Origin of the sequence: Rhizobium etli 8C-3, from assembly GCF_001908375.1 — a bacterium.
Lineage (GTDB): Bacteria > Pseudomonadota > Alphaproteobacteria > Rhizobiales > Rhizobiaceae > Rhizobium > Rhizobium etli_B.
In genome coordinates, this window is sequence record NZ_CP017241.1 from 2,492,729 (window position 1) to 2,723,414 (window position 230,686).

Genomic DNA, 230,686 nt, shown 5'->3' on the forward strand with positions numbered 1-230,686 from the left:
CGTCCTGATCCTCGATCCACACAACGAGTTCGCCGCCGCGTTCCCCAGGCATTCGGTCGTTATCGATACCGACACGCTCGACCTGCCCTTCTGGCTGATGCGGCTTGAAGAATTCGCAGAAGTCGTCTTCCGCGGCCGCGCGCCAGTGCCAGAAGAAATCGACATGCTTCGCGACATCATGCCGGAAGCCAAGCGCGCCTTTCGCGGCAGCGACAACTCGCTCGTGCGCCGCACCACCGAGAAGAGCTCGATCACCGCCGATACGCCGGTCCCTTACCGCATGGCCGATTTGCTGGCGCTTATCGACGAGCGCATCGGCCGCCTCGAAGGCCGCGCCGAGAAGCCCTTCCTCCGCTCGCTGAAGATGCGTCTCATCGCGGCGATCAACGATCCGCGCTACCACTTCATGTTCTCCAACAACACGATCAGCGATACGATCATGGACACAGTGGCGCAGATTTTCCGCATACCCGGTGAGGATCGGCCGATCTGCACGTTCCAGCTTTCCGGTATCCCGTCGGAAGTGGTGAATTCGGTTGCCTCCGTCCTGTGCCGCATGGCCTTCGAAATCGGGCTCTGGAGCGATGGCGCCGTCCATATGCTGGTCGTCTGCGAAGAAGCGCACCGCTATGTCCCGGCCGATTCGAACCTCGGATTCATCCCGACGCGCCAGGCCATCGCCCGCATCGCCAAGGAAGGCCGCAAATACGGCGTCTCGCTCGGTATCATCACGCAGCGCCCTGGCGAACTCGACCAGACGATCCTCTCGCAGTGCTCGACCGTGTTTGCCATGCGCCTTGCCAACGATCGCGACCAGGACATCATCCGCTCGGCAATCCCGAATTCGTCGATCTCCACGACGAGCTTCATTTCCTCGATCGGCAACGGCGAAGCGATCGCCTTCGGCGAGGCTATCAGCGTGCCGATGCGCATGCGCTTTTCGCGCGTCGAGCAGCATCTGCTACCGAAGGCGAACGGGGCGACTGCCAAGCATTCCGACGAGGATCCCGATACGGTCGATCTGCGCAAGATCGTAACCCGCATGCGCGCCGTCAGCGGCGGGCCGGATATTGCGTCGTTCCAGCAAAGCTACAGTGCCGCGCAAAGCGATATGCTGTTCGACGACGAAGAACCGTCGGAGGACGCTCCCTATCCGGCATCCGTCTCTGCGCCGCCGCTGGCCCCGATCGATTCCTACAGACCGGACATGCTGCCGCGCAACCATGCTCCGCGCGAGCCGCAAACCGCACCGCCGCAGACATCTTTGGACGGCCGCCTGGAAGCTCTGCGGCGAGAGATGCGCCGCGAGGAGACAACATCCCAGCGGCCGGTGTTCTCCCAAGACCCGGCTGCCAGCCCGCACCGCGAACCCGGCATGTCGCTCCGCGAAAGCATTCTCAAGAAGCCGCTGAGAGGGCTCCATAACAAGGATTGAGGCTCAGCGCTGAGATTATTGTCGGGCTGCAGCGGCAATCGTACTCAGGTGGCGCTCTATCAGCGTCAGAAAGGCGATCGTCCCGCAGACCAGGGCGGCGACCACGATGCCGGCGATCGCGCCGAAAATCGCTCCGATCACGACCATTCCTGGCTCTCCTTGAGCCGAGGCCGCGGTCGCGCCAGACAGGGTGGAGAACGCCACAATGACGATTGCAATCAGCGCATTGATGGAAGCAAGCGTCTTTGCGAGAAAATTATTCATGACATCCCTTTCCGTTTCCAATGATGATATCGAGCTGACTGACTTGAAGATTACGCGCTGATCACGGCTGCGGCGATGTCAGGCGCTTCCAGCTTTGGTCCATCTGATTGCGAAACCAGGTCATCTGCCGCTTGGCATATTGCCGTGTCGCGGCAGCACCCTTCTCGATCACTTCCAAGCGCGTCATCTCGCCCTTCAGCATGGCTGCAATTTGGGAAACGCCGATCGCCTTCATCGCCGGCATTTCCGGTGAAAGGCCGAGTGCCAGCAGCGCCTTGACCTCATCTTCCGCACCCTGCTCCAGCATTTTCTCGAAGCGCCCGTTGATGCGCTGGTGGAGCAATGCGCGTTCCGGCAAGACGATGATCTTTTCCGCATTCGCCGGATCGACGATCACCGGTCCCGCTTGCCCTTGGAAGACAAGGATCGATTTTCCCGTTGCCTTCACCACCTCCAAGGCACGCACGATGCGTTGCCCGTCCTGGATGCTGAGACTACCGGCAGCGGCCGGATCGACTTTGGCGAGTTCAGCATGGAGCGCTTCAGCACCTTCATCCAGCAGGCGCGCCCGTAGCCGGTTGCGGATGTCTTCCGGTATCGCCGGCATGTTCGACAGACCGCCTGTCAGCGCCTTGAAATAGAGCCCCGTCCCGCCGACGAACACCGGCAACTGTCCCTTGGCACGCAGATTGGGCAGCAATGACATGACATCGCGCAACCAGGTCCCCGTCGAATAGGCAGCGCCTGGCGGCACATGGCCGTAGAGATGATGCGGCACGCCTTGCATCTCCGCTTCGGACGGCCGCGCCGTCAGGATGCGCAGCGTGCCGTAGACCTGCATGCTGTCGGCGTTGATGACGGCACCGCCGTGGCGTTTGGCAAGTTCCACGGCAAGCGCGGACTTGCCGCTGGCGGTCGGCCCGGTTATCAGGATTGCACTTGTTGCGCTCAGAAGGTTTTCCATATGGCTCTCGTTGCCACGCTTGTTGCCAATCCGTCAAATCCCGTTCTCACGCCGAGGCTCGCCGAACAGGCGGCCGAAATCGTGAAGGCATCCGGGCTCTACTGGCTGTCGGACGGCATCGCCTGCGATATCGCCCTTCGCGACGGAACCGATAGGCAAGCGGCGGAGGCGAATATCCTTGCGGCCATCGCCAGCGCGCCGATCGACCTGGTTGTCCAGGAGGCCGAAGAGCGTCGCAAGAAATTGCTGATCGCCGACATGGATTCGACGATGATCGAGCAGGAATGCATCGACGAGCTCGCCGCCGAAGTCGGCCTCAAGGAGAAGGTCGCCGCCATCACCGCGCGCGCCATGAACGGTGAGATCGCGTTTGAACCCGCACTGCGCGAGCGTGTTGCCCTCCTGAAGGGGCTGCCGGTCTCGGTCATCGACGAGGTTATCGCCAAGCGCATCACGCTGACGCCCGGCGGTCCGGAATTGATCGCCACGATGAAATCGAGGGGTTATTACACTGCCCTCGTCTCCGGTGGCTTCACCGTCTTCACCAGCCGCATCGCCGCTGCTCTCGGCTTCGACGAAAACCGCGCCAACATTCTTCTTGAAGAAAAAGCCCTGCTCTCCGGCTTGGTCGCAGAGCCGATCCTCGGCAAGCAGGCGAAGGTGGATGCGCTCAGCGAAATTTCTGCAAGGCTCGGTATCTCCACCGAAGAAGCAATCGCCGTGGGCGACGGCGCCAACGACCTCGGCATGATCCACCTTGCCGGCTCCGGCGTCGCCCTGCACGCCAAACCCACCGTCGCCGCCGAAGCGAAAATGCGCATCAACCACGGCGATCTGACTGCACTGCTTTATATCCAGGGCTATCGAAAGACCGATTTTGTGACGCCATGACAGTGATCGCGACGACGCCCCGCCTGCTTTTGCGCAATTGGACAGAAGCGGACCGGCCGCTTTTCCACGAGATCAATTCCGATCCTGAAGTGATGGAATTCTTCGCATTTCGTCGCCACCGCGCCGAAGCAGATTCGATGCTGGATGCAATCCGCGATTCCATCGCCACGACCAGACTTGGTTTCTATGCTATGGCACTGAAGGAAACCGATGAGCCGATCGGCTTTTGCGGCCTCTGGAAGCCCGAACTCGAACCGTTCCTCCCGGCAGGCACTATCGAAATCGGCTGGCGTCTTGCGAAACGGCATTGGGGCAAGGGATATGCGACGGAAGCTGGAGAAGCATCGCTTCGCCACGGTTTCACCCAGTTCGATCCTCCTGAAATTGTCTCTTTCGCGGTCACGGACAATCACCGTTCCACTGCCGTCATGCGCCGACTTGGCCTGCATCACGATCCGGATCGCGATTTCGATCATCCTCGCATTCCTGACACGCATCCGCATCTGAAACGCCACGTGCTCTATGCGATCAGCCGTCAACAATGGGAACGAAAGATCGGCTGACATCAATTACGCTTTCCCGCAAGACAGGAAGATGTCGCCTTGTTGTCGGGTCGTCAGTGGTACCGACATCGGTGCAAAGCAGAATTCATGAATGGATCCATTGCGCGCTTTGCTATTCCATCGGCACTGCGATGAACCGCAAATCGCCGTTTGCCGAGGCGATCATCAGCTGCGCGTTGCGGCGGCCTTCCTGCTTCAACGACTGCACCTTCGCAGCCACGGCATCCGGCGACTTCATGAATTCCTGGGCGACCTCGACGATGACGTCACCGGCCTTGAGCCCCTTTTCGGCGGCCGCAGACCCGGGCGCCACCTCCGTCACCACGACTCCGTCCACGCTTTCGGCAATGCCGAAGGTCTTGCGAATCTCCGGGCTCAGCTGCGTCAGCGACAGGCCGAGCACATCCTTCGGCGTCTTGGCATCGGGTACCGGCGCCTGATGATCGGTCTGGCCTTTGCCGTCGGGTGCCGGCTGGACCTGATCCTGGTCAAGATTCGGTTCGTCCATGTCGTCGTTCTCTTCCGGATCAGGATTGATCACACCATCCGGAGAGGTAACAGCGTCGTTGGAAGCGGCCTGATCGCTGTCCTCAAGACGACCGAGCGTCACCTTGACAGTCTGCTCCTTGCCGTCACGCAGTACCACGACGTCGACTTCCTTGCCGACCGGGCTTTCGGCCACGACGCGCGGTAGGTCGCGCATCTCGTTGACCGGCTTGCCGTCGAATTTCAAGATGACGTCGCCCGCCTTGATCGAACCGTTGTCGACCGGCCCTCCCTTGATGACGCCGGCCACGAGCGCGCCCTTGGCGCTATCGAGACCCAGGCTGTCGGCCACGTCGTCTGTGACCGGCTGAATGCGCACGCCGAGCCAGCCGCGGCGTGTCTCTCCGAACTCGCGAAGCTGGTTGACCACGCCCGCTGCAAGCTCCGAAGGCACCGAAAAGCCGATGCCGATCGAGCCGCCGCTCGGCGAAATGATCGCCGTGTTGATACCGATCACTTCGCCTTTCATGTTGAAGAGCGGACCGCCGGAATTGCCCTTGTTGATCGCCGCATCGGTCTGGATGAAGTTGTCGTACGGGCCTGCGTTGATATTGCGGCCGCGGCCAGAAATGATGCCGACGGTTACCGACCCGCCGAAACCGAACGGATTGCCGATCGCCATGACCCAGTCGCCGATGCGCATGTCGCTGGAATCACCAAACTTCACGGCCGTCAGCGGCGTCCTCGGTTCGACCTTCAGCACGGAAAGATCGGTCTTCGTGTCCGTGCCGATGAGCTTGGCTTTCAGTTTGGTGCCATTGGCGAAATTGACCTCGATGTCATCTGCACCCTCGATCACGTGGTTGTTGGTGACGATATAGCCCGACGGATCGATGACGAAACCGGAGCCGAGCGAGCTGACATTGTGGTTGCCGCCTTGGCCGCCCTGCCGCTTATTGAAGAAGTCGTTGAAGAATTCCTGGAACGGCGAGCCATCCGGTGCGCGAGGCGCCGGACCGGCACCTTCGTCGCCCTTGATCTTCTGCGAGGTGGAGATGTTCACAACCGCATCGAGAAGCCCTTGAGCAAGATCGGCAACAGAGGCCGGACCATTCATCGCAGGCGCGCTCTGCGCTTCAGCAGTGCCGGTAAGGCCAATATTTGCCAGAAGTGCAACCCCGGCCAGGAGAGCGAGCGATCGTCTGAAGGTCGGGCGTATCGTGGGGGCCATCAAGCTTCCTCTTATGGGATCAAAGCGGCAGTCTGACCATCAACATAGGGCGGAATGATGGAGCGTGAAATCACCTTTTCGCGAAATCCCGTGCAATCTGCGTCAGCGTCTTGCCAGCCAGACAAGCACGACACCGAGCACGACGGCGCCAAGTCCGAAGATTCGTAGCTGGCGCTCCGGAACCGTTGGAAGCAGACGGGCCACCTCGACAAGAAAACGAGGGGCCAGTGCATAGACCAGCCCCTCGATGATGAGGAAGAATGCGATTCCTGTCAGGAAATCCTGCATCCGTATGCGTCAGTTTGATGGGGCCACAGGTGCCGGGGTTTGAGGCGGAACCGGAGGCATCAAGCCGTTGGAATTGTCGAAATACCGGAAGAATTCCGTATTCGGCGACAGGACCAGCGTCGTATCCTGGGACGATAGCGCAGAGGAATAGGCCGCCATCGAGCGATAGAACTCGAAGAACGACGGATCCTTGCCGAAGGAGTCTGCGAAGATGCGGTTGCGCTCCGCATCGCCCTGGCCCCGGATGATTTCCGCATCGCGCTGGGCTTCCGCAGTGATCTCGACCACCTGGCGATCGGCAATAGCCCTGCGGCGCTGGCCCTCTTCGGTGCCTTGCGCGCGCAGCAGCTCGGCCTCGGCGAGTCGCTCTGCCCGCATGCGGCCATAAGTCTGCGGCGCCACCTGCTGGGTCAGGTCGGTCCGTCGGATACGCACGTCCTGGATATTGATGCCGAGATTTTCGGCGTCGCCATGCAGGTCGTCGCGCACTTCGAGCATCATCGCCACGCGCTCGTCCGAAAGAGCAGCATCAAAATCGCGCAGACCGTAGACACGGCGAAGCGACGAATCGAGCTGGGTGCGAAGTCGCGCTTCGGCGGCCTCGCGGTCGCCCGACACCGTCTCGCGGAATTTGCGCACGTCCTTGATGTCATAGATGACGAAGGCATCGACGTCGAACGTCGAACCGCCGCGAACCTGGACGCGAATATTGTCGAGATCGAAGCGCAGCGCCTGCTTCTCGACGATCTGGACGCGATCGGCATCCATGAAAGCGAGAGGCAGCTTGAAGTAGATACCCGGCTCCGTCTTCACCGACTGAATCTGGCCGAAGCGCACGACGATTGCCTGTTCGCGCGCATTGACCACGAAGACCGAGGAGTAGGCGATGACAAGCACAATGGCGAGCAGGATGATGATGGCGGGAAGTCTGTTCGATGTCATGGCTCAACCTCCCTGCTGTGCCGGTTTGCCGATCTCGTTGAGCGGCAGGTAGGGAACGATGCCCTGCTTCTCGTCGATCACGACCTTCTTGGAATTCTTCAGCACCTGTTCCATCGTCTCGAGAAACAGGCGCTTGCGGGTCACTTCGGGAGCCTTTGAATATTCTTCGTTGATGGCAGTGAAGCGTTGCGCCTCACCGTCCGCTTCCTTGACGACACGGTCCTTGTAGGCAGCCGCGGCTTCGCGAATCTGGGCCGCGTCGCCTCGTGCCTGGCCGAGCTTCTGATTGGCATATTGGTTTGCTTCTTCGACGAGGCGCTGCTTGTCCTGTTCGGCGCGCTGCACCTCTTCGAAGGCATCGGCGACATCGCGCGGCGGCGCCACGTCCTGAATAGTGACTGCTGTTACCGCAATGCCCGCATTGTAACGGTCCATCGTGCCCTGCACGATGGCGGCAACCTCTGTTTCGATCGGCTGACGGTTGTTGCGGAAGGCATCCTGTGCCGGGCGCCGGCCAATGATTTCGCGCATCGCGCTTTCAGCCACCTGCTGCAGCGTTTCGGCCGGGTTTTCGACGTTGAAGAGATAGGCCTTGGGATCGATCACTGTGAAGAATACCGAGAACTCGACGTTCAGGATGTTCTGGTCGCCCGACAGCATGAGGCCTGTCGAAGACGAGGCCGAGGTCGAGCCGATATTCTGCTGCTGCACCGTCACCTTGACGATCTCGACCGTTTCCATCGGCCAGAGGTGGAAATGCAGCCCCGGCGTCGAAATCTCTTCCTTCGGCTGGCCAAAGCGAAGCTCGACACCACGCTCGTCCGGCTGGACGATGTAGATGCATTGGAAAAGCCAAAAGACGACGAGAACCGCGGCAATAATCACTGCCACGCCGCCGTTGAAACCGCCGGGTACGATGTTGCGGAGCTGATCCTGGCCACGCCGGATGATGTCTTCCAGATCAGGCGGCCCGCCCCGGCCGCCGCGCGGGCGGTTCGGCCCCTGCCCCCATGGTCCCTGATTGTTACCGCCGCCGCCGCCCCATGGGCCGCCGCCGCCATTCTGATTGCTCCAGGGCATCAAAACCTCGTTGTTCGTTAAACTCCCAATCGCATCGTGCCCGCGGGGGCGGCAGGCTTTAAGCGATTGTGACCGTTATAGGTATCGCCGCTGCTGCTTTCAACGCGGCATGAAGAACTTGGCGATATTTATTGATAAATATTTCGTTTTCAGGCGCTGCGGCGCTCATAGACGACGAAGCGCGTCGGATAATTGTCCCTTTCCCCTGCCGGCACATCGATTTCTTCGATTGCCATCCACACGGAAGGGTCGATTGCAGGGAAGGACGTGTCGCCCGCAACATGGGTTTGCACATGCGTGACGCACATCCGATCCGCAAGCGCCATTGCCTGGGCATAGATTTCTCCGCCGCCGGCAATGATGATCTCGGCCTGTCCAGTCTCGCGCGCCAGTCTTTCGGCAATCCCGATCGCCTCGGGAAGAGAACGCGCCGTTGTGACATCCGGTTGCGCAATCGCCGCGTGCCGGGAAATCACCACGTGCGGTCGTCCAGGCAACGGCTTGCCAAAACTCTCATATGTCTTGCGCCCGACCACGAGCGGCTTGCCGAGCGTCATCGCCTTGAAACGCTTGAGATCGGTCGAAAGCCGCCAGGGCATATCGCCGTCGCGTCCGATGACGCCATTCTCGGCCACGGCAACAACAATGGTCTTTCTGATGTCGGACATGAGCTTCCTTAGGTTGAAGCGACGGCTTGGCCCGCCGGATCTATCGCCAGGCGGGCCAACAAGCAAGAGAGGCTCCATGAAATGGCGCCCATTCTGAGGGCACTTCAATGCGAGATTTCGCAACGCGGCATAAGCATCCGTAAACCACGCCGCGCGTTCCAATTTTACTCGGAAAAATACTACGCTAAGTTGAGGTCATGGGAGACAGATCCGCGCACAACAATCGGCCAAGCCGCATCGACCTCGCCATCGTCGCCCTGGCGGCGGGGCTCTTTGCGTGGGTTGTCACAGGCGGCAAGGCCGGTTCTCCGGTAACGACAGGCCTGGGCACGGCATTCGCCTGGCACTTCATGGGCTTTCCGATCATCCCCGTGAAACGCAAGGATCCCATGTTAGGGCGGCTTGGAAAGCGTCTGTTAACGGCTGACGGCCAAATCCGGAAAGATGACGGAAAGCTGATGTAAATGATGAATGCGATGCCTCGATTCGACGTGATTTGCGACCCGATGAATCAATGGATCGTCTGGGACCACGTCACGGAGGCACCTGCCTCGTTCGGCGGACGGATCCTCGACGGGCTGGACGAAAAGGAAGCGAGCCGGCTCGCACAAGTCATGAACGATCTTCACGCAGGTCACCGGCCACTTGCCGATCGCACCGGCAAGCGGTCGCTCCGCTAGGACAATCGTTCGTCAGACGGCGACCGGGGCGTCGATCCGATCGTGCGACTGGTACCCTACGACCTCGAAGTCGTCGATCCGATAACCATCGATATCCTCGGGCTCGCGCGTCAGCACCAGCTTGGGAAAGGGCATGGGCTTGCGCGCAAGTTGCTCTTTGGCCTGATCGAGGTGGTTCAGGTAGAGATGCGTGTCGCCCCCGATCCAGATGAGTTCACCCCGATCCATCTGCACCTGCTCAGCGACCATCGCAAGCAATGCTGCTTGCTGGCATATATTGAATGGCGCACCAAGGAAAATATCGCAGGAGCGCTGGTTCACGAGCATGGAAAGTTGCGGCCGGCCGCTGCCACGCTGCAGTCCGGAAACGTGAAACTGATAGGTCATATGACACGGAGGAAGCGCCATCTGATCAATCTCTCCCACATTCCAGGCATGGAACAGCATGCGCCGGCTCGTCGGATTGGTCTTGAGGCTATGGATGAGCGTGCCAATCTGATCGTGTTCCACCCCGTTTCGGTCAAGCCACCGCCTCCATTGCTTGCCGTAGACCGGTCCAAGATCGCCCCATTTCGCCGCAAAGGCGTCGTCTTCGCGAACGCGTCTTTCGAACGCGTCCTGGGATATCTTCTCGCCGGTTGCCTTGCGGTATGCAGCAAGCGGCCAGTCCGTCCATATCTTGACGTTTTCCTTGAGCAGCGACTGGATGTTCGTTTGGCCGCTCAGAAACCAGAGCATCTCCTTCACCGCCGTCTTCCAGAACACCTTCTTGGTCGTAAACGCCGGAAAGCTGCCATCCGAAAGATCAAAGCGCATCATCGCGCCGAATGTCGAAAGCGTGCCCTCGCCCGTGCGATCCATCCGCCGATCGCCTCTCTCCAAAAGATGTGCCATGATGTCTAGATACTGATATTCAGGATGGCGCAGCATCCGTGTCTCCCCGTGTGCGATCTCGTGTGCGATCTCATGGCCGCGGCCGATTCCGTTTCTCAATTTATGCGCTTCTGCCGCTGAAACCAACTGCGCGGAGGCTTATCCCGGCAATTCTCCTGCCGCCTGCAACGCTTTTATGACGTATCCCCTTTCCATGCGCTTGCGAAAACACTATATCAGCACTGCCGGTCTTCGGACCGGCTATGGCAATAAATGAGCGGTGTAATAAACCTATTGGACCCGGGGGCGGTACCCGGCGCCTCCACCAAAAACAGCCGGTTAGCGACTGCTTTTGATGGGGGCGAAACAGGATCGACAAGGGTGTAAAGATCGTCTTTTTGCTCGGCATGATACCGCCGTTATCGGGTCACAAGTGTAGTTGCAAACGACAACAACGCTAAGGAATATGCTCTCGCTGCCTAACGGCGGTGCGGGAATTCCGCTCTAAGTCCTTTTGGTTAGCACCTTAAGGCGGGGTCCGAAGGCACCTGGCAACAGAAGCCTTCACCTTCTCCCTGCCGTCCAAATCATGTATTGTTTGTAAAGCTGACTCGGACACTTAGCCTTTCCCAAGGCCGCCGGACATGGCATATAGCCTTGTGAAAAGACTTCCGAACCAAAGAAAGACAGGAAAAGCATGGGGCAGGACCACATCCGCTACGACATTCTGGCACAGGACGCGCTGCGTGGCGTGATCCGCAAGGTCTTGTCTGAAGTCGCAACGACGGGCCGCTTGCCTGGCGACCATCATTTTTTCATAACGTTTCTGACCGGCGCACCGGGCGTCCGCATCTCGCAGCATCTGAAATCCAAGTATCCGGAGCAGATGACCATCGTGATCCAGCACCAGTTCTGGGATCTGAAGATCACCGAATCGCTGTTCGAGATCGGCCTCTCTTTCTCCGACGTGCCCGAAAAGCTGGTCATCCCCTTCAATGCCATCCGTGGCTTCTATGACCCTTCGGTCAATTTCGAACTTGAATTCGACGTGCCGCTGGCGGACGGCGAGGAAGTTCCCGCAGCCGAAATCACCGCCTATCCGGTCGCATCCGAAAAGGCCGAGGAACCGCCCGCGGCAAAACCTGCCGAGGGAGAGGATAAGAAGCCGGGATCCGTCGTCTCGCTCGACGCCTTCCGCAAGAAGCAGTAAGCACCAAGGGAAGCAGATGCTTCCCTTTTTCATGTGCCCTTTCCAGCTGGATGCAGGCAAGCCATGAGCGCAGAAATCGTCAATCTCCGCCAGTTCAAGAAGAAGCAGGCCCGTTGCGACAAGGAAAAACAGGCCGAGCAGAACCGTATTCGTTTCGGGCGCACCAAGGCGGAAAAGCAGCTGACAAAAGCGCTGAACGAGAAGGCCGAAAGAGCGCACCGACAGGGCCGGATCGAAAAGGACGAAGGCGGCGAATGACGGCGCAGATGGGCCGAATAGACTCCGCAGTCAATTGCTTGGCGCTATTTCCTCACTCAACCTGTCAACACCGCGAAATACGCGTGCGCAAAACCCGATGATCCGCAAGCATTCCACCAGCCTGCATGGACACCGCACCAGCTTCTCGCTGGAAGACGAGTTCTGGACCGAACTCAAAGCGATCGCCACAGCCCGTGCCATTCCGCTTGCGGGCCTGATATCCGAAATCGACGACCGGCGAGAGCCGGAAAGCAACCTCTCCTCCGCGCTGCGCATCTATGTCTTGAGCTGCTTGAAAAACCGCAGCTTCTAGAGTGATGCTTTCTACTGCGGCAACGGCACGCCCGGCAAGGCATCGAAATTCAGCCGGTTGCCCGTTATCGGTGGCGGCTGGTTGAGCTGCTGCGCGCGGCGCGCCGCCTCCTCGGCGGCTGCTTTCGCCTCGGCCTCCGCCTTCGCCTTTGCTTCAGCCTCCGCTTTGGCCTTCGCCTCCGCCTCGGCCTTTTGCCGGGCAGCTTCGGCGGCAAGCGCGCGCAGGCGCTCCTCTTCGGCCTTGCGCTGCGCCTCGATCGCCGCGGCTTTTGCGCGTTGCGCTTCGTTGAACTTGTAGAGCGCCACTTCGCGCCGCAATCGCTGCTTTTCCAGGACGTTCGATTGCAGCCGCTCGACACGCCGGCGTTCACGTTCGAATGCACGAAGTGACAGGTATCCGGCGATATCGGATACATCCATCGTCCGACCGGGCGACGCGAGCAACCCCGAATAGTTGAGCCGCAGCGCTGGCTCGGCACCTGCAAGCGCTTCCTCGCCCGGATTGAGAGTGATGTTCAGCGATGCGTTGATGCGCTCCTGAGGCAGGCTGAGCTGCGCATTGCCGGTGATCTTGGCGAGTTCGTGGGCAACGGTGACATTTTGCACGCGAAGTACGCCGTCGGTGATGTTGAACGGAATACCCGTCGGCGGAAGTTTCGCCTCTCCGTTGTTGAGCAGCGTTTCGACGATCGGATGTATCTTTCCGGCGTTGAGCTGGTCCTGCATCGGATCCGTTGCGGCAAGTAACGGCGGCAGGATCGCGAGGTTCAGCCCGCGCACGGTGGTCTCGCCAAGCCGAAGCTCGCCGGAGCCCGTGAGCGAGCTGACGAGGTCCGTCATCGTCTTGCCGGACGCTTCCAGGCCGAGAGAAAGCCCGAGCTTGCCGTTCGCAACCGGCGCGCCGTCGCGCGGCCAGACAACACCCGCGAGATCGGAATCGGCAAGCGAAAGCTTGGTCTGGAAGAAGCCGATGCCCTCGGCATTGGTGAAAAGCAGGTTGCCGGAAAGCTGGCCGCCGTCCCAGCCGCCCTTCATGTCGTTGAGCTGCAGTTCGTCGCCCTTGTAGACAGCATTGGTGGTGAAGTCCGTTACGGCCGCCGACCATCCCGGCCAGAACGCCTTGGCCGAAAGCCTCAAGCTGACATCCATGTCCTTGAACACCGGCTGCCCAAGGGCTGCGGTCGAGAAGTTGCCTGTCGCAGGATCTGTCATCGGGCCATAGACGGCCTCGCCAAGCCAGGTCGCATCGGCGCGGTCAAGCGCGAGCTCGCCGCTCGCGGTCGTCCTGTCTGTCTTGCGATTGACCGTCATTGTACCTGCAAACTGATTTTCCGCCGCATGGCCCTTAAGGTCGGACAGGACGACCTTGTCTCCATCGATGGTTGCTGTTGTTTGCAGCCCGAAAGGCAGTCCGGTTCCGATCTGCGGCAGCGCGATGCCGTTCATCACGAGATATGGATCGAGATCGGCGCTCTCGAGCGAGACGCCGATCTGGCCGTTCATGAAACTCGCGGGACGGACATCGACCTTGCCATTCGCCGTAAAGGACGTCCGGTCGGTCGCAAAGGTCAACGATGCATCGGCCGGATCTGTACCGTTTGCCTGGACTTTCAGGGAGAGCCGGCCGTTGGCATCAGCTTCGACCGGAAGTGGATCGAGCCCTGCCTGCCCGAACAGGATCGAGGTCGTTCTGTTTTCGAGCGTCGCCTCAAGATTGGTCGTGCCCTTGCCCGTCAGCGCCAGCAGATCCGACATGCGGTAGTCGAGGTTCACACGGCTTCCGTTGGAAACGCCGGCAAGCGTCAGCGCAAGCCCGTCGCCCTCCTCGCCGCCAAGCGTCAGCGCACCGCGCAGCGCCGTGTTGGTGTACCAGGCGGCATTGCGCACCAGCCGGTCTATCACCGGATGCTGCGGCAGATGCTCCTTGAGCATCGTGAAGAAAGGTCCCGGATCGGCGGACTTCAAGGTGATTTCCCCCGAGCCCTTGTAATCGAGCAAGGATCCTTCGGCCCGACCGGTGGCCGTGAGTTCGGCACCTGCCAGATTTTTGGCGACCAGCTTGTCGACCGCAAGCGCCCCATCGGCAATCGTAAAGCTGGTCTCGACATTTTCAGCCTCGACGCCGAAGGCGCTGAACTTATCCGCCTTCAGCTGGGCCGTGATCTTGTGGTCGAGCACGTTTTCGCCTGCGTCCTGCCCTGTGAACAGACCAGTCAGCGCCCTCAGCGCATCGAGGTCGAGCGCATCGCCGGCAAGATCGACATTCAGCAGGGGCGGCTGGTTCTCCAGCGCCTGCCGTTCCAGCTTGCCCTTCAGCGTAGCGGGGCCGATGGCAATCTCCAGATTATCGAAGCGCTGCTGCTGATGCGTCAGGCTGACGTCGGCAGAAAAACCCGCCTGCTTCAATTGACGGATCGCGGGATCGACCGAACCGGCAAGCCAGGAGGCGAGCCCCGACGGCTGGTTGGAGGCAACGGTAATGTTGCCGTTGAAGGAAGGCTCACCTCTGAGCGTCAGCTGGCCCTGACCCTCCACCTGGGTACGGCCGGGCAGCGTTCCGACGGCATGGTCGATCGTCCAGCCGTTGCCGGCCGGCTGCAGGTCGAGCTGCACGTCGCGGATGGTGGTGTCCCCCGCAACGATCGCCGGCAGCTTGACGCTCGCCTTGCCCTGCACCTGCGGCACGGGAATCTGGGCGATGATGCTGATCAGCGAATTGAGCCGCTGGCGGGCCGACAGGCCGGGATCGCGCGCTGTCTTGCCGCCTGCGCCCTGATTGCCGATCCTGTTCACATCAATCTGCTGGCCGTCGGCGATCAGCAGGAACTCGGGCGCGTTGCCCGTATCGAGCGTCGCCTCGCCGGTGATCACATAAGGATCTTCCACCGAGCCGATTTCCATCCGGTACTCGGAAAGCCGGATGCGATCGTTGGTCAGTTCGAAGCGGCCCTTGACGCGCGGCGGCAGTGCATTCTTGTCGTCGGATTTGGCCGCGCCGCGGTTCTCGAAGGCAGCCGACATGAGACCCTGATAATTCGGTTTTCTATCGGCGAACCTCAGCTGGCCATCGAGATCGATTTTGACCGGACGCTCATCCGGTATCAGCTGAGTCCTGACCTGCAGCGTGCCGGTTTCGTCGGGCTGCCCGCTGGAGATCAAAAAGCTGCCATGCTCGCCGTCGAGCGCTGCATCGCCTTCGATACGCCAGGGGCCTGCCAGCGACCGGGCGGACATTTCGGCGTTCAGCCCGGTAATGGTGCGGGCGCGGCCCGACTGATCGTCGATGAACTTAACGTCGCCGCCGGTGACATGCACACTTTCCAGAACGACCGTCTTTGCAGGAATCTCGGGCCGGCTGCCGCGCATCCAATCGAGCGTGCCGTCCTTCAGCAGACGAAGGCGCAGCTTAGGATTGACGACGCGCATATCGAAAATCAGCGCCTCGCCGGAAAGGAACGGCGCAAGTTCGGCATCCATGGCGAATTGCTCGACCTGTACGGTCGGCTGACCGTCGGATTCCTGCCCCACACGCACGTCATGCAGCGTTACCGACGGAAAAGGCAATAGCCGGGCATCGACCGTGCCGTGCACGGTCACCTTCTTGCCGATGATGCGGCTTGCCTGCTCTTCGAAATTCCTGCGGAAGTCAGTCCAGTCGATGAAAAGCGGCGCGAGCAGTGCCACGAAGAGCACTACGACGATCACTCCCCCCAGAAAGACGAGGAACCGGCCTATCAAATCAAGCATTCTCCATTCGGGATTGTGTTGGAGACACTACTGTCATTCATGCCGGGAGCAAAGCCGAAGTTCATGAGATTGTTCCGTTTTCAGACAAGATGAAAAATCTTGCCCGGATTGAAGATATTGTCAGGATCGAGCGCCTGCTTGACCTGCCGCATGAGATCGACGGCACCGCCGAGTTCCTGTTCGAGAAACCTCATCTTTCCCTGTCCTATCCCATGCTCCCCGGTGCATGTCCCATCCATCGCAAGAGCCCGCTGGTTAAGCCGTACGACGAAATTCTCCGCAACCGCAATACCTTCCGCCGTCTTGTCGTCGAACAGGAGAAGCACGTGGAAATTGCCATCTCCCGCATGGCCGACAATCGGCGCCAGCAGACCATGTTCCTGGATATCGGCCTGCGTCTCGGCAACACAATCCGCAAGCCGTGATATCGGAACACAAACATCGGTCGAAAGTGCGGCAAGCCCGGGCGCCAGCGCCCGGCAGGCCCAATAAGCATCATGTCGTGCCTTCCACAGCTTGTTGCGTTCCTCGGCGTTTGCCGTCCACAGGAAATCGCCCCCGCCGCATTCGGCCGCTATCTCGGCAAACTGCGCCGATTGAAGCTCGACGGTCTCGTCGCTTCCGTGGAATTCCAGGAAGAGCGTCGGGCGCTCGGCGTAGCTCAGACCCGAATAGGCGTTGCATGCCCGCATCTGCACGTCATCGAGCAATTCTATGCGTGCGACAGGAATGCCCATCTGGATTGTCATGATGACCGCGTCGCAGGCGGCCTTGATCGTTGGAAAGGAGCAGGCCCCGCCCGCGATCTTCTGGGGAATTCCCTGCAGCCGCAGCGTCACCGAAGTCAACATCCCCAGCGTGCCTTCGGCGCCGACGAAAAGGCGCGTCAGGTCGTAGCCTGCCGAGGATTTGCGCGCTCGGCGAGCGGTGCGGATTTCCTTGCCATTGGCCGTCACGGCCGTGACCGAGAGCACATTGTCCTTCATCGTGCCATAGCGCACGGCGTTGGTTCCGGACGCTCGCGTCGAAGCCATGCCGCCGATCGAGGCATTCGCGCCGGGGTCGATGGGGAAAAACAGGCCGGTATCGCGCAGATAAACGTTCAGTTCCTCGCGTGTGATGCCCGGCTCGACGGTACAATCGAGGTCTTCGGCATTCACTTCGAGAACTCGGTTCATGCGGCTGAAATCGATCGAAATCCCGCCGTTGGGGGCATTCACCTGCCCCTCCAGCGAGGAACCGGTGCCAAAGCCGATCACCGGCACCTTGTATTCGCCACAGACCTTGACGGCGGTCTTTACGTCATCGGCCATCTCGGCAAACAGTACGCCATCGGGCAGCTGCGCCGGTATGTAGGTGGTCGTATGCGCATGTTGGGCGCGGAAGGATTGGCCGGTCTGGAAGCGCTCGCCGAAGCGCTGTTTCAAGATGCCGACGACGGCAAAAATGCCCTCCTCGTTGCGTTTTCCAGCCTTTGCGTCGCTGAGCGCCATCCTGTTGATCTCCCATACTATCTGCCGTCCACGGGCAGGTTGATATGGGCCAACGGATGGCACCTGTCCAGTCAAGAGTCGCGCGAGATGGTTCAAACGAGCGGTGGATTGAGCCGAGCGAAGCCTTCCTGCCTCCTGTACGGGAAATACGGATATGGTGCCGGCACCGCGCTGACCTTTTCGAGCCTTTCGACCTGCTCCTTCGTCAGCGACCAGCCAACGGCGCCGAGATTCTGGCGCAGTTGCTCCTCGTTGCGCGCCCCGATGATGACACTTGCCACGGTTGGCCGCGAGGTCAGCCAATTGATGGCGATTTGCGGTACCGTCTTGCCCGTCTCCGCGGCAATCTCATCGAGAACGTCGACGATGTCGAACAGCATTTCGTCATCGACCGGCGGGCCGTATTGCGCCGTCTGGTGCAGCCGGCTACCTTCCGGTAGCGGCTGGCCGCGGCGGACACGGCCGGTCAGCCTACCCCAGGCAAGAGGGCTCCACACCAGCGCACCCACGCCCTGATCGGCAGCGAGCGGCATCAGCTCCCATTCGTAGTCGCGCCCAGCCAGGGAATAATAGACCTGATGGGCTACGTAGCGCGCATAGCCATGCTGTTGCGAGACGGCGAGTGATTTCATCAGCTCCCAGCCGGCGAAGTTCGACGCCCCGATATAGCGGAGCTTGCCGGCAGCAACGAGACGATCGAGCGTCGAAAGCATCTCCTCGACCGGCGTGGAGGCGTCAAAGGCATGCAGTTGCAGCAAATCGATATAGTCTGTGCCGAGGCGGCGAAGCGCGTCATCGACGGATTTGATCAGCCGCAAGCGCGAGGTTCCCCAATCTGCCGGCCCCTCGCCCATCGGCAAGGCGGTCTTCGTGGAAATGAGCACGCCGTCGCGCTTGCCGCCGATCGCCTGCCCCAGAACCTCCTCCGATGCGCCAGCCGAATAGACGTCGGCGGTATCGAAGAGATTGACGCCTGCCTCGAGGCAGATATCGACAAGACGCCGCGCCTGCGCCGAGTCGGTATTGCCCCATGCGCCAAACAACGGGCCGCTGCCGCCGAAGGTGCCTGCGCCGAAACTCAAGATCGGCACCCTTACGCCGGATGCACCGAGATTTCTGTATTCCATGGACTGTCTCCTGTTGTCCTCAGGAGAGATAGACACTCGCTGAGGCGCGTTATAGATTGCCAGCGAGAAAGTCATTTGTGATTTGAATTCATCATGAGCCGTCAGGACATCAATCGCTCCGGCGAAATGGACGTCTTCGTACGCGCCGTCGAACTCGGCGGCTTCACCGCTGCGGCAACCGCCTGCCGGATGACCCCGTCGGCCGTCAGCAAGCTTATCGCCCGCCTGGAAGCCCGGCTTGGGACACGTCTCATCAACCGCTCGACGCGGCGCCTGCAACTCACGCCGGAAGGTTGCGCATTCTACGAAAGAAGCGTCTCCATCCTTGCCGATATCGCCGAGGCCGAGCGCTATGCCTCAGCAGGCGAACAGGCAGCCGGGCGGATCCGTATCAATACCAGCGCGTCCTTCGGCAATCACGTGCTCGCCCCGCTCCTGCCCGCCTTCATGGCGCTTCATCCGGCCGTGACACTCGACATTTCCTATACGGACAAGATCGTCGATCTCATGGAGGAACGCGCCGACGTCGCAATCCGCGCCGGACCGCTGAAGAATTCCAGTCTGATCGCCCGCAAGCTTGGTGCGGCCCGTAAATTCATCGTCGCCTCGCCGGACTACATTTTGCGCAACGGTCAACCAGTGTCGATCGAAGATCTCCGACAGCACTGCCGCATTGGCTTTTCCTATTCCCGCGCCATCGGCGGCTGGCCGCTCCTTGATCAAGATGACACGGTGCTTGTTCCCGTGACGCCGGGCATTCAGGTCGGCGACGGCGAAGGGATGCGCCACCTGGCACTTTGCGGCGCCGGCCTTGCGCGCCTTGCCGCCTTCACCGTCCGCGCCGATATCGTCGCAGGTCGACTGGTATCTGTCCTTGAAGACCTGAACCCCGGCGACCTCGAGGAATTCTACGCCGTCTACATCGGCCACGGCGGTCCGCTGCCAGCCCGCGTCCGCACACTGCTTGATTTTCTTGCAGCCAACGTTCGTCTTTAGAAGAAGTCTTGCGCTTGTCGCAACGCTGCTATTCGGCTCGCGCACCCCAGGCGGAATTTTCCCATGGAGACCATATTTCGCAATTGCGGCCGGCTTAACCTGCCCATATACCGGGAATTATTTTTTCGGCTGCTCCGGCCGATCCTCATGTTGCTGCCGATGAATTTCCATGCCGTTCACCGCGGCCCATCGGTCGGAAAAAAGACAGGCGTTCCATGCCTTTTAAGGCCGCAAGCAGAGCCATACGAGAAGCCAGCCTGCCGAGATGGGTTCTGCTGCTTAGCTTCTCTACCGTTCTCGTTATCGTTCTTGAATGTCTTGCCCTTCCGGCATCGCTGCTCGTCGGGCCGATGATCGCGGCAATCTTTCTCGCCTTGGTGATCGGCAAGGGAAAGATGCGCGTCCCTTGCTTGCCCTTGCAATTCGGGCAGGCACTGGTGGGCCTGATGATGGCACGCGCCATCACCCCTGACATTCTCGCCACGATGGCCAATGATGCGCCGCTCTTCATGCTGGTCATCGTCTCGGTGATCGCCATCGCAGGCGTGCTCGGCTATTTCCTGACCCGGCTGCAGGTGCTGCCCGGCACCACCGCCGTCTGGGGCTCCTCTCCGGGCGGTGCCTCGGCGATGGTCATCATGTCGGAGGCTTATGGCGCCGACGCCCGCCTAGTCGCCTTCATGCAGTACCTGCGCGTTGTCTTCGTCTGCGTTGCAGCTTCCTGCGTCTCGCGCCTCTGGGTCGCCCCCGACGGCGAGCTGCCGCCGATCATTCTCTTCCCGCCGATCGACTGGCCGGCATTTGCCGCGACCGTGCTGCTTGCCTGCTGTTGCGTCTATGTCGCCTTCCGTTTCCGCGTCCAGGGCGGCACTATCATCCTGCCGCTTCTCGCCGGCTCCCTGTTGCAGGGTTTCGACGTCCTGACGATCGAGCTGCCGATGTGGCTGCTCGCGATGAGCTATGCCCTGATCGGCTGGAGCATCGGACTGCGCTTCACCCGTTCAATCCTGAAGCATGCCGCCCGTGCTCTGCCGCGCGTTTGCGCCTCAATCCTGCTTTTGATGTCGACCTGCGGGCTGATGGCAGTGGCACTTCACAAGTTCGCGGGCATCGATCCGCTGACGGCATATCTGGCGACCAGCCCTGGCGGTGCGGATTCGGTTGCCATCATCGCCGCCTCCAGCGACGTCGACCTGCCGTTCGTCATGGCGATGCAGGTGGGCCGGTTTGTGGTGATCCTGTTTACCGGGCCTATGCTTGCGCGTTTCATCGCGCGAAGGAGCGGCCTGGTTGAGAACCCCGCCTGAGCGCAGCCCACTGGCCGGGCGTCATGCCATAGGCTTTCTTGAAATGGCGGTTCAGGTGGCTCTGATCCGCAAACCCGGTGGCAAAGGCGACGTCCGACAGCTCGCTGCCCTCGCCGATCATCGCGCGCGCCTGCTGCAGCCGCCGCATCAGAAGATAGCGATGCGGACTGGTCGCGAACGCCGCCCGAAAATGCCGCGACAATGTAAAGCGGTCGAGACCTGTTACGGATTCAAGCTCGCCAGAGCGCACCGTTCGCGTCGCATGTGCGTCAAGGTAGTCGCGGGCGCAGCGGGCCTGGTGCCAGGCAATATTGGCGGGCAGCCTGCGCAATGCCTTCGTATGCCTTACGAGCCCCTGCGCCATGCGCATCAGGAAATCGTCGACGAAAAGCTCGTCGAGCTCTCCTTCGAGATCCGTCAGCGCGCCAAGCAGGACATCGGCAAGAACCGCATCGCTGATAACAGGCTGGTCGACAAAAGGCAGTCCGAGTTTCTCGGCTTCCAGGCATTCGAAAAGCAGCGAGGGCTCCAGGTAGAGAATGCGGTACTGCAGCCCGTCATCCGTGCCCGCCCCCCCGTCATGCACCTCGTCTGGATGCAGCACGATCACCTGACCGGGCATGCTGAAGCGCCTTTCGCCGCGATACGAGAAGGTCTGCACGCCCTTCAGCGTCACACCGAGCCCATAGGTGTCGTGCCGGTGCGGCTCGAAGGCGTTTCCGCTGAATTTTGCCTCGATACGCTCGATCCCGGGAAAGGCAGGCGCTGCCACAATGCCCTCGCCGCCCTGCGGCATGCACAAACGTTCAAGACCTTCGAAAACCTGGGGCGTTAAATCCTGGCTCAACGCGACCTCGAAACCGCATGAAAGAGACTGGAATGTTTGATACCAAAATTGCGATCGTTCTGCGAAACAATCTTGCGTCATGGCAGAAGCTGAATGTAACCGCCTTTTTGATGAGCGGCATCGCCGGGCAAAATCCGACGATCATCGGCGAGGCCTACAGGGACCGCGCCGGCAACACCTACAATGCCATGTCAATCCAGCCGATCATCGTGCTATCGGCCGATGAGGCGACGATTTCAGCGATACATCGCCGCGTGCTGGAGCGCGAGATTTTATCCTCGCTGTTCATCGAGGAGATGTTTGCGACCGGCCATGACGCAGCCAATCGCGCCGTCTTTGCCGAATACGCGCCGGAAGATGCCAAGGTCGTCGGCGTTGCTCTGCGCGCCGGCAAGAAGACCGTCGACAAAATCACCAAGGGCGCGACGATGCATGCCTGATCGGTTAGGAGGTAGCCTCTAGCGGCAGAAGGCATGACCAAGAGTTCCCACTCCTCGTCAAGATCATCAAGCGGAACATTCGACAACAGCGGCAAAAGTGGGCCGATTTGCGGGGTCTCTTCGCTGCGTGAGCAGGCAGATGGCTGCGGAAAGGAACGACACGTCAAGCAAAGCAGACCGCATCAGGTTTGCTCCTTGCAGGTCCCCTCGCCTGAAGTAGGGCTTGGCAAGGTCGGAAGATGTGCTGTGAATGGCTCGGAAAATCTCGCGCGTTAGTCGACCTTTCGGATCGGATCCTATGGCATGGTGTGGCAGTCTTTGTGCTGACCACGGACGGAAGCATGATCCTGGCGGCGAGACAATCAGCGGAGAGACTTGACGATCAAGAGCCCATGCACAAGCACATCTGTCTAGAGAGGCAGCCGGCAGGTCTCCCAGGTTGCGGCACGCGCCATGCGCGGCGCACAAATGAAAAACGGCCGGGGATGATCCGGCCGTTCCTGATAAAAATGGCGCAGCTCAGCTCTGCGTGATCGGCGCGATCTGAATCTCGACACGGCGGTTCTGGGCGCGGCCAGCTTCCGTCGCGTTCGACGCGACCGGTTGCGACGGGCCAAAGCCGACGGCAGAGACGCGACGCTGGTCGATGCCCTGTGCGCCGAGGTAATCGGCAACCGAAAGGGCACGGCGCTGCGACAGATCCTGGTTATGCTGCAGGCTGCCGGTGGAATCCGTATGGCCGTTGACATCGATCAATGTGCGATTGAACTTCCTGAGCACGATCGCTACCGAATTCAGCGTGGAATAGAAGCCCGGTTTTACGGCGTCCTGGTCGATGTCGAAAGTGATGTTCGACGGCATGTTCAGGATAATGTTGTCGCCGTTTCGCGTCACCGAAATCCCAGTGCCCTGGAGCTGGGCACGGAGTTCGGCTTCCTGCTGGTCCATATAGTTGCCAATTGCGCCGCCTGCGAGCGCGCCGAGGCCCGCGCCGATCAGCGCCGCATTGCGCGGCCCGTGCCCGCGTCCGCCAAGGGCGGCGCCGGCAAGCGCTCCGCCGACAGCTCCGAGCATCGCCCCGCCTGCGGTATTCGACATTTTCTGCTCGCCCGTATAGGGGTCGGTCGTGGTGCAGGCGGTCAGGTAGCTGGCGGCGATCGCCAGAAGTACGAATTTCTTGATCATGGACAGAAAGCTCTCCGTTCGAAGCTGGCCCGAGCAAATATTATGGAATGCGGCAACAAGATGAACGCGTCCCCTCCGATAAAACAAAATCGGTGGAATGGACACGTGCCGCTTGCACAAATCCCGAGGCTATCGCCAATTTGCCACAGCGGTCTCACCAGCTCGAGAATGAGCGAGACAAGCGGGCAAGCAGGTGGTTAGAAGTTCTGGAAGAGCTGCCTTACGGTGTCGTAGCTCGCGTTGGCGATCGAGAGCGCCTGCAGACCAAGCTGCCGCTGCGTCTGCAGTGCCGTGAGCTTGCTCGATTCCTCTTCCATATCGGCATCGACAAGACGTCCGATACCTGAGCTGTACGCGTCGGAAAGCGTTCTGGCGAACTCGTTCTGCAGCTCAATGCGTTTTTCAAGCGCACCAAAAGCCGAGCCCACGGTGGTCATCTGTCTGAGAATGCCGTCTACTACGCTTATCATCTCGTCGACCTGATCTTTTGTCGTCGAGGACAAAAGTCCGATCTCCACTTGTCCGGCGGTATTGCCCGCCTTGCTCAAGATCAAGACGTAATTCTGCGAAGCGCCCATTTCCGCCGCGAAATAGGATGATGTCAGTGCGCCGTATTCGCCGCTGCCGCCGGAACGGTCGTCGACGAGGTAGCGGGCATCCTTCGATGTGGTGACGCCCGTCGAGGGCAGGTCGATATGATAGGTCAGCGTGCCGACGGTGACGGTGCCGTCGGCATTGCGGATATAGGATGCCGGAATCTGCTTCGGCTCGGTGGGATTGTCTTCATCGGTCAGGACGACCCAGTTGTCGCTGTTGAAGGCCGCCGCTTCGGCGACGGAGCGCAACTGCGCCTTCAGCTGCGTCAGCTCGTCATTGATCTTTTCCTTGTCGATGCCCTGTTCGGTCGCAGCGACAAGTTTCGCCTTGATTTCGGAAACCACGTCAACGGCGCTGGCAACGCCCGTATAGGCCGTGCCCATTGTGGCGGCCGCCATGCCCAGCGCATCCTGAATGGCAGCATGCGCCTTATTGTCGGAGCGGGCCGTCGTCGCCACCGACCAGTAGGCGGCGTTGTCGCGGGCCTGTTCGACGCGAAAACCGGACGAGACGCGGTTCTGCGTCCGCGTGAGGCTGTGGTTGATATCACGAAGCGTATGCAGCGCCGCATCGACAGACGTGCGTTGAAAAATACTCACGGGACAGGAACTCCGAACACAACAACATGCTACTTACAAACAGCGAACCGTGTCCGCGAAACGTCATGTTCGGGCGCTGAAGCCAGCGGGTGGGCAAACCTCCGAAAGACTGGAGAAATCTGCTCGGTTACAGGTAGATCATTGCGTTTTATGCTTAAGAAATATCTAACGTTCAGAACAAATTCACTTTGTTTTGCAACCGTTCATTGAACGCCGCGATCGGCGGGCGAAGTGAAATCTATTCCGCAGCCTGCAGATGCTTGGGATCGGGCACCGGTTTCGGCCGTGCCGCAATCGCCATCTCCTCGTGCAAGCGCGCTTCCTCATGCGCATGCGGCTTGGCAAAGCGGGCGACCAGCAGGTAGGCGACGGGCGTAATTAGGAGCGTGACAAGCGTTGCAAAACCCAGTCCGCCGACGATTACCCAGCCGAGCGCGATGCGCGCTTCCGCGCCTGCGCCATGCGCAAAGACGAGCGGAACGCCGCCCAGGATGGTAGCGATCATCGTCATCATGACCGGGCGCAGCCGCAGCGAACAAGCGCGTTCGATGGCCTCACGCACTTCGACACCGCGATCGCGGAGCTGATTGGCGAACTCGACGATCAAGATGCCGTTTTTCGCCATGACGCCGACGAGCAGCACCAGGCCGATCTGGCTGTATATGTTGAGGCTCGATCCGGTGATAATGAGCGCAAAGACGGCGCAGGCAAGCCCAAGGGGCACGGTCGACATGATGATCAGCGAGGACAGCACGCTTTCGAACTGCGCCGCCAATACCAGAAAGATGATCACGATCGCAAAGCCGAAGGTGAGTGCCATGCCGCTGGAGTTCTCTTCCAGGGTTGCTGCTTCGGCAAGCGGAATAAGACGCGCCCCTGGCGGCAAAATCGTCTCGGCGAGCTCCGTCACCTGCTTGACGGCATCGCCGAGCGACATGCCTTCCTTGAGGCCAGCCGTAATCGCGACGGAGGCGAGTTGAGCTTCACGGTTCAGCTGCGGCGCAACCGCGCCTTCCTTTAGCGATGCGATGACCGACATCGGTACGATCTTGCCCTCGCCGGTCTTCAGGAAGACGTTTTCAAGATCCGTTGGATCATCGATCGGCCGCATGGTCGAAGTAAGCAGAACCGGATAGGCATCGCCATTGACGAAGACGTCGACGACGGAACGCCCCTCGAGGAGCGACTGCATCGCCGTCGAAAGCCCGGTGATATCGATGCCGAGATCGGAAGCCCGCTCCCGGTCGATGGTGACGGAGACCTGCGCCTGCGTCGGTTCGTTGGTGAGGCGCGGCGTATCGTACTGCCCGGTCGCATCCAGCGCCTGCACCAGCTTGACGGCGGCAGCCGTCAGCCGGTCGTAGTCATTGCCGACGAGCGCCATCTGCAGGCCGCTGCCGGCGCCACGAATGCGCAGGCTGTTCGATGATATCGCATTGCCGCGAAGTGGGGGCACGCGCGATGCCGCACGGTTGACATCCTGGACGATATCCGCCTGCGTGCGGTCGCGCTCGCCCCAGGGCGCCAGCGTCAGCACCATGAAGCCGCTATTGGCCGAGCCGCCTTGCCCGGAGATCGAAAAGACGTTCCTGATGTCGCCGCTATCGACCAGCGGCTGCAGGTATTCTTCGACGAGCTGCAGCTTGTCGCGCGTATATTCGAGGCTTGATCCCTGCGGCGCGGTGAGCCGCATCATCACCATGGCGCGGTCCTCGTTCGGCGTAAGCTCGCTCTTGACCGTCGAAAAGGCGACAAGCGCCGCACCAGCAAAGAAAACCGACGCGACAATGACCACCAAGGGCGCATTGAGGCAACGCTGGAGAGTCCACTGATAGACACGTGCAAACGCCGCGCCGAAGTGGCCGAGCGCGCCATGATCCTCCAGCATTGGCTTCGTCAGCATGCGCGAGGCGAGCATCGGACAAAGCGTCAGCGCGACGATCGACGAGAGACCGACCGAGAAGGCCAGCACGAAGCCGAACTCCCGGAAGAGACCGCCCACCTGTCCCGGCAGGAATGACAGCGGAATGAAGACGGCGGCAAGTGTTGCTGTGGTCGCGATGACCGCGAAGAAGACCTCGCGCGTGCCAAGGACGGCGGCCGCCCGCGGCCCCATGCCTTCGGCGCGCCGCCGCACGATGTTCTCGAGCACCACGATCGCATCATCGACGACGAGACCCGTCGCCAGAACGATGGCGAGCAGCGTCAGGATATTGATCGAAAAGCCCACGAGATAGATCGCAGCCAGCGTGCCGATCAATGCGACAGGCATGCTGACCGCGGGGATCAAGGTTGCCCGCCAGTCGCGCAGGAAGAGGTAGATGACGCCGGTGACGATGACGCCGGCAAGGATCAGCGCCAGCACGACCTCGTGGATCGCTCCCTGGATGAACACCGCGTCATCGCTGGTGACGGCGATCTTCGTGCCTTCCGGCAGCGTCTTCGAAAGCTGCTCGACCACCGTCTTGATGCCGCTCGAAATATTGAGCGTATTGGATTGGGCCTGCCGGATGACGCCGAGGCCGATGCCGCGATTGCCGTTCGAGCGCAGCGCCGTATCTCCGTCACGCGGCCCGAGCGTTACCGTCGCGACGTCTCCGAGACGCACGCGGTCCTGCAGGATGACATTTGAAAAATCCTCCGGCTTCTGCAGGCTCGCCGTGGCGCGCACCACGATGTCCTGTGTCGTGCTCTTCAGCGATCCGGCAGGAACGTCGAGGGCGGAGTTGTCGAGTGCCTCCGTCAGATCGCCGACCGTCAGCCCGCGGCTTGCGAGGGCGCCCTGATCGACATCGACGCGGAATATCTTTTCCTGGTCGCCATATTGCTCGACATCGGCAACGCCGTCGACGGAGGCTAGCCGGTCGACGATCTCGTTTTCGACGAGGAGCGTCAGGTCATCCATGTTGAGCTTGGTCGAGGTGACCGCAAGACGCATGATCGGCTGTGAATCCGCATCCGCCTTGACGATCTGCGGGGCGTCGGCGTCGTCTGGAAGCTGCTCCATGATGCGCCCGATCGCATCACGCACGTCGTTTGCAGCAACGGCGAGATCGACGGCATCGGAGAACTCCAGCGTCACTCGGCTTTGGCCGAACTGCGATTGCGAGGAGATCGATTTCAGCCCGCTGACGCGCGCCACTGCGCCTTCGATGACCTTGGTCAGCTCTTGATCGACCGTCTGCGGTGCAGCGCCGTCGAACATGGTGCGCACGGTCACGACCGGCCGGTCGACATCGGGCAGTTCGCGCACTTCGACCCCGGCATAGGCAGCAAGACCCGCAACCACCATCAGCGTATTGAAGACCAGCGCCAGGATCGGGCGGCGCACGAAGAGTGCCGTGAAGGTTTGCTTGCCGGATGCTCTTTCGGGAAGATCGGTGACGGTCACGTTCATTGTGTCGCGACCCCGTTTTTCGAGGCCATTTCATTGCCGAAGCGCACCGGCCCACCCTCGCGGACGCGCTGCAGGCCCTGCGTCACGATGGCGTCGCCATCCTTGATGCCGGCCTTCACGAGCACGAAATCCGGATTGCGTTGCACGATGCTGACACGCACCTTGTTCGACTTGCCGTCGACCACCCGCCAGACGAAAGAGCCCTGCGAATCCCACTGGACGGAAAGCGGATCAACGGCCGGATATTTGTCGCCTGCGAATTTCATGCTGACATTGAAGGACATGCCGGCGCGAAGCACGTCCGCGCGGTTGTCGATCTTGGCGCGGATGCGCAGTGTCCGGCTCGCCGCATCGATGCGGTTGTCGACTGCCTGGACCTCTCCGGTGAACGCCTGTCCCGGCCGCGCGACGGTGGTTACCTCAACCGGCTGGCCGACGGAAACCGTATTGGCAAAGCGCTCCGGCACCCAGTAGTCGACCAGGATTTCCGAGCGGTCGTCGAGCGTCACGATCGGCGTGCTGGTGGTCACGTTGTCGCCGATGTTGACCGGGACGATGCCGACGATGCCGTCGATCGGCGCCACGATATTGCGCCGGGTGAGATTGAGCTCGGCGGCCTGCAGCTGCAGCCGCGCCCCCTGCTCGGCGATCTCGGCATCGAATACGTCCATGCGCGCAACGCTGGACTTGATGTTGTGATAGAGATTGGATTTCTCGATCGCGCTCTTCAGCGCCACTTCGGCCTGCCCCTTGGCGATCACCTGCTCCTCGCTGTCGAGCTTGGCAAGCACCTGACCCTGCTTGACCTTGTCGCCGGACTTGATGAGGATCTCACGGATCGTGCCCATTGCCTGCGGCGTCACCGCCACGGAGCGGATCGCGTCGCCTGTGCCGATCGCGTTCAGCCGGTCGTTGACAACGCCCTGCACGACGGCCTGCGTCACGACCAGAACGGCGCTGTTGCGCCCGCCGCCGTTGCGTCCGCCCTGGCTGCCCTCGCCCTGACCCGACGCATCGCCCCCGGGCTTCACGGGGGGAGCCACCCTGGCGACAAGGTTTTGCGGGACGCCGGCATTTCTCAATACATCGGCGGCACCCGGCACAAGAAAAATCCATCCGGCAAAGCCGGCCGCAATAACGATAAGAGAAAGAACAAACTGCTTCCAAAAGGCCATACACGTCTCCGAAGGGGCCGAGGGTCAGACCCGGGACGATCCCAAGAGCGCCTTTAGACATATTCCCCACTGACTGCGGCAATATCGCCCCTTTACAAGCGGCCATCAAGCGCACGTGCCGGTCATTACAGAATTGTAATCTCCATCCTCACGAAAACAGGTCACTTTTGCTTGAGCGGAAGCGTATTTCCGGCTCGCGACTGACAATCGCTACTTTAGGGACTGGACAGGCATCTGCCGCCGCCCTGAATGCGCCGGCGCGCCAACGGTCGGCCTTCCTCCTGGAGGGGTTGGAATGAACCAAGAACATCTTTTCTGGCCTTTCCATCCCGAATCACTACATTACGCGCCATGAGCAATAGTTTCGACGATATCCCCTTCTTCGACGAAGAACCGGGCGAGGCCCCGCGCAAGCCGCAGGCGCCTACGCCTGCAGCCGGAGGGATCGCCGCCCGTGCCATGGCTGCCCGCGACGGCGCCAAGCGACCGGATTACCTCGCGGGCCTGAACCCCGAACAGACGGAAGCCGTCGAAACGCTGGAAGGCCCGGTCCTCGTGCTGGCGGGCGCCGGCACCGGCAAGACCCGCGTGCTGACGACCCGCATCGCGCACATCTTAAGCACCGGCCGCGCCTTCCCCTCGCAGATCCTCGCCGTCACCTTCACCAACAAGGCGGCGCGCGAAATGAAGGAGCGCATCGCGCTGCTCGTCGGCGGCGCCGTCGAAGGCATGCCCTGGCTCGGCACCTTCCACTCGATTGGTGTCAAGCTCCTTCGCCGCCACGCCGAGCTCGTCAACCTGCGGTCCGATTTCACCATCCTCGATACCGACGACGTCGTGCGCCTCATCAAGCAACTGATCCAGGCCGAGGGCCTCGACGACAAGCGCTGGCCGGCCAAGCAATTCGCCGGAATGATCGATACGTGGAAAAACAAGGGGCTCGGTCCCGCCGACATCCCCGAAGGCGACGCCCGCGCCTTTGCCAACGGCAAGGGCCGCGAACTCTACTTCGCCTATCAGGCGCGACTGATGAGCTTGAACGCCTGTGATTTCGGCGACCTGCTCATGCATCCCATTGCCATTTTCCGCAAGAACCCGGACCTGCTCAAGGAATACCACCAGCGCTTCCGCTATATCCTCGTCGACGAATATCAGGATACCAACACCGCGCAGTACATGTGGCTGCGGCTGTTGGCACAGCGGCCGGGCCGCAAGTCGACCTCGCCCCTGGTGGGGGGGATGCCCGGCAGGGCAGAGGGAGATATCGGGTCGGACACCGGCTCGAGAAGATCCGCCTTTGTCGCCTCCCCCGACATCTCCTCGAAAAGGGAAGAGATCGCGGAAACCACCATCAACATCTGCTGCGTCGGCGACGACGACCAGTCGATCTACGGCTGGCGCGGCGCCGAAGTGGACAATATCCTGCGCTTCGAGAAAGATTTCCCGGGCGCCAAGGTCATCAAGCTGGAGCGCAACTACCGCTCGACCGAACACATCCTCGGCGCCGCCGCGCATCTAATCGCGCACAACGAAGGCCGCCTGGGCAAGACGCTGTTTACCGACCGCGTCGACCCGGAAGACGTCAAGGTGCAGGTGCATGCTTCCTGGGACAGCGAAGAGGAAGCCCGCGCCATCGGCGAGGAGATTGAGGCCCTGCAGCGCAAGCAGCACGACCTCAACGACATGGCGATCCTGGTGCGGGCCTCCTTCCAGATGCGCGAATTCGAAGACCGCTTCGTGACGCTCGGGCTCAACTACCGCGTAATCGGCGGCCCGCGCTTTTACGAGCGCCTCGAAATCCGCGATGCCATGGCTTATTTCCGCCTCGTCGCGCAGCCCGCCGACGACCTCGCCTTCGAGCGCATCATCAACACCCCGAAGCGTGGCCTCGGTGAGACGACCGTGCGCGCGCTGCACGACTATGCCCGTGCCCGTGATATCCCGATGCTCGCAGCAGCGGCCGACATCATCGAAACAGACGAGCTGAAACCGAAGGCGCGCAAAGCGCTTTTCGACGTGGTGCACAGCTTCAGGAACTGGCAGCAAAGGCTTGAAACGACTCCGCATACCGAACTTGCCGAGCAGATCCTCGAAGAGTCCGGCTACACCGACATGTGGAAGGCCGACAAGACGGCGGAAGCGCCCGGCCGGCTGGAAAACCTCAAGGAACTGATCCGCTCGATGGAAAGCTTCGAGTCGTTGCGTGGCTTCCTGGAGCACGTCGCACTGGTCATGGATGCCGAGCAGAACGAAAACCTCGACGCCGTTTCGATCATGACGCTGCACTCGGCCAAGGGGTTGGAGTTCGACACCGTCTTTTTGCCGGGCTGGGAAGAGGGCCTCTTCCCGCATCAGCGCTCGCTCGACGAAAGCGGCCGCGCCGGCCTTGAGGAGGAGCGCCGCCTCGCCTATGTCGGCATCACCCGCGCCAAGCACCGCTGCCACATCTGGTTCGTCTCCAACCGCCGCATCCACGGTCTCTGGCAATCGACCATCCCCTCCCGCTTCCTCGACGAACTGCCGGAAACCCATGTGGAAGTCGCCGAAGTCGAGCAGAGCTACGGCGGTTACGGCCGCGGCGGCTACGGCCAATCGCGCTTCGACAAGGCCGACCCCTTCGCCAATTCCTATTCCACCCCCGGGTGGAAACGCGCCCAAGCCAACAGGACCGATGCCACCCGCGACAACTGGGGCACGCGCTCGGGCCACGCCGTCGAACGTATCGGCTACGGCGAAAGCGGCCCCAAGGGTCGCATGATCGACGGCGAACTCGTCGCCAAATCCACCTCCACCGAACCATCCCGCTTCCAGATGGGCGACCGCGTCTTCCACCTGAAATTCGGCAATGGGAATATTACCGGGATCGAGGGCAACAAACTGACGATCGATTTTGATCGGGCCGGGCAAAAGCGGGTGTTGGATGGGTTTGTGGAACGGGTTTGACTAGCCGTCCGGCGGCGCGGCACGAGACGTCCCTTCCAGATCCGGCCCTGATTTCACGGCCGGCTTTTTCGCGGCTCGGGTTCGTCGCGCACAGCCTTGATCTTATTTTATGCGGCATCAACCCAAAATCGGCATCTTGCCCATCCCCAAAATATCGTTGACGAGCGCAATCGTGATGCCGATGGCGACGATGCTCAACCCGATCAGGAAGAGCCGCCGCGCCCGGTCGTACTTGGCGGCAATCAGCGAATCGCGCGCCAAAAGATCGGCGAAGACCTTCACCTGCAGGGCGATGCCGATGCTCAAGAGCAGCATCGGCAGGATATCGATGCTGCTCCAGTCATTCGGGTTGGAGACCCAGCGGCTGATGAAGCTCAGCGAAAAGCCGAGAATGATGCCCGCAGCCGTCAGCGAGCCGTTGCGGAAGGTGGCGTCGATTTTCTCCTCTGGCCCTGGCTCGGTCATTGCTTGCTCCCGGCTGCTCTTTGCCAAGGAAGGCAGAAAAAACCGGAATCGGCAAGTCAGCCTATCCGACGCCTAGGCGCGGGCCTGCGCCCTGAGCTGCGCGCCACGCTCGGCAAGAAGCCCGCGCAGCAGGCTGCGGTGGCAGCGGCTTTCATTTTCGCAGTAGCAGCCGACGGCGAAGTTGGCGGTGTGCGAGAGTGCGGCCAGCGTGTCGAGGACCCGACTGGTGTCAGGTGCGTTCATTTCCTTGCGATAGGCGCGGGAGAAGGCCTGCCACTCGGCTTCGGTCTGCGCTGCCTTCGCCATGGCCACCAGCTCCTGGCTCGGCGCCAGCATCGGCAGCCAAACGTCGTAATAGTCGCGGCTCGCAAACTCCTCCTTCGCCACGCCGCGCGGCGGGCGGCGCACAGTGCCGATGCGAAGGCCCTCGTCCTTGCTCCGTGGCGAGCCCAGTTGCACGATGCTGATTGCCATTGTGATCTCCTCGCCTTGCCGGACGATATCTAGCGCGATGCCCCTGTTCTCGCCAGCGGGCATGCCGGATCTTGACGATTTCGTCAGCCTCGGCTATGAGACCACGTCAAGATTCTCGTGCCGCGTGCCGGCGAAGAACCGGTCTTTTTGGACATGAGTCCGCAAGGCAGGATCGATCCTTCCAACAAGCCTGCGCTGCCCGATTATACGCCCCGGCGGTTCGACGCGGTGACGCGTGAGCTCGATTTCGACGAAGCGCGGCCAGGCCGGCTTTCACGAAACGCAAGGACGACTGGATCGCCGCCCGGCTGCTGGAACAGGCGCGGCAGGCCGTCGCACTTGGCGCATGCATGTTTCTCCAAAAAAAGCTTGCGCTTGACCACCTGCAAATCCACTAGTTGATAGCGGCATATCCGCTTGGCATGCTGCGCGCCGCAAACGTATGGGGTCGCCTGATGAGAGCGTTATTGCTGGTCGATATTCAGAATGGTTTTTGCCCGGGCGGCAATCTTCCGGTGCCGGAAGGCGATCAGGTCGTGCCGGTCGCAAACAAGCTGATCGACAGCGGCATGTACGATCTGGTCGTCGCCTCGCAGGACTGGCATCCACCCGGCCACGGAAGCTTTGCCTCCTCCCATCCGGGCAAGAAGCCTTTCGAAATGGGCGTGCTTTCCGGGAAGCCGCAGATGATGTGGCCGGATCACTGCGTAAAGAACACCCTCGACGCCGAACTGCATCCGGCGCTGAAATCCGAAGAGATCGATCTCATCCAGCAGAAGGGCGAAAATCCGCTGGTGGACAGCTATTCCGCCTTCCGCGACAACGACCAGGATGCCTCGACCGGTCTTTCCGATTTCCTCCTAGACCAGGGCGTGACAGAGCTCGACGTCTGCGGCCTGGCGACCGACTATTGTGTCAAATTCTCGGCGCTCGATGCGCTGGAGATGATGCCCGGTATCAAGGTTCGCTTTGTCGAGGATGCAAGCCGCGGCATCACGCCGGAAGGCGTGGCTGCCGCAATCAAGGACATGCGCGCACGTGGCATAGAGATCATCGACAGCCAAAAGGCGCTCGCCGGCTGAGGCTCAGTCCCGCGCTCCCTGCTCCAGCCCGTAGATATCGTCCGCAAGGTCGTCGGCACGCTTCAAGAACGCCGTATGTGCATGTTGCAGGCCTTGCCTGTAATAGGCGGCGCCGATCTCCTTGGCAAAGAAGTCGAGGACCAGTTCCGACCTGAGCAGCCCGACAGGATGATCCAGTTCCTTTTCGAAGAAGTGCTGGATACGCGCAATCAGCGCCGCCTTATCTTCTCTGGAAAAATCTATCGGCTTCATCGTCTTGTCTCCTGCCATTGTCTGAGGTTCACCGTTCAGCGAAATCGATCGGTCGATCAAGGAAATTCGATTGCGGCAGAGGCGATGGACACATAGAGCAGGTTCGTTTTTGAATGAGGACACGTGCCTATGAGTCGCGCGGATTTCGTCGAGGGTTTGCGGGGCGGCTTCACCGTCGCCGTGGCGTCCGCGCCTTTCGCAGCGCTATTCGGCGCGCTTGCCGTTGATAACGGCATGTCGCTTTCCGAGCTGATGCTGATGAGCGCCACCGTCTATGCGGGTGCCAGCCAGATGGTCGGCATCGAGCTTTTCGGAAACAACGTCCAGGCCTGGCTTATCGTCGCCTCCATTCTCGCCGTCAACTTTCGCCATGTTCTCTATTCGGCGGCAATCGCGCGCTACGTACGCCATTTCACGCCGCTGCAGAAGTTCTTCACCTTCTTCCTGCTCGTTGACCCGCAATTCGCCGAGATGGTGAAGCGCGGCGAGGAGGGCAAGCCGGTCACCTTCATCTGGTACTTCGGCTTCGGCATCATCATCTACGTGCCCTGGGTTCTGGTCAGCCTTCTCGGCGGGCTGCTCGGCGGCTTCATCGGGGATCCGAAGGCGCTTGGCCTTGATATCCTGCTACCCGCTTATTTCCTTGGTATCGTCCTCGGCTTCCGCAACCGCTCCAACTTCCTGCCGGTCGCCCTCGTCAGCGCCGTCGCCTCTGCGATCGCCTACCACTATGTCGGGTCACCCTGGCATGTCAGCCTGGGCGCTGCGGCCGGCATCACCTTGGCTGCGCTGCTGCCATTGCCTGGCGCGCTCAAACCCGAACCAGAAAACGAACCGCACGAGGTCTGACATGGAATTCGATCTGCAGATGGTCCTTGTGATCCTCGCATCGGCTGTTGCGACCTATGCAACACGTATTGGCGGCTATGTGCTCATCACCACCATGAAACGAATCCCACCGCGCATGGAGGCAGCCCTCAACGCCGTCCCTGCGGCAGTGCTGACGACCATCGTCGCACCGGCCTTCTTCGACGGCGGTTGGGATTCCAAGCTATCGCTTGTCGTCGCCCTCATCGTCGGTCTCAAGGTGTCGCACACCTGGATGCTCGTCGCGGCCTGGCTTGTCGTCATGGGCTGGCGCCGCACGGTCGGATTCTAGGGCCGCGCGACGCGCCAAACCTCAGTATTCCAGCGGCAGCGTCGCATTCTCCAGCCACGACTTGACGTCCTGGTCGTGGATCAGCGGCATCAGCGCGTCGCGGGTGCGGGCATGATAGTCGTTGAACCAGTGCAGCTCGTCATGCGTCAGCAGTTCGGGAATAACGATCGTGCGGTCGATCGGGCAGAAGGTCAGCGTCTCGAAGCCCAACATCGGCATGTCGCCGCCATCGATGTCTTCCGCCTCGCGCACATAGATCAGGTTTTCGATGCGGATGCCGAAGCTGCCCGGCCGGTAATAACCCGGCTCGTTGGAAAGGATCATGCCCGGCAGCAGCTCCTGCGTGGAAAGCCTCGATATGCGCTGCGGTCCCTCGTGCACGGAAAGATACGAGCCGACGCCATGGCCGGTGCCGTGCCCGAAATCGACGCCCGCCCGCCAGAGCGCAATGCGCGCCAGCGGATCGAGATCGCAGCCCCGAGTGCCTTTCGGAAAGCGCGCCGTGCTGATCTGGATCATGCCTTTCAGCACCAGTGTGAAAAAGCGCTTCTGCTCATCCGAGACCGCGCCGATGCCGACGGTGCGGGTGATGTCGGTAGTGCCATTGATGTATTGGGCGCCGGAATCGATCAGGAAAAGCTCCCCGGCATTGATTGTCCGGTCTGTATCGACCGTCACGCGGTAGTGCATGATCGCGGCATGCTCGCCGGCGCCGGAAATCGTGTCGAATGAAATATCCTTGAGCGGGTTCTGCATGTTTTGGCCGACGCTGGCGCGCACGGCCTCCAGCTTCTCGGCCGCGGCAATCTCCGTCACCGTGCCCGGCCTTTCCTGCGACAGCCAGTAGAGGAACTCGACCATCGCCGCACCGTCCTGCAGGTGGGCCGCCGCCGAGCCGTTGAGTTCGACGCTGTTCTTCACCGCCCGCGGCAGCTTGGCAGGATCGTTACCCTCCACCACTTCGCCGCCCGACTTGCGGATGATGTCGGCAAGCGCATGGGAGGCGATGTCCGGATCGATCATAACCCGGCCGCCATCCTTCGACACGGCAGCAAGGCGCTCGTCAAGCGAAGACGGCGGCAGCTGCACGCATATCTGCGCCAGGTAAGCTTCCGGCTCGATGCTTGTCTTGCGCTTATCAAGGAACAGCTCAGCCTTGCCGTCGGCATGGATGATCGCACGGGCAAGAGGATGCGGCGTATGCGGAACGTCGGCACCGCGTATGTTGAAGATCCACGCAATCGAAGACGGATCGGCAATGAGCACGGCTGCCGCATTCTTCTTGGCAAGATCGGCAGCGATCGTCGCGATCTTGTCCTTTGCCAGCACGCCGGCCTGGACGACATTGTGGATGACCACGGCCCCGAGCGGTTCGGCCGGCCGGTCCGTCCAGAGCCTGTCGAGCGGATTGTGCGGCAGGATCACCAGCGTGCCGCCGATCTCGGAAAGCGCCTTTTCAAGACGCCGCACGTCGGCGCCGGAATGCAGCCACGGATCGATGCCAAGACGCATTCCCTGCTTGCCGTTCTTGGGAATCCAGACATGCGGCGGCTCGTTGACGAGGTCGCCGCCGGTAAAGACGGAACCATCAACCTGCTCGGCAAGCTGCGTGACGTAGCGGCCGTCGACGAAAATGATCGCCTGGCTATGGGTGATGAGCGCAATTCCCGCAGACCCGGTAAAGCCGGTCAGCCACGCCAGGCGCTCGGCGCATGCCGGCACATATTCGCCGTTGTACTCGTCAGCACGCGGCACGAGAAAGGCGTCGATGCCGAGCTCCTCGAAACTGGCGCGCAGCCGCCCGACCCGATCGCGGCCGAATTGTGGCGTGGAAGTAACCTCAAATGACTGGAACATCCTGAAAAACCCAATACCTATATAGACGAATCCGCCGAAAAGCGGGCAGCCCATGTTACCGGAAAATCAGGGCAAGGGGAGAAAAAGCAGCCACTCTCCCCTATCTGGGCCGCTCGATATTTGGCAGAAATGTGACAAGGAAAGCAAAACTGGCATGCTTTATGCATTTAGCGCATGGCTCCCATGAGCGAAAGCCTCTGCCTAAGGATCTGGGAATAGTTATATACGGCGCATCAAGCGGTTCGGAAATCGAGCCTGCAACGAAAGGGAAATGAAAAATGACTGCCTCTCTGTCGCGCTTCGCTTACAGCAGCCCGGTGCAGGCTGGCGAACGCCAGACAGTGCATCACGTCATCGGTGCCCGCCGCCCGCTCAATGGGGATAGCCTCAAGATGCTCGGCACGGGCCACAAGGTTACACATCACAAGGGTGTACCCAGCTACGCGTTCTGAGCTATTTGCCGCTTCGTTTCTCCTCCTCCCTCAACGGACCGGCAATCAGAACTGTAGAGCCCGCTCGAGCGCTCCTCCTCCTTCGAGCTCGCGGGCATGGCCGTTTAACGGTCGAAGGCGGTGCCAATGGCACCGCCTTCATTTTTGCCGACAGCTTACGGACGGTCCAGATGGATCGTCACCCAGCCGTTCCGCCAGATGGTGCGGACGTGGCGGAGCTTTGCACCGTTATAGGCCGAAAGCACCTTCCAGCGCTGTTCTGCGAGGATGCCGGACAGGATCACCGAGCCGCAAGGCGCCAGGTGCTGGGCCAGCTTCGGCGCCATCTTGATCAGCGGCCGTGCCAGAATATTGGCGATGATGAGGTCGAACGGCCCGTGTTCGGCAAATGCCGTCGAATGAAAACCTGGCGCAGTCTTCGCAACGATTCCCGAGGCAATGCCGTTCCGGCGTACGTTTTCGGCCGCGACACGCGTGGCGATCGGGTCGATGTCGGTTGCGAGAACCGGGATCTTCTTGAGCTTTCTCACCGCAATCGCCAGGACGCCGCTGCCCGTGCCGAGGTCCAGCGCATTGCCGACGGGGCGCGAACGCAACACGCTGTCGATTACCTCCAGGCAGCCGGAGGTCGTGCCGTGATGGCCGGTGCCGAAGGCCTGCCCAGCATCGATCTCGATGCCGATATCGCCGGGGCGGACCCTGCCGCGGTCATGCGAGCCATGCACCAGGAAGCGCCCTGCCCGAACAGGCCTCAGGCCCTCAAGGGACTTCGCCACCCAATCGATATCGGGAATGACTTCGCGCTCGACCGTCAGGTCGGGGAACGCCTTCAGCGCCTCCTCGACGCGAAGGCGAACCTCATCTTCGTCCTCCCTCATCATATAGACGGAGGCTTCCCAGATATCCTTCTTCTCATCGATCTCGGTCGTCGCAATCGCGAAGTCTTCTTCACCGAAAACTTCCGTCAGAAGATCGAGAACCTGCCCGGCCTTCTTTTCAGCCGTCGTCACAAACAGGCGAATTTCACTCACTCGAACTTATCCTATTTCTATTGCGCGCCGTCGATCCAGACTGGCGGCGGTCTATCATAACCGGCAACGCTGCGAAGGATTGCGTCAGCGGCCCGGGAAGATGAAAGCGAGGTCAGCGTTCGCGCGATGCCAAGCGCCCGGCTTTGCGAAAGCGGCACCGGTCCTAAAGCGCTGTCAACGATTCGCGGTCGAAAGCCTCGCCGGGCAAGCTCGATTGCTGCTGCAAGACCCGTCGCGCCGGCACCGGCGATCAGGATGCTGCGATGCCCGGCCCCCATGGTTTCATCCCTTGCTGATCAAATTCTCCAGCTTCTTTACCGCCGTGTCCGGATTTTCGCCATAGGCGATCGTGCCGGCGAAACGGCCCTCGGAATCAAGGAGGAAGACGGACGCCGTGTGATCCATCGTATATTCGCCATTCGGATCCTTCTCATCGACCGGCACCTTCTTGGCGTAGACGCGGAAGCCCTTGATGACGTCGGTCACCTTCTCCGGCGGACCGGATATGCCCGTGATGCGCTTCGAAACGTTCGAGACATACTGGTTCATGATTTCCGGCGTGTCTCGCTCCGGATCGACCGTAACGAAATAGGCCTGTATTTTGTCGCCAGCCGGATCGACTTTTTCCATCCAGCCATTGAGCTCGAAGAGCGTCGTCGGGCACACCTCGGGGCAATGCGTGAAGCCGAAGAAGACCGCGCTCGGCTTGCCGCGCAAGGCCTGCTCGGTGATCGGCTCGCCGCTTTGCGAAACGAGCGAGAAAGGAACGCCGTAGGGCCCATCGGCGAGCGGCATATCCCTCGTCTTCGTGATGTTCAGCGTCAGCCATCCGAGCACCGCCGCGACGATGATGACGGCCACCCAAACAGCAACACGGAAATTCTTCATGTCTGCGACCCCTGAAAGCAAGCGGACGACGCAGTCCGCAACTGCCCGCCTGATAGCTCGTCGGCGCCACGCACGCAATTCAACATCCCGTTTTCCTGCACGTGATCAATTGCCTCACCCTTCGCTTTGGCAGATGTTTTGCACAACCGCCGTTCCCGTTAAATCAATCGTAACCTCTGCGAGCGAAAAATCCATCGGAGTGAAAGACAACAATACTGCCGCCAGCCACAGACGCCGAAATTCGATCCGACTGGGTAGGCAGTTCAAGACCGGCGAGGGCATGAACGCCCGTCACCCGCCGCGAGAAGCAACCGCCGCCTCGCATCCGAGACCTTCACCTGCATGGAGCCTGATTGGCAAAGTCGCGGGCGCATTCATTGGCGGCGCCGCCGCCAAAGCCGTGGCCGCTCTGGCCGGAGACAACTGGGAAGAATCTGATCATGACAAGCGCCATCATCACACAGGCCGGTTCCCATCTCGAAATCGTTTCCTTTCATCTCGCAGAACAGGAATTCTGCATCGACATCATGGCGATCCGCGAAATCCGCGGATGGGCGCCAGTGACGCCAATGCCGCATACGCCGCCCTACGTGCTTGGCCTCATCAACCTTCGCGGTGCAGTGATCCCGGTCATCGACATGGCATGCCGTCTCGGCATGAAGATGACGGAGCCGTCGGAACGCTCCGCCATCATCGTCACCGACATCGCCGGCAAGCTCGTCGGTCTCCTCGTCGAGCAGGTTTCCGACATGATGACCATCAAGAGCGAGGACCTGCAACCGCCGCCGGAAATCATCCCGGAAGCCCAGCGCGCCTTCTGCCGCGGTATCGTGGCATTGGAAAAGACCATGGTCTGCTTCCTCAACCTCGACACCGTCATCGCCGATGAGCTGGCGCAGGCTGCGTAATCAGCCTTCCGCTCGGAACGCGCTGGCGAAGTTGGCGAAAGGAGGACCTTTTCGCTATTGCGGCTTGGCGTTCTTCCAGGTGACGTTCTGGCCATAGAGCGGGATCGTCGAGATCGACATCTTCGCCGAGCCATCTGTCAGTTCGCGCGAATGTGCGAGATAGATCAGCGTGTCGTTGGTCTTGTCGTAGATGCGGTTGACGACCAGTTTCTTCCAGATGAGCGACATGCCCGCCTTGAACACCTCGTCGCCATCTCTGGAGAGATTGATGTCACCGATCTCGATCGGTCCCGTCTGGCGGCAGGCGATCGAATTGTTCGAAGGATCCTCGAACCAGTTGCCGTTTTTCATCCGGTCGATCACGCTGCGGTCGAAATAAGTGACGTGGCAGGTCACGCCCTTCACCTGCGGATCGGCGATGGCATCGACGATGATGTCGTTGCCGATCCAGTCGACCCCGACCTTGCCGACAACCTCGGCAGACGCCGCACCTGCGCCAAGCGCGGCAACCGAAGCGGCGGAAAGAACAAGCTTGCGCAAAGTGGACATGGCGGCTCCCTGAATAATCCGCTTCACTAGATAATTACGGTCACCGCCAAAACAAGGAAGCTGGCTATGCCTTGCGGCAGGTGCAGGGCTCGTAACCGTTTGCCATAAGCCTGCCGGGCCGCATGCCGATTGCCGCGGGAATCGCATGCACTGCAGCGGCCTTGACAGCCCTTGCCATCTCGATCGCCGCATGCGCGCAGACGGCAGCATCCTCCGCGGCGTTGTGGTGGGAAAAGCGCAGGCCCAGATGCTCGGCAATCACGTTCAATCTGTGCGAGAGGAACTGCGGCCAGATGCGCTGCGCCATCTTGAGGCTGCAGAGATAGGTGAGTTCCGGATATGACTGGCGATAAAGGTCGAGCGAAGCGCGCCAGACGCTGAAATCGAAGGCGGCGTTGTGCGCGATCATCATCGCGCCTTGGAATTCATCATGGAACTCGTCCATGACTTCCGGAAATTCCGGCGCATCTTCCACATGCTCGGGCCTGATGCCGTGGATTGCAATATTCATCCCGGAAAAACGCATATCCTTCGGCCGGATCAGCCGCTCCTCGACACGAGTGATCCTGCCCTCCTCGATCCAGGCAAGCCCGAGCGAACACGCGCTGCCGCGCTGCTCATTGGCCGTTTCGAAATCGATGGCTATGGTCTTCAAGGCTGCTCCGCGATTCTTTCGTCAAGACATGCATATCGCGCGGCTATAGCCAGGCAAATGCCGCCGGTTGACTTTCGAGAAAGGATCAACGACTTTTTGCTGATGAACGGACCAGACATCATTCTTACTGCCGTCCATAAGACCACGACCCATGCAGGGTGCGGGGCAGCATTGGCACGTTAACAGTCCGATCAGTCCCGAAACCCTGCCGAGGCGAGCAGGGTTCGAAGTCTGCTCTCCTCTTTCAAATTCAAGGTGAGTATTTTGAAAGAGTTGGAAAGCAATGCAGCCGAACGTCCGCCGGCGATGGCAGGCTTGATCATCCGGGCGTTGCGCGCCTCTGATATCGAGGCGGTGACGGCGCTCATCAACTTGCCAGGCTTCCGCTTCGGCACCCTGCGCCTGCCGTATCAAACCGTCGACGAGACCCGAAAACGCTTCGAAAGCGCCGGCCCCGGCCAGGTCAACCTCGTTGCGGAACTGGATGGCCGGATCGTCGGTGACGCAGGCATGATGCGCTATCTGGGGCGGCGCGCCCATGCAGCCCACATCGGCATGGGAGTCCACGACGATTTCACCGGCAAGGGCATCGGCAGGGCACTGCTGGCCGAACTCATCGACATGGCTGACAACTGGCTGAACATAAAACGACTGGAATTATCGGTGTATACCGACAACGAGGCTGCGATCGCCCTCTACAGAAGATTCGGCTTCGAAGAGGAAGGCCTGCTTAAAGCCTTCGCCTTCCGCGCCGGAGGTTATGTCGACGCCTATGCGATGGCTCGAGTCCGCCTCCAGCCGAACAGCTTGTAATGCTTTAGGAGGCAATCGGCCGGGAGCCCCTTGCGTCTTCATCTCCTGGGGTCGATCGGGGCCTGGGAAACGGGGCCCGATTCATCACCGATGTCGGCCTGCGTGCGGCCGGCCATGTTCGGATCGTGAATTACCCCGTCTGCAGATCGGTTCAGTAATCTCAGCATGCGCCCCGACCGGTTCGATCCGCACGCGGCCATAACTATACGCGGCATGCGCAACCAACCGGTATTTTGTTGCCGCCGACGACGATGAAAAATCATTCCCAGACCGGGAAATGAGCTTAGCCACGGATCAGCGCCAGCCACTCGTCCTCATCCATGGTCTGGACACCAAGCTCGCGCGCCTTGTCGAGCTTCGAGCCCGCACCCGGTCCGGCAACAACGATATCGGTCTTCTTGGAGACCGATCCGGCAACCTTTGCGCCGAGGCTCTCCGCTTTGGCCTTGGCCTCATCGCGGGTGAACTTCTCGAGCGAGCCGGTGAACACCACCGTCTTGCCCGAAACCGGGCTGCCGGAGGTGACCGGCTGCTCCGCCTCCTGCGGCGTCACTTCCGAAAGCAGGGCACGGATCACCTCGACATTGCGCGGCTCCTTGTAGAACTCCACGATCGCGCGGGCGACGATCTCTCCAATGCCTTCGATGGCGTTCAGGTCGTTCCAGGCATCGCCGGAGAGTGGTGCGGCCTCCTTCATCGCCGCGGCAAAAGCCTCATAGGTGCCGTAGGAGCGCGCCAGCAGCTTCGCCGTCGTCTCGCCGACATGGCGGATGCCCAGCGCGTAGATGAAGCGGTGAAGCGCGATGCTGCGCCGTTCGTTGATCGCCGCATAGAGCTTGCCGACGCTGACCTTGCCGAAGCCTTCAATATTTTCGAGCTTCGTCAACGAATTCTGCTGGCGCCTTTCCAGCGTGAAGATATCAGGCGCCGTGCGGATCCTCAGCGCCTCCTCCTCGCTCTCGAAGAAGAAGTCGATCTGCTTCGATCCCAGGCCCTCGATATCGAAGGCGTTACGCGAGACAAAATGCTTGAGATGCTCGGTCGCCTGCGCCCGGCACACGAAGCCGCCGGTGCAGCGCGTGACAGAATCGAGCTTTCCGGTTTTCTCGTTTCTTTCGCGCACCGCATGCGAACCGCAGACCGGGCAGCGCTTTGGAAACTCGTAGGGCACTGCATCCGCGTCCCGCTTTTCCATGACGACATCGAGCACCTGCGGAATGACGTCGCCCGCCCGCTGCACGATCACAGTATCGCCGACCCGGATATCATGCTCCTCGCCGCGAATGGGCTCACCGGAATTGCCGAGACCCTTGATGTAATCCTCGTTGTGAAGCGTCGCGTTAGTCACGACCACTCCGCCGACGGTGACGGGCGTAAGTCGCGCAACAGGTGTCAATGCGCCGGTACGCCCCACCTGGATCTCGATCTTCTCGACGGTGGTGAAGGCCTGTTCTGCCGGGAATTTATGCGCCGTCGCCCAGCGGGGGCTGCGCGAGCGGAAGCCAAGGCGCTGCTGCAGTTCAAGGCTGTCGACCTTGTAGACGACGCCGTCGATATCGTAGTCGAGGTCGGGGCGCTTCAGGCCGATCTCGTCGTAATGGGCGAGGATATCGGCAACAGAATTCAGCCGCTTCATCAGCGGATTGACCGGAAAGCCCCAATCCCTGAAGAGCTGTACCATGTTGAACTGAGTGTCGGCCGGCATGTCGGACATCTCGCCCCAGGCATAGGCAAAAAATTTCAGCTTGCGGCTTGCCGTCACCTTCGCGTCGAGCTGGCGCAGCGATCCGGCTGCCGTATTGCGCGGGTTGACGTAGGTCTGCTTTCCCTCGGCCTCCATCTGCTTGTTGAGCGCCATGAAGTCGCTCTTTGCCATGTAGACTTCACCGCGCACCTCCACGACGGCTGGGACCCCCTTTGGCAGTTCGTTCGGAATCTCCTTGATGGTGCGGATATTTGCGGTGACGTTCTCGCCCGTCGTGCCGTCGCCGCGCGTTGCAGCCGTTACCAGCTTGCCGTTCTCGTAACGGATCGACATGGAGAGCCCATCGATCTTCGGTTCGGCGGTAAAGGCAATCGACTGATCCGGCAGGCGCCCGAGGAAGCGATAGACGCCGGCCACGAAATCCTGCACGTCCTCCTGCGAAAACGTATTGTCGAGCGACAGCATCGGGCGCGCATGGACGACCGGGGCAAAGGTCACCGAAGGTGCAGCGCCGACGCGGCGCGACGGGCTGTCCTCGCGGATGAGCTCGGGAAACCGCGCCTCGATCGCATCGTTTCGCCGCTTGAGCGCATCGTAATCGGCGTCCGAAATCACCGGCTGATCCTTGCCATGATAGAGTGCGTCGTGACGGGCGACCTCTTTCGCCAGCCGTGCGAGCTCGGCGGCGGCATCATCGATCGTCAGGTCTTCAACTGCAACGGACTCGGTCGGCATACGGGATCACTCCAGAAAATCTGGAATCGTTTTAGAGCAAAAATCATGGATTGAAAGAGAGGCCGATGAGGCGATCCCTCATCGGACTGCCGGCACCCTTGTCCATTCTGACAGGGAGAAGGTATATGCCCGCGCCGTTTCAAATGAACGTGCGCTTGAGTGAAGAACGTCCCTTTCCCCGTCAAGACGGACAGGGTATCAGGGTGAGATCAATACCACGGCCTAGGCTGGCGGCCTAACCATTCCCCGCCAACAGCCGGGCCGCCGCCGCCCTCGCCTCTTCGGTCACAGAGGCTCCAGCAAGCATGCGGGCGATCTCTTCCGTGCGGTCCTTATGCGCCATCGTCGCAACGCGCGTGGCAATCTTTTCAGAGCCGTCGGAAACCGGCCCCTTGGAGATGAGCAGGTGCGTTTCTGCGCGCGCGGCGACCTGCGGGGCATGGGTGACCGAGAGCACCTGCACGCGGTCGGAAAGCCGCTTCAGTCGCTGGCCTATGGCATCGGCAACGGCACCACCGACACCGGTGTCGATTTCGTCAAAGACCAGCGTCGGCGCCGAACCGCGATCGGCAAGCGCCACCTTCAGTGCAAGCAGGAAGCGTGAAAGCTCGCCCCCCGATGCCACCTTCATGATCGAGCCCGGACGGGTCCCTGGGTTCGTCTGAACGTGAAATTCGACGACATCGATGCCCTCGGCCGTTGCGGCTGCCGCATCGGTCGTCATCTCGACCATGAAGCGCGCTCGCTCCAGCTTGAGAGCCGGCAGCTCCGCCATGACGGCGGCGGCGAGCGCTTCGCCTGCGTGGTGACGCTTGTCCGAAAGAGAGCGGGCCGCGGCATGGTAATTCGCATTGGCGACACCGACTTCGGATTCGAGTTTCACCAGCTTCTCCTCGCCGGCATCGAGATCGGCAAGGTCGGCGATCATGCGCACGGCAAGCGCCGGAAGCTCGGTCACCGGCACGGAATATTTGCGCGACGCGGCACGCAGGGCAAAGAGTCGCTCCTCGACGCGCTCCAGTTCCTTCGGATCGTATTCCGTCTTTCGCAGTGCTGCCTCCACTTCCATCTGGGCATTGGACAGCTGGTCCAGAGCCGCATCGAGCAGCGCCACCGTGTCTTCCAACAGTCCGGGCGCCTCGTGGCTCTTGCGCTCCAGGCGGCGCACCAGCGACGCGATATGAGGCACCGGAGAGGCATTGCCGTTCAAAAACTCGCAGGCCTCGGCGATATCGCCTGCGATGCGTTGCGCTTTCATCATCTTCTGGCGGCGCTCGGCCAGCTCCTCCTCCTCGCCATCCTGCGGCGAAAGCTTTTCCAACTCGTCGACGGAGGACCGGAGATAGTCGGCCTCGCGGGCGGCGTTCTCCACCTTTTCGCGATGCTTTTTCAGCGTTCGCTCGGCATCGCGCCACGTGCGGTAAAGCTCGGAGACCGCCGCGGCATCCTCGTTGATGCCGGCGAAGGCATCGAGCAGAAGCCGGTGCGCATGCGTATCAACAAGCGCGCGGTCATCGTGCTGGCCGTGGATTTCGACCAGCATCTGCCCGGCCTGGCGCATCAGCTGCACACTCACCGGCTGATCGTTGACATATGCCTTGGTGCGGCCGTCGGCCGATTGCTGGCGCCGGAAGATGAGATCGCCCTCGTCGTCAATCCCGTTCTCGCGCAGAAGCTGTCGGACACCGTGATCCATCGGCACGTCGAAGACGGCCGTGACCTGGCCTTTGTCCTCGCCGTGGCGCACGAGGCCGCCATCGCCACGTCCGCCAAGTGCTAGAGAAAGACTGTCGAGGAGAATGGATTTGCCGGCACCGGTTTCGCCCGTCAGAACCGAGAGCCCTGTTTCGAAGGCAAGATCCAGCCGCTCGATCAGAACGATATCGCGGATCGAAAGCTGAATCAGCATTGCGTGTCAGGCCTCACGAGCCGAGCAGCAGCTTCCTGCCGGCTGCCGAAATCCAGGAGCCCTTGTTCTCCCGGGGCTCGGCACCGCCCGACTGCAGCAGCTTGAAGGAATCGGCGTACCACTGGCTATCCGGATAGTTGTGACCAAGAACAGCGGCTGCCGTCTGGGCCTCCTCGACGATTCCCATCGCAAAATAGGCCTCGACGAGGCGCGCCAGCGCTTCCTCGATCTGATTCGTGTTCGGATACTTCTCAACCACGATACGGAACCGGGAGACGGCTGCAAGATATTCCTTGCGCTCGAGATAATAACGGCCGACCTGCATTTCCTTGCCGGCGAGCTGGTCGCGGGCGTAGCGGATCTTTGCCTGCGCGTCGTCGACATATTCGGAGTCCGGATAGTTGTCGATGACGGCCTGCATGGCTTCGATGGTCTTGGAGGACGCCCGCTGATCCTGGGTCACGTCTGAGATCTGCTTCGAATAGCTGAGGCCGATCAGATACTGAACATAAGCCGCATCTTCAGACTTCGGATACTGCGCCATATAGCGGTTGCCCGACGCGAGGGCGTCGTCGATCTTGCCCTGGCGGTACTTCACGAAGGTGCTCATCACGAGAGCCTTGCGCGCCCATTCGGAGAACGGGTTTTCGCGGTCGATCGCGTCGAACTTGCGCGCGGCTTCGGCCATGTTGCCGGCCTTCATGTTGGCAAGCGCCTGATTGTAGAGGACGTCCGGCGGATCGTTGCTAAGGCCGAGCTTGGTGATGTCGATGTCAGGGTCCGACTGGCAACCGGAAATCAAGGCGCCTGCGCTCAAAATCACGAGCGATGCGAGCAAAGCGCGCGCTGTCTTCATCATACCTTCAGACCTTGCATAATCCATAGAAGAATCCCAACTGCCGCTACCCTAACCTGCGGCAGCCACACCTCGCCGGCGTTTCTAGCCACAAATGCGTGGCGAGAGCAACGCAATGATGAGCCATTAACGCATTTTTGTGGCAGCAAGCGTCAGAATAGCGAGGTTTTTGACTTTAATCGGGCCTGTTGCTGCTAAGCATATGCTGGACAACAGTTATCGGCTTACGGAAGTACAAAAAAAACCGCCTCCCGAAAGAGGCGGCCCTGGCCTGAATTTGAGTGTGGAGGTCATGCCGACCAGGGGGCGAATCCGGGAGCGTTAACGGCCACGAAATCGCGGGGTGTAACGCGCGGGCGCGCAGCAGAAGTCTCGACAACTTCATAGGCAGTCGGGTCGCTTAGCAGCGCCTTCAAAGCATTGGCATTCATCTTGTGACCACCGCGATAAGAGCGGTAGCAGCCGATGAAGGGAGCGCCGGCAAGCGCCAGGTCACCGACGGCATCGAGCGCCTTGTGACGCACGAACTCATCCTTTGCGTAGCGCAAGCCTTCGACGTTTATCACCGTATTGTCGTCGGAGATGACGACGGAATTCTCAAGCGACGAACCGAGTGCATGACCGGAGGCCCAGAGACGCTCCACGTCACGCATGAAGCCAAAGGTGCGTGCGCGCGACAGTTCGGACTTGAAGGTCGCTGCCGTCAGATTTCCTTCCCATTTCTGATGGCCGATCAGCGGGCATTCGAAATCGATCTCGACTTCGAAGCGCGTGCCGTCATATGGACGGAACTCGCTCCAGGAGCCGCCATGCTCGATGCGAACCGGCTTGGTGATGCGGATATAGCGGCGCTTCACGCCGAGCGATACGAGGCCAACCTGCTCGATCGCCTCGATAAAGGGGGCCGAACTGCCGTCCATGATCGGCATTTCGGCGCCATGAACCTCGATCACGACATTATCGAGGCCGAGCGCGTAGAGCGCTGCCATCACATGTTCGACCGTCGCAACCGAATGTGCCGGGGAAAAGCCAAGGACGGTGCAGAGATCGGTACTGCCGACCTGAGCGGAGACGGCACGCAGTTCGGTGACGCTGCCGTCGTCATGCATACGATGGAAAACGACGCCGGTATCGACTTCAGCCGGATTGAAAGTAATGGTGACTTCCGCGCCGGAATGGACGCCGGTGCCCGAAAGCGTCACCGGGCGCGAAACCGTCGTCTGGAAGCCAAGCATGCCAATAACCATAAAATTCTGCCTTTATTGAATTTACGGTCCGTAGCGCCAAAAGCACCGAAAAACAAACCGCCAACCTGTTTTGCCCACCGCCGAATTGTCGCCGTGAAGGCGGCAAGGCACGGTCCCTTGACGTCATACATACGTGCGGCCGGGCTCCAAACCAAATCACTGTTCGTTTCGCTTTGTTACGAAACCATCCGTTTGAAATGGTTTAGGAATCATCAACTTATATGACGCTTTGAAACAGCTGCGCCCGGGTCTGTGATCCCGGGCGCATGCGTGGCGATTCTGTGTCTTCAGTTCGACTGACGGCGCAAGAAGGCAGGAATCTCAAGCTGGTCGTCTTCCTGCATCATGCGGGCCTGCGGAACGCTGCGGCCCTGATCGTCGAGATTGCCGCGGCGCGGTGCATAAAGGCTCGCCTCGGGCGAAAGCGGACGGCGCTGCTGCGAAGCGGCGGCCGGCGCTGCCGTCATCTCGGGAGCGACTTCCTCTTCGCGGCGGCCGAGCGAATTGGTGATTCGCTTCAGCAGACCCATGGGGCCGCGCTCCTCATGCGCCTGTGCGGCAGCTGGCTGGGCGCGGTGATCGATCTCGGCCTGAACGACGGGCGGGAAGTCCTCGACCTTCGGCATGCGGACCGGCTGCTGCATGGCAGGTTCCTGGCGAACCGGCTGCTGCTGCATGACCGGCTGCGGCGCCGGCTGGCTCATAACGGGTGCCGGCGCCGACTGCATCGGAGCCGGACGAGCGACCGGAGCTTCTTGAGTGGCTGCGAAGATGCGGCTCTGCGGACGGAACGCGTCCTGAGCAACGGGCTGCTGAACCGGAGCTGCAGGGCGCGGGGCCGGGATTTCGAGCTCGCGTTCCATTTCGGCTTCCGCCATGCGAATGGTCTGCGCGATCGGATCGGCCGGCTTGGGTGCCTGCATGACTGGCGCAGGCTGAACTGCGGCCGGTGCGGAAGCAACGGCCGCGGAAGGACGGATAGCCGGCTTGGCGGCAGGCTGGAAGTTTTTGGCAGCGGCTTCGTTCATCGCACGGTCGATACCGGTCGCAACGACGGAGACGCGGATGATGCCTTCGAGCGATTCGTCGAAGGTGGCGCCGAGGATGATGTTGGCATCCGGATCGACTTCTTCGCGGATGCGGGTCGCAGCCTCGTCGACTTCAAAGAGCGTCAGGTCGCGGCCGCCGGTGATGGAGATCAGGAGGCCCTGAGCACCCTTCATCGAAGTCTCGTCAAGCAGCGGGTTGGCAATTGCAGCTTCGGCAGCCTGCATCGCGCGACCCTGGCCGGACGCTTCGCCGGTGCCCATCATCGCGCGGCCCATTTCGCGCATGACCGAGCGCACGTCGGCGAAATCGAGATTGATGAGACCTTCCTTCACCATCAGGTCGGTGATGCAGGCAACACCCGAATAGAGAACCTGGTCGGCCATGGCGAAAGCATCGGCGAAGGTGGTCTTGTCGTTTGCGATGCGGAAGAGGTTCTGGTTCGGAATGACGATCAGCGTATCGACCGACTTCTGCAGTTCCTCGATGCCGGATTCGGCAAGGCGCATGCGGCGACCGCCTTCGAAGTGGAACGGCTTTGTGACTACGCCAACGGTCAGGATGCCCTTGTTGCGGGCTGCCTGCGCGACGACCGGGGCAGCGCCCGTGCCTGTGCCGCCGCCCATGCCGGCGGTGACGAAGCACATATGCGTGCCGTTGAGGTGATCGATGATCTCATCGATGCACTCTTCGGCGGCTGCGCGGCCGACTTCCGGCTGCGAACCGGCACCCAGTCCCTCGGTGACGTTGGCGCCGAGCTGGATGATGCGTTCGGCCTTCGTCATGGTCAGCGCCTGGGCATCCGTATTGGCAACGACGAAGTCGACGCCCTGGAGACCGGCTGAGATCATGTTGTTGACAGCATTGCCGCCGCCGCCGCCGACACCGAACACGGTGATCCGCGGCTTCAGCTCAGTGATATCCGGCTTTTGCAGCTTGATAGTCATAGTACCTGTTCCTTCTCTTTATGGCCGCATCGCCACGCCGGCCAATTCACTCAATTTCAGAAACTTTCCTTCAGCCACTGGCCCATCCGGGCGATGCGGCTGTTATTACCCCCAAGCGACATGAGCAGACCGCTCTGTGACGCGTGTGTTTCCATGTCCGCGACCTGCGGATAGATCATCAGTCCGACCGCCGTCGAAAACGCCGGTCCCTTGGCTGCCGTGGGCAGGCCCGAGACGCCCATCGGCCGGCCGATGCGGACGTTTCGCGCCAGGATGCGCCGCGCCACTTCCGCAAGACCAGTCAACTGACTTGCGCCCCCGGTCAGCACGACGCGCTTTCCGACGATCGGGCTGAAGCCCGAACGCTGTATCCGGTCGCGGATCAATTCCATCGTTTCCTCGATGCGTGCACCGACGATGCGCGAAACGAGCGCGCGTGGCACCTGCGTCGGCTGATCGCGCTCGTCTTCGCCGATCGGCGGGATCGAGATGAGCTCGCGCTCGTCCGAAGAGTTCGAGAATGCCGAAGCGTGAACAACTTTGAGGCGCTCCGCGTCTTCGATGCGGGTCGAAAGGCCGCGCGCCAGATCGGTCGTGACGTGAAGGCCCCCGAGACCGACGGCATCTGTGTGAACGAGCTTGCCTTCGGCAAAGACCGAGATCGTCGTGGCGCCGCCGCCCATATCGATCGCGCAGCAGCCGAGCTCGACCTCATCGTCGACGAGAGCGGCCAGCCCGGAGGCGTAAGGTGTCGCAACGATGCCCTCGACGGAGAGATGGGCGCGATTGACGCTGAGCTCGAGGTTCTTCAACGCGGCTCTTTCGGCGGTTACCACATGCATGTCGACGCCAAGCACATCGCCATACATCGCCAGCGGGTCGCGGATGCCGCGTTCGCCGTCGAGCGAGAAGCCGGTCGCCAGAGAGTGAAGCACGGCGCGATCCTGTCGCAGCGACTGCTGGCAGGCGGCTGCAAGCACCTTCTTTAGATCGTTGAGTTCGACTTCCTGGCCGCCGAGATCGATCGTTGCGGTGTAGATGTCGCTGCCGAGACGACCGGCCGTCAGATTGACAATCAGGCTCTCGACGGTGAGGCCCGCCATACGCTCGGCCGCATCGACGGAAAGTCGAATGACGCCTTCGAGGGCATCGAGATCGGCGATGACGCCGGTCTTGATGCCACGGGAGCGCTGATGGCCGATGCCGATGATTTCGATATCGTGCGTGCGGCCCGGAAGGATCTCGCTCTCTTCGCGCGGCGTCAGGCGGCCGATCATGCAAACGACCTTGGTCGAGCCGATGTCGAGGACCGAAACGATATGCGACCGCTTCGACGACAGCGGCTTCAGGCGCGGCAATCCGAAATGAGACGAACCGAACAAGCTCATATATTCTGCCCCGCCTTCTTCAAATCCTTGGTCCGCTGATCGAGAACGACCTGCCGGCGCGCCATGGCCTCCGGGGTCAGTTGTATCGCGGTCCTGTCCACCAGCCTCAGATCGACGGCTGCGATGTCGCGCGCCAGAAGATCCTGTTCCTTGTTGAGTTTCGACAGCCTGGCGAGCGCCTGATCGACATCCTCGGACGGCAGCTTCACCACCACGCCATTGTCCATGTGCAGGTCCCAGCGGCGGCCGGAGACCCAGACGTAAGCCTTCACGCGCGTCGTGATGTCCGGCCACTTCGAAAATTCGCCCTCGAGCGATGCCGCAGCACTTTCTGCATCTCGGCCCACAACGAGGGGCAACGTCGAGAACTTGTTGTCGCGGAGCGGCGCAATGACGCTGCCATTCCTTTCGATCAGCGAAAGCTCCTGCCCGTGCTGCCAGATCGCATAGGCCTGGCGCTCCTTGAGCTTGACCTCGATTGTCTTTGGATAAATCTTCCTGACCTCGACGCTTTCGACCCACGGAAGCTTGACGATCTTGCGGCGCGCAGCATCGACATCGAGGGCCACCAGCGACGTTGTCCCGTCGAGGCCAAGGAGTTCAAAGATTTCGATTTCCGAAGTTTCGGAATTGCCGGAAACCTTCACGTCCTCGATGGCGAAACCGGCAGCCGTCGTCGCCGCCTGCGCGACCGTTTCCGTATGGCCGCCGAGCGACATGCCGTAGAGGCCGGTCGCCGCAAAGAATGCGAGTGCAGAAATCGTCCCGGTATGGGCAGGAATGTGGATACGGCCAGTTCCGAGACTGACGAGGAAGCGCACTGCGCGGCGCAGCGGACGCGGAAGAATCATCCGCCCATCGCCCTCGGCAAGAGCAATGCTCGGCTGGCGACTCGGGCGCCCTATCCTTTTGACCGTCAACGAGAACAAGAGGCGTCCTCCACCATCCAACGCAAGAATTCACCAAAGGAATAACCGGCATGGCCGGCCATTTCGGGCACAAGGGAGGTTGGCGTCATGCCCGGCTGGGTATTCACTTCCAGCCAGATAACTTCACCATCTTCGGAGAACCGGTCGTCGTAACGGAAGTCGGATCGACTGACCCCGCGACAACCAATTGCCTGATGCGCCCTTAAGGCCAGTGTTTGTATTTTTTGGTAAATATTCGGTGAAATTTTCGCCGGGATGACGTGTTTTGAGCCGCCCGCGGCATACTTGGCATCATAGTCATAGAAGTTGTGACCCTGCGGCACCACTTCAGTCACACCCAGAGCCTTCTCGCCCATGACACCGCATGTCAACTCGCGGCCATAGACATACCGCTCGACGATGACCTCTTCGCCATAGCGCCACTCCGGCGAACTGATGATCTGCGGCGGATGGGCCTGATCCTCCCGGACGATCACGACACCGAAGCTGGAGCCCTCCCGGACAGGCTTCACGACATAGGGCGGCTTCATCGGATGCTCGACCGGAAAGGCGAAGCGATTGATGACTTCCGATTGCGCGACAGGAACGCCGGCGGCCGCCGCGACCCCCTTGGCCTTGCCCTTGTCCATTGCAAGTGCAGAGGCAAGAACACCGGAATGCGTGTAGGGGATTTCGAGATATTCGAGGATGCCCTGAATGGTGCCATCCTCGCCGAAGGGGCCATGCAGCGCATTGAAGGCGACATCGGGACGAAGTGCTGCCAGCTTCGCTGAAATATCGCGATCGACATCGATCCGCGTAACCTGGAAGCCTTCGCCTTCGAGGGCGTCCGCGCAAGCCGTTCCCGAAGACAGGCTCACTGGCCGCTCCGAGGAGAATCCGCCCATCAGGACAGCGACATGCTTGCGACTCATACGTACCCCCAAAATAAACCTCAGCCTGATTTTCGAGGCTTGCACCAAGCTTGCCCGCGAATCCGCTTCGCCTCAGACATGGGAGCGATATGACAACATTATGGTTAATGAAGTGTTTACTTTTGTTAACCAGGCGCCTTTCGAAAAGGTTTCCACGCTCGAAAAACCCGGCTCAGCCTGCATGTTTCCGACTCCAAATCATGGCCTTGCGGCAGGATGCTGAAGTTCGCTCACAGCATGAAAAAACCTGCCTAGATGACCATGCGGGGACAGACAGCGAAGGCTCCTTCGCTGTCTTTGTCGAGCAGTTCCAGACGCCCGCCAGGCCTAGCTCCGGTGTCAGGCGGCAGCCAGAAGAGCCGAAGTGCTGCCGGACCAAGCCATGAAAAGGAGAGCCTCGGCGTCGAGCGGGCAGAACTGACGGATGTAATCGTCACCGAGATCGAGATCAGGTGGATCGGCGTCAGCGCCAGGCAATCGCAAGAGGCGCAAAGCCAGTTGCTGACGATCAGGAAGAACGGCGTGAAAGCGACTTCATGACCAACGCAGATGTCAGTGAATAGCCGCCAGTGCAGTGCTCGCCATAGCCGTTGGGAGCCTGCCGCTCGCAACGAGATGGAGGAGCGCGCCGCAATGTCGGGCCTCAACGACCATATGGCGAATGTGGGCGTCCCGCCGAATCCGGTCAGCGACCGCAAGGCCGATGGAAACGGGATTGTCTCCCGAACCGAAGTCGCCGATTTGTCTCAATCCCGCCAATTTTAAGGTCGCGCGTCCACGCGGTTGAAGACACCATTGAGGTGTCGCTGCATCGAGATCTCGTCACTTTCTTGCCCATTCGACGTTTGCGCGGAATTAAAATTGCTTTAAGAGCGCTTCTCGACCCTTTCCAAGGGCGCTCTTTGTAAATCCGAAATGGAATAAACATGTCTGACGCGATAGCTCCCGTATCGCCGACCTCCGCTTCATCGAACAGTGCGCAAGTCAATTCGCCGGCGCGCGTTCTGATCGCGAGCCTTGTCGGCACCACGATCGAATTCTTTGATTTTTACGTCTATGCGACGGCAGCCGTCCTGGTCTTCCCGACGCTGTTCTTCCCCAACAACGATCCAACCACCGCCCTTCTGGCTTCCTTTGCCACCTTCTCGATCGCCTTCTTCGCCCGTCCGCTCGGCGCCGTCGTCTTCGGTCATTTCGGCGACAGGGTCGGCCGCAAGACGACGCTGGTCGCCGCCCTGCTGACCATGGGTATTTCCACGGTCGTTATCGGCCTCTTGCCCTCCTACGGATCGATCGGCGTCGCAGCGCCGCTGCTGCTCGCATTGTGCCGATTCGGCCAGGGCTTCGGCCTCGGCGGCGAATGGGGTGGCGCTGTTCTGCTTGCAACCGAGAATGCGCCGGAAGGCAAGCGCAGCTGGTACGGCATGTTCCCGCAACTCGGCGCACCCGTCGGCCTTTTCCTCTCCTCCGGCGTCTTCTGGCTGCTGTTGCAGGTCATCTCGCAGGACGCGCTTTTGAGCTGGGGCTGGCGTGTTCCGTTCATCGCCTCGATCGTCCTGATCGTCATTGGCCTCTGGGTTCGTCTTTCGATCACGGAAACACCGGCCTTCCAAAAGGCAATCGACAAGCATGAACGCGTTGCCGTGCCGGTTGCGGAACTCTTTCTCAAGCACAAGCGCAGCTTGTTCCTCGGCACCTTCGTTGCACTCGCGACCTTTGTGCTCTTCTACATCGGCTCGGCCTATCTGCTGTCCTACAACGTCAAGGTACTGAAAATTCCTTTCCTGGACGCGCTGGAAATCCAGATTGTCGGCTCGGTCGCCTTCGGCATTCTCATTCCCGTCGCCGGCAGGCTCGCTGAAAGATTCGGACGCCGCGAAGTTCTGATCCTTACCACCGTGCTGATCGGTATCTTCTCGTTCTTCCTGCCCGATCTGATGAGCGGCGGCGAAGGCAGCATCGTCGTCTTTGCGATTGTCGCCATGGCACTCATGGGCATGACATACGGCCTTATCGGCACGGCCCTGGCGGCCCCCTTCCCGACCGCAGTGCGCTACACCGGCTCGTCGATCACCTTCAATCTTGCCGGCATCTTCGGCGCCTCGCTCGCCCCCTATATCGCCACGTGGCTGCAGACGAACTACGGGATGCTTTACGTCGGCTACTATCTCGGCCTCGCTGCGGTGATCACGCTGATCTCCATCCTGGCATCCGGCCGCGACGAAGTCTGATCGAGACTGCCTCAAGATAAATCAAAGGCCGCAGCGGTTTTCCCGTCGCGGCCTTTCGGGGCAAGCAACTTGCCGTTCCAGATAAAACGGCTATTCGCCGGTCACACCCTGGAACGGGCGCACCTCGCGGCCCGGCATGAAGACACCGAGGCGCTTGATTTCCCATTCGAGCTTGACGCCGGAATTTTCGAAGACTTCACGGCGAACCTGCTCGCCGAGATATTCGAGATCGTAGCCGGTCGCCTGCCCCATGTTGATCATGAAATTGCAATGAAGCGACGACATCTGTGCGCCGCCGATGACGAGACCCCGGCAGCCCGCTTCGTCGATCAGCTTCCAGGCCGAATGGCCTTGGGGATTCTTGAAGGTCGAACCACCGGTCTTCTCGCGGATCGGCTGCACCGTCTCGCGGTGATTGCGCACCGCATCCATGTCGGCACGGATCTTCGCCCGGTCTTCAGGATAGCCCTCGAAAAGCACGGAGGTGAAGATGAGATCGGGCGAGGCCGTGGAATGACGGTAGGAATATCCCATGTCCGCATTCGAAAGCACGAGCTTGTTGCCCTTGCGGTCGATGGCATTGACCTCGACCAAGCGATCGCAGGTCTCGCTGCCATTGGCGCCGGCGTTCATGCGCGCCGCACCGCCGATGCTGCCCGGGATGCCATAGAAGAAATGGAGGCCGCCGATACCGTTGTCCATCGCCATCGCAGCCACATGCTTGTCCGGGCAGATGGCACCGGCGAGAATCCGATTGTCGCCCGCAAGCTCGACTGCACCGAAACCCTTGGCAGAAAGGCGCAACACGACGCCCGGAATGCCACCGTCGCGCACCAGAATGTTCGAACCGACTCCCACCACCGTCAGCGGCACCTCTTCCGGCAGGATTTTCAGGAATGCGATAAGGTCCGCCTCGTCGTGGGGCTGGAACATCAGCTCGGCAAGACCACCAGCATGGAACCAGGTAACACGGTCCATGGGGGCATCCGGCGTGATACGGCCGCGGATATCCTTCACACCTTCTCCGAGAGACTCGAGAAGCTTTTCCCCATTCACCTGTTTCATGCAGACTTTCCCGAAAGACCTTCCAGTTGCTTGGGCAGGGCGACTGCCCAGTAAGTTATATTCCCAGCCCCTAAGAGAACCACAAAATCGCCGGGCTTTGCAATCTCCGCGACCATTTCAGGCAAAAGCTCCTGGTTGGCAAGGAACCGCGCGTCGCGATGGCCACCCGCTTTGATGCGGGAAACAAGTGCCTCGGAATCCACGCCTTCGATCGGATCTTCGCCCGCGGCATAGACCGGAGCAAGGAAAATGCTGTCGGCATCGTTGAAACAGGAGGCAAACTCTTCGAACAGGCTGGAAAGGCGCGAATACCGATGCGGCTGATGAACAGTGATGACGCGGCCCTTGCAGGCTTCGCGCGCGGCCTTCAGCACCGCCTTGATCTCGACCGGATGATGGCCGTAGTCATCAAAGATCTGCACGCCGTTCCATTCGCCGGTCAGCGTAAAGCGGCGCTTGACACCGCCGAAAGAGGCGAGGCCCTTTGCGATGTCGGCGCTCGAAATGCCGAGGCGGTTGGCGACCGCAATTGCTGCTGTCGCATTCGAAATGTTATGTCGCCCGGGCATCGGCATCACGAGATTGTCGAGCCTGATGACCTGTCCGGTGCGGCGGCGGCGGATTTCGACGTCGAAGATCGACCGGGCACCGTCGATGCGTACATTCATGAAGCGCACGTCGGCCTGCGGATTTTCACCATATGTAATGACCTTGCGGTCTTCGATGCGGCCGACGAGAGCCTGGACCTCCGGATGATCGAGGCACATGACGCCGAAGCCATAGAACGGCACGTTCTCGACGAACTGCCGGAAGGCGGCGCGCACGGCGTCGAAATTGCCGTAGTGGTCGAGATGTTCCGGATCGATGTTGGTCACCACCGCGACGTCAGCGGGCAGCTTCAGAAATGTGCCGTCCGATTCGTCGGCCTCGACCACCATCCACTCGCCCTCGCCCATGCGTGCATTCGTGCCGTAGGCATTGATGATGCCGCCGTTGATGACGGTCGGATCGAGACCGCCTGCTTCGAGCAGCGTGGCGACGAGCGATGTCGTCGTCGTCTTTCCATGCGTGCCACCGATGGCGATTGCATTGCGGAAGCGCATCAGTTCGGCGAGCATCTCGGCGCGGCGCACGACCGGCAACAGCTTCTCGCGCGCGGCGATAAGCTCCGGATTGTTCTTCTTGATGGCGGTCGAGACGACCACAACTTCACAATCACCCAGGTTTTCCGCCTTGTGACCGACGAAGACTTCGATGCCCTTGGCGCGCAGGCGCTGCACGTTAGCGCTGTCGGCCTGGTCCGATCCCTGCACGCGGTGGCCGAGATTATGCAGCACCTCGGCGATACCGCTCATGCCGATCCCGCCGATGCCGATGAAATGGACGAGGCCGATCGCCTTCGGCATTTTCATGACTGTGTCCCCTTGAATTCTGCAATTGTACGTCCGGCGGCAATAGCCTCAACCATCCCGGCAAGCAAGTTCGCAGCGTCCGGTTTCCCGGCCTGCTTTGCGGCTGCCGCCATCCTGGCGAGCTTTTCCGGGTCGTTCATCACATGAGAAAGGATCGAAGCGATCTTCTCCGACGAGAGTTCCGATTGAGCGATGACCTTTGCGCCACCGGTCGCGGCAAGGGCTGCGGCGTTCGCCGCCTGATCGTGATCAAGTGCATGCGGATAGGGCACAAGCACGGCAGGACGGCCAATGACCGAAATTTCCGAAACCGTCGAGGCGCCCGAGCGGCAGATCACCAGATGCGCATTTGCAAGGCGCTGCGCCATATCGGTGAAGAACGGCGCGATATCCGCCCCGATTTCAAGCCTGGCCACACAGCCGCTCACCATTTCCATGTCTTCGGGGCGTACCTGCTGGGTGATGCGCAACCGCGCACGCAACTCCTCGTCAAGCAGGCTGATTGCTGTCGGCAACGCCTTGGAGAAATATTGCGCCCCCTGGCTGCCGCCGAAGACGACGAGATTGAAAGGTTCTCCGGCATGGGAAGGCTTGTACGGCACCTTCGCCGCTTCGACAATCGCCGGACGCACCGGATTGCCGGTCGTCACGGTCTTCTCGGGATAGGCGCCGCCGTTTTCCGGCAGGAAACCGCCGGCGATCGCCTGCACGCGTTGCGCCAGCGCCTTGTTGGCGCGGCCCATCACGGCGTTCTGTTCGTGGATCATCGACGGCACGCCGAGGCGCGTGGCGGCAAGCAGCGGCGGCACGGTCGGATAGCCGCCGAAACCAACGACGACCGCAGGCTTCAGCCGCTGGATCAGTTTCTTGGCGGCACGCATTCCGCTCCACAGCGTCCATAGCGAACGCGCGACTGCGACCGGGTTCTTCGAGCCGATCGTCGCCGACGGCACCACGTGGATTTCATCCGCGGGGAATTTGCCGGCAAAGCGCTCGGCACGGCTGTCCGTCACGAGATGCACGGAATAACCGCGCGCCTTCAGCTCGTATGCCAAAGCCTCTGCCGGAAACACGTGGCCGCCGGTGCCCCCGGCGGCGAGCAGGATGATACCTTTGCTCATCGGTAGGTCCGCCTTCCAACCAGGGAGCCGCCGCACGTTTGCCTGCCGGCACCTTCTTTCCGTTCTCTTGGGGAGAAGAATGCAGGCCGCAGCTTCTCCGCACCCCTCACCGTCGCAGTGGGGACGCCCCCTCTCCCATCAAGTGGGGAGAGAGCCAAGGTGAGGAGGAATATCGACTGAAAGGGCATATTTTACTCCGCCGGCATTCCGTGCGGCATGCGGAAGAGGCTCCGCTCCTGTGCACGTTTTTCCGGACGATGACGCGTCAGCGCGAGAATGAAACCGGCGGTCACGCAGATCGCGACCATGGACGAACCGCCATAGGAAATCAGCGGCAGCGTCATGCCTTTTGCCGGAAGCAGCTCGAGGTTGACGCCGATATTGATGATCGACTGGATGCCCATCTGGAGCACGAGTCCGGCGACGGCAAACCGGTTGAAGTCGTTCTTCTCCTTATATGCGTGCGATAGCCCCCTCAAAACAAGGAGGGTGAAGAGCAGAACGAGCGCGATACAGAAGATGATGCCGAATTCCTCGGCGGCGACCGAGAAGATGAAGTCGGTATGCGCGTCCGGGATAATGCGCTTGACGATGCCCTCGCCTGGTCCTTTCCCAAACCAGTCGCCGCGGATGATGGCCTCGCGCGCAGTGTCGATCTGGAACGTGTCGCCCTCGCCGGTCATGAACTTGTCAATTCGTCCCGCCACGTGGGGGAAGACGTAGTAGGCGCTGAGCAGCCCGCCCGCCCCGCCGGCGCCGAGCAGGATGATCCATATCCAGGGCATGCCCGCCATGAAGAACATGCCGCCCCACACCGCCGTCGTCAGGATCGTTTGGCCAAGGTCAGGTTGGGCGACGAGCAGCGCCGCGACCATCCCGAAGAGGATGATCGCAAAGAGGTTGCCCGGGATTTCCGGCTGACGGGCATGCTCGGCAAAGAGCCAAGCACAGACGACGACGAAGGCGGGCTTCATGAATTCCGACGGCTGGACCGAGATGCCGGCTAGCGTCACCCAGCGTCGGGAGCCTTTGACCTCAATGCCGAAGAAAAGTGCCATGACCATCATGGCGAGTGAAATGACAAGCAAAAGGATGGCGGTCCGTCGCACCTGCCGCGGCGTCAGAAACGAAAGCCCGATCATGACGGCGATCGAGGGGATCATGAACGCTGCATGGCGCTTCACGAAATGGAACGGCTCGAGCCCGATGCGCTCGGCAACCGCGGGCGAGGCCGCAAAGGAGAGCATGAAGCCGACGCCCATCAGGAAGATGAACATCGCGAGAAAAAAGCGGTCGATAGTCCAAAACCAATCGGCCAAAGGCCCACGTTCCGCACGGCTCACCATGTCATTTATCTCCTGTTGCCGAACCGACCAGCATAGTCACCCCGTCGAGCGCTGCCACATGGCTGACAAATGCATCGCCCCTGACTTCGAAGTTCTTGTACTGGTCGAAGCTTGCGCAAGCCGGGGATAACATCACCGCGCACGGACCAGCGTCATCTTTTTCCGCATCGGCTGCGGCATGGGCAACGGCGCCCTCCAGCGTCCCCGAAATCTCGTAGGGCACCGCCTCGCCGAGCGTCGCGGCGAATTCCGCCGCCGCTTCGCCGATCAGATAGGCCTTGGCGATGCGCGGGAAGAACGGCGCAAGCGTCGTGATGCCTCCCGCCTTCGGCAGGCCGCCGGCGATCCAGTAGATTCGATCGTAGCTGGAAAGTGCGGGCGCTGCGGCGTCTGCGTTCGTCGCCTTCGAATCGTTGACGAAGACGACGTGGCCGCGTGTTCCGACCGGCTGCATGCGATGTTTGAGGCCGGGGAAGGAGGCAAGGCCGGTGCGAATGTCTTCGGCCGAAAGGCCGACGGCAAGGCAGGCGGCGACCGCCGCGGCGGCATTCTGCGCATTGTGGCCGCCGCGCAGCGTCTGGATGCCGTCGAGATCGGCAAGCGGCAGAGCCGCAGCGCAAGAAGCCTGTATAAGCTTCGTGCCCTCGGCATAAATTCCATCAGCCAGCCGATGGCGGCGCGAAATGCGCACCACCTTCGTTCCTGCCCGCTCGAGGCGATCAGCGATCATCTCGCCATAACTGTCATCGACGCCAACGATAGCCGTGCTGCTGCCGGCGACCAGCCGCTCCTTGATGCCGGCATAGTGCTGGATCGTGCCGTGGCGATCGAGATGATCCGGCGTCAGGTTGAGCATAATGCCAGCAGAGGGATTAAGCGTCGGCGCGAGGTCAATCTGGTAGGAGGAGCACTCGACGACATAGTAGCGTCCGGTCTTCGGCGGATCGAGCGTCAGCACGGCCGTTCCGATATTGCCGCCAAGCTGCGTGTCGCGGCCGCTGGATTTCAGGATATGGGCAATCAGCGCGGTCGTCGTCGACTTGCCGTTCGTGCCTGTGATGGCGATGAAGGGGCAATCGGGGGCATGCGCCCGGCGCTCGCGCACGAAGAGTTCGACATCTCCAACGATATCGACACCGGCGGCGCGGGCGAGATCGACCGTCCAATGAGGTTTCGGATGCGTGAGCGGCACGCCCGGCGACAGAACGAAGAGCGACTGAACACTCCAATCGATGCTTCGCAGGTCCGCGGTATGGATTCCCTCGGCGGCAGCCTTGGTGACGCTGTCGGGATTGTCGTCCCAGGCAGTAACATGGGCGCCGCCCAGAATGAGCGCGCGGGCCGTTGCAAATCCGGACCCTCCAAGGCCGAATAACGCGACCTTCTTTCCCGCAAGCGTCGTGACAGGGATCATGTCCGCCTCACCGCAGCTTGAGGGTGGAAAGGCCAAGCATTGCGAGGCCGACGGCGATGATCCAGAAGCGGATCACCACCTGGCTTTCGGTCCAGCCCTTCTTTTCGAAATGGTGATGGATCGGCGCCATCAAGAATACGCGGCGCCCGGTCATCTTGAAGAAGCCGACCTGGATGATGACCGAAAGCGTTTCTGCAACAAACAGACCGCCGATGATCGCCATGACGATCTCGTGCTTGGTCGCGACCGCAACGGTGCCGATCGTGCCGCCGAGCGCCAGCGAACCCGTATCGCCCATGAAGATTGCGGCGGGCGGCGCGTTGAACCAGAGGAAGCCGAGGCCCGCACCGATGACTGCGCCGAGAACCACGGCAAGTTCGCCCGTGCCGGGCACGAAGTTGATTTGCAGGTAGTTCGCAAATACCGCATTACCGGCAAGATAGGCGATGATACCGAAGGAGGCGGCGGCAATCATCACCGGAACGATCGCAAGACCATCGAGGCCGTCCGTCAAGTTGACGGCGTTACCTGCCGAAACGATCACGAAACCACCGAAGACCACGAACAAGATGCCTAGATTGATCAGGAAATCCTTGAAGAACGGGAATGCGACCGAGGAGCCAAAGGTCGAGCCTGCGGTACCGGAGGCAAGTGCAGTGCGCATCATGAAATAGACGGCGATGCCGGCAATCACGAACTCAATGCCGAGACGCGCCTTGCCCGAGAACCCCTTGTCGCTCTGCTTGGTGACTTTGAGATAGTCGTCGTAGAAGCCGATCGCGCCGAAGCCGAGAGTAACGAGCAATGTCGCGACCACATAGACATTGGAAAGGTCGGCCCACAGAAGCGAGGCGCCGACGATGCCTGCAAGGATCATCAGCCCGCCCATGGTCGGCGTGCCGGCCTTCTTGAAATGCGTCTGCGGCCCGTCGGCGCGGATCGGCTGGCCCTTTCCCTGGCGGATTCGCAGCGAGTTGATGATCATCGGCCCGAAGAGGAAGACGATCAGTGCGGACGTGAAAAGAGAGGCGCCTGTACGGAACGTAATGTATCTGAACAGGTTCAGGAATTTCAGTTGGTCCGACAGTTCGACTAGCCAAATCAGCATTCAGGGCCCCTTGTTTACCCGGTCAAAGTTCGCGTTGCGTGTCTACAAATGGCGCAAACCTGTCAAGGAGCGCAGCGACAATCTTGCCAAAGCCTATCCCCAAGGACGATTTCACCATCAACACGTCGCCAGGCGCGACCGAGTTCAAAACATATTCCATGAGTTCTTCAGTCTTCTCGCGATATTCGACCTGCACGCTGTCGGGAAGCGATTCCTTCAGCGCCAGCATATCCGTGCCCGCAAGCCAGACATGTTCGATGCCGGCTGCAAGCAGCGGCCCGGAAAGATCGGAATGGACCTTTTTTGCGTATTCGCCCATTTCCAGCATGTCGCCGAGCACGGCGATGCGGCGCCCGCGGCCTGCCGGACCGGTTGTGGAAAGCAGCGCAATCGCCGCGCGCATCGAGGCGGGGTTGGCGTTGTAGCTTTCGTCGATCAGCGTGAAGCTGCCGTTTCCAATCGCCAACTTGTAACGGCGGCCCCTGCCCTTTTCCGGTTGCAGGGTGGCCAGCGCTGCGATCGCCTTGTCGAGGTCGGCGTTGACGAGTGTGACAATTCCGAGAGCAGCCAGCGCATTTTCCGCAATATGCCGCCCGGGTGCTCCGATCGCCACTTCGAACGTGTCGCCGTCGATCGTCAGCCAGAGCGCCGAGCTTTCGTCCGAACCGTTGAATTCCGCAAGGCGGAATTCGGCCTTGGCGTGCTGGCCGAAGGAATGGATGTTCTCGATGCCGAGCGACTGCGCTGTCCGTTCGAGGAAGTTGTACTGGTCGCTGTCGCGGTTGAGCACGACATGCCCGCCGCGCACCAAGCCTTCGAAAACCTCCGCCTTCGCCGCGGCGATTTCCTTAATGCTCTTGAAATTGCCGAGATGGGCTGGAGCGATCGTCGTAACGACGGCCACATGCGGCCGGATCATCTTCACCAGCGGCCGGATTTCGCCCGGGTGGTTCATGCCGACTTCGAAGACACCGAAGTGCGTGTCGAGCGGCATGCGCGCCAGTGTCAGCGGCACGCCCCAATGGTTGTTGAAGGAGGCGACGGAGGCGTGCACCTTGCCGGACGGCGAAAGCACGTGTCGAAGCATCTCCTTGGTCGTCGTCTTACCGACAGAGCCCGTCACCGCAACGATCTGTGCGCGCGAGCGTTGGCGCGACGCCACGGCAAGGCGGCCGAGGGCTGCAAGCACATCGTCGACGACGATCATCGGAACAGTCAAGCGGCCAAGTCCCGGAAGGCGGGCTTCGCTGACGACGAGAAGTGCAGCACCGTTTGCCATCGCCATTGAGGCGAAGTCATGACCGTCGACCCGGTCGCCCTTGATGGCGAAGAAGGCTTCGCCGGCATTGATCGAGCGGCTGTCTATGGAAATGCCCGTGATGCCTTCAGGAAGCGTGCCGAACGGGCGGCCCGCCATGGCGGCAATCATGTCATCGGTGGTCCAAAGCCAGTTCACGATTTCAGCTCCTCCAAAGCTTCGCGCACTTCGGCGTGGTCCGAGAACGGCAGCGTCATACTCCCGATGGTCTGCCCTTCTTCATGCCCCTTGCCTGCAACGATGAGTGTGTCGCCGGATTTCAGCATGCCGACGGCCTCGTGGATCGCCTGCGAACGGTCGCCGATTTCGGTGGCGCATGGCGCCGCAGCCATGATCTCGGCCCGGATCGAGGCCGGCTCCTCGGAACGGGGGTTGTCGTCCGTGACGATCACCACATCGGCCAGCCGACAGGCGATCTCGCCCATGATTGGACGCTTGCCCCGGTCGCGGTCGCCGCCGCAACCGAAGACGAGGATCACGCGCCCGGTCGTAAAGGGACGCACGGAATTGAGTACATTTTCCAGCGCATCCGGCTTGTGCGCGTAATCGACATAAGCAAGCGCTCCATCCTTCGTATGGCCGACGAGTTCGAGACGCCCCGAGGCGCCCTGGAGTTTCTCAAGCGCGGCCATCGCGGTCTTGGCCGGAACACCGGTGGACATGGCAAGCGCCGCGGCGACCAGCCCATTGGCGACCTGAAAATCGCCGGCGAGCGGAATATCGACTTCGAAAATCTCGTCACCGCAATGAACTTCGGCGATCTGCTTGTGTCGGAAATGCTCGACCCGCTTCAGTGCAAGATAATCTCCCTTGCGGCCTACGGTCAGGACGTCGTGGCCCGCATCCTTTGCCGCCTTGATCGCCTGCTCGGACCAGGCATCGTCGGCGAAAATGACGGCTGGTAACCCTTTCGGCAGCAACGTATCGAAAAGCCGCATCTTGGCGGCCATGTAGCTTTCGACCGTCGGATGATAATCCATGTGATCGCGGCCGAGATTGGTGAAGGCGGCAGCCGAAAGCTTCACGCCGTCCAGACGGCATTGGTCGAGACCGTGGCTCGATGCCTCCATCGAAGCGTGCGTCACCCCCTCGTCAGCGAGGTCGGCCAGCAGCTTGTGCAGCGAAACCGGATCTGGCGTCGTCAACGAACCGTACTCGTTGCGCATCGGGGAAACGACCCCGGTCGTGCCGATCATGGCCGCCGGATGTCCGGCATGGGTCCAGATCTGGCGCGTGAAGGAAGCGACTGAGGTCTTGCCCGCCGTGCCGGTTACGGCGACCATCGTCTGAGGCTGCCTGCCATAGAAATTCGATGCGGCGACGGAGAGAAAGCGGCGCGGTTCCCTGACCGCAAGGACAGGAATGGAAGCCTCGACGGCTTGAGCCGACACGGCAAGGATCGCGCCACGTTTGGCGGCGTCGGCGATGTAGACCGCGCCGTCGGCCTTCGAGCCGGCCACCGCAAAGAACGCCATTCCGGCCTCAATCTTGCGGCTATCGGCAGAAAGTCCGGAAATCTCCAGCCCGCCCAACGGCCCTTCGAGTTGGTCCTTGATTTCCGGAAGCGCGCTTCCGGCTATGTCCCGCAGTTTCATCGAATGTCTTTTCTCTCTCACGCCGCCCACCCCACGCGAATCGGCGCTGATATTCATTCACACTCAATAAGACACCAGCAAGGCCGATCCGTCTTGGCCAAACTGCGGTTCTATGCCGAGGATGGGCGCGGCACGCCGGATGATGTTCTTGACCATTGGCGCAGCCGTGTAAGCAGCGATGTTCTGTCCCTTTTCGCCGTTATGTGGCTCGTCGCAGAAGGTCAGCACGACGTATTGGGGATTGTCGATCGGGAACGCGGCGATGAAAGCGTTGAAATTCAGATCATTCGCGTAACGGCCGTTGACGACCTTGTCGGCCGTGCCCGTCTTGCCGCCAACATTGAAGCCAGGCACGTCGGCGTTGCGTCCCGAACCTTTGAGGCCGTTCAGCTTGAACAGGTAGCGGATTTCGTCGCTGGTGCTCTTCTTGACGACGACCTCGGCCGTCTCGTCGGCCTGGTCACGGGTGCGCGGCAAAAAGGTCGGCTCGATGAGCTTTCCGCCGTTGACGAGGGCTGCGCCGGCAACGGCCGTCTGCAGCGGTGTCGTCGAGACGCCATGGCCGAAAGAGATTGTGATCGAGTTGATCTTCTTCCAGACTTTCGGCTGGCTTGGCATCTTCACTTCCGGCAGTTCCGTCCGCATTTTCGTCAGCAGCCCAAAGCGCGTCAGATAGTCCTTCTGCAGGTCCATGCCGACGATGTCGATCATCTTCGCCGTACCGATGTTCGACGAATACTCAAAGATTTCAGGCACTGTCAGCCAGCGGCGCTGACCATGGAAATCGTTGATCGTAAAGCCGCCGATGCGGATCGGGCGGCTTGCATCGAAGCTGTCGTTAATGCTGACCTTGCCGCTGTCGAGCGCCATGGCCGTACTGAAGGTCTTGAAGGTCGAGCCCATTTCGAACGTGCCGTTCGACATGCGGTTCAGCCAGCCTTCCTTGGCGCCTTCTTCCGGATTGTTCGGGTCGAAGTCCGGCGCAGAGGCCATGCCGAGCACTTCGCCGGTGTGAATATTGAGGACGACCGCGCCCGCGCCCTTGGCTTCGTAGTTGGTGACCGCGTTAATCACGACGTCCCGCACGATGTTCTGGACGCGCAGATCGATCGAGAGCTTGACCGGCTCGAGCGGCTGATCGCTGGTCATTCCTACCGATGCCAGGTCGGCAAGGCCCTGGTCGTCGATGTATTTTTCCATGCCCGCGACGCCGCGGTTGTCGATGTTGACGTAACCGAGGATATGCGAGGCCGTCGGACCACCCGGGTAGAAGCGGCGCTTTTCCGGACGGAAACCGATACCGGGAATGCCGAGCGCCAGAATCTGGCTCTGCTGCTTCGGGGTCAGCTGGCGGCGAAGCCACGCAAAGTGCGAACTCTTGACCGAGAGCTTCTTGTAAGTCCCCTTCACGTCGAGATCGGGCAGGACTGTGGCAAGCTTCTCGATCGCCTCATCAGCGTCGACGATCTTGTTCGGTTCGGCAAAAAGGGAAACCGTGCGGATGTCGGTCGCCAGCACTTCACCATTGCGATCGAGGATGTCGGGCCGCGACGCCATCAGGCGATCGGGCGGCAGGATGCTGGAAACGACTTCCGGATCCTTCATGCCATACTCGACCAGGCGGCCGCCGATGACGCCGTAAAGCGCGGTGAACCCGAGGATCAGAAGCCCGACGCGGCTTTTGGCTTGACCGGACTTCTTCTTGCGCGACCCCTCCAGCGGCAAGCTGCCTGACGGGCCACCGAAGCGGTTATAGACGCCAGAGGAGAAATGCGCCTGACTTTTCAGGACCATGATGCGAGAGAGAAACGACATGGCTACTCCACCGAACCGGTTGACATCAGATCTTCTTCTTTGGCCCGCGGTGCCGGAGTAGGGACCGGCTGCGCCTTGGCAGCAACAGCCGTAGCTGCACTTGCACCAGGCTTCTGGCCATTCTTCGCCTCGGTGATTTCCGGAACTGGAACCTGCGATTTCAACATCGGCAATTCGCGCATATGGACGAGCGCTGTGGAGTCCGTCGGCTGCAACTTCAGTTCGCCATTATAGGCATTCACCAGACGCTCCAGCCGGTTCGGCTGCGATTGCAGCGCCCAGTCGGCCTTGAGCAGGTCGATCGTGTCCTTTTCGAGCTTGATCTCGGCTTCGAGGCGACGAACCTCTTCGAGCTTCAGTTCTGCGCGGTGCTTGATCGTATAGGTCACGGTGGCCGCTGCCGTCATGACGCCGATGAGCACAAAGTCGAACGTTCTGAGCATTTCAACCTCCAAGCTTTTCGAGGCTGGCAAGACTGGGCAACCCGAAGATCGACATATCCGCAGTTTCGGCCGGCGCATCGGTACGCATGCCGGCCCGCAGCTTGGCCGAACGCGCCCGCGGATTGGCCTCGGCTTCAGCCTTGCCTGCAGTAATCATGGGTTTGCCGACCGGCTCGAACGTCGCCGCGCGCTCATGTGCAATCGGCAGGTGGCGCGAACCCGACGCCTTGCCCGAGCGGTCGGAGAAGAATTTCTTGACGATGCGGTCTTCCAGCGAATGGAAGGTGACGACCACGAGACGGCCACCGGGCTTTAAGACGCGCTCGGCGGCAAAGAGCGCCTGCCCGAGCTCGCCAAGCTCATCATTGACAAAGATGCGAAGCGCCTGGAAAACACGGGTCGCAGGATGAATCTTGTCCTTCATCTTGCGCGGCGTCACCACCTCGATGAGACCCGCGAGATCGCGCGTCGTTTCGAACGGCTTTTCACTCCGGCGCTTCTCGATGGCATGCGCGATACGAGGCGCCTGATCTTCTTCGCCGAGGAAGTGGAAGATGCGGATGAGCTCGGCGACTTTGGCGCGATTGACGACGTCGGCGGCAGAAACGCCGGAAGCGGACATGCGCATGTCGAGCGGGCCGCTCTTCTGGAAGGAGAAACCGCGTTCAGCCTCATCGATCTGCATCGAGGAAACACCGATGTCGAGCACAACGCCGTCGAGCCCACTTTCAGGCGCATGATCGGCCAGGCTGGAAAATTGCGAACGAGCGAGCTTGAGGCGGCCGCCATAGGCTGCGACCATGTCCTGGCCGGCTGCAATTGCCGTCGGATCCCGATCCAGCGCAATCACATCGGCGCCGGCATCGAGAATGGCCGATGTGTAGCCGCCGGCACCAAACGTTCCATCGAGAATGATTTTGCCGGAAGCCGGCTGAAGCGCCGAAAGCACGTCCGCAAGAAGAACCGGAATGTGGCGAACCGGTCCGCCACCGGCATCAGTTGAACCTCCGCCAGGATTCGCCGCCATTCCGCACCCTCGTTCTATCCGGAACGCCTGCCCGCCAGCCTGCGCTCCCCTCGTGCCTGTATCTGGGCCGCCTGAAATGCCTGCGGCTGCCACAGCTGAAAATGATCCGCCCGACCCACGAAGGCCACCTCGTCCGAGATGCCGGTAAAGTCGCGGATGAAATCCGTGACCATAAGGCGCCCCTCGGCGTCGAGCTTCATGAAGACCCCGCCCCCATGGATAAGAAGCGACATCTCGTTCGCATCCGGCGAAAACGGATCCTCCGCAGCGATCTGCCGCTCGAATCTTTCCAGAAGATCCGGGCCGCCGACGCTGATCGCCGGAAACACAAAGTCCTGGAAGCAATAGAGCTCCTGGACGTTGCGCTGCGCCAGGACGGAGCGAAAGGCCGCAGGCACGGAAACCCTGCCCTTGGAATCGATCCGGTTGGTCGCATTCGAAAGGAAGCGGCTCATGACACGAAACATCCGTTCCCGAAAGGGCCCGGGCAGAATTCAGATGCCCGCATCCCTCAAAGTCAGACACAGCTTCGCCAGCCGGATGAACAAGAATCCATCCGGCGCCTCCGGAAAGGAAGACGCCTGGGCTTTGCGATTGACGGGCGATTGATTGCCCTCGTGCAGTGCATTTATGGGATACCATGGGACCATATGGGCGTCAATGGGAAACGCCCGTCTCGCGATGAGCGCAGTATCGAAAATTTATAAGCTGTTAAGTTTAACAAAGGGTTAGGATCGACATCCCGCTCGTCCCAGAAAGCGTCGACGAGAAAACGAACTGCAAAAGACCGCACAGGTGCAATCATGCGCAAGACTTGCGATCCATCAGAGGATTATCGCCGCCGCCGAAATGACATGTCGCAGAAATTAATCGCCAGTTGGCCTGTAAGCCGGGTTCTGTATGGCTCCGGCCGAAACCGGAACGTGGCAGCCATTCCTCTGGGACAGCGTTTGCACGCTGCCTCACGCAACCCACCCGGATGACTGACCCGGAAACCGGCCGGCGGGCTTTCGCCCGCCACGTCATCCCTATTCGGTCTTGCTCCCGGTGGGGTTTACCGTGCCGTCGCCGTTGCCGGAGACGCGGTGGGCTCTTACCCCACCCTTTCACCCTTACCTGCGCAAGCGCAGGCGGTTTGCTTTCTGTGGCACTTTCCCTGAGGTCGCCCTCGCCGGACGTTATCCGGCACCGTATTTCCGTGGAGCCCGGACTTTCCTCACCTTACCGCCTTTCGACATTGGTAAAGCGCGGCTGCCCGGCCAACTGGCAGAGCTCAAATAGACGAGAGCGCGGCCAATTACCACTGGAAATGTACAGATGCCATTACCGAAAGAAAGGCTGGAAATCCGTAGCGTAGCCCTGATCCCCGATTTTGCCCTTCAACAACAGCTCGGCCCCAAGTCGGCCGATCTCGTCGGAACTCTTCGCCGAAGTGCCGGCACAGCCGGTCAGAACGGCAAGCCGTGGAGACGAAGTATAACCGATCATCGGATAACGGCTCTTGGTGTGCGAGACGGCACAGGCGGCCGTCGAAACGGAAAGCGGCCGCAGATCCGGAACGAGACGGCGGACAATCGCCGTGAGATGATCGCGCGCCGCCGGCCGGCCGTCAGTCCGGAACCAGGCACGCAAATCCCTTTCGGTCTCAAGTAGATGGTCATCGGGATCGCCGCCGATCTTCAGATATATCTTCCCGTCAGGATACCGGATCGGAGGCAGCAGATAGATATCGGTCTGCGGCGCCTCGACGATCAGCGACGGCATGGCAGCAAACTCTGCGGCCTGCGCCTCGCTCACCTCGAACAGGGTCACCGTCCTTCCATGAACCGACATGTCAACCGATTGCGGCAACAGATTCTCGCCAATGGAAAAACCGCCAGCCGCAATCAGTACCTTTTCCGCCGAATAGACCGTGCCGCGCGAGGTTTCGACTGTAGCAACCCCGCCTGCCTCGCAGATTGCCGTCACATAGTCGCGAACGACTGTTGCTCCCGCCTTTTGCGCAATGATCGACTGCGCCTTCACCAGTTTGCGCGCACTGATATGGCCGGCGCCCTTTACCTGAAATACGCCCTCGCAGCCGTCCGGCAAGTCAAAGAAAGGAAACGCTGCTTTGAGGCCCGCCTCGTCGAGCAGCGTCGTTTCGACACCGAGCGATGCAGCTGCTCTTGTCGTGTTGACGATATACGCGCTCTGGGCCGGCGCCACGAAGGCGCAACCCGCTTCGGTGTAGAATGTGACGCCGCTGTCTGCTTCGATGTCAGCATATCGGGAGATGGACCGATTGGCGAGAAGCGCCCAGTCGCGATCCGGATCGACGGTCCGGGTGATGCGGCCCTCGTCGTAATGGCTGGCGAAAACACCCCGGTGCGCCTTGCGGTTTTCCGGCTCGTCTGGACCGATCACGGCAACGCCGTCCGTGCGTTTGGCCAAATGCTTCGCCGCCGCCGCGCCCATCATGCCGCGGCCGACGACGATATACTTGAAATCAGCCGCCATATCTCACCTCGCTTCGAGGTCCAGATAGCACGGCGGCCGACGCAATTCATATCTTAAATCGACGTTTGCGCCGCGCCTGACATAAGAGCGAGCACTTTGCCGCAATAGGCCTTTGAGATCGGGTTCATCTTCTGTGCGCCGTGGCCGGCATTGTACTTGAGGATGGTATTGCAGGTCTGCCCGCCGCCAAGTTCATGGGCAGCCGCCAAATATTTCATCCCATACTTGATGTTCGTTTCCGGATCGAAGAGGCCCTTCTTCGTTCCCGAATAACCCATCATGCGCGCCGTTGCCGGCTTGATCTGCATGAGGCCGATCTCGCCTGCGCTGCCGCGTGCCTTCGGGTCAAAATTGCTCTCGACACGGACGACGGCGTGGGCAAGCTCGACGGGTACGTCATATTGCTCGGCATATTTGGCAATCAGAACTGAATATTTATTGGCTGTGAAATCCGGCATTGCATAACCGCTTTGGCGGTCGACGGTCTTGAAGATGACCGTTCGGGTTTCTTTGTTCCCGTCTTTGTCCTTATTACCTGCGTCGCCAGCAAAAGCGCAGCCGTACCCTGCCAGCAGCAGGCTTGCGCATGCCGCTGCACCAATAATCATATGTCTCATGTAGTCTAGTTACTCCGACCCAAAGAATTACCGGACTGCGCGCCTCGCCGTCTTCCGGTTTCACGTGCCAAGGACTGGCAACGTTCCGCAGCAATTCTTATCGTTTCATTTTGACTCCCGCAGCTACACACAAAAACAGCCGCGAGCGCCGTTCAGCGGACGGGGTTAGACCATCGCAATGAGGAGATAATAGGGAAATGATGTGGCAGTGCAGCATTCAAGGTCGTTTGCGCAAATACGTTGCTTGAGTGTCACACAGACGTCATGAATAACGCGGTAGCGCCGAGAGCAGCCGGTGCAGTGTATCGATTGTCGAAAAGTCGGCGATGCCGTCGACGCGCTCCTGGCGGAAATGACGCTGGAAGGCCTCCACGTCGCCCGCCGTCCTCTCGGAGAATTCGCCTGTTATTTCCGTGGCATAACCATAAAGCGAAAGCATCGACTGCAGGGCTTCGACCGGTTGGCCGCAATCGCCCCGCTGGAAGAAGCGCCCGCCGGTTATCGGCGCCGGCTCGACCCAGTGTCCTACCCCTGCGTGATGCAGTTCCGCCCACGGAAACTTCTCGCCCGGATCGACCTTGCGAATGGGTGCAACGTCCGAGTGACCCAGTACCTTTTCACGTGCGATCGACCAACGTTTGCCGCAATCGCGACACAATTCAATCACCGCCGCAATCTGTTCTTTGGGAAAGTCTGGCAGGCCGCCCGGATGCCCGGCGTTGGCGATTTCGATGCCGATGGATCGGGAATTGATATCGCCCTCGCCGTGCCAGCTGCCCTTGCCTGCATGCCACGCCCGACGCGCCTCAGGAACGAGCTGAACGACATCGCCGTTCTCGTGGACGAAATAGTGGCAGGAGACCTCGCTCTCCTTTCGACAAAGCCATTCGAGGGCCGATTCCGGCGTCGGCATGCCCGTGTAATGAAGGATGATCATGTCCGGCTTGCGCCCGTCTGCGCGCTCGCCGTGGTTCGGCGACGGCAGCACGCAGGCCTTGCGGTAGTCGGCCTCGAAAGAGGTCATGCTGCGCGGCGTTCCTTCTCGATCGTCGCATAGGCATCGTTGAGGGCAGCCATGCGCTCGTTGGCGATCGCGTGGAACTCCCTGGGCACGCCGCGCGAAATCAGCCGATCGGGATGGTTCTCGCTGACAAGGCCATGATAGCGGCGGCGGATCGTCGGGAAATCGTCGGAAGGCGAAACACCGAGGACCTTGTAAGGGTCCCGGCCGATCGAAACATGGCGCGCCGCGATCTGCTCGAAACGTTCTTCGCTCATTTCGAAGATCTGGCCGATATGGCGGAGGAAATTCATCTCCTTCTCATGGACTGCCCCGTCCGCCTTGGCGATGTGGAAGAGGCCGTCGAGTACGTCTTCCAGAACAGCGCAATTGGCGGTGCAGCTGACGCAGAGTGAAGAAAGCTTCGCAGCATAGGCCTCGTAACCGGCAACATCCTGCCGCGCGAGATTGTAGAGGCGGGCAACGTTTTTGGCCTGGTCCTGCGGAAAGAAGAAGATGTCGCGGAAAGCCCGGACTTCCTTTTCGCTGACGATCCCGTCGGCCTTCGCCATCTTGGCGGAAAGCGCGATGATGGCGACGGAGAACGCCACCTTGCGACGGGTCTCGGGATCCCCCTCGAAAACCGTGCGGATCGCCTCGACCATCGCCGAGAGCAGGTTACCCGCAGCGTTGCCAACAGCATTCAACAGTTTTTCCCAGAAGGACATCGAAGTTTCTCGCATCGCAATATGAAAATACCTTGATCAAATAATCATAGCCATTGCAAGGCGGCGATTGGTCGTATGATTGAAAACACTTTTCACAATTCGGTAATTGTCGCGCCGCTTGCAAGGCGAAAGACCGCACGCGAATGGGCGCCTTTGGACAAGCCGTGATTGCCTCTTCAGATTTTCCACAGCGCGTCTCAAATGGCAAACAGGGGCCTGAAACGATTAGATGCGCCCTTCTTGCCATCTTCCTCGCCTTGCCCGCCCGAGCCGAGCATTTTTCGTAAATTCTTTGCTTTACAGGCCTCTTTCCCTGCCGCATCCATGCGTTAGGTAAGCTGCATGCGAACACCTGCACGAAAGCACTTAAGGAGGGAAAATGGCCAAACAAAAAGTAGCAATGCTGACCGCCGGAGGCCTGGCTCCCTGTCTTTCCTCCGCCGTCGGCGGCCTCATCGAGCGCTATAGCGACGTCGCGCCGGAAGCCGAGCTCATCGCCTACAAATCCGGTTATCAGGGCGTACTTCTTGGCGACAGCATCGCAATCAGCAAGGAAATGCGCGAAAAGGCGCCGCTTCTCCACCGCTTCGGCGGCTCGCCGATCGGCAACAGCCGCGTCAAGTTGACCAATGCCGCCGATTGCGTCAAGCGCGGCCTCGTCAAGGAGGGCGAGAACCCGCTGCGCGTCGCAGCCGAACGCCTTGCCGATGACGGCGTCACCATCCTTCACACCATCGGCGGCGACGACACCAACACGACTGCGGCCGATCTCGCAGCCTATCTCGCGGCCAATAATTACGACCTTACCGTCGTCGGCCTGCCCAAGACGGTCGACAACGACGTCGTGCCGATCCGTCAGTCTCTGGGCGCCTGGACGGCGGCTGAAGTCGGCGCGCACTTTTTCGACAATGTGAGCAACGAGCAGAGTGCTGCGCCGCGCACGCTCGTCATCCACGAGGTCATGGGCCGCCACTGCGGCTGGCTGACGGCGGCGACCGCCCGGGCCTATCTCGACCGTACGAAGAACTACGAATATGTCGACGGGATGATGATGAATGCTGGCCTGAAAAACATCAATGCCGTCTACCTGCCGGAAATGGCATTTGATCTGCAGGCCGAGGCCGAACGCCTCAAGGAGATCATGAACAAGACCGGACATGCGACCGTCTTCGTTTCTGAAGGCGCCTGCCTCGATGCCATAGTCGCGGAGCGGGAAGCTGCCGGCGAGACCATCAAGCGCGATGCCTTTGGCCATGTGAAGATCGACACGATCAATGTCGGCGGCTGGTTCCAGAAGCAGTTCGCCAACCTCGTCGATGCCGAGCGTTCGCTGGTCCAGAAATCCGGCTATTTCGCCCGCTCCGCGCCTGCCAATGCCGACGACCTCCGCCTCATCCACAGCATGGTGGACCTGGCTGTCGAAAGCGCCCTCAACAAGGTCTCCGGCGTCACCGGCCATGACGAAGGACAGGATGGCAAATTGCGCACCATCGAGTTCCCGCGCATCAAGGGCGGCAAGGCCTTCGACCTTTCGACCAGATGGTTCGCCGAAGTGATGGATAGGATAGGACAAAAATACCAGGAAGCATGATTGACGCAGGGCTAATATGGTGTCTTTGCTTGTTTCCTAGGGATTAGGAGGAGATTCCATGTCGCTCGAAGCCTGGCTCGCATTCGCCGCCGCGTCCGCCATCATGCTTGCCATTCCAGGCCCGACAATCCTGCTCGTCGTGTCCTATGCGCTTGGCCATGGACGACGCACGGCGCTGGCGACGGTAAGCGGCGTGGCGCTCGGCGATTTCACGGCGATGACGGCCTCCCTCTTCGGCCTGGGTGCGGTTCTGGCCGCATCGGCAATGCTCTTCACACTGCTGAAGTGGATCGGCGGCGCCTACCTCATCTGGCTAGGCATCAAGCTTTGGCGTGCGCCGCTCATCACCGAACCGGTCGCCGACAACGACAACCTGCCGGAAGAGAAGTCGCTGAAGATCTTCCTGCACGCCTATATCGTGACTGCGCTCAATCCGAAGAGCATCGTCTTCTTCGTCGCCTTCGTTCCGCAATTTCTCAACCCCGAGAAGCCTTTCTTCGAACAGATGGTCATCATGGAGCTGACCTTCCTTGTTCTCGCAACGATCAATGCCGCGACTTACGCACTTCTAGCAAATGCCGCACGCGGCCTCATCCGCAAGGCCAGCGTGCAGCGCGCCGTCAACCGCACCGGCGGGACGTTGTTGATCGCTGCGGGCGCCGTGACGGCCGGTTATCGCCGTATCGCCGCCTGACGATCTTCGCCGGTTGCGGCGCAACAGCGAATAGGCTAATGGCAAATCAGGGTGCAGGGTCTCGATAACTTTAAAATGCTGCCAGGGCGGCGCGATTCACGAAAGTGACAGAATGGTAGCGAACGGTTCTTCCGGCCTGAAACGCGGCCTTGTCGTGACGACAATGTTGTGCGGTATGGCCGGATGCTCGACGGTCGAGTATACGTCGCAGGCGGAATTGACCGCTGTGCAGAGCGTCGTGCCAACACCGAAGCCTGGCGAGGATGCGATGAAGATGGCCGCCGTGCCGGCCGCCGACGGCGCCAGCCATCCCGAAACCGCATTCGCAGCTTCCAATCCGCAGGCGACACCCGCTTTGACGGCCGCAACGGCAATGCCGGCGACGGCAACCTCGGCCAATCCTGCCATGCAACAGGCGATGACCGCGGGTGGCACACAAATCCCGCTGACGCCGGAAATGACCGCGATACAGTCGGTCGTGCCGACCCCGCGTCCAGGCACTCCGGCATCGCCTGCCGCACAGCTTGCCTTCGCAGCGACAGCGCCGCAGGCCGGGGCCCTGGCCGCCATCGCCTCCGTCGGCCCCACGCGGCGTTCGATGTTGGATTTCAGCTTCGATGAGTCCGGCCCCATGGACCCGCCAGCCGCCCCGCCGGTGTTCAGCGACAGCGACCTTGATACTGCGCCGACCGCAGAAAAGAGCTTTATCGGCAAGCTGATCAGCAAGTATTCGAAGCTTTACGAAGTCCCCGAGACACTGATCCACCGCGTCGTTCATCGCGAAAGCCGTTACAATCCAAAGGCTTACAATAAGCGTGGGTATTTCGGACTGATGCAGATCAAGTACAATACGGCCAAATCGATGGGCTATGACGGTGCGCCCGCCGGCCTTCTCGACGCCGAAACCAACATTAAATATGCCGCGAAGTATCTGCGCGGCGCATGGCTCGTTTCCAACAACAAGGAAGAAGATGCCGTAAGGCTTTATGCCCGCGGCTATTATTACGATGCCAAGCGCAAAGGCATGACGGACATTGCCCAGGGCAACTACTAAGATTTCGCCTTCACAGCCGCTCAACCGGCAGGCAGCGCGGCCAGCAGCTCTTTCAGCATGACCTGCGGCTTGTAGCCGAGGCGGCCCGGCGTCAAGCCCATGCGGACGAAGACCAGATCGGCGGACGGCACGATTGCCACACTTTGTCCGTCATGTCCTTCCAGCCAAAAGGTATCTTCCGGCAGCCCCGCTTCAGCGCTGGTATCTCCGCCGGGTGCTGCGAGCCATGCCTGGCCTTGCGTATATTTACCGCCCGACGATTGCGTCGGCGTTCGCATGGCCGTGACAAACCCCTCCGGCAACAGCCGCCGACCGTTCCAGACGCCGTCCTGAAGCAGGAATTGTCCGAAACGCGCCCAATCGCGCGCCGTCGCATAGAGATAGGAACTGCCTGCAAAGGTGCCACGGGCATCGACCTCCAGCACTGCGCTCGACATGCCGAGCGGTTTGAAAAGTGCCTCCCTCGGATAAGAGAAGGCCCTTTCCTGGTCGCCTAGTCCATTCATCCAGATTCGTGACAACAGCACCGCCGTGCCGCTCGAATAACGGAAGCGTTCGCCAGGCCTTGCTTCGAACGGCGCATTGGCGGGTAACGAAACCATATCGGGGTCGAGATAGAGCATGCGCGTCACATCCGTGACATCGCCGTATTCCTCGTTGAAAGCGAGACCACTTTCCATGCCCATCAGATCCCGCAGCCTGATCTGCGACCGTTCGTCATTCTTCCACTGCGGCAACAGATGGTTCGTGTTGAAATCTACCTTTCCATCGAGCATGGCGCGTCCGACGAGCGCCGCATTGACCGTCTTGGTCATGGACCAGCCAAGCAGAGGCGTTCTTGCATCGAAGCCTTCGCCATAGCGCTCCGCCACGATCCGGTCGTTGTGAACGACGACCATCGCCCGCATTTGCGGACCGGCCAGCAGGTCGTTTGCCAGCAGCGACGCAAGCTCTCCATCGTCAGCTTCAGCGACGCTCTCGCCTTCCGGCCATAGTGCGGCGTTCTGCGGAACCACCCGCGGCGATGTCTCTGAAGGTACAGCCTCGGCAGCAGCCTTGAAATTGCCGTCAGGCACGCTCGTGCAGCCGAGCGCCCCGCGATAGAGCGCATATCCGGGCGCAAAGAGCCCCAGGATGCGCGCCGTTACATGGCCCTGATCGCGATCGACCGAAACTCGCACCAACCGCAGCAGCGGATTGCCCGGCGCCTGTACGTCGCCATAGAGCACCGATTGCGGGTCGCGTCCTGCCAGGAACACATTCGAGCAGACGATCTTCGCCGCATAACCGTCACCCACGCGCAACAGCTCAGGCGGGTTGACGCCAAGCCAGGTCCCGCCTGCGGTGACGATGACAACCGATGCAGCGGCCAGTGCCTTCAAGATACGCAGAACAAATCGCATGTCATGCCTCCACGAACGGAGAAAGCAGGAAATCACTTCCCAAAAAAGAGCACAAGAACGCGAGTATCGTTTCGTGCCGGGCAATTCCGGTGGGAAGCGATACCGACAATCTGCGTCATCAAACTGTAGCAGGGACGCGCTACACGCCCTGAACACAAAAAAGGGTGACAGAATCAAATGACGGAATTTGCACCGGATACCGGCTTCCGCAAGAACCGGAAACTCAAGGACGCTCTTCTCCGCCACAAGGCATTTTCCAAGGACGGCTTATCGGAACGGCTTTTCGGCCTGCTCTTTTCCGGCCTCGTCTATCCCCAGATCTGGGAGGATCCGGATCTCGACATGCAAGCGATGGAACTGCAGCCGCATCACCGCATCGTCACGATCGGCTCGGGCGGGTGCAACATGCTCGCCTATCTCTCCAAGGCGCCGGCCTCCATCGATGTGGTCGACCTCAACCCCCACCATGTCGCGCTGAACCGCCTGAAGCTTGCTGCCTTCAAGCATCTTCCGGGCCATACCGACCTCGTACGCTTCCTCGCCATGCCCAACGAGCGCTCGAACAGCCAGGCCTTCGACCACTTCCTGTCATCCAATCTCGATCGGACGACACGCACGTATTGGAACGGCCGCAAGTTCGGCCGCCGCCGCGTCACCGTCTTCAACCGCAACTTCTACGAGACCGGCCTGCTCGGCCGCTTCATCGGCGCGGCCCATCTGCTTGCCCGCCTGCACGGTGTCGATCTCAAAGAGATGACAAAGACCCGCTCAATCCGCGAACAGCGCCAGTTCTTCGACGAACAGGTTGCGCCCCTCTTCGAAAAGCCGGTGGTGCGATGGATTACCGGGCGCAAGAGCTCGCTTTTCGGCCTTGGGATTCCGCCGCAGCAATATGACGAGCTTGCCAGTCTCACCGCCGATCAGTCGATCGCACCGGTGCTGAAGCATCGCCTCGAAAAGCTCGCCTGCCATTTTCCGATGAGCGAAAACTATTTCGCCTGGCAGGCTTTTGGTCGCCGTTATGCCACCGATGACGAAGGCCCGCTGCCGACCTATCTGAAGCGGCAGCACTACGAGGTCATCCGCGCCAATGTCGATCGCGTCAACGTCCATCACGCAAGCTTTACCGAGCTTCTCACCAAGGAACCCGCCGCCTCTCGCGACCGTTATATCCTGCTCGATGCACAGGACTGGATGACGGACCAGCAGATGAACGAGCTCTGGGCCGAGATTACCCGCACCGCCCGCCCCGGCGCCCGCGTCATCTTTCGCACCGCGGCCGAAAAAAGCGTCATCGAGGGCCGTCTTTCCGCGTCGATTCGCGACCGATGGCAATATTTCGAGGAGAAATCCAAAGATATGACCGCGCTCGACCGTTCTGCCATCTACGGCGGCTTCCACATCTACGGAAAGAACGCGTGACCGAGATCCGCTCCATCCTGGACGAGAAACATGCCAATCTCATGGACGGCATGTATCGCCACCAGCGCCATATCTATGATCTGACGCGCAAATACTACCTGCTCGGCCGCGACCGTACGATCCGCAATCTGGACGTTCCGGAAGGCGGTACGCTGCTCGAAGTCGGCTGCGGCACGGGCCGCAATCTGGTGCTCGCACACCGGCTGTTCCCCGCCGCCAGGCTCTACGGCCTCGACATTTCGCAGGAAATGCTGATTTCAGCGCGCAAAACATTCGCCACGAAGCTTGCGGTTGCCGATTTTCGCGTAGCCGACGCGACCGCCTTCACTCCGCGGGAATTTGGTGTCGGCGGCTTCGACCGGATCCTCATTTCTTATGCTCTGTCGATGATTCCCGATTGGGAACGCGCCGTGGCTGCCGCAATCGCCGCATTGAACCCTGGCGGACAACTGCATATCGTCGATTTCGGCCAGCAGGAGGGCCTGCCGGGCTGGTTCAAGGCAGTGCTGAAGTCATGGCTTGCAAAATTTCACGTGATGCCTCGCGCCGATCTGCGCGAGGTGCTGGAAGCCCAAGCCCATGAAAACAACGCGAGATTGTCGTTCGAGACGATCGGCGGCGGCTACGCCTGGCGGGCGGCAATCATCGCCCGACCTTCACAATTGACTTGAAACTAACCGAATTTTTACGTTGATATGTTCAAAGAGGGGGATTCCTCTACTGAAACTCGTCTTTCGAAGGTCAAGCTGTGGGGCAAGTCGATCATTCGGTCCACGACGGGACATTTATGCGCCGGATTTTGTTTGTTGTATTGCCATTGGCCATCATGTTGGCCGGCTGTACTTCATCGGGATACGATTATCTTGAAACCGCATCCATAAAACCGAAGACCCGATTCAAGGATACCGACCCCCAGGATTTCGGGGAGAAGCATCCGCATCGGAACGAGGTTCACGGCATCGACATCTCCAAGTGGCAGGGCGACATCGATTGGCAGACGGTGAAGACCTCCGGCGTCGCCTTTGCCTTCATCAAGGCGACCGAGGGCAAGGACAGGTTCGACCCGCGCTTCAATGAATACTGGCAGCGCGCCCGCGCCGTCGGCATCCCGCATGCGCCCTATCATTTCTATTATTTCTGCTCGTCGGCCGATGAGCAGGCCGACTGGTTCATCCGCAACGTCCCGCGGGACTCGATGCGCCTGCCCCCGGTCCTGGACGTCGAATGGAACGGCGAATCGAAGACCTGCCGCTTTCGGCCGGACCCGGCGACCGTCCGCGCTCAGATGCAGCGCTTCATGGACCGCCTCGAAGCCTATTACGGCAAGCGGCCGATCATCTATACATCGGTCGATTTCCACCGCGACAATCTGCAGGGTTATTTCCAGGACTATCACTTCTGGGTCCGCTCGGTGGCCAAGCACCCGGAAGTCACCTATGCCGACCGCCGCTGGGCCTTCTGGCAGTACACGTCGACCGGCGTGATCCCCGGCATTAAAGGCCCCGCCGACATCAATGTGTTCGCGGGCTCCTCAAAGAACTGGACCAACTGGGTGGCTTCCGTTTCTAAGGACAAGAATTCTTAGTAACGTCCGCCGATCTTTCTTGCTTCCGTCACATTCATCTGTGAAAGCAACGGACATATTTCGGATATAAGGACGATCTCATGCACCGCTCGCTCGCAAGCCGCTCTGCACTTGCTCTCTTGTTTGCAATCACCGCGGCAACCACGGCGCTGGCTCAGCAGCAGGCAATGGCGCCGGCGGCCTCCCCTCCACCAGCCGCAACGCCTCAGGCTCCTCCCGTGGCTTGCGCCGGCGACCTTGCCGAATTTCTGGCGGGCGTAAAGGCCGATGCGATCGCCGCCGGCGCTTCGGCCGAAGCTGCCGACAAGGCGCTCGCCGGTGCGCAGATCGATCCGAAGGTTCTTAGCCGGGACCGCGCGCAGGGCGTTTTCAAGCAGACCTTCCTTGAGTTTTCCCAGCGTACCGTCAGTCAGGCCCGTCTCGATATCGGCCGCCAGAAGCTGAAACAGTTCGCAGACGTCTTTGCCAGGGCCGAGCAGGACTATGGCGTCGCCCCGGGCGTCATCACCGCCTTCTGGGCAATGGAAACGGACTTCGGCGCGGTTCAGGGCGATTTCAATACGCGCAACGCGCTCGTCACGCTGGCGCATGACTGCCGCCGCCCCGAACTCTTCCGCCCGCAATTGATCGCGCTCATCGAAATGGTCCAGCACGGCGACCTTGACCCGGCGACCAATACCGGCGCATGGGCGGGCGAAATCGGCCAGGTGCAGATGCTTCCGCGCGACATCGTCGCATACGGCATGGATGGCGACGGCGATGGCCATGTGCGGCTGAAGGAGAGCGGCGCGGACGCAATCCTGACGGCTGCTAAGTTCATCCAGCATCTCGGCTTCAAGCGCGGCCAGCCCTGGCTGCAGGAAGTCACCTTGCCAGAAAATCTTCCCTGGGAAAAATCGGGTCTCGGCGGCACCATGACGGCGGGCGAGTGGTTCGCGCTCGGTGTCCAACCGCGTGACGGCAACACCAGCTTCGGCAATCTGGAGGGTGACCTCGTTCTTCCGCAAGGCCGTCACGGACCGGCCTTTATCGCCTATCCGAACTTCAAGATCTATCTCGAGTGGAACAAGTCATTCATCTACACGACCTCGGCCGCATATTTCGCCACCCGCTTTGGCGGTGCGCAGCCTTATCTCAAGGGGACACCGGAACAGGGCCTTGCGAATGACCAGATGAAGCAGTTGCAGACCAAGCTGCAGTCTAAGGGCCACGATGTCGGCCAGATAGACGGCATCCTGGGTTCCGGCACGCGTGTCGCGATTCAGAGGGAGCAGCAGCGTCTCGGAATGCCGGCCGATGGCTGGGCGACGCCCGGCCTGCTCGGCGCGCTCTGACCAGTTGATTTTCGTAAAGACCGCGCAATTCGATCGCGCCCCGGAACATGACGGGGCGCGGTTTCGATTTCCCGCGTTATATCAAATGGTTCCGGTCATGCCTTTATGTCGCCGTCACCGTTAACGGGCAATCGCCCAATTTAACGCACGGTTAAAATGTGTGAACAAATTTTCGTTCCAATTTAGCACTTCGTTTCAATCGCTTAGCTGATCAGAACTCGGCTCATCCGCAGTTCGCCGCTGCGCTGCAGCATAGAAACCGCTTTCCACGCGACACAATTCAGACATATTATATGCCGGTTAACGCGAGGAGGCAGACATGGGTATCACACGATCCTTGAATGTCCTGTTGGTCAGTGCAGCGTTCGCGTTCGTCTTGTCCATGCTCTTTATTTGAGCGGTCGGCGAACCCTATGACTGGAATACCTAGCTCCTGACAAGCTAACAGTTCAGCCAATTAAAAAGCGCATGTCACCGCCAGACATGCGCTTTTTTATTGGATGCCGATTGCCGGTGCCCTCAGGCAGCCGCGCCCGCTGCCCTCTTTGCGCCCTCTCGCCTGAGGCCGAGATTGGTGAGGACGGCTGAAACCAACGGCGAGCGGTTCATCGTATAGAGATGAAACTCGTTTAACCCGCGGCGAACGAGATCCTCGATCTGCTCGACGGCGACATCAACGGCAACCTTGGCCCGCTCCTCCACCTTGTCGTCGAGACCGGCAAAGCGCTCATCGAGAAAGGCCGGGATCACCGTGCCGCATGCGCTGGCAAATCGTTTCAGCTGCGTCAGGTTCTGGATCGGCATGATGCCGGGCACGATCGGAATTTTGACGCCAGAGCGCCGCACCTTCTCCAGGTAGCGCTCGAAGTTGTCGTTATCGAAGAAGAATTGCGTCAATGCGCGGTCCGCGCCGTTGTCGGCCTTTCGCTTCAGCATGTCGATATCGGCCGCCACGTCCAGGCTCTCCGGATGCTTCTCCGGATAGGCGGACACCGAAATCTCGAAATCGCCGATTTCGCGAAGGCCGGCCACCAGTTCGGCCGCATTGGCGTAGCCGCCCGGATGAGGCTCGTAAGGCACCCCTGCCCCGCCCGGCGCATCGCCGCGCAGCGCCACGAAGTGCTTCACGCCGGCCTTGCGGAAATGGTCGATCACCTGGTGCGTCTCTTCCTTCGTGGCGCCCACGCAGGTGAGATGCGACGCCGTCGCAAGCGGCGTCTCGTTGAGGAACCGCGTCACGGCCGTCAGCGTCGGCGCCTTTGTGGTGCCCCCGGCGCCATAGGTCACCGAGACGAAATCCGGATCCCAGTCCTGCAGCTCGGCCACCGTCTTCCAGAGCTGGCCTTCCATCTCCTCCGACTTCGGCGGGAAAAATTCGAAGGAAATGCCGATATTGCGGCGGTCTCCGGTGTTCAAAGCCATATCATACCTCCCCGGCCAATACTGTTTCGGCGCCTTCGGATGCAATGAGGCGCCTGGGATCGCGCGCAAGCCAGATCGTGACTGTAAGCCCCTTCTCGCCCGGCTGACCCGGATGTAGATCGACGGCCTGCTCCACGTCGAGCCCCGTCCTGCGCAGCCAGTCGGTCATCGACTGATGCGAGAAACCAAGGCGGACGTGCGCGTGCTCGTCGCGAAGATATTCAAGCCCATGCGGCGCAAGATCGATGACCATGAGACGCCCACCAGGTGCCAGCATCCTCGCCGCCTCGGCAATCGCGATTTCCGGCTGATCGAAGAAGTGCAGCACCTGATGAATGGTGACGAGATCGAAATCCTGCCCCTCGAACGGCAGGTTCAGGATGTCGGCATGCCGCACCGATGCCTTGGTGATGCCTGCCCTGTCGAGATTGGCGCGGGCGACACTCAGCATGTCGCGGCTGGCATCGACGCCGATCGCCCGGCGATAGAGGCCGCAAAGCAGCTCGAGCATGCGGCCGGTCCCCGTGCCGAGATCAAGCAGCGAATGGACCGGCTGGTCACCGAGGAGCTTGATGACCGCGGCATCCACCTCTTCGTCGGCGGCATGCAGGCGCCGAAGCTCGTCCCATTCAGCGGCATTGCGACTGAAATAGGCCTGCGCCCGCTCTGCCCTCTGACGCTTCACGGCTAAAAGCCGCTCGCCATCGCGCAAGAACACCGGATCGTTCTGGGAAGCGTGTGTCAGCAGAAGGCGCACCAGCGCCGCCGCCTTGCCATCCTGCCTCAGCCGGAAATAGGCCCAGGCGCCTTCCTGATAGCGATCGATGAGGTCGGCCTCACCGAGCAGCTTCAGATGCCGGGAGATGCGCGGCTGCGACTGTCCGAGGATTTCCGTAAGATCGGTCACCGTCAGGTCGCCGGCGGCAAGAAGCGCCAGAAGCCGCAGACGCGTCGGCTCACCGGCCGCCTTCAAGACGTCCACCAGCCCATCCAATCCAAGCTTCACAGCTTCAGCCATATTCCGACCCAATCAACATATAAAGATATCTTTATGTGATTTGAGGAGACATGGCAAGCCGGAATCCTCTCTGTTCACGAAATTCACTGGTCTGAAAGCGACCGACAAAAACACAAAACCCCGGCGATTGCCGGGGCTTCTGATCTAATGGCTCGTCGCTGACGTTCAGCGCGTCAGGCGCTTGTAGGTCACCCGCTTCGGATTGACCGAATCCGCGCCGAGGCGACGCATCTTGTCCTGCTCGTAGTCTTCGAAGTTGCCTTCGAACCATTCGACATGGCTGTCGCCCTCGAAGGCGAGGATATGCGTTGCAAGCCGGTCGAGGAACATGCGGTCGTGGCTGATGATAACAGCGCAGCCCGCGAAGTTTTCGAGCGCGTCCTCAAGCGCCGCCAGCGTTTCCGTATCGAGATCGTTGGTCGGTTCGTCGAGCAGGATGACGTTGCCGCCGGCCTTCAGCATCTTGGCAAGATGGACGCGGTTGCGCTGGCCGCCGGAAAGCGTGCCGACCTTCTGCTGCTGGTCGCCGCCCTTGAAGTTGAAGGCGCCGCAATAGGCGCGCGAATTCACTTCGTGCTTGCCGAGCTTGATGATGTCGTTGCCGCTGGAGATCTCTTCCCAGACGGTCTTGTTGCCGTTGAGCGCATCCCGGCTCTGGTCGACATAGCCGAGATCGACGGTATCGCCGATGCGGATTTCACCACTGTCCGGCTTTTCCTGGCCCGTGATCATGCGGAAAAGCGTCGTCTTGCCGGCACCGTTAGGGCCGATGACGCCGACGATGCCGCCGGGGGGCAGCTTGAAGCTCAGGTTCTCGATCAGGACGGTATCGCCGTATCCCTTGGTGAGATTCTCCGCCTCGATGACGACCTGACCGAGACGTTCACCGACCGGGATGACGATCTGGGAGTCGCCCGGACGACGGTCGGCGGCTGCCGCCACCAGTTCGTCATAGGCGCGGATACGCGCCTTCGACTTTGCCTGACGCGCTTTCGGACTTGACGCAATCCATTCCTGCTCACGAGACAGAGCCTTCTGGCGGGAGGCCTCTTCGCGGCCCTCCTGCTGCATGCGCTTGGCCTTCGCCTGCAGATAAGCCGAATAATTTCCCTCGTAGGGAATGCCGCGGCCGCGGTCGAGCTCGAGGATCCAGCCGGTGACATTGTCCAGAAAGTAGCGGTCGTGGGTGATCATCAGCACGGAACCTGGATATTCGCGCAAGTGCTTTTCGAGCCAGGCGATCGTCTCGGCATCGAGATGGTTCGTCGGTTCATCGAGAAGCAGCAGATCCGGCTGGGCAAGCAGCAGGCGGCAGAGCGCCACGCGGCGCTTTTCGCCGCCCGAAAGATTGTCGACTGAAGCATCGCCCGGGGGGCAGCGCAGCGCGTCCATCGCCATTTCGACCTGGCTTTCCAGGTCCCAGAGGTTCTGGCTGTCGATAATGTCCTGGAGCTTCGCCCCCTCTTCCGCCGTCTCGTCGGAATAGTTCATCATCAGTTCGTTGTAGCGGTCGAGGATCGCCTTTTTGGAAGCCACACCTTCCATGACGTTTTCGAGCACCGTCTTCGACGCGTCGAGCTGCGGCTCCTGCGCCAGGTAGCCGAGCGTTGCGCCTTCGGCGAGCCAGGCTTCCCCGGTATATTCCTTGTCGAGACCGGCCATGATGCGCAGAACGGTGGACTTACCGGCGCCGTTCGGGCCGAGGATACCGATCTTGGCATCGGGGTAGAAGGAAAGGTGGATGTTCTCCAGCACCTTCTTGTTGCCATAGGCCTTGTTGAGGCCGGCCATATGATAGATGAACTGACGTGCCATTATACGCTGCTCCGGGCGGAAACTTTGAAAACCGTGGCCGCTATGTAGGCGAAAGCCGGCTTTCGGGCAACGCCGAAACCGGTTTTGTGAACGGCAATCGATTTGGCTGCGTTCGAAAAACAAGACAACGCAGGGATTTCCTCGTTGCCGTCAGGCTTTCCGCCCAGTCGCATGAAACAGACGGCCTATGGCAGACGTGAAGCCGGCCACGACTTCGAACACCAGCTGGTGACGAATTCGGCCTCGTATCCGTCCGAGTATCTCTGGTAGGCCTCCCCGACGCTTCCGAAGTCATAAAGCCGCATTTCTTTTCCCACTCTTGTTCGAGCTGCGCTCGATCCATCCGTGCGATGAACTCTCAGAACCCCGCAGCGTCGACAACGCCTTCGTCGCAGCCGAAGGAGGTGCGGCCGGCGTCTTGCATGAGTTTCGCAAGGCCAGCGCCGGCGCCGACAACCGAGCCCGCGTCCTCCGACAGCCCGATCGTCAGCTCGGCGATGACACGCACGTCGCCTGCGCGCCGGCAGTTCATCTTCACACGCTCGCCTGCACCTGCACCGAAGCTCTTGTCGAAAGCCGCCTTGATCTGATCGGCATTGACCTTCTTGCCGACATTTGCGGCAAAGAGATCGCGAACGGCCGAGCCGTTGAGGTCATCGATCAGGCGGATCGCCACGTTGAAATAATCGTCGGCGCTCATCTTCGTGCAGGTGCCGTGCTTCGTCCATTCATGCCGCTCAAGGCCCGATTGCGATCCGGGCATGGCCCTCGCAAGGGCTGACGCATTCTCGATCGTCAGCTTGACTTCCGGCAGCCTTTTCCAATCCCCGTCTTTATCGACTGCCTGCAGCTCCTTCGGTACACCGCAGTAATTCTGCCGCAGCGGCCAAAGGCCGTGGAGCGAAAAATTCGTCGCGTCGAAACGGTCCTTCGTCTGGGTCCTGCATTCCGGCTTCCTTTGGTTTACCTGGCAGAATGCCGGCTGCCAACTTGCAGCAAGGATGAAGCGCGTGCCCTCATCCTGAGCAACCGCAAAGCCGGCCATGACGGTCGACAGAACAAACGCCACCAAACGCACAAACACCCTGCTCATCGCAACTCCCGCAGACAGAACAATTCGCGAACGAATAGACCCGAAGCCCGAGGTAGTGCAACCCGGACTCGCAGGAAATTCCACAGCAAACATGCGTCAGGATGTTGCATTTGGCCCGCGATCTGCTCTTTTGCAGCGGGAGGATGGAAATGTTTTCGAAAACACAATGGCTTAAGGCGCCTGAGGCGACGCTCGCCTTTCATCATGAGGCGGCCTGCGGCCGTCCGCGGGGCATCCTGCTGATCTCCCACGGACTTGCTGAACATTCCAGGCGCTACGCACGCTTCGCCAAGGCAATGGCCGCACGCGGCTATCATGTCTATGCCCACGACCACCGCGGCCACGGCGAAACCGTGGCCAACGGCGCGCCGATCGGCCAATTCGCCCGGCGCAACGGTATGCAGCAGGTCCTTGCCGACACGGTCGCCATGCGCGACTATGCTGCAAGATTTCATCCGAACCTTCCCGTGATCCTCTTCGGCCACTCCATGGGCGGGCTGATCGCCCTCAATGTTGCGGTGACCTATCCGGAAAAGTTTGATGCCGTGGCCGTGTGGAATTCGAATTTCGCTGTCGGTCTGACAGGCAGGGCCGCGCAAGCCATCCTGCTTGCCGAGAAAGCCCTTAAGGGTTCCGACGTTCCGAGCGCCCTCATGCCGAAGCTCACCTTCGACGTCTGGGGCAAATCCATTCCCGGCCACCGGACTGCATTTGACTGGCTCTCGCGCGATCCGGCCGAAGTCGACAAATATATCGCCGATCCGCTCTGCGGCTTCGATGCTTCCGTTTCTCTCTGGCTCGATATTATTCAACTCACCTTTCGCGCGCCGCAGAAGCGGCACCTCGAGAGGCTGCGAAAGAATCTGCCGATCCATCTCGTCGGCGGCGGAAAGGATCCGGCGACCGATGGCGGAAAAGCCGTGATGTGGCTGTCAAACCATTTGAAACAGCATGGTTTCTCCCGTATCACCACCGAAATATATCAGGACAAGCGGCACGAGACTCTGAACGAGATCGGCGCCGAAGCGGCGATTTCGGCGTTTGCCGATTGGTGCGACTGCGCAACCGCAAGCCCCGACGAGCGGACCGGAAATGAACAGTGCGATAACAAAGAATAGCTCCTCCGAAGTCAGTATGGGCCTCATGCTCATGTTTTTTTCGGTGCTCGTATCGCCGCTGATCGATATTTTTTCCAAGCTTGCCATCACGACGGTTCCGTCTGCGGAGATCACCGCAGCACGCTTTGCCATACAGGCTCTGTGCATGCTTCCCATTGTCATCTGGCGCAAAAAACTGACGGATTCGTCTTTGAGGCAGAGCCTCTTCCACGCAATTCGCGGCGCCATCATCACGATATCGATGATCTCGTTCGTCACCACGCTCAAATACATGGCAGTTGCAGATGCGATCGCGATCTTCTTCGTCGAACCCATCATCCTCACAGTCCTGAGCAGCCTTTTTCTGGGCGAGACAATCGGCTGGAGGCGCTACACGGCCTGCGGGATCGGCTTCTTCGGCGCGATCCTGGTCATTCAGCCAAGCTTCCAGGAAGTCGGCTACGTGGCGTTGTTGCCGGTCGTCAGCGCAGTCTGCATCGCCATCTCCGCGATGATGAACAGGGCCCTGGCGCAGCGCGAGGACCCATGGGTGATGCAGTTTCACATGGGCCTGTGGGGTCTTTTCATCTGTGCTGTCCTGCTTTTCTTGGCCCGTGGAAGCGGCTCGGATGTGTTCGAACCGGTGGCGCCAACCACGATGGGTCTCGTCTGGCTCCTTGGCGTCGGCGTAACGGCCGCGATTGCCAGCATTCTCGGCGTCTATGCCTATCGCTCCGCACCCGCCTCGACTTTAGCGCCGCTGCAATATTTTGAGATCGTCTCGGCCACGATCTTCGCATGGCTGGTTTTCGGCGATTTTCCCGACGCCATCAAATGGCTGGGAATTCTCATCATCATTGCATCGGGACTTTACATCATCTGGCGCGAGCGCCGCTTTGCATCCAAACCCGTATCCGATACATCTGAGGCAACGCGGGCACCATGATCCGTTTCCGGGGAGGAACATGACGGAAAGTAGCAAGAAACCGCCGCTTGCCGGCTTCAGGGTCATCGAGCTCGCCCGCGTCCTGGCCGGCCCCTGGGCCGGGCAGATATTGGCCGATCTAGGCGCAGACGTCATCAAGGTCGAAAATCCGGAAGGCGGCGACGATACGCGCCAATGGGGGCCGCCCTTCGTCGAGGGCGGCGACGGCGAAAACCTTTCAGCCGCCTATTATCACTGCGCCAATCGCAACAAGCGCTCTGTCACGGCCGATTTGAAGACCGAGGAAGGCCAGTCGCTGGTGCGACGCCTTGCGGCAACGGCCGATGTCCTGATCGAAAATTTCAAGCTCGGTGGCCTCGTCAAGTATGGGCTCGACTACGAGAGCCTGCGCAAGATCAATCCCAAGCTCGTCTACTGCTCCATCACCGGCTTCGGCCAGTCTGGCCCCTATGCCAGCCTCGCGGGCTATGACTACATCGTCCAGGGCATGTCCGGCTTCATGTCGATCACCGGCGAGCCGGATCGCCAGCCGATGAAAGCAGGTGTGGCCATCGCCGATATCTTCACCGGCATCTATGCTGTCGCGGCAATCGAGGCAGCCCTCATCCATGCGCTGAAAACCGGCAAAGGCCAGCTTGTCGATATGGCATTGCTCGACGTGCAATCCGCCGTGCTCGCCAATCAAAACATGAACTACCTGATCTCCGGCCGCGCGCCGGCGCGGCTCGGAAACGCCCATCCGAACATCTCGCCTTACGAGGTCGTGCCGAGCGCGGACGGTTACCTGATCCTCGCCGTCGGCAATGACAACCAGTTCCGGCGTCTCTGCACGATCCTCAGTCTCGATGGCATCGCCGACGACGAGCGTTTTTCGACCAATAAGGCCCGCGTCGCCAACCGCGACGAAGTGCGCCGCCTGATCTCGACCGAAACGTTGAAATGGCAGAAGGCCGACTTGCTGAAAGCCTGCGAAAAGGATGCTGTACCCGCCGGCGCAATCAACACGATCGAGGAGATGTTCGCCGATCCGCAGATAAAGGCGCGCGGACTGCGCATCGATCTGCCGGATGCGGCAGGAAACATGATTCCGGGCGTGAGGACGCCGGTCGTGCTCTCCGAAACGCCCCTGCGTTACCAAAGGCCGGGCCCCCGGCTCGGCGAGCATCAGGAAGAGGTTCTGGCAGAGCTCGAGGCATTGGAGCGCGCTGAACGGGAGAGGAAATCTGCATCATGAAGAAGACCGGCGGCGAGCTGATTGTCGAAGCGCTGAAGGCAAACGGAATAAAGCGGCTTTCCTGCGTGCCCGGCGAAAGCTTCCTCGCTGTGCTGGACGCGCTTTATGACACGGATATCGAAGTGATCGTCTGCCGCCAGGAAGGCGGTGCCGCGATGATGGCCGATTGCTGGGGTCGGCTCACCGGCGAACCCGGCATCTGCATTGTCACCCGCGGGCCTGGCACCACCAACGCCACGGCAGGCCTGCATATCGCCAGGCAGGATTCGATCCCGATGATCCTCTTCATCGGCCAGGTCCAGCGTGATGCCCGCGAGCGCGAAGCCTTCCAGGAGGTCGAGTTCCGCCGCGCGCTGACCGAGTATGCCAAATGGATCGGTGAAATCGATGATGCGGCACGCATTCCCGAATTCGTGACCCGCGCCTTTGCCGTTGCCACGTCCGGCAGGCCCGGGCCTGTCGTGCTGTCACTGCCCGAAGACATGTTGCGCGACGAGGTGGAAGCGCCGCGCGCAAAGCCTTATGCCCGCGTTCCCGCTCATCCGGGGCGCCGTCAGGTCGACGATTTCTACATGCGGCTCTTGAAGTCCGAACGGCCGATTGTCATTGTTGGCGGCACTCGCTGGGATGCCGATGCCGTTGCCGATTTCCGCATCTTTGCCGAACGCTTCAAGCTGCCGGTCGGTTGTTCCTTCCGCCGCCAGATGCTCTTCGATCACCTCAACCCGGGATATGCCGGTGATGTCGGCATCGGCATCAATCCGGCGTTGGCGAAGGAGATCAAGGAGAGCGATTTGCTGATCCTGCTCGGCGCCCGGATGTCGGAAATGCCGTCGTCAGGCTATACCCTGATCAACGTCCCCTACCCGGCGCAATCGCTCGTCCACATCTATCCTGACCCGTCCGAACTTGGCCGCATCTACCGTCCGGACCTGGCGATCTGCGCATCGCCGCAGGACTTCGTCGCCGCCCTTACCGATCTCGAAGCGCCTGCCGAACCGCGCTGGGCGGAAAGGACGGAGCATATGCACCAGGCCTATCTTGCCTGGTCGAAGCCGCCCCAATCAGGCCCCGGCGCCGTTCACATGGGACCGATCATGGAATGGATCGAAGGCAACACGAAGGCCGACACGATCTTCACCAATGGTGCCGGCAATTATGCCACCTGGCTGCATCGCTTCCATCGCTTCCGGCAGTTCAATACCCAGGCGGCCCCAACATCCGGCTCGATGGGTTACGGCCTGCCGGCTGCCGTGGCCGCCAAGCGGCTTTTTCCGGAGCGTGAAGTCATCTGCTTTGCCGGCGACGGCTGTTTCCTGATGCACGGGCAGGAATTCGCCACCGCCGTCCGCTACAACCTCCCGATCATCGCCCTTGTCATCAACAACGGCATCTACGGCACGATCCGCATGCATCAGGAACGCGACTATCCCGGCCGTGTCAGCGGAACGGATCTCACCAATCCGGATTTCGCAGCCCTTGCCCGTGCCTATGGCGGCCATGGTGAAACGGTGGAGAAAACCGGGGACTTCGCGCCTGCCTTTGAGCGCGCGCGCGCAAGCGGCAAGCCTTCGATCATCGAGGTGAAGCTTGATCCCGAGGCGATCACGCCGACACGCACGCTTACCGAAATCGCGCAAACAAAAAGCCGGTGAGCGAACCCACCGGCTTTAAAACGGGCAATTGGCGCCGAACTCAATCGATCGCGGCGATGACGATAAACTCGACCTTGTACTTCGGTGCAGCAAGCTTGGCCTCGCTGGTGGCGCGAGCCGGCGTGTTCTCCGGGTCGACCCAGGCTTCCCAGGCAGCGTTCATCTCCGCAAAGTAGGAAATGTCGGAGAGATAGATCAACGTCTGCAGGATCTTCGACTTGCTGGAACCTGCAGCGGCAAGCAGACGATCGACTTCGGCAAGCGCCGACTTGCACTGATCTGTCACGCTTTCGCCTTCGCCGACCTGGCCGGCGAGATAGACGGTGTTACCGTGGATGACCGCGCCACTCATGCGGGCGCCGACGTCGATACGCTTGATGCTCATGATGTTCTCCTGAGTTTATGAAAGAAGGGCGCGGCCGAAAGCCGCGCCAAAAGATCAGCCGCGAATATGATGGGTCTTTTGATAGATTGCGGTGGAGCGTGCGCCGGAACGGCAGTAGCCGAGCATCGGGCGCGGAAATTCGTCGAGTGCGTCGACCATGCCTTGCACGGCTTCCTCCGTCACGCCCATCGCGCCAACAGGCACGTGCGCGATGTCGAGGCCGAGTTCCTTGGCGCGGGCTTCGATCACGGAAAACGGCGTCTGGTCCGGGCTTTCCTGGTCCGGGCGATGGCAGACGATCGACTTGAAGCCCATCGCCTTGATCTGATCGAGATCTTCCAGCGTTATCTGGCCCGATACCGAATATTCGTCGTCGATCTGGCGGATGTCCATCGCGCGTTCCTCCTGAAAATGATGGCAGAAGCTCTACGATGCGGGACCGGAAGCGTCAACAACAGTTCGCTCAGAGGAAGGCGAAGCGAAGCGCATAGCTACGGGTCTCGCCCGGTTGCAGCATGTTGAACTCGCCGCCTGCTTGAAGCTCGCTACGCGAGACGCAGCGATGCGAAACCGGTTCGATGCCGAAAACGTCCGCCGGCGTCTTCTGGTTCCGCCAGACCTGCAGGTACGGCAGCGTATCCGCGCCGAAACGCACGCACAGCGTCTTGCCGCCTGCCGCTTTCATCGGACCGAGCCGGACTTCGGCAAAGCCATCCGTCATGGCCGGGGCCTCGACGCAAAAGAGGCCGCCGAGCTCTTCGCCGAAGGTCCATGGAAAACCGCCGCCTTCCAGCATCGTCCCCTGAAGCCGCGAACCGGCGTCGAGCCATTTGCCGCCGGTATTCATGTGATACATGAGGAAGGTGGGCACCGCCTGATCTGTGGTGTTGACGATCCTGTCGTCCAGTAAGACCTCCCCCGTCGCGCCGTCGATCCGCCAAAGCCGTTCGATGCGCTGCGGCAATCCTTCGACGGTGACGACATCGATGTCGGCGCGGCACTCGGCATTGCCGTTTTCGAATTTCGTCCAGACAACCTTGGCCGGGTGACCGGAAGCCGAACCGTGCAGCGGGTAGACCTTGCCATCCGTCCGCCCCGGGATCGGTTCGCGATGGCGGATGTGATCCGGACCGCAGGTGAAGAGAAAGCCTTCGAGCGAGTGGTCGATACGCGGATCGCCATCGTCAGGGATGGCACGCTTCGGTGCAATATCGATGCCGTCGACGAAGCATCCGCCGATATCCATCATCGATGTTTCATCCAGCATCAGGCGCGGCCCCTTGGCGGCGGCAAACTCGATCATTGCAACTCCTCCAATCTTTAAGCTGCCGTAGGGTTAGGATCCGTCCGCACGTTCGTCAATTGCGGCAAACCGGTTGCGCACAACCGGCGATGCGCCGTGGAACCCGCTTGCCAAACGAAACGTTTTGCCTCAGGCAGAAAAGCGCGTGATTTTCATCTTTTGTTTAGTACGAATTCATAATTTCCACACTAGCGTCAAAATTCGCAGGTGTGTGTCGGCCAAATCACTGTTCGAGGTGTAAGACGTGAATCGCTTTTTGAAATCGGGGATGTCCTTAGCCGCAGTCGTGCTGGCCCTTGCAGCTGCCGCACCGGTTGCCGATGCGCAGCAGAATGGCCGCCGCCAGCGCGATGTCGTGATGGTGACTCCCGACGGTGCAATCATCGATTATGTCCCACCTGGCGCCGACGTCTACTATTCGCGCGATCGCAACGGAAACCGCGTCCTGCTCGATAGCTACGGCAACGTCGTCGCGACGGAAATGCGCAGCAGCGGCTATTATCCGCGCCCGCCGGCCCGCGAAGCCTACGACAACGACCCCTACTACGCCGACAACGGCTACGGCAACCCGCGCTATGTGGAGCGCGGCGCCGTGACCGGCTCCATCCCGCGCGATGCCGAAATCCAGCGTGAACCACTTTACGACCAGCCCTATCCGGACGCCAACGCAGAAAATTACCCGCAAAGCGAGGACTATGCATCGATCGAACCGGAACAGTCGTTCCCGGGCGACCTGCAAACACAGCCGCCATTAGAGCCGGTCATCACGCTCAAGGGAAAATCGAAGCCCGAGATCGTCGCCATCCAGGTCTTCCTCGACCGCGCTGGCGTTTCTCCGGGCGTCATCGATGGCCACATGGGCTCTAACGTCACGAAGGCGATCTATGCCTATGAGCAGATGACCGGGGAACGGCTCGACCCCAACAATACTGATGCGATCCTCGAGCAGCTTCGCCTGTCGGGGGGATTACCCGTCACCAGCTACACGATCACGCCGGCAGATGCCGCCGGACCCTACGTGGCCGCAATTCCGGAAGACTATTCGCAAAAGGCGCTTCTGCCTTCCATGGCCTATACCTCGACGACCGAAATGCTTGCCGAGCGCTTCCATATGGACGAAGCCTTCCTCAAGGAAATGAACCCGGGCGCAGACTTCACCGTGCCCGGCACGATCATCAAGGTCGTCAATCCCGGGCAAGCCAAGAGCGGCACCGTCGCAAAGATCCTTGCCGACAAGGCCAAGAAGCAGGTCTTCGCCTATGACGCGACTGGCGCTCTCGTCGCCGCCTATCCCGCCTCGATCGGCTCCAGCGATACTCCTTCGCCCTCCGGCCTCGTCAACGTTGAACGGGTCGCTCTGAACCCCGGCTACACATACAACCCGAAGATCAATTTCCAGCAAGGCGCTAACGACCGCATCCTGAATATCCCGCCCGGCCCGAACGGACCCGTCGGCACCGTCTGGATCGCTCTTTCGAGGCCGACCTACGGCATTCACGGCACACCGGAACCATCGAAGATCGGCCGCACCCAGAGCCACGGCTGCATTCGTCTGACGAACTGGGATGCCACGGAGCTCGCCAAGATGGTGAAGCCCGGCGTGACGGTCGAGTTCGTCGATTGAATTTTCGTCAGCGGCAGGGCAAGCCTCTGCCCGTTTCTGGCTGGCGGCACCTTCTTTCCGTTTCCCCGGAGAAGAGACAGACCTGCCTCCGCCACGACAAAAGCTTGCGCTCAGTTCCAACAAAAAAACCGCCGGATCGCTCCGGCGGCTGGTTCTGAGCATCCCCAGTGTTCAAGCCGCCGAACGGATGAGCGGTCCGGTTATCCGTGCGGAAGCGGGAAGCTTGACCGGTACCTTGCGAATAATCTCTTCGGCAAAACAGAGCGCGTTCTCGCAGGCCTTCTCGAGATTGGAAACCCGCATCGGGTCCATATCCTGCAGCGTACCGCCGCAATCGAAGATATCGCGGAATGCCGCACGCTCGATGATCGCCGTATCGAGGATCGGAACGTTCCGCTCGTTGAGCAGCGTCTTGACAAGTTGCAGTGCGCGGGTGGTCACCATTGAACTGACACGGGTAAGCACCACCGAATGCCCGATCCTGATGCCCGCCTTCTCATCCAGATACTGCAGCAATTCCAGCACCTGCGCCCCGCCGCGCGCATCCATGGCACAGCCCTGGATCGGGATCAGCACATGGTCGGAAAGGCCGACTGCGGTGGCCAGCAAGGGATTGCGGGCCCCTGGCAGGTCGATGATAAAGTAGTCCGTGGAATGCTTGTTCTCACTGACGTGTTGCGGAAGCGAGGCGGACGTCACGAAATCGATGACCTGAATATTCGGCACATGGCCTGAAATCTCGTGCCAGCGGGAAATCCAGTGCTGAGGATCGGCGTCGAGAATGGTGATGCGGTAGCCCTTGCGTGCAAGTTCCGTCGCGAGCAGAAGGACGGCCGTGGTCTTGCCTGCTCCGCCCTTGGTGTTTGCAAATGTGATGACTGGCATGTTGAATCCTCGAAGGAAATGTCGCGAGCCGGATGTCGCTTTCTTGCGCACTTTCGGGTTCATCGTGCGTTAACGTATCCTTTCCGATGATGGTTAACAAAATCCAAACAATCGCGCCGAAATTGCAGCCTCAATCTTTCACATCCTAAGAAATCGGGATGCCGAAAACGAGAAAGGCCCGGAAAGCTCGGGCTTTCCAGGCCAGTCTTGACGGTCCGCCTGTGTGATCAGAAGCAGTCCTTGAACAGCGTCCTGGTATTTTCGAGCGTCATTTCGACGGGATTGCCGCCCGCGCTCGGATCTTCGATTGCCATCGCAGAGAGCTCGTCGATCCGGTCCGGTGCGATCCCCATGGCCGAAAGGCTTCCCGGAACCCCGAGTTCTGCGCGAAGCTTCAGCACGTATTCATAAAAACCGTCGAAGCCGCCGGAAATGCCGAGATAGGCGGCAGCACGTGCGATCTTTTCTTCGATGGCGGCGCGGTTGAAACGCAGCACCGCCGGCATCACGACGGCATTGGTCATGCCGTGATGGGTGTTGTAGACGGCGCCGATCGGATGCGACAGCGCATGGATGGCGCCAAGGCCCTTCTGGAAGGCGACGGCGCCCATGGCGGCGGCGGCCATCATGTTGGCGCGGGCTTCGAGGTCGGTTCCTTCCTTATAGGCACGCGGCAGGAATTCCTTGACAAGGCGCATGCCTTCCAGCGCGATACCGGCAGACATCGGATGATAAAATGGCGAGCAATAGGCTTCCAGGCAATGCGCAAATGCATCCATCCCGGTCCCGGCGGTGATGATCTTCGGCATGCCGACCGTCAGCTCCGGATCGGCGATGACGACGCCCGGCAGAAATTTCGGATGGAAAATGATCTTCTTCACATGTGTTGTGGAATTGGTGATGACGCTGGCGCGGCCGACCTCCGAGCCAGTGCCGGCCGTCGTCGGCACCGCAACGATCGGCGCAATGCCCTCGATGCTCGCACGCGTCCACCAGTCCCCAATATCCTCGAAATCCCAGACTGGACGCGTCTGGCCGGCCATGAAGGCGACGCACTTGCCGAGATCGAGGCCCGAACCGCCGCCGAAAGCGACGACGCCGTCATGGCCGCCGTCCTTGAAAGCCCTGACGCCTGCCTCGAGGTTCTTCTCGTTCGGGTTCGGATCGACGTCTGCGAAGATCGCGCGGCCGAGACCTGAATCTTCCAGGATGTCGAGCGCGTTCTTGGTAATCGCCATCGGGGCCAGGCCGCGATCGGTAATCAGCAGCGGCTTCTTCATGCCGAGGCTCTTGCAGGCGTCGGCCAGCTCCTTGATGCGGCCGCGGCCGAGCTTGACTGATGTCGGATAGCTCCAGTTGGCGGTAATATTGCTGCTGCTCATGCTGTGACTTTCTTGAGGTGGAAGGATTTCGGGCGCGTCAGATTGTAAAAGCCGATGATCGACAGCGAGCCGCCGCGGCCCGTCTCCTTGACGCCGGTCCAGCAGAGCGCCGGGTCGAGATAGTCTGCGCGGTTCATGAAAACGGTGCCGGTTTCGATCTCGCGGCCGAGCCGCGCTGCCCGCTCGGCATCCTTCGTCCAGAGCGATGCGGTAAGGCCGTACTGGCTGTCGTTCATCAAAGCCAGTGCTTCCTCGTCGCTCTTTACCTTCATGATGCCGACCGCCGGGCCGAAAGTCTCTTCGCGCATGAACGCCATGGAATGGTCGACGTCGACGAGGATCTGCGGTGCGAGATAGGCGCCGCCGTCATCGGCCGGGAAGAGCTTCGGATCGACGAGTGCCTTGGCGCCCTTGGAAACCGCGTCGGCGATCTGCTCGCGCACCACTTTGGCGAAACGCTTGTTCGCCATTGGACCGAGCGAAGTTTCCGCATCGAGCGGATTGCCGAGCTTGTAATTGGAAACCCATGCGACCGACTTTTCGACAAAGCTGCCATAAAGCGATTCATGCACGTAGATGCGCTCGATGCCGCAGCAGCATTGGCCGGAATTGTAGGTCGCGCCATCCATCAGCGTATCGACGGCCGCATCGAGATCGGCATCTTCCATGACGTAGCCCGGATCCTTGCCGCCGAGTTCGAGCCCGAGGCCCGTAAAGGTCCCGGCTGCGGCCCGCTCCATGGAACGACCACCCTCGACGGATCCGGTGAAATTGACGAAATTGAAGCTGCCGGCGGCGATCAGCGCCGACGTCGTTTCATGGTCGAGAAAGACGTTCTGGAAGACGTCTTCCGGAACACCTGCCTCGACAAAGGCCTGAACCAGCCGCTCGCCGACGAGCAGCGTCTGCGAGGCGTGTTTCAAGATGACGGTATTGCCCGCCATCAGCGCCGGTGCGATCGTGTTGATCGCCGTCATATAAGGATAGTTCCACGGGGCGATCACGAACACGACGCCATGGGCTTCACGCTCGATACGGCGCTCGAACTTGTCACTTTGTTCGACAACAAGCGGCGCCAGCGCGTCGGCAGCGATAGAGGCGACATAGTTGGAGCGCTCGTTGAAGCCTCTGTATTCGCCGCCATACTTGACCGGCCGACCCATCTGCCAGGCGAGTTCCGGCACGACGCGATCGGACATCTCGTTGAGACGCGCAGCACCCTTCAGCACAAGCTGTACGCGCTCTTCCAGCGGCCGCTTCGCCCAAGCCCTCTGCGCCTTGCGGGCGCGGGCAACAACATCCCTCGCCGCCTCCAGCGAGAGCGCCGGACGCTCCGCGTATACCGATCCGTCGACCGGCGAAATGCATTGGATCATGGTCATGGTCTCGTCCTGCCTTTGTATTCTTCAAATCTCTTCGGGCACCAGCCCCTCATCCACCTGCCGACCTTCTTGCGAAAATCGCGGCGAAGAAAGGGATGCCGCACCCCGTCAATCGCAACGCCTGTGGGACAGTCACCTCGCCCCATCAAGGGTTAGGGTGAGGACACAGCAACGACACGCTGCAAAATGCCTTACGCCCTTTCAAAGCCTCTCGCCACTTCCCAATCCGTCACGCGGCGGTCGTATTCCTCCTGCTCCCATTCGGCAGCGCGCGTGTAGTGGTCGATGACGTCATCACCGAAAGCCGTCCGCAGCATCTTTGATTGCGTCATGGCGACCGTCGCGGCACGAAGCGTGTGCGGGATCTCGCGGATATCTCGCGCGCCATAGGCATCGCCGACGAATGGCGATTCGAGTTCGAGCCCGTTCTCAATGCCGTCGATGCCAGCCGCCAGCAGTGCTGCAAAGGCGAGATACGGATTGAGGTCCGAACCACCGACGCGGCATTCGATGCGGATCGCCTTGGTGTCGTCGCCGCAGAGGCGGTAGCCGGCGGTGCGGTTGTCCTTGCTCCAGATCGCCTTCGTCGGTGCGAAGGTGCCGGCCATGAAGCGCTTGTAGGAATTGATATAAGGTGCCAGGAAATAGGTGATCTCGCTTGCGTGGGCGAGAAGGCCGGCCACGTAGTTCCGCATCAAAGGCGACATGCCGTATGTACCCTTCTCGTCGAAGAACAGCGGCGTCTTTGCGTCGGCGCTCCAGAGCGACTGATGGATATGAGAGGAGCTGCCGGCCGACATGTAGCTCCATTTGGCGAGGAAGGTGATTGCCTTGCCCTTCGACCAGGCGATTTCCTTGCAGCCGTTCTTGATGATGGCGTGCCGGTCAGCCATCGTCAGCGCGTCGGCGTAGCGCACGTTGATTTCCTCCTGCCCTGCCGAAGCCTCACCCTTGGAATTCTCGACCGGAATGCCCGCACCCTGCAAGCCGGTACGGATCGCCCGCATCACATCCTCTTCCTTGGTCGTCTGGAAGATGTGGTAGTCCTCGTTGTAGGCGCTGGCGAGCTTGAGATTGCGGTAGCCGGCGGCATGCGCAGCCTCATACGTCTGGTCGAAGAGGAAGAATTCGAGCTCGGATGCCATGAAGGCCTTCATGCCCATGTCTTCCAGGCGCTTGACCTGCTTCTTCAGGATGGCGCGCGGCGAATGCGGCACCTCTTCGTGCGTGTGATGGTCGAGCAGATCGCAAAGAACCAGCGCCGTTCCCTCGAGCCAGGGAATGCGGCGCAGCGTCGAAAGGTCCGGTTTCATCGTGTAGTCGCCGTAACCCTTCTCCCAGCTCGTCGCCTTGTAGCCGGAAACGGTTTCCATCTCCATGTCGGTCGCGACCAGATAGTTGCAGCTATGCGTTTCCTTCCAGGCGCTTTCGAGGAAATATTCCGCCTGGAAGCGCTTGCCCATCAAGCGGCCCTGCATGTCCACCTGGCATGCGAGAATAGTATCGATGCGCCCTTCGGCCACGTCCTTCTTGAGATCATCGAAAGTATAGCTGTTGCTCATCATTTATCCGCCTGAAATCTGGATTGGAAACTCGGGGCAACGAAACAGCATGCAGCGGTCGCCATGACCGGCTAGATGCCTCTTCGCTGGACCGGTGATGGGGCCGCGTGAATGGCGGCCCCGCCATTTGAGAGGGAAGCTCGGTTTTCTTACGCTTCGCCGACGGCCTTTTCGGCAGCCGCGATCTCAGCCTGGCGCTTGGCGACTTCCTCGCCGATCGGCGGGCCCTTGAAGCGGCGCTTTTCGAAGCCGTACCAGACAACGCCGGTTACAATAAGGAAGCCGACGGTGATGTAGAGCGCCCAGTCATTCGGCGGCTGGATGCCGAGCACGAAAATAAGCACCATTGCAATGATCGAGAGCACGGCAAAGAGCTTGAACATTGCCTCGCCAAGATTCCACGGCCCCATCTTGTCCCACTTCGACGTACCCCAGGCGAAGAGGCCGAGCGTGATCGGAATCGCGAAGGAGAAAAAGAGGAAGATGACGGTGCACGAAACGACGATGGTATAGACCGGCGTTTCGCCGATCGAAACGAGCGACGAACCCCAGACGAAGAGGACGGCGAGGATAGAACCGGTCCAGATTGCAGCAACCGGCGTGCGGTGTTTCGGACTGACCTTCGACAATGCCTTGGATGCCGGCAGACCGCCGTCACGCGAGAAGGCGAAGATCATGCGGGAAACCGAAGTGACGGTTGCAAGGCCGCACAGCCACTGGCTGACCAGAATGGCAAGATACAGGATATCCTTGACGATCGGATTGACCTGGCTGTCCATCGCCCAGAAGAACACGTTCCAGCCCTGCTTGGCAGCTTCGTCCATGCTGGGCAGCATCAGCACGAATGCGCAAAGCATGATGTAGCCGAAGAGCGCCGACCAGAGCACGGAGGAAATCATGCCGCGCGGCACGGAATGCGCAGCCTTTACGGTCTCTTCCGACGTATGGGCCGACGCGTCATAGCCGGTGATCGTGTAGATCGGCAGCAGGAGGCCGAGCAGGAACACCCAGGTCGCGGACGTGGCAGGCCAGACATTGCCGCCAGCTTCGCCCGAATAGTTGGCGAAGGTGAAGAGACGGCCGAACTCGTAGGATGGTGCGGCGATCAGGCAAACTGCGGCGAGCGCGATTGCCGTTGCAAAGATCAGGTAGCCAGAAAAGTCCGTGAGCTTGGCGGTCAGGCCGATGCCCATATGGTTCACAAGCGCCTGCGCACCGGTGATGATGACCAGGAAGGCGATGCGAACGAATGTCGTGTCCGCCAGCCCGAGATAGCTCGTGCCGAAGGAGCCCATGAAGAAGTAGTAGGTACCGACGTTGATGGCACCGAGCACCGTCACGAGACCGAGCAGGTTGAACCAGGCGGTCAGCCAGCCGGTGAAGCGGTTGCCGAGGATGGAACCCCAGTGGTAGAGACCGCCTGCGGTCGGATAGGCAGAGCTGATCTGCGCCATGGCAACGGCGAAGACGAGCGAAATGAAGCAGCCGAGTGGCCAACCGATGCCGATCGCAGCACCACCAGCGCCGGCAGTCGCCTGCGCCAGCGAATTGATGCCGCCGGAAAGGATGCAGATGATCGAGAAGGAGACGGCAAAGTTCGAGAACGAACTCATTCGCCTTTCCAGTTCCTGGGCATAGCCCATCGAATGCAGGATGCTCATATCCTGCTTCTTATCAAGTTCGGTATAGTCCGACATGACTTCCCCCTGTTTGACGATCAGCAGCGGAATTGCCGCAGATCCAGTGCCAAAGTTGCCCGCCGCTTTCGCCATACGGACAGATCGCAGTTAGACTGCTCCCTGGGGTCTATTGTTTTATGGTCGGGCTTCCAGGCTTTGCTGGAGGAGCCCTGTCAGATAGTCGGCCATGACCCCTTGGCCGACATCCTCGCTGATGAGGTCGTTGCGGACCTCGATCATTACATTGCGGAGCCCGTTCGAGAGGCCGTGCAGGATCAGCGTGTGCGTGACGCCATCCTCAGGGCCATAGGGCTCGTTTCGTTCGGTTTTGTAGAGCGGGGCGTCAGCCGCCGCTGCCAGCATTCTGTCTGCCAGGCGGCTGTCGGCATCGTGCAGGATGCCGAGCTCGACGGCACGCTCCTTGCCATTATAGACCGGCGTGAAACTGTGAACAGTGACGATCACCGCCTCCTGCCCCCGCGCCTGACGGTCCTTTATGAGATCTCTAACCGCATCGTGGAAAGGTCGATACAGCGCTTCGGTACGGGCCTGCCGTTCCTTTGCGCTCAGATTCCGATTGCCGGGAATGGCATAGATCTCGCTCGTCTCGGGCATTGCGCCTGGCGATTCGGGCGGGCGATTGCAGTCGTAGATCAGGCGAGAGAAGCGCTGAAAGACAAGTGTTGCGTCAAGCGCCGTCGAGATGGCGCGCGCAACTGCCAAAGCGCCCGGATCCCAGGCGATGTGGCTATTGAGCGCTTCCTCGGAAAGACCGAGATCGCCGAGCTGCTCGGGCAGCGCTCGCGAAGCGTGCTCGCAGATGACCAGCAATGGGCTCTTGCCGCGCGGCCGCTCTATTCCGACGCAGTTTCCATCCGCTTCGCTTAGAATCTTGAACTGAGTGAGCACCTAGCCGCGCCTGCCGTTGCCTTAATAATTTCCTTACAAGAAAAGAATTCTTCAGTCTTCGGGCGGTGTCAAGCGCGATCTGAAAATTTCTTTTCATGACAGTGGTTGACATGGATTGTGACAGCGTTGTTAACTTTGAGAGGGAAAGTGGCACAAGACCAATCCCGGGGAGCAAGATCGCGTGAGCGCTGCGTCGAAGACGGTTTCGGACGTCATCCATTCGCATTTCGAAGCGCTGACGCGCGCCGAGAAGCAATTGGCCGAGAGTCTGCTGGATAATTATCCTGTTTCGGGGCTGGGCAGCATCACCACGATCGCCGAAAACGCCGGCGTCTCGACGCCCACCGTCGTCCGCATGGTCCAGAAGCTCGGCTTCAAGGGTTATCCGGATTTCCAGGCGCATCTGCATCAGGAGGTCGAAGCGACGATCTCCAACCCGATCGCCAAACACGATCGTTGGGCTTCCAATGCGCCGGGCACGCATATCCTCAACCGTTTCGCCGATGCCATCATCGGCAATCTGCGCCAGACGCTGAGCGATCTCGACACCGCGACTTTCAACAGCGCCGCTGCCCTGCTTTCGGATCGCAAGCGCGGCCTTTATTTCGTCGGCGGTCGCATCACGGGCGCGCTTGCCGAATACTTCTTCACCCACATGCAGGTCATCCGGCCGAATACCGCACTCTTGTCGTCCAATTCCTCCAGCTGGCCGCAGTATGTTCTCAACATGAATGCCGGCGATTTGCTGATCATCTTCGACATCCGCCGCTATGAGCAGGAGATGGTGAGCCTTGCCCAGGCCGCCCGTACGCGCGGCGCCGAAATCATCGTCTTCACGGACCAATGGGGATCGCCGGCGGCAAAGCTCGCGAAACACGTCTTTCGCGTCCAGATCGAGGCGCCGTCGGCTTGGGATTCTTCGGTCGTCACCCTCTTTATCGTCGAAGCGCTCATCGAAGCGGTCCAGAATTCTACCTGGGACGAGACGAAGGAGCGTATGAAAACACTGGAGGGCCTGTTCGAACAGACCAGGCTGTTCCGAAAACCCGGCTAGGAGGAGAGGCAGGAACGAACAAAACAATAAGGCTGCGTGAAAGAAATAGAACCGAGCGTCGCAGACGAAACAGACTCCGAAAAATACTGGAATCATAAGAAAAACGAACGTCACGCGACCGTCATACAAGCTTCATGCAACGCCAGTAACAGCATCGCCAGACCACTGAAAACCGAAGGAGAACAACAGTGATCTCTAACATTTCTCGACTGCTCTCGCTTTCTACTGCGATCGTCGTAGCTTCGACTGCGATTGCCGCAGCAGAACCGAGCGCCGAACTCGTCGCCGCCGCCAAGAAGGAAGGCACGCTCACCACCATCGCTCTCCCGCACAACTGGTGCGGTTATGGCGACGTCATTGCCGGCTTCAAGGCCAAGTATGGCATCGAAGTCAACGAACTGAACCCGGACGCAGGTTCGGGCGACGAAATCGAAGCAATCAAGGCCAACAAGGGCAATACCGGCCCGCAGGCGCCCGACGTCATCGACGTCGGCCTCTCCTTCGGCCCGTCGGCCAAGGCCGAAGGCCTCATCCAGCCCTACAAGGTCTCCACCTGGGATTCCATTCCGGACTCAGCCAAAGACGCCGACGGCTTCTGGTACGGCGACTACTACGGCGTTCTTTCGTTCGTGGTGAACACCGACATCGTCAAGAACGTCCCGAAGGATTGGGCCGACCTGAAGAAGTCCGAATATGCCAACTCCGTTTCGCTCGCTGGCGATCCGCGCGCTTCCAACCAGGCTGTTCAAGCCGTCTACGCCGCTGGCCTCGCTGCCGGTGAAAAGGATGCCACGAAGGCTGGCGAAGCAGGTCTTGCTTACTTCGCAGAGCTCAACAAGGCCGGCAACCTCGTTCCGGTCATCGGCAAGTCCGCTTCGCTCGCTCAGGGTTCCACCCCGATCGTCGTCGCCTGGGACTATAACGGCCTCTCCTGGCGTGACAGCCTCAACGGCAACCCGCCGGTTGAGGTCGTCGTTCCAGCATCGGGCGTCGTTGCCGGTGTCTACGTTCAGGCGATCTCCGCCTTTGCTCCGCATCCGAATGCTGCCAAGCTCTGGATGGAATACCTCTATTCAGACGAAGGCCAGCTCGGCTGGCTGAAAGGCTATTGCCACCCGATCCGCTTCAACGACCTTGCCGAAAAGGGCCTGATTCCGAAGGAACTGCTCGACAAGCTGCCGCCGGCTGAAGGCTATGCCAAGGCTGTCTTCCCGACACTCGACGAGCAGGCCGCAGGCAAGACCGCCATCACCACCAAGTGGGACAGCGTCGTCGGTGCCAACGTTCAGTAAGGCATGACATCATGCCTCCCCGCCCTGATAGCGGGGAGGCATTTTCTTTCACTCCGAGGCCCCCGGATGAGCTTTGCATGAGCACCGTTTCAACTCCTTTGGCGAGCACCGCCCCCCTGATCAACAAGGATCGCGTAATCGACTGGCTGGGCATCTTGCCCTTCGTCATCTTCGCTCTGCTGTTTCTGATCATCCCCACGCTTTATCTTGTCGTCGGCGCCTTCCTCACGCCCGAAGGCGAATTCACGTTCAAGAACATCGGCGATCTCTTCACCCCGTCGATCATGAGCGCCTATTGGATCAGCATCCGCGTGTCCGTGGCTTCCGCTCTCGGGGGTGCGCTGATCGGCTTCTTTCTCGCATGGGCAGTCGTCCTGGGGGGACTGCCCTCCTCTGTCCGCTCGACACTTTTGACTTTCTCCGGCGTCGCATCGAACTTTGCCGGCGTGCCGCTTGCCTTCTCGTTCCTGGCAACGCTCGGCCGCACCGGCCTCGTCACCATCTTCCTGCGCGACTGGTTCGGCTTCAACCTCTACGGCACCGGCTTCAACCTGCTGTCCTTCTTCGGCCTCACCATCACCTACATGTATTTCCAGATCCCGCTGATGGTGCTGATCCTAACGCCGGCGCTTGACGGCATGAAGAAGGAATGGCGCGAGGCCGCTGAAATTCTTGGCGCCACGAACCGCCAGTACTGGACGATGGTGGCCCTGCCGATCCTCTGGCCGAGCCTGCTCGGCACGACGCTGCTGCTCTTTGCAAACGCCTTCGGCGCCATCGCGACAGCCTATGCACTGACAGGAAGCTCACTGAACATCGTTCCGATCCTGCTTTACGCGCAGATCCGCGGCGATGTCCTTCACAACCCGAACCTCGGCTACGCGATCGCGCTCGGCATGATCGTCATCACCGGCGTCTCCAACGTCCTTTACCTGATGCTGCGCATGCGCGCCGAACGGTGGCAGAAATGAAAGCTCAACGTCTCGGCGCCTGGATCGCCATTTTTCTGGGTGCGTCCTATTTCATCATTCCGCTGATCGGCACCATCGAGTTTTCGCTGCGAATGCGCCGCGGCGTATACAGCTTCGATGCCTATCAGTCGGTCTTTTCGGACATCCAGTTCCGCGAGACCTTCGGCTATTCCATGCTGATGGCCCTTTTGACCATCGTCTTCGGCATGCTGCTCGTCGTGCCGACGGCTTATTGGGTTCGCCTGCGCCTGCCGCAGATGCGCCCGATCGTGGAATTCGTGACGCTGCTGCCGCTGGTCATCCCGGCGATCGTCATCGTCTTCGGCTATCTGCGCATGTATAATTCGTCGTCGGTCCTGCCCCTGACGGGTTACACGACCGGCACGAACATCCTGCTCGTCTGCTCCTACATCACGCTTTCGCTGCCCTACATGTATCGAGCGGTCGATACGGCCATGCGCGCCATCGACGTGCGCACGCTGACAGAGGCGGCCGAAAGCCTCGGCGCCAGCTGGCCGACCATCATGTTCCGCTGCATCTTCCCGAACGTCATGAGCGGCGTGCTGTCGGGCGCCTTCATCACGCTTGCGATCGTCATGGGCGAATTCACGATGGCTGCCCTCCTCAACCGGCCGGCCTTCGGGCCTTATCTGCAGCTCGTCGGTGCCAACAAGGCTTACGAGCCTTCGGCGCTTGCCGTCATTGCCTTCTCGATCACATGGCTCTGCATGGGTCTGCTCAACCTCATCTCCCGTTTCCAAAAATCCGCCCCCGCAAGGTAACTGGCCATGTCATTCCTCACGCTGACCAATCTTCAGAAATCCTTCGGCCAGGTTCAGGTCGTCCATAATTTCAACATGAGCATCGAGAAGGGGGAATTCGTCTCTTTCCTTGGGCCGTCCGGCTGCGGCAAGACTACGGTGCTGCGCATGATCGCCGGCTTCGAAACGCCGACCGGCGGCAGCCTCTTCATCAACGGCAAGGATCAGCGCCCGCTGAAACCGAACCAGCGCAACATCGGCATGGTCTTCCAGGCTTACGCACTGTTCCCGAACATGAACGTGCACGACAACGTCGCCTTCGGTCTCAAGGTTGCGGGCATGTCGAAGGCCGACATCGATGCGCGCGTGAAGGAAATGCTGGGCCTCATCCGCCTCGACCATCTCGCTGATCGCTTTCCCTACCAGATGTCGGGCGGCCAGCAGCAGCGCGTGGCGCTTGCCCGCGCGCTTGCCGTCAAGCCGCAGGTCCTGCTGCTCGACGAGCCACTCTCCGCGCTTGATGCGAAGATCCGCGTGTCGCTTCGCGAAGAGATCCGCCTCATTCAGCAGAAGCTCGGCATCACCACCATCTTCGTGACGCACGACCAGGAAGAGGCGCTCTCGATTTCCGACCGAATTGTCGTTATGAATGCCGGCAAGGCGGACCAGATCGGTACACCCTTCGAGGTCTACAATACGCCCGCAACCCGCTTCGTCGCGTCCTTCGTCGGGACGCTGAACATGATCGAGGCGAAGGTCGTCGATCCGGCGGCAAACCGCATCCAGATCGGCGACCAGGCCGTGACGCTCAAGCAGTCGCTCGCAGCCTACAAGGCAGGCGAGACCGTTTCGCTGGCGCTTCGTCCGGAAGCAGGCTCGCTTTCCGACAGCGTCAGGAGCGATACGGCGCTGACCGGCCAGGTCATCTCCGCCCACTTCCTGGGCTCCGTCATCCGCACCCGCATGAATGTCGGCGGCAACGTCATTTCCTTCGACATGTTCAACAGCCCGGGCATCACCCCGCCACAGGCAGGCGAAACCGTCACGCTCCGCTTCATGGCCGCCGACCTGCTCGTCGTGCGCGATTGATCTTGCACAAATGACTGGACAAGAGCGCCATTCTCCGTGGCAGTTTTTTCTTTTCCAAACGCGTCAATAATCCGCCATCAGGAAAAAACGCTTGAACTGACGGGCGCCATGCCGCATGGACCGAACGATCCCTGTTCATCCACAAGCGCAGCCTCATGTCTCCCACCACCACGCCCGCCGCGGCTCCCCGCCGCCTCACCTCCCAGGATTTCCGCACGCTCGGCCTTTCCGCTCTCGGCGGTGCGCTGGAATTCTACGACTTCATCATCTTCGTGTTCTTCGCCACCGTCATCGGCCATCTGTTCTTCCCGCCGGATATGCCCGGCTGGCTGGTGACCATCCAGACCTTCGGCATCTTCGCCGCCGGTTATCTCGTTCGTCCGCTTGGCGGCGTCGTGCTTGCACATTTCGGCGACAAGTTCGGCCGCAAGCGCGTCTTCGCCTTTTCGATCCTGCTGATGGCGCTCTCGACACTCGGCATGGCCGCCATGCCGACCTATGCCTCGATCGGCGTTGCCGCTCCCATCCTGCTGATCCTAATGCGCATCCTTCAGGGTGCGGCGATCGGCGGCGAGGTGCCGGGCGCCTGGACCTTCGTCGCTGAACACGTCCCTTTCCGCCGCGTCGGCTTTGCCTGCGGTTTCCTGTGTTCCGGCCTGACACTCGGCATCCTGCTCGGTTCCTTCATCGCGACGATCATCAACTCGGTCTTCACGTCCGAGGAGGTCGCTGCCTATGCCTGGCGCATTCCCTTCTTCGTCGGTGGCATCTTCGGCCTCGTCGCCGTCTATCTGCGGCGCTGGCTGCAGGAAACACCGATCTTCTCTGAAATGAAGCAGAGCCGTTCTCTGGCGCGGGAACTGCCGCTGAAGGCGGTGCTTCGCGATCATCCGCGCGGCGTCATCATTTCGATGCTGCTGACCTGGATCCTGTCAGCGGGCATCGTCGTCACCACGCTGATGACCGCTACCTTCCTTGAGAAACTTTACGGCCACACCGCCAAGCAGGCGCTTGCCGCGACGAGCTTCAGCACGCTGTTCTTGATCTTCGGCACGGCAGCCGCGGGCGCGATCGTCGACCGCGTCGGCTCCGGCAAGTTCTTCACCGCCGCCAGCATCTTCTTTGGCCTCGCTACCTTCGCGTTCTACAGCTACGCTGCCGTCTCGCTGACAGTGCTCTTCGTGCTTTACGCGATCATGGGCCTTTCCGTCGGCATGGTTGGCGCCGTGCCCTACGTGATGGTCCGGGCCTTTCCCGCGCGCGTCCGCTTCACGGGGCTTTCCTTCTCGTACAACGTATCCTATGCGATCTTCGGCGGTCTCACCCCGCTGGCAGTCGCCTCGCTGCTGCCGATCAACCCCATGGCGCATGCCTATTACCTGCTTTTCATCGCTGCACTCGCCTTCATTCTCGGGCTTTACCTGATGGCCAGGGGCGACAGCGTCGAAGCCGAGGTCGGCATCGAGGAACTCACCGAGCGGCTTGCGGCAAGCTCGTAAGCCATATGCCAACGGCCGGACGGCAGTTTGCCCGGCAACCTAACATCATTCGAGGATCTTTCGATGATTACCTGCCATCTGCGCTACGTCCTCGACCCTTATAAGATCGCGGAATTCGAGGAATATGCTCGGCTCTGGATTCCGATCGTCAACCGGATGGGCGGCACCCATCACGGCTACTTCCTGCCGTCCGAAGGCGCCAACAACATTGCCGTTGCCCTCTTTTCGTTCCCGAGCCTTGCCGCCTACGAGGATTATCGTACACGCATGGCGACGGACACCGAGTGCCAGGCGGCCTTCGAGCTCGACCGCCGCAACCGCAGCATCATCAGCTACGAACGAAGCTTCATGCGGCCCGTCCTCGGATGAGCTGAAGATACGTATGAAACAAGCCAGCTCGAGGGCGAAAATCTATCTTGCGACCTAACGGATCGCTTGGTCCTTGGCATCGAAGCGATGCATATGTGCCTTGTCCGGCGTCGCATAAACAATCTCGTCCGGCTCGTACTTGTGTTCGCCAAACAGGCGCGCCGTCAGCAGGCCACATTGATCCGACTCCAGATAGACGATCGTATCGGCGCCGAGATGCTCGACATGCACGATTTTGGCCTTCCAGGTCCCCTGCTCGCGTGAAAGCGTCAGATGCTCGGGACGAACGCCGATCGTCCTTGCCTCCTTGTCGCCGAGCTTCTCTGCCGGGATCAAGTTCATCATCGGCGAGCCGATAAAGCCAGCGACGAAGACGTTTGCCGGACGATTGTAGAGTTCCATCGGCGAACCGACCTGCTCGATTGCACCGGCGTTCAGCACGACGATCTTGTCGGCCAGCGTCATCGCCTCGACCTGGTCGTGGGTGACGTAGATCATCGTCGCCTTCAGGCTGCGATGCAGGCGGGCGATCTCCAGGCGCGTCTGGACGCGCAGTGCCGCATCGAGGTTGGAAAGCGGCTCGTCGAAGAGGAAAAGTTCCGGTTCGCGCACGATGGCGCGGCCAATCGCGACGCGCTGACGCTGGCCGCCGGAGAGCTCGGCGGGCCGGCGCGCGAGATAGGGCTCAAGCGACAGCATCGACGATGCCTTGCCGACGCGCGTGTCGATCTCGTCCTTCGGCATTCCGGCCTGCTTCAGGCCGAGCCCCATGTTGTCCTTCACCGTCAAGTGGGGATAAAGCGCGTAGGATTGGAAGACCATGGCGATACCGCGCTTGGCGGGCGGCTTCAGCGTCTCGTCCTTTCCGTTGATGAGGACGGCGCCGGACGTCACGTCTTCGAGGCCGGCGATGCTGCGCAGCAGCGTCGATTTTCCGCAACCGGACGGTCCGACGAAAATAACGAATTCGCCGTCCCTGACCTCAAGGTCGATGCCCTTCAGCACCTCATGCGTGCCATAGGTCTTGCGTATGGATTTGAGTTGAAGCGATCCCACTAGTCGTTCCCTTGCAGTTTGACCGGTTTGCCAGTGCGCACGCTCTCATCGGCGGCGAGGCAGATTCGTAGCGATGCAACGGCATCGGCCATGTGGCGATTGAGGTCGAGATCCTCGCGAATGGCCTTGAGCATGAAGGACTGCTCGCGCTCGCAGAGCTCCTGATGGCCGGGTTCTCCCGCCATCGTCATGTCCTGATCCGGCCTGACGAACTTGCCCTCCGGCCCCGTCTCGGCACTGTGCAGCCGGATGACGGAGGTTTTGGTGTGCGTGTCGATGTCGTCGGATTTCGCGTTCGGGTCCATGACGATCGAGACCGCCCCGTTCGGCGACATGACATCTTTCACGAAGAAGGCCGTCTCCGAGATCATCGGCCCCCAGCCGGCCTCGTACCATCCAACGGAACCGTCCTCGAAGATCACCTGCAGGTGGCCGTAATTGTACATGTCCGGCGCGATCTCGCCGGAAAGTCGCAGCCCCATGCCGCGCACCTCGACGGGCTTGGCATCGGTGATCTGGCACATGACGTCGACGTAATGCACGCCGCAATCCACGATCGGCGATGTCGTCTGCATCAGTGACTTGTGCGTCTGCCAGGTCGGGCCACTGGATTGCTGATTGAGGTTCATGCGAAACACATAAGGCGGCCCAAGTTTCCGCGCTTCCTCTATCAGCTTCATCCAGGACGGATGATGGCGAAGGATGTAGCCGATCACCAGTTTCCGCCCGGCCTTCTTCGCAGCCGCCACGACGCGCTCGGCGTCGGCAACGGTCGTTGCAAGCGGCTTTTCCACGAAGACATCACAACCGGCCTCGAATGCGGCGACCGCATAATCGGCATGGCTGTCGGAATAGGTGCAGATGGAGCAGAGATCGGGCTTCAGTTCGGTCAGCGCCGTCTCGAAGTCGGGATAGATCCTGTAGCCCAGCAGCTCCGGCGCAAGCTCCGGCTTCGAGCGGTTGACGAGACCGACGATCTCGAAGTCCGGGTTGTTGTGATAGGCGAGCGCATGGCTGCGGCCCATATTGCCGAGCCCCGCGACGAGAACACGGACCGGCTTCTGCGAAATGGTCATTTCACTGCTCCGGAGGTGATGCCGCGGATCAGCTGCCGCGAGAAGATGACGTAGAGCACGAGGATCGGCAGGATCGCCAGCGACAGCGCAGCCAGAACGGCGTTCCAGTTGGTGACGAATTGCCCGATGAATATCTGCGAGCCGAGCGTGACGGTCTTGGTGGATTCGGCCGGCGCCAGGATCAGCGGGAACCAGAGATCGTTCCAGATCGGGATCATCGTAAAGACCGCAACCGTCGCCATAGCCGGGCGCACAAGCGGCAGCACCAGCCGGAAGAAGATTGCGTATTCGGAAAGCCCGTCAATGCGGCCGGCATTCTTCAGGTCATCGGAGACCGTGCGCATGAATTCCGACAGGATGAAGATCGCCAGCGGAATGCCCTGCGCCGTGTAGACTAGAACCAGCGCTGTCAACGTATTGACGAGACCCGCTGCCACCATGCCCTGCAGGATCGCGACCGTGCCGAGGCGGATCGGGATCATGATGCCGATCGCCATGTAGAGGCCCATCAGCGCGTTGCCGCGGAAGCGGTATTCGGACAAGGCGAACGCCGCCATCGCGCCGAACAGCAGCACGAAGAAGATCGAGACGACCGTCACGATGAAGCTGTTCTGGAAATAGGTCGCGAAGTCGCCCTGCCCCAGCACCGTCTGATAGCCGACAAGGCTGAAGGTCGAGGGCGTTGGAAGCTGCATCGGCGAACGGAAGATCGCGTTGCGGTCCTTGAACGAGTTGATGATCGTGAGAAACACCGGAAAGATGGCGACGAGCGTGTAACCGATCAAAGCCAGGTGAACGAGCCCGGTGCGGATGGGCGATGTGCGTGCTCTGTTGGACATGGACCACGCTCCTTAGAACTGATACCGGCGCATGCGCCGCTGGATGGCAAAAAGATAGAAAGAGACGCCAGCGAGGATGATCAGGAACATCGTCGTCGCGATCGTCGCCCCCATGGAGCGGTCGCCGAGCTGCAGCTGGAAGCCGAAGAAGGTGCGGTAGAGCAGCGTTCCCAGAATGTCGGTGGACATATCGGGACCGGCAAGCGCGCCCTGCACCGTGTAGATCAAGTCGAAGGCGTTGAAATTGCCGACGAAGGTCAGGATCGAGATGATGCCGATCGCCGGCAGGATCAGCGGCAGCTTGATCTTCCAGAACTGTGCCCAGCCGGTGATGCCGTCGCATTCTGCCGCCTCGATCACCTCTTCCGGAATGCTGAGCAGCGCCGCGTAGATCAGCATCATCGGGATGCCGATATATTGCCAGTTGGAAATCAGCGAGACGGCGACCAGCGCCGGGCCGGACTGGCCGAGCCACGGCGCGAAGAAGGATTTCATGCCGACAAGGCTCATGAGCCAGGGTGCAACGCCCCAGATCGGCGAGAGGATGAGCTTCCAGATGAAGCCGACGATCACGAAGGAAAGCAGTGTCGGCAGGAACATCGCCGTGCGGTAGAAGGCGACGAAACGCAGCCGCGGCGTGGACAGGAGCGCCGCCAGCGCAACGCCGATCGGATTCTGCACACACATATGGATGGCGAAAAAGATCAGGTTGTTGACAAGCGCGTTCCAGAAATCTTGCGCCCAGCGTGGATCGCCGAACAGGACCTTGTAGTTCGCAAGGCCAACGAAGGCGGGCACACCGTCAACCACATTGTAGAACGATAGCCTGAGCGTTTCGATCAACGGCAGGATCATGATCGCCGAGTAGATGACGATTGCCGGAAGAAGAAAGACACCGATATGCCAGCGCACCGGGCGCTTGAGCGAAATCGGGGTTGCCGATGTCAGATCGGTCATTGTTTCAGGCTCGCTTTGCTTCGTTCTCTCCCTCGTCCCTGTCTTCGGTTTATGCCGATCAACAGGGATCCAGTTCGCCGCCACGGCGCCACGGGAGACTCTTCTCAGGCGAAAGACTTCGCTGGGCTTTTTTCCTGTGACGAGCACAGGAACGAGGGCGGCGAAGATCGCCGCCCTTCTTGCGGCTTACTTGCCCGGCTTGTACCAGCCGTCTAGACCCTTCTGGAGCTTTTCGGCAGCCACTTCCGGCGTATCGGTGCCGTTGATGACATTGGCTGATTCAACCCAGGTTTCGTTTTCGAGGTTCGGCGTGCCCCGCGACAGGATCTGATAGGTCGAGCGGACGGTCGACTTGTACGGGCCACGCCAGGAAACGAATTCCTGAGCCAGCGGGTCACTCATCTTCACCGGATTTGAGTTCAGGCTGAAGAAGCCTGGCAGCGAGTTTGCGTAAATGTCTGCGAATTCGGAGGAAGCAACCCAGCTCAAAAACTTCTTTGCTTCCTCAGGATGTGGGCTTTTCGTATTCAAGCCGACGCCGATGTCCGGATGGTCGGAGATGTAGCCGGTGTCGCCAGCCTTCGGAACCGGCGGCGGGAATGCGCCCATCTTGAACTGCGCCTGGCTGTTGAACAGCGAAATTTCCCACGAGCCGGCCGGGTAGATCGCTGCACGGCCGAGCGTGAAGAGGTTTTGGCTGTCGGAATAGGTCTGCGCTTCGAAGCCGTCGCCGAGATAGGGCTTCCACTTGGCGAGTTCCTTGAAAGGCTCGACCCACTCGGCATCCGTCAGCTTCTTCTTGCCTTGGATCAGGGCCATGCGGCCCTCTTCGCCCTTCCAATAGTTCGGGCCGATGTTCTGGTAGCCCATGGTTGCGGCTTCCCAAAGATCCTTGGTGCCCATTGCCATCGGGATGTAGGTGCCGTCCGCCTTGATCTTTTCGAGCGCGGCGTAGAACTCGTCCTGCGTCTTGGGAACGGCGATGCCAAGCTTGTCGAAGGCATCCTTGTTGTAGATGAAGCCGTGAATGACCGAAGCCATCGGAACGCAGAAGGTCGACTTGCCGTCGTCGGTCGACCAGGCAGCCTTGGCAACCGGCGTGAAGTTTTCCATGCCCGGCAGGCTTGTCAGATCAGCAAGCTGCTTCTTGTTAAAGAGTTCGAGCGAGGCGTCGAACGGGCGGCAGGTGATGATGTCGCCTGCCGATCCGGCATCGAGCTTTGCGTTCAGCGATGCGTTGTATTCAGTCGGCGCAGTCGGCGAGAAAACGAGCTTGATGCCCGGGTTCTTGGCCTCGAAGGCCGGGATGATCTTTTCCTGCCAGATCTGCAGGTCGTCGTTGCGCCAGCTTTCGATCGTCAGCGTGACGTCCGCAGCATAGGCAAAGCCGGCAGACGTAAGCAGACTGGAGGCAAGCAGCAGGCTTTTCAGAGCAGTGTTTTTCATTTCCCTCTCCTGTTTTAAGCGCCGCGGGGGCGCTATCTTGGTTCTGAAACAAGCAGTTGGCGTGCCTGAAGGCTACACCCAACTCCCCTTGGAAGGGCCGTCATCACCTGCCGACCCCCGAAAGCCAGACGGACGCTGAAGGCGAAGACGCCCCGGCCCGTATGCGCCCTGCCGATACGCTGAACCGGGCGCGATATTATCCTTAAGGAAAAGCTGCAGGCGGCTCGGTCTCCACGGCGTTTGCGCCGACGCGGCAATCGTAGTTCCACCTTTTCTCAAAGAGACCGGCTGGTGTCCTGACGCCGGTTCCATCTGCCTCTACGTGCTGTTCCCTTTTCCAGAATTAAGGCCAAAAAAATACCAATTGTCCAGCCGAATTTTAACTTTTGACGTCCGTAAGCTTCATTTAAAAATTTTATCTTTAAAAATCAAAGAGATACAAATGCAGATTTTTCGCGCCAATTCCGCTTGGTAAATGGTATTTTTTTGGTATGGTAATAAAACCAAATGGATGCGTCGTTCGGAGGTTCGATGACGGAACTGGCAATCGGCATAGACGGAGGCGGATCGAGCTGCCGTGCTGCAGTTGCGGACAGAAGGGGCAATGTTCTGGGCCGCGGCAAGGCGGGGCCTGCCAACATCCTGTCCGATCTAGACGGCTCTCTCCTCAATATCGTGGAGTCAGCGCACGATGCTCTGCGCGAAGCGGGCCTGCCTGCAGAAACCATCTCCAAAGTCTCCGCAGTTGTCGGAGTCGCGGGCGCCAATGTCGGCGACTACGGAGCCCGCATCGAACGCAACTTGCCCTTCGCAGACGGCCATGTCGTCACTGATGCTCTGATCGCGCTTCAGGGCGCGCTTGGCGATTCCGACGGCGTCATCGGCGCCTTCGGCACCGGTTCGGTCTACAATGCGCGCCGGGACGGCAAATTGCGAGGCATCGGCGGCTGGGGCTTCGTCGTCGGTGATCAGGCGAGCGGTGCGCGCCTCGGCCGCGACCTTTTGGAAAAGTCGCTGCTCGCCTACGACAAGGTGCGCCCGTCTTCGCCGCTGACGGCAAAGCTCATGGCTGAATATGGCGGCGACCCCGAACGCGTCGTCGAATTCGCCCACGCCTCGAAACCCAGGGATTTTGCGCGATACGCGCCGCTTGTCTTCGACTACGCCGCACAAGGCGACAAGATCGCAATTGGCATCATCAAGGACGCCGCATTGGCGATCGACGAAAACCTGGACGCCCTCCTCTGGCCGGAATGCCCGGCGATCTGTCTGCTCGGCGGCCTCGCGGGGGCTTACGAACCCTGGCTGGCCGAGCGGCATAAAGCACTCCTCAGAGTGCCTAAAGGCGATGTCCTCCAGGGTGCGATCGAACTCGCAGTAAATTATCTTCAGGAGCGACAGAAGGGCGCGGCATGACGGATGATTTTGCCAGCATTCTTTCCCCCGAGCGCCTTCAAGCCGGCGGCAGCGGCCCGCTCTATGTCAAGCTGCGCCGCACTCTTGAAGAGGCCATCCGTGCCGGTACCCTCGGCCACGGCGACGCCTTGCCTCCGGAGCGTGACATCGCGGAGTTCTCGACCGTCAGTAGGGTCACGGTCCGCAAAGCGATAGACGAACTCGTCGCGGACGGCCTGCTCGTGCGCCGCCATGGGTCCGGCACGTTTGTGACCAAGCCGGTCTCGAAGGTCGAACAGCGCCTGTCGCAGCTCACCTCCTTTACCGAGGATATGGCCCGCCGCGGCATGACCTCTCGCTCCGAATGGCTGCACAAGGGCATCCACACCCCCTCGCCCGACGAGATGATGATTCTCGGCCTTGCCGCCGACATCAAGGTCTCGCGGCTGAGCCGCCTGCGCATCGCCGACGACCAGCCTCTGGCAATCGAAAATGCCAGTGTCTCCGGCGAATTCCTGCCGGATCCTTTCGTGGTGACGACATCTCTTTATGCTGAACTGGAGCGGCGCCAGGTTCGTCCGGTACGCGCGGTGCAGCGCATCTCTGCCACGAATATGAAGGACGCCGACGCCCATCTCCTTGGTGTTCCCGTTGGCGCCGCCGGCCTATCGATCGAGCGTATCTCCTATCTCGGTTCGGGGCGCGCGGTCGAATTCACCCGCTCGCTCTATCGTGGCGACGCTTATGATTTCGTGGCAGAGCTGACGATCGGGGCCTGAGAATTGCCAGATGCGAGCGGCCCAGCGGTCATCGGTGGCAAGGTGATCAGCTCATCGCCGGTCAGCGAGGTGGCCCAACCGTGCGGTATCGCGCAGAACTGCGTTCAATTCTCGCCTTCCCAGGCTCTAATGTCGTCATTATCCATCGGTTAGCACCGGAGAATGAATGCAAGAATATGTAGAGTTATCAAATACATAAACCCGGAAAGTGATTCACTTTCCGGGTTTCATGAATCAACACCTACATCGCACACACGGCACTCATGCCGCGTCGTCGATCTCCTCGGCGGCCTTGCGCGGCACGTAGTTGAGTACCGGCCCGAGCCAGCGTTCCACTTTGGAAATCTCCATGCCCTTTCGAACCGCATAGTCTTCGACCTGGTCACGCTCCACCTTGGCGACCCCGAAATAATAGCTATCGGGATGGCCGATATAGAGGCCCGAGACCGAAGAGCCGGGCCACATGGCGTAGCTTTCTGTCAGTTTCACGCCGGCTGCCTTCTCGGCGTCTAACAGGCGGAAGAGCGTCGCTTTTTCTGTATGGTCGGGCTGCGCCGGATAGCCCGGCGCAGGGCGGATGCCGGCATATTCCTCGGTGATGAGTTGCTCGTTGCTAAGCGTCTCATCCTTGGCATAGCCCCAGTATTCGCGTCGGACCCGTTCGTGCATGCGCTCGGCAAAGGCCTCCGCGAAACGGTCGGCGATCGCCTTGACGAGGATCGAGGAGTAGTCGTCGTTCGCCCGCTCGAAGCGCTCGGCGATGGCGATTTCCTCGATGCCCGCCGTCACCACGAAGCAGCCTACATAGTCCTCGACGCCGCTCGAAACCGGTGCGACGAAATCCGACAACGCCACGTTCGGGCGGCCGTCGCGCTTCGAAAGCTGCTGGCGGAGGGTGTAGAAGGTCGCAAGCTCTTTGTCGCGCGCCTCATCGGCGAAGAGACGGATATCGTCGCCGATGCTGTTGGCCGGCCAGAAGCCTATCACGGCGCGTGGGCGGAACCACTTTTCGTCGATTACCTTCTTGAGCATCGCCTGTGCATCGGCCCAGAGCTGGCGCGCAGCTTCGCCCTGCTTCTCGTCTTCGAGGATTGCCGGGAAGCGCCCGCGCATCTCCCAGGTCTGGAAGAACGGCGTCCAATCGATGTATTTGGCGATTTCGGCCAGATCGTAATCCTCGAACACCTTGGTGCCGGTGAACTGCGGCCTGGTCGGCTTGTAGGAAGCCCAATCCACCTGCTGCGCATTTTCGCGGGCGCGGGAAAGTGGCAGGCGAACCTTCTCGGCTTCGCTGCGCGCATGGGCAGCGGCAACCTTGGCATATTCAGAGCGGATATCGTCGATATAGCCCTGGCGAGTATCCGGAGACAGCAAGGACGAGACGACGCCGACGGCGCGGCTCGCATCCGTCACATAAACCGTCTGGCCCTTGTTGTAGCCTGGATGGATCTTCACCGCCGTATGTACACGGCTGGTCGTCGCGCCGCCGATCAGCAGTGGGATATCGAAGCCCTCACGTTCCATCTCGGCTGCCACATGCACCATCTCGTCAAGCGAAGGCGTGATGAGGCCCGAAAGGCCGATGACATCGACCTTTTCGGCCACTGCCGTCTCGAGGATCTTCGTCGCCGGCACCATCACGCCGAGGTCGATGATCTCGTAATTGTTGCAGGCTAGCACGACGCCGACGATGTTTTTGCCAATGTCGTGCACGTCGCCCTTGACGGTCGCCATCAGGATCTTGCCTGCAGCCTGCCTCTCGTCGCCGCCATTGAGACGCTTTTCCTCTTCCATGTAGGGCAGCAGTACGGCGACAGCCTGTTTCATGACGCGCGCCGACTTGACGACCTGCGGCAGGAACATCTTGCCCGAGCCAAACAGATCGCCGACGACATTCATGCCGGCCATCAGCGGGCCCTCGATGACATGGAGCGGACGTGCCGCCTTCTGGCGGGCCTCTTCGGTATCGGCCCCGATGTATTCGGTAATGCCGTTGACCAAAGCATGTTCAAGACGCTTCTCGACCGTCCATCCGCGCCAGGAAAGATCCTGAACCCTGGCTTCCTTCGTCCCTGCACCGCGGAAACGTTCGGCGACTTCGAGCAGGCGCTCGGTACCGTCCGGCCGGCGGTTCAAAACGACGTCTTCGCAAGCCTCGCGCAGTTCCGGATCGATCTGGTCATAGACCGCAAGCTGGCCGGCATTGACGATACCCATGTCCATGCCAGCCTGGATGGCGTGGTAGAGGAACACCGCATGCATCGCCTCGCGCACCGGCTCGTTGCCGCGGAACGAGAAGGACAGATTGGAAACACCGCCGGAAATATGCACGAGCGGCATGCGTTGGCGGATCGTACGCGTCGCCTCGATGAAATCGACGCCGTAATTGTTGTGTTCCTCGATGCCGGTCGCGACCGCAAAGATGTTCGGATCGAAGATGATGTCTTCGGGCGGGAAACCCGCCTTCTCGGTCAGGAGCTTATAGGCGCGCGTGCAGATTTCTACCTTGCGCTCATAAGAATCCGCCTGCCCCGTCTCGTCGAAGGCCATAACGACGACGGCCGCGCCATAACGGTGCAGCAGCTTCGCCTGGGCGAGGAAATTCTCTTCGCCTTCCTTCAGCGAGATCGAGTTGACGATCGGCTTGCCCTGAACGCACTTCAGGCCGGATTCGATGATCGAGAACTTCGACGAGTCAATCATCACCGGCACGCGGGCAATGTCGGGCTCGGCTGCAATCAGGTGCAAGAACTCGACCATTGCCTTTTCCGAATCGATCAGGCCCTCGTCCATGTTGATGTCGATGACCTGCGCACCGTTTTCCACCTGATCGCGGGCGACATCGAGCGCTGCCGTATAATCGGCATTGGTGATCAGCTTGCGGAAGCGGGCCGAACCGGTGACGTTTGTGCGCTCGCCGACGTTGACGAAAGGGATGTCCTTGGTCAGTTCGAAGGGTTCAAGGCCGGACAAAGACATGAAGGGCCGATGCTCGGGAATCGGCCGCGGCTTGTACCTGGCAACTGTCTCGGCGATCGCGCGGATATGTTCCGGCGTCGAGCCGCAGCAGCCGCCAACGATGTTGACGAGGCCCTCGCGGGCAAAACTGTCGATCTGCCCCGCCATCAGCTCCGGCGTTTCGTCATACTGGCCGAATTCGTTCGGCAATCCGGCATTCGGATAGGCGCAGACAAAGGTGTCGGCTACAGCTGCGAGCTCCTGCAGATGCGGACGCATCGCATTGGCACCGAGCGCGCAGTTGAGGCCGATCGTGAACGGATTGGCGTGGCGTACCGAGTTCCAGAAGGCCGAAGGCGTCTGTCCAGACAGCGTGCGGCCGGAAAGATCGGTAATCGTGCCCGAGATCATCACCGGCAGGCGAATACCCTTGGCTTCGAACCGCTCCTCACAGGCAAAGATTGCAGCCTTGGCATTCAGCGTATCGAAGATGGTCTCGATGAGGACAATGTCTGCTCCACCATCGATGAGGCCATCGATCTGCTCGCCATAGGCAATGCGCAGTTCATCGAAGCTGATGGCGCGAAAGCCCGGGTTGTTCACATCCGGCGAAATCGAGGCGGTGCGGTTCGTCGGGCCGATGGCGCCTGCCACGAAACGGCGGCGGCCATCCTCGCGCTCGGCGCGGATCGCTGCGCGGCGCACGATCTCGGCGCCTTCCTTGTTGAGAGCATAGACCTCGCCTTCCATCTGATAATCGGCCTGCGCGATGCGGGTCGAGGAGAAGGTGTTGGTTTCGAGAATATCGGCGCCGGCCTTGGCGTATTTGTAATGGATTTCCTCGATAGCATCCGGCTGCGTCAGGATCAAAAGATCGTTATTGCCCTTCTGGTGACAGGCGCAGCCGATAAAGCGCTCGCCCCGGAACTGATCCTCATCGTAGCCGAGGCCCTGGATCTGCGTGCCCATGGCGCCGTCAAGAACGAGGATCCGCTCGCTCGCGGCTTTCCGCAGAGCTGCAAAGACTTCGCTGCCGTCGCGTTTTGCCCCTTCGGGACCAAAAAGATTGTCGAACACGGGCGGACTCCTTGACGTCGTTAAAGACTAAAGTGACCAAATCACATAAAGATATCTTTATGTCAATATATGCTAGGCGTTTCGGTGTTTGGAACACCTGGCGGGTGACAGACTCGAGCGTGCCCTGTATAGGCCATTTCGCAAGGCGTTGTGCACGAAATCGGAGGAGTAACATGGCACCTGCAATTGGCGGAACCGGGCTCGGAAACTGGAGCGCCCGCGCATATCACCGCAACTGGCTTCTTGCCCAGGCGAACGGCCTTTTCGATTTCTTCCAGCACAATTCGGTCAATCCCAAGGGTGGTTTTTACGATCTCGACGACCATGGCAGGCCGCTAAATGCCGAGGGACAGGTTCGCAGCATCCACATTGCTTCGCGCGCAGTCCACTGCTTCTCGCTCGGCGTCCTTCTCGGCCGTCCGGGTTCAGCCGGCGTCGTCGACCATGGCATGGACTACCTCTGGAATCATCATCGCGACAAGAAGAACGGCGGCTACTTCTGGTCGCTGAACAATGACGGCCCGGTCGATTACAACAAGCAGGGCTATGGCCATGCCTTCGTCCTTTTGGCCGCGTCCTCAGCGAAAACCATCGGCCATCCGCTGGCCGACGGCATGCTGGCCGACATCACCGAGGTCCTCAATTCACGGTTCTGGGAACCTGTGCATGGGGCCATCGCCGAAGAATTCACATCCGACTGGCAACCGCTCGACGGCGGCGCCTATCGCGGCCAGAACTCCAACATGCATCTGACCGAAGCGCTGATGGCGGCCTTCGAGGCCACCGGCGACAAGAACTATCTCGCCAAGGCCGAAAGCATCGCCGATCTCGTCATTCTGCGGTCGGCAGGTTCCGTCGGCTGGCGCGTCGCCGAGCATTTCAGCGCCGACTGGGCACTCGACAAGAACTACTATCATCCAAACGAGATGTTCCGTCCCGCCGGCACCACGCCCGGCCACTGGCTTGAATGGGCCCGTCTCCTCCTGCAGCTGTGGTCACTCGGCGGCAAGCGCCACGACTGGATGCCCGACGCGGCGAAGGCCCTCTTCGCACAATCCATGGCGCTCGGTTGGGACGACGACAAGGGCGGCTTCTTTTACACGCTCGATTGGGACGACAAGCCAGTCAAGCGCAACAAGCTCTGGTGGCCCGCCTGCGAGGGCGCCGCCGCCGCCCATTTCCTCAACGAGCACCTGCCGAGCGACTTCCACGAGCAAAGCTACCGCAAGATCTGGAACATCATCGAACGCGCCTTTATCGACCATGAAAACGGCGGTTGGCACGAAGAGCTGACGGAAGAGCTCGTTCCGTCCCACAGCCTCTTCCCAGGCAAGGGTGATATCTACCACGCGCTCCAGGCCTGCCTCATTCCGCTCTTCCCGGCGACCGGCAGCCTGACCAAGGGCATCTTAGAGACCGGCGGGAGGATTTGAGGCAACTCCCCAACATGAGGCCGGAGGCTTTTCCCTGACGCCATCATTCCTTTGGAGTAGCGTTCACGGGTCGGCCATCGCCACACACGGATTAACATCTTTCCCGCTTGAAAGGCGGAAGATGTTAACTCAGCCGCAAGGTATCCAAATCCTTCGCCAGTATCAGCGACAGCGCCTCCACGACGAGGTTGTGGTCGTCGCGCTGCGGCAGACCCGAAACCGTGACGGCGCCGATGCAGCCAGTTCCTTTGACGTTGATTGGGAAACTGCCGCCATGCGGGGCGTAGTCGGCGCCGGATAGACCGTTGTCTTCGACCGTCTTTCCGTCCTTCTGCAGCTTCAGACCACAGGCATAGCTGCTCTTCCAATAGCGGAATACCATGTTGCGCTTGCGGCGAACCCATTGGACATTGTCGGGAGTGGCGCCCGGCAGCGCTGCGTAGAAGACCGGCATGGACTGCAGCGTGACGTCAATTGCCACGCCAAGGCCGCGTTCGGTGGCGAGTTCCTGCAAGAGCTTGCCGAGTTGCCAGGCAGTAGTGAGGTCGAAGGCGTCAAAGCTCAGAACCTTTTCCTGTTCAGCGATCTGGCCGAGATCTTCCTCGATAGTCATAAACCTCGCTCCTCTTGCGTCATCGAACCGGCAGAGAACATCTGCATCCAACGGCAAAAGTAAAGCAAAAATCGCGATTCTACCGAAGTTCAGTGCGGCATCGACGACAGCGCGCCGATGATTTCCTCGGGAGGCACGGGCTCGCTGGAACGCAACTTCACCCTTCCGTGCCGGTCGAGCAGGACAAGGCCGAATTCACCGGGCTGCGGACCTTCGAGGTCATCGCGGATTTCATCGGCGTCGAGGTCGTAAGAGCCTTCGAAAAGCGGAAACACTCCTCCGCCGGCGATACTGAACACCTCGATATCATCCTCTATGAAACGAAGATGAGAGGTGCGAAGCAACTCGTCCTGAACAGCCGCGCGATCATCATCGGCATCCGCAAATATGATGAGCACGCGCTTTGAGCCAATGAATGGCTTGAGACAGTCCGGCGAAACGGGCGCACGCGGCGCCGGACCCATGATTTCGCGTATGATTGATTTCAGCATGGCGCTCACATCCTTCGTGTCTGTCTTCAACGATTGGAAGCGAGAGCGGTTCCCTGCGAGCGTGACGGGACCGCGGGTCGGGCGCGATCCCTCAAAGGCTCATTCGGGCGGCTTGCGTTCTGCTGTGCGGCTTGAGACGGCCATGATATCGGCGCTTCCGTTGGCAAGAAGGCGTTTGCGCACCAGCACGCGCATGACGCGCGCGGCCGTCGAGAAGCTCATCTGATCGAGCGGTCCTTCGCCTTCCCACGGTTTGGTCAATCTTTCGGTGACTGCGCCGACGATGTTCATCGGCACGATGTCGTCGCATTCGCGCATGGCTTCGAAGACGAGGCTGATCGGGATGACCCGCCCTTCGAACGTGACGATCGGCTCGGTAAGTTCCGTATCCCATTCCTCGAAGGCATAGAGCGCTTCGCGGAACAATTCCTGAAGGGTTATCGGGGCGTGTCCGTTGTGAAGTGGCGGCAAGGCATTCGTCATGTCTGTCTCCTCTTGTGGATTAAGCCAGTTCCTCCTCATCGGCCGGGATCGAAGCAGGACACACAGAACCCAGGGTTCCCTCCGGACCGAATAACACGATCGATTTTATAGTGTAACACTCGCGTGATAAAGCGATTTATGCCGCGCAGGCCGCCGACGGATCTCCGGCAGCTGATAAGCCGCTGATATCGCTCAAGAACATCAGCGGCTTTTTTTCACTTGAAAGTGGAGAATTGAGCCTACTGCTCGAGTGCGAAGGTGACGTTGACCGTAACCCTATAGGTGTTTTCGCCGCCCTGAACCGGCACAGCAGCGTCGGTTGCCTCCTTCATCATCGCCGCACGGTAGACCGGCTGCGGCAGCGGCCGAGCGCTGTTTTCGCTGATCTCGACGATGCGGCCGAGTTTCACGCCGGCAGCCTGCGACAGCGTCTTTGCCTTGTTGATCGCTGCCGCGACGGCATCCTTTCGGGCCTCCTCGATTGCCGCATCCGGCTTGTCGTTGGTGAACTGGATGTCGCCGCCCTGGTTGACGCCGAGCGTCACGGCCTGGTCGATGATTTCACCCAGCTCGCCAAGATCGCGCACGCGCACCGTCAGCCCGTTGGAAACCTGATAGCCGATCAGCTCCGGCGGCTTCGGCTGGCCGTCGTTGTTCTGCGGATAATTATACTGCGGCTGCACCGAAAAGCCCGTGGTCTGCAGGTCCTTGTCGGCAATCCCGCCCTTCTTCAGCGCTGCCAGCACGCCGGCCATCGCCTTGTTGTTCTCGTCAAGCGCCTCGCGCGCCGTCTTCGCCTGCTTGACGACGGCAAGGTTGAGCACAGCCATGTCCGGTGCCAGCGCCGACTCCCCTTCGCCCGAGACCGTGATCACCGCCTCGCGCGGCTTTGTTTCGTCGGCAGCCGAAGCCGACAGCCCCGCCAGCGCGGCAGGTACGCCGATCAGCACGCCGAAGGCCAAGTTTCTGATAGTCCATAGCGCCATTTTTTCACTCCTTGGTTGTCGCCATCCCGCCTCACTCTTTGCAGATTGATTGTGAAGCTATTGCGGCAGCGTCTTGTCGCTGCATCCGAATTGCGCTAGAGCGAAACCGCACCGGGGGGCCATTGCCCCGCTGCCCGCGCGGCAAAGCCACGTGAGGGCCTGTAGCTCAATGGTTAGAGCCGGCGGCTCATAACCGCTTGGTTGGGGGTTCGAGTCCCTCCGGGCCCACCATTTCTTTCGTATGACGTTGATTTTCCATCGCCATCGTTTATCTCACGGGAAACTCAGATTCTGTAAAAGTGAACTTCTTTGCCGGACCACAAGGCTCTTGCGGCGCTCGATACCGGCGTCGATGATCCGCTTGGATTGGGCAGTTTGGTTTAGTGCTGCACCATCTTGGAATCAGTCGAAGAATGCCATTAACTGATGTGACGGTGTGCATTAGGACCAAGCGCCTAAAGCCGTTCTGTTCATTCCGCCAGCGGCGGCCCAGCAGTCGCCGCTCGAACCTGCAAAAGCGGCATGCTTGGTGCAAGGTCACGCCGCCTCTGCCAACGTCGCGGCGCCTGCCGCGATCTGACGCTGACTTCGTGCTTTTCGATGCTACCGGAAACTTTCGAGGGGGGATTGAACGTCCGGCGCCAGAGGCCGCGGAGGGCGGCAAGCGGATAGGCGCGGGCGGGCATGGCCTGCGGCATCTCGCTGAACAGGCGCTGGATCATCTTCCGGCGGACATCCTCGGCGGTCTGCCGGATCTTCCAGTCGTAGCGGCGGTCCCGGACCGCAACGATCGCCATGGACAGGGCAAGGCGCGCAATATCGACGTCGCTGACCCTGGCCGCGACGTCGAAGTCGGCGAAGGGTGAAAAGATTAGAATGTCGCCTGCACTAATCTGCCTGGCCGTCCGATTGTCATGCAGCGTGATCTCGGCCTTGCTGATTGAAATTGTGTTAATCGTACAGGGCACAAGATTGCCGTCGCGTACAAGATTTGCCTGCCGTGCGAGGGGAAACCGGATGCTGTCAAGCGGCTCTCGCGGAAGCTCTATGCAGACGAGCAGGGAAACGAAGGCATAGACCATGACGACCATGCCCCAGGCGACACTGAAGCCGTCGAGATCGTTGTAGGTGCCCATCAGGGGACCGTTGAGCATACCCATGAATGTAAGGATGATGACCAGGAGGAACGTCCCGGCGATCGGGTAAAGGACATCGACGCGCGCCCGGTCCTCGCCTTTGGCCGTGACCTTGAACGGCCGCCCGAACGGATGAATGAGGGCGTGAATCAGGGCGATCGTGATGGGGACCGCCGACACCATTTGCGACACTTCGGTAAAGAGCGGCATGCTGCGCCGCCCGGAAACCCACGCATGAAATGCCCACATGCCGCCGACCATCGGAAGCGCGTAGAGGAAGAAGGCTTCCGGCTCCATCTGGATCGCCGGCAGGCCGAGGAAGTAGTAGAGGATGGGCGCTGCCATCAAAAGCAGGATGAACGGGCGGCAAAACCAGAAGAGCAGTCCGTGGAAATAATGCAGCCGTTGCAAGAACGTGTATCCACGGCCAAGAAACGGGCCATCACGGAGCAGCGCGACCTGAATGGTTCCGAGGCACCAGCGGCAGCGCTGGGTAATGTAGCCTGAGAGACTTTCGGCAGAGAGCCCGACGCTCAGGCGTTCGTTCAGCCAGCGGGTTTTCAGGCCCTTTTGCAGCAGCCGGTAGGTCAGGTGAATATCCTCCGTGACCGTTTCCTGCGGCATGCCGCCGATCAGGCCGAGCGCGTCGCGCCGAACGATGCAGGACGTGCCCACGCAAAAGGCGGCCCCCCATCCGTCCTTGGAAGGCTGCATGACGTCGAAAAAGATGCGCTGGTCGTCCACCCATGCCTTTGATGCCAGGAGGTTATGCTGGACGGGGTCGGCATTGTAGTAGAACTGCGGCGTCTGGATGACCCCGATTTGTGGATCGGCGAACTGGCCGACTGTGCGCTTTAGAATGGGGCGTTGCGGCGCAAAATCGGCGTCGAGAATGAGGATGAAGGGCGCGTTGGTCTCTTTCGCCGACTGCTGGATGGCATTGTTGAGATTGCCACCCTTGGCGCCCACATTGTCGTTGCGGCGCAGATATCGCACGCCAACTTCGGCGCAGTAATCCTCCAGCCAGTCGCGACGTCCGTCATCGAGCACCCAGACAGTGAAACTCTGATAGTCGATCGCCTTGGCGGCAAGGATGGTGCGTTCCAGAATGGATAGATCTTCATTATAGGTGCAGATGAAGACATCGACGGCCGGCGGCGATGCGGCGCCGGCGATAGTGAGTTCGCTCGCGTCTGCAGCCGCACCGTGGTCGGTCCGACGGAAGAAAAAGACGATCGAAAGAGCCGTATAGAAGATGACGACGATTTCGAAAGAGAGATAGGCGCGCGGCCACACCGCATAGGCGCTCCATTCGAAATCCGGCAGCGTCTTGGTGATGCGGAAATAGAGATAGTTCAACAACATGACGATGAGGATCATACCGAATATAACGCGATCCTTGCCCCGGCGGCTGTCGAGCAGCCAAGCGCAGCCCATGATGAGCGCAAGCGCCAGCAGCGAGAAGAGAATGGCGTCCGAGAGAGTGACTACTTCGGGGGACATGGACTATCCTTGCTGGTCAGCGACTGGCCCGTGCGGCCGAGGAAAGGGTTGAGGTCAAGCGCGGCAAGCACGGCCCAGCCGGTCGCCCCGATATGCGGTAGACGGTAATATTTGAAATCGCCGGGCAAGGAGTTCGGACCGACCTGAAGGCCTGTCGAAAGCTGCTCGTTGACCGTTGCATAGACGAGCCCGCCGGGCGTGACCTGGGCAGCGATGGTCTTGAACAATGGCTCGGCCTTTTCTGGCTGTCCGACAAGCCGCAGGACGAGTGCCGCCTGCGCTGTGCCTTCGAGCCAGATGCCGTCCCGGTCGCTGTTAAAGTCGAAGCCGCCATCGACGCCATGGTTCAGCTCGGTCCATTCCATGACTTGCCTTGCCTTTGTCTTGAAATCCGGCACAGCAATCAGCGGCCACAGTTCGGCATCGAGCCCTGACATCTCGACGTTCGGCGCGTTGCCGTCGGGCGCGCTGCCGATATAGAAGCGCCCCTCGCCGTCGTTCCACATGGCATGCAGGAACTTGAGCGCAGTGTCGCCGCGATAGGTCCAGTCGCCACCGGCGTCCAAACGCGCAAGCCAGCTGTCGGCGGCATAGACGTCGAGATTATGTTCCGTCGATTTCCAGGTCATGCGCTCAGGTGTCGGCTCATGGCCGAAAAATCCGCCGAAATAGCCAGGGTTTTGCGGATCTGCCGTGCTGCGGTGGATCCAATCCATGATCTTGCGCGCAGTGTCGAGGTAGGCAGGCTGCTCTGTCTCCTCGTAGGCCGTGAGCAGCGCCAGTGCGCCCCATGCAGTGCTGCCCGTCGCACTGCCGACCTGATAACCGTCCTCTATCCAGGAATTGCTGGCTGCACTCCAATAACCGGGCAGCAGCATTCCCTCCTTGCCGGGAACGACTGGACCGGACCGGTAGGCATTCCTCAGTCGTCCATCATGATAATGACGGTCCGTCTCGACGGCGAGCACGAGAGCATCGGCAATGCGGCGCGCTTCGGCCTTTCGCTTGCAGCCGTAAAACGCCATGAGCGCAAGAGCGTTGTCATAGGTAAAGCCGGTGTTTTCCAGAGCCGGATGGAGAGCCGACCCGCCGTTTGCCGGTTCGAAACTGCGCAGGACGAAGGGCTGCGCAGGATCGCCGCCCATGTGGGAAGCCAGCCCGTCGCAAAGCGTGCAGGCAAGTTTCTGATGTTCGCCATCGGCACGCGCCGGATATGTCTGCAGCACGATCACTGCCGCGGCGAGCAGCAGCAAGCGTCCTATGTTGATGGTCGATCTCAAATGCTTCATTGTGGAACCTCATCAATGCAGCGGCGAAACCGGCGTTACGGAATGGCGGGTTCGGCAGCGGCTGAGCGCGGCGACGTCGCCTTGTCAAAAAGCGCGGACGCCGAAAGCATCGTCCCGGGAGAGGCCAACCGGTCCATTGCCAGCTTCGAATAGCGGGCGATCCGGGAAACAATCGTTTCGCCCAAGGAGACGATCACATCCTCGCCGACATGGCATCCAAAGAATTTGTCGTTGCCTTGGTGCGCCGGAGCGCCGTCCTCGCCGGACGGTTCATCGATCTTGACGAGCACATAGACCTCGTGGCCCTCGGCTTGCGGAAACTTCGCGTAATAGCGATTTTCCGGACCTGAGTTGAAGTAGCGCACGATCTTGTAGATATGGGCGTCGCGCTTGACGCCGAGGCTGCGGAAATTGACCATGGCCGGCATGCCGATCTCGAGCGACGTCACATCGCGGCTGCGATAGACGGCCGCAGCAAAGGCCTCGTTACAGTCCAGCGATTTTGCCACCGGCTGACCCTGCATCACGAAATCGCCGAAGGATGCGTCGACGCTGACGATCTGGCCATGGCGCTCGGCGACGACCTCGGCGGCCCCGGTCTTGCCAAGCCGCCCTTCCTCCCGCGCAATCAGGTTTTCGACCTGCCGCTTGCGCTCCGTCATCTGGTTGATCTCGATTCTGTCTTCGGCGATCTCGCCGGCAAGCTTGGTGCGCTGCATTTCAAGCGTCAGCAGATTGGCTGCGACGGTACCGCCAGTGTAGATGTCGCGTTCGACGAGCGACAGGACGATCTCGTTGCGACGCAGTTCGCCGCGCGCGGAGTCGAGTTCGAACTGCGCTGCGTTACGCTTCTGGCGCTGCGGTTCGATGCTGGCCTCGGAAACAAGTTTCTTCTTCAGAAGCACCAGCTGCCTCTGCAGCAGGGCGTTCTGTTCATTGAGCCGAGCCTCGTAGGTCTGCACGTTGTAACGAGCATTCTCGATGATTGCCGAAAGCTCGCTGATCACGCCGTTCTTGACGTCCGCAATCTGGCTCTTGACCTTCTGGAGCTGGTCGGCACGTTCCTGAACGACGCTTCTCGTATTGTTCAGCTTTTCGGCAAGATCGAGCTTTTCGAGCCGCAAGCCGGTCAAAGACGTCTGGTCCTGGTTGGGATTGGAGACCGTCGCCATGACATCGCCAAGCTTGACCACCTGTCCGACCTGCAGAAAAATCCTGTCCACCCTGCCGTAAATTGGCGAGGCGATCATCTGCACAGGCGCATTGATGACCGCGCGCGTGGAGACAATGAAAAACTGATTGGGGATCATCGCCACAGCGATCGTGATAATCAGCATAAAGGCGAACACATAGCCAAGCGCCCTTGATACTGAAAGTATCTTATGATCACGCGGATCAAGTAATAGAGTTTCGTCCTTCATTTTCGCCAATCCCGACTTTTACACTGCAGGCCGAATTGAAGGGCGTTTCCATGTATATTTTTTATTAATTATATTTTATACCGATGAAAATCGACTATGCAAACTAATTTTTTACGCAATTACGAATAACTAGATTCAGTATTGCCACGACAAGCATCTATGCGACTACGAAACATATGTATTTTTGTGTAGTCGATACAATTATCGCGGATGAACTCGGACGAGCACCCAGTTTTATCGAAAACGGTCGACTAGAATGCTTTGATTTTCCGTGATTTTTGTGACGCACCCGAAGGAACGTGCCATAGGCACCTCGTCCCTCAACTGTCGAAGCGGGTCGCAGACAATCAGAAAGAGAAAAGCCCGCCATCTGAGAAACAGGCGGGCTTCCTATTACTTCACTGTTGCGCCGGAGGCGTTGCCGGTGGGGTTGCCGGTGCCGGTTCCGTAGCCGGCGGCGTTGCCGGTGCCGGAGTTGCCGGGGCCGGCTCAGTTGCCGGTGGCGTTGCCGGTGCGGTCGACGTTGCCGGTGGCGTTGTAGCTGGCGGCTGAGTCGTTGTTGTCTCGCCGGCGGGCGGTGTGGCTGGCGGTGCACTGGTGCGCGGCCAGTAAATCGCTGCAAGGGCTATGATTACAACAACAGCCGCGATACCGATCCACATTGCCCATGGTGACCGGCGGTCGCTGCCCGGTGTCGAACGAACATCCGGGCCAGGTCTATTAAAATCATTGGTCATAGTAGTCCTCCTGTACACTCTAAAACTACGGAGTGCATAAAAGGTTCCATGCGATGTTATGATGCGATGCTCGAATATTGAAACACCGCCTTATTTTCGAATGCAATTTCACTTCTGGCATTCGCAAGACGGTGTCTGCCGCACATCTCATCGCGAGCGATTATACCATCTTTTGCTCTTCCGACCGCAAAAAAGGAGGAGTTCGATATTCGAAAGGTGATTTGCGCTCTCAGTGATGCCGTGGCAGCATTCGCCTCCAGCATCCCGGCTTTAGCAGCCAGCATGACTGTTACCGAACAAGCATGAAAATCGTGCCCATGGGAGGGATACATGTCCGATCAACTGCCGATGTTCATCCTGCAATCGATCGTTATCTTCGGCCTCGTCGGCGCGCTGTTCATTCGCGCGTGACCTGTCTGGCGACCGGTGACCTTGGTCTTGGCCGCGCGCGTTCCCACGAGAAGATGGCGCGTGGCAAGGTTGGCGCCCGCCGATGGCGTCCACTCCGTTCTCGCAGGCTTGATCGCCGGACCGTTGATGTTGCACGAGGCAACTCGCGGCACGACGCAGCACCGACGACGGCCATGCCATCGGCGCCCGTCCTGAACGTGACGGCTTGAGAATAGTCCGATTGGCATTTTGCTCAGCCCTAGTCGAAAAAGGCCGATCGTCGGTGACGACGCAGCCTCCGGCATTTTTTCAAAGAAGGCATCAAGGCCGCCTGCTGCATGATCTCGCTGGCGATCTTCAAGCTCTTGATAGAGATCTTCCGCATAGAGATCTTCCGCTCATGCGCATCCGCCGGTATTTCGGGTCGATCAGCGGCGCAGCCGCCGGATCGTTTAAAAAAACATTCCCGAACACAAAAGCGTACCGGAATTGACAAAAGTGCACTTTGCAGCCGTACTCGGCGGTACTAATGAGATGAACGTCGCTTCTTCTTTTCCCCGAAGCGGCCTAGAACTCAGCCTCGCCCGTCGCGAGGCTTTTTTCATTATTGCGGCCGCAAACCAACAATAAGAAACCGCCTTTGCCGTGATCCGAGGAGAATTGGCAAAGGCGGTTCTTGTGCCGCCGCGTCTCAAAGACCGGCGGGGTGCTACTTTTTAGCGGCGGATCAGCGGGCAGCCGCGGACGTTCGCGAAGGTCATGCGGTCCCAGCCGCGGCGGTCACGGCCGGCAACGACGACGCGGCGCGGTGTGACGTTGACGACGCGCACGTCGCGAAGGCCAGACCAGCGGGCCGCGCGGACAGCCATGATCGGCGAGCAACCGCGATAGACCGCTGGCCGACGATGATACTGGACGTCGATGACAGCGCCGCGCTCAAGACCCGATGCGGCGGCAGTCGAGACGCTGGCGGGGATGGAAGCAATGGCAAGCAATGCGGCTAACGAGACCTTGGCAATGAAATTGGTCATCGAATTTCCCTGGTTTCAAAGAACGATCGAACTCCCGTTGCGGGGATGATCCGACTATAGAGAGCTAAACTGAATGGTGTTCGAACTGCCTATTCAGGTTCGGTTCAGGTGCTCATGTGCAGCACGATTTCGCGGCGATGAGGACGGTCGCGATGCTCGAAGAGATAAAGCCCCTGCCAGGTGCCAAGCACCATCTTGCCGCTCGTAACAGGAATGCCGAACGAAACCTGTGTCAGCGCCGCCTTGATATGGGCGGGCATGTCATCTGGACCTTCGCTCGTGTGGACAATCCAGCGCATCGATGGGTCAGACGACGGCGGCACGAGCCGGCGGAAGAAGGTACTGAGATCGGTCTGCACATCCGGGTCGGCATTTTCCTGGATCAAGAGCGAGCAGGAAGTGTGGCGCACGAAGACAGTGAGCAAGCCTTCGCTCACGCCAGTAGCTCGGACGAAGCCCTCAGCCTGGTCGGTGAATTCATAAAGCCCCTGCCCCTGGGTAGACACGGAGATGATCGCCTGGGGCATAGGACTTCCTTCTTCAAAGTTCGACGACAGTTTCGAAGCCGCCGTAGATCATTCGCTTGCCATCAAATACCGTTTTCCATTCATCGCCTTGCAGGCGTGGATCGGACATGACCTTGGCCACTATATCGTCGCGCTCCTTCCGCGATCCATAGACGATCCAGGAAAACCCAACCACTTCGTCTTCCTTCGCCATCACCGCACGCGGAAAGGAGGTGAGTTCGCCATAGGGCACGTCGTCGGCAAGGCACTCGACATATTTGAGTGCACCATGCTCCTTCCAGATCGAGCCGGCGAGATTCGCCAACTTCTTGTAAGCCTCGATATTGGCTTTCGGAACAGCCACGACGAATCCGTCGATGTAAGGCATTGTCGTACTCCTATCTCCTGTTGACGATCATAGGACGGGTGGCGGGGGCAAGACCCGACAGTATGGTTGAGAAAATATGCGCGATCGGCTGATTTCCAGTCCCGCGGCGTCCCCCGCTTTGGCAATACCCACGCAAAAGACGCGTTTCTTTCTGTATGATCTGTCTGCCAAAATTTGCGGCTATTGGAACGATTGTTCCGATAGCGACAGAAGGCCTGGTCAGCCATTGAAAGAAAGCGTCAATGCGCCATTTTTTGACGCAAACGGAATGGCCCATAGCGCATGAAAGCATGCTCAATGGGCTTGCTTGCGGACGCGGTGCCGCAGGCGCCCGGGTTCACGTCACACCGCGACCAGAGGGAACAAGAAAATGAATGCACTTTTGGCTTCAACCGTCCTTGCCGCCGGCCTTGTCGGCCTTGTCGGCCTTGGCAGCCCAGCTTCGGCTGCGGAGTGTGGCAACGTCACCATCGCGAGCATGAACTGGCAATCCGCCGAAGTTGCCGCAAACCTCGACAAGATCATTCTCGAGGAAGGTTATGGATGCAGCGCCGAGATCGTCAGCGGCGACACGGTTCCCACGCTCACATCAATGGCTGAAAAGGGTGAGCCGGATGTCGCACCGGAAGCCTGGGTCAGTCTCCAGCCGGAACTCGTGAAGCGCGGCCTGGAGAGCGGCAAGGTCGTCGCCGCCTCGAAAATCCTTTCGGACGGCGCGATCCAGGGCTGGTGGATCCCGAAATACGTCGCCGAAGCCCATCCGGACATCAAGACGATCCCTGATCTCTTCAAGCATCCCGAACTCTTCCCTGCTCCCGAAGACAAGAGCAAAGGTGCCGTCTTCAATGGCCCTCAAGGCTGGGGCGGAACGGTCGTGACCTCGCAGCTCTTCAAGGCCTATGGCGGCGACAAGGCCGGCTTCACGCTGGTTGATACCGGTTCGGCAGCCGGCCTGGACGGTTCGATCGCCAAGGCCTACGAAGGCAAACAGCCCTGGGTCGGCTACTACTGGGCCCCGACCTCGCTGCTCGGGAAATATGAAATGGTGAAACTCGGCTATGGCACGGAATACGATGCGGAGGAATGGAAGCGCTGTACCTCGGTTGCTGATTGCCCCGATCCCAAGCCGAACGCCTGGCCGGCCGACGACGTTCAGACGCTCGTGAGCAAAAGCTTTGCCGATCGCGCCGGCCCGGCCATGGATTACCTCAGCAAGCGCGCCTGGACGAACGACACCGTTAACAAGCTGATCGCCTGGATGACCGACAACCAGGCGACCGGCGAAGACGGCGCCAAGCACTTCCTGAAGGAAAACGAAGCCCTGTGGAAGGAATGGGTCTCTCCGGAAGCCGCCGAGAAGATCAAGGCTTCCCTCTGATCCCACATGATAGGCAGCAGGCGGTGCTTGACATCCAGCCACCGCCAGCCCGATCCTTTTGCGCGGCGGCCACAAGAAGACCAGGGCCGCCGCCGCTTTAGCCATGGGGAACGAACATGGACTGGCTCTGGAAATTTCCGACGATGGATGCCGACACGCTGCGCGTTCTGAAGAAGAACGTGGACGAAGGCTTCCGCGCTTTTACCCGCGCTTACGGCGACAGCATCGAAGGGCTGTTCAGCCCGCTGCAAAGCTTTCTGATCTGGGCTGAAAGGCTGCTCACCGGCACACCCTGGCCGCTGGTGATTTTGGCCGTCGCCGGCATTGCCTGGCTTGGGAGCCGCAATTGGAAGATTGTCATCGGCTGCGCCGCGACGCTTCTGCTGATCGGCTGGTTCGACATGTGGGAAGATACGATGAAGACCGTTTCGATGATCTTCGTCTGCACGGTGCTTTCGGTCGCGATCGGCATACCGATCGGCATCGGCATGTCGCGTTCCGACCGGCTCCAGAATGCCGTCAATCCGGTGCTCGACGTCATGCAGACCATGCCGAGTTTCGTCTATCTGATTCCCGTCGTCATGCTGCTCGGCATCGGCCGCGTGCCCGGCGTGATCGCCGTCGTCATCTATGCCTTACCGCCGATGATACGCCTCACCAATCTCGGCATCCGCATGGTCGACAAGGACGTGCTCGAAGCGGCCGACGCCTTCGGCTCATCGAGCTGGCAGAAGCTGCGCAACGTCCAGCTCCCCTTGGCATTGCCGACCATCATGGCCGGCATCAACCAGACGATCATGATGGCACTCGCCATGGTCGTCATCGCTTCGATGATTGGCGTCCAGGGCCTCGGCCAGCCGGTCCTCAAGGCCATTGCCAACCAGTACTTCACCCTCGGCGTCTTCAACGGTCTCGCCATCGTCGGCATCGCCATCATCTTTGACCGCATCAGCCAGGCCTATGGTCTCAGGCTGCAGAAGCACCGGGAAATCGTGCATGGCTAGTCAGTCGATTGAAATACGCAATCTCTACAAGATTTTCGGCCCGCGTGGCGGCGATTTCATCGAAGCTGTCACCCAAGGCATGTCGAAAACCGAGCTTAACAAGGAGCACGGGCATGTCCTTGGGCTGAAGGATATCAACATCTCCATTCCCGGCGGCAGCATCACCGTCATTATGGGGCTTTCGGGTTCCGGCAAGTCGACGCTGATCCGCCATATCAATCGGCTGATCGACCCTACAGCGGGCGAAGTCCTCTATGGCGATACCGACATCTGCAAGATGAGCGAAGAGGAGCTCCGCCAGTTCCGCCGCCGCAGGACGGCGATGGTGTTCCAGAAGTTCGGCCTTCTGCCGCATCGCAACGTGCTGCAGAACACCGCCTACGGGCTGGAAATACAGGGCCTGCCGAAGGGCGAGCGCGAAGAGCGTGCCAATGTCTGGATCAAGCGCGTCGGCCTCGACGGATTTGCCGGGCATTATCCGAACCAGCTTTCAGGCGGCATGCAGCAGCGTGTCGGCCTTGCCCGTGCACTGACCAACGATGCCGAGATCCTCTTGATGGACGAGGCCTTTTCAGCCCTCGACCCGCTGATCCGCGTCGACATGCAGAGCGTGCTGCTCGACCTGCAGAAGGAACTGAAGAAGACCATCGTCTTCATCACGCACGATCTCGACGAGGCATTGCGGCTTGGCGACAAAGTCGCCATTCTGCGCGATGGCGAGCTCATCCAGCAGGGCTCGGCCGCCGATATCGTACTCAATCCCGCAAACGACTATATCGCGGCCTTCGTCAAGGAGGTAAATCGCAGCCGCGTCATCCCAATCGAAGCGCTGATGGAGCCGCTCAGCAATCCCGCAAGCGACGCCGTCATCCGCATCCCCGGCAAATCGACCGTGGAGGAAGGTATGCGGATGATGACCGAAAGCAACGTCATGCACGCGACCGTCACCGGCGCTGATGGCCTTCCCGCCGGCCGCGTGTCGCTCGAAGGTCTTGTGCGCTGTCTTGTCGGGACGGCCCTCTAAAACTCGCCTGCCTCAGGCGCCTGCAGTTCTTCGATCGAATCCACGCGGTCCGGATAGAACGCCATACGGTCCTTTATTTCACGCATCGCCGCATGCGGATTTTCATAGGTCCAGATGGCGTTCTTCGAGCGCTCGCCGCCAGGGGTGATGCTGTAATAGGAAGCCTCGCCCTTGTAAGGGCAATAAGTCGAGTGGTCGGTGCGTTGAAGCAGCGACATGTCGACATCCTTGCGCGGAATATACTGCACCGGCGGGTAGGAAGCCTCGCGCAATGTCAGTGCATCGCGCGTATCAGCGACGACCTTGCCGTCGAGCTTGACGACGACACGTGCTGGATTGTGGTCTACGGTGATCGGATGATCAGGTCCGGGAATCTTGATCGGCTTGTCTGACATGAGCGTTCGCCTTCGAAAGATTGCACGGTCCCTACATAGGGTCGTACCCGGCGCTTCCCAAGGGGTGACGGTCACGCGCATCGCACCGGGCTAGCGCACAGACGCCGAGCCCCAAAATGGCGGCGAGCACACAGGCGGCGCCGAAAACCTCATGAAAGCCGACAGGCTCGCCGAGCAGCACGAAGGCAAAAAAGATGGCGGAGACCGGAGCGACTGCCGTAAACAGCGAAGCCTCGCTGCCGCTGACGCGGTCTAAGCCCGCGTACCACAAGATGAAGCCACCGACGGTCGGCACCAGCGCATAATAGACGACGGCCGAGAGCACCACTGCGGTAAAGCCGCTTGCGGCATGGCTTTCGAAGAGAGCCGGAATGCCGGCAACGAGGAAACCGATACCGGTCATCAGCGCCGACTGCGTGAGCGGCAGGATCTCGCTTTGCATGCGCTTGTTGAGAAGAATGAACAGCCCCTCGCAGATGACGGCGCCGAGGATCAGCGCATTGCCGGCCAGTGAGCCGCCTGCGGGCGCGCCCGGCGACACAGCGACCCAGAAGACGCCGAAAGCAGCGAGCGCGATGGCAATCAGCAGGAAGCGGTGCGGCCTTTCGCCGAGAATGAGGATCGAGATCACCGCCGAGACGACTGGCAGCGTGCCGATGATGACGCCGGCATTCGTCGCCGACGTCAGCTGCAGGCCGGAGATCAACAATGTCGTATAGCCGACGCTGCCCGCCCCTGCCTGCGTCACCAGGATGAACCAATCGTGGCGCGACAGTTTCGGCAGCCGCGATCGGGTAAGTCGCATCAGAAGCAAGAAGAAGGGAAAGGCCGCAGCAAAACGCAGGGCCGTTGCCGTAAACGGCGGAAGGCCTGATGCGATGATCTTGCTGGCAATAACCGTGCTGCCGACCGTGATCATCGCCAGCGTCAGATAGATGTAGCCCTGGAGCGCTTTTGTCATGGGATCCTCCGTTTCGAAGGACGGACAAAACCGCAAAGACGAAGAGGCTTCTTGAACGAAATTGCAGGTCGTCAGGCAAACGCGGTGGCATAGACCCGCGGCGTGAGGCCATATTTTGCAGTGAAGACGCGTGTCATGTGGCTCTGGTCGGCAAAGCCGCTGGCGAAGGCAGCTTCGGCAAGTGGCGTGCCCGAAGCGATCAGGCGGCGAGCCATATGTATCCGCACCTGGACGAGATAGGCATGCGGCGTCATGCCGGTTGCTCTGGCAAAACCGCGCAGCACCTGAAACCGGCTAAGCCCGCTTTCCCGCGCAAGGTCGGCAAGCGAGACATTGGCGAGGGGATCACCGTCGATCAGGCTTTTCGCCTTGCGGATGGTGCAAGGCGCCATGCGCGCCACTTCCGGCATCGGCTGTTCGCGCATCACATCTGCGACGACGACGAGGAGCAGTTCTTCGCATGCAAGATCATCCTGTGTGGAGCTGCTGGTGATTGCGGCAAAGAGGCTTGCGAAGCGGCTTGCAAGGACGCTGTTTCGGATGACCGGGCGCGGAATTTCCGCGCGAATCACACTTTCTTCGTCGGCCTCCTGTGCGAGATCGCCGATGATCGCCGGATCGAAATAGAGCATGCGCCACGACCGCCCCTTCCCGATCGGTGCGCCGTCATGAACCTCGTTCGGATTGACGGTGATAAGATCGCCCGCTTCCGCCTCGACCATGCCGCAGCCACTCAGCGACTTCTGCGCACCGGAGACAATCAGGCCGATGCCGAACTGTTCATGCGTATGGCGTGCGAAACTGTGGCGCGTTTCCGCTTCCACGGCCTCCACCCCGGCCATCGCCGAACGGCGCATCGTGAACTGACTTTTGGCCACGCAGCGTCTCCTTCCGGCCGGACTGTGCCAGCGGCAGGCGAAGGACGCAACGTCTTTGCAGCGATTAATGAAGTGTTTCAGGCCGGATTTCGCCGGAGAGAATTTTCAGGGCGTCTTCGAGCGCTGCGACCAGAATATCGGTCAGCTCATCACCCTTGTTTTCGAGGAACGCCAGACTTGCGGCCTCGTCCTGCATTTCGAAGAAGCGCTCGATTTCATTCGACATCATCGTCCTTTCATTCACCGGAACATTCAGCGATGAAAGCAGACTATGGAAGCCTGCTTGCGCAGGGCTGGTGCGAGCCCGTGTCAGAACTCCGGAAGATTGCGGCTCCGCCACAGGCTGGGCGGGATCGGATCACCGACATCGATGGCAAACGAGACGATCTTGGTTACGCCCTCGTCCACCTCGCAGCGGAATTGAACGTCGTACCAGCCCTCGCGCGTACGAAAGGCACCGCGCCGGACATCGAGCACCGTACCGCGCGGCAGCGCGTAAGTGGGAACCATTACAGGATTGTAGGCCGGCGCTCCGTGAACCAGTTGCTCACGAAGCTCGGTGCTGCAAAGCTGCGCGGCCCTCCTTCCGCGCGGCAGGTTGCCCATGGCGGTCCGGGCGATCGGATCATTAGTTTCATTCTGCGAAAACAGCGTCTTTGCTTCCTTCAGCTCGGTAGGCTTTTCAGCCTTTGTCGTTTCCGTATGGTCGATCTTGGGTCGGTCCGCAGGCTTGGCCTGTTCGAAACCGATTGTCGCCTTGTCTCCCGCGCCAGCTGCAGGCCCGTTGTTTTGCGGGTCGATATTGGCCACATCCACTTCAGGCACATTGACATCGTCCGGCACTGGGTTTGCCGGCGGCTGGTCGGTGACGGGAGGCTTTGCCGCGGCCGATGCGGCAGGCTTGGGCTCATCCGGTATCGGCTTGTCCGGCGGCGTCACCGGTGGCTTGCCAGCCTCGGCCGAAGCATTGCCCGTTTTTGATTTGCGCGGGCCGCTATCCTTGTCGCCGAATTCGAAGACGGTCCTCAGGACGGGTATCTGTCCCTTCCCTTCCTTGCCGGAGGGATCGTTCCCGGCTTCGGATTTCGGCGGTTCGGACGGCTTCTGTTGCGGCTTGGCTTCCGGCGGCGGAGGCGGTGGAGGCGCCGGCGGTTTCTGCTCGGCCTTCTCCTCGATCTTCGGCAGTTCGGGAGGTTTTTCCGGCGGCTTTTGCGCTTCCGCCTTCCTTTCCTCGGCCTTCTTCTCCTCCGGCTTCCTTTCCTCTTCCGGCGGAGGCACGAGATCGACGTTGACCGTCTCCTCTTCTGGCGGCTGCGGCGTTTTTTCAGGCAGCTTCACCAGGAAAAACGCAACGACGGCAATATGCAGCGCGATCGAGGCTGCGACACCCCAACTGATTTCCCCCCAGCGCTTTGCGACGATCTTCTGCATGCCCGCGAATTTTGTTCTCCGACAAGGTAGGGATGTGGCCTTTTAAGAAGGCAGCATCAAGCCGCAAAACAAAAAAGTTCCTTGCCGCGCGACCAAGCGAAGGCAGCGCGGGCGATCGTCCACATCCTTTCACCTTTACGAGGCTGCGATCCGCAGGCTGCTCGCCGCTAGCCGAGCGAGCCTATGATTTCGCGATAGGCAGCCTCCGGAAACGCCTTCAGCGTTTTCGTACGAACGTTGCCGGCCGTCGCAAGCTGCAGCGTGAAGCGCGCCATCACCGCGTCGTCCGGCGCCTCACATATGGAGACCATGTCGTATTCACCCATCGTCAGAAAGAAGTCCTTGAAGGAGCCGCCCATCTCTCCGAGCGCCTTCTTTGCCGCGTCCAGCCTTTTTGCCGAGTCGCGTGCACTGCGAACGCCTTGATCCGTCCAGTTGATAAGCATGACGTAAGTGGTCATTGCACACCTCCCCACGGAGGGTTTTGGTCCACGCAGGTATGTGGCGACCTTCGCTCATCCGCTGCGGCCGGTCCCTTCCCCCGTAACATTTGCACTATACCATTAGGGCGAGCCGAAAGCGACGGAATGTCTGGCAACCCAAAAAGAAAGAGCCGGGACGGGCCCCGGCTCTTCGATCATCAAGGAGTCAATTGCAAGGCTGTCATCGCAGCCCGCAGCGCTCTTAGCTGTCCAGGAAGCTGCGGAGTTTTCTGGAGCGGCTCGGATGCTTGAGCTTGCGTAGCGCCTTCGCCTCGATCTGGCGAATACGCTCGCGGGTGACCGAAAACTGCTGGCCGACTTCCTCGAGCGTATGGTCTGTGTTCATGCCAATGCCGAAGCGCATGCGCAGCACGCGTTCCTCGCGCGGCGTGAGCGAGGCGAGAACACGCGTCGTTGTCTCGCGCAGGTTCGCCTGGATGGCGGCGTCGATCGGCAGAAGCGCGTTCTTGTCTTCGATGAAATCGCCGAGGTGTGAATCTTCCTCGTCGCCCACGGGGGTTTCAAGCGAGATCGGCTCCTTGGCGATCTTCAGGACCTTGCGGACCTTTTCGAGCGGCATGGCGAGCTTTTCGGCCAGTTCCTCCGGTGTCGGCTCGCGGCCGATTTCATGCAGCATCTGGCGGGACGTGCGGACGATCTTGTTGATCGTCTCGATCATGTGCACCGGAATGCGGATCGTGCGCGCCTGATCGGCGATCGAGCGGGTGATCGCCTGGCGGATCCACCAGGTCGCATAGGTCGAGAACTTGTAGCCGCGGCGGTATTCGAACTTGTCGACCGCCTTCATCAGGCCGATATTGCCTTCCTGAATGAGGTCGAGGAACTGCAGGCCGCGGTTGGTGTACTTCTTGGCGATGGAGATGACGAGGCGAAGATTCGCTTCGACCATTTCCTTCTTGGCGATGCGCGCTTCGCGCTCGCCCTTCTGCACCATGTGCACGATGCGGCGGAATTCCGAAATCGAGATGCCGGTTTCCGTGGCGAGGTTCTGGATCTCCTGGCGGATGTCGCGGATCGTCGTGTTCTCGCCCTTGGCGAATTCCTTCCAGCCGCGCGCAGCCAGATTGCCGATCGACTTCATCCAGTTCGGATCGAGCTCGGCACCTTGATACTGCTCCAGGAACGAGTCTCGCTTGACGCCGTAGGATTCAGCCAGACGCAGCAGGCGGCCTTCGTTTTGAACGAGGCGCTTGTTGATGTCGTAAAGCTGCTCGACCAGAGCCTCGATGCGGTTCTGGTTGAGCGATAGCGACTTGACGGCCTTGATCAGTTCGTCCTTGAGTTCCTTGTAGCGGCGCTCTTGGGCAGAAGACAGCGTGCCGGTCGCGGCAAGGCGCTGCTCGACCTGCTGGTCCTGCAGCTTGCGCAGCTTCTTGTAGGTTTCGGCGATAAGGTCGAGCGTTTCCATGACCTGCGGCCGCAGCTCTGCTTCCATGGCTGCGAGCGAAAGGTTGGATTCGTCTTCGTCCTCTTCCTCTTCCTCTACCGGCATGCCTTCACCGCCGACATCGGTGATGTCGTCGTCGCCGGAACGCATGCGGCGGGTCTTTTCCTTCTCTTCCGCAGCCTTGCGGTCTGCCTCGATCTTTTCAGGGCTCTGGAACTGCGGGGCGGCCTTGGCTTCAGGACCGGAATATGTCGTTTCGAGATCGATGATCTCGCGAAGCAGGGTCGTGCCCTCGTTCAGTTCGTCGCGCCAGATGATGAGTGCCTGGAAGGTGAGCGGGCTTTCACAGAGCCCGGCGATCATGGTTTCCCGTCCGGCCTCGATGCGCTTGGCGATGGCAATTTCGCCTTCGCGCGACAGGAGCTCGACGGAACCCATCTCGCGAAGGTACATGCGCACCGGATCGTCGGTACGATCGGTCGGCTCTTTCTTCTTTGCGGTTGCGAGCGCGGTGCCGCCGGAAGGTGCGAGTTCGCCACCTTCGCTCTCGTCATCACCGCCCGCGTCGTCGTCGTCACCGCCGCTTTGGCCTGCCTCTTCGGCCTCTTCGTCTTCGATGACATTGATGCCCATATCGGACAACATCGCCATGGTGTCTTCGATCTGCTCGGACGTCACTTCCTCGGACGGAAGAACGGCATTCAGTTCGTCCATCGTCACGTAGCCGCGTTTCTTCGCGGCCTTGATCATTTTCTTGACCGCGTCATCGGAAAGATCGAGAAGAGGGCCGTCGGATGCGCCGTCGCGTTCGACTTCCGCTTCTTCGTTCTCTTTGACCTTGGTTACCATTTATATCGTCGCCTTCCTGACGCTATTCAAACTCGCTGCGGTGAACGGACCCCGAAGCCTGAGTGCGCAAACCCAAGCCTCGAATCACCTTACTCACCTAACGAGATGACCTTTAAAGCCCAATTAACCACGATCGCTGATGCCGGACGACAGAGCTTTAGTGCTTCGAAATTTCCGGCCATGGTTATGTGCGATCCGCCTCGACCCAGTTCACCGCTTTTCAAGTCGAACGGTGATTCCCACAATTTTCGCTCCCGTCAAGCTTTTCCACAAAAAAAGCCGTCGAAAACACGGAAAAAGCCTTATCCACAGGCTAGGAACCGCTCAAGCGATTGCTTCGCTTAGATAGGATGTCACCGCAAGAAGACAAGGGGAGCAAGAATTGCGGCTTGGCAACGAGAGATCTTCCTGGTTTTCAGCTGCCGTTGCAGAATACCCGCGCCCATAGCTATCTCGAAGCATGGGCGACGGCCTTTCTTCCGGCGTGTGCAGCTTTCGCTTGTCGCGCGATACGAAAGCAAGCAGGCCGCCTCGCCCACAGCAGGGCGAGCAATTGCAGTCGATCGCCGTCTTCCAAGTCTCCGTCCACCTCGAATGCGACCTTGCCGCAGTCGCAGCTTCATTGGTAGATCATCGCTTTCCCTTAGTTCCAATCCATCACGACCTTGCCGGAATTGCCCGAGCGCATCGCCTCGAAGCCCTCCTGGAATTCGTCGATCTTGATGCGGTGCGTGATGACCGGCGACAGGTCGAGCCCGCCTTGCACGAAGGCGATCATCTTGTACCAGGTCTCGAACATCTCGCGACCGTAGATGCCCTTGAGGTTGAGCATCTTGAAGATGACCTTGTTCCAGTCGATCTCGAAACCAGCCGGCGCGATGCCGAGGATTGCGATCTTGCCGCCATTGTTCATCTTGTCGATCATGTCGCGAAATGCGGGTGCTGCACCCGACATCTCCAGGCCGACATCAAAACCCTCTGTCATGCCGATCGCCTTCATGACATCGGCGAGATTCTCCTTCGACGCATCGACGACGTAGTCGATGCCGAGTCTGCGCGCCAGATCCAGCCGGTGGGGGTTGATGTCGGTAATGACGACTTTGCGGGCGCCGGAACGTTTGGCGACGAGCGCGCCCATGATGCCAATCGGGCCTGCACCGGTGACGAGCACGTCCTCTCCGACGAGATCGAAGGAAAGCGCTGTATGAACCGCATTACCGAAGGGATCGAAGATCGCGGCGATCTCGTCCGGAATGTCGTCCGGGATCGGCACGACATTGGCTTCCGGAATGCAGACGAACTCACCGAAGGAGCCGGGACGATTGACGCCGACGCCAAGCGTATTGCGGCAGAGGTGCCCCCTGCCGGCGCGGCAGTTGCGACACTTGCCGCAGACGATATGGCCCTCACCGGAGACCCGCTCGCCGACATGGTATCTGGTGACGGCAGAACCGATCTCGGCGATCTCGCCGCAGAACTCATGACCGACGACCATCGGCACCGGAATGGTCTTCTGCGCCCACTGGTCCCAGTTCCAGATATGGACATCCGTACCGCAGATCGCCGACTTCTTGACACGGATAAGAACGTCATTCGGCCCGACCTCGGGAACCGGGACGCTTTCCATCCAGAGCCCGACTTCCGGTTTCGACTTGACCAGCGCCTTCATCATATTCGACATTCGAGGATTCCCGTTCGATGGTGCCCAGCTTGGCTGCTTCCCTTCTCCCCTCGGGGAGCGCGGCACAGGGTTAATTGCTCTTCATTTCGTTGAGAACGTCGCTGACGCTTCGGTCCCTCATCTGTCCTTCTGACATGGCAGCGTCAAATGACGCCGAGTTCCCTGCCCGATTCCGCGAAAGCCGCAACCACCCGCTCGACATCGGCCCTGGAATGCGCTGCCGACATCTGCGTGCGGATGCGCGCCTTTCCCTTGGGCACGACCGGGAAGGAAAAGCCGATGACGTAAATGCCCTTCTTCAGCATCAACGCCGCCATGTCCTGTGCGAGCTTGGCATCGCCGAGCATCACCGGAATGATCGGATGCCCCTCGCCCGCCAGCGTGAAGCCGAGCTTGGTCATCTCGGCGCGGAAGTGCGAAGCGTTTGCTGAGAGTTTTTCGCGCAGTGCGTTGCCGTTCTCGATCAGGTCAAAGACCTTGAGCGAGGCGGCGGCAATGACCGGTGCAAGCGTATTGGAAAAGAGATAGGGCCGCGAGCGCTGCCGCAGCCAGTCGATGATCTCGGCCTTTGCCGAAGTATAACCTCCCGAAGCGCCGCCGAGTGCCTTTCCAAGCGTGCCGGTGATGATATCGACACGGCCCTCGACGCCGCAATGTTCCGGTGAACCGCGGCCATGCCTGCCGACGAAGCCGACGGCATGGCTGTCGTCGACCATGACCATGGCGCCGTATCGCTCCGCGAGATCGCAGACACCTTGCAGGTTGGCGATGATGCCGTCCATCGAGAACACACCGTCGGTCGCGATCATCTTGAAACGGCTGCCTTCGGCCTTCTTCAACTCCTCTTCCAGCGCCTTCATGTCGTTGTTGGCATAGCGGAAACGCTTGGCTTTGGAGAGCCGCACGCCGTCGATGATCGAGGCATGGTTAAGCGCATCGGAGATGATTGCATCCTCCTCTCCAAGCAGCGTCTCGAACAAGCCGCCATTGGCATCGAAACAGGAGGAATAAAGGATCGTGTCCTCCATGGCGAGGAACGACGAAATGCGGGATTCGAGCTGCTTGTGCTCCTCCTGCGTACCGCAGATGAAGCGGACGGAGGCCATGCCGTATCCATAACGCTCAAGCGCTCGTTTGCCCGCCTCGGCCAGCTCGTCGTTATCGGCAAGGCCCAGATAGTTGTTGGCGCAGAAGTTCAGCACGCGCTCGCCGGAAGCGATGGAGATTTCGCCGGCTTGCTTCGAGGTGATGACGCGCTCGGACTTGTAAAGGCCGGCATCCTTGATCGCGGAGAGTTCGCCGCGCAGATGGGAGATGAATTGCGAGGTCATTGACGGTCTTTCTTCCGATACTTCCAACTGTCGCCGAGTTAGCATATTGCCATCGGCTTGTCTTGTTCAGCACTGAACCGATCCGGTTTGGAAGCTCCCTTCCGGACAGCTGGCACGTAAAACCCGTCCTCGATTTCGCCGATCGACCTCGCTCGGCATTGCGGTAACAAATTGACTGAGTTCAGTCACTGGAAAGGCCGCCGCGACCACCCTATTGCGGTCTAGTCGTTGTTTGCCAGAATGACATTTAGAAAAGCATCGCCATAGCGCTCGAGCTTCGATTGCCCTACCCCTGAGATGTTCAGCAGCTCCTTCCGGTTTTTTGGCCGTTCGGTGGCGAAGGCGATCAGAGTCGTGTCGGGGAAGACCACATATGGCGGAACGCCAAGGGATCTGGCAATTAAGGTGCGCTCGGCCCGAAGGGCTTCGAAGAGAATGCCGTCGGGGCCGGAAAGGCCGGAGCTGCGCTCTCTACGTTCGGGTTTCTTCATGCGTCGTTCCGAGGCCGGGCGGTCCTTGCGGAAGAAGACCTGGCGTTCATGCTTGAAGACGGCGCGAGCATCCGGCTCCAGCTTCATCGCGCCATAGGCTTCATGATCGATGCGGATCAGACCCATGGCAAGGAGCTGGCGGAAGACGGATTGCCAGGTTCGGGCCGGGATATCCTTGCCTGCGCCGAAGACCGGCATGCCGACATGGCCGAAGCGCTCGGTCTTTTCATTGGCATTGCCGAGGAGCACATCGATCACATGGCCGGTGCCAAAACGCTCGCCGGTACGATAGACGGCGGCAAGCGCCTTGATTGCCGCTTCCGTCCCATCCCAGGTTTCGACAGGCTTCAGGCAGGTATCGCAGTTGCCGCAATTGCCGGCATGCGCTTCGCCGAAATGCCCAAGGATCGCCTGGCGGCGGCAGGAAGCCGTTTCACAGATGGCGAGCAGCGCGTTGAGCTTGCCGCGTTCGATGCGTTTGATCTCATCGGCCGCGTTACCTTCGTCGATCATGCGGCGGCGCTGGATGGCGTCGGCCATGCCATAGGCCATCCAGACCTCCGACGGCAGGCCGTCGCGCCCAGCACGGCCGGTTTCCTGGTAATAGGCCTCGATCGAGCCCGGCAGGTCGAGATGGGCGACATAACGAACATTCGGCTTGTCGATTCCCATACCGAAGGCGACTGTGGCGACGAGGCAAAGCTCGTCTTCCTTCAGGAACGCATCCTGATTGGCATCGCGCAGCGACCGATCCATGCCGGCATGATAGCCAAGCGCGCGGATGCCCTGCGCGTTCAGCCAATCTGCCGTGTCTTCGACCTTGGCGCGCGAAAGGCAGTAGATGATGCCGCTATTGCCCTTGTGCCTGGAGAGGAACCGCAGGAGCTGCTGGCGCGGCTGATCGCGTTCGACGATTTCGTAGGAAATGTTCGGCCGGTCGAAGCTGGTGGTGAAAACCTTGGCGTTGTTCAGCGCCAGCCGTTCGATGATGTCGTGGCGGGTGTGCGCATCGGCGGTAGCCGTCAAGGCGATGCGCGGTACGCCCGGATAGTGTTCGGCAAGCCTGCCGAGTTCGCGATATTCCGGGCGAAAGTCATGCCCCCATTGCGAGACGCAGTGCGCCTCGTCGATCGCAAAGAGCGCGATCTTCGCACTGCCGATCATCTCTCTGAAGCCGTCCATGAGGATCCGCTCAGGCGTGACATAAAGAAGATCGAGCTGACCCGCCGATAGTGCCCGGCGAACGTCGATGAATTCTTCGCGGGAGAGCGACGAGTTGAGCGCTGCAGCGCGGATGCCGAGCTGCTTCATTGCCTCCACCTGATCGCGCATCAGGGCAATCAGCGGCGAAACGACGATACCTACGCCGTCGCGGCAGAGCGCCGGGATCTGGAAGCAGAGCGATTTGCCGGCGCCCGTGGGAAAGAGCACCACGGCATCGCCACCTGCCACGAGCTGATCGATCACTTGCTGTTGCTTGCCGCGAAACGCGGGATATCCATAGACGCGCTTCAGGATAACGAGCGGATCCGGGCCATTGTCGAAGAGCGCACCTGCGGCCGAAAATGACATGTCGCCGCCATCCATCAATGGCTCGCCGCACCCTTCACGCGGCCGGAAAGCACGCCGAAACCATCGATGATGGCTTCCTGGTTCTCCAGCCGGAGACCTTCAAAATGGACTTCCTGCAGCGCGCGCATCAATTGGTCGATGACATCGCCGTCTCCGGCTTCCGTTGCCTCGGCGATCTCGCGTTCAAGTTCGATCTTCTGCCAGCGAAGCGCCTTGGCGCGCTTGTGGAAGGCAAGCGCCTGGCGGTAGCCCTCGCGAGCATCCTCCATGGCCGCCTCCTCCGTCGCGATCCAGAGGCGCGCGTTGCGGATCTGCTGCTCCAGGCTCTTGAGGAGCGCGCCGAAGCCCTGCTCCTCCAGCCGGTCGATCAGGTATTCGCGCGTCAGATGCGGCCCGGCGACGGCCGCCGCAGCACCGAGCACACCTGACCATAGTCGCTGAAGCTCGCGGTTGTCGTAATCGATCGAGGCGATTTCATCGTACTCGTCCTGCATCAGGGTGGGATGATTGACGATCGTGAGCGCCAGCACGCTTTCGCGCAAGGCCGGAATTTCCTGATGCCCACGCACGAGGCCCGAACGCGCAAGGCGCTCGGAAACGCCGCCGCCGGAAATGCGCGCGCCACGCGCCTCCTGCCCGCCGCGTCCGGCTTGCCGGCCGCCGCGATCGAAGCTCCGGCGCTCGCCACGGTTTTGGAATTGCGGCTGAAAGAATGCGCTGAGCCGGTCCCGGATGTCCTGCTGATAGTGGCGTCGGACATTTTCGTCGACGATGACGGCGACCATCTGCTTCAGCCGGGCTTCGAGTTCGGCGCGCGCCTCCGGAGTATCGAATTTTCCCGTGTTGATCTCGCGGCTCCAGAGCATCTCGGCGAGCGGCTTTGCCTGGTCCATCACCTTGTCGAACGCCGCACGGCCATCATGGCGCACGAGGTCGTCCGGATCCTTGCCATCGGGCAGCAGCGCAAAACGCACGGTTCGGCCGGGCTTCAGATGCGGCAGTGCCAAATCTGCAGCGCGGTTTGCTGCGCGGATGCCGGCGTTGTCGCCATCGAAGCAGAGCACTGGTTGCGGTGTCATTTTCCAAAGCAGTTCGAGCTGGTTCTCGGTAAGAGCAGTACCGAGCGGCGCAACGGCATTTTCGATGCCGGCCTGATGCAACGCGATGACGTCCATATAACCTTCGACGGCGATGATGGTGCCGGCACCGTCTGCGCCTTGGATCGCTCGCCGGGCGCGTGCGAAATTGTAGAGCACATTGCCTTTGTGGAAGAGCTCGGTCTCGTTGGAATTGAGATATTTCGCTGGCGCATCCGGCGACATCGCGCGCCCGCCAAAGGCGATCACCTTCTCCCGCGACGAGAGGATGGGAAACATGATGCGGTCGCGGAAGCGATCGTAGCTGACCGGCACGTCGGGACCATAAACCACAAGACCGCAGGCTTCGATCTGCTCCTTGGCAACGCCCTTGCCGGCCAGAAACTCCTTGAGCGCATTGCGGCTGTCCGGTGCAAAGCCGAGGCGGAAGGTTTCGATTGTCCGGCCCGTCAGTCCGCGGTCGCGCAGGTATGCCCGCGCCCGCGCGCCGTTCGCCGTCTGCAATTGGTCCTGAAAGAACAGCGTCGCCAGTTCCATGACGTCTTGAAGCGTGCCGCGCTCCTTTTCGCGCTTCTCCATGACGGGATCGGCGATCGGCATGGCGACACCCGCCATATCGGCGATCTGCTGAACGGCTTCGGGGAAACTCATGCCCTCAAGCTCGGTCAGGAATCGGAAATGGTCTCCAGTTACGCCGCAGCCGAAGCAGTGATAGCGGCCCTTGCGGTCCTCGCAGTGAAAGCTCGGTGACTTCTCGCCGTGGAACGGGCAGCAGGCCCAGTAGTCGCCGCGCGAAACATTGGTCTTGCGCTTGTCCCAGCTCACGCGACGGCCGATCACATCCGAGATCTGGACGCGGTCGCGTATCTCATCGAGAAAGGAATTGGAAAAGCGCATATGAACCTCTTGGACAACCATCATATACGCAGGTTTGGACGAGCCTGCCACGAACTTCGGGCAAAAGACGCGCTATTCACAGGCTTGACACCTCGCCTTTGAATTGACGGCGACGCCTGGGTGCCTAGAAGCAATCGAACATTTAGATGCAGCGCGAGGCATGTTCACAAGCAGTTCGTCCTCCTAAAGGACGAAACGAGTAGCAAGGAAACATCGAGGTGACATGGAGTTTTCCAAAAAGCAGCCGCCGCATCTGCGCCACTTTGCCAGCAACAGAAGCATTGAAAAATCGCCTCTGAAAGCACCGGGAAAAACAATCAAAAAAACGTGAAAGCCTGCAGCTGAAGGGGTGCGACAACTGTGCACGCCGAGCGCCTGTCCGCAATCCGGACAGACCAAACAAGCCTTCGGCAAGGCACGCGTCACGACAAATAAGATCATTGATTATCAGTCGTTTAGTTCGCATGAAAGGTGATCGCGGGGCCAAACTTGGCACTGCCGGCGCGATCTGTTCATCCACATGCAAAACGCGCACGATCGAATTATTATATTTTTGTAATTTGAATCCTCTGCTGCATCGCAATAGGCTCCGTCCCAACAAGCGATCCCCGAGCGAGGCTCCATCCCTACCCCCGGCGCCGCCTCGCAAGGGTGCCTTTGCAAATACGCCGCTGGTTTGGGTCTCGGCCTGCGTCGCCAGCGACAAGCAAAGAGCAAGAAGGCAGGAGCGCCCCCAGCTCCTGCCTTCTTTACTTTTGGCTTAACCTTGCCGGTTAACTGACCCTCGTAATTTTGCAGCACCCTTGTGCGAAGTAACATTGACAGGCGCGTCCTTCGTGACAGATGGAATACGTGTGCCCGCCTGGATTGCTCGATGTCCATTACCGCAGAAAAACTTGCAGCCGATGATCGTTTTTTTGAAGCGGTATTACTCTGCGCCAATGAGATGCTCGCGATCTATCGCGAAAGCCCGCGCATTGCCTCGATCTTTGCAGCCCAGCAGCGCTGGCTGATGGCGCATGCCGGATTTGCGCTGCACTATGGGTATCCCGACGGCATAACGAAAGGGCTTTACTCCGGGCGCTTTGTCGAATTTGTCGTTACCAACAAGATCGCCAGCCGCAACACCGCTGCCACTTTCATGCAGGAAATGCTTGCCTATCGCTTCCTGAGGCCGGCAAGCAGCCAGAGCGATCGCCGCGCGCGGTTGCTTGAGCCGACGGAGACGGCAGAACAGCATTTCCTGAAGTGGCTCCTCGCCCATCTGTTCATCCTCGACGGGCCCGATGGCGGGAAACGCCTTGAGCGAGCGAGCGCAGATCTTTCAACCATCGGCAAAATTCAGCCGCTGATCGCCAAGGCGATTATCGAAACCGATGCTGTACGCGACCCTGGCAGGACCTTCAATCTCTTCAACTGGGCAAATTCGGGTGGGCTGGTCATGGATTATCTGATGTCGCGCCTGCCGGGCTTCGACCGCTCGAAGGAGCGCATGGCTCTTGGTCCCGTATCACTTGGGGAAATCCGGGCGCAGTTCATGATTTCGAACACGCACCTGAAGCGCCTGCTTTCACAGGCAGCCGCAATTGGCAGCATCGGTTGGGAGGAGCCGCCGCGCAAGGGCGATCTCTGGCTCTCGCGCGGCTTCATTCTCGAATACTGGAACTATCAGGCTGCGAAATTTGCGATCATCGATGCGGCGGCCGAGGCAGTTCTCGGCCCGGCCTGACGGAGCCTATTTCAGCAGTTCCTTGACCGTGCCGGACGCTTTGGCGAAGTCCATTTGTCCGGCATAACGTTCCTTGAGCGCTGCCATGACCTTGCCCATGTCCTTCGGCCCCCCGGCGCCGGTCTCCTTGATGATGGCAGCGATATTCGCCCGCACCTCGGAGTCCGAAAGCTGCTTCGGCAGGAAGTCCTGGATCACAGTGATCTCGGCGCGTTCCTTGGCAGCAAGTTCCGGGCGGGCGTTTTCTTCGTAGATCTTCGCCGATTCGTCGCGTTGCTTCACCATCTTGGCGAGGATCTGCAGAATTTCGTCATCCGGAGCCTCGCCTTTGCCTGTGCCGCGATTGGCGATGTCGCGGTCCTTGATCGCCGCCTGGATCAGACGGACGGTCGAGAGCCGTTCGGCATTCTTGGATTTCATCGCGTCCTTAAGCGCGGTGGCGACCTGATCGCGCAGCATTGTCTTCACTCCTGTTGAATTGCGCTTCATAAACCAGCCCGATGGCATGGATCAAATAAATTGCGAGACTTGCGCGAGAAAGCGAAGGAAAAGGCGCCCGATCCACGCTAGAAAGATTGACGACGGGGCACAGCGCGGCTATCTACCGCCACCTGCACCAAAATTCGTGATCAGGCCTGAGATGCGCTGCGACAAGCTGCGCCCATACGCTTGCGAACACAATTGGCAGTCTGACGGCCCCAAGACGTCAGGACCTGCCGGAAACGGGATGAAGATGACCGCGACAGCACCCTGGACAACCGAAAAGCCGACTGCCCTGCTCGTTCTGGCTGATGGAACCGTGATCGAAGGCAAGGGGATCGGCGCCACCGGCAAGGTCCAGGCCGAAGTGGTCTTCAACACGGCGCTGACCGGCTATGAGGAAATCCTGACCGACCCCTCTTATCTGGGCCAGATCGTCACCTTCACCTTCCCGCATATCGGCAATATCGGCACAAATGACGAAGACATCGAAGACCTGACGCCGGCAGCGCGCCATGGCGCGGTCGGCGTCATCTTCAAGGCCGACATCACCGAGCCCTCCAACTACCGAGCCGCAAAGCATCTCGATGCCTGGCTGAAGTCCCGCGGCGTCATCGGCCTTTGCGGCATCGACACCCGCGCACTCACCGCGTGGATCCGCGAGAACGGCGCACCGAATGCGGTGATTGCTCATGACCCGAACGGCGTCTTCGACCTTGAAACCCTAAAGGCCGAAGCCAGGGCCTGGAGCGGCCTCGAGGGCCTCGACCTGGCCAAGATCGCCTCCTCCGGCCAGTCGTCGCAATGGGTGCAGACGCCCTGGATCTGGAACGAAGGCTACGCAGAACTCGGCGCCGACAAGGCGAAATACCATGTCGTCTGCCTCGACTACGGCGTGAAGCGCAACATCCTGCGCCTCTTTGCGGGCCTCGATTGCAAAGTGACGGTCGTTCCGGCAACGACCAGCGCCGAGGACGTGCTTGCCATGCAACCGGACGGCATCTTCCTGTCGAACGGCCCCGGCGATCCGGCGGCAACCGGCGAATATGCCGTGCCGGTGATCCGCAAGCTGATCAAGACGGACATCCCGGTCTTCGGTATCTGCCTCGGCCATCAGATGCTGGGTCTCGCGCTCGGCGCCAGGACCGAAAAGATGCACCAAGGCCATCATGGCGCCAACCATCCGGTGAAAGACCATACGACCGGCAAGGTCGAGATCGTCTCGATGAACCACGGCTTTGCGGTCGACACGAAGTCGCTACCGGAAGGCGTTGAGGAGACTCATGTTTCCCTCTTCGACGGCACCAATTGCGGCCTGCGCGTCGCCGGCAAGCAGATCTTCTCCGTCCAGCACCATCCGGAAGCCTCTCCCGGCCCGCAGGACAGCCATTACCTCTTCCGCCGCTTCATCAACATGGTGCGCGGCAAGAAAGGCGAAGCAGCGCTCGCCGAGCGTTGAGGCCCTTCTGGTTTGTCGAAAAAGCCTGCCTGTTGAACCGACCCCATCAAGTTGGACGGTTCAAAGGCTGGGAAAATTGAGGGCTGGGTCCTGTACGATAAAGGGCTCGGCCCCTTGAGTTTCATTTTGATGCGGTCATTGTCGTGATGGCGGATGGTGTCGGTGATACGGGATTGCGGGCTTTGAACGCCGGCAAACTTTATCGGGCGGAGGAACTCGGATCTGAGGATGGCAATGAAGCCCTGCATGGCTGCGTTATTGAGGCAGCTGCCTTTACGTGACATGTTTTCGACGCCCGCGTTGTTGAAGCCCGACTCGACAGGCGGGCATCTGGTCTTGCCATCCCTGATTGGAATGCAGGATCGGCCGATTCGTTGTGGCCCAGCCGGCTCAGCGCCTTGGTCAACATGCTTTCCACCAGCTTGAAGGCGGGCCGCCTGGCTTCGAAGGCAATGATCTCGCCGTTGAACGGTCCATGACCGGTGAGAGATAGAGCTTCTTTGCCCGCTATGTTGAACTCCGTCACGTCCGTCGTCCATTTCTGGTCGGCACCATGCGCAGTGAACTGCGTTTGAGGAGATCGGGGCCACGCGTCCGACACTGCCCTTGTAGGAGTGGGATATCTTTGGTGGAACAGGCGTTGCGATAGCTCTCCCCGCCGCTCACGCACCGCCAGACAGTCGATTGCTTCAAACTCTCGGTGAACTTGGAAAGGCAACCCCCGAAGATTGATGTCCAACTTCGGGGCCGGTTCACTGCCGCGGGCTTTTTCTTCTGCCTGATGCTTGACCTCAACTTAACTTGAGGAACTAGACCGGTTCGCGTGACATCGACAATCAAGGAGATGGTGATGAACGGCGCTTTTTATCGTGTGGACAAGTTTGCCGTGCCGGAGGAGGCACGCGAGGAGTTTCTGATCAATGTACTGAAGACACACGAGGTGCTGCAGGCCCAGGAAGGTTTCATCCGGCACACGGTCCTCGAGCAGGTTTCAGGGCCGGGCGAATTCAATTTCGTGACCATTGCCGAATGGGAAAGCGCCGAGGTGATCGAGCGGGTGAAGGCCGCCGTCCAGGCGGCACACCGGGCGCGAAACTTCGATCCGCAGGCTCTTTTTTCGCGGCTCGGCATCCGCGCCGACATTGCCAATTACAAGCCGGTTGCAGCTTGACGATCGAACGGCCGGTTCAGGCGCCGGCCGTTTTCCCCTCGTGACGCACGAGGACGTAGAAACGTGCGCAGAGCATGACCGCGGCAGCCGCAAGTCCGACGAGAAAACCGAACCAGATGCCCACGCCGCCAAAGCCCATCGGGAAAGCGAACAACCAAGCAAGGAAGAAGCCGATGGGCCAGTAGGCAATCAGCGCCATGATCATCGGCACACGAGCATCCTTAAGGCCGCGCAGCAAACCATTGGCGACAGCCTGCATGCCGTCGACGAGCTGGAAGAGGCCCGCAACGACGATGAGCGGACCGGCGTAAGCCAGCACCTGCGGCGCTTCCGGCGAACTGACGTCCAGGAACCAGCTGCCAAGGAATTCCGGCATGATGGCAAAAAGCACGCCGCCGATACCGGAGATCGCCGCCGCGATGATCAGTACCGCGATCGAGGCGCGAACCAGAGCGGGATGGTCACCCTGCCCGTGCGCAATGCCTACGCGCACGGTTGCCGCCTGCGAGAGGCCGAGTGGGATCATGAAGGCGATCGACGCCCATTGGAGCGCAATGCCATGTGCCGCAAGCTCGATCGTGCCGATGTAACCCATCAGTAGCGAGGCAACTGTAAAGAGGCTGACTTCTGCAAGTATGGTTACGCTTATCGGCAGACCGAGGCGAACGACGTCCCAAAGCGCGTGCCAATCCGGCCGCCAGAAACGCACCAGGATCTCGTAACGCCGTGTCTCCTCCCTCATCTGCACATAGGCGAGGATGAAGACAAAGCCTGCAGTCTGTACTGCGACCGAAACGATCGCAGCGCCCTGAAGGCCCATTGCTGGAAAACCGAAGTGGCCGAGGACGAGGGCGTATGCGAAGATCGCGTTCATCACCAGCATGGCAATGGTCACATTGAGGACGACGGCAGCCTTGCCGATCGCGCTGACAAGCGCGCGCACGACATTGTAAAGCAGCCCCGGCAGCACGCCGAAATGGCCGATCAGGATATAGCCGTGCGCAAGCTTTGCCACTTCCGGCTTCTGGCCAGCGGCGAGTAATATCTCCTCGGCATATAAGAAGACCGGCTGCATGACGAGCCAATAGACGGTGACCATCCAAAGGCCCATGCGCATCGAGCGACGAACGGTGACGACATCGCCCCGGCCGTAAGCCTGCGCGACCATCGGGATAACTGCGATGGCAAAGCCCGAACCGAAGATCAGGATCGTGAACAGGAACTGCGCCGACAGCACCATGGCAGCCAGATTCTCGGCGCCGAGGCGGCCGACGATCATCACATCCGTCGTGTTGATGCCAAGCTGGGCAAGCTGTGCGCCGATGAACGGAATGCCGAGTGCCAGCGTGGCGCGGAAATGCGCACTCCAGCGATTGTCGGTTTGCGGCGCAAGCCTGTGCACGTCGATCGGCGCGTCCATCAAAGCCATCCCTAATTGGTTGAATCACTTCAGGCCGCATTTCGCGGCAAAGTAATACCGGGCCTTAGATCAAAGGCCCGCAAAGAGCCATCCCAAAAGAGGCAGATGATGAAAAATTCATCACATCATCACGAATTCTGATAGCTCATTGCGCCGGCGTCTCCAGGGCTTTTGAAGGTTTCGCGGTCCGGACCTTCGCGAGGAACACCAGGGCGGCCGAGAGGATAAAGAAGGCAGCGAGCAGGTAGGGAGCACCGGCAAAGGTCACCGGGGCATCCGGCCTGGTGAAATAGCCGAACATCTGGGTGAAGATCAGCGGGCCTGCGATCGTCGTAATGCTGCTGAGGCTGGTCAGCGCTCCTTGCAATTCACCCTGCGCAGATGGCGGCACCATGCCGGCGGCAATGCTGCGAAGCGGCGGATCGGCGACATTTTCCATCACGGTCAGAATGATGACCGTGTAGACGACCCAGCCCTCCCAGGCGAAGGCATACCCCGTCAGACCGACGATAGAAAAAGAAAGGCCGACGATGGCGGTCTTCCACTCGCCGAGAACCGGCACGATCTTTGGCAGCACGAGCCCCATCACGATCGCAGCGCCGATGCCATAGATGCCGAGCGAAAGGCCGATCTGGCCTTCGCTCCAGCCGTAGCGATAGGTCGAGACGAACGACCAGACCGACGGATAAACGGCGTGTGCAAGCCAGAAGAGGAACATGACGGCGCCGACCCAGCCGATGCCGGGATAATTGCGCATCTGCTTCAACGCGCCCAGCGGATTGGCTCGCCTCCATTCGAAAGCGCGCCGATGCTTGGCGGGGAGGGTTTCCGGCAACAGGAAATAGGCTGCAACGAAATTGAGGAAGGAAAGCGCCGCTGCACCGAAGAATGGAACGCGCGGGCCGAATTCGCCCAGGAAACCGCCAATGACCGGGCCAATGGTGAAGCCGATGCCGAAGGCAATGCCGATCAGGCCGAAGTTCTTGGCGCGGTTTTGGTCATTGCTGATGTCGGCGATATAGGCAGAACACGTCGCATAGCTGCCGCCGCTCAAGCCTGCGAGCGCCCGTCCGACAAAAAGCATCCAGAAGCTGGTGGCAATCGCGCAGATCAGGTTGTCGATCGCGAAGGTCAACACGGAAAGAAGCAAGATCGGACGGCGGCCGAAACGGTCACTGAGATTGCCAAAAAGCGGCGAGAACAAGAACAGCATGCCCGCATAGACGACCAGCAGCCAGCCGCCGTCGAGTGCGGCATCGCTAATGGTTCCGCCTGTGAGTTCCTCGAGATAGGCGGGCAGCACAGGCATGATGATTGCAATTCCGATCACGTCCAAAAACAGGATCAGGAAAACGAGGAAGAGGCCGCGGCGAACGAATTTGGGATCCAGCATGGAATGTCTCTCAACAGGGGATTGCTTCTGGAAAGACGATCGCGTCGCCGGGGTTGTAACATAGCTCAACGAAAAAAATGAAACAATACGAGAACATTTCAAAGTTTTTGATCAAGCCGCCAAGGATATTGATCGGCGGGCGGAACAAACGGAGATCCCAAGCGGGCCGCCGCTTTCTTCACGAAATCATTGAAGGCGCGCAGTGCAGGCCGCATGCGCCTGCGGCTGGTAATAGAAAAAAACCGGTCCCGTTGGCAAAAGAAGCTCGCTTAAAGCGGCCCGGAGAACGTATCGCAGGCGGCGAGCTGGCCGCTGTCGAAGCCCCGTTTGAACCAGCGCATGCGTTGGTCGGACGTGCCGTGATTGAAGCTTTCCGGCACGACATAGCCCTGACTCCGCTTCTGCAGCGTGTCGTCGCCGATTTGCTGAGCAGCGTTCAGTGCCTCTTCAAGGTCTCCGGCATCGAGCATGCCTTTCTGCTCGGTATATTTCCCCCAAATGCCTGCAAAGCAATCGGCCTGCAGCTCGACGCGCACTGACATCTTGTTGGCCTCGGCTTCGCTCATGCGCTGGCGCGCCTGGTTGAACTTCGGCAGGATGCCGAGCAGGTTCTGGACGTGGTGGCCGACTTCGTGGGCGACCACGTAGGCTTCGGCGAAGTCGCCGGAGGCGCCAAATTTCCTCTCGAGCTCCTGGAAGAAGGCGGTGTCGAGATAGACCTTGTGATCGCCGGGGCAATAGAATGGCCCGGTGGCGGCGGATGCGAAACCGCATGCCGATTGCGTCGCGTCTGCAAAGAGCACCAGTGTTGGCTCCTCATAATCCCTGCCCTGAGCCTGGAAGATGCCCTGCCAGGTATCCTCGGTCTCGGCCAGCACGGTACGCATGAATGCTGTCATCTCGTCATCGGCGGGCGTGCTGGTGCTTTCCGACTGGCTCTGCTCGTAGCCAGAGCCGCCCGTCATGCCGCCATCCAACACCTGCATCAGGTCGATCCCCATCGCCTTGAAGATCAGATAGATGACAACGAGGAAGATGATCGTGCCGATCGAGAGCCCGCCGCCCCTGCGTCCCACACCGCCGCCGGATGGGAAGCTGAAGCCGCCGTTGCGGCCGAACGGATTACGGCCGAACCCGCCACGTGTCGCATCACCGCGGCGATCCTCGACATTGTCCGACTGGCGGCGACCCTTCCATTCCATCTGAACTCTCCCCTGGCGATGCGCAGGCATGCGCTCTTGGGCAATTATATATCCGGTGGCGACGTGAAGGCCAGCAGGTTTCAGGCAAAGGGCTTTAGACGCAGACAAAGCGCGGGAACGAGCACATTGCCGGCAAGGCCAGACGGTGTCACTCCCGCTGAAGATCACCCATTCATCCGCCCCCGCCAGAATGAAAAGACCGATGCAAAAACGCTGCACGGAAGCCTTGCCGCAAACTCGTGCTTCTTGCGCCTGCGCCGTTGCCGAGTAGACGGGCAAGGGCTTCGAAATTGCGCTCGGCCGTGGCTACGCCGCTGGTTGCTGCCTTGCTTCGGTTGAAGAAAATGCACCAAATGCTTGACGTGACTCCTGCTTTCGCTCTCACTGAAGGAGAGGATCTGGGAGGACATGATGAAAGCACTACGCCTGGAAGCGACGGGGCGGCTTGCGGTGAACCGAATGGAAAAGCCGGTGCCAGGCCCCGGCGAAATGCTGGTGAAGATCGAAGCCTGCGGGATCTGCGGCACCGACCGACATCTCTTCCTGGGCGAATTTCCGTCGAAGCCCCCCGTGACGCTCGGACACGAATTCGTCGGCATCATCGAAGCCGTTTCGCAAGGCGTGACCGCCTTTCGCCCCGGCATGCGGGTGACGGGCGATCCGAACATCGCCTGCGGACGCTGCCCCGAATGCCGGCGCGGACGCGTCAATCTCTGCCGGAACCTGCAAGCGATCGGCATTCATCGGGATGGCGGTTTTGCCGAGTATGTCTGCATGCCGGAGCAACAAGCGTTCGAACTGCCTCAGTCGCTGGCACCGCTGCATGGCGCCTTTTGTGAACCCCTCGCCTGCTGTCTGCACGGCGTCGATCTGGCAAAGATCGGGGCGGGCGCATCAGTGGCCGTGCTCGGCGGTGGCGTGATCGGACTGCTGGTCGTGCAGCTTGCGCGCCTCGCCGGTGCAACGCGCGTCGTGCTCGTGACGCGCAACGCCGATAAACGGCGGCTTGCAGAAGACCTTGGCGCGACGGCAACGGCCGACCCCTCAGCACGCGACGTCGTCGACCTTGTGACGGCCGACCACGGCCTTCTGCCGGGCGGTGCCGATGTGGTGATCGAATGCGCCGGCGTGGCGCAGACCATGGAACAGGCTCCTCTCCTTGCCCGCCGCGGCGGCACCGTCGTGATCCTCGGCGTCATGCCGCAGGGCGCCAGGATTTCCATGCAGCCCTTCGATCTGCTGTTTCGCGAGATCAAGTTGGTGAACTCGTTTCTGAACCCCTTCACGCACGGCCGTGCTGCCGACCTGATCGCCTCCGGCGTCATCAAGGTCGAGCCTCTGATCTCCCGCCGCATCGGGCTGGACGACGCGCCGGAAGCAATCGCCAATCCGGCACGCAGCGGCGAGATACGTGTCATTGTGGTCCCCGGCCCGTGAACGGCGTTTCAGGAGTTTTCGAATTCCTGTCGATTCCGCGATTTATGGGGTTCCGTTTGCAAATACATTTGCCTATAAGCCGCTTCTAGCCTGAAAAGACCCCTCGTGCGCGACCCGACCCGGTGCCTCCCACCCTGGCCGGCTTTTTGCGCAGCTAGAAACGGATACCGCCCATGCCGAAGCGCCAAGACATCAAATCGATCCTCATCATCGGCGCGGGACCGATTGTCATTGGCCAGGCTTGCGAATTCGACTATTCCGGCACCCAGGCCTGCAAGGCGCTGAAGGAGGAAGGCTACAGGGTCATCCTCGTCAACTCCAACCCGGCGACAATCATGACCGACCCGGGTCTCGCCGACGCGACCTATGTCGAACCTATCACCCCCGAAGTCGTCGCCAAGATCATCGCCAAGGAGCGGCCGGATGCGCTGCTGCCGACGATGGGCGGCCAGACGGCGCTGAACACGGCTCTTTCGCTGAAGCGAATGGGCGTTCTCGACCGCTACAATGTCGAGATGATTGGCGCCAAGCCGGCCGCGATCGACATGGCAGAAGACCGCGCCCTCTTCCGCGAAGCCATGGCCCGCATCGGGCTGGAAACGCCGCGCTCGATGCTGGCGAATGCCACAGACATCAAGGACGCCGACCGCAAGATGCATGAAGCCGAGCGCACAAAGCTGCGCGAGAGCCTCTCCGGCGCCGCACTCGACACTGCGCTTGACGATCTGGAAAACCAGTGGAACCTGGGCGAGAGCGACCGCAAGCAGCGCTATTTGAACCACGCAATGGCGATCGCCGCCCAGGCGCTCGATGACGTCGGTCTGCCAGCCATCATTCGTCCGTCCTTCACACTCGGCGGCACCGGCGGCGGCATTGCCTACAATCGTTCGGAATTCTTCGACATCGTCGGCGGCGGCCTCGACGCTTCGCCCACGACCGAAGTCTTGATCGAGGAGTCGGTCCTTGGCTGGAAGGAGTATGAAATGGAAGTCGTCCGCGACAAGGCGGACAATTGCATCATCATCTGCTCGATCGAAAACATTGATCCGATGGGCGTCCACACCGGCGATTCGATCACCGTCGCTCCGGCCCTGACGCTGACCGACAAGGAATACCAGATCATGCGCAACGCCTCGATTGCGGTGCTGCGCGAGATCGGCGTCGAGACCGGCGGCTCAAACGTCCAGTTCGCCGTCAATCCGAAGGACGGCCGCCTCGTCGTCATCGAGATGAACCCGCGCGTTTCGCGCTCTTCGGCGCTTGCCTCCAAGGCCACCGGTTTCCCGATCGCCAAAGTCGCGGCTAAACTCGCAATCGGCTATACCCTGGACGAACTTGAAAACGACATCACCGGCGGCGCCACACCCGCCTCCTTCGAACCGTCGATCGACTATGTCGTCACCAAGATCCCGCGCTTTGCCTTCGAGAAGTTCCCGGGCGCCTCGCCGATCTTGACGACGGCGATGAAGTCCGTCGGCGAAGTCATGGCGATCGGCCGCACCTTCGCTGAATCCCTGCAGAAGGCGCTCCGCGGCCTCGAAACGGGCCTGACGGGCCTTGACGAAATCGAAATCCCAGACGTGGAGGAAGGCGAGTCCAGCCAGAATGCCATCCGCGCCGCGATCGGCGCACCGACGCCCGATCGCCTGCGCATGGTTGCCCAGGCCCTGCGCCAGGGCATGAGCGAGGCCGAGGTTCACGAGGGCTCCAAGATCGACCCGTGGTTCATCGCCCAGTTCAAGGCGATCGTCGACATGGAGGCTCGTATCCGCGAGCATGGCCTGCCGAGCGACGCCGACAATCTGCGCATGCTGAAGGCCATGGGCTTTTCGGACGCGCGCCTTGCGACGCTGACGAACAAGCGTCCGAAAGAAGTGGCGGAACTTCGCAACAGGCTCAATGTCCGCCCGGTCTTCAAGCGCATCGATACCTGCGCGGCCGAATTCGCCTCGCCGACTGCCTATATGTACTCGACCTACGAAACACCCTTCGTCGGCGCTGCCCGCTCCGAAGCGCAGGTCTCCGACCGCAAGAAGGTCGTCATCCTCGGCGGCGGTCCGAACCGGATCGGCCAGGGTATAGAGTTCGATTATTGTTGCTGCCACGCCGCCTTCGCATTGAAGGATGCCGGCTACGAAGCGATCATGATCAACTGCAATCCGGAAACCGTCTCGACCGACTACGACACTTCCGACCGCCTCTATTTCGAGCCGCTGACGGCCGAAGACGTGATCGAGATCCTGCGCGCCGAGCAGGAAAAGGGTGAAGTCGTCGGCGTCATCGTCCAGTTCGGCGGCCAGACGCCGCTGAAGCTTGCCGAAGCGCTGGAAAAGAACGGCATCCCGATCCTCGGCACCGCGCCGGATGCGATCGACCTTGCCGAAGACCGCGACCGCTTCCAGAAGCTTCTGATGAAGCTCGACCTCAACCAGCCGAACAACGGCATTGCTTATTCCGTCGAGCAGGCCCGCCTCGTCGCCGCCGAAATCGGCTTCCCGCTGGTGGTACGCCCCTCCTACGTTCTCGGCGGCCGCGCCATGCAGATCATCCATTCGGAATCGATGCTGCAGACCTATCTGCTCGACACCGTTCCGGAACTGGTTCCCGAAGACATCAAGCAGCGCTATCCGAACGACAAGACCGGCCAGATCAACACGCTGCTCGGCAAGAACCCGCTGCTCTTCGACAGCTACCTGACGAACGCCATCGAGGTCGACGTCGACTGCCTTTCCGACGGTGATGACGTCTACGTCGCGGGCATCATGGAGCATATCGAAGAAGCCGGCATCCATTCGGGCGACTCGGCCTGCTCGCTGCCGCCGCGCTCGCTGTCGGGGGACTTGCTCGACGAACTCGAGCGCCAGGCAAAGGCCATGGCCAAGGCGCTGAATGTCGGCGGTTTGATGAACGTGCAGTTCGCGATCAAGGACAACACCGTCTACGTGCTCGAAGTCAACCCGCGCGCCTCGCGCACCGTGCCGTTCGTGGCAAAGACCATCGGAGCACCGATTGCCAAGATCGCTGCCCGCGTCATGGCTGGCGAGAAGCTGGATGCGGCCTTCGCCGCCTACGGCCAAAAGCCCGATCCGCGCGCCTTGAAGCACATCGCCGTCAAGGAGGCCGTCTTCCCCTTCGCCCGCTTCCCGGGCGTCGATACCCTGCTTGGGCCTGAAATGCGTTCGACCGGGGAGGTCATCGGCCTCGACACCGATTTCGCGCTGGCCTTCGCCAAGTCGCAGCTCGGCGCCGGCGTTGAACTGCCGCGCGACGGGACGGTCTTCGTCTCCGTTCGCGACCACGACAAGTCACGCGTGCTGCCTGCAATCCGTGTTCTCGTAGGCGAAGGTTTCAAGGTGCTCGCCACCGGCGGAACGCAACGTTTCTTGGCTGAACATGGCATCGAAGCGACGAAGATCAACAAGGTGCTCGAGGGCCGTCCGCACATCGAGGATGCGATCCGCAACCGCCAGGTCCAACTTGTCATCAACACGACGGACGGCAACAAGGCGATTTCCGATTCGAAGTCGCTCCGCCGCGCGACACTGATGCAGAAGGTGCCGTATTACACGACGATGGCCGGTGCCGAAGCAGCTGCCCAGGCGATCAAGGCCCTAAAGGCCGGCAACCTTGAGGTTCGCCCGCTGCAGAGCTATTTCTGAGCGTTTGAACGACCGGAAGTTGCCGTAAAACCTTGCGGATGTTACCGTTGCCGCGGTTCATCCGGAGCGATTGATGGCAAAGAACATCGTCATTCTGTTCGATGGCACATCGAACGAGATTTCGGCCGACCGGACCAATATTGTCAGACTGTTCGGCACCTTGAAACGCTCGGATGAGCAGATGGTCTACTACGATCCAGGTGTCGGCACGTTCGGCGCTGCCAATGCCTGGTCCAGGCTCTTTCGCAAATCCTATGAGGTTTTCGGGCTCGCGACGGGCTGGGGCCTCGATCAGAACGTCAAGGAAGCCTACCGCTTCCTGGTCGAAAACTACGATCGCGGGCCGCCCGACGCCGCCCGGCGGCATTCCGACCGGGACCGCATCTACATCTTCGGCTTCAGCCGTGGCGCCTATTCGGCGCGGGTGCTAGCGGGTTTCATCCATGCCTTCGGCCTTACAAGCCGGCATCATCTCAACCTGCTCGATTATGCCTACAGGACCTACAAGGGAATTTCCGCGCACGAAGAGAAAGCTGGCAGCGCTGCAAAGGATGGCGGCGAGGATGCGTCGCCTGCTTTCGCTGCCATGCGTCTCTACGAACGCATGCTGAGAAACGACCGCCCGCCGATCAAGCTTCTTGGTCTTTTCGATACGGTGGCCTCACTCATCGAAACGGGGAAATGGTTTCCGCAGTTCAAGACCCATCCTTTCACCCGCAAGAACCCGAGCGTCGAATGGGTGCGCCACGCAGTCGCCATCGATGAACGGCGTACCATGTTCCAGCCAGAGCTCTGGGAGCGCGACCAGGAGTATTGGGGCCGCCCGTTCCGGCCCAAGGGAAAGGTGGCGAAGCAGAATTTGCGGGAAGTCTGGTTTGCCGGCATCCACGGCGATATCGGCGGCGGCTATCCGGAAGCGCAAAGCGCGGCAGTCAAGATCCCACTGGCCTGGATGATCCAGGAAACGCAACCGGCCGGCCTCCTATACCGCACCCGCATCGTCAACGACATCGTGCTCGGAAAAGGCGGGAACAAGTATGTGCCGCTGGATGCCACTGCGCCCTTGCATGTCTCCTTGGCCGCCGGGTGGAAAATCCTCGAATACATTCCCCGGCGCGTGCCGGAAAATTCCTGGCGAAGGCACGGCAACCGGAATGCGATTTATTTCCCGTTGAGCGACCGGCGTCTCATTCCAGACGATGCGTTGATCCACATCTCGGTCAAGGAACGGATGAATGCCACCCCCTACAAGCCGCCGAATCTGCCTGCAAACCCTGACTTCGTTTCTTAGCGGCTTGAATCACTTTCTGCGATCATGCGTGCAAGTCCTTGATCCGGTTCACATCCTCACCTGCCCAATCAGCCGGGCGCGCCACATTACGAATTTTATGGAAATCGGCGGCAACGATCTGCTATAAGCGGGCGATTATGATTATTGCACGGTTCCGAAGTCCCCTTCGGGACCTGTTTTCTTTTGTGTCGCTGCCTGACTCTAGGACACGAAGATCAAAGGACAGGAAAATGGTTGATAAGGTTCCGATGACACAGGGTGGTTTCGTCAAGCTGCAGGAAGAGCTGCGCTGGCGTCAGCAGGAGGAGCGCCCGCGCATCATCGAAGCGATCGCCGAAGCCCGTGCCCATGGCGATCTTTCCGAAAACGCCGAATATCACGCAGCAAAGGAAGCGCAGAGCCACAACGAGGGCCGCATCAGCGAGCTCGAAGACCTGACGGCGCGCGCCGAAGTGATCGACCTTGCGAAGATGTCCGGCGACAAGATCAAGTTCGGCGCCAAGGTCAAACTCGTCGACGAGGACACCGAGGAAGAAAAGACCTACCAGATCGTCGGCGATCAGGAAGCCGACGTGAAAGCCGGCCGCATTTCCATCTCCTCCCCGATCGCGCGCGCGCTGATCGGCAAGGTAGTCGGCGATTCCATCGAGGTCATCGCACCGGGGGGCTCGAAAGCCTACGAAGTGCTTTCGATCTCCTGGGGTTGATTGCCGGTGGCCGGAACGGTCAAGCCGGGCGCGATCGATATTGCTGACGTCGACATCATCGCACCGAACTTCAAGCAGCGCCTGTCCGGCGTCACATCGACGATCGTTCAGCTGATTCCCCTCCAGGTCAGCCTCGGCATCAAGATTGCAGCGCTCGGCCCCGGCTTGCCGAAAGACCTACCGAAGCTGACGTGGAGACAGCTTCTTGGCGCATGGCGTCCGTCAACCGGACGCCGGCATCGCGTATGGCACGCGCGCCGCAACAACGAGATGGCCGCCGGTATCGTGCTGCGGTACCTTTTGCGCATGCCGCTGAAGCTGCTCTTTACGTCGGCCGCCCAGCGCCGCCATACCGCCTACACGCGCTGGCTTATCCGCCGGATGGATGCGGTCGTCGCGACCAATGCCCGGTCCGGCTCCTTTCTCCAGGTGCCGCATACTGTGATCCGCCACGGTGTCGATCTGGAACTTTTCCATCCACCCCAGACCGTCGAGGACACCATAGAGGCGACCGGCCTGCCCGGCAGGTATCTCGTCGGCTGCTTCGGCCGCATCAGGTATCAGAAGGGCACCGATCTTTTCATTCGGTCGATGATCGATCTGCTGCCGCAACATCCGGACTGGACGGCGGTGATCTCCGGCCGGGTAACGGCAGAGCATAAAGCTTTCGCCGACAAGCTGAAGGCTGATATCGCCGCCGCCGGCCTTGCCGATCGAATCGTGTTTCTGGGCGAAGTGCCAGACATCAGGGTCTGGTATCGGCGTTTAACCCTTTATGTTGCCCCGTCCCGAAATGAAGGTTTCGGGCTGACGCCTCTCGAAGCTATGGCCTCGAAGACTGCAGTTGTGGCGTCGGACGCCGGGGCCTATGGCGAAATGATCGAGGAGGGGACGAACGGAAGCGTCGTTCCGGCCGGCGATGGCGAAGCTCTCACGAAGGCAATCGCCCCCTATCTCAGCGACCCGCAAGGGACGCTCGCCCGTGGCGAGATTGCGCTCTCGCATGTACGGGCAAATTTTGCGCTCGAAGGCGAAGCGACGGCGTTGAAGCTCATCTATGAGGATCTTCTGCGGCAGTAGCAGCCACGTCGCCGGTTATCGCTCGGAGGCAGAAACTGGCGACGGCATCTTCCGACAAATGGCTCATAAACGCCGCCTTGCCGCCCGCCATCACCTTGGCCAGGGACATGCGAGGCGCATTTTCAGGCGCCTTCAGCGGCCCGATCGACAGGCCCAATCGCTCCGCATTCGTGAAATTGAAGATGATCTCGGCGTCGCACGTTAAGCCCAGTTTCTTTCGACGATCGAAGATAGCGCAAACCGCTATATCTAAATGTCTACCAGAGAGACATCCTTGACCTGGCGGATCGTCAACATCGTCCGCACGGTATCCACATTCTCCGTGGCCGTGAGCTCTTCGATCACGAAATCCTGAAAGCCCGCAAGGTTCTCGGCTACGCACTGCAAGAGAAAATCGGATTCGCCCGACACCATCCATGCCTCTCGCACGAGCGGCCAATTGGCCGTCTGCTTCGCAAATGCCTTCAGATTGGCATCCGACTGATGTTTCAGACCGACCATACAAAAGGCAACCAGATCATAACCGAGCGCAGGCGCATTCAAAAGCGCCCGATAGCCGCGGATGAAGCCGGATTCCTCCAGCTTGCGCACCCGCCTGAGACACGGCGGCGCCGATATCCCGACCCGCTCGGCAAGCTCGACATTCGTCATCCGGCCATCATTCTGGAGCTCGCGCAGAATCTTCATATCTATTGCATCAAGTTCGACGCGCATCACCATGGTAGCGGTTCCTGTCTCTCTTTCGATCGGCCATCCTTGGGCCGCTTCCTATCATTGCCCGCGACAACTTCATACGCCGCGCCTGCTTCCAAAGCATATTCAACTTGCCCCTGACGAGGGCATGCACGACCTATGATGAACCTGGGAGGGCGCAACCCCCCAGTATCTCGGCACCCCGCGTCAATCATTATATCGTCACTCGTCAAGCCCTTGCGAACCGCCCGCTTTCAACTCGTGTTGCCGTCGAGATCGAGCGATCTGAAACAGCAAGCCGCAAACGAGGCAGAAATAGCGCGAAAGTTGCCCTGGATGCACCTCGATCCTTGCCAAATCTCGTTGGCCGGAGGAAGGATAGGTCGGAGATCCATCATAGACAAAACGCCTTCGTCAGACACTGTTTTGATATCTTTTTGGTACGCGCTCGCGGATCCTTCGGCGGAAATGGTGATCGGCGCTTGCCCATTGCTGGCTCTCTGTTGTAGCGGTGTGGATGAAATGGTCGATACCAGCATCAGCCCGCCAAGACGAGGGCGTCGGGGTCGAACCAACAGAAACATCTGCGGTTAGCCCGTGACAATAACGCAAGCACCTGTGCGTATTCCATGCTGTCCCCTTGAAAGGTAGCTTGGTTCATCCCTAGACTATACAAACCTGTTTATTACGATATCCCGCACGGCTTCGACAGGATGCCTGCCATTGAAGGATCCGGACCATGACTGCCCGACATACTAAAGTACTCATCATCGGCTCCGGTCCCGCGGGCTATACGGCCGCAGTCTATGCGGCGCGCGCGATGCTGAAGCCCGTGCTGATCGCCGGGATGGAGCAAGGCGGACAGTTGATGATCACGACGGATGTCGAGAACTATCCGGGCTTTGCCGATCCGATCCAGGGCCCGTGGCTCATGGACCAGATGCTGCAGCAGGCCAAGCATGTCGGCGCCGAGATCGTCAGCGACATCGTTACCGAGGTCGAGATGAACCAGCGGCCCTTCGTGGCCCGAACCGACAGCGGCCAGGTCTGGACCGCCGATACACTGATCATCGCGACCGGCGCCAAGGCGAAATGGCTCGGCATCGAAAGCGAACAGCATTTCCAGGGCTTCGGCGTTTCGGCCTGCGCCACCTGCGATGGCTTCTTCTATCGCAACAAGCACGTCATCGTCGTTGGCGGCGGCAACAGCGCCGTCGAGGAAGCCCTTTATCTTTCCAACATTGCGAAGTCCGTGACGGTCGTGCATCGCCGCGATGCATTCCGCGCCGAAAAGATCCTGCAGCAGCGCCTCTTCTCCAAGGAGAACGTGACGGTTCTCTGGAACACCGAAATCGCCGAAATCACCGGTACGCCGGCAAAGCCGCCGATGCCGCCTTCGGTTACCGGCGCGCGACTGCGCGATACCCGCACCGGGTCCATCAGTGACGTTTCGGTCGACGGTGTCTTCGTGGCGATCGGCCATGCGCCGGCAACCGAACTTTTCAAGGGCAAGCTCAAGCTCAAGGACAACGGCTATCTCTGGACTGCTCCGGATTCGACCGCAACCAGCATAGAAGGCATCTATGCTGCGGGCGACGTGACGGACGACACCTTCCGGCAGGCGGTCACCGCCGCAGGCATGGGATGCATGGCCGCCCTCGAAGCCGAACGTTATCTCACGGGCCACATGCCCGTCGCCGTGGCCGCGGAGTAGGATCGGCTATGAGGGGTGGGGGAATGCCATTGGATTGGGACAAGCTGCGTATTTTTCACGCGGCTGCCGAGGCCGGATCGTTCACGCATGCGGCCGACAAGCTGCATCTCTCCCAATCCGCAATCAGCCGCCAGGTGAGCGCGCTGGAGCAGGACGTCGGCACCAAACTCTTCCACCGCCACGCCCGCGGCCTGATCCTGACGGAACAGGGCGAGCTGCTCTATCGCACCGCCCATGACGTGCTGCTCAAGCTCGAAACAGTGAAGATGCAGCTCACGGAAACGACGGAAACGCCCAGCGGCAAGCTGCGGGTGACCACCACCGTCGGCCTCGGCCAGGGCTGGCTGACGGACAAGATCCAGGAGTTCATGCAGCTCTATCCGGACGTCCAGATCCAGCTCATTCTCGACAACGAGGAACTGGACGTCAACATGCGTCATGCAGATTGCGCCATCCGCCTGCGCCAACCGCAGCAGTCGGATCTCATTCAGCGCAAGCTCTTCACCGTGCATATGCACGTCTATGCCGCCCCCTCCTATATCAACCGCTATGGCGAACCTCAGTCGGTCGAGGACCTGGACAATCACCGCATCATCACCTTCGGCGAGCCCGCCCCCAGCTACCTGCTGGACGTAAACTGGCTGGAGATTGCCGGCCGCTCTTCGGACAACAAGCGTATTCCGCATCTGCAAATCAACAGCCAGACTTCCATCAAGCGCGCCTGCCTGCTTGGCATCGGCGTCGCCTGCATGCCGGATTACATCGTCGGACGTGATCCGGGCCTCATCCAGCTCGCGATCAACGCCGACGTGCCCTCGTTCGACACCTATTTCTGCTATCCCGACGAAATCAAGAATGCCGCAAAGCTGAAGGCGTTCCGCGATTTTATCGTTAGCAAGGCGAGAAACTGGAACTTCTGATTCCCGTCTTTGTCCACCAAATCGCACACCATGCAACCAATGCATGACTGGCATGCACAAAAGAGGGTTGCCGTTTGCTCAATTAAACACCATATCGCACTCAGCTGATGCACACGGTGGCTTTTCCTCCCAGTTCCACCGCATTAGCTGTTCCCCTCTGGAGGTTTTTGACCTTCACACCTTAAAGGGCCCCGAATGTTCGGCGGCCCTCTTTTTTTGCCCGTAATCGCTGCATGGCAACATAATTTGTGCAGTGCATGGCAGGCATGCATAATAATGCATTGAAAGCTGCCCAAGAAAGCACCATATCGCCTGTAGCTGATGCACATCGGTGGTTTCTCTCCCAGTGCCACCGCATTAGCTGTTCCCCTCTGGAGGTTTTTGACCTTCACACCTTAAGGGCCCCGATCTTTCGGTGGCCCCTTTTTTTGCTTAAAATTTAAGCACCTCAAAACCGAACAAGCTCACGCCCTCGTGATTTGCATATCGAAAAGCAGCGATCCATATATCGGAATAATTCGATTTAAATTCGGCACGAGACGATGGATAGGGACGAAATCCTGAAGGCGCTTTCCAATCCAATGCGGATGGAAATCCTCAACTGGCTGAAAGACCCGAAGGAGCACTTCCCCTCCCAGGAGCACCCTTTGGAAATGGGTGTCTGCGCCAGCCAGTTCGAGCGCTCCGGCCTTTCGCAATCAACCGTATCTGCTCATCTTGCAACATTGAGCCGCGCCGGCCTCGTCACGACAAGGCGCGTCGGCCAATGGGTTTTCTACAAGCGCAACGAAGAAACGATCGCTGCCTTCCTGATGCAACTAGGCCAGGATCTTTGAGAGCCTGATCCGTCTCGACGCCACCGCACCTGCCTATCTCTCCGCCGGGCCGAGTTGCCTCGCCCGTGACGGAGTGATCCTCCCGACAGAACAGGAAAGGACTTCCATGAACAAGCTTTTCGAACCCGCGCAGATTGGCGACATTGCCGTCAGGAACCGCATCGTCATGGCACCGCTTACCCGCAACCGCTCGCCCGGCGCCATCCCGAACGATCTGAACGTCGAATATTATCGCCAGCGCGCCACAGCCGGTCTCATCATCACCGAGGCAACGGCCATCACACACCAGGGCCAAGGTTACGCAGACGTTCCCGGCCTCTACAAGAAGGAAGCTCTCGACGGCTGGAAGCGCGTCACGGACGCCGTGCATGCAGGCGGCGGCAAGATCGTCGTACAGATGTGGCATGTTGGCCGCATCTCGCACACCACGCTGCAGCCGAATGGCGGCAGTCCTGTCTCCTCGACCAATAAAGTCGCCAGGGCGAAGACCTATCTGGTCAATGCCGATGGCACCGGCAGCTTCGCGGAGACCTCAAAGCCGCGTGCACTCGAGACATCTGAAATTCCCGGCATCATCGACGATTATCGCAAGGCAGCGCGCGCTGCGATCGACGCGGGTTTCGACGGCGTCGAAATCCATGGCGCGAACGGCTACCTGCTGGACCAGTTCCTCCGCGATGGCATCAACGACCGGACCGACCACTATGGCGGCTCGATCGAAAACCGGGCCCGCTTCACTTTCGAGGTAGTCGATGCCGTGACCAGGGAAATAGGTGCCGGCCGCACGGCGATCCGCATTTCGCCGGTCACACCCTCGGGCGAAAGCTACGATTCCGACCCGCGGAAGCTTTTTACCCATGTCGTCGAGGGCCTCGCCAGGCATGACCTCGCCTATATCCACGTTATCGAGGGCGAGACGGGTGGCGAGCGCGGCTACACGCAAGGAACAAATCCACCCTTCGACTACAAGGATCTGCGCCAGGCTTATGAAAGGGCCGGCGGCCATGCGAGCTGGATGGTCAACAACGGCTACGATCATCAGATGGCAATGGATGCCGTCGAAAGCGGCCGCGCCGACCTGGTCGCCTTCGGCAAGCCTTTCATCGCCAACCCGGACCTGGTCGAACGCCTGCAGAAGAACCTGTCGCTCAACACGCCGGACAACGCCACCTTCTATGGCGGCGGGGCAAAGGGTTATATCGATTATCCACGGCTCGAAAAGGTCGCCTGATTTTCAGACGCATCGGACGAAATCCCGCCTTGCGCGGGATTTCCTTTTCGGCTGCTGCCGTTAGAATGCCGCCATGTTCGAAACCCATCTCGACCGCTGGTCGCTGGCGCCGGACGGCGAACCGATCATCACCCATTCCAGTCACCTTCTGCCCGTTCTTTGGAACGGCAAGCCGGCAATGCTCAAGAAGTCTCGTGACGAGGCCGAAAGGGCCGGCGGTGCGTTGATGCACTGGTGGGGCGGCAACGGTGCCGCCAAGGTTTATGCACATGATGACGAGGCTGTTCTGCTCGAACGGGCAACGGGCAGTCGCTCGCTGCTGAAGATGGCGATGGACGGCGAAGACGATGAGGCAAGCAGGATCATCTGCCGCACCGTCCAGAGACTGCACGCGCCGCGCCAAAAGCCCCTGCCCGGCCTCATTCCGCTCCGCCGCTGGTTCCGGGAGCTGGCGCCAGCAGCGAGAACTTATGGCGGCATTCTTCGCGAATGCAGTGCTGTCGCTGAAGCACTGCTTTCCCATCAGCACGATCCGGTCGTGCTGCACGGTGACATTCACCACGGCAACATTCTCGATTTCGAAGAAGACGGGTGGCTTGCGATCGACCCGAAGGGCCTGATCGGCGAACGTGGCTTCGACTATGCCAACACTTTCGCCAATGAAGACCTTCCGGCCATCAGCGTGCCTGGGCGCCTGCAGCGCCAGCTCCGGATCGTTTGCATCGAAACGGGGATGGAGCCCAAACGCCTGCTGCGATGGATTGCCGCCTACTCGGGCCTGTCGGCGGCTTGGTTCCTCGGCGACAACATGAATTCGTCTGCTGAGAGCCCGCTTGCCGTCGCGCGCATCGCTCTGGCGGAGTTGCGAAAAGCCTAGCGGCTTTCGTCAATCAAGGTTGGAGGATTTTTCCTTCATGCGGCAGATCGTGCGGCGCGCAAGAGCCTTCGCCTGAATGCCGCCGAAATGCGGCTTCTTCAAATCGATCGTTGAACGGGCGCTCGGCTCAGGCACGCGGAGAGACATCGGCCGAACCGCCACCCTTCCATTTGGTATCGACGACTTCCGTCTCCGGCCGGTCGCCGCCTTCGGCATATTCTTCATGCCATTTGCCTTTCTCGTCCTGCCAGCTGATCTCGGCGGAATCGCCGCCGACCTGCTGTTCGGCCGCGACGATGCGGGCTGCCTCCAGCGCTTCGGCATGAGACGGGAATGCTTCGGAATAGACCTCTCCGAGCCTGTAGGCCCAGCCGCCGTCATGGGGAACGACCTCGTAAACCACCTTGATCATGCACCTCTCCTCTTTTCTCGTTACGCGATCTGTCGGCAATCAGCCGAAAAGTCGCCGGACTGCATCCGGTTCTATCGCGCGCGGCAAGGCGAGAATGACGAGGCACGCCGCGATTGCTTCCGGCTGACCAATATCGGCAGTATTCCATTAAATGGACAAGACTGCAAATTCGCCCCGCAGTCGCACTGCCTGATAGGGAAGATCATCGCCTGTCGACAAACGAATCACAACTCAAGTCCGGCGGACGGCCTGCCAGCCTGGTCGATCGTTACAAGCTGCAGCCCGTCGAGCTGGCATTGGCGCCCAGCGCGGTTGCGGGGATCGCCGCTGGCTTCGGATCATCGAAGTCGTGTGCGATGAACATCTGCGTCCTCGTTTGTCCTTGCTCTCTTGAAGGCGTGGCCGCTCATGGTTCACCCCGGCGCGGGCTTTTGCGGGAACAATATCGAAGACAAGATGGCATCCCCTCCTCGGCCTCGCGGGGCAAGGTCAGTCTTCCCAATCTTGGGATCACGGGTCGACACTGTCTTCATGCGTCAAATGCCGCCACAGGCAGCCACCGTCAACGACCCGATGAAAGGCAAAGACCCGCCATCGCTGACGGGCCCTTCTTCAGATCTGCCAACTGGTTTACTTGCAGGCAGCGCAGAAGCGCTGGATGCGCTTGCAGGCTTCCTCGAGCAGAGCTTCCGAGGTCGCATAGGAAATGCGGAAGTTTGGGCCGAGGCCGAAGGCCGAGCCGTGCACGACGGCGACGCCTTCGCTTTCGAGCAGCTCAGAAACGAAATCTTCGTCGGTCTCGATAGCCTTTCCCGAAGGCGCGGTCTTGCCGATCAGGCCGGCGCAAGACGGGTAGACGTAGAAGGCGCCCTCCGGCGACGGGCAGGTGATGCCTTTAGCCTGGTTCAGCATTGAAACCACCAGATCGCGGCGACCCTCGAAGATCTTCTTGTTCACCGGGATGAAATCCTGCGTGCCGTTCAGCGCCTCGACGGCGGCCCACTGGGCAATCGACGTCGCACCGGAGGTCTGCTGCCCCTGGACCATGTCCATCGCCTTGATGAGCTGCAGCGGCCCGGCCGCGTAACCGATACGCCAGCCGGTCATGGCATAGGCCTTGGAGACGCCGTTCATCGTCAGCGTGCGGTCGTAGAGTTTCGGTTCGACTTCGACCGGCGTGGCGAACTTGAAGTCGCCATAGGTCAGGTGCTCGTACATGTCGTCGGTCAGCACCCAGACATGTGGATGCTTGAGCAGCACTTCGGTCAAGGCCTTGAGTTCGCCATGCGTATAGGCAGCACCTGACGGGTTCGACGGGGAGTTGAATACGAACCACTTGGTCTTCGGCGTGATCGCCCTGTCGAGATCAGCTGCCTGGAGCTTGAAGTTGTTTTCCTGCGTGGTCGCGACGATGACAGGTGTGCCGCCGCAAAGCGCCACCATCTCCGGATAAGACACCCAGTAGGGAGCCGGAATGACGACTTCATCGCCCGGGTTCAGCGTCGCCATGAAGGCGTTGAACAGGATCTGCTTGCCGCCGGTGCCGACGATCGTCTGCTCCCAGGAATATTCCAGGCCGTTCTCGCGCTTGAACTTAGCGGCGATTGCCTTGCGCAGCTCCGGGATGCCGGAAACCGGCGTGTACTTCGTCTCGCCGCGGTTGATCGCGTCGATGGCGGCCTTCTTGATATTGTCCGGCGTATCGAAGTCCGGCTCGCCGGCGCCGAGGCCGATCACATCGCGCCCCTTTGCTTTCAGCTCTCGCGCTTTCTGGGAGACGGCGATGGTGGCCGAAGGCTTCACACGGGAAAGAGCATCAGCAAGAAAGGCCATGATATCGGTCCTATACGATTGAAACGGGCAGAAGGCCGGGACCGGAGTTCTGCGATTAGCTCTATGTCCAATGTGCGGCGGCATTTCAAGCGCAAAGGCGTGATGGAGCCAATGATTCTTAATGATCAATTGTCGGGCGGGGCGACCGAAGCATTTATCGCTTTGCGAAGATCACACTCTGGAGAGATGCGAATTTCTTCGCTGGAATCAAAAAGTTCGATGGATTTGGCATTTGCCATGATTATGCCGCAACAAATGACACGGCATGCCGCAATTCGGTCGCGAGCCTGCCGGGATCTGGGCCTCATCTTTAGCGCTCCCGCAATTGCTTGTTGAGGTATGCCAATGTTTCTGGAGGACGAACGAGCCGCAGCGCGGCTTCGTGCCCGCCGGGTTTCGCTTTCTTTCTTGATTGCAGCAAGCGTCGTCGCCGCTTCAACGATGATGGCATGCGGGGTCATTTCGACAGCTCGCGCCGAAGGGACGCCGCAATTGCAAAGGACCGAGCAAACAACTGGCTCGGTCACCGCACCGGTGCCGGCAGCAGCCGAAGCGACCACCCTGCCGGCGGCTTCGGCGAAGCCGCCGCGGATGACGACACACGCCGACGGGCAGATCATGCGCGGGCTGAGCATGCTGCTTTTCGCCCTGACCGCAGCGGGCGCGCTTGCCGTATGGCGCCGCCGTATCAAGCGACTGATGACCACGAGGACCCGGTAATGGTGTCAAATCCCCGCAACGGAAGCCGGCATCAGGATGCATACGGATTCGAACCGCTTCCTTCTTACATCGAGCTGGCCATGGCGACAGCTGCTGCCGCAGCCCATGACGGGCCGCAGCAGCGTGAGAAAGGTTTCCTTTTCTCGCGCTTTTCGACGGTTGAGCGGATGATTATGCTCGCCATCGCCGGGCTTGCACTTTACGGCGTCGCGCTGCTGAGCGATGGCTTCTACATCAAGGGAAAGGCTGCCGTCGCGCAGGTCCTGGTGCAGCGCGCCTTGGCGGGATCCGCGCTGGTCGAAACGACGCCGACCATTTCCATTCAACCTCAAAACACAAAGCCGTTATCCGCGACGCAATAAGGTTGAAGCGCGCTTGCCTCCGCTCCACGTTGAATGCGGATGAAAGCGATGGGGAAACGCCACATGACTATCGCCAGAACATTCGCAGCTTCGCTGCTTTTTGGCGCGCCCCTCTTCGCGCCCGGTTTCGCCGCGGCGGCAGAAAAAAGGGTCGAGACCGAGAAAGTCGCAGTGATCGTCGAAACCCTGGCCGAAGGGCTCGAACACCCGTGGGCTGTGGAAGCGCTGCCTGACGGCGCCTATCTGGTGACCGAACGGCCAGGGCGGATGCGGATCGTCAAGGACAGCAAGCTCTCAGATCCGATCGGAGGCGTGCCCGACGTGCGCGCCCGTGGCCAGGGCGGTTTGATGGATGTGGCCGTTGCGCCGGATTTTGCAACGAGCCGCACGATCTATTTCACGGCTTCGACCGCCAATCGAAAAGGCTCGGGAACCAAAGCCTTCAGCGCCAGGCTCGCCGCCGACGGCAGCAGACTCGAGAACGTGAAGACGATCTTCACGATGAAAAAGTTCACCGGGGGCAATATTCAATACGGTTCGCGCATCGCCATCGCGAGCGACGGTACTCTCTTTATCAGCATCGGCGATCGCGGCGATCCCGATCGCTCGCAGGACTGGAAGGATGATGCCGGCTCGATCGTGCATATCAATGCCGATGGCAGCATCCCTGCGGACAATCCGTTCAAGGACAGCGCAAAGGCGCTGCCGGAAATCTGGTCGAAGGGCCATCGCAACCCGCAGGGCATCACCTTCGACATCGCCGACGGTAAACTCTACACCGTCGAGCACGGCGCGCGAGGCGGCGACGAAATCAACGTCATTGAACCCGGGAAGAATTACGGCTGGCCGATCATCAGCTATGGACGCAATTACTCCGGCTCAAAGATCGGCGAAGGAACGGCCAAGAAAGGACTGGAACAGCCGCTGCATTATTGGGACCCGTCGATCGCGCCAGGCGCGCTCGCCATCTATCGCGGCAACATGTTTCCGGAATGGGACGGAAACTTCCTTGTCGCAGCGCTCAAATTCGAACTGCTCTCCCGCATGCAGCGCAATAAAAACGGTACCCTGGTTGCAGCTGAGCAGATTTTCGAGGGTGATTACGGTCGCCTGCGGGATGTTGTCGTCGCACCGGACGGTGCGCTCTTGATCGTCACCGACGAGGACGATGGCGCGCTGCTGCGTGTCTCGCGCTCCGACCGCCAGAACGGCTAGGCTCTTCACAGACCGAGCCGAAGCAGGATTTCCCGCAGCAAATCCTCACGACCGTCGTCAGGCGCGCCGCCTTCGAGCAGCGCATCATCAATGCGCGAGAGCCGGCAAACCGCTGATCCCGTAAGCGGGCACGCGCGCCGGCAGGGTCCGCTGCCCATCCTTCAGGCCGGCTTTTTTTGCAAGAGAAGCTCCGGTATAACCGGCGGTCATTCTCCTGACGCCATGCACGCAATCGCGGTACTCCGAACGAGCCCTCCTTCGCCCTTGCCGGAATGAAATGCAACTGGTAGGCGTCCACGATACATCCTGCCCCACATCGAGGACTGATATGACGCGCGTCCAGGCGAACCTTCTTCTATTGATTGCCGCCGCCATCTGGGGCGGCGGCTTTGTCGCGCAGTCTACGGCCATGAAGGCAATCGGTCCGTTCTGGTTCATAGGGTTGCGATTTACGGTCGCGACCGTCGCCGTCCTGCCTTTCCTGTTCCTTGAAATGCGTAAGGCCAGTGTCAAGACCACGCGCCGGCATCTGAGCTGTTATGGCTTGATCGGCCTTGCCCTTTTCGGCGGCGCTTCGACGCAACAAATAGGGCTTCAGACGACGACCGTGACGAACTCCAGCTTCATCACCGGGCTCTATGTCGTCTTCGTGCCGCTGATCGCAGTCACCTTCCTGCGCCGACCGCCGCACTTAATCGTCTGGCCGGCTTCCATCATGGCCGTCGCCGGTATCTACATGCTGTCCGGCGGGCAACTTTCCGCGCTGAGCACGGGCGACGGCCTGACAGTCGTTTGTGCCGCGTTCTGGGCGATACAGATCACGCTCGCCGGCACGACGGTCGCCGAGACAGGAAGGCCGCTTATGCTGTCGGCAGGCCAATTTGCCGTGACGGCGGTCGCCGCGCTCATCATAGCGGCATTTCTCGAGCCCATCAGCATGGAGGCGATCTTAGGCGCGGCACCGGAGATCCTCTATGTCGGCGTCTTCTCTTCGGGCGTGGCTTTCGTGCTGCAGGTGATCGGCCAGCGCTACACCACCCCGTCGCAAGCCGCCATCTTCCTCTCTTGCGAGGCGCTCTTCGGATCGGCGCTCGGCGCCCTGCTGCTTGGCGAGACGATGCCGCCGCTCGGCTATGCGGGCTGTGCGCTGATGTTTATCGCTATGCTTGTGGTCGAATTGGTACCGGAGCTCGGAAAAAGACGCAGCCAGCCCGCCTGAGCTATGGCCTTTTTTGAATTTAGACGGCAATTGCGGAAAAAATTTTAGCGTAGCGGCCAGGACGCGCTGTCGTTGCATTTTTGGGAAAAACTGCCCTCAACTTATACTGCAGGCAATACGAAACCTTAATCATTGGTGGACTGCGAGCGAAATTTTGCGTTTTGGCGCAAATAGGATAGCCGGCCTGAATGTGCTTTCGATAACACGTTAAAAAACTTTTGCTTGCCAATTCCCCTTAATCGCAGCAATCTCACGGCGTTCGGGCATTTTGCGAGCATGGGAAGTCCTTAAAGTATGTGCGCGCCGGAAACGCTAATATTCCGGTCAGCCGGTCTCGCCAAGACGGGGAATAATCCCGTCATGAGACAGGCCGAGGTAGAGGGGACCTTTTTCTCGAATTTCAAGAATTGCCTGCCAACGCCCCGCAAGGGACATAGTTGATGCTGCCCGTGTGGATGGCGGGCAGAGAGAAAAGGACCTGACGCATGGCCGAGACTGGCACTGTAAAATTCTTCAATACCGACAAAGGCTTCGGCTTCATCAAGCCAGATAAGGGTGGCGCCGACATCTTTGTTCACATTTCTGCCGTTCAGGCTTCCGGCCTTGCCGGCCTGACGGAAAATCAGAAGGTCAGCTTCGACACCGAGCCGGATCGCCGCGGCAAAGGCCCCAAGGCCGTCAATCTGCAGATTGCGGGCTGAGGCCTCGACAAGGCCGTCGAATTCGAGTGCAGGCCCGGCAGCTATGCCGGGTTTTGTCATTCAGCGCCCGTTCAGATAGCCGCCACTATCTTGTCATCATCACGGTGCAGGAACCGCTCACGGGGTTCCAACAACAGGATTTGATCATGAACAGGCTCGCCAAGACATTTCTTCTGACCGCTACTGCCGCAGCCCTCACCCTTTCTGTAATCGGCGATGCATCCGCCCGTGACCGCTGGCATCATCATGACAATGGCGACGCAGCTCTTGTCGGCGGCGCCGTCGGTCTCGCAACCGGCCTGATCGTCGGCTCTGCCATTGCCAATCAGCCGCGCTATTATGAAGAGCCGCGCTATATCGATCCGCCCTATGAACCGGAATACGAAGCCGTGCCGGTTTACCGCGCACCGCCGCGTTACTACGCCCCTGTCCGCGCTGATGTCGAACCCTGGACGCCGCAGTGGGAGCGTTACTGCTCTTACCGCTACCGCAGCTTCGACCCGAGAAGCGGCACTTTCGTCGGCAACGACGGTCGTGAGCACTTCTGCACCGCAGGCTGATCCGCGAACGATTTATAAAGCAAGGCGCCGCTTGCCGGGCGGCGCTTTTGTTTTGGCGTCTGGCACGCTCAGATACCCCTGAGGAACGGATTGCCACGTCGTTCGTCGCCGATGCGGCTGCCAGGGCCATGCCCGCAAATGAAGCCGACATCATCTCCCAGAGGCAGTACCTTGTCACGGATCGATTCCAGCAGTTTCTGGTGATTGCCACCCGGCAGATCGGTTCGGCCGATCGAGCCGTTGAAGAGCACGTCGCCGAGATGGGCGAAGTTCTGGGCGCGATTGAAATAGATGACATGTCCGGGCGCGTGACCGGGTGTGTGATAGACTTCAAACACGTGGCTACCGAAGGAAATTCTGTCGCCATCCTTCAGCCAGCGGTCCGGCACCACGTTTTGAAGACCGGTAATGCCGTATTGCTGCGCCTGTATCTCGATCCGCTCCAGCAATGGCCGATCGTCTTCGTGCGGACCGACGATTTCAACGCCGAGCGCTTCCTTCAGTTCTTTCGCGCCGCCTGCGTGGTCGAGATGTCCGTGCGTCAGCCAGATCTGCTTGATGGTCAAGCTGTTGTCAGCAAGCGTTTTGAGAATGACCGGCACATCGCCGCCCGGATCGACGACTACGCCCTCCTTGGTGTCCGGATCGAAGAGAACCGTGCAGTTCTGCTGGAACGGTGTCACCGGAATGATTCCGGCCTGGAGCATGCTCATGATATGCCTCGCTTGTCTCTGCCTGCTTCCGATAAGCCGGAAAGGTCATCAACGCCAGCCGCTTTTTGGCAGGAATCACCTTTGCCTCACGCCTCAAGACGCATCGTAACAACTGTTCATCGCGTCTGGAATGGCAGCATGCTCTTCCCAGTTATCCTGGTATTTCAAGTGGTTGCGATTTTCCGATGAATCCAGATTTCAGCCCGTGCGGCCAACTGGCGGAACCAGATGGTGAACGGAGCGTTTTCTTCTCCAGCTAAAGCAAGGAGACAAAGAATGACCTTCACGAGAAATCTTTTCCTGGCAGGTGCCGTGCTCGCCGCGAGCGCTGGCCTTGCCCATGCGGAAATGAGCGCGACGGCCATCAACGACCTCAATGTGCGTTCCGGGCCAGGCCCGCAATATCCCTCGGTCGGCGTCGCAACGCGCGGCTCTGCGGCCATCTTGGATGGCTGTATCCAGGGGAGCCGCTGGTGCCGCGTCGATGTCAACGGTATGCGCGGCTGGGTCTATGCCAAATACCTGCAGGTCGAGCGCCAAGGCAGCCGGGTGATCGTCGAAGAGAACGAGGCCGTTCTTGGCGTCCCCTCTGTGACGTATGAGTCGACCGCAGCCGTCGTGCCCGCTGATCCGCAGCCCGCGCCGGGCGATGAACTGCTTGGCCCCGTCGGTTCCGTGGAAGCGATAACGCCACCGGAGACCGTCCGCACCTATATCGAAACCACGCCGACGCAGACGGTTCGGCTGGGTGGTGATGTCGTCGTGGGTGCCGAGGTTCCCGATACCGTGACCTTCCAGGAGATTCCCGACTACGAATACCGCTATGTGCGCATCAACGACCGTCCGGTGCTCGTCGATCCCGGCACCCGCCGCATCGTCTATGTCTATCAGTAAGCTTGCAGTTTGAGGCGGTCTTTTGACCGCCTCATCGCGTCAGAGCTGCCCGCAACTTCATGCCGAACTCAATCTCGCATGAATTGCGCGTTTGCCCTTTCCTCCTCGACCGATAAAATCGCGACACGTCGCAACCTTGGCGGTGGTATCTTTCGTCGGCCACGCGGCATTGACCGGGCTGATTGCCGGCAGCATCGGCGGCTCGAAGCGTGTCGGCCTCGGATGATGAGGGCGGACGCGGTAACAAAGGTGCAGTGCGCGGCAGGCGCGGCCGGACTTCAGTCCGATCGCACGTTACTCGTCCGCAACAGACGCGGCCGGATAAACTTCCTTCATGTAGTCGTTCATCAGCGTCTCTGAGATCGTCGCAGGCGTGAATTTATAAGGTCCGATCTCGGAGACCGGCGTCACTTCCGCAGCAGAGCCCGTCAGGAAGCATTCGCTGAAGCTCGAAAGCTCTTCTGGCTGGATTGTCCGCTCGACGACCGTATAGCCGCGGCGCTTGGCAAGTTCGATCACCGTCTGGCGCGTGATGCCGTTAAGGAAGCAGTCGGGAACCGGCGTATGGATGACGCCCTCCTTGACGAAGAAGATGTTGGCGCCCGTCGCTTCGGCGACCTGGCCGCGATAATCGAGCATCATCGCATCCGCATAGCCCTTGGCCTCGGCGGCATGCTTGGAGATGGTGCAGATCATGTAGAGGCCGGCGGCCTTCGAGGAAGACGGCGCCGTCTTCGGGTCGGGGCGGCGATAGTCGGCGATATCGAGGCGGATGCCCTTGAGTTTTTCGGCAGGATTGAAGTAGCTACCCCACTGCCAGATGGCGATCGCGACATTGATCCGGTTCGCTTGCGCCGAAATCCCCATCATTTCGCTGCCGCGCCAGGCGATCGGGCGCACATAGGCCTCGGAAAAGCCTTGGCGCTTCAACAGTTCGATAGTTGCCGCATCGAGTTCGTCGACCGAGTAGGGAACCTTGAATCCAAGGATATCAGCGGACTTGTGAAGACGCTGATTATGCTCCGTCAGCTTGAAGACGCGGCCGCCATAGGCGCGCTCGCCTTCGAACACCGCGCTGGCATAATGCAGACCATGCGTCAGCACGTGAACCTTCGCGTCCTTCCACGGCACGAATTCGCCGTTGAACCAGATTTCGCCATTCAACTGGTCGAAGGGAACTGAAGCCATTCTCGTAATCCTCCGGCGCCCGCACGCCATGCCTGTTGATTGTTGCCCATATTACGATTTATCCACTACGCAGTGGGGAAAAATGCGTTGTATGGGGAGGAAAGACGGGCTGGTTTCGAACGAACGTCCCGCCTCCGCAAAGTCCGGGGACGCTAACAGCGGCGTAAAATTGTGTCAACAAAGCTGACATATCTTTGCTAAAGTTCCCCGGGGCCTGTAGAACGAGAAAGGAAATGACGTGGCGACACGACAGACCAGCTCGAAAGTAACCAAAGCCGAACCGTTGGCCGCACCGATGGAAAACACCGGCATCATCGATTTCGAGATCATCGAGCTCTTCTTCTTCGCTTATCGCGATTTCGTATCTGATCCGGATGCGATCCTCGAAAAAAGCGGGTTCGGCCGGGCTCATCATCGGGTAGTGCATTTCGTTAACCGTGAACCGGGCATGACCGTTGCCGATCTTTTGGATACACTGAAAATTACCAAGCAGAGCCTTGCTCGAGTACTCAAACAACTGATCGATTCGGGGTATATTCGTCAGGTTGCCGGGCCTGAAGACCGGCGCCAGCGTAAGCTTTATCCGACTAAGACCGGGCGCGAGCTCGCGCTCGCTCTGGCGGAGCCGCAATCGCGCCGCATTGAGAGAGCATTCGACGGTGCCGCTCCGGACGTGCGCGAAAGCGTGAAGGCATTTCTGAGGGGTATGAGGGACAGACAAACAACGAAAGCGGGTTGAATGGCGGGGAAAACAATCATTTCTGATGACGCGGCGCATCTGCTGGTGGTCGATGACGACACCAGAATACGCGCTCTTTTGAACCGTTACCTGACAGAGAACGGCTTCCGGGTGACTGTGGCTGCAGATGGTGCCGAGGCGCAACGCAAGCTTGCCGGGCTCGACTTCGATCTCATCATCATGGATGTGATGATGCCGGGCGAATCCGGCATCGACGTGACGCGCGGCCTGCGCGCCATCAAGAACGTACCGATCATCATGCTTACTGCGCTCGCGGAATCCGGCAATCGCATTGCGGGCCTTGAAGCGGGCGCCGACGATTATCTCTCGAAGCCTTTCGATCCGCGCGAACTGGTACTGCGCGTCAATAATATCCTGCGCCGCAACGCCTCGGACGCGCCCAAGATCGAGCAGATCATGTTCGGCCCATACACTTTCTCGCTCACCCGAAAGGAATTGAAGAAGGCAACGGAAGTGATCCGCCTCACGGACCGTGAGCAGGAAATCATGCTGCTCTTTGCCAAGCGCGCCGGCGACACGATTCCGCGGCACGAGCTCATCGGCAGCGACGTGGATGTCGGCGAGCGCACGATCGATGTGCAGATCAATCGCCTCCGCCGCAAGATCGAGGACGATCCAGCAAATCCTGTCTGGCTCCAGACGGTTCGTGGTATAGGATATAGGCTGAGCATCGATTGATGGCCTCAACGTCAGGATCGCGACAGTCATGGTAACTTTCGAATCCCTGCGCCGCGAAGAACGATCGCCAGCCTCCGGATGGAAAGGGTTCGGCCGCTGGCTGCGCCGCCGCCTGCCGACCGGTCTCTATGTCCGTTCGCTGCTGATCATCATCATTCCCATGGTGCTCCTGCAGTCAGTCGTCGCCGCGGTCTTCATGGAGCGTCACTGGCAGATGGTGACGCAACGCCTGTCGATGGCCGTCACCCGAGATATTGCGGCGATCATCCAGATCATCGAAACCTATCCGCAGGATACCGATTACAGCGAGGCCACTCGCATCGCTCGCGAGCAGTTGAACCTGCAGATTTCGATCGAGCCCGACGGAGATCTGCCGCCACCGCGCGAAAAGCCGTTCTTCTCCATCCTCGACGGCATCCTGAGTGATGAGATCCGCGACCAGATCAAACGCCCCTTCTGGATCGACACGGTTGGAGACTCGAGCCTCGTCGAAATCCGCATAAAGCTGGACGACAAGATCCTGCGCGTTTTGACCAAGCGCAACCAGACCTACGCGTCGAACACGCACATCTTCATCGTTTGGATGGTCGGAGCTTCTCTCGTGCTCATCGGAGTATCGATTCTTTTTCTGCGCGGCCAGATTCGGCCGATCCTGACGCTCGCGCAAGCCGCCGAAAGCTTCGGCAAGGGACACAAACACGATGATTTCTATCCGCGCGGAGCCGATGAGGTCAGGCGCGCGGGGCTTGCCTTCATCCTGATGCGCGAACGCATCGAACGGCAGATCGAACAGCGAACCGCGATGCTGACAGGCGTCAGTCACGACCTACGCACGGTGCTCACGCGCTTCAAGCTACAGCTTGCCCTTGCCGGCAACAGCCCGGAACTCCAAGGACTGAATGACGATGTCAACGACATGCAGTCGATGCTCGAAGCCTACATGGCCTTTGCGCGCAGCGAGATCGAGGAAGACGTCGGAGAATTAAAGCTCACAGAACTGCTCGGAAAGATCGCAACGGACTTCGCCCTGCACGAAAAGCAACTCACCTATTCGATCGAAGGCGAAGACAAGATCTCGGTTCGGCCGAACGCATTTACGCGCCTGGTGACCAACCTCGCGTCCAATGCCCGTCGCTATGCCAATTCGCTGAACATAGAAGCGAAGCACGGCGCAAAATGGCTGACTCTGAATTTTGACGACGATGGCCCTGGCATTCCCGAAAAGAACCGCGAGGATGTCTTCAAGCCCTTCTTCCGTCTGGATGAGGCACGCAATCTGGACGATTCCGGCACCGGGCTCGGCCTTGCGATCGCGCGCGACATTGCCCGTAGCCATGGTGGCAATGTCACTCTCGGCGACAGCCCGCTCGGCGGCCTGCGCGCCACCATCCGCATCCCAGCGTGAGTTCCAGATGGCAATCGACCTGAACGGGATGACCTGGCTCAATCCTCCGCCCTTGGCAGAGCTTCACGAGGGTGCATTGCATGTTCGGTCCGGCCACAAGACAGACTTCTGGCAAGGTACCTATTACGGGTTCCACCGTGATGACGGCCATTTTCTGTATCTCCGGCGCAAGGGCGACTTCACGGCACAGGTGACATTTTCCGGACGCTATCAAATGCTGTACGACCAGGCCGGCATGATGGTCCGCGCAGATTCAGCACACTGGATGAAATGCGGAATCGAATATACCGACGGCGCAAAGCATTTCAGCACCGTCGTGACCAATGGCAATTCCGACTGGTCGGCCTTTCGCGTCGAGCACGATTTCGAGCTGCTGTCCCTGCGCGTTACCCGCAACAAGGATGCACTTTTCATTCAGTACCGGAGCGATCGGATCAGCGAATGGCGAATGGCGCGCCTCGCCTGGTTCGACCCGTCGATTGAGGAGGTTATGGTCGGCCCGGCATTCTGTTCGCCGCAGCGCTCCGGTTTTGAAGCCATCTTTCATGATTTCGAACTGACTGATCCTGCCTCGCGCGACATTCACTGATCATCAGCACGGCGTATGGAACAGTTACGTCTCAAACTCGGACTACATCAGCTTCCTGCCGTTTGGCACCGGCTTGTCGGTTGCAGCAAGAACGATCGCACCGGATTCGTCTTCGAAGCCGAGCGTCAGCACTTCCGAGCGGAACGGTCCGATCTGGCGGGGCGGGAAGTTCACCACTCCGAGTACCTGGCGGCCGACGAGGTTTTCCAGCGTGTAGTGAGCGGTGATCTGCGCCGAGGATTTCTTGACGCCGATTTCCGGCCCGAAATCGATCAGCAACTTGACCGCCGGCTTGCGGGCTTCCGGAAAGGGCTCGGCCTCAATGATCGTGCCGGCACGAATGTCCACACGCTCGAAATCGGCGTAGGTGATTTCTTCAGTCATCGCGCATCCTCAACCGGCAAGCTCTCCGGCACGCGCGCGTGCAGCCGCAAGAGCCTCGTCGAACAGCGGCTGCATGCCTTTTTCTGCCATAAGCACCGAAAGCGCCGCGGCCGTCGTGCCGCCTGGCGAAGTTACGTTCTGGCGAAGCTTCGAGGCGTCGTCGGGGGACTGGTGTAGGAGTTCACCAGCCCCCGCGACAGTCTCCCGTGCAAGGCGCATGGCAAGGTCCGCCGGCAGGCCAAGTTTACGGCCCGCTTCTGCCATACACTCGACGAGATAGAACACATAGGCCGGGCCGCTGCCGGACAATGCCGTTACGGCATCGATGTCCGATTCGGCCGAAACCCACTCGACAGGACCCGAGACGCTAAGAAGCGCATGAACGCGATCACGCTGCCCGGCACTGACGCGCGGATTGGCGAAGGCGCCGGTGACACCGCGGCCGATCATGGCGGGCGTATTGGGCATGGCGCGGACCATGGCGGCTTTGCCGAGATGCTTTTCGAGGAACGCCAGCGTCTTTCCGGCAGCCACCGACACGACCACCGTCTTCGGCCCGACGGCGCTCTTCACCGGCGGCAGGACTGTTTCCATCACCTGCGGCTTAACCGCGAGGAAAATGACATCCGCTTTCATGCCGGCGGGAACGGTTGGAGCATGGGTCGCGCCCGCATCGCCGATGACCTTCATCATCGCCGGCGACGGACCCGGATCGACCACGACAACGCAGGATCCCGGAATTCCGCTCTTCAGCCAGCCGGAAAGCATCGCACCGCCCATATTGCCGGCGCCGACGAGAACGACTGTTTCGGAAGACGATGGTGACATCTTACGCTTCGCCGACCGTTTCGAAGAGGACTGCTTCCATAGCTTTGGCGGCATCCAGGCCGGACCATATGACGAACTGGAACGCCTGATAGTAAGCTTCGCAGGTATCGAGAGCGCTGGAAAGCAAAACTTCCACCTGACGGTTCGTTGGCTCGGCACCGCCCGCCAGAAGCAGCGACTGCCGGAAGATGATCACGTCTTCCTGCCGCCACAGATCGAAGTGACCCATCAGAACCTGCCCGTTGATCGCCGCCAGAAGCTTGGTGACCTCGTTGACGCGAGCTTCTGGAACCTTGATGTCGAACGCGCAGCCGAGATGCAGCGCCTCGAATTCCTCCATCCAGGAGAAGGAAACGTGGTAATCGGCCCACTTCCCCTCGACCGTCATTGCGATCTCGTCCTCGCCCGACCGCTCAAACGACCAGTCGTTATTGGCGGCGACGTACTCGATCATGTCGACCGGGTTCGACTGACGCTCGAATTCCAATTCCATAAGGCTCATGCAGCACCTTCTTGACCGGAATGAATGCGACTGAACTTGAGTTTACGAACACAAGAACAGACACACGCAAAACCGGAACCACCACTTGATGTTCGTTGAACCGCTGCCAGACCTAACGCAGTGAACCTGCCCGGAGCTTACCAATGTCCGCTTCGAATCATCATTTAAAATCAGTGTATAACGCCCCCGGTGACAAGCCAGCCCCTCTCCGGTCATTTCCGGAAAGGCACTGTGGACAGCCGTTCGGAATTTGATTTCAGAAGGAGGTTGTAAGCGACTCTGCGTATTGGCTTTTTTGGCAGTGTCCACAGGTGGAAAACGACACCTGATTTTTTTGTCGATGAAGAGGCGTGCCGCTCAAGCGCCACACCGTGCCCTGTGCCTGAATGAGATTTACTTCGTTTTTGCAGCAAGTTTTGCTTCGAGCGCGGCGACTCGGGCAAGCAGCGCCTCGTTCTCGTCGCGCGCCTTGATCGCCATTTCGCGGACAGCCTCGAATTCCTCGCGCTTGACCACATCCATTGTATTCAGCCAGCGCTCGGCCTGGGCGTTGAAGGCGGTCTCGATTTCCTTGCGCACACCCTGGGCAGCGCCCGCTGCATCCGTCATCAGCTTGGCGAATTCGTCCATGATGCGGTTTGTTCCACTCGTCATGGCGGTTGTTCTCCTTCCCACCACATGATTTTGATCGGCGAAAAGCCCTGAGGAATGAGGTAGGGCTTTGATGTGTGGGATGCAAGCGCTTTGCTCTGGATAATCGGCTGCGGGCATTTGGTCTGCCTCACAATCGACTTGACCGCTTCGTATCGCAACGCCATGTTCCGCGCACAACAACGGGTGGAAAAGCCTTGCCGACTGCAGCCAATCTTCTTTCGATCATGCCCTTTCCGGATATCGATCCGATCGCCATTTCGATCGGTCCTCTGGCTGTTCACTGGTACGGGCTTGCCTATGTGGCAGGCATCCTGCTCGGATGGCTCTATGCCCGGCAGATCGCCGGCAATCACGCGCTTTGGCCGGGCAATGCCTCGCCGATCACCAAGGCGCAGATCGACGACTTCATCGTCTGGGCAGCCATCGGCATCGTTCTGGGCGGCCGCATCGGCTACATCCTTTTCTACGATCTGCCGGCCGTGATAGAGGACCCGCTCCGTGCCATCGAGATCTGGAATGGCGGCATGTCCTTCCACGGCGGAACCATCGGCACGACGATCGCCATGATCCTCTTTGCGCGCAAGAACAGCATTCCGATCTGGAGCCTTTTCGACATCGTCGCCACAGTGGTGCCGATCGGCCTCTTCTTCGGCCGCATTGCAAACTTCGTCAACGGCGAGCTGTGGGGGCGGCTTACGGATGTGCCCTGGGCAGTCGTATTCCCGACGGGCGGGCCGTTTGCGCGGCATCCGAGCCAGCTCTATGAAGCAGGCCTTGAAGGCATCGTGCTGCTGCTTTTTCTTGCCCTCGTCGTCTACGCTTTCCGCGCGCTGAAATCACCAGGGCTCGTTACCGGTCTCTTCGTCTGCGGCTATGCGCTGTCACGCATATTCGTCGAATTCTTCCGCGAGCCGGATCAGCAGCTTGGTTACCTACTCGGCACGAACTGGCTGACCATGGGCATGGTCCTTTCTTTCCCGATGATCTTGCTCGGCATCTGGGCGATGGCGCGTGCCCGCCGCCAGGCCGCTTTGCAGCATTGAGCCCGTCAGGACGCTACGATCATGACGACCGCACTCGGTGAAAAAATAAAGGCGATCATTCAGGCGAACGGGCCGATCAGCGTCACGGACTATTTTTCCCTCTGCCTCGCTGATCCGCAATATGGCTACTATCGCACCCGCGAGCCCTTCGGCCGGTCCGGCGATTTTGTCACTGCGCCCGAAGTCAGCCAGCTCTTCGGCGAAATGATTGGGGTGTTCGTCGTGCATGCCTGGCAGCGCCATGGCGCGCCGGCAGGCGCGCGCCTCGTTGAAATCGGCCCCGGGCGTGGGACGATGATGGCTGACATGCTGCGCGTCATCGAGCGTCTCGCCGCGCCGCTTTTCGAGAATATGACGGTTCATCTCATCGAGACGAGCGAGCGCCTGCGCGATATCCAGCAACAGACACTTCACGCACATGAGGGCAAGATCAGTTGGCATTCCGATTTCGAGGAAGTGCCACCGGGTTTCACGCTGATTGCGGCAAACGAGCTTTTCGACGCCATTCCGATCCGTCAGTTCGTCAAGACGCCAACCGGCTTTCGCGAGCGCATGGTTGGCCTTGACATCGATGGCGAGCTGACATTCGCCGCCGGGATCGCCGGCATCGATCCGGCACTGCTGCCTGGATTACCGCAGGCAGCGCCGGCAGGCACGCTGTTTGAAATATCGCCGGCCCGGCAGGCTGTGATGATGAGGATCTGCGATCGCCTGAAGGCTTTCGGCGGCACGGCGCTTGCGATCGATTACGGCCATCTCGTCACCGGCTTCGGTGATACGCTACAGGCCTTGCGCATGCACGAGTTCGATCCGCCGCTTGCCCATCCCGGTGAAGCGGACCTGACAAGCCATGTGGATTTTGAGGACCTTGCAAAAACGGCCGTCGGCGCCGGGCTGCATCTCAACGGCGCGTTGCACCAGGGCGATTTCCTGATCGGCCTCGGCATTCTCGAGCGCGCTGCCGCTCTCGGCCGCGATCGTGAACCGCGCACCCGGCAGATCATTCAGGACGCGGTGGACCGTCTGGCCGGCTCCGGCGAAGGCCGAATGGGCGAGCTTTTCAAGGCGATGGCCGTCTCCTATCCGGCCGTCGATCTCATGCCGTTCCGTCCGGTGGATTGACAGGATGCGCGGCCCTGGGCCAACATCCGGCGCAATCGAGAATGCTTCGCCGGGCGGGCCGGCGGACAATGGCCTCCGTTCAAACACCCCGGAATCACCGATGCAAGACGCGGCCTTCCCCGCACCGATCGAAAGCGCTCTATTGAACGAAGCGGCCGGCGAAGTGATCCGCCACGGCTATTTCACACGGGCGGGCGGCGTTTCGGAGGGGCTCTATCGCGGCCTGAATGTCGGGCTTGGCTCGAACGACGACCGCACAAAGGTAATGGAGAACCGCCGTCGCGTCGCCGCCTGGTTCAGCCAGCCCTTGGAAAGGCTCGCGACAGTCCATCAGGTTCATTCGCCAGATGCGGTCACCGTCGACAGCAGCTATGACGGCACGCGCCCTGAGGCCGACGCGCTGGTCACGGCAACGCCGGGCATCGTCCTTGGCGTTCTCGCTGCCGACTGCGGCCCGATCCTGTTCGCCGACCCGGAAAACCGGGTGATCGGCGCGGCACATGCCGGATGGAAAGGCGCACTGACCGGCGTCCTGGAAAACACCGTTGCAGCGATGGAAAGGCTTGGCGCAAAGCGCCGGACCATGATTGCCTGCCTCGGCCCCTCGATCAGCCAGACAAGCTATGAAGTCGGCCCGGAATTCGTTGAGCGCTTCGTCACATACGATTCGACTTACGAGCGCTATTTCATTCCTTCGAAGACGTCGGCCCATGCCATGTTCGACCTTCCGGCCCTGACCATCGACCGGTTGCTGAACGCGGGTGTGCGCGCCGAAAGCCTTGGCATTTGCACCTATCCGGACAGCGAGCGCTTTTTCTCGTACCGGCGCACCACACATAATAAGGAGCCGGACTACGGCCGCCAGATTTCAGCGATCAGCATCAGGGAGATTTGACCGCATGGCACTGCATTTCGAAAGAGCCGAATTCGCAAGCCGCCTCACGCGCCTTACTGACCAGATGCGCGCAGAAAAGCTCGATGCCATCCTGCTTTTCGCGCAGGAAAGCATGTACTGGCTGACGGGGTACGACACGTTCGGCTACTGCTTCTTCCAGACCCTGGTGGTCAAGGCCGATGGCACAATGTCGCTGATTACCCGCTCGGCAGACCTTCGTCAGGCCAGGCACACGTCGATCCTCGAAGACATCCACATCTGGGTCGACCGCGTCAATGCCGACCCGACCCTCGACCTCAGAAACCTGCTGGTCGACATGGACCTGCTCGGTGGGCGCATCGGTGTCGAATACGACACCCACGGCATGACCGGGCGAATCGCCCGCCTGCTAGACGCCCAGCTTTCCACCTTCGGCCAGATCGTCGATGTCTCCTATCTCGTCAGCCGCTTGCGCCTCGTGAAAAGCCCGGCAGAGGTGGTCTATGTCGAGCGTGCCGCAGCCCTTGCAGACGATGCTCTGGATGCCGCTGTCGGGCTGACGAAGCCCGGCGCCGACGAGGCGGACATCCTTGCCGCCATGCAGGGCGCGGTCTTTTCGGGTGGCGGAGACTACCCCGCCAACGAATACATCATCGGTTCCGGCGCGGACGCCCTGCTCTGCCGCTATAAGGCGGGCCGCCGCAAGCTCGATGCAAATGACCAGCTTACGCTCGAATGGGCAGGCACCTATGCCCATTATCACGCCGCCATGATGCGCACGATCGTCATCGGCGAGCCGACGCACCGCCACCGCGAACTCTACAACGCTTGCCTGGAAAACCTGCAGGCGATCGAAACCGTGCTGAAACCAGGGCACACCTTCGGCGACGTCTTCGACATGCATGCGAAGATCATGGACGAGCGCGGGCTTGCCCGGCATCGGCTGAACGCCTGCGGCTATTCGCTCGGCGCCCGCTTCTCGCCATCCTGGATGGAACATCAGATGTTTCATGTCGGCAATCCGCAGCCGATCGAGCCGAACATGTCGCTCTTCGTGCACATGATCATAGCCGATTCCGACACCGGAACGGCCATGACGCTGGGCCAGACCTACCTAACGACGGCAGATGCGCCGCGCACGCTTTCCCGCCACTCGCTCGATTTCATCGGCGCATGATGGGCAATCACCGGCAAGATTCCGGAATTGACAGCCGACAGCCCCCGCCCCCATAAATCAGGCGGGCTGATGCGAATGAGGGAAGGACGACGACAGCGATGACGCGAGCTCAGACTGCGCCGATACTCCTTGTCTGCCTGGCCGCGCTTTCTTCTTGCAACACCACCGATGCGCTAACGCCGCAAGTCGATATCGGCGACTCGTCGCTTGGTCGCACCTCACCCGTCACCCAGCGCGAAGTCGAGCGCATGGCGGGTTCAGAGCCTTTGCGGGCCTTTGCCGGCGAATCCAGGCAGGCCGGCTACCATCCGGCATACAACAATCAGACTTACAGATCCGGTCCCGGCGCGCCGCCGACGACAATGCAGGCGCAGGCCGATGCGCTTGCTCGGCGCGGACCCTCGCCCGCGGCTTCGCAGCCTGTCGACGCGAGGACGCTTGCCGAACCGGTTTCCAACGCGCAGGCGGAAGAAGAAGACATGGGCAATCTGGCCCCTGGCAGCCAGCAGAAACGGGTCGCAGCCATCGATCCTGCCGCCTCGTCTGCAATCGGCGGCAACACCGTTCGCTTCCTGCCGATTATCGGCGCTCCCGTCCAGGCAGTGACGCCGCTTTCCCGCCAGCTCGGCGCCGAGGCGCGCTCGCACGGTCTGTCGATCAAGAGTTCGAACGACACCAGCAGCGACTATATCCTGAAGGGTTACCTCTCGGCCTTTACCGACGACGGCAACGTGACCGTGGTTTACGTCTGGGATATCCTCGACGGCAGTGGTACCCGCCTGCACCGCATTCAGGGACAGGAAAAGGTTCCTTCCGCAGCAGAAGATCCCTGGGTCGGTGTTCCGGCCTCCGTCATGCAGCAGATCGCCAGGAAAACGATCACCGAGTTCGATTCCTGGCGGCAGGCGCGCAACGGTTAGCAACAGGCTTTTTACAAATATCAAAGCCTGTGGCGCCTTTGCGCTTGCATTCGGAAGCAAGCTGGCTAAAAAGCGCGGCTATCGGCAGACAACAGGCGGGCCAAAATGAAGGTTTTCGCAGGCAATTCGAACCGGCATCTCGCCGAAGCGATCTGCACCTATCTCAATGTGCCCTTGGGCAAGGCCAGCGTCAGAAGATTTGCCGATCAGGAAATCTTCGTCGAAATCCAGGAAAACGTTCGCGGCGAAGACGTCTTCGTCGTCCAGTCGACCTCCTTTCCGACGAACGATCATCTGATGGAACTGCTGATCATGATCGATGCGATGCGACGTTCGTCGGCGCGCCGCATCACGGCAGTTCTTCCCTATTTCGGTTATGCCCGCCAGGATCGCCGCGCCTCAGGGCGCACGCCGATCTCCGCGAAACTGGTTGCCAACCTCATCACCGAGGCCGGGGCCGACCGGGTTCTGACGCTCGACCTGCATGCCGGCCAGATTCAGGGATTCTTCGACATTCCGACGGACAACCTCTACGCCGTTCCGGTGCTGACGCGCGATATCAAGGCCAATTACGACATCAGCAATGTCATGGTCGTCTCGCCCGATGTCGGCGGCGTCGTCCGCGCCCGTTCGCTCGCAAAACGCCTCGACTGTCTTCTGGCGATCGTGGACAAGCGCCGCGACCGCCCAGGTGAATCCGAAGTCATGAATATTATCGGCGACGTCGAAGGCAAGGATTGCCTGCTGATTGACGACATCGTCGATTCCGGCGGCACGCTTTGCAACGCCGCCGATGTGTTGCTGGCCCAAGGTGCGGCAAGCGTCACCGCCTACATCACCCACGGCGTTCTTTCCGGCGGCGCGGTCACCCGCATCACGTCGTCGAAGCTGCGCGAACTGGTGATCACCGACTCCATCCAGCCGACCACCGCCGTCCAGTCGGCCCACAATATCCGCGTGATTACGACCGCAACCCTGATCGGCGAAGCGATCAACCGCACCAGCCAGGAAGAATCTGTTTCAAGTCTCTTCGACTGAAAGTTCTCCGCGCCCACAAAATATTAGGCAGGGTTGTATTTTATTCTTCTTCGGCAGCGCGCTTTCGGCTACTTTCGCGCAAGCGATTTGCATGAGAAGCCCTATGACCGCCATCAGGATGAAACGTTCAGTAGCCTTCAAACGCCTTGCGCTTCTTGCGCTTGTTCCCCTGCTCTGTGCCTGCACGATGGATGTCGATCCAGGTCCATCGCGACCCTCGCCCCGCCCGTGGCCACCGCAGCAGCAAATGTGCACCATGGAATATGCGCCGGTCTGCGGCGAACGCGGTGGCCGGCTTCAAACCTTCGGAAATGCCTGCCAGGCTCGCAACAGCGGCTTCATGATCGTCGGCCGCGGCGAATGCCGCCGCGCCCCACCGGTTGCGCTTCCCGAGCCGGATCGTCCCGGACGCCCGCCCCGGCCGGATCGCCCGAACAGGCCTGACCGTCCGGAACGCCCGGGCGGCATCTGTACGCGCGAATATGCGCCGGTCTGCGGTCAGCGCGGCCGTCAGACACAGACCTTCCCGAACTCCTGCGAGGCTGGCAATGCAGGCTTCCGGATCATCAGCGGCGGCGAATGCCGCTTATGATCATCTGGCCGATGGCGGCGATGATGTTGGCCTGAAGTCCCCGCGCGCGCCACCCGACTTGCCAAGCTGTCGGCCACTCTTAGGCGCCAAAGAGTGGCAGTGACAGTCGGTGTCGCCTGATGCCCGGCAAAATCATTCCGGCTTATCCGGCCCCTTGATCTGCTGGCCATTGACGCTCACGGTTCCATCGGGCGTGACCGTCACGTCCCAGCGCTGCCGCCCATCCGGATCGGTCTTGGCGAAACCCTTGACCATCAGCATTCCGAACGACGCCTGATTGAGCTCGGGATTGGTCTTGGCAAGCTCCTGAACTGCCGCGATGGTCTTGTCGTAGTCGCGCGCCAGAACCGAGGCTTGCAGCGCATAGTCCTGCTTGCCCACGTCGATGCGGCTCTCTACCCTTGCGGATATGTCGATGTCGTAGACGCCGGACTTGGCGCTGACCTTCGGAATGTCGATTACAAACCTGCCATTGCGGAAAAGCCGCTCCACGGCCTTCTTGCCCGCGTCCTCCCTGCCCTCCGGCGGCTTGGTGAGGTCAAGTTTCATGAATTCATCACCGAAAGCCGCAAAATCCATGCCCGGGATGGCCAACTGCACATCGACTGCCTGAGGCACAAAGGCGGAATAGGCGGCCGGAATCATCGGACTGTCGAATGTGATGTTGGCAGCATTCATTGCAACGTCAAACTGCGTTGCGTTGCTCGGCCCATTTACAGCCAGGCGGTAGGCGAAGCTCTGGGCGCCGCCGCCGCCCGCAGCACTCGTCACTGCAAGATTGTTGAGGGTGATGACTTCCTCGAACGAAGAGACCAGCGGAAAAGCGGCGCGTAGCATGCCCTTCAGCCTTTCCTCGCTCTCCTTGCTCATCTGCTTTTCATCGGCATGGTCGACTGCGAAGATGACAATGTCCCTCAATTGCTTTGCCGGCAGGCTGGCGACCTTGGCTTCGAAATCGATGGTATCGGCCGTGATCCGGATCGGCGGCATATCCTTCCCGTGCACCTGCTCGGCAAACGCTGTCAAAGTACCGTTCGCCGCAAAGTCTATTCTGTCGGCGGAAGCGCCATCAGCTGAGGTGAGCTTGTATTTCATGTCGCCGAAGCTGGCATCGACCTGCTCGGTATCGGTCGCGGTCGTGACTTTGATATCCTTGGCGCTGAAATCACCGGAGCGGAAATAGCTGATCGCCGGATCGAAGACCCAAGTATGGACCATTGAGGCGATGGAATAGGTGAAATCGGTGCGCTTTTTGTCCGGTGCCTTGAAGTGTCCGGAAACATTCAGGCTGCTGTCGCCTTCGACATTCCAAAGCCCGTCGTCTCGTGGCGTGGCGAACATCGAGATCGGTTTCAGGCCGTTGATTGCAAGATCCGCCGGATTGAACTTGGAAAGCAGCTTGGCCAGGTCGTAGGTGATCTCGTAGCGCGCACCGGCCGGATTGACCGCGACGACGCCGCTCTTGGCAATGTCTTCGGGCAGCAGGCTGTTGAGATTGTCACGAATGGCGTTTGCACCATCCTGATCGATCCCGGCCGCATGGCCCGCCGTCATCAATCCGAAAACAACGGCGCTCGTCGCCGTCATCAGCCTGTAGCGCATTAATGTGCTCCTCCGCCTCGTCGATCGGCGGCCTTGTGAGAATGTAGGCGGCCGGATGTCATCTCAGGCTTGCCCAAAAGGCAAGCCCTGTAGCTGCTGAATCGCAATAATTAGAAACCCGGTTTGATATCCGGTCCCGTCCCTATTGCTCCCGCGTTGGTTTGTATTAGTTCACAGCCGCCTGCTACCGACCGGCAACCCGAGGAATCGGAGCCGCCTCGCCTTGCGTTTCCGCTTCACTTATACTATAGCGCACGCGTCCGCGCAGACACCCTTGGAGGCAACGCGGATGAGGAAGGCCAAACGGCCCCTCCAGTCACCGGAAGGATGATACCGCCGGAGACTCTCCAAATAACCTCGAAAGGAATAGCCATGAGCCAGGAAACTTACGAGCTCAAGGCCGAGGCGCGCGAACGGGTTGGTAAGGGGTCCGCCCGTGAACTTCGCCGCAACGGTTTGATTCCAGCTGTCATCTATGGTGACAAGCAGGCCCCCATTTCTATCGCTCTCAGCACCAATGAGGTGACGAAGCGCATTCATGCCGGTAGTTTCATGACCACTGTTGCGACGATCGACGTCGGCGGCGAGAAGTACAAGGTTCTGCCGAAGGACTATCAGCTCGATCCGGTTCGCGACTTCACGATGCACGTGGATTTCCTCCGCGTCTCCGGCAACACGCAGGTCACCGTCGAAATCCCGGTTCACTTCATCAACGAAGAGAAATCGCAGGTCAAGATCGGCGGCGTGCTGAACATCGTTCGCCACACAATCGAAGTTCACTGCCCGGCTGATGCGATCCCGGAATTCTTCGACATCGACCTCTCCGGCAAGAAGATTGGCGACAGCATCCATATCTCCGAAGTCGCACTGCCGAAGGGCGTGACAACGGTTATCGACCGCGACTTCACGATCGCAACGATCGTTGCTCCGGCTGCTGGCGTTGAAGAAGAAGCTGCCGCTGAAGGCGAAGGCGAAGCCGAAGCATAATCCGCATACACCAATTCGTAATTATAAGGCCCGCTTTCCACTGGAAGGCGGGCCTTTATCAATTTTAGCGCGAGCTCACTTCAGCAACATTTAACACATTCGTGAAAGCATTCCCCAAGCATTTCTAAACTTGCCGCTCTTTGCCGTTTTGGCTGCGTAAATGAGAGCCCCGGGAGAAACGGAACGATGAACAATTCCGTTGAGAACAGATTTTTTGCGATTGTTTGCGGGGCGCTTCTCATATTTGTCGCTCCGCTTTTTGTATTGTTTCTCTTCCTTTCTTCCGAGCGCGCCGACAGGGAAATACGCGACCACATCTCCATTCTTCTAGTTGCCAATTCCCAGGCGCTCGCAAAGCCGCTCTGGGATCTGGACGAAGACAGCGTCACACAGATCAGCGCAACGATGGTTTCGCAGGGCGCCATCGTGAAGGTTGAGGTTCGTGATCAATCCAGTCAGCTCAACGTGACGCAATCGACCATCCCGAAATCTTTTGACGGTGAGCTCGTTCAGGTTTCCCGTGCAATCATCTACAACACGGTCGACGGTCCGAAGAACCTCGGCAGCATCGCGGTCTATTATCCCAAGCTTGGCCTCTTCTCCGGCCTGAAGCATGAAGAAGTCGTCTTCATATCTATCTTCATCTTCGCCGTTCTCACCGTCTTCGGCACCGCATTGATCGGCAACCGCCTCTTCGTCATACAGCCGCTCATGCGGCTTATCGCAGCCATAGAGGCCACCCGTCAGCTCGGATCGCGCCATCACGTCGATTGGCAGTCGAGCGATGAGATCGGCCGCCTTGCCCGCAGCTTCAACGAGATGCAGACGAAGCTGGAGAGCGAGGAGAAGGAACTGAAACTCGCCCACCGCCTCGCAACCGATATCTATAACCTCACGCCAGCCATGCTTTTCTCTCTGGACAACGAGGATCGCATCATAGCGGTCAGTGACTATTGGCTTGTCGCAACGGGCTATGGCAGGACTGAGGTGATCGGACGCAGATTTTCCGAACTCGTGACGCCCGACACCCGCGACGCGTTTCAACACCGCAAGGAAGGTTTCGAGAACGGCGCGGCACTTGACGTGACCGTCAAGTTCCTGTGCGCAGGCGGCCGCATCATGGACGTGCTGATCCTGGAATCCAAGACGGCCACCGGACCTAACCAGCTCTTGCTGTCGGTCATGACCGACGTGACCGCACTGAAGGCCTCGGAAGACCGCAACCATCGTCAGGCGATAACCGACCATCTCACCGGTCTGCTGAACCGCCAAGGCTTCGAGACGGCCCTCGACGGCAAGATCGCCGAAGCCGATGCCGCCGGTCAGGAGCTTGCCTGCCTGTTCATCGATCTCGACCGGTTCAAGTGGATCAACGACAATATGGGCCATGCCGAAGGCGATCGCGCACTGCGCGAGCTCGTCGAGCGGATTAACAGACATCTCGCGCCCTCCGATCAGGCAGCGCGCCTTGGCGGCGACGAATTCGCCGTCCTGCTTCCGGCCACGGACGGCGAGAAGCGCGCCAGGGCGATGTGCGAGCAGATTGCCAGCGTCTTCGAGGCGCCTTTCGGCCCCGACCTGCATTTAAGCGCCAGCATCGGCATCGCCATCTATCCGCGCCATGCCTCGAATGCAGCCGAACTGCTGCAGAAGTCGGACATGGCGATGTATGCGAAAAAGCGCGACGGCAAGAATGGCGCGCAGATTTTCGACAACAGTATGCTGGACAGCGCAAGGGCGCGCGCCGAGATCGAAAGCCACATCGAAAACGGCCTCGCCGAGGATTGGTTCGAGGCCTATCTGCAGCCGATCGTGGGCCTCGACGATCACCGGATCGCCGGATTTGAAGCGCTCCTGCGCCTCAATCATCCCCTGAAGGGGCTGATGCCGCCGGCTGGCATCATCCACGTCGCCGAGGAGACCGCCAAGATCGTCCGCGTCGGCAACGTCATCATGGAAAAAGCGATCGGGCATCTGGCGAATATCTCCCGGATCCCAGGCATGCATGATACTTATCTCGCGATCAATTTCTCGCCGCTGCAGTTCGAAGCCGCCCTGCCCTCCCGCCTCGCCGGGCTCGTCGGGCGGCACGGCATCCGTTCTGATCGCATCGTCGTCGAAATCACGGAAGCCGTTCTGATGGACGACAATCCGCAAATACGCATGGTGCTCACCGAACTGCGCCGCTTCGGATGCCGCATCGCCCTTGATGATTTCGGCACCGGCTACTCGTCGCTGAGCTATCTCAACCGCTTCCCGGTCGACATCATCAAGGTCGACCAATCCTTCACGCGGTCGATCAACGACACGAATGATGACGTCCGTCACAAGAGCAGGATGCTCATCGAAGGGATCACCACGCTCTCGCACAAGATGGACTGCACCGTGATTGCGGAAGGCATAGAAACCGAGGAAGAATGCCGCACCCTACACCAGATGGGGCTTGACTACGGTCAGGGCTACCTCTTCCGTCGTCCGCAAAATGCCTTGAAATTGATCGAGGACCTCACAGCCGCGGAAAACGAGGTCGCCCAAGCCTCGTGAGCGGCGCATTGAAGGTGGAAATAGATGAAAAAGCTCCTGCTTCTTGCTTTTCTGACGCTTCCTTGCGCAGCGCCGGCACAGTCACAGACGGTGAATTTCACGACTGAAGAATACGCGCCCTTCAATTATCGCGACGGGAAGGTGATCAAGGGCGCGACCGTCGAACAAGTTGAAAAGGTCATGGCCGATATCGGCGTCGACTATACCATCGAGATGATGCCCTGGGCGCGCGCCTATAGCCTCGCGCAATCAAGGCCGATGACCTGCGTTTTTGCCACGGCACACAATGGCCTGCGCGATCCCCTTTTCAAATGGATCGAGCCCCTGCTCGTCGATCGTAATATTTTGATCACAAGGAAAGGATCGGGCGTGGTTGCGAGTGACCTGGAGGCGTCCAAGAAATATACTGTCGGCACGCAGCGCGAGGACTATACCGAGATGGTGTTGAGGCAGAAGGGCTTTACCAAGCTCGATATCGCTAGCGACTTCAACGCCACGCTTCGCAAGCTTCTCGGCGGCCGTATCGACATGATGCCCATTTCAGAGCTTTACTTCGAAAAGCTGAAGGCGGATCAGCCGGTGGAAATGGTCACCATGCTCTCCTCACAGCCGATGGGTATCGCCTGTCACAAGGATTTTCCATCCGAACTTCAGGTGCGGATGCAGACCGCCCTCGACAAGCTGATTTCCAACGGAATCCAGAAGGAGATCTTCTTCAAGTATGGACTGGATCTCGGCGATTAGCGCCGCGCCGTGCCTTTGCGCTTGACTTCCTGCCCATTTCGCGGTGGTGAAGCGACAGCAGGCATTCAACAAACGGACTGGCCAAATGCTGATCATAGCGGGTCTCGGCAATCCCGGAAGCAAACATGCCGGAAACCGTCACAATATCGGCTTCATGGCGGCCGACGCCATCCACAGGCGCCACAGCTTTTCCCCCTGGTCCAAGAAGTTCAGGGCGGAAATTTCCGAAGGCGAGCTCGGTGGCGAGAAGGTACTGCTTGTCAAGCCGCAAACCTACATGAACCTCTCCGGCGAAGCCGTCGGCGAAGCCATGCGCTTCTACAAGCTGCAGCCTTGCGATCTCGTCGCCATCTATGACGAGCTCGACCTGCCGCCCGGCAAGGCCCGGCTGAAGATCGGCGGCGGCAATGGCGGCCACAACGGCATCAGGTCGCTCGATGCCCATTGCGGCAAGGATTACCGGCGCCTTCGCCTCGGCATCGGCCACCCTGGCGTCAAAGAACTTGTGCAGCACCACGTCCTCGCGGACTTCGCCAAGGCCGACCAGGCCTGGCTGCAGCCGCTTTTGGAAACGCTTGCCGACAATGCCGACATGCTGGTGCGCAACGAGGATTCGCAGCTGATGAACAAGCTGGCGCTTGCTGTCGGCGCCAAGGCGGAGGAAAACAAGCCGAAGGCCGAAAGGAAGTCTGCAGCCCAATCCCACATCCATCAGGCGCGCAATCACACGCAGCCCAAGCTGCCTGCGACCGGGCCCATGGCGGAAATGCTGAAGAAGATGTTTGGCAGCAAGGGCGAGTAAGCACGATGTCGAAGCAGGACATCATGATCCGGCATGCCGGTCCTGGCGATCTGCAGACGCTTCTTGAGCTCTACCGCCACCTCAATCCCGATGATCCAGCGATCGATCCCGCCCGGGCAAGCGACCGCTTCTCAGCCATCCTTGCCCAACCGGGCATGACCATATTTGTCGCGCTGGCCGGCGACATGCCCGTTGCATCCGCCACACTGATCATTTCGCCCAATCTGACGCGAAACGGCGCTTCATACGCTCTTGTCGAGAATGTCGTCACGCACGCCGATCACCGCAGGAAGGGTTATGCCGGCGCCTTGATCCGTCATGCCTGCGCAACGGCCTGGAAGGAGAATTGCTATAAAGTGATGCTCCTTACCGGTTCAAGGAACCCCGCGACGCTGCTTTTTTACGAAAACTGCGGCTTCATGCGGGATAAGACAGGTTATCAGATCAGACGCCCCGGCTGATCAGCAATTGCAGCTCTTGAAAGCGGTTGAGGAGCAGTTCCCGAAGCGCGCTGGCTCCGTCGTCGATCGCCGTTGCCATCAGGATCGAGGCATCCTCTACGAACAGCATGGTGCCAATGCCGGCAACGACGGCAATGGAGCAGGCAATGCGCAGGTTCTTGAGGCTGTCGAGCCGATAGTAGCCGGCATCGTCATATTCCGTTCCGAAGAGCATGTCGGAAAGATCATAACCGTCCGAAATGGCAAGATCGATGATCGGCTTGTCCGAAAGCCTGTCCGGATAGACGTTGCACAGCGCACGCACGACATGACCCATTGCCCCGAAGATCGCAAAGAGCGCCGCGGCTACGAAATAATGCCAAGTCGCTGCCTCAGCATGCATGCGGGCCTCCGTCCTCGGCGCAATGTAGCGAAAATTGACGGATGGCGGCTTAAGAAGATTGGTTAAGAAACGGCCTATTCTTCGGGTTCTGCCGTAAACATCAGCGGAAAGCCTGCCTCCTTGGCATAGTCCATCGCCTCCTTGACCTTGGTCTCGGCAATGTCCTTGGCGCAGACGACGACCACGCTGGAGCCCATTTTATGCGCCGTCATCATCACCCTGTATCCCGTCTCCTCGCTCATCCGGAAAATGGCTTTGAGGATCATGACGACGAACTCACGTGGCGTATAGTCATCGTTGAAGAGAAGAACCTTGTAGAGCTTCGGCTTATCCAGCTTCAGCTTGACCTTGGTTTTCGGTTTTATTGCAACGTCGTTGTCACTCATCGGAAATCCACCCGTTGATGACATGAGAACGAGTTCTCAATCAGACAATTATCGTCGGCGAGGAAATTTCGACTGTGTCGGCTGCGCGCCCGATCAGGCAAGAGCCGAAGTTCAAGCCAGTCGCCGGGTTTGACACCGAGATGGTCCAGGATCTCCTGGGCGAGGTCACTTGCCCTTTCAGTAAAATCCGCAACAGGTCTCGAAATCTCCGCCTGCGGAAAAATAGGCCAGTGTCGCCCGATCGGCAAGTGAGCGGCGGTAAAAGCGGCCGAAGACTTGACCGCATGGCTCCTTTATCCCATAGGCAAGGCAACGATTTCAGCGAATACGGACATCCAGTCATGGGCTTCAAATGCGGTATCGTCGGTCTGCCGAATGTCGGCAAGTCGACACTCTTCAACGCGCTCACCAAGACGGCAGCGGCGCAGGCGGCGAACTATCCCTTCTGTACGATCGAGCCGAACACCGGCGAAGTCGCCGTTCCCGATCCCCGGATGCACAAGCTCGCCTCGATCGCCGGCTCCAGGGAAATCATCCCTACCCGCATTTCCTTCGTCGATATCGCCGGTCTGGTGCGCGGCGCCTCGAAGGGCGAGGGCCTAGGCAACAAGTTCCTCGCCAACATCCGCGAAGTCGATGCCGTCGTGCATGTGCTGCGCTGCTTTGAGGATGACGACATCACTCATGTCGAAGGCCGTATCAATCCGGTCGGCGACGCCGAAACCATCGAAACCGAGCTGATGCTTGCCGACCTTGAAAGTCTTGAGCGCCGAGTCGAGCAAACCCGCAAACGCGCCGCCTCCAAGGACAAGGATTCGCTGACGCAGCTTCCCGTCATGGAAGCGGTGATCAAGCTTCTCAACGAAGGCAAGCCGGCTCGTATACTGCTGAAGACGCTCGGCGCCGACGAGATCGAAGTCCTGAAGAGCCTGAACCTTCTGACTTCGCATCCGGTGCTCTACGTGTGCAACGTCGCGGAAGCCGATGCAGCAACGGGCAACGAACATACCGAGGCCGTTGCCGAGATGGCGAAAGCCCAAGGCGCCGAATGCGTGATCATCTCGGCTGCGATCGAATCCGAAGTGGCTCAACTGCCCGAAGAAGAAAGCAAGGAATTCCTCCACGCACTCGGTCTCGAAGAGGCCGGCCTCGACCGGCTAATCCGCGCAGGCTATCACCTGCTCGACTTGATCACCTATTTCACGGTCGGCCCCAAGGAGACCCGCGCTTGGACGATCGTGCGCGGCACCAAGGCACCGGCCGCTGCCGGCGTGATCCACACCGATTTCGAACGCGGCTTCATCCGTGCCTTCACTATCGGCTATAACGACTACATCGCGTTCGGCGGCGAAACAGGCGCCAAGGACGCGGGCAAAGCCCGGGATGAAGGCAAGGAATACGTGGTTCAGGACGGCGACGTAATCCACTTCCGCTTCAATACCTGATTTGTCCGCACGGCCGAGAAAGGGCGAGGCCAGATGAAGCTAGTTTTTGAAGACTTCGAGCCGGGCCGCAGCTTTGCATTGGGCCCGGTCGCCGTGACGGCGCAGGAAATCATCGAGTTCGCAACCGAGTTCGACCCGCAGCCAATGCACATGGACGAGATGGCCGGACGCGCCAGCATCCTTGGCGGGCTCGCGGCTTCCGGCTGGCATACGTCTGCGCTTTTCATGCGTATGATGGCCTATGGTTTTCTGCTCAACTCGCATTCGCAGGGCGCACCCGGCATCGACGTGATGGAATGGAAGAAGCCCGTGCTTGCCGGCGACACACTGTCCGGGCGTTCGACGGTGCTGGAATCGCGTGCAATGCGCTCGCGGCCCGGAATCGGAATCGCCCGTTTCAAGCATGAGGTTCACAATCAGCACGGCCATCTGGTCTGCTATTGCGAAAACTGGATTATGTTCAGCATGCGCGACACCGTGGAGATAAACCCATGAGGATGGCGGAGCTTTATACGATTGGCGAAAAGGCCTCGATCGGCGGCTATACCTTTACCGAGGAGCGGATCGTCCATTTCGCCACACGCTTCGACCCGCAGCGCTTCCATATCGACAAGGAAGCCGCCAGGAAGACACTTTTCGGCAATCTCTGTGCCTCGGGCTGGCATACATGCGCCGCCTGGATGCGAACTTTCCTCGATTACTGGGAAAAGGAAACCGCGCGACTTGCCAGGCAGGGCCTTGCACCGCCGAAACTCGGCCCTTCGCCCGGCTTCCAGAAATTGCAATGGCTGCGTCCGGTCTTCGTCGACGAGACGGTCAGCTATTCGGTGACCTTGCTTGCCAGCCGGCCTCTCACATCGAGGCCGGGCTGGTTCCTGAACTCGATCCTCAACGAAGGCGTGAACCAAGACGGCACGCCTGTCATCCGTTTCGAGGGCAGCGTGCTCGAATACGAATAAAGCCGGGCTTCAGTGCCCGGCGAATTCGACCAGCGTGTGGACGTTCACGCCAAGCTCCTCGAGCTTCCTGCGGCCGCCGAGATCCGGCAGATCGATGACGAAGCACGCACCGACGACTTCCGCACCCATCTGGCGAAGGAGCTTCGTCGCGCCGACTGCCGTCCCGCCGGTTGCAATCAGATCGTCCACGAGGATGACCTTCTCGCCCGGCTGAACGGCATCCCGGTGCATCTCCATCTCGTCGACGCCATATTCGAGGCTGTAGGCGATCCGCACTGTATCGTGCGGCAGCTTGCCCTTCTTGCGGATTGGCACGAACCCGGACGAAAGCTGATGCGCAACGGCGCCGCCCAGGATGAAGCCGCGCGCTTCCATGCCGGCGATCTTGTCGATTTTCAGGCCCGCATAGGGCTGCACCAGCTCATCCACTGCGCGGCGAAACGCCCGTGGATTGCCAAGAAGCGTCGTGATGTCGCGAAAGATAATGCCAGGCTTCGGATAGTCCGGGATGGAGCGGATGCTAGCCGCAAGCTCCGAGGCAATATTGTTCATGGGAGGTCCGTGTGTATGCGAGGGCGTTTAGTCGGTTGCACCCTATCAACTGGCTGACATGGAACCAACAAAAAAGGCGGCCCGAAAGCCGCCATTTGCTTGTCGAGCTAGAACCGCTCAGTGCTCCTTGTTGGCATAGACCGAGCGCTTCGTCAGGAAGATGAGACCGGAGAAGATCAGCAGGAACACGATGACCATGAAGCCGGTGCTCTTGCGATCCTCGAGGTGCGGCTCTGCGGCCCACATCAGGAAGGCCGAGACGTCCTTGGAATACTGATCGACGGTCTGCGGCGTGCCGTCGTCATAGGTCACCTGATCGTCTGAGAGCGGCTTCGGCATCGCGAAAGCCGCGGCAGCGTTGAAGTAGGGGTTGTAGTGCGCACCCTCCGGAACCTGGAAGCCCGCCGGCGGCTCTTCATAGCCGGTCAGCAGCGAGTAGATATAGTCCGGTCCGCCCTCCTGATACTGGGTGAAGATATCGAAGACGAACTGCGGAAAGCCGCGGGTTATCCCGCGGGCCTTGGCGATCAGCGAGAAATCCGGTGGGGCCGCGCCATTGTTCGCGGCGGCAGCGGCCTGAGCGTTGGCGTATGGCGAGGGGAAATAATCCGAAGGGATAGCCTTGCGGGTGAACATCTCACCTGCAGCATCCGGACCATCCTGGACTTCGTAGTTCGCGGCAAAGGCCTTGACCTGCGCCTCGGAGTAACCGAGCTCGCCGAGCATGCGGAAGGGAACGAGGCTCATGGAGTGGCAGGCCGAACAGACTTCCGCGTAGACCTTCAGGCCGCGCTGCAGCTGGCCCTTGTCATAATGGCCGAACGGGCCGGCGAAGCTCCAGTCCTGCTCCCGCGGGTGCTTCAGCGGATAGTGCGGCGTGGCGCCTTCCTCGTGCTCGGCCGGAGCGGCGCCCTCGCCGGGCGTCGCTTCCTGTGCAAATGCAGCAGTTCCGAGGATAGCTACGACTGCGAGCGGCAGAATGCTTGCAATAAGCTTTTTCATCATTCTATTCCTTCCGCTCGCCTATGCCTTGACCGTAGCAGTTTGTTGATTGCGCTTTTCCAGCACGGCTTCGGTGATCGAGTTTGGAATGCGGCGCGGCGTCTCGACGAGGCCAAGCACTGGCATGGCGACCAGGAAGAAAGCAAAGTAAAGCAGCGTACAGATCTGCGAGATCAGGACGAAGGCACCTTCCGCCGGCTGGGAACCGAGCCAGCCGAGGATGATCGCATCGATCACGAACAGCCAGTAGAACATCTTGTACCAGGGGCGGTAGACTGCAGAACGGACCTTCGACGTATCGAGCCATGGCAGGAAGAAGAGCACGATGATGGCGCCGAACATCACCAGAACGCCGCCGAGCTTGGAATCGATCGGACCGATGTTGAACGTGATCGAGCGCAGCATCGCGTAGAACGGCAAGAAGTACCATTCCGGAACGATGTGCGCCGGCGTCTTCAGCGGGTCGGCCGGGATATAATTGTCCGGATGGCCGAGGAAATTCGGCATGTAGAAGACGAAGTAGGCGTAGACCAGCAGGAAGATCGAAACGCCGAGTGCGTCCTTGAGGGTCGCATAGGGCGTGAACTGGACGGTGTCCGTCTTGGTCTTGACCTCGACGCCTGTCGGGTTCGTCTGACCCGTCACGTGCAGCGCCCAGATATGCAGCACCACAACGCCTGCGATGATGAAGGGCAGCAGATAGTGCAGCGAGAAGAAGCGGTTGAGCGTCGGGTTTTCAACGGCAAAACCGCCGAGCAGAAACTGCTGAACCCATTCGCCGACCAGCGGAAAGGCCGAGAAGAAGCCGGTGATGACGGTCGCGCCCCAGAAGGACATCTGGCCCCAGGGCAGAACGTAACCCATGAAGCCGGTCGCCATCATCAGCAGATAGATGAGGACACCGAGAATCCAGAGGATTTCACGCGGCGCCTTGTAGGAGCCGTAGTAAAGGCCGCGGGCAATATGCAGGTAGACCGCGACGAAGAAGAAGGATGCGCCGTTGGCATGCATGTAGCGCAACAACCAGCCATGGTTGACGTCGCGCATGATTTTTTCGACGGCGTTGAATGCGACAGAGGTCTCGGCAGCATAATGCATGGCGAGCACGACGCCTGTCAGGATCTGCACGACCAGCATGACCGAAAGCATGGCGCCGAAAGTGTAGGCATAGTTCAGGTTGCGCGGAACCGGATATGCCACGAAGCTGTCATAGACCATGCGCGGCAGCGGCAGGCGCGCATCGATCCACTTCTCCAGGCCGGTTGATGGCTCGTAGCTGGAATGGCCACTCATAAATCAGTCTCCCCTCAACCGATCTTGATCACTGTATCGGAAACGAACGAATAGGTCGGAATCGGCAGGTTCGTCGGCGCCGGACCTTTACGGATGCGGCCGGCCGTGTCGTAGACCGAGCCATGGCAGGGACAGAACCAACCGTTGTATTCGCCGGCCTGTCCGAGTGGCACGCAACCGAGATGGGTGCACGAACCGATCATGACGATCCAGTTTTCCTTGTCCTTGCCTGCAGAACGGTCGACCCCGGTTGCCTGCGCTTCAGCCGGAAGGTTCTCGTTGCGCGCGATCGGATCTTTGAGATCCGAAAGGGGAACCTCGTCGGCAGCCTTCACTTCCTCGGGCGTACGGTTGCGGATGAAGACCGGCTTGCCGCGCCATTTGGCAGTCAGCGACATGCCCGGCCCAAGGCTCGATACGTCGACTTCGATGGAAGCAAGAGCGAGCGTGGACGCATCCGGGCGCATCTGGTCGATGAACGGCCAAGCGGCGGCCGCAGCGCCGACCGCGCCTGCCATACCAGTAGTGAGATAAAGGAAATCACGGCGCGTGGGCTCCCCTGGAGCCTCGCTTGTCGTTTCGTGTTCGCTCACGGCTAAACCATCCTCTGCGCAATTTTCGCGGAATTCCGCACTGCCCCTCTAAGCGGCGAATCGACATAGACACAATTCGGCCTTAGATTCCCCGCCAATCCGGCGCGTTCTATGCTTGATCGCAAATTATGTCCAGCCTTGACAATAATATGAGGGCACAATGTCGCGGGTATTTTCAGATGATCTTTTTACCGCAATCCCCTGGATTCAGCGCATGGGAGCCCAGCTGGCGGACGCTTGACTAAACGGCCCACGCCTGGCGCCCGGGCAAATCTGCGTCTGCACCAAGGAAGCCGCCGGACTGGCGCGCCCATAGCTCGGCATAAAGCCCGCCTCTTTGGACCAGGGATTTATGCGTGCCTTCTTCGATGATTCTGCCGCGGTCGACAACGATCAACCGATCGAGCGCGGCAATGGTCGAAAGGCGGTGAGCGATAGCCAGCACAGTCTTTCCTTCCATGATCCGGCTGAGATTGGACTGAATCACCTCTTCCACCTCCGAATCGAGCGCCGAGGTCGCCTCGTCGAGCACCAGGATCGGCGCATCCTTCAGCATGAGGCGCGCGATTGCGATGCGTTGCCGCTGCCCACCGGAAAGCTTCACGCCGCGCTCGCCGACATGCGCGTCGAAACCCTTGCGCCCCTGCTGATCGTGCAGACGCTCGATGAAGTCGAGCGCCTCTGCCCGCCGTGCGGCATCGAGCAGCCGTTCTTCCTCCGCATCGGGCCGGCCGAACAGGATGTTGTCGCGGACCGAACGGTGCAGCAGCGATGTGTCCTGGCTGACGACGCCGATTTGCATGCGCAGCGACTCCTGGCTGACCGCAGCAATATCCTGGCCATCGACGAGAATGCGCCCGCCTTCAAGATCGTAGAGGCGCAACAGCAGATTGACCAGGGTCGACTTGCCGGCGCCGGAGCGCCCGACGATCCCGACCTTTTCGCCAGGTGCGACGGTGAGCGAGAAATCTTCGATCACGCCCTTGCCCCGGCCGTAATGGAAGGAGACGTTCTCGAAGCGGATGCCGGGCTCCCGGACGACGAGATCGGGAGCATTGGGCCGGTCGACGAGACCGAGCGGCTGCGAGATCAATTCGGCAGCATTCTGGATCGTGCCCAGATTGCGCATGATGCCGTTGAACTGCGTCATCAGGCGCCCAAGGAGGAAGTTGAGGCGCAGGACGAGGGCCAGCGAAAAAGCCACGGAACCGGAACTCACCGACCCGCGCAGCCACAGGTCGACGCTTAAACCGCCCATCGTCACGATCATCAGGCCGGAAAGCAGCGCCATGGAGGCGCGCACACCGGTAATGAACCGGGTAAAGCGCAACACGGTATCCTGATAGATATCGAAACCCTGGCGCATGTAGCGGTCGCTCTCCTCGTGACGAGCGAAAAGCTTCAGTGTCTGGATGTTGCTGTAGGAATCGACCATGCGTCCATTGAGCATCGAGGCAGCTTCCGCAGTCTCGCGCGAGTGATAGCGGATGCGCGGCACGAAATAGCGGGCAAGCACGCCGAAGGCAGCGAGCCAAAACAGCACCACGGCGGCAAGCGAAAGATCGAGCTGAGCCACCAGCACCAGTGTCGTCGCCGCATAGATTCCCACGAACCAGACGCTCTCCATGAGCGAGGTCACGAGATCACCCACCGCCTGGCCGGCCGACCAGACCTTCGTCACGATCCGCCCGGAAAAATCGCTCTGGAAAAAATGCAGCGACTGGCGCGAGACGTGGAGATAGGATTGCCAGCGCGCGAGATTGTAAAAACCGGGCGTGATGACCTGCTGATCGACCAGCGCGATGAGGAAGACCACAAGAAAACGGACAAAGCCGATCAAAGCGAGCATTCCGAAGAGCTCGTTGCCGTGTGCAGCAAGTATCTCGCTCCAGCCAACACCCGGCCTTACCGTGCTCAAAATATCGACCAATCGACCGACGAACCAGAAAAGCGCCGCCTCGATCGCCGCCGACATGCCGCCGAGAACGAGCATCGCGACGAAGGGCCATTTCGCCTGACCGATGTAGAACCAGATGAAGCCGGCCGTCGAACGCGGCGGCTGTATATTGCCGCGCCGGCGGAACGGATCGATCCAGCTTTCAAACAAATTGAGTATCGGGCGCAGGAGCATCATTGCGTTATAGTCCGAGACAACCCTGCGGCAAAGGGAATGGAGTACGGACGCAACCTTATATTTTGGTAATTTTCGGTAACATCGGCGGCATCCGTGTTGAATGTCGCTGACCTCGTCACGATCTCGGAGTACAATGAGTGCTTAACGGAGAAATACCGTCATGGAAACAAGGGTGCTCGCATCGCATATTCCGCTTCCGCTTGCGGACAGACTCGATGAAACCGCAGCCCAACTCGGCATATCGCGCGACACCATCGTCAGCGAGGCGGTTGCCGCATGGCTCGACAACCAGGAAGAGCGCCGCCTGACGGCCCTCGGCACGATGGCAGGCGCCATCGTCGTGGTCGAGCGTCACAGGGTAAGAGACTGGGCAGACAGCCTGTGAACCGGCAACGGCTCCGTTAGGAATCATCCAGTGCAGGCGGCAGCTTGCGTCGACCAAGCGCGCAGGTGGCACGATCTGCAAGGTTAACAGTCTACCTTATCGCCCTATTGCCTAACTGGCCCAGCAAATTCCCTCCCCGCTTTCGCAGGGAGGTTTTTCTTTATTCCGCCGCTTCCTCGGCTTCTTGCGAATGATCGGCGAGGAAGCCGCCGGACTGGCGGGTCCAGAGATCTGCATAAATGCCGCCTTGACTGACGAGGTCGGCGTGCGAGCCGGCCTGGACGATGCGGCCCTTGTCGAGCACGATCAGGCGATCCATCTCCGTCAACGTCGACAGGCGATGGGCGATCGCGATCACCGTCTTGCCTTCCATCAGCGCAAAAAGGTTCTCCTGGATCGCCGCTTCCACTTCTGAATCGAGTGCCGAGGTCGCCTCGTCGAGCACCAGGATCGGTGCGTCCTTCAGGAACACCCGGGCGATCGCAACCCGCTGGCGCTGGCCACCGGAGAGCTTCACGCCGCGCTCGCCAACCTGCGCGTCGAGTCCCTTGCGGCCCTGCAAGTCGACAAGCCCTTCGATGAACTCGAAGGCATTTGCCCGCTTCGCCGCCTCGATCACCTCCGCGTCCGTCGCATCCGGACGGCCATAGGCGATGTTGTCGCGGATCGAGCGGTGCAGCAGCGACGTATCCTGTGTCACCACGCCGATCAGCGAGCGGAGGCTTTCCTGCGACACCTGCGAGATATCCTGGTTATCGATGGTGATGCGGCCGGCTTCCAGGTCATAGAAGCGCAGCAGCAGGTTCATCAGCGTCGTCTTGCCGGCGCCTGAACGACCTACGAGACCGACCTTCTCACCCGCCTTGATGTCGAGCGACAGGTTGTCTATGACGCCCTTGCCCTTGCCGTAATGGAAGCGGATGCGCTCGTATTGGATCGCACCCTTCTTGGCCTGCATCGGCGGCGCGTCGGGCTTGTCGGTGATGTCATGGTTCTTCGTCATCATCTCCATGCCGTCATAGACGGTGCCGATGTTTTCAAAGAGCGCGGATACCTCCCACATGATCCATTGCGACATGCCGTTGACGCGCATCGCAAGGCCGATCGCGATGGCAATCGCGCCGACCGATATCTGGCCATTCAGCCAGAACCAGATCGACAGGCCCGAGATGACGAAGAGCGCCACGCAGTTGTTGATATAGACGCACACATGGAACAGCGTGACGCGACGCATCTGCTGATGCACTGTCTGCAGGAACTCGTCCATGCCGGCCTTGGCATAGCTTTCCTCTCTGCCTGCATGCGAGAAGAGCTTGACGGTCGCAATGTTCGTGTAGCTGTCGACAACCCGGCCCGTCATCATCGAGCGTGCATCTGCCTGCTGCGCCGCGATCCTGCGCAGCCGGGGCACGAAATACGACACGATGCTGACATAGATGGCGAGCCAGACCAGGATCGGAACCATCAGCCGCCAGTCTGCCGCGGCGATCACGATGATCATCGTCAGGAAATACGTGACGACATAGACGAAGACATCGAGGATCTTCATCGTTGTTTCACGAACGGCAAGCGAGGTCTGCATCACCTTGGTCGCAACGCGTCCGGCAAACTCGTTTGCGAAGAAGGTCATGCTATGGCGCAGCAGGAAGCGGTGCATCTGCCAACGCGCGATCATCGGGTAGTTGCCGAGCAGGACCTGATGCATGATAAGCGAATCGAGCCCAGCCGCCAGGGGCAGGCCGACGAGGATCAAGGCAGCCATCCAGGCAAGCTTGTGCCATTCGGCCTGCAGGAACGTCGCCTTGTCGGCATTTGTCAGCCAGTCGACGATATCGCCGAGAAACTGGAAGAGTGTCACTTCGCCGATGGCAATCAGCGCCGTCAGCACGGCCATGGCTGCAAGCCAGGGCGCCGCAGGCTTCGTGTAATGCCAGCAGAAGGCAAAAAGACCCTTGGGCGGAACGACAGGCTCCTCACTCGGAAAGGGGTTCAGTCGCTGTTCGAACCAGCTAAACATGAAAAGTGCTCCGGAACTTCACCGTTCCACCTCCCAGCCTGCGCAAAACGCGCTGAGGCACATATGGGAACCGGACGTTCGAGGGGCGAGGCCACGACAGCCGCGCAATGGATCAAAAATGGGGAGTTTTAGAAAGCTTGCGCTCAGAAGCGCGAGATCGCCACGCTTGGTATTGCGGCTGGAAGGCGCGTAAGCATCAGAATATTCATGTTGGCCCTCCCTAGCTGGCGATTGAAGATACGCACCAATAACGCGAAAACTGCGAAATTTCCAGTCCAAAATCGGCACAGACTGAACAATTCGGGGTCAAAAGGCGCCTGTTGCACCGAAATCACAGTTGGACTAGGTCTCCTCGCCCCAGGCAGCAAGATGGAACTTCGGATGACTGATCTCAGACTGGCGCTTTACCAGCCCGACATCCCCGGCAATACCGGCACGATCCTGCGCCTTGCCGCATGCCTCGGCGTTAGCGTCGACATCATCGAGCCCGCCGGCTTCGACATTTCCGACCGCAATCTGAAGCGTGCCGGCATGGACTACATCGCAACCGTTGCGCTGACCCGTCATGTCAGTTGGGATCGCTTCGAGGAATGGCGGGCTCCGACGGGTCGTCGCATCGTGCTCGCTTCCACCAAGGCATCTGTCCGATACACGGACTTTGCATTCGCGCCGAACGACATCTTGTTGTTCGGCCGCGAAAGCGCAGGCGTTCCAGATCATGTTCATGAAAGGGCCGACGAGCGCATCCTGATCCCGATGGTTGCGGGCCAGCGCTCGATCAATGTCGCGGTATCGGCTGCCATGATCACCGGCGAGGCGATGCGCCAGACCGCTTGGCGTTGATTTCGCTACTGAGCGGCATCGCGAGGCCCGCCATGATATGTCGCAAACGGCGTTGTGCTATCCAGGAACAGGCGTATTATACTTAGCCGGCAATCATAAAGTGAGAACTAGGCCGCGATTTCAAAGACATGGCAATGCGCTGAGGCGCAGATTGCGCCGGCCTAATCGGGAAGAAAAGCACGCACAGAATGGAATCCACGATCGTCATGATAAACCTGTTCGGCGCGGTAGCCCTGCTGCTGTTTGGCCTCGCGCAGGTGAAGGACGGCGTATCGCGGGCCTTCGGTGCGCGGCTGCGAACAGGTCTTGCGACGGGCACGCGTGGCGGGTTGCGCTCCTTCGTTTCAGGCTTCGTCGCCACATTGGCATTGCAAAGTTCTACGGCGACGGCGCTGATGGTCGCCTCCTTCGTCGAGCGCGAGCTGGTGAAGCCTCGCATGGCGCAGATCGTCCTGCTCGGCGCAAATGTCGGCACGGCCGTCACAGCCTGGATTGTCGCGACCGGCATCGAATGGCTGTCGCCGCTCGTCATCCTCGCGGGTATCATCCTCTATCGTAGTGGCTCGAGCGCACGCCAAGGTGGTGGCACCGCACTGATAGGCATCGGCCTGATGCTCTTGTCTCTGCATCTCTTGAGCGGGGCAACGGAGCCTATGCGCCAATCTCCCGCGCTTGCCGCCTTCATCGGCCTGCTCGACAACGCTTGGCCGGTTGCCCTTGCATTCTCCGCCGGCATTGCCTTCATTTCGTCGTCGAGCCTTGCCGCCGTTGTCCTCATACTTTCCCTGGCATCGACGGGCATCCTCTCGGCGGGATTGGTGATCGTTCTCGTCCTGGGTGCCAATCTTGGCGGCGCAATTCCCCCGGTCGTCGCTTCGCTTGGCGGACCTGCCTCGGCAAAGCGCGTTACGCTTGGCAACCTGATCGTGCGGGCTGCCGGCTGCGTGATCGCCCTTCCGCTTGCCGGTTACGGCGCCGAGCTTTTGGGAATGCTGCCGCTCGATCCCGCCAAGCTGCCGGTCGACGCTCATCTTGGCTTCAACCTCTTCCTCGCCGCTGTCGCCTGGCCGTTCTCGCGCCTGTTGTCGCAGCTGATGCTGCGTCTCGTTCCGGAGGAAGCACAAGCCGACAATGCGCCGAAATACCTCGACCAGCACGAGCTGTCGACGCCTATCGTGGCGCTTGCGAGCGCCACTCGCGAAGTCCTCGGCGTCGGCGACCTCATAGAACGCATGCTGATCCGAGCCTCCGACGCCTTCGAGCAGAACGACCTGACGAAGCTCAAGGAAATTCCCACACTCGAAAAGCGGGTCGATCGCTTGCAGCAGGAAGTGAAGGTCTATCTTTCCAAGCTCGGCCGCGAGGGCCTGAGTGAAGAGAACGGTCGCCACTCGATCGTCATCATCGACTACGCGATCAACCTCGAGCATATCGGAGATATCATCGAAAAGGGCCTGCTGCCGCAGATCAGCAAAAAGGCGTCGCTCGGCCTGCGGTTTTCCGACGACGGTTACCAAGAGCTCAAGAAGCTCTTCCATTTGACGATCGACAACCTGCGGATCGCGCAAACGATTTTCGTGACGCGCGACTTCAATCTCGCCAAACAGATGATGGAAGTGAAAGTCGAAGTCCGCAGGATGGAGAAGCAATCCGCCGAACGCCACCTTGAACGCCTGCGCGAGGGCCACGCCGACAGCCTGCAGACGAGCTCGCTGCATCTCGACATGCTGCGCGATTTAAAACGCATCAATGCCCACATCGTCTCGGTCGCACATCCGATCCTCGACGAGAGCGGATTACTCATCGAGAGCCGCCTGCGCACGCCAGCGCAATGACGGTCAGTCGGCGGAAGGCAGCCGGCGCATGGTGAATTCGATCTGGTCGTTGTCGAGCTGCCGCCAGCTTTCCACTTCGGTCCAATAGGCCGCCTTCGGGTATTCGGCGAACCATTCGCGCGCCTTTGCCCGCGCGTCAAGCAGGCCAAGCCGATAGGTCTGGCGCACGAAGTGATCACCCTTGCGGGCAGTGCCTTCCGCCCGATGCCGTTCGATCCTGCGCTTCAAGCCGTCAAACGACGGAGGTCCCGGGATTTTAGTCATGAAACCTACCTCTGACCTGGAAAGGTAGTATTGAAAATATCAATTTGCGAGTCGATTCTTTGCCGGATCGATGCAGCATTCCGCCGGCTGGAAAGGCACCGAGGCACCTGATACCACGAAACAGCAATCAGCGATCATCGAGTCGCTTGTGATGCAATAACGACTGCTGGGGACAATGATGGAACGACCAGACCTGCCGATCGGCCTGCCGGATGACATCGAAGAAAAGAAGGTCGCCGCCCGCACCTGGTTCGAAGGATTGCGCGATACGATCTGCGCCTCCTTCGAGGCCTTGGAAGACGAGCTGACCGGCACTCTTTCGGATCAGGAGCCCGGCCGTTTCGTCGGCAAGGAGTGGTCGCGTGAAAATGGCGCCGGCGGCGGCGGCCGGATGTCGATGATGCACGGCCGTGTTTTCGAAAAGGTCGGCGTCCATACCTCCACCGTATATGGAGAATTCGCATCCGACCTGCGCGCCCAGATGCCGGGCGCCAGCGAAGACCCACGATTCTGGGCCTCGGGCATTTCGCTGATCGCCCATCCGGTGAACCCCAATGTACCCGCAGTGCATATGAACACCCGCATGGTCGTCACTTCGAGCCGCTGGTTCGGGGGCGGTGCCGACCTCACGCCGGTGCTCGACCGGCGCCGCACGCAGGAAGACGACGATAGTCGCCTCTTCCACAAGGCGATGGAAATTGCCTGCCGCAGCCATTCGGCCGTCGCCGACTACGGCGCTTACAAGAAATGGTGCGACGAGTACTTCTTCCTCAAACACCGCAACGAACCCCGCGGCATCGGCGGCATCTTTTATGACTGGCTGCATTCGAGCGAGGAAGCCGGCGGCTGGGATGCCGACTTCGCATTCACCCGCGATGTCGGCCGGGCCTTCGCCATGGTTTATCCGAAAATCGTCCGCTCCAATTTCAACAAGGAATGGACCGAAGCCGACCGCGATGAACAATTGATCAGGCGCGGGCGCTATGTCGAGTTCAATTTGCTCTATGATCGCGGTACAATCTTCGGGTTGAAGACGGGAGGCAATATCGAGTCGATACTCTCGTCGATGCCGCCGGTCGTCCGGTGGCCATGACTGTACGACAGCGTACGGGTAAAAATACATTACATGGCCTTCAAGAAGCGTGAGCATGCGCTAAACTAACGTGCTAAACTGAGCTTGTGTTGCGTAACAATCGGAGGAGGATTGTCATGATGATACAGAGCGGTTCGCCGGCGCCTGAGGATGTTCGGGAGGCATCCCGCGCAATCGAGACCCCGGATTTCCTGAACCGCATTGCCGAAGAAATGCGAGCCACGAGCGGCTCGGACCTGCCCCTTTCCTGCTTCATCGAGCAGGTGAGGTTGCAACTAGCTGCCGGAAAATCGCTCGAAGAACTGCGCAGACAGGCAAGAGAACGCGCCAGCTCGAATGCGCCGTACCAGTCGTCCGACTGCTTCCGCGCCTGGGCGATGCCGGATTATCGCATGTGATTTGCCGGCCGATGTGGATCATCGGCCGGAACCTTCTCTCCGATTCGCACATTGAAATAGACCGCGTGTCAGCGCGGTCATCCAATCTCGTTCCGGACAAAGGAGTAGACAATGCGACTTTTCGAATGCGGTACGCTCGTTCCGGGGTGCACCTGGCACACCCGCGCCGATGAGGACGCCGAAGTCGTGCGCCGCGCGGTCGAGCACATGAAGTCCGCCCATGGTGAAACGACCATTCGCGAAAACATGGTCGACAACATCAAGGCCCGCATCCGCGACGAAGCGACAGCGGCCTGATCACCTTGAAATTTCATCCAGCCGGGCGAGCAGCGTCGCCCGGTCGGCGGCAAAGTTCTCGTCGACCCACTGGTTCTCGAGCTTGGCAAGCAGCTCGCCGACACGCGGACCTGCCGGGATACCGGTGGAAATGATATCGCCACCGCCGATTGGAAACTGCGGTCTCTTCCACGCCAAAGCCCGGTCCAACAGCTTGCCCAGTCTTGCCGACCGGCTCATTTCCTTCATGTCGCCATCTGCCTTGCCGCGGGCAACGGCGAGAGCGAGCTTCAGGCGAGTGACGATGCCTTCCGCACCACTGCGATAGAGCAGCCGGTCGATGGCCGCGGCAGACATTTCGTCATCGACTGCGGGAGCCGCCGCCCAGCTCCTCAAATAGGCCGCTTCGGCATTCGAAAATCTCAGGCGGTCGGCCATCTTCTCCAGCCGTTCGGCATCGGGCGGAACGATCGAAGCGAGCCGCAGGAGTGGATCGGGCTTCCAGGCGAGCGCCTTTTCGGTCGCAACCAGCCCCGGGATGGCGTCGATGCCCCATTTCTCCGTCTCCGGCAGCACTTCGGTCAGCACCGAAACCTGCCGCATCCACAGCAGCGCCCGGCCCGGATCGCCGGCAGCAAGCAGCTTGCGAAGTTCGGACCAGACCCTTTCGGACGAAAGAGTAGTGAGCTTCGAACGCGCCGCCGAACAGGCCCGCAGTCCTTCCGCATCAGGCCGGCCGGAGCCGTAGTGAGCAAAAAAACGGAAGAACCGCAGGATGCGCAGGTAGTCTTCGGCAATCCGTGTCGCCGCATCCCCGATGAAACGGATGTTGCGCTTTTGGATATCGGCCAGCCCGCCGACGAGATCGACGACCTCACCCTTGAAATTCATGTAAAGGGCATTGATCGTCAGGTCGCGCCGCTCCGCATCCGCCTGCCAGTCGGTGCTGAAGGCGACCTTGGCGCGGCGCCCGTCGGTCTCCACGTCAGTGCGCAGCGTCGTCACTTCGAACGGCTTTCCTTCGATCACCAGCGTCACCGTGCCGTGCTCGATGCCGGTTGGGATCGCCTTGCAGCCGGACGCCTTCGCCCGCTCCATCACCGCGTCCGGCGTCAGCGTCGTTGCGATGTCGATATCGCTGACTGGAAGCCCCATCAGGCTGTTGCGCACGGCGCCGCCCACGACGCGCCCCTCCCCGCCATCCGCGTTCAAGAGCCTAAAGACGCGCTGAAGGCGGGGATCCTTGAACCATGCTTCATCAGCAAGGCTGGTCATGCATAAAGCCTCTCATAAAGGGTGCGCACGATGCCCGCGGTGATGCCCCAGATCATCCAGCTTTCATAGGGCATGCGGTAAAAATGCCGGTCGATGCCCTCGACCAGGCGCCTGTCGCGCGTGTGGTTTTGCGGGTTCATCAGGAAGGAAAGGGGCACTTCGAAGACGTCGTCGACTTCGCGGGGATTGGGCTTCAGCTCGAACCCCGGCCGGACGACACCGAGCACTGGCGTGATGCGGAAGCCGGTCGCGGCCAGATAGTGCGGCAGGCGTCCCACCGTCTCCACGAAGGAGCCGGAAATGCCGATCTCTTCCTGTGTCTCGCGGATCGCCGCCATTTCCGGAGAAATGTCAGTCGAATCGATCGCCCCGCCGGGAAAGGATATCTGGCCGGAATGCTTGCGCAGGTTGGCCGTGCGCTTGGTGAAGATGACCCGCGCCTCGTCGCCGTCGTCGACCACCGGCACCAGCACAGCGGCATCGCGCAGGCGGAAGCCTTCGACCATTGCGACAATATCCGGATTGAGGATGTGGTCGCCGTGATCCCGCCAGGAATGATCGACCGGCCCGCCGTTTTGATTGAGCGCCCGGCGGCGGAATTCGGCTGCGGAATAAAGTGGGTAGCCTTGGGTCGGGGCATTGCTCATCGCGACAGCATATCCAGTTCATCGGCGGCCATGATAGGGAAAATGCAGCCGCCGGAGCGGACGCAGAACATTTCCCTGCCCTCAATATCTGCAATCTCGCCGAGGTCCGCCAGCTCATACATCACGGCCCTCGATACCAAAGCCTCGAGGCGTCCGCGCACATGCAGATAGGGTTTCAACTCGCTGTTTTCGCCATGAATCACGAAGCGCAGCGGATACTCCTTGCCGGCCTCGACGACATCGCCGGTATTGGTGCGGAATGTCAGCACCTGCTGACCATTGCGGTGCGTCGCGCTCATCTCGACGGCGACAAACGGCGCGTCGGCGACCCTGATTCCGACTTTTTCCACGGGAGTCACCAGATAGGTCTTTCCGTCCTCGTCCTTGCGCAGGACGGTGGAAAACAGGCGAACCAGGGGCGCACGGCCAATCGGCGTTCCCATGTAGAACCAGGTGCCGTCGGCGCGGATTTCCATGTCGATATCGCCACAGAAGGGTGGATTCCATTTCTCGACCGGTGGAAGTCCGCCCCTCTTGGCGCCGGCTTCGCCTGCAGCGCGCGAAATCAGCGCGGCAAGGCCTGCGGCATCTTCACTCGCCCCGATTTCTTGCGCTGCCATTGTTCTGTCCCGGTTTGCCCCTAACGATAGAATAGTCACGAGATAGTCATTTGGAACGAACTTGTCAGCCCGCAACATATCCATAACTCTATAGGGTACGAGCCACAGGCGTAAGTCCGCCGATTCGCGACGAATGATTCAGCCGTTGGAGATACTTGATGGGTATGATGAAGACCGAAGACAGCCTTGGGGAGAAGGAAATCATCGCTGCCGCAGAAAAGGCACTCGCCGATATCGCCCTCGTCCGCGAAGAAGTATCAAAGGTGATCTTTGGTCAGGAAAACGTCGTCGAAAACACCCTGCTTGCTGTTCTTTCGGGCGGCCATGCACTTCTCGTCGGCGTACCTGGCCTGGCAAAGACCAAGCTTGTGACGACGCTCGGGGAAGTTCTCGGTCTCGGCGCAAACCGCATCCAGTTCACGCCGGACCTGATGCCGTCGGACATTCTCGGCTCCGAAGTGATGGACCAGGACGAGAACGGGCGCCGCTCCTTCCGCTTCGTCAAGGGTCCGGTCTTTGCCCAACTGCTGATGGCAGACGAGATCAACCGCGCCTCACCGCGCACGCAATCGGCGCTGCTGCAATCGATGCAGGAATATCACGTCACCATCGCCGGCCAGCGCTACGACCTTCCGACGCCTTTCCACGTTCTTGCCACCCAGAACCCGCTGGAGCAGGAAGGCACGTACCCGCTGCCGGAAGCCCAGCTCGACCGCTTCCTGCTGCAGGTGGACGTGCACTATCCCGAGCTTGCCGCCGAGCGCCAGATCCTGCTCGAAACGACGGGCATCAGCGAAACGAAGCCGCAAGCCGTACTCGACGCCGGGCGGCTGATGGAGATCCAAAAGCTCATCCGCCAGATGCCGGTGAGCGACAAGGTCGTCGATGCGATCCTCAATCTTGTGCGCTCCGCCCGCCCCGGCCAGGGCAACGCCGCGACCGACAAGAATGTAGCCTGGGGCCCGGGTCCGCGCGCCGGCCAGGCAATGATGCTCTGCGCCCGCGCCCGCGCGCTCTATGAGGGCCGTCTGGCGCCGTCGCTCGACGATATCCATGCGCTTGCCGAACCCGTCCTCGAACACCGCATGGCGCTTACCTTCGCCGCACGTGCCGAGGGCATGTCGGTCCGCGACGTCATCGCGGGTCTCGTCAAGCAGGCCAAAGGATAAGGAAGCCGGACGCGTGGCATCTATTGGACAGATCGTCAATCCGACCCCTGGCAGCGATGCCCTCGCCCGCGCAAGGCAGCGGGCCTCTCTGGTGCCGGACTGCCTGGTCGAGGCCAAGCGCATCGCCAACACCGTGATTGCCGGCTGGCATGGCCGCCGCAAGCGCGGTATCGGCGAGAATTTCTGGCAGTTCCGCCCCTATACCGAGGGGGAAAGCTTATCGCGCATCGACTGGCGTCGCTCCGCCCGCGACGACCATACCTATGTTCGCGAGCGCGAATGGGAAGCCGCCCACACCATCTGGTTATGGGCCGACATGTCACCCTCGATGATGTACAAGTCGACCTTCGGCAGTGTCTCGAAGGAAAGCCGCGCGCTCGTCATCATGCTGGCGCTCGCCGAAATCCTTGCCCGCTCCGGCGAACGCATCGGGTGCCCGGGCGTCATGGAACCGATCGCCGCCCGCAACGCTGCCGAGCGGCTTGCGACCGCGCTCATGCATGCGCCGCTACCGGGCGGGTTGCCGGAAATCGCCATGATCCGCGGCTGGAGCGACCTCGTGCTCATCGGCGACTTCCTGGACGATGCGCCGGCGATCATGGCCCGCCTCACGCCGCTTGCCCGTCGTGGCCTTCGCGGCCACGTGGTCGAGATCGCCGATCCCGCCGAGGAGCTTTTCCCCTATACCGGCCGTACCGAATTCACGGATCCGGAAACCGGCTCGAGACTCGTTTCCGGCCGCGCGGAGAACATCCGCGAGGCCTATAGCCGCGCCTATGTGGCCCGCCGCGACGGTCTCGGCCAATCGCTTCGACATCTCGGCTGGACGTTCGTCACCCATCGCACCGATCACCTGGCATCCGAAGCGCTGGTTGCTGTGCACATGTATCTGTCGGGAATGCCGGCCAAGGCGACACACGGGGGATTGTTATGAGCGCCCTTCCCTTTGCTTTTGCCTATCCTGCAATCCTCGGCGCGCTCGTCGCCCTGCCGGTCATCTGGTGGCTGCTGCGGCTGACGCCGCCGCGTCCGAAGTCCGAAGTCTTTCCGCCGCTGAAGATCCTGGCCGCCGTGCTGAAGCGCGAGGAAACGCCTGCTCAGAGCCCCTGGTGGCTGACGCTGCTTCGAATGCTGCTCGCCGCAGCCGTGATCCTTGCGATCGCTGATCCGGTTTTCAATCCGCGTACCAATTCGCTCGCCGCAGGCGGCCCGCTCGTTCTTTTCGTCGACAATGGCTGGGCGACGGCGCCGGACTGGCAACGTCGCGTGCAGACCGCCGAGGCGCTGATCGACGACGCCGAATCCGCCGGCGCCCCTGTCGCGGTCGCCTTCACCGCCGATGCCACCAACAATGCCGTGCCGGGCACCACGACGGCGGCCCGCGACATGTTGCGCGCCGCAGAACCGCAGCCGCTCGTTCCGGATCGCGAACGCGCCTTCGACGCCTTGCGCGCTGCCCTCAACGGCACGAGACCCGGTACGCTCGCCTTCCTTTCCGACGGCGCTGCAGCCAAGGAAAACGATGCGACCGTCCGCCAGCTCGCCGATCTGAATCCTGCCGAGCTCCGTCTCATCGAAGGCGATTCCACACGGACGATAGCAATCACCGGCGCCACGAATGCCGCCGACGCAATGAGCGTGACTGCGACGCGCCTCAACAGCGCGGGCGCCGCATCGCTGCCGCTGACGGCGCAGGATGCACAGGGCCGTGCGATTGCCGCAGGCACGGTGGATTTCCAGGCCGGGCAGTCAGTCGCCTCCGGCTCGATCCCCGCCCCCTTCGAGATGCGCAACGATTTCGCCCGCGTCAGCATCGACAATCATGCGACGGCAGGTTCGGTGCATCTGCTCGACGATGGCTTTAAGCGCCGCCGCGTGGTGCTGCTATCGGGCGAAGCGGGCGATGAATTCCAGCCGCTGCTATCGCCTCTCTACTACATCCAGCGCGCGCTGCAGCCCTATGCCGACCTGATTCAGCCGAACACACCGGATCTCGCTGCTTCCATCCCCGATCTGCTGTCGCAGAATCCGTCCGTGATCATCATGGCCGATATCGGCCGGCTGCCGCAGGAAACCTATGAGCCGATGCAGCGCTGGATCGCCAACGGCGGCACGCTGATCCGCTTCGCCGGGCCGCGCCTTGCCGCCGCTCCCGCCGACGATCCGCTGGTGCCTGTGACGTTGCGCCAGGGCGAGCGTGCGCTTGGCGGCGCGCTTTCCTGGGCCGAGCCGCAGCCGCTGGCGGATTTTCCCAGTTTCGGTCCTTTCGCCGGCATGGCCAAGCCGACTGACGTGACCGTCAAGCGCCAGGTTCTGGCCGAGCCGACGCCCGATCTTGCCGAGCGCACCTGGGCAAGCCTTGCCGATGGCACGCCGCTTGTAACGACCAAGCCGATCAACGCAGGCCGTATCGTGCTCTTCCATGTCAGCGCCGAGGCAACCTGGTCCAACTTGCCGATCTCGGGCAATTTCGTCGAGATGCTGCGTCGCATCGTCCAGCTCTCCCGCTCAGGCGGCGTTACCTCGGAAGCCGGTGCTGCAACGACGGCTGAGGCCCTGCCGCCCTTCCGCCTGCTGACGGCGAAGGGCGTGCTCACGACAGAGACCGGCACGGCACGGCCATTGATCCAGAACGCAAAGACCGAGCCTGTTTCCAATTTCGACAACCCGCCCGGACTCTATGGTTCGGAAGACGGCTTTACCGCATTGAATGTATTGCCGAATAACGCCAGGCTGACGCCGCTCGACACAGCCGGGGCCAATGTCCTGCGCGAAGGCCTGATCGGCGGTGAAACCTGGTCTGCCAAGCCCGCGCTCTTCCTCGTCGCCTTCCTGCTGCTCCTGGCAGACAGCCTCATCGTCATGTTCATGGGCGGCGCCTTCTCCCGGCTGCGTTCGGCGGCCCGGCCTGCGGCAATCATCGCAGTCGCCGCAGCCACGACCTTCTTCCTGCAACCATTGCAATTGCGCGCCGACGATTCCAAGCCCGGCGACGACCAGATTTTCCAGCGATTGGACAATACCCACCTTGCCTATGTCGTCACCGGCGAGCAGGATGTCGACAATATTTCCGAGCACGGCCTCGAAGGCCTGACAGAGTTCCTGACATTCCGCACGACACTGGAGCCGGCGCCGCCGGTCGGCCTTGACCTTACGAAGGACGAGCTTTCCTTCTATCCTATCATTTACTGGCCGGTTTCTGCCTCCGCGCCAATGCCGTCGACGGCTGCGATCAACCGCATCGACGCCTATATGCGCGCCGGCGGCACCGTGCTTTTCGATACACGCGACCAGTTCTCTTCACTGGATAACAATGGCGGTGCCTCAAGCGCCAACGGCGAGCGCCTGCAGCAAATCCTCGCCAATCTCGATATCCCCCCGCTGGAGCCGGTTCCTTCGGACCATGTTCTGACCAAGTCGTTCTACCTGCTCTCCAGTTTCCCGGGCCGCTATTCCGGAAGCCCGCTCTGGATCGAGTCGAGGCAGGACAATCGCTCATCGGACACCAAATCGACGGCTTCGGCCGACGGCGTTTCGCCAATCCTGATTACCGGCAACGACCTGGCCGGGGCCTGGGCGGTCGATCAGAACGGCGCACCGATGCTGCCGACCGTTCCGCCGGATGAGATGCAGCGCGAATACTCTTATCGCGCCGGCGTCAACATCATGATGTACATGCTGACGGGCAACTACAAGACTGATCAGGTCCACATCCCCGCGCTCCTCGAACGGCTGGGGCAATGACATGACGGTTGATTTCTCGCCCTTTATTCCCTGGTCGGTTCTTGCAGCGCTCGCAGCCGTCGTCGCGTTCGTCGCGGTCTTCGCCATCTGGCGCGGCATCCGCGGCGCCTGGATCCGCACGCTCGCCGCCCTTGCATTGCTGGCAGCGCTGGCAAATCCGCTGCTCATGCAGGAAGATCGCGAGCAGCTTTCGACGGTCGTTCCCGTCATCGTCGATCGGAGCCAGAGCCAGCAGACGCCGGATCGTATCAAGATGACCGACGAGGCGCTGGCGCAGTTGAAGGATCGCCTCTCGCGTTTCCCGAACATTGAACCGCGCTATGTGGATGCGAACGAGCCGGAAAATTCCGACACGCCGTCCACGCGCCTGTTTTCCGCACTTTCGGCGGCCGTTGCCGACGTGCCTCCGGCACGCATCGGCGGCGCGATCATGTTGACGGATGGCGAAGTACATGATGCGCCGGGCGTCAATCAGGCCCTCGGCTTTGAGGCGCCGGTGCACGGCCTGATCACCGGCAAGGCCAACGAATTTGACCGCCGCATCGAGGTGATCAAGGCGCCGCGCTTCGGCATCGTCAATGAAGAGCAGCAACTGGTCCTGCGCGTCTTCGACGACGGTCCGAGCCCTGGCAGCACAGCCGATGTCACTGTGAAGCTGAACGGCGACGTGATCGCCGCGCTCCAGGCGACACCTGGGCAGGATACGCCGTTTTCCTTCAAGGTTCCGCGCGGCGGCAGCAACGTGCTGGAATTCTCGGTAGCCGGGCTGCCTGGCGAAGTGACGGAGGCAAACAACCGCGCCGTTCATGTCATCGATGGTATCCGCGAAAACCTCCGCGTGCTTTTGGTTTCCGGCGAACCGCATGCCGGCGAGCGCGCCTGGCGCAATCTTCTGAAGTCTGACGCCTCGGTCGATCTCGTCCATTTCACCATTCTGCGGCCGCCTGAAAAGCAGGACGGCACGCCGATCAACGAGCTTTCGCTGATCGCCTTCCCGACGCGCGAGCTGTTCGTCGACAAGATCAAAGACTTCGACCTGATCATCTTCGACCGCTACCAGCACCGCGGCGTGCTGCCGATTCTCTACTATGACTACATTGCACAATATGTCGAAAACGGCGGTGCGCTGCTGATCGCCGCCGGGCCGGAGCACGCCGGCCAGGATTCGATCGCAC

The 230,686-nt window shown here is 60.2% G+C and carries 211 protein-coding genes, 1 tRNA gene, 2 other RNA genes and 3 pseudogenes (2 of these 217 cut by a window edge); 97 read left to right on the top strand and 120 right to left on the bottom strand.

Features of this window, described 5'->3' with window-relative positions:
• Positions 1–1,435, top strand: partial view of an ATP-binding protein gene (locus AM571_RS12640; protein ID WP_074061698.1) — the 3' portion only. It extends 602 nt beyond the left edge of the window; only the last 1,435 of its 2,037 coding nucleotides appear in the window; its start codon lies beyond the left edge, outside the window; it ends in the stop codon at positions 1,433–1,435.
• A gap of 15 nt (positions 1,436–1,450) precedes the next feature.
• Here AM571_RS12640 and AM571_RS12645 read toward each other — a convergent pair whose 3' ends face one another.
• Together AM571_RS12645 and miaA are read right to left on the bottom strand one after the other, a co-directional pair.
• Positions 1,451–1,699, bottom strand: coding sequence for a hypothetical protein (locus AM571_RS12645; RefSeq protein ID WP_074061699.1), 249 nt, complete (start codon positions 1,697–1,699; stop codon positions 1,451–1,453).
• A gap of 61 nt (positions 1,700–1,760) precedes the next feature.
• Entirely contained in the window at positions 1,761–2,663 is a 903-nt protein-coding gene (gene miaA, locus AM571_RS12650) for a tRNA (adenosine(37)-N6)-dimethylallyltransferase MiaA (protein ID WP_074061700.1), read from the bottom strand.
• Here miaA and serB point away from each other — a divergent pair, their 5' ends adjacent.
• Both serB and AM571_RS12660 read left to right on the top strand, forming a co-directional pair.
• Positions 2,664–3,554 (top strand): phosphoserine phosphatase SerB, encoded by an 891-nt coding sequence (gene serB / locus AM571_RS12655; RefSeq protein ID WP_074061701.1) that lies wholly within the window; start codon positions 2,664–2,666, stop codon positions 3,552–3,554.
• Positions 3,551–4,117, top strand: a complete 567-nt coding sequence (locus AM571_RS12660; RefSeq protein ID WP_074061702.1) for a GNAT family N-acetyltransferase — start codon at positions 3,551–3,553, stop codon at positions 4,115–4,117. Before serB ends, AM571_RS12660 begins: the two co-directional genes overlap by 4 nt.
• Positions 4,118–4,229: 112 nt before the next feature.
• Here AM571_RS12660 and AM571_RS12665 read toward each other — a convergent pair whose 3' ends face one another.
• From AM571_RS12665 to AM571_RS12685, 5 genes are all read right to left on the bottom strand, one after another.
• Positions 4,230–5,834: a DegQ family serine endoprotease gene (locus tag AM571_RS12665; RefSeq protein ID WP_074061703.1), complete on the bottom strand. Its 1,605-nt coding sequence runs from the start codon at positions 5,832–5,834 to the stop codon at positions 4,230–4,232.
• A 102-nt stretch (positions 5,835–5,936) separates the two neighbouring features.
• The gene (locus AM571_RS12670) at positions 5,937–6,122 is read right to left on the bottom strand and encodes a DUF2065 domain-containing protein (RefSeq protein WP_074061704.1); all 186 of its coding nucleotides are present in this window, start codon (positions 6,120–6,122) and stop codon (positions 5,937–5,939) included.
• A 9-nt stretch (positions 6,123–6,131) separates the two neighbouring features.
• Entirely contained in the window at positions 6,132–7,064 is a 933-nt protein-coding gene (gene hflC / locus AM571_RS12675; protein WP_074061705.1) for a protease modulator HflC, read from the bottom strand.
• A 3-nt stretch (positions 7,065–7,067) separates the two neighbouring features.
• Positions 7,068–8,144, bottom strand: coding sequence for an FtsH protease activity modulator HflK (gene hflK, locus AM571_RS12680; protein ID WP_074061706.1), 1,077 nt, complete (start codon positions 8,142–8,144; stop codon positions 7,068–7,070).
• Positions 8,145–8,293: 149 nt separating this feature from the next.
• Entirely contained in the window at positions 8,294–8,812 is a 519-nt protein-coding gene (locus tag AM571_RS12685; protein ID WP_074061707.1) for a dihydrofolate reductase, read from the bottom strand.
• A gap of 197 nt (positions 8,813–9,009) precedes the next feature.
• Between AM571_RS12685 and AM571_RS12690 the strand changes: the two genes are divergently transcribed.
• A complete protein-coding gene (locus AM571_RS12690) occupies positions 9,010–9,276 on the top strand; it encodes a hypothetical protein (protein ID WP_074061708.1) in 267 nt (88 codons plus the stop codon).
• 12 nt (positions 9,277–9,288) lie between these two features.
• Complete coding sequence (locus tag AM571_RS12695) at positions 9,289–9,492, top strand: hypothetical protein (protein ID WP_237358483.1); 204 nt, start codon at positions 9,289–9,291, stop codon at positions 9,490–9,492.
• 12 nt (positions 9,493–9,504) lie between these two features.
• Here the strand turns inward: AM571_RS12695 and thyA are convergent, their stop codons facing one another.
• Positions 9,505–10,422 (bottom strand): thymidylate synthase, encoded by a 918-nt coding sequence (gene thyA / locus AM571_RS12700; protein WP_074063223.1) that lies wholly within the window; start codon positions 10,420–10,422, stop codon positions 9,505–9,507.
• 148 nt (positions 10,423–10,570) lie between these two features.
• Here thyA and ssrA point away from each other — a divergent pair.
• The 4 genes from ssrA to AM571_RS12720 all read left to right on the top strand — a co-directional run bounded on the left by ssrA (position 10,571) and on the right by AM571_RS12720 (position 12,146).
• Positions 10,571–10,934, top strand: a transfer-messenger RNA (tmRNA) gene (gene ssrA, locus AM571_RS12705).
• Between the two features lie 128 nt (positions 10,935–11,062).
• The gene (locus tag AM571_RS12710; RefSeq protein ID WP_074061710.1) at positions 11,063–11,575 is read left to right on the top strand and encodes an SspB family protein; all 513 of its coding nucleotides are present in this window, start codon (positions 11,063–11,065) and stop codon (positions 11,573–11,575) included.
• 63 nt (positions 11,576–11,638) lie between these two features.
• The gene (locus AM571_RS12715; RefSeq protein WP_074061711.1) at positions 11,639–11,833 is read left to right on the top strand and encodes a DUF4169 family protein; all 195 of its coding nucleotides are present in this window, start codon (positions 11,639–11,641) and stop codon (positions 11,831–11,833) included.
• 97 nt (positions 11,834–11,930) lie between these two features.
• Complete coding sequence (locus tag AM571_RS12720) at positions 11,931–12,146, top strand: ribbon-helix-helix domain-containing protein (RefSeq protein WP_074061712.1); 216 nt, start codon at positions 11,931–11,933, stop codon at positions 12,144–12,146.
• Between the two features lie 11 nt (positions 12,147–12,157).
• Here AM571_RS12720 and AM571_RS12725 read toward each other — a convergent pair whose 3' ends face one another.
• From AM571_RS12725 to AM571_RS12735, 3 genes are all read right to left on the bottom strand, one after another.
• Positions 12,158–15,883 (bottom strand): AsmA-like C-terminal region-containing protein, encoded by a 3,726-nt coding sequence (locus AM571_RS12725; RefSeq protein WP_074063224.1) that lies wholly within the window; start codon positions 15,881–15,883, stop codon positions 12,158–12,160.
• Positions 15,884–15,972: 89 nt separating this feature from the next.
• Entirely contained in the window at positions 15,973–17,385 is a 1,413-nt protein-coding gene (locus tag AM571_RS12730; RefSeq protein ID WP_074061713.1) for an FAD-binding oxidoreductase, read from the bottom strand.
• A gap of 92 nt (positions 17,386–17,477) precedes the next feature.
• Complete coding sequence (locus tag AM571_RS12735) at positions 17,478–18,512, bottom strand: aldo/keto reductase (RefSeq protein ID WP_074061714.1); 1,035 nt, start codon at positions 18,510–18,512, stop codon at positions 17,478–17,480.
• Between the two features lie 93 nt (positions 18,513–18,605).
• On the opposite strand from AM571_RS12735, the gene AM571_RS12740 reads away from it, so the two are divergent.
• Both AM571_RS12740 and AM571_RS12745 read left to right on the top strand, forming a co-directional pair.
• A complete protein-coding gene (locus tag AM571_RS12740; protein WP_074061715.1) occupies positions 18,606–19,508 on the top strand; it encodes a LysR family transcriptional regulator in 903 nt (300 codons plus the stop codon).
• A gap of 215 nt (positions 19,509–19,723) precedes the next feature.
• On the top strand, positions 19,724–20,815 hold the full coding sequence (locus AM571_RS12745; protein ID WP_074061716.1) for an AbrB family transcriptional regulator: 1,092 nt from the start codon (positions 19,724–19,726) through the stop codon (positions 20,813–20,815).
• On the opposite strand, the gene AM571_RS12750 is transcribed toward AM571_RS12745, so the two are convergent.
• Complete coding sequence (locus AM571_RS12750; RefSeq protein ID WP_074061717.1) at positions 20,775–21,662, bottom strand: AraC family transcriptional regulator; 888 nt, start codon at positions 21,660–21,662, stop codon at positions 20,775–20,777. The two genes, AM571_RS12745 and AM571_RS12750, sit on opposite strands and share 41 nt — an antisense overlap.
• A 32-nt stretch (positions 21,663–21,694) precedes the next feature.
• Between AM571_RS12750 and AM571_RS12755 the strand changes: the two genes are divergently transcribed.
• Positions 21,695–22,102: a DUF2000 family protein gene (locus AM571_RS12755; RefSeq protein WP_074061718.1), complete on the top strand. Its 408-nt coding sequence runs from the start codon at positions 21,695–21,697 to the stop codon at positions 22,100–22,102.
• A gap of 519 nt (positions 22,103–22,621) precedes the next feature.
• Here AM571_RS12755 and AM571_RS12765 read toward each other — a convergent pair.
• From AM571_RS12765 to AM571_RS12780, 4 genes are all read right to left on the bottom strand, one after another.
• The gene (locus tag AM571_RS12765) at positions 22,622–23,287 is read right to left on the bottom strand and encodes an OmpA family protein (RefSeq protein ID WP_074061720.1); all 666 of its coding nucleotides are present in this window, start codon (positions 23,285–23,287) and stop codon (positions 22,622–22,624) included.
• A gap of 197 nt (positions 23,288–23,484) precedes the next feature.
• Positions 23,485–24,483, bottom strand: a complete 999-nt coding sequence (locus AM571_RS12770; RefSeq protein ID WP_074061721.1) for a flagellin — start codon at positions 24,481–24,483, stop codon at positions 23,485–23,487.
• Positions 24,484–24,721: 238 nt separating this feature from the next.
• The gene (locus AM571_RS12775) at positions 24,722–27,880 is read right to left on the bottom strand and encodes an efflux RND transporter permease subunit (protein WP_074061722.1); all 3,159 of its coding nucleotides are present in this window, start codon (positions 27,878–27,880) and stop codon (positions 24,722–24,724) included.
• The gene (locus tag AM571_RS12780; protein ID WP_074061723.1) at positions 27,877–29,055 is read right to left on the bottom strand and encodes an efflux RND transporter periplasmic adaptor subunit; all 1,179 of its coding nucleotides are present in this window, start codon (positions 29,053–29,055) and stop codon (positions 27,877–27,879) included. The genes AM571_RS12775 and AM571_RS12780 overlap by 4 nt, the downstream gene beginning before the upstream one ends.
• Before the next feature lie 351 nt (positions 29,056–29,406).
• Here AM571_RS12780 and AM571_RS38355 point away from each other — a divergent pair, with 351 nt between their 5' ends.
• Positions 29,407–31,998, top strand: coding sequence for an ATP-dependent helicase (locus AM571_RS38355; RefSeq protein WP_237358484.1), 2,592 nt, complete (start codon positions 29,407–29,409; stop codon positions 31,996–31,998).
• A 117-nt stretch (positions 31,999–32,115) separates the two neighbouring features.
• On the opposite strand, the gene AM571_RS12795 is transcribed toward AM571_RS38355, so the two are convergent.
• Together AM571_RS12795 and AM571_RS12800 are read right to left on the bottom strand one after the other, a co-directional pair.
• Complete coding sequence (locus AM571_RS12795; protein WP_074061724.1) at positions 32,116–32,463, bottom strand: hypothetical protein; 348 nt, start codon at positions 32,461–32,463, stop codon at positions 32,116–32,118.
• Between the two features lie 72 nt (positions 32,464–32,535).
• A complete protein-coding gene (locus AM571_RS12800) occupies positions 32,536–32,937 on the bottom strand; it encodes a DUF488 domain-containing protein (protein ID WP_074063225.1) in 402 nt (133 codons plus the stop codon).
• Between the two features lie 153 nt (positions 32,938–33,090).
• Between AM571_RS12800 and AM571_RS38360 the strand changes: the two genes are divergently transcribed.
• Complete coding sequence (locus tag AM571_RS38360) at positions 33,091–33,339, top strand: hypothetical protein (protein WP_420493350.1); 249 nt, start codon at positions 33,091–33,093, stop codon at positions 33,337–33,339.
• Between the two features lie 53 nt (positions 33,340–33,392).
• Positions 33,393–34,019 (top strand): bifunctional nicotinamidase/pyrazinamidase, encoded by a 627-nt coding sequence (gene pncA, locus AM571_RS12810; protein WP_074063226.1) that lies wholly within the window; start codon positions 33,393–33,395, stop codon positions 34,017–34,019.
• A gap of 3 nt (positions 34,020–34,022) precedes the next feature.
• On the opposite strand, the gene AM571_RS12815 is transcribed toward pncA, so the two are convergent.
• Complete coding sequence (locus AM571_RS12815; RefSeq protein ID WP_074063227.1) at positions 34,023–34,271, bottom strand: DUF2164 domain-containing protein; 249 nt, start codon at positions 34,269–34,271, stop codon at positions 34,023–34,025.
• Positions 34,272–34,400: 129 nt separating this feature from the next.
• On the opposite strand from AM571_RS12815, the gene AM571_RS12820 reads away from it, so the two are divergent.
• Both AM571_RS12820 and AM571_RS12825 read left to right on the top strand, forming a co-directional pair.
• Positions 34,401–35,120: an AzlC family ABC transporter permease gene (locus AM571_RS12820; RefSeq protein WP_074061726.1), complete on the top strand. Its 720-nt coding sequence runs from the start codon at positions 34,401–34,403 to the stop codon at positions 35,118–35,120.
• A gap of 1 nt (position 35,121) precedes the next feature.
• Positions 35,122–35,430, top strand: coding sequence for an AzlD family protein (locus AM571_RS12825; RefSeq protein WP_074061727.1), 309 nt, complete (start codon positions 35,122–35,124; stop codon positions 35,428–35,430).
• A 21-nt stretch (positions 35,431–35,451) separates the two neighbouring features.
• Here the strand turns inward: AM571_RS12825 and AM571_RS12830 are convergent, their stop codons facing one another.
• On the bottom strand, positions 35,452–37,287 hold the full coding sequence (locus AM571_RS12830; protein WP_074063228.1) for an aminopeptidase P family protein: 1,836 nt from the start codon (positions 37,285–37,287) through the stop codon (positions 35,452–35,454).
• A 278-nt stretch (positions 37,288–37,565) separates the two neighbouring features.
• Between AM571_RS12830 and AM571_RS36945 the strand changes: the two genes are divergently transcribed.
• The gene (locus AM571_RS36945; RefSeq protein ID WP_165918524.1) at positions 37,566–37,739 is read left to right on the top strand and encodes a hypothetical protein; all 174 of its coding nucleotides are present in this window, start codon (positions 37,566–37,568) and stop codon (positions 37,737–37,739) included.
• Positions 37,740–37,894: 155 nt separating this feature from the next.
• Here AM571_RS36945 and AM571_RS12835 read toward each other — a convergent pair whose 3' ends face one another.
• The 3 genes and pseudogenes from AM571_RS12835 to AM571_RS12845 form a co-directional block, all read right to left on the bottom strand.
• Positions 37,895–38,770 carry a 50S ribosomal protein L11 methyltransferase gene (locus AM571_RS12835; RefSeq protein WP_074061728.1) on the bottom strand — a complete coding sequence of 292 codons (876 nt, stop codon included), beginning with the start codon at positions 38,768–38,770 and terminating at the stop codon, positions 37,895–37,897.
• Between the two features lie 71 nt (positions 38,771–38,841).
• Positions 38,842–39,048 (bottom strand): annotated as a pseudogene (locus AM571_RS12840) (FAD-dependent monooxygenase); the annotation flags it as partial.
• A gap of 4 nt (positions 39,049–39,052) precedes the next feature.
• On the bottom strand, positions 39,053–39,658 hold the full coding sequence (locus AM571_RS12845; RefSeq protein ID WP_074061729.1) for an SCO family protein: 606 nt from the start codon (positions 39,656–39,658) through the stop codon (positions 39,053–39,055).
• A 157-nt stretch (positions 39,659–39,815) separates the two neighbouring features.
• On the opposite strand from AM571_RS12845, the pseudogene AM571_RS37375 reads away from it, so the two are divergent.
• Together AM571_RS37375 and AM571_RS12850 are read left to right on the top strand one after the other, a co-directional pair.
• Positions 39,816–40,091 (top strand): annotated as a pseudogene (locus AM571_RS37375) (methyl-accepting chemotaxis protein); the annotation flags it as partial.
• 7 nt (positions 40,092–40,098) lie between these two features.
• Positions 40,099–40,566, top strand: coding sequence for a chemotaxis protein CheW (locus AM571_RS12850; RefSeq protein WP_022714385.1), 468 nt, complete (start codon positions 40,099–40,101; stop codon positions 40,564–40,566).
• A 54-nt stretch (positions 40,567–40,620) separates the two neighbouring features.
• On the opposite strand, the gene AM571_RS12855 is transcribed toward AM571_RS12850, so the two are convergent.
• Positions 40,621–41,115: a CreA family protein gene (locus AM571_RS12855; protein ID WP_074061730.1), complete on the bottom strand. Its 495-nt coding sequence runs from the start codon at positions 41,113–41,115 to the stop codon at positions 40,621–40,623.
• A gap of 64 nt (positions 41,116–41,179) precedes the next feature.
• Positions 41,180–41,770, bottom strand: coding sequence for a 3'-5' exonuclease (locus AM571_RS12860; RefSeq protein ID WP_074061731.1), 591 nt, complete (start codon positions 41,768–41,770; stop codon positions 41,180–41,182).
• A 264-nt stretch (positions 41,771–42,034) separates the two neighbouring features.
• Between AM571_RS12860 and AM571_RS12865 the strand changes: the two genes are divergently transcribed.
• Positions 42,035–42,583 (top strand): GNAT family N-acetyltransferase, encoded by a 549-nt coding sequence (locus AM571_RS12865; protein WP_420493351.1) that lies wholly within the window; start codon positions 42,035–42,037, stop codon positions 42,581–42,583.
• A 283-nt stretch (positions 42,584–42,866) separates the two neighbouring features.
• Here AM571_RS12865 and ligA read toward each other — a convergent pair whose 3' ends face one another.
• The 9 genes from ligA to AM571_RS36255 all read right to left on the bottom strand — a co-directional run bounded on the left by ligA (position 42,867) and on the right by AM571_RS36255 (position 54,907).
• Positions 42,867–45,023, bottom strand: a complete 2,157-nt coding sequence (gene ligA, locus AM571_RS12870) for an NAD-dependent DNA ligase LigA (protein ID WP_074061732.1) — start codon at positions 45,021–45,023, stop codon at positions 42,867–42,869.
• 235 nt (positions 45,024–45,258) lie between these two features.
• Positions 45,259–46,932 (bottom strand): DNA repair protein RecN, encoded by a 1,674-nt coding sequence (recN, locus tag AM571_RS12875; RefSeq protein WP_074061733.1) that lies wholly within the window; start codon positions 46,930–46,932, stop codon positions 45,259–45,261.
• A gap of 13 nt (positions 46,933–46,945) precedes the next feature.
• The gene (locus AM571_RS12880; RefSeq protein ID WP_196776280.1) at positions 46,946–47,815 is read right to left on the bottom strand and encodes an outer membrane protein assembly factor BamD; all 870 of its coding nucleotides are present in this window, start codon (positions 47,813–47,815) and stop codon (positions 46,946–46,948) included.
• 263 nt (positions 47,816–48,078) lie between these two features.
• A complete protein-coding gene (lpxC, locus tag AM571_RS12885) occupies positions 48,079–49,035 on the bottom strand; it encodes a UDP-3-O-acyl-N-acetylglucosamine deacetylase (RefSeq protein ID WP_074061734.1) in 957 nt (318 codons plus the stop codon).
• Positions 49,036–49,322: 287 nt separating this feature from the next.
• Entirely contained in the window at positions 49,323–51,029 is a 1,707-nt protein-coding gene (gene ftsZ / locus AM571_RS12890) for a cell division protein FtsZ (RefSeq protein WP_074061735.1), read from the bottom strand.
• Between the two features lie 56 nt (positions 51,030–51,085).
• Positions 51,086–52,417 carry a cell division protein FtsA gene (gene ftsA / locus AM571_RS12895; protein ID WP_074061736.1) on the bottom strand — a complete coding sequence of 444 codons (1,332 nt, stop codon included), beginning with the start codon at positions 52,415–52,417 and terminating at the stop codon, positions 51,086–51,088.
• Positions 52,414–53,346: a cell division protein FtsQ/DivIB gene (locus AM571_RS12900; RefSeq protein WP_074061737.1), complete on the bottom strand. Its 933-nt coding sequence runs from the start codon at positions 53,344–53,346 to the stop codon at positions 52,414–52,416. The genes ftsA and AM571_RS12900 overlap by 4 nt, the downstream gene beginning before the upstream one ends.
• Positions 53,334–54,260 (bottom strand): D-alanine--D-alanine ligase, encoded by a 927-nt coding sequence (locus AM571_RS12905; RefSeq protein ID WP_074061738.1) that lies wholly within the window; start codon positions 54,258–54,260, stop codon positions 53,334–53,336. Before AM571_RS12905 ends, AM571_RS12900 begins: the two co-directional genes overlap by 13 nt.
• Before the next feature lie 251 nt (positions 54,261–54,511).
• A complete protein-coding gene (locus tag AM571_RS36255) occupies positions 54,512–54,907 on the bottom strand; it encodes a hypothetical protein (protein ID WP_132550461.1) in 396 nt (131 codons plus the stop codon).
• A 279-nt stretch (positions 54,908–55,186) separates the two neighbouring features.
• On the opposite strand from AM571_RS36255, the gene AM571_RS12915 reads away from it, so the two are divergent.
• Positions 55,187–56,491 (top strand): MFS transporter, encoded by a 1,305-nt coding sequence (locus tag AM571_RS12915; protein WP_074061740.1) that lies wholly within the window; start codon positions 55,187–55,189, stop codon positions 56,489–56,491.
• Between the two features lie 90 nt (positions 56,492–56,581).
• Here the strand turns inward: AM571_RS12915 and murB are convergent, their stop codons facing one another.
• The 17 genes from murB to AM571_RS13000 all read right to left on the bottom strand — a co-directional run bounded on the left by murB (position 56,582) and on the right by AM571_RS13000 (position 74,999).
• Positions 56,582–57,556, bottom strand: coding sequence for a UDP-N-acetylmuramate dehydrogenase (gene murB / locus AM571_RS12920; protein WP_074061741.1), 975 nt, complete (start codon positions 57,554–57,556; stop codon positions 56,582–56,584).
• Positions 57,553–58,968 carry a UDP-N-acetylmuramate--L-alanine ligase gene (murC, locus tag AM571_RS12925; protein WP_074061742.1) on the bottom strand — a complete coding sequence of 472 codons (1,416 nt, stop codon included), beginning with the start codon at positions 58,966–58,968 and terminating at the stop codon, positions 57,553–57,555. Before murC ends, murB begins: the two co-directional genes overlap by 4 nt.
• The gene (murG, locus tag AM571_RS12930; protein ID WP_074061743.1) at positions 58,965–60,089 is read right to left on the bottom strand and encodes an undecaprenyldiphospho-muramoylpentapeptide beta-N-acetylglucosaminyltransferase; all 1,125 of its coding nucleotides are present in this window, start codon (positions 60,087–60,089) and stop codon (positions 58,965–58,967) included. Before murG ends, murC begins: the two co-directional genes overlap by 4 nt.
• Before the next feature lie 191 nt (positions 60,090–60,280).
• The gene (gene ftsW / locus AM571_RS12935; RefSeq protein ID WP_074061744.1) at positions 60,281–61,435 is read right to left on the bottom strand and encodes a putative lipid II flippase FtsW; all 1,155 of its coding nucleotides are present in this window, start codon (positions 61,433–61,435) and stop codon (positions 60,281–60,283) included.
• Between the two features lies 1 nt (position 61,436).
• Entirely contained in the window at positions 61,437–62,849 is a 1,413-nt protein-coding gene (gene murD / locus AM571_RS12940; RefSeq protein ID WP_074061745.1) for a UDP-N-acetylmuramoyl-L-alanine--D-glutamate ligase, read from the bottom strand.
• A 7-nt stretch (positions 62,850–62,856) separates the two neighbouring features.
• Positions 62,857–63,957: a phospho-N-acetylmuramoyl-pentapeptide-transferase gene (gene mraY / locus AM571_RS12945; RefSeq protein ID WP_074061746.1), complete on the bottom strand. Its 1,101-nt coding sequence runs from the start codon at positions 63,955–63,957 to the stop codon at positions 62,857–62,859.
• Positions 63,958–63,979: 22 nt separating this feature from the next.
• A complete protein-coding gene (locus AM571_RS12950) occupies positions 63,980–65,413 on the bottom strand; it encodes a UDP-N-acetylmuramoylalanyl-D-glutamyl-2,6-diaminopimelate--D-alanyl-D-alanine ligase (protein ID WP_074061747.1) in 1,434 nt (477 codons plus the stop codon).
• Entirely contained in the window at positions 65,410–66,927 is a 1,518-nt protein-coding gene (locus AM571_RS12955; RefSeq protein ID WP_196776281.1) for a UDP-N-acetylmuramoyl-L-alanyl-D-glutamate--2,6-diaminopimelate ligase, read from the bottom strand. Before AM571_RS12955 ends, AM571_RS12950 begins: the two co-directional genes overlap by 4 nt.
• A 6-nt stretch (positions 66,928–66,933) precedes the next feature.
• Complete coding sequence (locus tag AM571_RS12960; protein ID WP_074061749.1) at positions 66,934–68,685, bottom strand: peptidoglycan D,D-transpeptidase FtsI family protein; 1,752 nt, start codon at positions 68,683–68,685, stop codon at positions 66,934–66,936.
• A gap of 2 nt (positions 68,686–68,687) precedes the next feature.
• The gene (gene ftsL / locus AM571_RS12965; protein WP_074061750.1) at positions 68,688–69,128 is read right to left on the bottom strand and encodes a cell division protein FtsL; all 441 of its coding nucleotides are present in this window, start codon (positions 69,126–69,128) and stop codon (positions 68,688–68,690) included.
• A 1-nt stretch (position 69,129) separates the two neighbouring features.
• Positions 69,130–70,155, bottom strand: a complete 1,026-nt coding sequence (rsmH, locus tag AM571_RS12970; protein ID WP_074061751.1) for a 16S rRNA (cytosine(1402)-N(4))-methyltransferase RsmH — start codon at positions 70,153–70,155, stop codon at positions 69,130–69,132.
• Between the two features lie 14 nt (positions 70,156–70,169).
• Positions 70,170–70,610, bottom strand: a complete 441-nt coding sequence (gene mraZ / locus AM571_RS12975) for a division/cell wall cluster transcriptional repressor MraZ (RefSeq protein ID WP_028739521.1) — start codon at positions 70,608–70,610, stop codon at positions 70,170–70,172.
• 414 nt (positions 70,611–71,024) lie between these two features.
• An RNA gene (gene rnpB / locus AM571_RS12980) (RNase P RNA component class A) lies at positions 71,025–71,422 on the bottom strand.
• A gap of 56 nt (positions 71,423–71,478) precedes the next feature.
• Positions 71,479–72,654 carry an NAD(P)/FAD-dependent oxidoreductase gene (locus tag AM571_RS12985; RefSeq protein WP_074061752.1) on the bottom strand — a complete coding sequence of 392 codons (1,176 nt, stop codon included), beginning with the start codon at positions 72,652–72,654 and terminating at the stop codon, positions 71,479–71,481.
• 53 nt (positions 72,655–72,707) lie between these two features.
• On the bottom strand, positions 72,708–73,271 hold the full coding sequence (locus AM571_RS12990) for a lytic transglycosylase domain-containing protein (protein ID WP_074061753.1): 564 nt from the start codon (positions 73,269–73,271) through the stop codon (positions 72,708–72,710).
• Positions 73,272–73,533: 262 nt separating this feature from the next.
• Entirely contained in the window at positions 73,534–74,295 is a 762-nt protein-coding gene (locus AM571_RS12995) for an N-acetylmuramoyl-L-alanine amidase (RefSeq protein WP_074061754.1), read from the bottom strand.
• The gene (locus tag AM571_RS13000) at positions 74,292–74,999 is read right to left on the bottom strand and encodes a J domain-containing protein (protein WP_074061755.1); all 708 of its coding nucleotides are present in this window, start codon (positions 74,997–74,999) and stop codon (positions 74,292–74,294) included. Before AM571_RS13000 ends, AM571_RS12995 begins: the two co-directional genes overlap by 4 nt.
• A gap of 379 nt (positions 75,000–75,378) precedes the next feature.
• Here AM571_RS13000 and AM571_RS13005 point away from each other — a divergent pair, with 379 nt between their 5' ends.
• From AM571_RS13005 to AM571_RS13015, 3 genes are all read left to right on the top strand, one after another.
• Positions 75,379–76,590 (top strand): pyrophosphate--fructose-6-phosphate 1-phosphotransferase, encoded by a 1,212-nt coding sequence (locus tag AM571_RS13005; protein ID WP_074061756.1) that lies wholly within the window; start codon positions 75,379–75,381, stop codon positions 76,588–76,590.
• Positions 76,591–76,648: 58 nt separating this feature from the next.
• A complete protein-coding gene (locus AM571_RS13010) occupies positions 76,649–77,284 on the top strand; it encodes a LysE family translocator (protein WP_074061757.1) in 636 nt (211 codons plus the stop codon).
• 112 nt (positions 77,285–77,396) lie between these two features.
• On the top strand, positions 77,397–78,338 hold the full coding sequence (locus AM571_RS13015; protein ID WP_074061758.1) for a lytic transglycosylase domain-containing protein: 942 nt from the start codon (positions 77,397–77,399) through the stop codon (positions 78,336–78,338).
• Positions 78,339–78,358: 20 nt separating this feature from the next.
• Here AM571_RS13015 and AM571_RS13020 read toward each other — a convergent pair whose 3' ends face one another.
• The gene (locus AM571_RS13020) at positions 78,359–79,741 is read right to left on the bottom strand and encodes a serine hydrolase domain-containing protein (RefSeq protein WP_074061759.1); all 1,383 of its coding nucleotides are present in this window, start codon (positions 79,739–79,741) and stop codon (positions 78,359–78,361) included.
• 177 nt (positions 79,742–79,918) lie between these two features.
• On the opposite strand from AM571_RS13020, the gene AM571_RS13025 reads away from it, so the two are divergent.
• From AM571_RS13025 to AM571_RS13040, 4 genes are all read left to right on the top strand, one after another.
• Entirely contained in the window at positions 79,919–81,163 is a 1,245-nt protein-coding gene (locus AM571_RS13025) for a DUF3419 family protein (RefSeq protein WP_074061760.1), read from the top strand.
• Positions 81,164–81,204: 41 nt separating this feature from the next.
• Positions 81,205–81,834, top strand: a complete 630-nt coding sequence (locus AM571_RS13030; RefSeq protein WP_074063231.1) for a class I SAM-dependent methyltransferase — start codon at positions 81,205–81,207, stop codon at positions 81,832–81,834.
• Positions 81,835–81,950: 116 nt separating this feature from the next.
• Positions 81,951–82,748: a GH25 family lysozyme gene (locus AM571_RS13035; protein WP_074061761.1), complete on the top strand. Its 798-nt coding sequence runs from the start codon at positions 81,951–81,953 to the stop codon at positions 82,746–82,748.
• A gap of 80 nt (positions 82,749–82,828) precedes the next feature.
• A complete protein-coding gene (locus AM571_RS13040; RefSeq protein WP_074061762.1) occupies positions 82,829–84,082 on the top strand; it encodes a lytic murein transglycosylase in 1,254 nt (417 codons plus the stop codon).
• Between the two features lie 519 nt (positions 84,083–84,601).
• Here AM571_RS13040 and metF read toward each other — a convergent pair.
• From metF to AM571_RS13060, 4 genes are all read right to left on the bottom strand, one after another.
• Positions 84,602–85,504 carry a methylenetetrahydrofolate reductase [NAD(P)H] gene (gene metF / locus AM571_RS13045; protein WP_074061763.1) on the bottom strand — a complete coding sequence of 301 codons (903 nt, stop codon included), beginning with the start codon at positions 85,502–85,504 and terminating at the stop codon, positions 84,602–84,604.
• Between the two features lies 1 nt (position 85,505).
• Positions 85,506–86,522: an ArsR/SmtB family transcription factor gene (locus AM571_RS13050; protein ID WP_074061764.1), complete on the bottom strand. Its 1,017-nt coding sequence runs from the start codon at positions 86,520–86,522 to the stop codon at positions 85,506–85,508.
• A gap of 165 nt (positions 86,523–86,687) precedes the next feature.
• On the bottom strand, positions 86,688–88,337 hold the full coding sequence (gene ettA, locus AM571_RS13055; protein WP_074061765.1) for an energy-dependent translational throttle protein EttA: 1,650 nt from the start codon (positions 88,335–88,337) through the stop codon (positions 86,688–86,690).
• A gap of 358 nt (positions 88,338–88,695) precedes the next feature.
• A complete protein-coding gene (locus tag AM571_RS13060) occupies positions 88,696–89,430 on the bottom strand; it encodes a ribonuclease T2 family protein (protein WP_074061766.1) in 735 nt (244 codons plus the stop codon).
• A 149-nt stretch (positions 89,431–89,579) separates the two neighbouring features.
• On the opposite strand from AM571_RS13060, the gene AM571_RS13065 reads away from it, so the two are divergent.
• The 4 genes from AM571_RS13065 to AM571_RS13080 are packed head-to-tail and all read left to right on the top strand — an operon-like array spanning position 89,580 to position 94,362.
• Entirely contained in the window at positions 89,580–90,548 is a 969-nt protein-coding gene (locus AM571_RS13065; protein WP_074063232.1) for an alpha/beta hydrolase, read from the top strand.
• Positions 90,523–91,473 (top strand): DMT family transporter, encoded by a 951-nt coding sequence (locus AM571_RS13070; RefSeq protein WP_074061767.1) that lies wholly within the window; start codon positions 90,523–90,525, stop codon positions 91,471–91,473. Before AM571_RS13065 ends, AM571_RS13070 begins: the two co-directional genes overlap by 26 nt.
• A 19-nt stretch (positions 91,474–91,492) precedes the next feature.
• Positions 91,493–92,707, top strand: coding sequence for a CaiB/BaiF CoA transferase family protein (locus AM571_RS13075; protein WP_074061768.1), 1,215 nt, complete (start codon positions 91,493–91,495; stop codon positions 92,705–92,707).
• Positions 92,704–94,362, top strand: a complete 1,659-nt coding sequence (locus AM571_RS13080) for a thiamine pyrophosphate-binding protein (protein WP_074061769.1) — start codon at positions 92,704–92,706, stop codon at positions 94,360–94,362. Before AM571_RS13075 ends, AM571_RS13080 begins: the two co-directional genes overlap by 4 nt.
• Positions 94,363–94,402: 40 nt before the next feature.
• On the opposite strand, the gene AM571_RS13085 is transcribed toward AM571_RS13080, so the two are convergent.
• The 3 genes from AM571_RS13085 to AM571_RS13095 form a co-directional block, all read right to left on the bottom strand.
• The gene (locus tag AM571_RS13085) at positions 94,403–94,747 is read right to left on the bottom strand and encodes a RidA family protein (protein ID WP_074061770.1); all 345 of its coding nucleotides are present in this window, start codon (positions 94,745–94,747) and stop codon (positions 94,403–94,405) included.
• A gap of 54 nt (positions 94,748–94,801) precedes the next feature.
• On the bottom strand, positions 94,802–95,140 hold the full coding sequence (locus AM571_RS13090) for a TIGR01244 family sulfur transferase (protein ID WP_074061771.1): 339 nt from the start codon (positions 95,138–95,140) through the stop codon (positions 94,802–94,804).
• A 70-nt stretch (positions 95,141–95,210) separates the two neighbouring features.
• Complete coding sequence (locus AM571_RS13095; protein ID WP_074061772.1) at positions 95,211–96,050, bottom strand: DUF4432 family protein; 840 nt, start codon at positions 96,048–96,050, stop codon at positions 95,211–95,213.
• Between the two features lie 268 nt (positions 96,051–96,318).
• Between AM571_RS13095 and AM571_RS13100 the strand changes: the two genes are divergently transcribed.
• A complete protein-coding gene (locus tag AM571_RS13100) occupies positions 96,319–97,674 on the top strand; it encodes a L,D-transpeptidase (protein ID WP_420493352.1) in 1,356 nt (451 codons plus the stop codon).
• Positions 97,675–97,845: 171 nt separating this feature from the next.
• Here AM571_RS13100 and AM571_RS13105 read toward each other — a convergent pair whose 3' ends face one another.
• The 6 genes from AM571_RS13105 to AM571_RS13130 form a co-directional block, all read right to left on the bottom strand.
• On the bottom strand, positions 97,846–98,559 hold the full coding sequence (locus AM571_RS13105) for a ParA family protein (RefSeq protein ID WP_074063233.1): 714 nt from the start codon (positions 98,557–98,559) through the stop codon (positions 97,846–97,848).
• Positions 98,560–98,786: 227 nt separating this feature from the next.
• Positions 98,787–99,941, bottom strand: coding sequence for an iron-containing alcohol dehydrogenase (locus tag AM571_RS13110; protein ID WP_074061774.1), 1,155 nt, complete (start codon positions 99,939–99,941; stop codon positions 98,787–98,789).
• Complete coding sequence (locus AM571_RS13115; protein WP_074061775.1) at positions 99,938–101,323, bottom strand: aldehyde dehydrogenase family protein; 1,386 nt, start codon at positions 101,321–101,323, stop codon at positions 99,938–99,940. Before AM571_RS13115 ends, AM571_RS13110 begins: the two co-directional genes overlap by 4 nt.
• Positions 101,324–101,514: 191 nt before the next feature.
• Positions 101,515–102,885 carry a glutamine synthetase family protein gene (locus AM571_RS13120; protein ID WP_074061776.1) on the bottom strand — a complete coding sequence of 457 codons (1,371 nt, stop codon included), beginning with the start codon at positions 102,883–102,885 and terminating at the stop codon, positions 101,515–101,517.
• Between the two features lie 149 nt (positions 102,886–103,034).
• Complete coding sequence (locus tag AM571_RS13125) at positions 103,035–104,582, bottom strand: amino acid permease (protein ID WP_074063234.1); 1,548 nt, start codon at positions 104,580–104,582, stop codon at positions 103,035–103,037.
• A 117-nt stretch (positions 104,583–104,699) separates the two neighbouring features.
• On the bottom strand, positions 104,700–105,473 hold the full coding sequence (locus tag AM571_RS13130) for an N-formylglutamate amidohydrolase (RefSeq protein ID WP_074061777.1): 774 nt from the start codon (positions 105,471–105,473) through the stop codon (positions 104,700–104,702).
• Positions 105,474–105,654: 181 nt separating this feature from the next.
• On the opposite strand from AM571_RS13130, the gene AM571_RS13135 reads away from it, so the two are divergent.
• The 7 genes from AM571_RS13135 (at position 105,655) to AM571_RS13165 (ending at position 112,508) form a co-directional block, all read left to right on the top strand.
• Positions 105,655–106,527, top strand: a complete 873-nt coding sequence (locus AM571_RS13135) for a MurR/RpiR family transcriptional regulator (protein ID WP_074061778.1) — start codon at positions 105,655–105,657, stop codon at positions 106,525–106,527.
• Between the two features lie 188 nt (positions 106,528–106,715).
• Entirely contained in the window at positions 106,716–107,819 is a 1,104-nt protein-coding gene (locus AM571_RS13140) for an ABC transporter substrate-binding protein (protein WP_074061779.1), read from the top strand.
• Between the two features lie 77 nt (positions 107,820–107,896).
• Positions 107,897–108,790 carry an ABC transporter permease gene (locus tag AM571_RS13145; protein ID WP_074061780.1) on the top strand — a complete coding sequence of 298 codons (894 nt, stop codon included), beginning with the start codon at positions 107,897–107,899 and terminating at the stop codon, positions 108,788–108,790.
• Entirely contained in the window at positions 108,787–109,572 is a 786-nt protein-coding gene (locus AM571_RS13150; protein WP_074061781.1) for an ABC transporter permease, read from the top strand. The genes AM571_RS13145 and AM571_RS13150 overlap by 4 nt, the downstream gene beginning before the upstream one ends.
• A gap of 6 nt (positions 109,573–109,578) precedes the next feature.
• A complete protein-coding gene (locus AM571_RS13155; protein ID WP_074061782.1) occupies positions 109,579–110,640 on the top strand; it encodes an ABC transporter ATP-binding protein in 1,062 nt (353 codons plus the stop codon).
• A 155-nt stretch (positions 110,641–110,795) separates the two neighbouring features.
• Entirely contained in the window at positions 110,796–112,139 is a 1,344-nt protein-coding gene (locus AM571_RS13160) for an MFS transporter (protein ID WP_074061783.1), read from the top strand.
• A 63-nt stretch (positions 112,140–112,202) separates the two neighbouring features.
• Complete coding sequence (locus AM571_RS13165) at positions 112,203–112,508, top strand: NIPSNAP family protein (RefSeq protein WP_074061784.1); 306 nt, start codon at positions 112,203–112,205, stop codon at positions 112,506–112,508.
• Between the two features lie 54 nt (positions 112,509–112,562).
• Here AM571_RS13165 and AM571_RS13170 read toward each other — a convergent pair whose 3' ends face one another.
• From AM571_RS13170 to AM571_RS13190, 5 genes are all read right to left on the bottom strand, one after another.
• Positions 112,563–113,564, bottom strand: a complete 1,002-nt coding sequence (locus AM571_RS13170) for an ABC transporter ATP-binding protein (RefSeq protein WP_074061785.1) — start codon at positions 113,562–113,564, stop codon at positions 112,563–112,565.
• Positions 113,564–114,640 (bottom strand): Gfo/Idh/MocA family protein, encoded by a 1,077-nt coding sequence (locus AM571_RS13175; RefSeq protein WP_074061786.1) that lies wholly within the window; start codon positions 114,638–114,640, stop codon positions 113,564–113,566. The genes AM571_RS13170 and AM571_RS13175 overlap by 1 nt, the downstream gene beginning before the upstream one ends.
• Entirely contained in the window at positions 114,637–115,479 is an 843-nt protein-coding gene (locus tag AM571_RS13180; RefSeq protein WP_074061787.1) for a carbohydrate ABC transporter permease, read from the bottom strand. The genes AM571_RS13175 and AM571_RS13180 overlap by 4 nt, the downstream gene beginning before the upstream one ends.
• A gap of 12 nt (positions 115,480–115,491) precedes the next feature.
• Complete coding sequence (locus tag AM571_RS13185; protein WP_074061788.1) at positions 115,492–116,436, bottom strand: carbohydrate ABC transporter permease; 945 nt, start codon at positions 116,434–116,436, stop codon at positions 115,492–115,494.
• Between the two features lie 186 nt (positions 116,437–116,622).
• Complete coding sequence (locus tag AM571_RS13190; protein WP_074061789.1) at positions 116,623–117,882, bottom strand: ABC transporter substrate-binding protein; 1,260 nt, start codon at positions 117,880–117,882, stop codon at positions 116,623–116,625.
• A 531-nt stretch (positions 117,883–118,413) separates the two neighbouring features.
• Here AM571_RS13190 and AM571_RS13195 point away from each other — a divergent pair.
• Both AM571_RS13195 and AM571_RS13200 read left to right on the top strand, forming a co-directional pair.
• Positions 118,414–119,298, top strand: coding sequence for an N-acetylglucosamine kinase (locus AM571_RS13195; RefSeq protein ID WP_074061790.1), 885 nt, complete (start codon positions 118,414–118,416; stop codon positions 119,296–119,298).
• On the top strand, positions 119,295–120,056 hold the full coding sequence (locus AM571_RS13200) for a GntR family transcriptional regulator (RefSeq protein WP_074061791.1): 762 nt from the start codon (positions 119,295–119,297) through the stop codon (positions 120,054–120,056). Before AM571_RS13195 ends, AM571_RS13200 begins: the two co-directional genes overlap by 4 nt.
• A gap of 261 nt (positions 120,057–120,317) precedes the next feature.
• Here AM571_RS13200 and metH read toward each other — a convergent pair whose 3' ends face one another.
• Complete coding sequence (metH, locus tag AM571_RS13205) at positions 120,318–124,091, bottom strand: methionine synthase (protein ID WP_074061792.1); 3,774 nt, start codon at positions 124,089–124,091, stop codon at positions 120,318–120,320.
• Between the two features lie 173 nt (positions 124,092–124,264).
• Between metH and AM571_RS13210 the strand changes: the two genes are divergently transcribed.
• Complete coding sequence (locus AM571_RS13210) at positions 124,265–125,524, top strand: AGE family epimerase/isomerase (RefSeq protein WP_074061793.1); 1,260 nt, start codon at positions 124,265–124,267, stop codon at positions 125,522–125,524.
• Between the two features lie 124 nt (positions 125,525–125,648).
• Here AM571_RS13210 and AM571_RS13215 read toward each other — a convergent pair whose 3' ends face one another.
• From AM571_RS13215 to AM571_RS13230, 4 genes are all read right to left on the bottom strand, one after another.
• On the bottom strand, positions 125,649–126,137 hold the full coding sequence (locus AM571_RS13215; protein WP_074061794.1) for a heme-degrading domain-containing protein: 489 nt from the start codon (positions 126,135–126,137) through the stop codon (positions 125,649–125,651).
• An 89-nt stretch (positions 126,138–126,226) separates the two neighbouring features.
• Positions 126,227–126,628 (bottom strand): DUF4174 domain-containing protein, encoded by a 402-nt coding sequence (locus AM571_RS13220; RefSeq protein ID WP_074061795.1) that lies wholly within the window; start codon positions 126,626–126,628, stop codon positions 126,227–126,229.
• Positions 126,629–126,727: 99 nt separating this feature from the next.
• Positions 126,728–127,111, bottom strand: coding sequence for a hypothetical protein (locus tag AM571_RS13225; RefSeq protein WP_074061796.1), 384 nt, complete (start codon positions 127,109–127,111; stop codon positions 126,728–126,730).
• Positions 127,112–127,350: 239 nt separating this feature from the next.
• The gene (locus tag AM571_RS13230; RefSeq protein WP_074061797.1) at positions 127,351–128,097 is read right to left on the bottom strand and encodes an SIMPL domain-containing protein; all 747 of its coding nucleotides are present in this window, start codon (positions 128,095–128,097) and stop codon (positions 127,351–127,353) included.
• Between the two features lie 155 nt (positions 128,098–128,252).
• Here AM571_RS13230 and AM571_RS13235 point away from each other — a divergent pair.
• A tRNA-Ile gene (locus AM571_RS13235) sits at positions 128,253–128,328 on the top strand.
• Between the two features lie 239 nt (positions 128,329–128,567).
• Here the strand turns inward: AM571_RS13235 and AM571_RS13240 are convergent.
• The 6 genes from AM571_RS13240 to AM571_RS13265 form a co-directional block, all read right to left on the bottom strand.
• Complete coding sequence (locus tag AM571_RS13240) at positions 128,568–130,736, bottom strand: glycosyltransferase (protein WP_074061798.1); 2,169 nt, start codon at positions 130,734–130,736, stop codon at positions 128,568–128,570.
• Entirely contained in the window at positions 130,721–132,025 is a 1,305-nt protein-coding gene (locus AM571_RS13245; RefSeq protein WP_074061799.1) for a hypothetical protein, read from the bottom strand. Before AM571_RS13245 ends, AM571_RS13240 begins: the two co-directional genes overlap by 16 nt.
• 35 nt (positions 132,026–132,060) lie before the next feature.
• Positions 132,061–133,446: an HlyD family secretion protein gene (locus tag AM571_RS13250; RefSeq protein WP_074061800.1), complete on the bottom strand. Its 1,386-nt coding sequence runs from the start codon at positions 133,444–133,446 to the stop codon at positions 132,061–132,063.
• Positions 133,447–135,289: 1,843 nt separating this feature from the next.
• A complete protein-coding gene (locus AM571_RS13255) occupies positions 135,290–135,604 on the bottom strand; it encodes a hypothetical protein (RefSeq protein ID WP_074061801.1) in 315 nt (104 codons plus the stop codon).
• Between the two features lie 104 nt (positions 135,605–135,708).
• The gene (locus AM571_RS13260) at positions 135,709–136,131 is read right to left on the bottom strand and encodes a secondary thiamine-phosphate synthase enzyme YjbQ (RefSeq protein ID WP_074061802.1); all 423 of its coding nucleotides are present in this window, start codon (positions 136,129–136,131) and stop codon (positions 135,709–135,711) included.
• 13 nt (positions 136,132–136,144) lie between these two features.
• Positions 136,145–136,498: a DUF1428 domain-containing protein gene (locus AM571_RS13265; protein ID WP_074061803.1), complete on the bottom strand. Its 354-nt coding sequence runs from the start codon at positions 136,496–136,498 to the stop codon at positions 136,145–136,147.
• Between the two features lie 370 nt (positions 136,499–136,868).
• On the opposite strand from AM571_RS13265, the gene AM571_RS13270 reads away from it, so the two are divergent.
• The 3 genes from AM571_RS13270 (at position 136,869) to AM571_RS13280 (ending at position 139,904) form a co-directional block, all read left to right on the top strand.
• A complete protein-coding gene (locus AM571_RS13270; protein ID WP_074061804.1) occupies positions 136,869–137,876 on the top strand; it encodes an ABC transporter substrate-binding protein in 1,008 nt (335 codons plus the stop codon).
• 116 nt (positions 137,877–137,992) lie between these two features.
• Complete coding sequence (locus AM571_RS13275) at positions 137,993–138,880, top strand: ABC transporter permease (RefSeq protein WP_074061805.1); 888 nt, start codon at positions 137,993–137,995, stop codon at positions 138,878–138,880.
• On the top strand, positions 138,873–139,904 hold the full coding sequence (locus AM571_RS13280) for a quaternary amine ABC transporter ATP-binding protein (RefSeq protein WP_074061806.1): 1,032 nt from the start codon (positions 138,873–138,875) through the stop codon (positions 139,902–139,904). Before AM571_RS13275 ends, AM571_RS13280 begins: the two co-directional genes overlap by 8 nt.
• On the opposite strand, the gene AM571_RS13285 is transcribed toward AM571_RS13280, so the two are convergent.
• The 11 genes from AM571_RS13285 to dnaG form a co-directional block, all read right to left on the bottom strand.
• Positions 139,901–140,299 (bottom strand): DUF427 domain-containing protein, encoded by a 399-nt coding sequence (locus tag AM571_RS13285; protein ID WP_074061807.1) that lies wholly within the window; start codon positions 140,297–140,299, stop codon positions 139,901–139,903. The genes AM571_RS13280 and AM571_RS13285 overlap by 4 nt on opposite strands.
• Before the next feature lie 31 nt (positions 140,300–140,330).
• Positions 140,331–141,260: a DMT family transporter gene (locus AM571_RS13290; protein WP_074061808.1), complete on the bottom strand. Its 930-nt coding sequence runs from the start codon at positions 141,258–141,260 to the stop codon at positions 140,331–140,333.
• A gap of 71 nt (positions 141,261–141,331) precedes the next feature.
• Positions 141,332–142,138 carry an AraC family transcriptional regulator gene (locus AM571_RS13295; protein ID WP_074061809.1) on the bottom strand — a complete coding sequence of 269 codons (807 nt, stop codon included), beginning with the start codon at positions 142,136–142,138 and terminating at the stop codon, positions 141,332–141,334.
• Positions 142,139–142,202: 64 nt separating this feature from the next.
• A complete protein-coding gene (locus tag AM571_RS36265; protein WP_155774448.1) occupies positions 142,203–142,367 on the bottom strand; it encodes a hypothetical protein in 165 nt (54 codons plus the stop codon).
• Between the two features lie 80 nt (positions 142,368–142,447).
• Complete coding sequence (locus tag AM571_RS13300) at positions 142,448–143,569, bottom strand: DUF930 domain-containing protein (protein WP_074061810.1); 1,122 nt, start codon at positions 143,567–143,569, stop codon at positions 142,448–142,450.
• Positions 143,570–143,736: 167 nt separating this feature from the next.
• Positions 143,737–144,030 (bottom strand): GYD domain-containing protein, encoded by a 294-nt coding sequence (locus AM571_RS13305; protein WP_022714277.1) that lies wholly within the window; start codon positions 144,028–144,030, stop codon positions 143,737–143,739.
• Positions 144,031–144,253: 223 nt separating this feature from the next.
• Positions 144,254–146,308, bottom strand: coding sequence for an RNA polymerase sigma factor RpoD (gene rpoD, locus AM571_RS13310; protein WP_022714276.1), 2,055 nt, complete (start codon positions 146,306–146,308; stop codon positions 144,254–144,256).
• Between the two features lie 643 nt (positions 146,309–146,951).
• Positions 146,952–147,989 (bottom strand): L-threonine 3-dehydrogenase, encoded by a 1,038-nt coding sequence (gene tdh, locus AM571_RS13315; RefSeq protein ID WP_074061811.1) that lies wholly within the window; start codon positions 147,987–147,989, stop codon positions 146,952–146,954.
• Between the two features lie 143 nt (positions 147,990–148,132).
• Complete coding sequence (locus AM571_RS13320) at positions 148,133–149,320, bottom strand: glycine C-acetyltransferase (protein ID WP_074061812.1); 1,188 nt, start codon at positions 149,318–149,320, stop codon at positions 148,133–148,135.
• Positions 149,321–149,541: 221 nt separating this feature from the next.
• A complete protein-coding gene (recQ, locus tag AM571_RS13325; RefSeq protein WP_420493353.1) occupies positions 149,542–151,383 on the bottom strand; it encodes a DNA helicase RecQ in 1,842 nt (613 codons plus the stop codon).
• A gap of 14 nt (positions 151,384–151,397) precedes the next feature.
• Positions 151,398–153,377: a DNA primase gene (dnaG, locus tag AM571_RS13330; protein ID WP_074063235.1), complete on the bottom strand. Its 1,980-nt coding sequence runs from the start codon at positions 153,375–153,377 to the stop codon at positions 151,398–151,400.
• 874 nt (positions 153,378–154,251) lie between these two features.
• On the opposite strand from dnaG, the gene AM571_RS13340 reads away from it, so the two are divergent.
• The gene (locus tag AM571_RS13340) at positions 154,252–155,106 is read left to right on the top strand and encodes a hypothetical protein (RefSeq protein WP_074061814.1); all 855 of its coding nucleotides are present in this window, start codon (positions 154,252–154,254) and stop codon (positions 155,104–155,106) included.
• Positions 155,107–155,112: 6 nt separating this feature from the next.
• Here AM571_RS13340 and AM571_RS13345 read toward each other — a convergent pair whose 3' ends face one another.
• Positions 155,113–155,565: a GatB/YqeY domain-containing protein gene (locus AM571_RS13345; protein WP_074061815.1), complete on the bottom strand. Its 453-nt coding sequence runs from the start codon at positions 155,563–155,565 to the stop codon at positions 155,113–155,115.
• Between the two features lie 274 nt (positions 155,566–155,839).
• On the opposite strand from AM571_RS13345, the gene carA reads away from it, so the two are divergent.
• The gene (gene carA, locus AM571_RS13350; RefSeq protein WP_074063236.1) at positions 155,840–157,045 is read left to right on the top strand and encodes a glutamine-hydrolyzing carbamoyl-phosphate synthase small subunit; all 1,206 of its coding nucleotides are present in this window, start codon (positions 155,840–155,842) and stop codon (positions 157,043–157,045) included.
• Positions 157,046–157,125: 80 nt separating this feature from the next.
• On the opposite strand, the pseudogene AM571_RS37385 reads toward carA, so the two are convergent.
• A pseudogene (locus AM571_RS37385) lies at positions 157,126–157,680 on the bottom strand (transposase); the annotation flags it as partial.
• A 215-nt stretch (positions 157,681–157,895) separates the two neighbouring features.
• Between AM571_RS37385 and AM571_RS13355 the strand changes: the two are divergent.
• Positions 157,896–158,216, top strand: coding sequence for an antibiotic biosynthesis monooxygenase family protein (locus AM571_RS13355; RefSeq protein ID WP_074061816.1), 321 nt, complete (start codon positions 157,896–157,898; stop codon positions 158,214–158,216).
• Between the two features lie 16 nt (positions 158,217–158,232).
• Here AM571_RS13355 and AM571_RS13360 read toward each other — a convergent pair whose 3' ends face one another.
• The 3 genes from AM571_RS13360 to AM571_RS13370 form a co-directional block, all read right to left on the bottom strand.
• Positions 158,233–159,636 carry an MATE family efflux transporter gene (locus AM571_RS13360; RefSeq protein WP_074063237.1) on the bottom strand — a complete coding sequence of 468 codons (1,404 nt, stop codon included), beginning with the start codon at positions 159,634–159,636 and terminating at the stop codon, positions 158,233–158,235.
• 145 nt (positions 159,637–159,781) lie between these two features.
• Positions 159,782–161,029: a TCR/Tet family MFS transporter gene (locus tag AM571_RS13365; protein WP_074061817.1), complete on the bottom strand. Its 1,248-nt coding sequence runs from the start codon at positions 161,027–161,029 to the stop codon at positions 159,782–159,784.
• Positions 161,030–161,298: 269 nt separating this feature from the next.
• The gene (locus AM571_RS13370) at positions 161,299–162,231 is read right to left on the bottom strand and encodes a neutral zinc metallopeptidase (RefSeq protein ID WP_074061818.1); all 933 of its coding nucleotides are present in this window, start codon (positions 162,229–162,231) and stop codon (positions 161,299–161,301) included.
• A gap of 411 nt (positions 162,232–162,642) precedes the next feature.
• On the opposite strand from AM571_RS13370, the gene AM571_RS13375 reads away from it, so the two are divergent.
• The 5 genes from AM571_RS13375 (at position 162,643) to AM571_RS13395 (ending at position 170,405) form a co-directional block, all read left to right on the top strand.
• Positions 162,643–163,668, top strand: coding sequence for a zinc-dependent alcohol dehydrogenase family protein (locus tag AM571_RS13375; RefSeq protein WP_074063238.1), 1,026 nt, complete (start codon positions 162,643–162,645; stop codon positions 163,666–163,668).
• A 173-nt stretch (positions 163,669–163,841) separates the two neighbouring features.
• Positions 163,842–167,327 carry a carbamoyl-phosphate synthase large subunit gene (gene carB / locus AM571_RS13380; protein ID WP_074061819.1) on the top strand — a complete coding sequence of 1,162 codons (3,486 nt, stop codon included), beginning with the start codon at positions 163,842–163,844 and terminating at the stop codon, positions 167,325–167,327.
• 73 nt (positions 167,328–167,400) lie between these two features.
• Complete coding sequence (locus AM571_RS13385) at positions 167,401–168,618, top strand: T6SS phospholipase effector Tle1-like catalytic domain-containing protein (protein WP_074061820.1); 1,218 nt, start codon at positions 167,401–167,403, stop codon at positions 168,616–168,618.
• Between the two features lie 230 nt (positions 168,619–168,848).
• Positions 168,849–169,325 (top strand): transcription elongation factor GreA, encoded by a 477-nt coding sequence (greA, locus tag AM571_RS13390; RefSeq protein ID WP_022714254.1) that lies wholly within the window; start codon positions 168,849–168,851, stop codon positions 169,323–169,325.
• A gap of 39 nt (positions 169,326–169,364) precedes the next feature.
• Complete coding sequence (locus AM571_RS13395; RefSeq protein WP_074063239.1) at positions 169,365–170,405, top strand: glycosyltransferase family 4 protein; 1,041 nt, start codon at positions 169,365–169,367, stop codon at positions 170,403–170,405.
• Positions 170,406–170,654: 249 nt separating this feature from the next.
• Here AM571_RS13395 and AM571_RS13405 read toward each other — a convergent pair whose 3' ends face one another.
• Positions 170,655–171,125 carry an Lrp/AsnC family transcriptional regulator gene (locus tag AM571_RS13405; RefSeq protein WP_022714252.1) on the bottom strand — a complete coding sequence of 157 codons (471 nt, stop codon included), beginning with the start codon at positions 171,123–171,125 and terminating at the stop codon, positions 170,655–170,657.
• Positions 171,126–171,837: 712 nt separating this feature from the next.
• Here AM571_RS13405 and trxB point away from each other — a divergent pair.
• The 5 genes from trxB to AM571_RS13430 all read left to right on the top strand — a co-directional run bounded on the left by trxB (position 171,838) and on the right by AM571_RS13430 (position 176,676).
• The gene (gene trxB / locus AM571_RS13410; RefSeq protein WP_074061822.1) at positions 171,838–172,812 is read left to right on the top strand and encodes a thioredoxin-disulfide reductase; all 975 of its coding nucleotides are present in this window, start codon (positions 171,838–171,840) and stop codon (positions 172,810–172,812) included.
• Positions 172,813–172,835: 23 nt separating this feature from the next.
• Positions 172,836–173,732, top strand: a complete 897-nt coding sequence (locus AM571_RS13415; RefSeq protein WP_039845452.1) for a LysR family transcriptional regulator VtlR — start codon at positions 172,836–172,838, stop codon at positions 173,730–173,732.
• A 542-nt stretch (positions 173,733–174,274) separates the two neighbouring features.
• Positions 174,275–174,568: an ArsR/SmtB family transcription factor gene (locus AM571_RS13420; RefSeq protein WP_074061823.1), complete on the top strand. Its 294-nt coding sequence runs from the start codon at positions 174,275–174,277 to the stop codon at positions 174,566–174,568.
• A 106-nt stretch (positions 174,569–174,674) separates the two neighbouring features.
• The gene (locus tag AM571_RS13425; protein ID WP_074061824.1) at positions 174,675–175,799 is read left to right on the top strand and encodes an alkene reductase; all 1,125 of its coding nucleotides are present in this window, start codon (positions 174,675–174,677) and stop codon (positions 175,797–175,799) included.
• A gap of 73 nt (positions 175,800–175,872) precedes the next feature.
• Complete coding sequence (locus AM571_RS13430) at positions 175,873–176,676, top strand: aminoglycoside phosphotransferase family protein (RefSeq protein WP_074061825.1); 804 nt, start codon at positions 175,873–175,875, stop codon at positions 176,674–176,676.
• A 9-nt stretch (positions 176,677–176,685) separates the two neighbouring features.
• On the opposite strand, the gene AM571_RS36275 is transcribed toward AM571_RS13430, so the two are convergent.
• The 3 genes from AM571_RS36275 to AM571_RS13440 all read right to left on the bottom strand — a co-directional run bounded on the left by AM571_RS36275 (position 176,686) and on the right by AM571_RS13440 (position 178,921).
• Positions 176,686–176,823 (bottom strand): hypothetical protein, encoded by a 138-nt coding sequence (locus tag AM571_RS36275; RefSeq protein ID WP_155774450.1) that lies wholly within the window; start codon positions 176,821–176,823, stop codon positions 176,686–176,688.
• On the bottom strand, positions 176,804–177,088 hold the full coding sequence (locus tag AM571_RS13435; RefSeq protein WP_022714246.1) for a DUF2188 domain-containing protein: 285 nt from the start codon (positions 177,086–177,088) through the stop codon (positions 176,804–176,806). Before AM571_RS13435 ends, AM571_RS36275 begins: the two co-directional genes overlap by 20 nt.
• A 630-nt stretch (positions 177,089–177,718) precedes the next feature.
• Positions 177,719–178,921: a pyridoxal phosphate-dependent aminotransferase gene (locus AM571_RS13440; protein ID WP_074061826.1), complete on the bottom strand. Its 1,203-nt coding sequence runs from the start codon at positions 178,919–178,921 to the stop codon at positions 177,719–177,721.
• A gap of 345 nt (positions 178,922–179,266) precedes the next feature.
• Between AM571_RS13440 and AM571_RS13445 the strand changes: the two genes are divergently transcribed.
• The 6 genes from AM571_RS13445 to AM571_RS13470 all read left to right on the top strand — a co-directional run bounded on the left by AM571_RS13445 (position 179,267) and on the right by AM571_RS13470 (position 183,698).
• Positions 179,267–179,641: a hypothetical protein gene (locus tag AM571_RS13445; RefSeq protein WP_074061827.1), complete on the top strand. Its 375-nt coding sequence runs from the start codon at positions 179,267–179,269 to the stop codon at positions 179,639–179,641.
• An 80-nt stretch (positions 179,642–179,721) separates the two neighbouring features.
• Complete coding sequence (locus AM571_RS13450) at positions 179,722–180,003, top strand: hypothetical protein (protein WP_155774451.1); 282 nt, start codon at positions 179,722–179,724, stop codon at positions 180,001–180,003.
• Positions 180,004–180,042: 39 nt separating this feature from the next.
• Positions 180,043–181,218: a PQQ-dependent sugar dehydrogenase gene (locus tag AM571_RS13455; RefSeq protein ID WP_081377080.1), complete on the top strand. Its 1,176-nt coding sequence runs from the start codon at positions 180,043–180,045 to the stop codon at positions 181,216–181,218.
• Positions 181,219–181,546: 328 nt separating this feature from the next.
• Positions 181,547–182,437 carry a DMT family transporter gene (locus AM571_RS13460; RefSeq protein WP_074061830.1) on the top strand — a complete coding sequence of 297 codons (891 nt, stop codon included), beginning with the start codon at positions 181,547–181,549 and terminating at the stop codon, positions 182,435–182,437.
• Between the two features lie 485 nt (positions 182,438–182,922).
• Positions 182,923–183,138 (top strand): cold-shock protein, encoded by a 216-nt coding sequence (locus AM571_RS13465; protein WP_007534130.1) that lies wholly within the window; start codon positions 182,923–182,925, stop codon positions 183,136–183,138.
• A gap of 146 nt (positions 183,139–183,284) precedes the next feature.
• Positions 183,285–183,698, top strand: a complete 414-nt coding sequence (locus tag AM571_RS13470) for a BA14K family protein (RefSeq protein WP_074063240.1) — start codon at positions 183,285–183,287, stop codon at positions 183,696–183,698.
• Positions 183,699–183,766: 68 nt separating this feature from the next.
• Here AM571_RS13470 and AM571_RS13475 read toward each other — a convergent pair whose 3' ends face one another.
• Complete coding sequence (locus tag AM571_RS13475; RefSeq protein WP_074061831.1) at positions 183,767–184,411, bottom strand: MBL fold metallo-hydrolase; 645 nt, start codon at positions 184,409–184,411, stop codon at positions 183,767–183,769.
• 276 nt (positions 184,412–184,687) lie between these two features.
• Between AM571_RS13475 and AM571_RS13480 the strand changes: the two genes are divergently transcribed.
• A complete protein-coding gene (locus tag AM571_RS13480) occupies positions 184,688–185,305 on the top strand; it encodes a DUF1236 domain-containing protein (protein WP_074061832.1) in 618 nt (205 codons plus the stop codon).
• 294 nt (positions 185,306–185,599) lie between these two features.
• Here AM571_RS13480 and AM571_RS13485 read toward each other — a convergent pair whose 3' ends face one another.
• Positions 185,600–186,493 (bottom strand): branched-chain amino acid aminotransferase, encoded by an 894-nt coding sequence (locus AM571_RS13485; RefSeq protein WP_074061833.1) that lies wholly within the window; start codon positions 186,491–186,493, stop codon positions 185,600–185,602.
• Between the two features lie 295 nt (positions 186,494–186,788).
• Between AM571_RS13485 and AM571_RS13490 the strand changes: the two genes are divergently transcribed.
• From AM571_RS13490 to AM571_RS13505, 4 genes are read left to right on the top strand one after another with little or no spacing between them, the layout of a single operon-like run.
• The gene (locus AM571_RS13490) at positions 186,789–187,232 is read left to right on the top strand and encodes a MarR family winged helix-turn-helix transcriptional regulator (protein WP_074061834.1); all 444 of its coding nucleotides are present in this window, start codon (positions 186,789–186,791) and stop codon (positions 187,230–187,232) included.
• On the top strand, positions 187,233–187,931 hold the full coding sequence (locus AM571_RS13495; protein ID WP_074061835.1) for a response regulator: 699 nt from the start codon (positions 187,233–187,235) through the stop codon (positions 187,929–187,931).
• A gap of 28 nt (positions 187,932–187,959) precedes the next feature.
• The gene (locus tag AM571_RS13500; RefSeq protein WP_074061836.1) at positions 187,960–189,336 is read left to right on the top strand and encodes an ATP-binding protein; all 1,377 of its coding nucleotides are present in this window, start codon (positions 187,960–187,962) and stop codon (positions 189,334–189,336) included.
• A gap of 7 nt (positions 189,337–189,343) precedes the next feature.
• Positions 189,344–189,925 (top strand): DUF1349 domain-containing protein, encoded by a 582-nt coding sequence (locus AM571_RS13505; protein WP_074061837.1) that lies wholly within the window; start codon positions 189,344–189,346, stop codon positions 189,923–189,925.
• Between the two features lie 42 nt (positions 189,926–189,967).
• Here the strand turns inward: AM571_RS13505 and AM571_RS13510 are convergent, their stop codons facing one another.
• From AM571_RS13510 to AM571_RS13525, 4 genes are all read right to left on the bottom strand, one after another.
• Positions 189,968–190,309: a tRNA-binding protein gene (locus AM571_RS13510; protein ID WP_074061838.1), complete on the bottom strand. Its 342-nt coding sequence runs from the start codon at positions 190,307–190,309 to the stop codon at positions 189,968–189,970.
• Between the two features lie 9 nt (positions 190,310–190,318).
• Positions 190,319–191,137: a pyrroline-5-carboxylate reductase gene (gene proC / locus AM571_RS13515; RefSeq protein WP_074061839.1), complete on the bottom strand. Its 819-nt coding sequence runs from the start codon at positions 191,135–191,137 to the stop codon at positions 190,319–190,321.
• Position 191,138: 1 nt separating this feature from the next.
• Positions 191,139–191,639: a YbjN domain-containing protein gene (locus tag AM571_RS13520; RefSeq protein ID WP_022714229.1), complete on the bottom strand. Its 501-nt coding sequence runs from the start codon at positions 191,637–191,639 to the stop codon at positions 191,139–191,141.
• A gap of 393 nt (positions 191,640–192,032) precedes the next feature.
• The gene (locus AM571_RS13525; protein WP_022714228.1) at positions 192,033–192,293 is read right to left on the bottom strand and encodes an accessory factor UbiK family protein; all 261 of its coding nucleotides are present in this window, start codon (positions 192,291–192,293) and stop codon (positions 192,033–192,035) included.
• Between the two features lie 194 nt (positions 192,294–192,487).
• Here AM571_RS13525 and lgt point away from each other — a divergent pair, with 194 nt between their 5' ends.
• The 7 genes from lgt to AM571_RS13560 all read left to right on the top strand — a co-directional run bounded on the left by lgt (position 192,488) and on the right by AM571_RS13560 (position 199,059).
• Positions 192,488–193,336 (top strand): prolipoprotein diacylglyceryl transferase, encoded by an 849-nt coding sequence (gene lgt, locus AM571_RS13530; protein WP_074061840.1) that lies wholly within the window; start codon positions 192,488–192,490, stop codon positions 193,334–193,336.
• A 21-nt stretch (positions 193,337–193,357) separates the two neighbouring features.
• Positions 193,358–194,458 (top strand): class I SAM-dependent methyltransferase, encoded by a 1,101-nt coding sequence (locus tag AM571_RS13535; protein ID WP_074061841.1) that lies wholly within the window; start codon positions 193,358–193,360, stop codon positions 194,456–194,458.
• 100 nt (positions 194,459–194,558) lie between these two features.
• Entirely contained in the window at positions 194,559–195,353 is a 795-nt protein-coding gene (gene pgeF / locus AM571_RS13540; RefSeq protein WP_074063241.1) for a peptidoglycan editing factor PgeF, read from the top strand.
• Between the two features lie 4 nt (positions 195,354–195,357).
• Positions 195,358–196,509, top strand: coding sequence for a M24 family metallopeptidase (locus AM571_RS13545; protein ID WP_074061842.1), 1,152 nt, complete (start codon positions 195,358–195,360; stop codon positions 196,507–196,509).
• Positions 196,510–196,607: 98 nt separating this feature from the next.
• The gene (locus AM571_RS13550; protein ID WP_074061843.1) at positions 196,608–197,429 is read left to right on the top strand and encodes a hypothetical protein; all 822 of its coding nucleotides are present in this window, start codon (positions 196,608–196,610) and stop codon (positions 197,427–197,429) included.
• A gap of 105 nt (positions 197,430–197,534) precedes the next feature.
• Positions 197,535–198,467, top strand: coding sequence for a ribose-phosphate pyrophosphokinase (locus AM571_RS13555; protein WP_074061844.1), 933 nt, complete (start codon positions 197,535–197,537; stop codon positions 198,465–198,467).
• A gap of 103 nt (positions 198,468–198,570) precedes the next feature.
• Positions 198,571–199,059 carry a Kazal-type serine protease inhibitor domain-containing protein gene (locus AM571_RS13560; RefSeq protein ID WP_081377081.1) on the top strand — a complete coding sequence of 163 codons (489 nt, stop codon included), beginning with the start codon at positions 198,571–198,573 and terminating at the stop codon, positions 199,057–199,059.
• A gap of 132 nt (positions 199,060–199,191) precedes the next feature.
• Here the strand turns inward: AM571_RS13560 and AM571_RS13565 are convergent, their stop codons facing one another.
• Positions 199,192–200,661, bottom strand: coding sequence for a hypothetical protein (locus AM571_RS13565; RefSeq protein ID WP_074061845.1), 1,470 nt, complete (start codon positions 200,659–200,661; stop codon positions 199,192–199,194).
• 372 nt (positions 200,662–201,033) lie between these two features.
• Here AM571_RS13565 and AM571_RS13570 point away from each other — a divergent pair, with 372 nt between their 5' ends.
• The 5 genes from AM571_RS13570 (at position 201,034) to AM571_RS13590 (ending at position 206,199) form a co-directional block, all read left to right on the top strand.
• The gene (locus tag AM571_RS13570; RefSeq protein ID WP_074061846.1) at positions 201,034–201,648 is read left to right on the top strand and encodes a 50S ribosomal protein L25/general stress protein Ctc; all 615 of its coding nucleotides are present in this window, start codon (positions 201,034–201,036) and stop codon (positions 201,646–201,648) included.
• 186 nt (positions 201,649–201,834) lie between these two features.
• Positions 201,835–204,192 carry an EAL domain-containing protein gene (locus tag AM571_RS13575; RefSeq protein ID WP_074061847.1) on the top strand — a complete coding sequence of 786 codons (2,358 nt, stop codon included), beginning with the start codon at positions 201,835–201,837 and terminating at the stop codon, positions 204,190–204,192.
• Between the two features lie 24 nt (positions 204,193–204,216).
• The gene (locus tag AM571_RS13580) at positions 204,217–204,936 is read left to right on the top strand and encodes a substrate-binding periplasmic protein (RefSeq protein ID WP_074061848.1); all 720 of its coding nucleotides are present in this window, start codon (positions 204,217–204,219) and stop codon (positions 204,934–204,936) included.
• Positions 204,937–205,021: 85 nt separating this feature from the next.
• Positions 205,022–205,738 (top strand): aminoacyl-tRNA hydrolase, encoded by a 717-nt coding sequence (pth, locus tag AM571_RS13585; RefSeq protein WP_074061849.1) that lies wholly within the window; start codon positions 205,022–205,024, stop codon positions 205,736–205,738.
• Between the two features lie 5 nt (positions 205,739–205,743).
• Positions 205,744–206,199, top strand: coding sequence for a GNAT family N-acetyltransferase (locus AM571_RS13590; protein WP_074061850.1), 456 nt, complete (start codon positions 205,744–205,746; stop codon positions 206,197–206,199).
• Here the strand turns inward: AM571_RS13590 and AM571_RS13595 are convergent.
• Both AM571_RS13595 and clpS read right to left on the bottom strand, forming a co-directional pair.
• Positions 206,183–206,581, bottom strand: a complete 399-nt coding sequence (locus AM571_RS13595; protein WP_074061851.1) for a hypothetical protein — start codon at positions 206,579–206,581, stop codon at positions 206,183–206,185. The genes AM571_RS13590 and AM571_RS13595 overlap by 17 nt on opposite strands.
• 74 nt (positions 206,582–206,655) lie before the next feature.
• Positions 206,656–206,967, bottom strand: a complete 312-nt coding sequence (clpS, locus tag AM571_RS13600) for an ATP-dependent Clp protease adapter ClpS (protein WP_074061852.1) — start codon at positions 206,965–206,967, stop codon at positions 206,656–206,658.
• Between the two features lie 341 nt (positions 206,968–207,308).
• Here clpS and ychF point away from each other — a divergent pair, with 341 nt between their 5' ends.
• Genes ychF through AM571_RS13615 form a run of 3 tightly spaced genes read left to right on the top strand, consistent with a single transcriptional unit; the run spans position 207,309 to position 209,371 of the window.
• Positions 207,309–208,412 (top strand): redox-regulated ATPase YchF, encoded by a 1,104-nt coding sequence (gene ychF, locus AM571_RS13605; protein WP_074061853.1) that lies wholly within the window; start codon positions 207,309–207,311, stop codon positions 208,410–208,412.
• A gap of 33 nt (positions 208,413–208,445) precedes the next feature.
• Positions 208,446–208,907 carry a MaoC family dehydratase gene (locus tag AM571_RS13610; RefSeq protein ID WP_074061854.1) on the top strand — a complete coding sequence of 154 codons (462 nt, stop codon included), beginning with the start codon at positions 208,446–208,448 and terminating at the stop codon, positions 208,905–208,907.
• On the top strand, positions 208,904–209,371 hold the full coding sequence (locus AM571_RS13615; protein ID WP_074061855.1) for a MaoC family dehydratase: 468 nt from the start codon (positions 208,904–208,906) through the stop codon (positions 209,369–209,371). Before AM571_RS13610 ends, AM571_RS13615 begins: the two co-directional genes overlap by 4 nt.
• 9 nt (positions 209,372–209,380) lie before the next feature.
• On the opposite strand, the gene AM571_RS13620 is transcribed toward AM571_RS13615, so the two are convergent.
• The 5 genes from AM571_RS13620 to AM571_RS13640 all read right to left on the bottom strand — a co-directional run bounded on the left by AM571_RS13620 (position 209,381) and on the right by AM571_RS13640 (position 214,942).
• Positions 209,381–209,923 (bottom strand): adenine phosphoribosyltransferase, encoded by a 543-nt coding sequence (locus AM571_RS13620; protein ID WP_074061856.1) that lies wholly within the window; start codon positions 209,921–209,923, stop codon positions 209,381–209,383.
• Between the two features lie 117 nt (positions 209,924–210,040).
• Positions 210,041–210,925 (bottom strand): cytochrome c1, encoded by an 885-nt coding sequence (locus AM571_RS13625; protein WP_074063243.1) that lies wholly within the window; start codon positions 210,923–210,925, stop codon positions 210,041–210,043.
• A 21-nt stretch (positions 210,926–210,946) separates the two neighbouring features.
• A complete protein-coding gene (locus tag AM571_RS13630) occupies positions 210,947–212,218 on the bottom strand; it encodes a cytochrome b (protein ID WP_074061857.1) in 1,272 nt (423 codons plus the stop codon).
• Positions 212,219–212,232: 14 nt separating this feature from the next.
• Positions 212,233–212,811 carry a ubiquinol-cytochrome c reductase iron-sulfur subunit gene (gene petA, locus AM571_RS13635; RefSeq protein WP_074061858.1) on the bottom strand — a complete coding sequence of 193 codons (579 nt, stop codon included), beginning with the start codon at positions 212,809–212,811 and terminating at the stop codon, positions 212,233–212,235.
• Positions 212,812–213,052: 241 nt separating this feature from the next.
• Positions 213,053–214,942 (bottom strand): ABC transporter ATP-binding protein, encoded by a 1,890-nt coding sequence (locus AM571_RS13640; protein ID WP_074063244.1) that lies wholly within the window; start codon positions 214,940–214,942, stop codon positions 213,053–213,055.
• Positions 214,943–215,105: 163 nt separating this feature from the next.
• On the opposite strand from AM571_RS13640, the gene AM571_RS13645 reads away from it, so the two are divergent.
• A complete protein-coding gene (locus AM571_RS13645) occupies positions 215,106–215,330 on the top strand; it encodes a CopG family transcriptional regulator (RefSeq protein ID WP_074061859.1) in 225 nt (74 codons plus the stop codon).
• A 160-nt stretch (positions 215,331–215,490) separates the two neighbouring features.
• Here AM571_RS13645 and AM571_RS13650 read toward each other — a convergent pair whose 3' ends face one another.
• Positions 215,491–217,347: an ABC transporter ATP-binding protein gene (locus AM571_RS13650; protein ID WP_074061860.1), complete on the bottom strand. Its 1,857-nt coding sequence runs from the start codon at positions 217,345–217,347 to the stop codon at positions 215,491–215,493.
• A 381-nt stretch (positions 217,348–217,728) separates the two neighbouring features.
• Between AM571_RS13650 and AM571_RS13655 the strand changes: the two genes are divergently transcribed.
• Both AM571_RS13655 and AM571_RS13660 read left to right on the top strand, forming a co-directional pair.
• Positions 217,729–218,190, top strand: coding sequence for a tRNA (cytidine(34)-2'-O)-methyltransferase (locus tag AM571_RS13655; protein WP_074061861.1), 462 nt, complete (start codon positions 217,729–217,731; stop codon positions 218,188–218,190).
• Positions 218,191–218,378: 188 nt separating this feature from the next.
• Positions 218,379–220,025 (top strand): Na/Pi cotransporter family protein, encoded by a 1,647-nt coding sequence (locus tag AM571_RS13660; protein ID WP_074061862.1) that lies wholly within the window; start codon positions 218,379–218,381, stop codon positions 220,023–220,025.
• 3 nt (positions 220,026–220,028) lie between these two features.
• Here AM571_RS13660 and AM571_RS13665 read toward each other — a convergent pair whose 3' ends face one another.
• Positions 220,029–220,289 carry a hypothetical protein gene (locus AM571_RS13665; protein WP_022714201.1) on the bottom strand — a complete coding sequence of 87 codons (261 nt, stop codon included), beginning with the start codon at positions 220,287–220,289 and terminating at the stop codon, positions 220,029–220,031.
• 178 nt (positions 220,290–220,467) lie between these two features.
• Here AM571_RS13665 and hemF point away from each other — a divergent pair, with 178 nt between their 5' ends.
• From hemF to AM571_RS13680, 3 genes are all read left to right on the top strand, one after another.
• Positions 220,468–221,382 carry an oxygen-dependent coproporphyrinogen oxidase gene (hemF, locus tag AM571_RS13670; RefSeq protein WP_074063245.1) on the top strand — a complete coding sequence of 305 codons (915 nt, stop codon included), beginning with the start codon at positions 220,468–220,470 and terminating at the stop codon, positions 221,380–221,382.
• A 116-nt stretch (positions 221,383–221,498) separates the two neighbouring features.
• The gene (locus AM571_RS13675) at positions 221,499–221,780 is read left to right on the top strand and encodes a hypothetical protein (protein ID WP_074061863.1); all 282 of its coding nucleotides are present in this window, start codon (positions 221,499–221,501) and stop codon (positions 221,778–221,780) included.
• Positions 221,781–221,891: 111 nt separating this feature from the next.
• A complete protein-coding gene (locus AM571_RS13680; RefSeq protein ID WP_074061864.1) occupies positions 221,892–222,077 on the top strand; it encodes a DUF1059 domain-containing protein in 186 nt (61 codons plus the stop codon).
• On the opposite strand, the gene AM571_RS13685 is transcribed toward AM571_RS13680, so the two are convergent.
• The 3 genes from AM571_RS13685 to AM571_RS13695 are packed head-to-tail and all read right to left on the bottom strand — an operon-like array spanning position 222,078 to position 224,598.
• The gene (locus AM571_RS13685; RefSeq protein ID WP_074061865.1) at positions 222,078–223,331 is read right to left on the bottom strand and encodes a CCA tRNA nucleotidyltransferase; all 1,254 of its coding nucleotides are present in this window, start codon (positions 223,329–223,331) and stop codon (positions 222,078–222,080) included. It lies immediately after the preceding gene.
• Positions 223,328–223,978, bottom strand: coding sequence for a CoA pyrophosphatase (locus AM571_RS13690; RefSeq protein ID WP_074061866.1), 651 nt, complete (start codon positions 223,976–223,978; stop codon positions 223,328–223,330). The genes AM571_RS13685 and AM571_RS13690 overlap by 4 nt, the downstream gene beginning before the upstream one ends.
• On the bottom strand, positions 223,975–224,598 hold the full coding sequence (locus AM571_RS13695; protein ID WP_074061867.1) for a DUF1285 domain-containing protein: 624 nt from the start codon (positions 224,596–224,598) through the stop codon (positions 223,975–223,977). The genes AM571_RS13690 and AM571_RS13695 overlap by 4 nt, the downstream gene beginning before the upstream one ends.
• 158 nt (positions 224,599–224,756) lie before the next feature.
• Here AM571_RS13695 and AM571_RS13700 point away from each other — a divergent pair, with 158 nt between their 5' ends.
• The 4 genes in view from AM571_RS13700 to AM571_RS13715 are tightly spaced (at most 13 nt apart) and all read left to right on the top strand, a layout consistent with a single transcriptional unit that may run on beyond the window.
• Positions 224,757–225,767, top strand: coding sequence for an AAA family ATPase (locus AM571_RS13700; RefSeq protein WP_074061868.1), 1,011 nt, complete (start codon positions 224,757–224,759; stop codon positions 225,765–225,767).
• A 13-nt stretch (positions 225,768–225,780) separates the two neighbouring features.
• Positions 225,781–226,701, top strand: coding sequence for a DUF58 domain-containing protein (locus AM571_RS13705; protein ID WP_074061869.1), 921 nt, complete (start codon positions 225,781–225,783; stop codon positions 226,699–226,701).
• Positions 226,698–229,511, top strand: a complete 2,814-nt coding sequence (locus AM571_RS13710; protein WP_074061870.1) for a DUF4159 domain-containing protein — start codon at positions 226,698–226,700, stop codon at positions 229,509–229,511. Before AM571_RS13705 ends, AM571_RS13710 begins: the two co-directional genes overlap by 4 nt.
• A gap of 1 nt (position 229,512) precedes the next feature.
• Positions 229,513–230,686 carry the 5' portion of a hypothetical protein gene (locus AM571_RS13715; RefSeq protein WP_074061871.1) on the top strand. Its footprint extends 896 nt past the window's final position, so only the first 1,174 of its 2,070 coding nucleotides appear in the window; it begins with the start codon at positions 229,513–229,515; its stop codon lies beyond the right edge, outside the window.

Coding starts and splice junctions, on each gene's coding strand:
- AM571_RS12645 (WP_074061699.1), bottom strand. CDS start 1,699: ATGAATAATTTTCTCGCAAAGACGCTTGCTTCCATCAATGCGCTGATT.
- miaA (WP_074061700.1), bottom strand. CDS start 2,663: ATGGAAAACCTTCTGAGCGCAACAAGTGCAATCCTGATAACCGGGCCG.
- serB (WP_074061701.1), top strand. CDS start 2,664: ATGGCTCTCGTTGCCACGCTTGTTGCCAATCCGTCAAATCCCGTTCTC.
- AM571_RS12660 (WP_074061702.1), top strand. CDS start 3,551: ATGACAGTGATCGCGACGACGCCCCGCCTGCTTTTGCGCAATTGGACA.
- AM571_RS12665 (WP_074061703.1), bottom strand. CDS start 5,834: ATGGCCCCCACGATACGCCCGACCTTCAGACGATCGCTCGCTCTCCTG.
- AM571_RS12670 (WP_074061704.1), bottom strand. CDS start 6,122: ATGCAGGATTTCCTGACAGGAATCGCATTCTTCCTCATCATCGAGGGG.
- hflC (WP_074061705.1), bottom strand. CDS start 7,064: ATGACATCGAACAGACTTCCCGCCATCATCATCCTGCTCGCCATTGTG.
- hflK (WP_074061706.1), bottom strand. CDS start 8,144: ATGCCCTGGAGCAATCAGAATGGCGGCGGCGGCCCATGGGGCGGCGGC.
- AM571_RS12685 (WP_074061707.1), bottom strand. CDS start 8,812: ATGTCCGACATCAGAAAGACCATTGTTGTTGCCGTGGCCGAGAATGGC.
- AM571_RS12690 (WP_074061708.1), top strand. CDS start 9,010: ATGGGAGACAGATCCGCGCACAACAATCGGCCAAGCCGCATCGACCTC.
- AM571_RS12695 (WP_237358483.1), top strand. CDS start 9,289: ATGCCTCGATTCGACGTGATTTGCGACCCGATGAATCAATGGATCGTC.
- thyA (WP_074063223.1), bottom strand. CDS start 10,422: ATGCTGCGCCATCCTGAATATCAGTATCTAGACATCATGGCACATCTT.
- AM571_RS12710 (WP_074061710.1), top strand. CDS start 11,063: ATGGGGCAGGACCACATCCGCTACGACATTCTGGCACAGGACGCGCTG.
- AM571_RS12715 (WP_074061711.1), top strand. CDS start 11,639: ATGAGCGCAGAAATCGTCAATCTCCGCCAGTTCAAGAAGAAGCAGGCC.
- AM571_RS12720 (WP_074061712.1), top strand. CDS start 11,931: ATGATCCGCAAGCATTCCACCAGCCTGCATGGACACCGCACCAGCTTC.
- AM571_RS12730 (WP_074061713.1), bottom strand. CDS start 17,385: ATGGCGCTCAGCGACGCAAAGGCTGGAAAACGCAACGAGGAGGGCATT.
- AM571_RS12735 (WP_074061714.1), bottom strand. CDS start 18,512: ATGGAATACAGAAATCTCGGTGCATCCGGCGTAAGGGTGCCGATCTTG.
- AM571_RS12740 (WP_074061715.1), top strand. CDS start 18,606: ATGAGCCGTCAGGACATCAATCGCTCCGGCGAAATGGACGTCTTCGTA.
- AM571_RS12745 (WP_074061716.1), top strand. CDS start 19,724: ATGCCTTTTAAGGCCGCAAGCAGAGCCATACGAGAAGCCAGCCTGCCG.
- AM571_RS12755 (WP_074061718.1), top strand. CDS start 21,695: ATGTTTGATACCAAAATTGCGATCGTTCTGCGAAACAATCTTGCGTCA.
- AM571_RS12765 (WP_074061720.1), bottom strand. CDS start 23,287: ATGATCAAGAAATTCGTACTTCTGGCGATCGCCGCCAGCTACCTGACC.
- AM571_RS12775 (WP_074061722.1), bottom strand. CDS start 27,880: ATGAACGTGACCGTCACCGATCTTCCCGAAAGAGCATCCGGCAAGCAA.
- AM571_RS12780 (WP_074061723.1), bottom strand. CDS start 29,055: ATGGCCTTTTGGAAGCAGTTTGTTCTTTCTCTTATCGTTATTGCGGCC.
- AM571_RS38355 (WP_237358484.1), top strand. CDS start 29,407: ATGAGCAATAGTTTCGACGATATCCCCTTCTTCGACGAAGAACCGGGC.
- AM571_RS12795 (WP_074061724.1), bottom strand. CDS start 32,463: ATGACCGAGCCAGGGCCAGAGGAGAAAATCGACGCCACCTTCCGCAAC.
- AM571_RS12800 (WP_074063225.1), bottom strand. CDS start 32,937: ATGGCAATCAGCATCGTGCAACTGGGCTCGCCACGGAGCAAGGACGAG.
- AM571_RS38360 (WP_420493350.1), top strand. CDS start 33,091: ATGAGTCCGCAAGGCAGGATCGATCCTTCCAACAAGCCTGCGCTGCCC.
- pncA (WP_074063226.1), top strand. CDS start 33,393: ATGAGAGCGTTATTGCTGGTCGATATTCAGAATGGTTTTTGCCCGGGC.
- AM571_RS12815 (WP_074063227.1), bottom strand. CDS start 34,271: ATGAAGCCGATAGATTTTTCCAGAGAAGATAAGGCGGCGCTGATTGCG.
- AM571_RS12820 (WP_074061726.1), top strand. CDS start 34,401: ATGAGTCGCGCGGATTTCGTCGAGGGTTTGCGGGGCGGCTTCACCGTC.
- AM571_RS12825 (WP_074061727.1), top strand. CDS start 35,122: ATGGAATTCGATCTGCAGATGGTCCTTGTGATCCTCGCATCGGCTGTT.
- AM571_RS12830 (WP_074063228.1), bottom strand. CDS start 37,287: ATGTTCCAGTCATTTGAGGTTACTTCCACGCCACAATTCGGCCGCGAT.
- AM571_RS36945 (WP_165918524.1), top strand. CDS start 37,566: ATGACTGCCTCTCTGTCGCGCTTCGCTTACAGCAGCCCGGTGCAGGCT.
- AM571_RS12845 (WP_074061729.1), bottom strand. CDS start 39,658: ATGAAGAATTTCCGTGTTGCTGTTTGGGTGGCCGTCATCATCGTCGCG.
- AM571_RS12850 (WP_022714385.1), top strand. CDS start 40,099: ATGACAAGCGCCATCATCACACAGGCCGGTTCCCATCTCGAAATCGTT.
- AM571_RS12855 (WP_074061730.1), bottom strand. CDS start 41,115: ATGTCCACTTTGCGCAAGCTTGTTCTTTCCGCCGCTTCGGTTGCCGCG.
- ligA (WP_074061732.1), bottom strand. CDS start 45,023: ATGCCGACCGAGTCCGTTGCAGTTGAAGACCTGACGATCGATGATGCC.
- recN (WP_074061733.1), bottom strand. CDS start 46,932: ATGCTGATTCAGCTTTCGATCCGCGATATCGTTCTGATCGAGCGGCTG.
- AM571_RS12880 (WP_196776280.1), bottom strand. CDS start 47,815: ATGGATTATGCAAGGTCTGAAGGTATGATGAAGACAGCGCGCGCTTTG.
- lpxC (WP_074061734.1), bottom strand. CDS start 49,035: ATGGTTATTGGCATGCTTGGCTTCCAGACGACGGTTTCGCGCCCGGTG.
- ftsZ (WP_074061735.1), bottom strand. CDS start 51,029: ATGACTATCAAGCTGCAAAAGCCGGATATCACTGAGCTGAAGCCGCGG.
- ftsA (WP_074061736.1), bottom strand. CDS start 52,417: ATGAGCTTGTTCGGTTCGTCTCATTTCGGATTGCCGCGCCTGAAGCCG.
- AM571_RS12905 (WP_074061738.1), bottom strand. CDS start 54,260: ATGAGTCGCAAGCATGTCGCTGTCCTGATGGGCGGATTCTCCTCGGAG.
- AM571_RS12915 (WP_074061740.1), top strand. CDS start 55,187: ATGTCTGACGCGATAGCTCCCGTATCGCCGACCTCCGCTTCATCGAAC.
- murB (WP_074061741.1), bottom strand. CDS start 57,556: ATGAAACAGGTGAATGGGGAAAAGCTTCTCGAGTCTCTCGGAGAAGGT.
- murC (WP_074061742.1), bottom strand. CDS start 58,968: ATGAAAATGCCGAAGGCGATCGGCCTCGTCCATTTCATCGGCATCGGC.
- murG (WP_074061743.1), bottom strand. CDS start 60,089: ATGAGCAAAGGTATCATCCTGCTCGCCGCCGGGGGCACCGGCGGCCAC.
- ftsW (WP_074061744.1), bottom strand. CDS start 61,435: ATGGTGAGCCGTGCGGAACGTGGGCCTTTGGCCGATTGGTTTTGGACT.
- murD (WP_074061745.1), bottom strand. CDS start 62,849: ATGATCCCTGTCACGACGCTTGCGGGAAAGAAGGTCGCGTTATTCGGC.
- mraY (WP_074061746.1), bottom strand. CDS start 63,957: ATGCTGATTTGGCTAGTCGAACTGTCGGACCAACTGAAATTCCTGAAC.
- AM571_RS12955 (WP_196776281.1), bottom strand. CDS start 66,927: ATGAATATCAGCGCCGATTCGCGTGGGGTGGGCGGCGTGAGAGAGAAA.
- AM571_RS12960 (WP_074061749.1), bottom strand. CDS start 68,685: ATGTCGTTTCTCTCTCGCATCATGGTCCTGAAAAGTCAGGCGCATTTC.
- ftsL (WP_074061750.1), bottom strand. CDS start 69,128: ATGCTCAGAACGTTCGACTTTGTGCTCATCGGCGTCATGACGGCAGCG.
- rsmH (WP_074061751.1), bottom strand. CDS start 70,155: ATGGCGGCGAATCCTGGCGGAGGTTCAACTGATGCCGGTGGCGGACCG.
- mraZ (WP_028739521.1), bottom strand. CDS start 70,610: ATGAGCCGCTTCCTTTCGAATGCGACCAACCGGATCGATTCCAAGGGC.
- AM571_RS12985 (WP_074061752.1), bottom strand. CDS start 72,654: ATGGCGGCTGATTTCAAGTATATCGTCGTCGGCCGCGGCATGATGGGC.
- AM571_RS12990 (WP_074061753.1), bottom strand. CDS start 73,271: ATGAGACATATGATTATTGGTGCAGCGGCATGCGCAAGCCTGCTGCTG.
- AM571_RS12995 (WP_074061754.1), bottom strand. CDS start 74,295: ATGACCTCTTTCGAGGCCGACTACCGCAAGGCCTGCGTGCTGCCGTCG.
- AM571_RS13000 (WP_074061755.1), bottom strand. CDS start 74,999: ATGTCCTTCTGGGAAAAACTGTTGAATGCTGTTGGCAACGCTGCGGGT.
- AM571_RS13005 (WP_074061756.1), top strand. CDS start 75,379: ATGGCCAAACAAAAAGTAGCAATGCTGACCGCCGGAGGCCTGGCTCCC.
- AM571_RS13010 (WP_074061757.1), top strand. CDS start 76,649: ATGTCGCTCGAAGCCTGGCTCGCATTCGCCGCCGCGTCCGCCATCATG.
- AM571_RS13015 (WP_074061758.1), top strand. CDS start 77,397: ATGGTAGCGAACGGTTCTTCCGGCCTGAAACGCGGCCTTGTCGTGACG.
- AM571_RS13020 (WP_074061759.1), bottom strand. CDS start 79,741: ATGCGATTTGTTCTGCGTATCTTGAAGGCACTGGCCGCTGCATCGGTT.
- AM571_RS13025 (WP_074061760.1), top strand. CDS start 79,919: ATGACGGAATTTGCACCGGATACCGGCTTCCGCAAGAACCGGAAACTC.
- AM571_RS13030 (WP_074063231.1), top strand. CDS start 81,205: ATGGACGGCATGTATCGCCACCAGCGCCATATCTATGATCTGACGCGC.
- AM571_RS13035 (WP_074061761.1), top strand. CDS start 81,951: ATGCGCCGGATTTTGTTTGTTGTATTGCCATTGGCCATCATGTTGGCC.
- AM571_RS13040 (WP_074061762.1), top strand. CDS start 82,829: ATGCACCGCTCGCTCGCAAGCCGCTCTGCACTTGCTCTCTTGTTTGCA.
- metF (WP_074061763.1), bottom strand. CDS start 85,504: ATGGCTTTGAACACCGGAGACCGCCGCAATATCGGCATTTCCTTCGAA.
- AM571_RS13050 (WP_074061764.1), bottom strand. CDS start 86,522: ATGGCTGAAGCTGTGAAGCTTGGATTGGATGGGCTGGTGGACGTCTTG.
- ettA (WP_074061765.1), bottom strand. CDS start 88,337: ATGGCACGTCAGTTCATCTATCATATGGCCGGCCTCAACAAGGCCTAT.
- AM571_RS13060 (WP_074061766.1), bottom strand. CDS start 89,430: ATGAGCAGGGTGTTTGTGCGTTTGGTGGCGTTTGTTCTGTCGACCGTC.
- AM571_RS13065 (WP_074063232.1), top strand. CDS start 89,580: ATGTTTTCGAAAACACAATGGCTTAAGGCGCCTGAGGCGACGCTCGCC.
- AM571_RS13070 (WP_074061767.1), top strand. CDS start 90,523: ATGAACAGTGCGATAACAAAGAATAGCTCCTCCGAAGTCAGTATGGGC.
- AM571_RS13075 (WP_074061768.1), top strand. CDS start 91,493: ATGACGGAAAGTAGCAAGAAACCGCCGCTTGCCGGCTTCAGGGTCATC.
- AM571_RS13080 (WP_074061769.1), top strand. CDS start 92,704: ATGAAGAAGACCGGCGGCGAGCTGATTGTCGAAGCGCTGAAGGCAAAC.
- AM571_RS13085 (WP_074061770.1), bottom strand. CDS start 94,747: ATGAGCATCAAGCGTATCGACGTCGGCGCCCGCATGAGTGGCGCGGTC.
- AM571_RS13090 (WP_074061771.1), bottom strand. CDS start 95,140: ATGGACATCCGCCAGATCGACGACGAATATTCGGTATCGGGCCAGATA.
- AM571_RS13095 (WP_074061772.1), bottom strand. CDS start 96,050: ATGATCGAGTTTGCCGCCGCCAAGGGGCCGCGCCTGATGCTGGATGAA.
- AM571_RS13100 (WP_420493352.1), top strand. CDS start 96,319: ATGTCCTTAGCCGCAGTCGTGCTGGCCCTTGCAGCTGCCGCACCGGTT.
- AM571_RS13105 (WP_074063233.1), bottom strand. CDS start 98,559: ATGCCAGTCATCACATTTGCAAACACCAAGGGCGGAGCAGGCAAGACC.
- AM571_RS13110 (WP_074061774.1), bottom strand. CDS start 99,941: ATGAGCAGCAGCAATATTACCGCCAACTGGAGCTATCCGACATCAGTC.
- AM571_RS13115 (WP_074061775.1), bottom strand. CDS start 101,323: ATGACCATGATCCAATGCATTTCGCCGGTCGACGGATCGGTATACGCG.
- AM571_RS13120 (WP_074061776.1), bottom strand. CDS start 102,885: ATGAGCAACAGCTATACTTTCGATGATCTCAAGAAGGACGTGGCCGAA.
- AM571_RS13125 (WP_074063234.1), bottom strand. CDS start 104,582: ATGTCGGACTATACCGAACTTGATAAGAAGCAGGATATGAGCATCCTG.
- AM571_RS13145 (WP_074061780.1), top strand. CDS start 107,897: ATGAGCACCGTTTCAACTCCTTTGGCGAGCACCGCCCCCCTGATCAAC.
- AM571_RS13150 (WP_074061781.1), top strand. CDS start 108,787: ATGAAAGCTCAACGTCTCGGCGCCTGGATCGCCATTTTTCTGGGTGCG.
- AM571_RS13155 (WP_074061782.1), top strand. CDS start 109,579: ATGTCATTCCTCACGCTGACCAATCTTCAGAAATCCTTCGGCCAGGTT.
- AM571_RS13160 (WP_074061783.1), top strand. CDS start 110,796: ATGTCTCCCACCACCACGCCCGCCGCGGCTCCCCGCCGCCTCACCTCC.
- AM571_RS13165 (WP_074061784.1), top strand. CDS start 112,203: ATGATTACCTGCCATCTGCGCTACGTCCTCGACCCTTATAAGATCGCG.
- AM571_RS13175 (WP_074061786.1), bottom strand. CDS start 114,640: ATGACCATTTCGCAGAAGCCGGTCCGTGTTCTCGTCGCGGGGCTCGGC.
- AM571_RS13180 (WP_074061787.1), bottom strand. CDS start 115,479: ATGTCCAACAGAGCACGCACATCGCCCATCCGCACCGGGCTCGTTCAC.
- AM571_RS13185 (WP_074061788.1), bottom strand. CDS start 116,436: ATGACCGATCTGACATCGGCAACCCCGATTTCGCTCAAGCGCCCGGTG.
- AM571_RS13190 (WP_074061789.1), bottom strand. CDS start 117,882: ATGAAAAACACTGCTCTGAAAAGCCTGCTGCTTGCCTCCAGTCTGCTT.
- AM571_RS13195 (WP_074061790.1), top strand. CDS start 118,414: ATGACGGAACTGGCAATCGGCATAGACGGAGGCGGATCGAGCTGCCGT.
- AM571_RS13200 (WP_074061791.1), top strand. CDS start 119,295: ATGACGGATGATTTTGCCAGCATTCTTTCCCCCGAGCGCCTTCAAGCC.
- AM571_RS13210 (WP_074061793.1), top strand. CDS start 124,265: ATGGCACCTGCAATTGGCGGAACCGGGCTCGGAAACTGGAGCGCCCGC.
- AM571_RS13215 (WP_074061794.1), bottom strand. CDS start 126,137: ATGACTATCGAGGAAGATCTCGGCCAGATCGCTGAACAGGAAAAGGTT.
- AM571_RS13220 (WP_074061795.1), bottom strand. CDS start 126,628: ATGCTGAAATCAATCATACGCGAAATCATGGGTCCGGCGCCGCGTGCG.
- AM571_RS13225 (WP_074061796.1), bottom strand. CDS start 127,111: ATGACGAATGCCTTGCCGCCACTTCACAACGGACACGCCCCGATAACC.
- AM571_RS13230 (WP_074061797.1), bottom strand. CDS start 128,097: ATGGCGCTATGGACTATCAGAAACTTGGCCTTCGGCGTGCTGATCGGC.
- AM571_RS13240 (WP_074061798.1), bottom strand. CDS start 130,736: ATGTCCCCCGAAGTAGTCACTCTCTCGGACGCCATTCTCTTCTCGCTG.
- AM571_RS13245 (WP_074061799.1), bottom strand. CDS start 132,025: ATGAAGCATTTGAGATCGACCATCAACATAGGACGCTTGCTGCTGCTC.
- AM571_RS13250 (WP_074061800.1), bottom strand. CDS start 133,446: ATGAAGGACGAAACTCTATTACTTGATCCGCGTGATCATAAGATACTT.
- AM571_RS13255 (WP_074061801.1), bottom strand. CDS start 135,604: ATGACCAATTTCATTGCCAAGGTCTCGTTAGCCGCATTGCTTGCCATT.
- AM571_RS13260 (WP_074061802.1), bottom strand. CDS start 136,131: ATGCCCCAGGCGATCATCTCCGTGTCTACCCAGGGGCAGGGGCTTTAT.
- AM571_RS13265 (WP_074061803.1), bottom strand. CDS start 136,498: ATGCCTTACATCGACGGATTCGTCGTGGCTGTTCCGAAAGCCAATATC.
- AM571_RS13270 (WP_074061804.1), top strand. CDS start 136,869: ATGAATGCACTTTTGGCTTCAACCGTCCTTGCCGCCGGCCTTGTCGGC.
- AM571_RS13275 (WP_074061805.1), top strand. CDS start 137,993: ATGGACTGGCTCTGGAAATTTCCGACGATGGATGCCGACACGCTGCGC.
- AM571_RS13280 (WP_074061806.1), top strand. CDS start 138,873: ATGGCTAGTCAGTCGATTGAAATACGCAATCTCTACAAGATTTTCGGC.
- AM571_RS13285 (WP_074061807.1), bottom strand. CDS start 140,299: ATGTCAGACAAGCCGATCAAGATTCCCGGACCTGATCATCCGATCACC.
- AM571_RS13290 (WP_074061808.1), bottom strand. CDS start 141,260: ATGACAAAAGCGCTCCAGGGCTACATCTATCTGACGCTGGCGATGATC.
- AM571_RS36265 (WP_155774448.1), bottom strand. CDS start 142,367: ATGATGTCGAATGAAATCGAGCGCTTCTTCGAAATGCAGGACGAGGCC.
- AM571_RS13300 (WP_074061810.1), bottom strand. CDS start 143,569: ATGCAGAAGATCGTCGCAAAGCGCTGGGGGGAAATCAGTTGGGGTGTC.
- AM571_RS13305 (WP_022714277.1), bottom strand. CDS start 144,030: ATGACCACTTACGTCATGCTTATCAACTGGACGGATCAAGGCGTTCGC.
- rpoD (WP_022714276.1), bottom strand. CDS start 146,308: ATGGTAACCAAGGTCAAAGAGAACGAAGAAGCGGAAGTCGAACGCGAC.
- tdh (WP_074061811.1), bottom strand. CDS start 147,989: ATGTCGAATATGATGAAGGCGCTGGTCAAGTCGAAACCGGAAGTCGGG.
- AM571_RS13320 (WP_074061812.1), bottom strand. CDS start 149,320: ATGACCTCGCAATTCATCTCCCATCTGCGCGGCGAACTCTCCGCGATC.
- recQ (WP_420493353.1), bottom strand. CDS start 151,383: ATGTCATTTTCGGCCGCAGGTGCGCTCTTCGACAATGGCCCGGATCCG.
- dnaG (WP_074063235.1), bottom strand. CDS start 153,377: ATGCGCTTTTCCAATTCCTTTCTCGATGAGATACGCGACCGCGTCCAG.
- AM571_RS13340 (WP_074061814.1), top strand. CDS start 154,252: ATGTCCATTACCGCAGAAAAACTTGCAGCCGATGATCGTTTTTTTGAA.
- AM571_RS13345 (WP_074061815.1), bottom strand. CDS start 155,565: ATGCTGCGCGATCAGGTCGCCACCGCGCTTAAGGACGCGATGAAATCC.
- carA (WP_074063236.1), top strand. CDS start 155,840: ATGACCGCGACAGCACCCTGGACAACCGAAAAGCCGACTGCCCTGCTC.
- AM571_RS13355 (WP_074061816.1), top strand. CDS start 157,896: ATGAACGGCGCTTTTTATCGTGTGGACAAGTTTGCCGTGCCGGAGGAG.
- AM571_RS13360 (WP_074063237.1), bottom strand. CDS start 159,636: ATGGACGCGCCGATCGACGTGCACAGGCTTGCGCCGCAAACCGACAAT.
- AM571_RS13365 (WP_074061817.1), bottom strand. CDS start 161,029: ATGCTGGATCCCAAATTCGTTCGCCGCGGCCTCTTCCTCGTTTTCCTG.
- AM571_RS13370 (WP_074061818.1), bottom strand. CDS start 162,231: ATGGAATGGAAGGGTCGCCGCCAGTCGGACAATGTCGAGGATCGCCGC.
- AM571_RS13375 (WP_074063238.1), top strand. CDS start 162,643: ATGAAAGCACTACGCCTGGAAGCGACGGGGCGGCTTGCGGTGAACCGA.
- carB (WP_074061819.1), top strand. CDS start 163,842: ATGCCGAAGCGCCAAGACATCAAATCGATCCTCATCATCGGCGCGGGA.
- AM571_RS13385 (WP_074061820.1), top strand. CDS start 167,401: ATGGCAAAGAACATCGTCATTCTGTTCGATGGCACATCGAACGAGATT.
- greA (WP_022714254.1), top strand. CDS start 168,849: ATGGTTGATAAGGTTCCGATGACACAGGGTGGTTTCGTCAAGCTGCAG.
- AM571_RS13405 (WP_022714252.1), bottom strand. CDS start 171,125: ATGGTGATGCGCGTCGAACTTGATGCAATAGATATGAAGATTCTGCGC.
- trxB (WP_074061822.1), top strand. CDS start 171,838: ATGACTGCCCGACATACTAAAGTACTCATCATCGGCTCCGGTCCCGCG.
- AM571_RS13415 (WP_039845452.1), top strand. CDS start 172,836: ATGCCATTGGATTGGGACAAGCTGCGTATTTTTCACGCGGCTGCCGAG.
- AM571_RS13420 (WP_074061823.1), top strand. CDS start 174,275: ATGGATAGGGACGAAATCCTGAAGGCGCTTTCCAATCCAATGCGGATG.
- AM571_RS13425 (WP_074061824.1), top strand. CDS start 174,675: ATGAACAAGCTTTTCGAACCCGCGCAGATTGGCGACATTGCCGTCAGG.
- AM571_RS13430 (WP_074061825.1), top strand. CDS start 175,873: ATGTTCGAAACCCATCTCGACCGCTGGTCGCTGGCGCCGGACGGCGAA.
- AM571_RS36275 (WP_155774450.1), bottom strand. CDS start 176,823: ATGTCTCTCCGCGTGCCTGAGCCGAGCGCCCGTTCAACGATCGATTTG.
- AM571_RS13435 (WP_022714246.1), bottom strand. CDS start 177,088: ATGATCAAGGTGGTTTACGAGGTCGTTCCCCATGACGGCGGCTGGGCC.
- AM571_RS13440 (WP_074061826.1), bottom strand. CDS start 178,921: ATGGCCTTTCTTGCTGATGCTCTTTCCCGTGTGAAGCCTTCGGCCACC.
- AM571_RS13445 (WP_074061827.1), top strand. CDS start 179,267: ATGTTTCTGGAGGACGAACGAGCCGCAGCGCGGCTTCGTGCCCGCCGG.
- AM571_RS13450 (WP_155774451.1), top strand. CDS start 179,722: ATGGCGACAGCTGCTGCCGCAGCCCATGACGGGCCGCAGCAGCGTGAG.
- AM571_RS13455 (WP_081377080.1), top strand. CDS start 180,043: ATGAAAGCGATGGGGAAACGCCACATGACTATCGCCAGAACATTCGCA.
- AM571_RS13460 (WP_074061830.1), top strand. CDS start 181,547: ATGACGCGCGTCCAGGCGAACCTTCTTCTATTGATTGCCGCCGCCATC.
- AM571_RS13465 (WP_007534130.1), top strand. CDS start 182,923: ATGGCCGAGACTGGCACTGTAAAATTCTTCAATACCGACAAAGGCTTC.
- AM571_RS13470 (WP_074063240.1), top strand. CDS start 183,285: ATGAACAGGCTCGCCAAGACATTTCTTCTGACCGCTACTGCCGCAGCC.
- AM571_RS13475 (WP_074061831.1), bottom strand. CDS start 184,411: ATGAGCATGCTCCAGGCCGGAATCATTCCGGTGACACCGTTCCAGCAG.
- AM571_RS13480 (WP_074061832.1), top strand. CDS start 184,688: ATGACCTTCACGAGAAATCTTTTCCTGGCAGGTGCCGTGCTCGCCGCG.
- AM571_RS13485 (WP_074061833.1), bottom strand. CDS start 186,493: ATGGCTTCAGTTCCCTTCGACCAGTTGAATGGCGAAATCTGGTTCAAC.
- AM571_RS13490 (WP_074061834.1), top strand. CDS start 186,789: ATGGAAAACACCGGCATCATCGATTTCGAGATCATCGAGCTCTTCTTC.
- AM571_RS13495 (WP_074061835.1), top strand. CDS start 187,233: ATGGCGGGGAAAACAATCATTTCTGATGACGCGGCGCATCTGCTGGTG.
- AM571_RS13500 (WP_074061836.1), top strand. CDS start 187,960: ATGGTAACTTTCGAATCCCTGCGCCGCGAAGAACGATCGCCAGCCTCC.
- AM571_RS13505 (WP_074061837.1), top strand. CDS start 189,344: ATGGCAATCGACCTGAACGGGATGACCTGGCTCAATCCTCCGCCCTTG.
- AM571_RS13510 (WP_074061838.1), bottom strand. CDS start 190,309: ATGACTGAAGAAATCACCTACGCCGATTTCGAGCGTGTGGACATTCGT.
- proC (WP_074061839.1), bottom strand. CDS start 191,137: ATGTCACCATCGTCTTCCGAAACAGTCGTTCTCGTCGGCGCCGGCAAT.
- AM571_RS13520 (WP_022714229.1), bottom strand. CDS start 191,639: ATGAGCCTTATGGAATTGGAATTCGAGCGTCAGTCGAACCCGGTCGAC.
- AM571_RS13525 (WP_022714228.1), bottom strand. CDS start 192,293: ATGACGAGTGGAACAAACCGCATCATGGACGAATTCGCCAAGCTGATG.
- AM571_RS13535 (WP_074061841.1), top strand. CDS start 193,358: ATGACGACCGCACTCGGTGAAAAAATAAAGGCGATCATTCAGGCGAAC.
- pgeF (WP_074063241.1), top strand. CDS start 194,559: ATGCAAGACGCGGCCTTCCCCGCACCGATCGAAAGCGCTCTATTGAAC.
- AM571_RS13545 (WP_074061842.1), top strand. CDS start 195,358: ATGGCACTGCATTTCGAAAGAGCCGAATTCGCAAGCCGCCTCACGCGC.
- AM571_RS13550 (WP_074061843.1), top strand. CDS start 196,608: ATGACGCGAGCTCAGACTGCGCCGATACTCCTTGTCTGCCTGGCCGCG.
- AM571_RS13555 (WP_074061844.1), top strand. CDS start 197,535: ATGAAGGTTTTCGCAGGCAATTCGAACCGGCATCTCGCCGAAGCGATC.
- AM571_RS13560 (WP_081377081.1), top strand. CDS start 198,571: ATGACCGCCATCAGGATGAAACGTTCAGTAGCCTTCAAACGCCTTGCG.
- AM571_RS13565 (WP_074061845.1), bottom strand. CDS start 200,661: ATGCGCTACAGGCTGATGACGGCGACGAGCGCCGTTGTTTTCGGATTG.
- AM571_RS13570 (WP_074061846.1), top strand. CDS start 201,034: ATGAGCCAGGAAACTTACGAGCTCAAGGCCGAGGCGCGCGAACGGGTT.
- AM571_RS13575 (WP_074061847.1), top strand. CDS start 201,835: ATGAACAATTCCGTTGAGAACAGATTTTTTGCGATTGTTTGCGGGGCG.
- AM571_RS13580 (WP_074061848.1), top strand. CDS start 204,217: ATGAAAAAGCTCCTGCTTCTTGCTTTTCTGACGCTTCCTTGCGCAGCG.
- pth (WP_074061849.1), top strand. CDS start 205,022: ATGCTGATCATAGCGGGTCTCGGCAATCCCGGAAGCAAACATGCCGGA.
- AM571_RS13590 (WP_074061850.1), top strand. CDS start 205,744: ATGTCGAAGCAGGACATCATGATCCGGCATGCCGGTCCTGGCGATCTG.
- AM571_RS13595 (WP_074061851.1), bottom strand. CDS start 206,581: ATGCATGCTGAGGCAGCGACTTGGCATTATTTCGTAGCCGCGGCGCTC.
- clpS (WP_074061852.1), bottom strand. CDS start 206,967: ATGAGTGACAACGACGTTGCAATAAAACCGAAAACCAAGGTCAAGCTG.
- ychF (WP_074061853.1), top strand. CDS start 207,309: ATGGGCTTCAAATGCGGTATCGTCGGTCTGCCGAATGTCGGCAAGTCG.
- AM571_RS13610 (WP_074061854.1), top strand. CDS start 208,446: ATGAAGCTAGTTTTTGAAGACTTCGAGCCGGGCCGCAGCTTTGCATTG.
- AM571_RS13615 (WP_074061855.1), top strand. CDS start 208,904: ATGAGGATGGCGGAGCTTTATACGATTGGCGAAAAGGCCTCGATCGGC.
- AM571_RS13620 (WP_074061856.1), bottom strand. CDS start 209,923: ATGAACAATATTGCCTCGGAGCTTGCGGCTAGCATCCGCTCCATCCCG.
- AM571_RS13625 (WP_074063243.1), bottom strand. CDS start 210,925: ATGAAAAAGCTTATTGCAAGCATTCTGCCGCTCGCAGTCGTAGCTATC.
- AM571_RS13630 (WP_074061857.1), bottom strand. CDS start 212,218: ATGAGTGGCCATTCCAGCTACGAGCCATCAACCGGCCTGGAGAAGTGG.
- AM571_RS13640 (WP_074063244.1), bottom strand. CDS start 214,942: ATGCTCCTGCGCCCGATACTCAATTTGTTTGAAAGCTGGATCGATCCG.
- AM571_RS13645 (WP_074061859.1), top strand. CDS start 215,106: ATGGAAACAAGGGTGCTCGCATCGCATATTCCGCTTCCGCTTGCGGAC.
- AM571_RS13650 (WP_074061860.1), bottom strand. CDS start 217,347: ATGTTTAGCTGGTTCGAACAGCGACTGAACCCCTTTCCGAGTGAGGAG.
- AM571_RS13655 (WP_074061861.1), top strand. CDS start 217,729: ATGACTGATCTCAGACTGGCGCTTTACCAGCCCGACATCCCCGGCAAT.
- AM571_RS13660 (WP_074061862.1), top strand. CDS start 218,379: ATGGAATCCACGATCGTCATGATAAACCTGTTCGGCGCGGTAGCCCTG.
- AM571_RS13665 (WP_022714201.1), bottom strand. CDS start 220,289: ATGACTAAAATCCCGGGACCTCCGTCGTTTGACGGCTTGAAGCGCAGG.
- hemF (WP_074063245.1), top strand. CDS start 220,468: ATGGAACGACCAGACCTGCCGATCGGCCTGCCGGATGACATCGAAGAA.
- AM571_RS13675 (WP_074061863.1), top strand. CDS start 221,499: ATGATGATACAGAGCGGTTCGCCGGCGCCTGAGGATGTTCGGGAGGCA.
- AM571_RS13680 (WP_074061864.1), top strand. CDS start 221,892: ATGCGACTTTTCGAATGCGGTACGCTCGTTCCGGGGTGCACCTGGCAC.
- AM571_RS13685 (WP_074061865.1), bottom strand. CDS start 223,331: ATGACCAGCCTTGCTGATGAAGCATGGTTCAAGGATCCCCGCCTTCAG.
- AM571_RS13690 (WP_074061866.1), bottom strand. CDS start 223,978: ATGAGCAATGCCCCGACCCAAGGCTACCCACTTTATTCCGCAGCCGAA.
- AM571_RS13695 (WP_074061867.1), bottom strand. CDS start 224,598: ATGGCAGCGCAAGAAATCGGGGCGAGTGAAGATGCCGCAGGCCTTGCC.
- AM571_RS13700 (WP_074061868.1), top strand. CDS start 224,757: ATGGGTATGATGAAGACCGAAGACAGCCTTGGGGAGAAGGAAATCATC.
- AM571_RS13710 (WP_074061870.1), top strand. CDS start 226,698: ATGAGCGCCCTTCCCTTTGCTTTTGCCTATCCTGCAATCCTCGGCGCG.